The sequence below is a fragment of the Bacillus sp. JK74 genome (genome assembly GCF_053663395.1).
The window spans coordinates 108175-293785 of the sequence record NZ_JBSJQB010000005.1; the positions used below are offsets into that span (position 1 = coordinate 108175).

Annotated in this window: 161 protein-coding genes and 2 riboswitches (1 of these 163 cut by a window edge); of the genes, 19 read left to right on the plus strand and 142 right to left on the minus strand. The window is 47.9% G+C overall.

What is annotated here, in order from left to right:
- Positions 1-854 carry the 5' portion of a DUF2515 domain-containing protein gene (locus ACWJJ5_RS15125; RefSeq protein WP_454022509.1) on the minus strand. It extends 109 nt beyond the left edge of the window, so 854 of the gene's 963 nt are visible here — the first part of the coding sequence; the start codon lies at positions 852-854; the stop codon falls past the left edge of the window.
- A 41-nt stretch (positions 855-895) separates the two neighbouring features.
- Here ACWJJ5_RS15125 and recU point away from each other — a divergent pair, with 41 nt between their 5' ends.
- Together recU and ACWJJ5_RS15135 are read left to right on the plus strand one after the other, a co-directional pair.
- Entirely contained in the window at positions 896-1504 is a 609-nt protein-coding gene (gene recU, locus ACWJJ5_RS15130) for a Holliday junction resolvase RecU (protein ID WP_003153521.1), read from the plus strand.
- Positions 1505-1542: 38 nt separating this feature from the next.
- Entirely contained in the window at positions 1543-4326 is a 2784-nt protein-coding gene (locus ACWJJ5_RS15135) for a PBP1A family penicillin-binding protein (RefSeq protein ID WP_454022510.1), read from the plus strand.
- Positions 4327-4404: 78 nt separating this feature from the next.
- On the opposite strand, the gene ACWJJ5_RS15140 is transcribed toward ACWJJ5_RS15135, so the two are convergent.
- From ACWJJ5_RS15140 to ACWJJ5_RS15225, 18 genes are all read right to left on the minus strand, one after another.
- Complete coding sequence (locus ACWJJ5_RS15140) at positions 4405-4896, minus strand: YpoC family protein (protein WP_173613004.1); 492 nt, start codon at positions 4894-4896, stop codon at positions 4405-4407.
- The gene (gene nth, locus ACWJJ5_RS15145; protein ID WP_003153517.1) at positions 4893-5552 is read right to left on the minus strand and encodes an endonuclease III; all 660 of its coding nucleotides are present in this window, start codon (positions 5550-5552) and stop codon (positions 4893-4895) included. The genes ACWJJ5_RS15140 and nth overlap by 4 nt, the downstream gene beginning before the upstream one ends.
- Positions 5553-5570: 18 nt before the next feature.
- Complete coding sequence (dnaD, locus tag ACWJJ5_RS15150) at positions 5571-6269, minus strand: DNA replication protein DnaD (protein ID WP_070082021.1); 699 nt, start codon at positions 6267-6269, stop codon at positions 5571-5573.
- A gap of 94 nt (positions 6270-6363) precedes the next feature.
- Entirely contained in the window at positions 6364-7656 is a 1293-nt protein-coding gene (gene asnS, locus ACWJJ5_RS15155; RefSeq protein ID WP_003153515.1) for an asparagine--tRNA ligase, read from the minus strand.
- A gap of 134 nt (positions 7657-7790) precedes the next feature.
- A complete protein-coding gene (locus tag ACWJJ5_RS15160) occupies positions 7791-8972 on the minus strand; it encodes a pyridoxal phosphate-dependent aminotransferase (RefSeq protein WP_070082022.1) in 1182 nt (393 codons plus the stop codon).
- Positions 8973-8994: 22 nt separating this feature from the next.
- The gene (tseB, locus tag ACWJJ5_RS15165; protein WP_077722509.1) at positions 8995-9480 is read right to left on the minus strand and encodes a cell wall elongation/penicillin-binding protein regulator TseB; all 486 of its coding nucleotides are present in this window, start codon (positions 9478-9480) and stop codon (positions 8995-8997) included.
- A gap of 9 nt (positions 9481-9489) precedes the next feature.
- Positions 9490-9660: a YpmA family protein gene (locus tag ACWJJ5_RS15170; protein WP_003153512.1), complete on the minus strand. Its 171-nt coding sequence runs from the start codon at positions 9658-9660 to the stop codon at positions 9490-9492.
- 147 nt (positions 9661-9807) lie between these two features.
- Entirely contained in the window at positions 9808-12594 is a 2787-nt protein-coding gene (gene dinG, locus ACWJJ5_RS15175; protein WP_436334955.1) for an ATP-dependent DNA helicase DinG, read from the minus strand.
- 121 nt (positions 12595-12715) lie between these two features.
- The gene (gene panD / locus ACWJJ5_RS15180; protein WP_003153510.1) at positions 12716-13099 is read right to left on the minus strand and encodes an aspartate 1-decarboxylase; all 384 of its coding nucleotides are present in this window, start codon (positions 13097-13099) and stop codon (positions 12716-12718) included.
- Position 13100: 1 nt separating this feature from the next.
- On the minus strand, positions 13101-13961 hold the full coding sequence (gene panC / locus ACWJJ5_RS15185) for a pantoate--beta-alanine ligase (RefSeq protein WP_003153508.1): 861 nt from the start codon (positions 13959-13961) through the stop codon (positions 13101-13103).
- A gap of 3 nt (positions 13962-13964) precedes the next feature.
- Entirely contained in the window at positions 13965-14798 is an 834-nt protein-coding gene (gene panB, locus ACWJJ5_RS15190) for a 3-methyl-2-oxobutanoate hydroxymethyltransferase (protein WP_070082024.1), read from the minus strand.
- Positions 14799-15042: 244 nt separating this feature from the next.
- Positions 15043-16020 (minus strand): biotin--[acetyl-CoA-carboxylase] ligase, encoded by a 978-nt coding sequence (locus ACWJJ5_RS15195; RefSeq protein ID WP_454022511.1) that lies wholly within the window; start codon positions 16018-16020, stop codon positions 15043-15045.
- Complete coding sequence (locus ACWJJ5_RS15200) at positions 16005-17195, minus strand: CCA tRNA nucleotidyltransferase (protein ID WP_454022512.1); 1191 nt, start codon at positions 17193-17195, stop codon at positions 16005-16007. The genes ACWJJ5_RS15195 and ACWJJ5_RS15200 overlap by 16 nt, the downstream gene beginning before the upstream one ends.
- A gap of 4 nt (positions 17196-17199) precedes the next feature.
- Complete coding sequence (bshA, locus tag ACWJJ5_RS15205) at positions 17200-18333, minus strand: N-acetyl-alpha-D-glucosaminyl L-malate synthase BshA (RefSeq protein ID WP_436334958.1); 1134 nt, start codon at positions 18331-18333, stop codon at positions 17200-17202.
- Positions 18330-19043, minus strand: coding sequence for a bacillithiol biosynthesis deacetylase BshB1 (bshB1, locus tag ACWJJ5_RS15210; RefSeq protein WP_003153501.1), 714 nt, complete (start codon positions 19041-19043; stop codon positions 18330-18332). The genes bshA and bshB1 overlap by 4 nt, the downstream gene beginning before the upstream one ends.
- Positions 19036-19449: a methylglyoxal synthase gene (gene mgsA, locus ACWJJ5_RS15215; protein ID WP_003153499.1), complete on the minus strand. Its 414-nt coding sequence runs from the start codon at positions 19447-19449 to the stop codon at positions 19036-19038. The genes bshB1 and mgsA overlap by 8 nt, the downstream gene beginning before the upstream one ends.
- Positions 19450-19472: 23 nt before the next feature.
- Positions 19473-20276, minus strand: coding sequence for a 4-hydroxy-tetrahydrodipicolinate reductase (dapB, locus tag ACWJJ5_RS15220; RefSeq protein ID WP_436334959.1), 804 nt, complete (start codon positions 20274-20276; stop codon positions 19473-19475).
- A gap of 8 nt (positions 20277-20284) precedes the next feature.
- Positions 20285-20620 carry a nucleotide pyrophosphohydrolase gene (locus ACWJJ5_RS15225; protein ID WP_003153495.1) on the minus strand — a complete coding sequence of 112 codons (336 nt, stop codon included), beginning with the start codon at positions 20618-20620 and terminating at the stop codon, positions 20285-20287.
- 142 nt (positions 20621-20762) lie between these two features.
- Here ACWJJ5_RS15225 and ACWJJ5_RS15230 point away from each other — a divergent pair, with 142 nt between their 5' ends.
- Positions 20763-21635 (plus strand): YitT family protein, encoded by an 873-nt coding sequence (locus tag ACWJJ5_RS15230; protein WP_003153493.1) that lies wholly within the window; start codon positions 20763-20765, stop codon positions 21633-21635.
- Positions 21636-21658: 23 nt separating this feature from the next.
- Here ACWJJ5_RS15230 and ACWJJ5_RS15235 read toward each other — a convergent pair whose 3' ends face one another.
- From ACWJJ5_RS15235 to ACWJJ5_RS15405, 35 genes are all read right to left on the minus strand, one after another.
- Positions 21659-22834, minus strand: a complete 1176-nt coding sequence (locus tag ACWJJ5_RS15235) for an oxalate decarboxylase family bicupin (RefSeq protein ID WP_146277076.1) — start codon at positions 22832-22834, stop codon at positions 21659-21661.
- Between the two features lie 29 nt (positions 22835-22863).
- On the minus strand, positions 22864-23646 hold the full coding sequence (ypjB, locus tag ACWJJ5_RS15240) for a sporulation protein YpjB (RefSeq protein ID WP_454022513.1): 783 nt from the start codon (positions 23644-23646) through the stop codon (positions 22864-22866).
- Between the two features lie 67 nt (positions 23647-23713).
- The gene (locus ACWJJ5_RS15245) at positions 23714-24307 is read right to left on the minus strand and encodes a DUF1405 domain-containing protein (RefSeq protein ID WP_173613007.1); all 594 of its coding nucleotides are present in this window, start codon (positions 24305-24307) and stop codon (positions 23714-23716) included.
- A 107-nt stretch (positions 24308-24414) separates the two neighbouring features.
- Complete coding sequence (locus ACWJJ5_RS15250) at positions 24415-25182, minus strand: menaquinol-cytochrome c reductase cytochrome b/c subunit (protein WP_102422762.1); 768 nt, start codon at positions 25180-25182, stop codon at positions 24415-24417.
- 31 nt (positions 25183-25213) lie between these two features.
- Positions 25214-25888: a menaquinol-cytochrome c reductase cytochrome b subunit gene (gene qcrB / locus ACWJJ5_RS15255; RefSeq protein WP_003153485.1), complete on the minus strand. Its 675-nt coding sequence runs from the start codon at positions 25886-25888 to the stop codon at positions 25214-25216.
- Position 25889: 1 nt separating this feature from the next.
- On the minus strand, positions 25890-26393 hold the full coding sequence (locus ACWJJ5_RS15260) for a ubiquinol-cytochrome c reductase iron-sulfur subunit (protein ID WP_003153484.1): 504 nt from the start codon (positions 26391-26393) through the stop codon (positions 25890-25892).
- A 138-nt stretch (positions 26394-26531) separates the two neighbouring features.
- Complete coding sequence (locus tag ACWJJ5_RS15265; RefSeq protein ID WP_003153483.1) at positions 26532-26978, minus strand: YpiF family protein; 447 nt, start codon at positions 26976-26978, stop codon at positions 26532-26534.
- Positions 26979-27032: 54 nt separating this feature from the next.
- Complete coding sequence (locus ACWJJ5_RS15270; RefSeq protein WP_003153482.1) at positions 27033-27572, minus strand: ReoY family proteolytic degradation factor; 540 nt, start codon at positions 27570-27572, stop codon at positions 27033-27035.
- Between the two features lie 73 nt (positions 27573-27645).
- Positions 27646-28917, minus strand: a complete 1272-nt coding sequence (locus ACWJJ5_RS15275; RefSeq protein ID WP_017418032.1) for a tetratricopeptide repeat protein — start codon at positions 28915-28917, stop codon at positions 27646-27648.
- 318 nt (positions 28918-29235) lie between these two features.
- On the minus strand, positions 29236-30522 hold the full coding sequence (gene aroA, locus ACWJJ5_RS15280; protein WP_071391695.1) for a 3-phosphoshikimate 1-carboxyvinyltransferase: 1287 nt from the start codon (positions 30520-30522) through the stop codon (positions 29236-29238).
- A gap of 11 nt (positions 30523-30533) precedes the next feature.
- Positions 30534-31649, minus strand: coding sequence for a prephenate dehydrogenase (locus tag ACWJJ5_RS15285; protein ID WP_326361015.1), 1116 nt, complete (start codon positions 31647-31649; stop codon positions 30534-30536).
- A 51-nt stretch (positions 31650-31700) separates the two neighbouring features.
- Positions 31701-32783 carry a histidinol-phosphate transaminase gene (hisC, locus tag ACWJJ5_RS15290; RefSeq protein ID WP_043021738.1) on the minus strand — a complete coding sequence of 361 codons (1083 nt, stop codon included), beginning with the start codon at positions 32781-32783 and terminating at the stop codon, positions 31701-31703.
- Between the two features lie 11 nt (positions 32784-32794).
- On the minus strand, positions 32795-33592 hold the full coding sequence (gene trpA / locus ACWJJ5_RS15295) for a tryptophan synthase subunit alpha (protein ID WP_070082032.1): 798 nt from the start codon (positions 33590-33592) through the stop codon (positions 32795-32797).
- A complete protein-coding gene (trpB, locus tag ACWJJ5_RS15300; RefSeq protein ID WP_077722521.1) occupies positions 33585-34787 on the minus strand; it encodes a tryptophan synthase subunit beta in 1203 nt (400 codons plus the stop codon). The genes trpA and trpB overlap by 8 nt, the downstream gene beginning before the upstream one ends.
- The gene (locus ACWJJ5_RS15305) at positions 34768-35421 is read right to left on the minus strand and encodes a phosphoribosylanthranilate isomerase (protein WP_326361018.1); all 654 of its coding nucleotides are present in this window, start codon (positions 35419-35421) and stop codon (positions 34768-34770) included. The genes trpB and ACWJJ5_RS15305 overlap by 20 nt, the downstream gene beginning before the upstream one ends.
- Positions 35422-35425: 4 nt before the next feature.
- Positions 35426-36178: an indole-3-glycerol phosphate synthase TrpC gene (gene trpC / locus ACWJJ5_RS15310; RefSeq protein ID WP_070082035.1), complete on the minus strand. Its 753-nt coding sequence runs from the start codon at positions 36176-36178 to the stop codon at positions 35426-35428.
- Entirely contained in the window at positions 36171-37187 is a 1017-nt protein-coding gene (gene trpD / locus ACWJJ5_RS15315) for an anthranilate phosphoribosyltransferase (RefSeq protein ID WP_070082036.1), read from the minus strand. Before trpD ends, trpC begins: the two co-directional genes overlap by 8 nt.
- Positions 37159-38706 carry an anthranilate synthase component I gene (trpE, locus tag ACWJJ5_RS15320; RefSeq protein WP_129091591.1) on the minus strand — a complete coding sequence of 516 codons (1548 nt, stop codon included), beginning with the start codon at positions 38704-38706 and terminating at the stop codon, positions 37159-37161. The genes trpD and trpE overlap by 29 nt, the downstream gene beginning before the upstream one ends.
- Positions 38707-38929: 223 nt before the next feature.
- Positions 38930-39313 carry a chorismate mutase gene (gene aroH / locus ACWJJ5_RS15325; protein ID WP_003153463.1) on the minus strand — a complete coding sequence of 128 codons (384 nt, stop codon included), beginning with the start codon at positions 39311-39313 and terminating at the stop codon, positions 38930-38932.
- Positions 39310-40398, minus strand: coding sequence for a 3-dehydroquinate synthase (gene aroB / locus ACWJJ5_RS15330; protein WP_101562232.1), 1089 nt, complete (start codon positions 40396-40398; stop codon positions 39310-39312). The genes aroH and aroB overlap by 4 nt, the downstream gene beginning before the upstream one ends.
- On the minus strand, positions 40398-41570 hold the full coding sequence (aroC, locus tag ACWJJ5_RS15335; RefSeq protein ID WP_003153459.1) for a chorismate synthase: 1173 nt from the start codon (positions 41568-41570) through the stop codon (positions 40398-40400). The genes aroB and aroC overlap by 1 nt, the downstream gene beginning before the upstream one ends.
- 71 nt (positions 41571-41641) lie before the next feature.
- Positions 41642-42412, minus strand: a complete 771-nt coding sequence (locus tag ACWJJ5_RS15340; RefSeq protein WP_454022514.1) for a protein-glutamate O-methyltransferase — start codon at positions 42410-42412, stop codon at positions 41642-41644.
- Between the two features lie 189 nt (positions 42413-42601).
- A complete protein-coding gene (gene ndk / locus ACWJJ5_RS15345; RefSeq protein ID WP_003153455.1) occupies positions 42602-43048 on the minus strand; it encodes a nucleoside-diphosphate kinase in 447 nt (148 codons plus the stop codon).
- Between the two features lie 120 nt (positions 43049-43168).
- The gene (gene hepT / locus ACWJJ5_RS15350; RefSeq protein ID WP_003153454.1) at positions 43169-44131 is read right to left on the minus strand and encodes a heptaprenyl diphosphate synthase component II; all 963 of its coding nucleotides are present in this window, start codon (positions 44129-44131) and stop codon (positions 43169-43171) included.
- A 28-nt stretch (positions 44132-44159) separates the two neighbouring features.
- Positions 44160-44861 carry a demethylmenaquinone methyltransferase gene (menG, locus tag ACWJJ5_RS15355; protein WP_003153453.1) on the minus strand — a complete coding sequence of 234 codons (702 nt, stop codon included), beginning with the start codon at positions 44859-44861 and terminating at the stop codon, positions 44160-44162.
- A 5-nt stretch (positions 44862-44866) separates the two neighbouring features.
- Positions 44867-45622 (minus strand): heptaprenyl diphosphate synthase component 1, encoded by a 756-nt coding sequence (gene hepS, locus ACWJJ5_RS15360; protein ID WP_007409455.1) that lies wholly within the window; start codon positions 45620-45622, stop codon positions 44867-44869.
- A gap of 156 nt (positions 45623-45778) precedes the next feature.
- Positions 45779-46006, minus strand: a complete 228-nt coding sequence (gene mtrB, locus ACWJJ5_RS15365; RefSeq protein WP_003153449.1) for a trp RNA-binding attenuation protein MtrB — start codon at positions 46004-46006, stop codon at positions 45779-45781.
- A 20-nt stretch (positions 46007-46026) separates the two neighbouring features.
- On the minus strand, positions 46027-46599 hold the full coding sequence (folE, locus tag ACWJJ5_RS15370; protein WP_454022515.1) for a GTP cyclohydrolase I FolE: 573 nt from the start codon (positions 46597-46599) through the stop codon (positions 46027-46029).
- 186 nt (positions 46600-46785) lie between these two features.
- A complete protein-coding gene (gene hbs, locus ACWJJ5_RS15375) occupies positions 46786-47064 on the minus strand; it encodes a non-specific DNA-binding protein Hbs (protein WP_003153447.1) in 279 nt (92 codons plus the stop codon).
- A gap of 374 nt (positions 47065-47438) precedes the next feature.
- The gene (spoIVA, locus tag ACWJJ5_RS15380) at positions 47439-48917 is read right to left on the minus strand and encodes a stage IV sporulation protein A (RefSeq protein ID WP_003153438.1); all 1479 of its coding nucleotides are present in this window, start codon (positions 48915-48917) and stop codon (positions 47439-47441) included.
- A gap of 185 nt (positions 48918-49102) precedes the next feature.
- Positions 49103-49837 (minus strand): hypothetical protein, encoded by a 735-nt coding sequence (locus tag ACWJJ5_RS15385; RefSeq protein WP_077722529.1) that lies wholly within the window; start codon positions 49835-49837, stop codon positions 49103-49105.
- A gap of 19 nt (positions 49838-49856) precedes the next feature.
- Positions 49857-50060 carry a DUF2768 domain-containing protein gene (locus ACWJJ5_RS15390; RefSeq protein ID WP_003153435.1) on the minus strand — a complete coding sequence of 68 codons (204 nt, stop codon included), beginning with the start codon at positions 50058-50060 and terminating at the stop codon, positions 49857-49859.
- A gap of 318 nt (positions 50061-50378) precedes the next feature.
- Complete coding sequence (locus tag ACWJJ5_RS15395; protein WP_003153434.1) at positions 50379-51416, minus strand: NAD(P)H-dependent glycerol-3-phosphate dehydrogenase; 1038 nt, start codon at positions 51414-51416, stop codon at positions 50379-50381.
- A 17-nt stretch (positions 51417-51433) separates the two neighbouring features.
- Positions 51434-52744, minus strand: a complete 1311-nt coding sequence (der, locus tag ACWJJ5_RS15400) for a ribosome biogenesis GTPase Der (protein ID WP_003153433.1) — start codon at positions 52742-52744, stop codon at positions 51434-51436.
- A 192-nt stretch (positions 52745-52936) separates the two neighbouring features.
- Positions 52937-53539, minus strand: coding sequence for a YphA family membrane protein (locus ACWJJ5_RS15405; RefSeq protein ID WP_436334971.1), 603 nt, complete (start codon positions 53537-53539; stop codon positions 52937-52939).
- Positions 53540-53615: 76 nt separating this feature from the next.
- On the opposite strand from ACWJJ5_RS15405, the gene ACWJJ5_RS15410 reads away from it, so the two are divergent.
- A complete protein-coding gene (locus ACWJJ5_RS15410) occupies positions 53616-53747 on the plus strand; it encodes a YpzI family protein (RefSeq protein ID WP_003153429.1) in 132 nt (43 codons plus the stop codon).
- A 34-nt stretch (positions 53748-53781) separates the two neighbouring features.
- Here the strand turns inward: ACWJJ5_RS15410 and fni are convergent, their stop codons facing one another.
- The 17 genes from fni to ACWJJ5_RS15495 all read right to left on the minus strand — a co-directional run bounded on the left by fni (position 53782) and on the right by ACWJJ5_RS15495 (position 69627).
- Positions 53782-54831 (minus strand): type 2 isopentenyl-diphosphate Delta-isomerase, encoded by a 1050-nt coding sequence (gene fni / locus ACWJJ5_RS15415; RefSeq protein WP_015388064.1) that lies wholly within the window; start codon positions 54829-54831, stop codon positions 53782-53784.
- Positions 54832-54845: 14 nt separating this feature from the next.
- The gene (rpsA, locus tag ACWJJ5_RS15420) at positions 54846-55994 is read right to left on the minus strand and encodes a 30S ribosomal protein S1 (RefSeq protein WP_003153426.1); all 1149 of its coding nucleotides are present in this window, start codon (positions 55992-55994) and stop codon (positions 54846-54848) included.
- Between the two features lie 229 nt (positions 55995-56223).
- Positions 56224-56898, minus strand: a complete 675-nt coding sequence (cmk, locus tag ACWJJ5_RS15425) for a (d)CMP kinase (protein ID WP_003153424.1) — start codon at positions 56896-56898, stop codon at positions 56224-56226.
- 79 nt (positions 56899-56977) lie between these two features.
- On the minus strand, positions 56978-57154 hold the full coding sequence (locus ACWJJ5_RS15430; protein ID WP_003153420.1) for a YpfB family protein: 177 nt from the start codon (positions 57152-57154) through the stop codon (positions 56978-56980).
- A 46-nt stretch (positions 57155-57200) separates the two neighbouring features.
- On the minus strand, positions 57201-57857 hold the full coding sequence (locus ACWJJ5_RS15435) for a flagellar brake protein (RefSeq protein ID WP_077722530.1): 657 nt from the start codon (positions 57855-57857) through the stop codon (positions 57201-57203).
- Positions 57858-57944: 87 nt separating this feature from the next.
- Entirely contained in the window at positions 57945-59294 is a 1350-nt protein-coding gene (gene ypeB, locus ACWJJ5_RS15440; RefSeq protein ID WP_454022516.1) for a germination protein YpeB, read from the minus strand.
- Positions 59295-59318: 24 nt separating this feature from the next.
- Positions 59319-60188 carry a spore cortex-lytic enzyme gene (gene sleB, locus ACWJJ5_RS15445; protein ID WP_014305319.1) on the minus strand — a complete coding sequence of 290 codons (870 nt, stop codon included), beginning with the start codon at positions 60186-60188 and terminating at the stop codon, positions 59319-59321.
- 132 nt (positions 60189-60320) lie between these two features.
- Positions 60321-60977: a glutamic-type intramembrane protease PrsW gene (gene prsW, locus ACWJJ5_RS15450; protein WP_003153415.1), complete on the minus strand. Its 657-nt coding sequence runs from the start codon at positions 60975-60977 to the stop codon at positions 60321-60323.
- A gap of 96 nt (positions 60978-61073) precedes the next feature.
- Positions 61074-62057, minus strand: coding sequence for a YpdA family putative bacillithiol disulfide reductase (locus ACWJJ5_RS15455; RefSeq protein WP_077722531.1), 984 nt, complete (start codon positions 62055-62057; stop codon positions 61074-61076).
- Between the two features lie 105 nt (positions 62058-62162).
- Entirely contained in the window at positions 62163-63437 is a 1275-nt protein-coding gene (gene gudB / locus ACWJJ5_RS15460; RefSeq protein WP_003153413.1) for an NAD-specific glutamate dehydrogenase, read from the minus strand.
- A 160-nt stretch (positions 63438-63597) separates the two neighbouring features.
- Positions 63598-64182 (minus strand): genetic competence negative regulator, encoded by a 585-nt coding sequence (locus ACWJJ5_RS15465; RefSeq protein ID WP_003153412.1) that lies wholly within the window; start codon positions 64180-64182, stop codon positions 63598-63600.
- 151 nt (positions 64183-64333) lie between these two features.
- Positions 64334-65122 (minus strand): metallophosphoesterase, encoded by a 789-nt coding sequence (locus ACWJJ5_RS15470; RefSeq protein WP_070082045.1) that lies wholly within the window; start codon positions 65120-65122, stop codon positions 64334-64336.
- 86 nt (positions 65123-65208) lie between these two features.
- Entirely contained in the window at positions 65209-65667 is a 459-nt protein-coding gene (locus ACWJJ5_RS15475) for a YpbF family protein (RefSeq protein ID WP_007409443.1), read from the minus strand.
- A 68-nt stretch (positions 65668-65735) separates the two neighbouring features.
- Positions 65736-66506: a LysM peptidoglycan-binding domain-containing protein gene (locus ACWJJ5_RS15480; RefSeq protein WP_015388058.1), complete on the minus strand. Its 771-nt coding sequence runs from the start codon at positions 66504-66506 to the stop codon at positions 65736-65738.
- Positions 66484-67071, minus strand: coding sequence for a CPBP family intramembrane glutamic endopeptidase (locus tag ACWJJ5_RS15485; RefSeq protein ID WP_071391678.1), 588 nt, complete (start codon positions 67069-67071; stop codon positions 66484-66486). Before ACWJJ5_RS15485 ends, ACWJJ5_RS15480 begins: the two co-directional genes overlap by 23 nt.
- 14 nt (positions 67072-67085) lie before the next feature.
- Positions 67086-68576 carry a RecQ family ATP-dependent DNA helicase gene (locus ACWJJ5_RS15490; RefSeq protein WP_160182843.1) on the minus strand — a complete coding sequence of 497 codons (1491 nt, stop codon included), beginning with the start codon at positions 68574-68576 and terminating at the stop codon, positions 67086-67088.
- On the minus strand, positions 68569-69627 hold the full coding sequence (locus ACWJJ5_RS15495; RefSeq protein ID WP_454021573.1) for a helix-turn-helix domain-containing protein: 1059 nt from the start codon (positions 69625-69627) through the stop codon (positions 68569-68571). Before ACWJJ5_RS15495 ends, ACWJJ5_RS15490 begins: the two co-directional genes overlap by 8 nt.
- A gap of 268 nt (positions 69628-69895) precedes the next feature.
- Here ACWJJ5_RS15495 and ACWJJ5_RS15500 point away from each other — a divergent pair, with 268 nt between their 5' ends.
- Positions 69896-70144 (plus strand): ferredoxin, encoded by a 249-nt coding sequence (locus tag ACWJJ5_RS15500; protein ID WP_003153403.1) that lies wholly within the window; start codon positions 69896-69898, stop codon positions 70142-70144.
- A 139-nt stretch (positions 70145-70283) separates the two neighbouring features.
- Here the strand turns inward: ACWJJ5_RS15500 and ACWJJ5_RS15505 are convergent, their stop codons facing one another.
- Positions 70284-70856 (minus strand): ECF transporter S component, encoded by a 573-nt coding sequence (locus ACWJJ5_RS15505; RefSeq protein ID WP_003153402.1) that lies wholly within the window; start codon positions 70854-70856, stop codon positions 70284-70286.
- 146 nt (positions 70857-71002) lie between these two features.
- A riboswitch (FMN riboswitch) is annotated at positions 71003-71137 on the minus strand.
- Positions 71138-71342: 205 nt separating this feature from the next.
- On the opposite strand from ACWJJ5_RS15505, the gene serA reads away from it, so the two are divergent.
- Complete coding sequence (serA, locus tag ACWJJ5_RS15510) at positions 71343-72920, plus strand: phosphoglycerate dehydrogenase (protein ID WP_077722535.1); 1578 nt, start codon at positions 71343-71345, stop codon at positions 72918-72920.
- Positions 72921-72966: 46 nt separating this feature from the next.
- On the opposite strand, the gene ACWJJ5_RS15515 is transcribed toward serA, so the two are convergent.
- The 14 genes from ACWJJ5_RS15515 to ACWJJ5_RS15580 all read right to left on the minus strand — a co-directional run bounded on the left by ACWJJ5_RS15515 (position 72967) and on the right by ACWJJ5_RS15580 (position 85927).
- Positions 72967-74028 carry a sugar dehydratase gene (locus tag ACWJJ5_RS15515; RefSeq protein WP_103695076.1) on the minus strand — a complete coding sequence of 354 codons (1062 nt, stop codon included), beginning with the start codon at positions 74026-74028 and terminating at the stop codon, positions 72967-72969.
- Positions 74003-74587: an RNA polymerase sigma factor SigX gene (gene sigX / locus ACWJJ5_RS15520; protein ID WP_003153399.1), complete on the minus strand. Its 585-nt coding sequence runs from the start codon at positions 74585-74587 to the stop codon at positions 74003-74005. Before sigX ends, ACWJJ5_RS15515 begins: the two co-directional genes overlap by 26 nt.
- A gap of 190 nt (positions 74588-74777) precedes the next feature.
- Positions 74778-76559 carry an ATP-binding protein gene (locus ACWJJ5_RS15525; RefSeq protein ID WP_454022517.1) on the minus strand — a complete coding sequence of 594 codons (1782 nt, stop codon included), beginning with the start codon at positions 76557-76559 and terminating at the stop codon, positions 74778-74780.
- Positions 76556-77278, minus strand: a complete 723-nt coding sequence (gene resD, locus ACWJJ5_RS15530; protein WP_003153397.1) for a DNA-binding response regulator ResD — start codon at positions 77276-77278, stop codon at positions 76556-76558. The genes ACWJJ5_RS15525 and resD overlap by 4 nt, the downstream gene beginning before the upstream one ends.
- A gap of 81 nt (positions 77279-77359) precedes the next feature.
- On the minus strand, positions 77360-78535 hold the full coding sequence (gene ccsB / locus ACWJJ5_RS15535) for a c-type cytochrome biogenesis protein CcsB (protein WP_003153395.1): 1176 nt from the start codon (positions 78533-78535) through the stop codon (positions 77360-77362).
- 18 nt (positions 78536-78553) lie between these two features.
- Entirely contained in the window at positions 78554-80182 is a 1629-nt protein-coding gene (resB, locus tag ACWJJ5_RS15540; protein WP_053573271.1) for a cytochrome c biogenesis protein ResB, read from the minus strand.
- Positions 80179-80718, minus strand: coding sequence for a thiol-disulfide oxidoreductase ResA (resA, locus tag ACWJJ5_RS15545; protein WP_003153391.1), 540 nt, complete (start codon positions 80716-80718; stop codon positions 80179-80181). The genes resB and resA overlap by 4 nt, the downstream gene beginning before the upstream one ends.
- A gap of 84 nt (positions 80719-80802) precedes the next feature.
- A complete protein-coding gene (gene rluB, locus ACWJJ5_RS15550; RefSeq protein ID WP_015388055.1) occupies positions 80803-81537 on the minus strand; it encodes a 23S rRNA pseudouridine(2605) synthase RluB in 735 nt (244 codons plus the stop codon).
- 93 nt (positions 81538-81630) lie between these two features.
- Complete coding sequence (gene spmB / locus ACWJJ5_RS15555) at positions 81631-82167, minus strand: spore maturation protein SpmB (protein ID WP_003153387.1); 537 nt, start codon at positions 82165-82167, stop codon at positions 81631-81633.
- Between the two features lie 4 nt (positions 82168-82171).
- Complete coding sequence (locus ACWJJ5_RS15560) at positions 82172-82762, minus strand: nucleoside recognition domain-containing protein (protein ID WP_003153385.1); 591 nt, start codon at positions 82760-82762, stop codon at positions 82172-82174.
- Positions 82750-83901: a D-alanyl-D-alanine carboxypeptidase family protein gene (locus ACWJJ5_RS15565; RefSeq protein ID WP_003153383.1), complete on the minus strand. Its 1152-nt coding sequence runs from the start codon at positions 83899-83901 to the stop codon at positions 82750-82752. Before ACWJJ5_RS15565 ends, ACWJJ5_RS15560 begins: the two co-directional genes overlap by 13 nt.
- A gap of 112 nt (positions 83902-84013) precedes the next feature.
- Positions 84014-84499: a DUF3907 family protein gene (locus ACWJJ5_RS15570; RefSeq protein WP_003153380.1), complete on the minus strand. Its 486-nt coding sequence runs from the start codon at positions 84497-84499 to the stop codon at positions 84014-84016.
- Positions 84500-84588: 89 nt separating this feature from the next.
- Entirely contained in the window at positions 84589-85182 is a 594-nt protein-coding gene (gene scpB / locus ACWJJ5_RS15575; protein ID WP_007409428.1) for an SMC-Scp complex subunit ScpB, read from the minus strand.
- A complete protein-coding gene (locus ACWJJ5_RS15580; protein ID WP_007409427.1) occupies positions 85172-85927 on the minus strand; it encodes a segregation/condensation protein A in 756 nt (251 codons plus the stop codon). Before ACWJJ5_RS15580 ends, scpB begins: the two co-directional genes overlap by 11 nt.
- A 207-nt stretch (positions 85928-86134) precedes the next feature.
- Here ACWJJ5_RS15580 and ACWJJ5_RS15585 point away from each other — a divergent pair, with 207 nt between their 5' ends.
- Both ACWJJ5_RS15585 and ACWJJ5_RS15590 read left to right on the plus strand, forming a co-directional pair.
- Positions 86135-86224, plus strand: a complete 90-nt coding sequence (locus tag ACWJJ5_RS15585; RefSeq protein ID WP_003153376.1) for a YjcZ family sporulation protein — start codon at positions 86135-86137, stop codon at positions 86222-86224.
- An 87-nt stretch (positions 86225-86311) separates the two neighbouring features.
- Positions 86312-86833: a DUF309 domain-containing protein gene (locus ACWJJ5_RS15590; protein ID WP_102422743.1), complete on the plus strand. Its 522-nt coding sequence runs from the start codon at positions 86312-86314 to the stop codon at positions 86831-86833.
- Between the two features lie 65 nt (positions 86834-86898).
- Here the strand turns inward: ACWJJ5_RS15590 and ribT are convergent, their stop codons facing one another.
- The 9 genes from ribT to ACWJJ5_RS15635 all read right to left on the minus strand — a co-directional run bounded on the left by ribT (position 86899) and on the right by ACWJJ5_RS15635 (position 93558).
- A complete protein-coding gene (gene ribT / locus ACWJJ5_RS15595; RefSeq protein ID WP_003153373.1) occupies positions 86899-87273 on the minus strand; it encodes a GNAT family N-acetyltransferase RibT in 375 nt (124 codons plus the stop codon).
- Between the two features lie 116 nt (positions 87274-87389).
- Positions 87390-87854 (minus strand): 6,7-dimethyl-8-ribityllumazine synthase, encoded by a 465-nt coding sequence (gene ribH / locus ACWJJ5_RS15600; RefSeq protein ID WP_003153372.1) that lies wholly within the window; start codon positions 87852-87854, stop codon positions 87390-87392.
- A gap of 32 nt (positions 87855-87886) precedes the next feature.
- A complete protein-coding gene (locus ACWJJ5_RS15605) occupies positions 87887-89083 on the minus strand; it encodes a bifunctional 3,4-dihydroxy-2-butanone-4-phosphate synthase/GTP cyclohydrolase II (RefSeq protein ID WP_003153371.1) in 1197 nt (398 codons plus the stop codon).
- Between the two features lie 14 nt (positions 89084-89097).
- Positions 89098-89745, minus strand: coding sequence for a riboflavin synthase (ribE, locus tag ACWJJ5_RS15610; RefSeq protein ID WP_007409425.1), 648 nt, complete (start codon positions 89743-89745; stop codon positions 89098-89100).
- Positions 89726-90841 (minus strand): bifunctional diaminohydroxyphosphoribosylaminopyrimidine deaminase/5-amino-6-(5-phosphoribosylamino)uracil reductase RibD, encoded by a 1116-nt coding sequence (ribD, locus tag ACWJJ5_RS15615; RefSeq protein ID WP_077722542.1) that lies wholly within the window; start codon positions 90839-90841, stop codon positions 89726-89728. Before ribD ends, ribE begins: the two co-directional genes overlap by 20 nt.
- A gap of 131 nt (positions 90842-90972) precedes the next feature.
- Positions 90973-91119, minus strand: a riboswitch (FMN riboswitch).
- 119 nt (positions 91120-91238) lie between these two features.
- Positions 91239-91583: a hypothetical protein gene (locus tag ACWJJ5_RS15620; protein ID WP_003153366.1), complete on the minus strand. Its 345-nt coding sequence runs from the start codon at positions 91581-91583 to the stop codon at positions 91239-91241.
- A gap of 247 nt (positions 91584-91830) precedes the next feature.
- On the minus strand, positions 91831-92406 hold the full coding sequence (lepB, locus tag ACWJJ5_RS15625) for a signal peptidase I (RefSeq protein ID WP_070082051.1): 576 nt from the start codon (positions 92404-92406) through the stop codon (positions 91831-91833).
- A gap of 79 nt (positions 92407-92485) precedes the next feature.
- Positions 92486-92977 carry a CcdC protein domain-containing protein gene (locus ACWJJ5_RS15630; RefSeq protein ID WP_070082052.1) on the minus strand — a complete coding sequence of 164 codons (492 nt, stop codon included), beginning with the start codon at positions 92975-92977 and terminating at the stop codon, positions 92486-92488.
- A gap of 149 nt (positions 92978-93126) precedes the next feature.
- Positions 93127-93558, minus strand: coding sequence for a peptidylprolyl isomerase (locus ACWJJ5_RS15635; protein ID WP_003153363.1), 432 nt, complete (start codon positions 93556-93558; stop codon positions 93127-93129).
- A gap of 284 nt (positions 93559-93842) precedes the next feature.
- Between ACWJJ5_RS15635 and ACWJJ5_RS15640 the strand changes: the two genes are divergently transcribed.
- On the plus strand, positions 93843-94742 hold the full coding sequence (locus ACWJJ5_RS15640) for a DUF1002 domain-containing protein (RefSeq protein ID WP_003153362.1): 900 nt from the start codon (positions 93843-93845) through the stop codon (positions 94740-94742).
- 44 nt (positions 94743-94786) lie between these two features.
- On the opposite strand, the gene lysA is transcribed toward ACWJJ5_RS15640, so the two are convergent.
- From lysA to ACWJJ5_RS15760, 24 genes are all read right to left on the minus strand, one after another.
- Positions 94787-96106: a diaminopimelate decarboxylase gene (gene lysA / locus ACWJJ5_RS15645; protein ID WP_014305333.1), complete on the minus strand. Its 1320-nt coding sequence runs from the start codon at positions 96104-96106 to the stop codon at positions 94787-94789.
- 124 nt (positions 96107-96230) lie between these two features.
- The gene (locus ACWJJ5_RS15650) at positions 96231-97712 is read right to left on the minus strand and encodes a spore germination protein (protein ID WP_003153360.1); all 1482 of its coding nucleotides are present in this window, start codon (positions 97710-97712) and stop codon (positions 96231-96233) included.
- Positions 97666-98274, minus strand: coding sequence for a stage V sporulation protein AE (locus ACWJJ5_RS15655; RefSeq protein ID WP_102422741.1), 609 nt, complete (start codon positions 98272-98274; stop codon positions 97666-97668). The genes ACWJJ5_RS15650 and ACWJJ5_RS15655 overlap by 47 nt, the downstream gene beginning before the upstream one ends.
- Before the next feature lie 3 nt (positions 98275-98277).
- A complete protein-coding gene (gene spoVAE / locus ACWJJ5_RS15660) occupies positions 98278-98628 on the minus strand; it encodes a stage V sporulation protein AE (RefSeq protein ID WP_003153356.1) in 351 nt (116 codons plus the stop codon).
- Positions 98629-99645, minus strand: a complete 1017-nt coding sequence (spoVAD, locus tag ACWJJ5_RS15665; RefSeq protein WP_003153355.1) for a stage V sporulation protein AD — start codon at positions 99643-99645, stop codon at positions 98629-98631.
- Positions 99646-99656: 11 nt separating this feature from the next.
- Positions 99657-100109: a stage V sporulation protein AC gene (spoVAC, locus tag ACWJJ5_RS15670; protein ID WP_003153353.1), complete on the minus strand. Its 453-nt coding sequence runs from the start codon at positions 100107-100109 to the stop codon at positions 99657-99659.
- A 12-nt stretch (positions 100110-100121) separates the two neighbouring features.
- Positions 100122-100547: a stage V sporulation protein AB gene (locus tag ACWJJ5_RS15675; RefSeq protein WP_003153350.1), complete on the minus strand. Its 426-nt coding sequence runs from the start codon at positions 100545-100547 to the stop codon at positions 100122-100124.
- A complete protein-coding gene (locus tag ACWJJ5_RS15680) occupies positions 100537-101157 on the minus strand; it encodes a stage V sporulation protein AA (protein WP_070082055.1) in 621 nt (206 codons plus the stop codon). Before ACWJJ5_RS15680 ends, ACWJJ5_RS15675 begins: the two co-directional genes overlap by 11 nt.
- A gap of 126 nt (positions 101158-101283) precedes the next feature.
- On the minus strand, positions 101284-102051 hold the full coding sequence (gene sigF, locus ACWJJ5_RS15685; protein WP_102422740.1) for an RNA polymerase sporulation sigma factor SigF: 768 nt from the start codon (positions 102049-102051) through the stop codon (positions 101284-101286).
- An 11-nt stretch (positions 102052-102062) separates the two neighbouring features.
- Positions 102063-102503: an anti-sigma F factor gene (gene spoIIAB, locus ACWJJ5_RS15690; protein WP_003153347.1), complete on the minus strand. Its 441-nt coding sequence runs from the start codon at positions 102501-102503 to the stop codon at positions 102063-102065.
- A complete protein-coding gene (gene spoIIAA / locus ACWJJ5_RS15695; protein WP_007409411.1) occupies positions 102500-102853 on the minus strand; it encodes an anti-sigma F factor antagonist in 354 nt (117 codons plus the stop codon). The genes spoIIAB and spoIIAA overlap by 4 nt, the downstream gene beginning before the upstream one ends.
- A gap of 95 nt (positions 102854-102948) precedes the next feature.
- Complete coding sequence (locus ACWJJ5_RS15700) at positions 102949-104118, minus strand: D-alanyl-D-alanine carboxypeptidase family protein (RefSeq protein WP_003153342.1); 1170 nt, start codon at positions 104116-104118, stop codon at positions 102949-102951.
- A 136-nt stretch (positions 104119-104254) separates the two neighbouring features.
- The gene (locus ACWJJ5_RS15705) at positions 104255-105073 is read right to left on the minus strand and encodes a purine-nucleoside phosphorylase (protein WP_003153340.1); all 819 of its coding nucleotides are present in this window, start codon (positions 105071-105073) and stop codon (positions 104255-104257) included.
- Positions 105074-105084: 11 nt separating this feature from the next.
- Positions 105085-106269 (minus strand): phosphopentomutase, encoded by a 1185-nt coding sequence (gene deoB / locus ACWJJ5_RS15710; protein WP_454022518.1) that lies wholly within the window; start codon positions 106267-106269, stop codon positions 105085-105087.
- Positions 106270-106436: 167 nt separating this feature from the next.
- Complete coding sequence (gene xerD / locus ACWJJ5_RS15715) at positions 106437-107327, minus strand: site-specific tyrosine recombinase XerD (protein WP_012117897.1); 891 nt, start codon at positions 107325-107327, stop codon at positions 106437-106439.
- A 7-nt stretch (positions 107328-107334) separates the two neighbouring features.
- The gene (locus ACWJJ5_RS15720) at positions 107335-107562 is read right to left on the minus strand and encodes a YqzK family protein (protein WP_070082057.1); all 228 of its coding nucleotides are present in this window, start codon (positions 107560-107562) and stop codon (positions 107335-107337) included.
- Positions 107563-107676: 114 nt separating this feature from the next.
- Complete coding sequence (gene fur / locus ACWJJ5_RS15725; protein WP_003153330.1) at positions 107677-108126, minus strand: ferric iron uptake transcriptional regulator; 450 nt, start codon at positions 108124-108126, stop codon at positions 107677-107679.
- Between the two features lie 112 nt (positions 108127-108238).
- A complete protein-coding gene (gene spoIIM / locus ACWJJ5_RS15730) occupies positions 108239-108883 on the minus strand; it encodes a stage II sporulation protein M (RefSeq protein WP_077722547.1) in 645 nt (214 codons plus the stop codon).
- A 76-nt stretch (positions 108884-108959) separates the two neighbouring features.
- Complete coding sequence (locus tag ACWJJ5_RS15735; RefSeq protein WP_003153326.1) at positions 108960-109187, minus strand: hypothetical protein; 228 nt, start codon at positions 109185-109187, stop codon at positions 108960-108962.
- Between the two features lie 56 nt (positions 109188-109243).
- The gene (locus ACWJJ5_RS15740) at positions 109244-109534 is read right to left on the minus strand and encodes a hypothetical protein (protein ID WP_003153325.1); all 291 of its coding nucleotides are present in this window, start codon (positions 109532-109534) and stop codon (positions 109244-109246) included.
- A 112-nt stretch (positions 109535-109646) separates the two neighbouring features.
- Positions 109647-110960, minus strand: a complete 1314-nt coding sequence (locus ACWJJ5_RS15745) for an NAD-dependent malic enzyme (RefSeq protein WP_014305342.1) — start codon at positions 110958-110960, stop codon at positions 109647-109649.
- Positions 110961-110972: 12 nt separating this feature from the next.
- Positions 110973-112379, minus strand: a complete 1407-nt coding sequence (gene nhaC / locus ACWJJ5_RS15750; RefSeq protein ID WP_077722549.1) for a Na+/H+ antiporter NhaC — start codon at positions 112377-112379, stop codon at positions 110973-110975.
- A 141-nt stretch (positions 112380-112520) separates the two neighbouring features.
- Positions 112521-113948, minus strand: a complete 1428-nt coding sequence (aspA, locus tag ACWJJ5_RS15755) for an aspartate ammonia-lyase (protein ID WP_003153322.1) — start codon at positions 113946-113948, stop codon at positions 112521-112523.
- A gap of 37 nt (positions 113949-113985) precedes the next feature.
- Positions 113986-114975 (minus strand): type I asparaginase, encoded by a 990-nt coding sequence (locus tag ACWJJ5_RS15760; protein ID WP_003153321.1) that lies wholly within the window; start codon positions 114973-114975, stop codon positions 113986-113988.
- A 176-nt stretch (positions 114976-115151) separates the two neighbouring features.
- Here ACWJJ5_RS15760 and ACWJJ5_RS15765 point away from each other — a divergent pair, with 176 nt between their 5' ends.
- Positions 115152-115505, plus strand: a complete 354-nt coding sequence (locus tag ACWJJ5_RS15765; RefSeq protein ID WP_003153320.1) for a helix-turn-helix domain-containing protein — start codon at positions 115152-115154, stop codon at positions 115503-115505.
- Between the two features lie 10 nt (positions 115506-115515).
- Here ACWJJ5_RS15765 and ACWJJ5_RS15770 read toward each other — a convergent pair whose 3' ends face one another.
- Both ACWJJ5_RS15770 and ACWJJ5_RS15775 read right to left on the minus strand, forming a co-directional pair.
- The gene (locus ACWJJ5_RS15770) at positions 115516-116679 is read right to left on the minus strand and encodes a TIGR00375 family protein (protein WP_017418076.1); all 1164 of its coding nucleotides are present in this window, start codon (positions 116677-116679) and stop codon (positions 115516-115518) included.
- Complete coding sequence (locus tag ACWJJ5_RS15775) at positions 116679-117233, minus strand: NUDIX hydrolase (RefSeq protein WP_327968578.1); 555 nt, start codon at positions 117231-117233, stop codon at positions 116679-116681. The genes ACWJJ5_RS15770 and ACWJJ5_RS15775 overlap by 1 nt, the downstream gene beginning before the upstream one ends.
- A 78-nt stretch (positions 117234-117311) precedes the next feature.
- On the opposite strand from ACWJJ5_RS15775, the gene mciZ reads away from it, so the two are divergent.
- On the plus strand, positions 117312-117434 hold the full coding sequence (mciZ, locus tag ACWJJ5_RS15780) for a Z-ring formation inhibitor MciZ (RefSeq protein WP_003153315.1): 123 nt from the start codon (positions 117312-117314) through the stop codon (positions 117432-117434).
- 62 nt (positions 117435-117496) lie between these two features.
- Entirely contained in the window at positions 117497-118417 is a 921-nt protein-coding gene (locus ACWJJ5_RS15785; RefSeq protein ID WP_102422738.1) for an aldo/keto reductase, read from the plus strand.
- A gap of 32 nt (positions 118418-118449) precedes the next feature.
- Here the strand turns inward: ACWJJ5_RS15785 and ACWJJ5_RS15790 are convergent, their stop codons facing one another.
- Positions 118450-118674 carry a YqkE family protein gene (locus ACWJJ5_RS15790; protein WP_070082061.1) on the minus strand — a complete coding sequence of 75 codons (225 nt, stop codon included), beginning with the start codon at positions 118672-118674 and terminating at the stop codon, positions 118450-118452.
- A gap of 122 nt (positions 118675-118796) precedes the next feature.
- On the opposite strand from ACWJJ5_RS15790, the gene ACWJJ5_RS15795 reads away from it, so the two are divergent.
- Complete coding sequence (locus ACWJJ5_RS15795; RefSeq protein WP_025649815.1) at positions 118797-119711, plus strand: alpha/beta hydrolase; 915 nt, start codon at positions 118797-118799, stop codon at positions 119709-119711.
- 39 nt (positions 119712-119750) lie between these two features.
- Here ACWJJ5_RS15795 and ACWJJ5_RS15800 read toward each other — a convergent pair whose 3' ends face one another.
- The 5 genes from ACWJJ5_RS15800 to ACWJJ5_RS15820 all read right to left on the minus strand — a co-directional run bounded on the left by ACWJJ5_RS15800 (position 119751) and on the right by ACWJJ5_RS15820 (position 122192).
- Positions 119751-119990, minus strand: coding sequence for a DUF2552 family protein (locus tag ACWJJ5_RS15800; RefSeq protein ID WP_003153307.1), 240 nt, complete (start codon positions 119988-119990; stop codon positions 119751-119753).
- The gene (locus tag ACWJJ5_RS15805) at positions 119965-120327 is read right to left on the minus strand and encodes an iron-sulfur cluster biosynthesis family protein (protein ID WP_014305346.1); all 363 of its coding nucleotides are present in this window, start codon (positions 120325-120327) and stop codon (positions 119965-119967) included. The genes ACWJJ5_RS15800 and ACWJJ5_RS15805 overlap by 26 nt, the downstream gene beginning before the upstream one ends.
- Before the next feature lie 72 nt (positions 120328-120399).
- Complete coding sequence (locus ACWJJ5_RS15810) at positions 120400-121368, minus strand: bifunctional GNAT family N-acetyltransferase/GrpB family protein (protein WP_070082063.1); 969 nt, start codon at positions 121366-121368, stop codon at positions 120400-120402.
- A complete protein-coding gene (locus ACWJJ5_RS15815; RefSeq protein WP_003153298.1) occupies positions 121365-121709 on the minus strand; it encodes an antibiotic biosynthesis monooxygenase family protein in 345 nt (114 codons plus the stop codon). Before ACWJJ5_RS15815 ends, ACWJJ5_RS15810 begins: the two co-directional genes overlap by 4 nt.
- Before the next feature lie 12 nt (positions 121710-121721).
- Complete coding sequence (locus tag ACWJJ5_RS15820; protein WP_003153297.1) at positions 121722-122192, minus strand: GNAT family N-acetyltransferase; 471 nt, start codon at positions 122190-122192, stop codon at positions 121722-121724.
- A 215-nt stretch (positions 122193-122407) separates the two neighbouring features.
- Here ACWJJ5_RS15820 and ACWJJ5_RS15825 point away from each other — a divergent pair, with 215 nt between their 5' ends.
- The 5 genes from ACWJJ5_RS15825 to ACWJJ5_RS15845 all read left to right on the plus strand — a co-directional run bounded on the left by ACWJJ5_RS15825 (position 122408) and on the right by ACWJJ5_RS15845 (position 125701).
- Entirely contained in the window at positions 122408-123634 is a 1227-nt protein-coding gene (locus ACWJJ5_RS15825; RefSeq protein WP_094247816.1) for a DNA polymerase IV, read from the plus strand.
- Between the two features lie 14 nt (positions 123635-123648).
- Positions 123649-123993: a YolD-like family protein gene (locus ACWJJ5_RS15830; RefSeq protein ID WP_071391657.1), complete on the plus strand. Its 345-nt coding sequence runs from the start codon at positions 123649-123651 to the stop codon at positions 123991-123993.
- Between the two features lie 99 nt (positions 123994-124092).
- Positions 124093-124299: a YqzH family protein gene (locus ACWJJ5_RS15835; protein ID WP_003153294.1), complete on the plus strand. Its 207-nt coding sequence runs from the start codon at positions 124093-124095 to the stop codon at positions 124297-124299.
- A 73-nt stretch (positions 124300-124372) separates the two neighbouring features.
- The gene (locus ACWJJ5_RS15840) at positions 124373-125443 is read left to right on the plus strand and encodes an AI-2E family transporter (protein ID WP_166706163.1); all 1071 of its coding nucleotides are present in this window, start codon (positions 124373-124375) and stop codon (positions 125441-125443) included.
- Positions 125444-125533: 90 nt separating this feature from the next.
- Positions 125534-125701 carry a DUF4083 family protein gene (locus ACWJJ5_RS15845; RefSeq protein ID WP_024085556.1) on the plus strand — a complete coding sequence of 56 codons (168 nt, stop codon included), beginning with the start codon at positions 125534-125536 and terminating at the stop codon, positions 125699-125701.
- A 1-nt stretch (position 125702) separates the two neighbouring features.
- Here ACWJJ5_RS15845 and ACWJJ5_RS15850 read toward each other — a convergent pair whose 3' ends face one another.
- From ACWJJ5_RS15850 to ACWJJ5_RS15870, 5 genes are all read right to left on the minus strand, one after another.
- Positions 125703-126098: a VOC family protein gene (locus ACWJJ5_RS15850; RefSeq protein WP_128575032.1), complete on the minus strand. Its 396-nt coding sequence runs from the start codon at positions 126096-126098 to the stop codon at positions 125703-125705.
- A gap of 24 nt (positions 126099-126122) precedes the next feature.
- Complete coding sequence (gene coaA / locus ACWJJ5_RS15855; RefSeq protein ID WP_003153290.1) at positions 126123-127082, minus strand: type I pantothenate kinase; 960 nt, start codon at positions 127080-127082, stop codon at positions 126123-126125.
- 75 nt (positions 127083-127157) lie between these two features.
- Positions 127158-128507, minus strand: coding sequence for a D-serine ammonia-lyase (gene dsdA, locus ACWJJ5_RS15860; protein ID WP_278071145.1), 1350 nt, complete (start codon positions 128505-128507; stop codon positions 127158-127160).
- A gap of 16 nt (positions 128508-128523) precedes the next feature.
- Positions 128524-129300, minus strand: coding sequence for an SDR family NAD(P)-dependent oxidoreductase (locus ACWJJ5_RS15865; RefSeq protein ID WP_101312002.1), 777 nt, complete (start codon positions 129298-129300; stop codon positions 128524-128526).
- 5 nt (positions 129301-129305) lie between these two features.
- The gene (locus tag ACWJJ5_RS15870) at positions 129306-130265 is read right to left on the minus strand and encodes an MBL fold metallo-hydrolase (protein WP_071391654.1); all 960 of its coding nucleotides are present in this window, start codon (positions 130263-130265) and stop codon (positions 129306-129308) included.
- A 395-nt stretch (positions 130266-130660) separates the two neighbouring features.
- Between ACWJJ5_RS15870 and proC the strand changes: the two genes are divergently transcribed.
- Complete coding sequence (gene proC / locus ACWJJ5_RS15875) at positions 130661-131503, plus strand: pyrroline-5-carboxylate reductase (RefSeq protein ID WP_173613028.1); 843 nt, start codon at positions 130661-130663, stop codon at positions 131501-131503.
- A gap of 33 nt (positions 131504-131536) precedes the next feature.
- On the opposite strand, the gene ACWJJ5_RS15880 is transcribed toward proC, so the two are convergent.
- The 10 genes from ACWJJ5_RS15880 to ACWJJ5_RS15925 all read right to left on the minus strand — a co-directional run.
- The gene (locus tag ACWJJ5_RS15880; protein ID WP_014305356.1) at positions 131537-132283 is read right to left on the minus strand and encodes a polyketide synthase; all 747 of its coding nucleotides are present in this window, start codon (positions 132281-132283) and stop codon (positions 131537-131539) included.
- 49 nt (positions 132284-132332) lie between these two features.
- Positions 132333-133580 (minus strand): hydroxymethylglutaryl-CoA synthase family protein, encoded by a 1248-nt coding sequence (locus tag ACWJJ5_RS15885; RefSeq protein ID WP_173613029.1) that lies wholly within the window; start codon positions 133578-133580, stop codon positions 132333-132335.
- 56 nt (positions 133581-133636) lie between these two features.
- A complete protein-coding gene (locus ACWJJ5_RS15890) occupies positions 133637-134791 on the minus strand; it encodes a cytochrome P450 (protein WP_077722559.1) in 1155 nt (384 codons plus the stop codon).
- 81 nt (positions 134792-134872) lie between these two features.
- The gene (locus tag ACWJJ5_RS15895; RefSeq protein ID WP_454022519.1) at positions 134873-141088 is read right to left on the minus strand and encodes a beta-ketoacyl synthase N-terminal-like domain-containing protein; all 6216 of its coding nucleotides are present in this window, start codon (positions 141086-141088) and stop codon (positions 134873-134875) included.
- Positions 141085-147240: an SDR family NAD(P)-dependent oxidoreductase gene (locus tag ACWJJ5_RS15900; protein ID WP_454022520.1), complete on the minus strand. Its 6156-nt coding sequence runs from the start codon at positions 147238-147240 to the stop codon at positions 141085-141087. Before ACWJJ5_RS15900 ends, ACWJJ5_RS15895 begins: the two co-directional genes overlap by 4 nt.
- Before the next feature lie 22 nt (positions 147241-147262).
- Positions 147263-154978: an SDR family NAD(P)-dependent oxidoreductase gene (locus tag ACWJJ5_RS15905; protein ID WP_454022521.1), complete on the minus strand. Its 7716-nt coding sequence runs from the start codon at positions 154976-154978 to the stop codon at positions 147263-147265.
- 4 nt (positions 154979-154982) lie between these two features.
- Positions 154983-170594, minus strand: a complete 15612-nt coding sequence (locus ACWJJ5_RS15910; RefSeq protein ID WP_454022522.1) for an SDR family NAD(P)-dependent oxidoreductase — start codon at positions 170592-170594, stop codon at positions 154983-154985.
- A gap of 51 nt (positions 170595-170645) precedes the next feature.
- Positions 170646-176372 (minus strand): SDR family NAD(P)-dependent oxidoreductase, encoded by a 5727-nt coding sequence (locus ACWJJ5_RS15915; RefSeq protein ID WP_454022523.1) that lies wholly within the window; start codon positions 176370-176372, stop codon positions 170646-170648.
- A 39-nt stretch (positions 176373-176411) separates the two neighbouring features.
- The gene (locus ACWJJ5_RS15920) at positions 176412-182708 is read right to left on the minus strand and encodes a beta-ketoacyl synthase N-terminal-like domain-containing protein (protein ID WP_454022524.1); all 6297 of its coding nucleotides are present in this window, start codon (positions 182706-182708) and stop codon (positions 176412-176414) included.
- Positions 182709-182726: 18 nt separating this feature from the next.
- On the minus strand, positions 182727-185611 hold a 2885-nt coding region (locus ACWJJ5_RS15925), incomplete at its 5' end, for a beta-ketoacyl synthase N-terminal-like domain-containing protein (RefSeq protein ID WP_454022525.1).

Sequence of the window (185611 nt, forward strand, 5' to 3'; positions counted from 1 at the left end):
GTCCCTTTTCTTAACCTTTTTTGAAACCAATCCGCCCTTTCGCCGTCTAATGGGTGGGCAACAATGGGATAGGTTGTCCTCAGCATGGGTGATGTTCTTTTTTTGATGCCGATCATTTTCTCCATATCAAAGCGTGAACCGGTATGAGGAACGGTATCAAGAAAACGGTAAAAAGAAGCGTGAAGATCAGGGCTGAACAGAAGGCGGGCCAGCTGTTTTCCGAGCGTAATTCTCTCTTCGGTTTTTGAAAACCGTTTGACGGAAATTCCGTATAAATGTCCGTCAAATGAAGGGAATATCACCGTATTAAAGTGAAACCAATCACTTAAATAAAAAGGAATCGTGCCAAAAACATTCTTTTTAAACGAAGGATTTTGTATAATAGGTGCTTGGATAGTGTTTTGTTCATTTATAATAAGAGCATACATGAGTCGTTCCGTATCTCCGTCACGCCAAAAGCGGAACCATTCTTCCTGCATAAAAGCCGAGACGCGGAAATGAGGAAGATGACGGAAAAGAGGTTCGCCGATTTGTTTTGACCACTGGTAGACCAGAAGCTGAGGATAGGCATCAGAAAAAATCAGCCAATTCGCCCTTTCATACGAAAGGAAAAACCAGTTTTTCTGACTGCTGTCAAGGCCCTCCTGATAAAGGACACCTCTTAAATCAGTCATCGACCAGCCCGCATTGCGGGACACAAAGGATGCCAAAAGCGGCCACTTGATCTCAGGATGGCGGTCATAATATGCTTTATAGGCATTCGTCCGGGAAATATTATCGGCATTTTTTATTTTCGTCTCTTTTTCGATCAGGCGAAGAATGGCGGTTACGGTCTGTCGTTTATGCACGTTCATTCACTTCCGTCACTATTAGTTTGATAAGGAGGATGGAAAAAGTGATTCGGTACCCGAATGGAAAAACTTTTCAGCCGAACAAAACGGTTTCATCCCAAAACAGCCAGAAACGGTCTCATTCATACAGTAATCGCGGCATGACCCTCGAAGACGACCTGAATGAAACGAATAAGTATTATCTGGCTAACCAAATTGCTGTCATTCACAAAAAGCCGACACCCGTCCAGATTGTAAACGTCCACTATCCGAAAAGAAGCGCCGCAGTCATTAAGGAAGCTTATTTTAAACAGTCTTCAACAACTGACTACAACGGCATTTATAAAGGACGCTACATTGATTTCGAGGCAAAAGAAACAAAAAACAAAACGGCATTTCCCCTGCAGAATTTTCATGATCATCAGATTGAGCATATGAAGCAGGTGGTCAGGCAAGACGGCATTTGTTTTGTTATTATATCCGCTTTCGGAAAGGTTTATTTCCTCGAAGCCGACAAGCTGTTTGTCTTTTGGGAGAGAAAGGAGAAGAACGGCAGAAAATCAATTCGCAAAGACGAATTAGAAGATGCTTCCTTTCCGATTTCCCTTGGATACTCACCGAGAATTGATTATATTAGTATTATTGAACAGCTTTATTTTTCGCAGGAACAGTAGACTGAGCGAAAGGTTGATAAACGAAAGGTTGAGATGTTATGTCAGATCAATTTACGAGCCGTGAAGAACGCCGTAAGGCAAGGCAGACGAAAAGCACTAAGTCCTCTTCACCGAAAAAAGGCAAGAAACAGCGTAAAGGCGGTTTATTCAAAAAGATTGTGCTGTCCTTGGTTATTCTGTTTGTCCTTGGCATAGTCGGCGGAGCCGCGGCATTTGCCGTTTTGGTTTCCGGCGCGCCGTCTTTGGATGAAGCCAAGCTGAAAACGCCTTACTCTTCAACGATTTACGATAAAAACGGAAAAGAAATCGCGGAAGTGGGCGGTGAAAAACGAACCTACGTCCCGATTAAGGATATACCCGATGTTGTGAAAGAAGCATTTATCGCAACTGAAGACGCCCGTTTTTATAAGCACCACGGTATAGACCCGATTCGGATCGGAGGCGCTTTGGTCGCCAACTTTACGGATGGGTTCGGTTCAGAGGGAGGAAGCACAATCACCCAGCAGGTTGTGAAAAACTCGCTTTTAACCCATCAGAAAACGATTAAACGGAAAGCACAGGAAGTGTGGCTTTCCCTGCAGCTGGAGCGCCATTATTCTAAAGATGAAATCTTAGAAATGTATTTAAACAGAATTTATTTCTCACCGCGCGCCTACGGCGTCGGAAAAGCGGCTGAAGAATTCTTCGGCGTAAAAGACTTAAGCAAACTTACGGTTGAACAGGCGGCGACGCTTGCCGGAATGCCGCAAAGCCCGACCGGATATAACCCGGTTAAAAACCCGAAGGCTTCCGAAAAACGCCGAAACATCGTTCTCAGCTTAATGGAAAAACAAGGATTCATTTCAAATGCTGAATACCAAAAAGCGAAGAAAGTGTCCATGAAAGATGAAGGCGTCGTCAGCCAAAAGGAATACGATAAAAAGGACACAAATAAATACAGCGCTTTTGTCGAAGAAGTTATGAAAGAAATTGAGACAAAAGAAAAGAAAGACGTCAATATTTCAACTGACGGACTGAAAATTTACACGACTCTTGATACGAAAGCACAAGATTATCTTGATCAATTGATGAACGGAGACACGGCCGGCTTTACCGAAGGCATGCAGGGCGGCGTTACCCTCCTTGATACGACAAACGGAGAAATCCGCGCCATCGGACCGGGACGGAATAGAACTGCAGGCGGATTCAATTATGCAACACAAGGTAAAACCCAGCCCGGTTCAACGATAAAACCGATTCTTGATTACGGCCCGGTCATTGAAAATAAAAAATGGTCGACTTACGAGCAGATTGACGATTCAGCTTATACGTACTCTGACGGCACACCGATTCATGATTGGGACAATAAATACAGAGGACAGATATCTATGCGAGAGGCCCTCGCAGACTCACGTAATATCCCTGCTTTAAAAGCATTCCAAGCAGTTGGAAAGGATAATGCCGTGGACTTTGCAAACGACCTGGGATTAGGTTTAAACAAAGATCAAGTATATGAACCCTACTCTATCGGGGGATTTGGTGAGGGTAACCGCGGTGTATCTACTATGACCATGGCAGGCGCCTACAGTGCGTTCGGAAATAACGGAACGTACAACGAACCGCACGCGGTCACATCGATTGAATTTAATGACGGCACTAAGCTTGATTTAACACCGAAACCGAAAAGTGCTATGAGCGACTACACAGCGTTTATGATTACCGATATGCTCAAATCAGCTGTCGAATCAGGAACAGGTAAACTGGCTCAGGTGCCGAACGTGGAAGTCGCCGGTAAAACGGGTACGACCAACTTTACTAAAGAGGACATTCAAAAATATAACATTGCCCCAGGCGGAGTTCCAGACTCCTGGTTTGTCGGATACACCCCACAATATACTGCGGCGGTTTGGACTGGTGTAGAATCTGGCAACAAAGCAGGCAAGAAATCACTGTCTTCTGCAGACCAGCAAGTCGCAAAACGTATTTTCCAAAAGCTGATCTCATACGTTGATGACGGTAAAGGAAGCTTCAAGCAGCCTGACAGCGTCGTAAAAGAAACAGTTGAGAAAGGCTCGAATCCTGCCGCTTTAGCCGGACCGAACACGCCGGATGATAAAAAAGTGACGGAGTACTTCGTGAAAGGGACGCAGCCAACTGCCGTTTCTAAAACGTACACGAAAGAAAAAGCCGATAAACCGACAGGATTGCAAGTGAAATACGACAAAGATAAAAAATCATTAACCTTAAGCTGGAATTATGACGGTGATGCAACATTCAATGTCAAACAATCCGTTGACGGCGGAAGCTACAGTGACATTCAAAACAGTTCGGCAAAAGAAGCCGTCGTCTCAAATGTCACGCCAGGCTCCACATACAGCTTCCAGGTGACAGCGGAAAACGATGACGGAAAAAGCGATGCGGCATCAGCATCTTTCAAAGTCCCGAAAGATGAAGAAGACGATGCGGATAAAGATAAAGCGACTGACGATGAACAGAAGACTGATGAAGATAAAGATAAGGACAAGACGCAAACCGATGATCCTAACAAAGATGACAATCAGACAGATACGTCTGACGGATCGGATCAAACACCAACTGATGACCCGGATAAAAATCAGGATCAATCCGATAAGGATCAAACAGATAACAACAATCAGAATCAGCCCGGCAACGGGACCGATAACAACGGACAGCAAGATAACGGCTCTGATAATGATTCCGATTCCGGTTCAGACGGCTCAAATAAACCTGACAGCGGTCAAACGGATAAAAACCAAGACTCATCTTCAAATATCAACGGGCAGTCCAATTCGTCAACCATCCATCCAAATCCCGCTCATTAGCGGACGAAATCCTTCACCCCAAACAGGTGAAGGATTTTTTTCATACAAAAAAAACCTCCTTATAAGAAAAGGAGGTTTTTAACATTTGTTCATGGCTTCATATTTATGATATTGTTTCTTCATCTCCGTCATCAATTCATCCAGCTGAATAAACGAGTGAAATTGAGTCGGTTTTGTTAAAATAAACGCCATTCGCTCCGCCCAATTGATCGGTTCCGCGGGAAAATGCTTTGTTTCAAGCACAGTCCAGTCGAGTGATGTGACCCGCTCCCCTGCCGTCCAATGAAAAGCGGCAATCAGACAGGCTATTCCCTTCAGCATGTCATTTTGATCACATCTCGATTTTCTTGTTTGAAAAACGGGAAGCAGCGTTTCTTTCGTTTCATTCCAAATCTGAAACAGAAACGGGACATATTCGCCCCTTTCCCTCCATGGCTGCACTGTTGGCTGACCGCTGAAATCCATATACAGCGGATGGCGGCGCAGCGCCGCTTTGATCTCGAAGCTTTCCAAGTCCGTAAGGCTGCGCAGGTATGTTTCATAGTCTGCCAGAATGTCAATCGCCGTCACCGTTTCACCAGCCCTTTTTTGTCACGCTTCTGCCCTTCTCTGCATAGCGGAAGCAAAGGACATTCCGCACAACGGGGAGATTGCGCTTTACAATGATACCGGCCGAAAAATATTAACCTGTGATGCGTAACAGACCAATCCTCTTTCGGCACTTTTTTCATTAATGTTTTCTCTACTTCCAAAACAGAGTCCTTCCAGCGGCAGATGCCGAGCCGTTTAGAGACCCGCTCCACATGAGTGTCTACTGCGATCGCAGGTACGCCGAAAGCAACAGACACGACCACATTTGCCGTTTTCCGTCCGACACCCGGCAGCTTCACAAGCTCATCCCGGTCTTTCGGCACTTCTCCGCCGTACTCTTCGATGATCATTTTGCTCAGCTTTTGAATATTTTTGGCTTTATTACGGTAAAGACCGATTGATTTAATATCCTGCTGGAGTTCTTCCAGCGATACGGCAAGATAATCTTCGGGCCGTTTATATTTTTGAAATAGCGTTTTTGTCACTCTGTTGACGAGAGCGTCCGTACATTGCGCGGATAATGCGACTGCCACAACCAATTCGAAAGGATTTGAATGGACAAGTTCACATTCTGCGTGCGGAAACATATCGCCGATTTTTTCAAGACAATATTCAATCTGCTTTAAATTTAACACGTTTCTCCCCTTCTCATGTTATTGTTCCAGCCAATTGTAAAAAGGCACCTGCCTCGTATACTCTTTTTGCGGATCATTTTGTTTCGTTTGAACACGCCGGAATTTTTGGCTGTGCGCCTTCGCCTGCTCAACCGTTTTGAAGCCGTTCTTTTTCCATTCAAATAAAATCCGGTCAATATAGCGAAAACTGAGTTTCCCTGATAAAACGGCTTCTTTTAAGGCGTGTTTAATCATAATCGCATCATGCTGATCCTGATCCTGCCATATGGCCAGCGTCTCGCATTCAAGCGGCGACAGCGGTCTTCCGAACTCTTCTTCAAAGATGGTATACAGGCTTTTTTGTTCTCTTTCTGACGTTCTTTCCTGCGTTTCATTTTGAGAATGCTGCATGTAATCATACAGCTTCGCCCATAACGGCTGCAGAGAATATTTTTCAAACTTTATGCCGTTATGGTCTTCACATTCTTCAATAAACAGAAAACCTTTTTGAATAAACATTCTCAGGCAGCTTGTACATTCTTCAGCAGAGATGGACATGCCTGATTGAAGTTCAAACGGCGTCGGAAAATAAGAGCCCTTTTCCAAATGCATTTTAATCTTCAAAAGCAGGATCAATTCGGTTTCATTCAGCCCGAGCTGCCGGTAATGTGTCAGCAGCAGGTTGGGAATGCTTGAAATGCCGAGTTCCTGCATATCTATAAATTGCTGTTTTTTCATCCTTACACCTCTTACTGTAAAAGGTTATCTCCGGGAGCTTTCCCCTTTACTTAGAAAAAGTCTCCCTTGCAGGAGACTTCGTTTTTCATAACTATTACGGATACAGACGGTTCAGAAGTCTCGGGAACGGAATCGTTTCACGCACGTGAGGCGCTCCGCTGATCCAAGCCACTGTCCGCTCAAGTCCGAGGCCGAAGCCGGAGTGCGGAACAGAACCGTATTGTCTGAGTTCAGCATACCATTTGTAAGCATCTGAATCCAGACCGTGTTCTTTTAATCTTTCTTCCAATAAATCCATATCATGAACGCGTTCTGAACCGCCGATGATTTCCCCGTAGCCTTCCGGAGCGATTAAGTCGGCACATAACACGACATCGTCACGATCTTTGGCAGGCTGCATATAGAACGGTTTTAATGACGTCGGGTAATGAGTGATAAACACCGGTTTGTCATAGCTTTCTGCGATCGCTGTTTCATGCGGCGCGCCGAAGTCATCTCCCCACTCAATATCGTCAAAGCCTTTTTCTTTCAAGAATTCGATCGCTTTATCGTACGTAATGCGCGGGAATGGCGCTTTGATTTGTTCAAGCTTCGATGTGTCTCTTCCTAATGTGTTCAGCTCGATCTTACAATGTTCCAGCACACTTTGTACGATGTATGCAACATAATTCTCCTGAACTTCAAGGTTTTCTTCAAATTCAACAAATGCCATTTCAGGCTCAATCATCCAGAATTCGATGAGATGGCGTTTCGTTTTCGATTTTTCCGCTCTGAACGTCGGTCCGAAAGAGAATACTTTTCCGAGCGCCATTGCAGCTGCTTCCATATACAGCTGGCCGCTTTGAGACAAGAAGGCGTCTTCATCAAAATATTTCGTCGCGAACAGCTCAGTCGTGCCTTCGGGAGCGCTTCCCGTCAAAATCGGCGGATCAACTTTCACGAAGCCTTCTTTGTTGAAAAATTCATAAGTCGCACGGATGATTTCGTTGCGGATTTTCATAATTGCATGCTGGCGTTTCGAACGGAGCCATAAATGTCTGTGATCCATTAAGAATTCCGTACCGTGCTCTTTAGGCGTAATCGGATAATCAGTCGCTTCGTGAATGACTTCAATGGATGTAACAGCAAGCTCATAGCCAAGCGGTGAACGCTCGTCCTCTTTCACAATTCCTTTTACATAAAGTGACGTTTCCTGCGTCACTGACTTCGCAATTTGGAAGATGTCTTCTTCTACTTCAGCTTTGACGACAACTCCCTGAATGAAGCCGGTACCGTCTCTCAGCTGTAAAAATGCGATTTTACCGCTTGAGCGTTTATTAGCGACCCAAGCTCCAATCGTTACTTCCTCGCCTGTGTGTTTATACACTTGGTTGATTGTTGTTTTCAAACTCTTTCCCTCCAGAACAAGAAAGACATTCAGGAATCTGCCTGAATCTCTTTTTTCATCACTTTATTATACCCGTTCTACTCTAACGGGGTCAATGCAAGTGAAAAGCGGCTTTAAAAGCCGCTTTTTCAGAATCAGCTGTGTTTTTCCGTAAAGCGGCGGATTCTCTTGACCGCTTCTTCTAAAAGATCGAGTGACGTTGCGTAAGATAAGCGGACGTTGTCCGGTGAACCGAAACCCGAGCCCGGCACGATGGCGACTTTTTCTTCTTCCAGAAGCGCCTTGACGTATTCATCGACATCTTTGAATCCGCAGTTTTCTGCGGCCGCTTTGGCGTTAGGGAACAAGTAAAACGCTCCTTCAGGTTTGACACAGGTGAATCCGGGAATCTCACTAAGCTGAGCGTAAATGGTATTCAGTCTGTGCTCAAATGCCTGTCTCATCTCTTCCAGCGGCTCAGCCGGCCCGTTATAGGCCGCAATGGCGCCGTATTGAGCGATGGACGTCGGATTTGAGGTGCTGTGGCTTGCGAGGCTCGTCATCGCTTTAATAATCGTCTCCGAACCCGCCGCATAGCCGATCCTCCAGCCCGTCATGCTGTGAGATTTCGAAACGCCGTTAATGATGATCGTCTGCTCTTTCAATTCACTTGAAAGCTGTGCGATTGAGACGTGTTTTTTTCCTCCGTATGTAAGCTTCTCATAAATCTCGTCAGAAACGATCAGAATGCCATGCTCCAGACACACTTTTCCTAGTTCCGCAAGCTCTTCCTTCGTATACATAACACCTGTCGGGTTGCTCGGTGAATTGATAATGAGCGCTTTTGTTTTCTCGGTGATAGCCTGCTTCAGCTGCTCCGGTGAAATTTTAAACTGATTGGATTCCAGCCCTTCTGCATAGACGGGACGCCCCCCTGCCAGTTTCACCTGCTCAGGATAGCTGACCCAGTAAGGAGTCGGTATAATCACTTCGTCCCCTTCATCGAGAATGACCTGAAATAATGTATACAGAGCGTGTTTCGCTCCGGTGCAGACAATGATTTCTGACGGCTTATATTCAATCCCCTGATCGTTTTTGAATTTTTTTGCGATACTGTCTTTCAAGGCCGGCAGACCGCCTGAAGGCGTATATTTCGTATGGCCTTCATTCATGGAACGCACCGCGGCATCTATAATGTGCTGAGGCGTATTAAAATCCGGTTCTCCTGCTCCGAGGCCGATGACATCATGGCCTTCCGCTTTCAGCTCTTTCGCTTTTGCGGTAATTGCAAGTGTTGCAGACGGTGTTAATGCGGATACTCTTTTTGCCAATTTCAACTTGAACTCCCCCTAATACGTCTCACGGTGTAATGTTTTTAAGAATCTTGCCGCTTGTAAAGTCCACATAGCTAAAGCTATACTGTCCGCTTTTGTTGATATAGGTCACTTCCCATAACGGAACATTGTTTTCTCTCGCCGGGTGAACGCCATTCAGCTTGGAAACAAGCCCTTCGTCCCGAACGATCTTGGCAGCCTTGCCGCTTGAAATGCCGTCACTGGCTTTTTTCGAGAGAATTTTTGCTTTTTTGTCGGCCGGAACCCATACATACATATCTTTTCCATGTTTATCCGTTCCGGTAACAACATAATATTTCTGTTTGCCGACAAAGGTCTCCACTTTCTCAGCATCTGTCAGATTCGTTTTTTCTTTAGCGGCTGCGGCAGCTGTTTCGTGGCCTTCTTCTTTTTGAGCCATTGCAGATTTAAAAATGCTGGCCGAAAATAAAAGAACTGCTAACAAAATAATACCAAATACGGCTGTAAATATTAATGCTTTTTTTCTCATCTTTTTCACCTATGTGCGATAAATGGTGAAGACCGCTTCATTTTGATTTTCTTCGTCGAGCGCAAGGCCGAACATCAGGTTGTCCCGTTTCAAAGTCCGGTTTAATGTATCGACGATTTTATATAAATCATCTGAATGCTCCACATTAATCGTTGACAGAATTTCAATTTTGCTTTCCATTTTTATACCCTCCATCGGTCGAACAAATTTTGTTAGTCATAACGGGATGCGCCCGCGGCATAATAAAATCACAAGGCGGCATGAACCCGCTTTTACTATAAAAACAATTCCTCATCCCACACCACGAAAGCCGCGTTTATGCGGCTTTTATTCCGTTTGGCTGACATAAGCCCCGAGTTCGGCATCCGTCAGCTCCAAAAGGGATGAAGTCGGGAGCGCTTCAAGAAACAGCCGTCCGTATCCCGCCGTCTTTACACGCTGATCTAAAAGAACGATCGTTCCCTTGTCTCCCGCCGTACGGAGCAGGCGCCCGATCCCCTGTCTGAACGTTAACACGGCCTCAGGCAGGGAAATCGTCTGAAACGGATTTTTCCCCTGCTTCTTGGCAAATTCGCATTTTGCGGCGTGAAGCGGATTATCAGGCGCCCTGAAAGGAAGTCTTGCGATCATGACGGTTGACAATTCATCCCCCGGAAAATCAACGCCTTCCCAGAAATGATTCGTCCCGAGCAAAATCGCCCGGCTTGCCGTTTTAAAGGTTTTCATTAATTTACCGGGACTCCCGCCTGAAATACCTTGGGCGAGAAGCTGAATGCCTGAGATCTCCATACTAAGTTTCAGTTCCTGATACACTTTTTTCAGCATATCATGAGAGGTAAACAGGACAAGGATCTTCGGCTGTTTTCCCTTTGACATGATTTCTGCATACTTGGCAATATGCTCAATGACTTCCCGCTCCCCGTCATATTTAACGGATTTCATCTCTTTCGGAATGATGACGTTCATCTGATCATCGTAAGAAAAAGGAGACGGGATGCTTTTGGTGCGCGGATAAAAATCCGCAAGTCCGAGCCTTTCAATCATATATTGAAAAGACTGCTCCACCATTAAGGTCGCTGATGTGAGCACAACGCTTTTTTTGCGGGCGAAAAACTGGTCTGCCAGCATTTCACCGGGCTCCAAAGGCTGCGCATAGATGCTGACGGCATTTTTTGCGCCCTTCGCATCAATTTCAACCCAAACGGCTTCTTTCTCATCATTTTCAAACAGCAGCCTGCTGAACGTATCGCGATATTCTTTCAGCCCCCTGATACACTTTACATATTCGCCCGCTAAAAAAGCCGCTCCGCTTTTCATCTGATCAAGCTTTTGATGTAACAGTTTCTCCTGTACGGAAAACATGTCAAGCAGCTGATCCAGCATCGCACAAAGCCGCTCCGCTCCGTCCGTTATCATGTGAAACCCTTTATCCTGGCTTTTATGATTGAGACTATAGACGAGACGGTTCAGATCGTCTTTAGGTTTTCTTCGTTTGACAAAAGAATGCACTGAACTGAAAAATGCGTCGCTTTCCGATTGAATATGCTTCATCCACTCATCGGCGTCAAAAAAACTTTCCGCCGGCAGTTCATACGTATAAAACAGTTTTCTCATCCGCTTTAACAGTCCGTGTTCCTTTAAGGTCCCGATTCGGCTGAGCTTTGTGTGCAGTCCGATGTATGAAGCTCTCTTCCCCAGGTGCTCGCTGGCGGCGCGTTCGAAATGATGCGCTTCATCAATGATGACCTTTCCGCTTGCAGGCAGTTTTTTCGTTTCACTGCTTTGATCTGAAAACAGCAAAGCATGGTTTGTGATAATCAGATCTGCGGCCTGCGCTTTTTCTTTAGCCCGTTCATAAAACCCGGCAGCCGAGTCCTTCCCTTTTTTCATAAAAGAATTCTCATCGTAAGCCATGCGCTCCCACAGCAATCTGCCGCCTGATGGAAGATTCAGCTCAGCGGCGTCGCCCGTTTCAGTCTCCGTCAGCCAGACGAGAAGCTGCGCTTTCGTCAAAACGGCATCATAGTTGTCATCTTCCTCATGCAGAATATGTTCAAACTTAGGCAGGCACAGATAATGTGATTTCCCTTTTAAAATAGCGGCTTTGACCGGCCAAGGAAACATACGCTCCAAAAGCGGAAGATCTTTAGACATGATCTGCTGCTGCAAAAGAGTAGAGTACGTGCTGATAATGACGGGAGTTTGTTCCGCTTTGGCAAATAAAACAGCCGGAACGAGATAACCGATCGTTTTTCCGATGCCGGGCGCCGCTTCAATCAGCGCATGCTCCCGATTGCGGAAGGCGCCAAGCACTTCATCCATCATCGTAAGCTGTCCTTTCCGCTTTTCATAGCGGGGGATGATGCCGGATAAGATCTGTTCTTTTTCTTCGTTCCACTTTTCAAGGTCAATGGCCGCATTCACCGGACGGGAAACCGGAATTTGATCGGGCTCTTTAATTGAAAAAGAGGCGTATGGAATGCAGCTCTTTTCTTCCGCCGGCCTGCTTTCATGTATAAAAGAATCCAAAAGCATCGTCAAATCGCTGATAAAATGCTGTGAAAGCCTTCTAAGCTGCTTTAACGTCGGTAAAGGCAAATGTTTCAGTTTATGTAAAATGTCTAAAAAGACCAGTCCCGTAACCTCCGCATCGCTGTCTGCGCGGTGAGGGCGGTCATGAACAATATTCAGCTCTGCGCACAACTCACCAAGCTTATATCCTTCAAACCCCGGGAAAACAATACGCGAAAGCTCAACCGTATCAAGCACTTCACAATCCGGCAGCTCATAGCCCGCTTCGCTCAATTCATGCCGGACAAATCCGAGGTCGAAATGAATATTATGGGCAACAAAATACGCGCCGTCAAGCAGATGAAAAATCTCCTCTGCGACCGCTTCAAACGGCAGTTCACTTTCAACCATTCCGGACGAAATTCCGGTCAGCTGTTCAATAAACGGCGGGATGGCCTGATTCGGATTGATATATTTTGAAAACCGCTCAGTTATTTGTCCATTTTCAATGACAACCGCTGCGATTTGAATGATTTTATCGCCCTTTTTCGGCGAATTTCCTGTTGTTTCGACATCTATGACAACGAACCGTTGTTTGTTCATTAAAATGGACACCTCAATTCTTGCATACGAGAAAAGTGTAACACGTTTTGTTGAGAAATGGAGCGGAAAAACAGCTTTTGCCCCTAAATCTTAAAAGAAAACCCCCATGAAGGGGGCTCTTTTACAAAATCGTGTGTGCCGGTTCCTGGCCCAGCATCTGCTCGATTTTATTCTGATCATCCAGAACGGCCACCTTCGGCTGATGGCTTTTTGCTTCCTGATCAGACATCATTTGATAAGAAATAATAATGACTTTATCTCCTTCTTGGACGAGACGGGCGGCAGCTCCGTTTAAACAGATGACACCGCTCCCCCGCTTACCGGGAATAATATACGTTTCAAGTCTCGCCCCGTTATTATTATTCACAATCTGAACTTTTTCATTAGCGAGCATTCCGACGGCATCTAAAAGATCTTCATCAATCGTTATGCTGCCGACATAGTTTAAATTGGCTTCCGTCACGGTAGCGCGGTGCAGTTTTCCGGCCATCATAGTGCGGTACATATTATGATCTCTCCCATTCATCAATATCAATAATGATATTATCAATCAGTCTGGCTTTAGAAAATTGGACGGCGCAGGCCAGAATGACCTTGCCGTTTAATGTTTTAAGCGGAGTCAGCTCCGGATAAGCGTACAGTTCGGCATAATCAATGACGCCGCTTGTGTTTTCGATGATATCGGTGACGGTTTTTATGACGGTTTCCGGATTTCTTTCACCGTCTCTGACCAGTTCGGCACCTTGCTGCAATGCTTTATAGATCATCGGCGCTTCTTTGCGTTCCTGCTCAGTCAGATAGACGTTGCGAGAGCTTTTGGCAAGTCCGTCTTCTTCTCTGACCGTGTCCACTGCAACCAATTCGATATCCATAAAGAAATCCTCAATCAATCCGTCCACAACCGCTGCCTGCTGGGCATCTTTCAGGCCGAAGTAGGCGCGGGTCGGTTTAACGAGATTGAAAAACTTCGTCAGCACAGTGGCCACTCCGTCAAAATGGCCGACGCGGGAGGCGCCGCACAACACGTCAGTTCTCCTTTTCACTTGCACGGCAACATTTTGCTCGCCTTTATACATGTCACTTGGAGACGGCGTAAACAAAACATCTGCTCCCGCCTGTTCTGCAAGCCGGGCATCGCGCTTTAAATCTCGCGGATATGCTTCGTAATCCTCGCCCGGTCCGAATTGAGTCGGATTGACAAAGATGCTCATCACGACAATATCGTTTTCTTTGTTTGCTTTTTCAACCAGGGTCAGGTGTCCTTCATGAAGAAAACCCATTGTCGGGACGAATCCGATCGTCCGGCCTTCTGAGCGGTATTGTGCAATTAATTCTTTCAGCTGTTGAGTTTCTGTCAGTTGTTTCATCGCTTACTTTCCTCCGTATAAGCCTTGCAGCACAGTTTGGTTTATCTGAAAGGAATGCTTTTCTTCCGGGAAAACCCGTTCTTTCACATCACGGACATAATCGCTGAGGGCCGACTCAATCGTGCCGTCGATTTTGGCGTATTGCTTCACGAACTTCGGTGTTCTGTCCACGCCGTGGCCGACGACGTCATGATAGACAAGGACTTGGCCGTCCGCTTTTGAACCGGCTCCGATACCGATGACGGGAATGGATACTTCTTCTATTATTTTAGCAGTCAGTTCAGCAGGCACACATTCAAGCACGAGCATCATCGCTCCCGCCTGCTCGCATTTGATGCTGTCTTCAATGAGCTTTTTCGCGCTTTGCTCATCTTTTCCCTGCACTTTATATCCGCCTAATACGCCGACAGACTGCGGTGTGAGGCCTAAATGGCTGACGACGGGAATTCCGCCGAGAGTCAGCGCGCGGATGGATTCGAAAACGCCGTCTCCGCCTTCCAGCTTTAACGCGTCCGCGCCGCTTTCCTGAATAATGGCCGCGGCGTTTTTCAATGTATCCTCTTTTGAAAGGTGGTAAGACATAAACGGCATGTCAGTTACGATAAACGTATTTTTCGCACCGCGTTTTACCGCTTTTGTATGGTGAATCATGTCACTGACCGTTACGCCGACGGTTGAATCGAGTCCGAGCACGACCATTCCGAGCGAATCCCCGACTAAAATCATGTCGACTCCCGCCTGTTCCGCAAGCTTTGCCTGCGGATAATCGTAAGCGGTCAGCATCACGATCGGCTCTCCGTTTTCCTTCATTTTCATGAAATCCAGTTTTGTTTTCATTCTGTTTCTCCTCCTCTAAACGGTGAGGAGATGAGCCGCCAATTCTTCGCAAGCAAAAAAGCCTTCTGTAAAATAAGAAGGATTCCCACTTGTTTAACGTTCGGCGAATGTCATCCCTCTGTCCCAGTCCTTTTTTGGATCAAGGCAGACTTTTCGTAATCTCTGTTCTGCTGATCAGGTGCAGTTCATTATGATACTGCCCATAGGAAGTATACCAAATTCACGAGGCTTGTACCAACTAAGATTAATTGAGCTCAATATCGGCAGAATAGATCTTCTTTATACCGTCTCTCGTTTCCAAAAGAAGAACTCCCTCATCATCAATGCCGAGCGATTTCCCGTAAAACGTTCCTTGCAGCGTTCTCGCTCTGAGCTCGTTCCCCAGTCCGACCGCATAGCTTTCCCATAGCAGCTTGATCGGTGTAAAGCCGTGGTTCAAGTAATCCTGATAGCGTTTTTCAAAAGTCAGCAGAATCTCTTGTATCAGACCCGCTCTGTCAATTTTTTCGCCGGCTTCCATGCTCAGGCTCGTCGCAATGTCCTGAAGCTCGCCGGGAAAATCGGTTTCCTGCTGGTTCACGTTGATGCCGATCCCGAGAATAACCGAACGGACACGGTCTTCTTCCGCCTGCAGCTCAGTTAAAATCCCGACGGCTTTTTTGCCGTGAACTATTAAATCATTCGGCCATTTAATGGCGGCCTGTACGCCTGTAAAAGCCTCGATGGCCTGTACGACCGCAACGGCGGATAACAGGGTGAGCTGCGGCGTTTTTTGCAAAGGAACGTCGGGTCTCAGAATGAGGCTCATCCAAATCCCGTTTCCCTCCTGTGAATGCCATACTCTGGCCATTCTTCCTCTGCCTGCCGTTTGTTTATCGGCGACTACGAGGGTCCCTTCCGGCGCGCCGTCATTGGCAAGTTCATGAGCGGTTTTTTGGGTGGACGGCAGGACGTCCCGGTAATGAAGCTGTTTGCCCAAAACTTCTGTTTTCAGTCCGAAACGGATTTCGGATTCACTGAGTTTCCCCGGTTTTTTAATGAGCCTGTACCCTTTTCGTCTGACCGCCTCAACCTCATACCCCTCTTTGCGGAGCTCCTCTATATGTTTCCAAACGGCGGTTCTCGAGCAGCCGAGCGCGTCACTTATTTTCTGCCCGGAGATAAAGCCGTCACCCGCCTCAGAAAATAAATCAATTAATCGGGTTCTTAATGTTGATCCCATGATGCGAGCCACTCCTTTATGTCATGTTTTCGGTTAGGGAGCTTCCCTGCCAATACCGCTTCTTCAATCCGGCGAAGTTCTTCGGCCACCCATTTACCCGCGCGGCGGTTTCTGAGCTCCATCAGATCAGCGCCTGAAATGTCGAGGTCTCGAGGGCTTTTGATCGGCAGCTGCTCATACAGGCTCTGAACTTCTTTCAGCTTTTGTTCATCAATCGTCCTATGCTTTTTCAGCATCTCGATTTTAACGGCTGAAAACAGCGCCTCTCCCGCCCGGTACATCGCTTCTGCTTCCAGCTGCGCCGGATAAACGCTTATGATCTGCACCGCTTTTTTTATGACCTTTCCCGGCAGTTTCCATTGTTTTAAAAACGCCTCGGCGCTTTTCGGACAAAGACCAAGAAACAATAACAGCGCTGCCCAGCGTTCTTCGCGTGCATCTAAAGAAGAAAACGGAAAGCCGCTTGCTTCAAGCATTTGCTGCTCATAACCGGAAAGGCCGGGCAGCTCTTGTATCAGACCTGTCTGCACCATCGTTTGAATCGCTTCTTGTGAGAAAGCGCCCTGCATCAGCTTTTCAAACTCGACGGTCTTTCGTTCTACTGATACATGTGCCATAAGCTCCCTGTCTTTTATGACGGCCTCTCTTGTATTTTTTTCTAACAGAAAGCCGAGCTGACTCATAAAGCGGACGGCTCTCATCATCCGCAGAGCGTCTTCCCGAAAACGGTCTTCAGGGTTACCCACCGTACGGATCAGCTTTTGTCCGATATCATGTGCGCCTCCGAAATAATCAAGCAGCTCTCCTTCGGCAGACATCGCCATCGCATTAATCGTTAAGTCTCTCCGCTTTAAGTCTTCTGATAAAGAAGTAATGAACCGCACAGCTTCAGGGCGCCGGTAGTCCTTATATTCTGATTCGGCACGAAAAGTGGTGACTTCATAGGTTTCATCTTCCCATAGGACGATGACGGTGCCGTGCTCTTTTCCTACATCGACAGTCCGCTTAAAGAGGCGCTCCACCTCATTCGGCAAAGCGCTGGTTGCGATGTCCACATCACCTATTTTTCGTTTCATATAGCTGTCTCTGACGGCTCCCCCGACAAAGTACGCCTGATGGCCCGCCTTCATCAGATGATGAAGGATGGGGAGGGCTTTGACAAATTCCTGTTCCATAAGATCACTCCGGTCCTGCCAATTCGTCATAAATCCGTTCATACTGACTGACGATTCTTTGCGAAGAAAAGGCGGTCTCCACCATTTTCAGCGCATGATCAGTCAATCGTTTGCTGAGCTGTTTATCTTCTAAAACAGCAAGCGCTTTTTCAGATGCCGCCTGAATATCGCCGACTTCCACCAGAAAACCGCTTACTTGATCTTTAATCACTTCGGGGATGCCGCCGATATTTGTTCCGATACACGGCACGCCGCAGGCCATCGCCTCAAGGAGGACGAGTCCGAAACTTTCTTTTTCAGACAGAAGAAGCTTAAGATCGCTGATGGAATACAGTTCTTCCACCCTGTCCTGATTTCCGAGGAGCAGCACTTGATCCTGCAGCCCGTATTTTTCGACAAGCTGCCAAGCGACGCACTTTTCCGGTCCGTCACCGACAAGCAGGAGCTTCGCCTTTGTGTTGGCTGCGATATTACGGAAAACGCAGATGACATCTTTAACACGTTTTACTTTTCTGAAGTTCGAAACATGGATGACGACCTTTTCATCCGGCAAAATACCATGTTTCTCTTTTATACTCTCTGTATTTTTCTTAAGATAAACACGTTCATCAATAAAGTTGTAGATGGTCTCAATTTTTTTATCCGGCTTAATTAAGTCATATGTTTCTCCGGCAAGCGCGGTTGATACCGCCGTCACTCTGTCGGACGCTTCGATGGCAAAACGGATTAAATCTTTTAATGACGGATCATATCCTAAAACGGTGATGTCCGTACCGTGAAGCGTCGTCACGATGCCGATGTCACGCTTGAGCATCTGCTTGGCGAGATAAGCGCATACCGCATGCGGCAGCGCATAATGCGCGTGAATGATATCAAGATTTTCCCTCGCGGCCACCTCGGCGATTTTGCTCGCCAGCGTAAGGTCATAAGGCGGATATTTAAATACCGCGTATTGGTTGACTTCCACCTCATGAAAATGAATATTCGGATGATATGTATTTAATCTGAACGGGATGCTTGATGTGATGAAATGAACCTGGTGTCCTTTTTCCGCAAGCAGCTTGCCGAGTTCCGTCGCAATAATACCCGAGCCTCCGACACTCGGGTAGCATGTAATCCCTATTTTTAATGGTCTCATTGTCCGCCCCCAAAAACATCATCATTCAAAACGGGAAGCTGTTTTGAAAAGAAGCCTTCAGCATACCCCGTCCCGGCTTCTTTGCCATACAGTCTTTCCCGCGCTTCCACCATTTCGATATAACCGTTGGTCAGCGGTGTGTTCACTGACTGCGCCGTAGGAATAAACTGGCTTTGATAGGCGTGCAGGCTTTCTTTTTTCAGATCGATGGTTTCCGTTATGTCGATTACAAAGTCCGGACGGTGAAACCCGTTGATCATATAATAGTATACGCGCTGAGCCTTATGAGCCGGCAGTTCCTGATGATCTCTGTATTTATGAATTCCCGCCGAGAACACCGCCTCTTCGACCAAAGCCGCCGCATTGCCGTGGTCAGGATGGCGGTCTTTCGGATAAGGCATGAAAACGGTTTTCGGCCGGCAGGCTCTGATGACACTGACAATCCGGCGGATGCCGTCCTCACTTTTCAAAAGCCCACGGTCGGGAAGCGTAAGCTGGATTCTCTCTTTTACGCCGAGAATTCGTGCCGCCTCTGCCGCTTCTTCTTTTCTTATCCCTACCGTTCCGTTAGATGATAGTTCGGCCTCGGTCAAATCGCATATCACCGCGGTTTTTCCTTGAGCCGTAAATTTTGCGATCGTGCCGCCCATACCGATCTCGACATCATCACTATGAGCGCCGAACGCCAGAATATCAACGTGTTCAGACATTCGGCTCTCCTCCGCGCACAAGATTGCGGAAATCAAATGCCCCGCCGTCCAGCGTCCGGACGAGGATTTCCGCTGTTCCCATATTTGTGGCGAGCGGGATCGCGTATACGTCACACAGCCGGATCAGCGCCGAGACATCCGGTTCGTGAGGCTGCGCAGTTAACGGATCGCGCAGAAAAATGACGAGATCCAGGGCGTTTGCCGCAATCAATGCGCCGATTTGCTGATCTCCGCCGAGCGGGCCGGATTGAAAACGTTCAACGGACAATCCGGTCGCTTCCTGGATTTTTAAGCCTGTCGTACCCGTCGCGTATAACTCATGATGGCTCAATATATCTTTATATGCGGTCGTAAACTGAACCATATCCTGCTTTTTTTTATCGTGAGCAATCAAAGCAATTTTCATTTGATGTTCTCCCCCTTGCCGATTCAGTCGATAATATTTTCGAGTCCGTATACAAGCTGGTCGATTTTCATCACTTGCTCCACTGACAGCTTCACTCCTGACATAAAGGAAGCCCGGTTATAGGAGTCATGGCGCAGTTTCAGCGTCTGGCCGTCCATGCCGAACATGACTTCCTGGTGGGCGATAAGGCCCGGCAGACGCACGCTGTGAAGGCGGATGCCGTTTAATTCAGCACCGCGGGCGCCCGGCAGAATTTCTTTTTCATCAGGATGGCCCTGCTGCTTTTCTGTACGGACGCTTGAAATCATTTCCGCTGTTTTCAGCGCCGTTCCGCTCGGGGCATCCAGCTTTTGATCATGATGAAGCTCAATGATTTCTACATCTTCAAAATAGTTGGCGGCCATTTGTGAGAACTTCATCATCAGCACCGCGCCCAATGCAAAATTCGGAGCGATGATAGCGCCGATTCCTTTTTCTTCAGTCAAGCCTTGAAGCTCCTCTAAATCCGCTTCAGAAAATCCGGTCGTTCCCACAACGGGGCGTACGCCGTGTTCAAGAGCGGCTTTCGTATGTTTTTTGCCGATTTCAGGCGTTGTCAAATCGATCAGCACATCCGGTTTTGTTTCTTGGAAACATGCGCAGATATCCGTATAAATAAGTGCGTCTGAATCAGCTGACATCACTTCCCGCAATGTTTGCTGATCGTATGTATGGTCAATGGCGCCGACAAGCTCAAAATGAGGCGTGCGGACGGCAAGTTTTACGGCCTCCTGGCCCATTCTGCCTCTCGGTCCGGCAATGACGACTTTAATGATTTCATTTGACATGGTTTCTCCTACTTTCCTTCTTCTTTTCTAGTCCAGCGGTCTTTATCACGTGTATTAAATTTATGCATGACGCGGTTATGAGCTTCCTCCAATGAAATATCAAGGGAGTTGGCGAGGCAGATCAGGACGAACAGCACATCGCCCATTTCCTCTTCCATGCTTTTCTCATTTTCCGTCGTTTTCTTCGGCTTTTCCCCATAATAATGGTTGACTTCTCTTGCAAGTTCGCCCAGTTCTTCCGTGAGACGGGCCATCATGGCAAGCGGGCTGAAATAGCCTTCTTTGAATTGGCCGATATATTCATCGACCTCAGCTTGTAAGTCTTTCATCGTTTTGTCACTCACTGTGCGAATACCTCCTGTCATCTCTTCCATGTTAGCTAATTCAAGTACATTTGACAAATGTTAAAAACGGCAGTTTGCTGTTTTCTTTTGTATCCACTATAATATTTACGCAATCTTATGGAAGGAAAAGGGGTTTGATGCAATGCTTGGAGAAATCAGAATCAAAAACATTTGCTTTATTTTAATCGGCGCCGCTGTTTTTTCATTCGGACTGGTTCACTTTAATATGCAGAACAATTTGGCGGAAGGCGGATTTACCGGCATTACGCTGCTTTTATATGCGTTATTCCACATCAGCCCTTCTATTTCCAACCTGGTATTAAACATTCCTATCTTTTTCATCGGCTGGCGTATGCTCGGCCGGACGATGTTTGTCTATACCCTGATCGGCACCGTCTCTCTTTCCGTTTTTCTGAGTGTTTTTCAGCGCTACGAAATTCATATGCCGCTGTCGCATGATTTAGCGCTGGCCGCCTTGTTCGCCGGTGTTTTTATCGGCGCGGGTCTCGGCATTATTTTTAAATACGGCGGCACGACGGGCGGGGTCGATATCATCGCCAGGCTGATCAACAAATTTTTCGGAATCCCGATGGGCCGGACGATGTTTGCCTTTGACGCCTGTGTCATTCTGCTTTCTTTGTTTACGTATCTTTCTTACAAGGAAGCGATGTACACGCTTGTAGCCGTTTTTGTCGCTGCGAGATTGATTGATTTTATACAGGAAGGCGGCTATGCCGCAAAAGGAGCAACGATTATTTCTTCGAAAAACGATTTGATCCAGCAAAAAATCATTGAAGAGATGGAGCGCGGCGTCACCGTTTTAAAAGGACAGGGATCATATACAAAAGAAGACAGGGACGTTCTATACTGCGTCGTTCCGAAAAACGAAATTGTGCTTTTGAAAAGCGTCATCACTTCCGTTGACCCGCACGCCTTTGTTGCAGTAAGCGACGTCCATGATGTGCTCGGCGAAGGATTTACGCTTGATGAAAATAAAAATCCGATCAGACGATAATAAAAAGGCGGCTTTTGCCGCCTTTACTGTTCGTCTTTCCATTTGACAACCGGTGATTTTTTCTTTTTCAATCGGCGGGCGAATGCCGGACTGACATTGAGCGTCTGCTCGACGAAGCGCTGCGGCGTCAGTGCCAGCCATTGATTTAAGGAGACGTCTTCGAAACGGTCGCTTTTGAAGATTTCCAGAAAGCGAAGCACGGTGTCACCGGTATTCTGAACATAATGTCCCATTGCAAAAGGAACATATCCTACGTCACCCGCTTGATAGTTAAATGTCCGCGCTCTTCCCTCCGCCGCAAACACCGTCATTTTCGCTTCTCCTGAAAGATAATACTGCCACTCGTCCGTATTGGGATGCCAATGCAATTCTCTCATGCCTCCGGGTTCGACCTCCACAAGAGCTGCGGCAATCGTTTTTGACACCTTAAACGTTTTTGAATCGACAATCTTTACTCTTCCCCCGCCGGTAACAAGAGGCTCCTGCCGGGAAAGCTTGTAGCTGAACGGCTCCAAAACGGGGCCTTCCGGGGAAGAAACTGCTGCCCGCTCAATAGGGGGAGGCGGTTCCAGCTGGAACATGTAACGCTCTTTCTTGTGAATGTAAGCCAGCTCATAACCCGGAACACCGAAGTTCGCCTCCAGCACGCTGCGCGGGGTATGGGCAAACCAGTCCGTTACTGAAAAGGTGCTGTTTTCTGAAAAAGAGCCGTCATCAAAGACGAGCAAAAACTCACTTCCCTGCTCTAATCCTTGAATGGAATGAGGAATGCCGGAAGGAAAATACCACAGGTCCCCTTCACTTACGTTATCAATAAAATTCCGCCCATTTTGATCGACCGCAGTTAAACGTACTCCTCCGTTAATCACATATCCCCATTCGGCTTCTTTATGCCAATGAAGCTCCCGCACAGCTCCCGGTTTCAGTCTCATGTTCACCGCCGCGATGTTTTTGGATACCGGCAGTTCCCTGACCGTCACCTCTCTGGACCATCCGCCGTCTTCAAGCCTCATATGCGTATCAGAAAATGAGAATTTCAAGTTTTGAACCGTTCCTGAATCCGTTGAAGGCGGAACGAGCATGTCAGGATTCTGGAAGTCACGCGCGAGGTTTCGCGGTCCTTCGTCAGTCGCCCCTTTTCTGCCTCTGATCGGCTGCGGGAGGTGTTTTGAAGCCAATTGCTGGATGAGTTTTTTCACTGGCTTAGCTCCTTTACAGCAATTTGTGTTTATTTAGACTTAGGATACTCACGCTTTTTCTCTTTCTTTTTTTCCGCTCTGTATTTTCGGTAGCCGACATATGTCAGCGCAGTAATAATGATACCGCCTGTTGTCAGAATGACCCAGAGCAGCGAAGGGTCAGCGTCATCCCGCTCCACCTTGTCAAAAACCCGCTTTAAATCCTGCTGCAGGAGCGTCAGACGCTCAAGCTTTGTTCCTTTTGTCATCTGCTGAAACCCTTCCTGCTCAATCACCTCGATATGTTTCGCCACCGTATCAAGCTGGCCGGCCGACACATCCATTGTCAGGCTGGGATAAATTAAATCATATAATGATATAAATTCATTCCACTTTTCATTGAAATTTTCACTTCCGTTTCCGCTGACATCTTCTTTTAAGGCGCTGAATGTCGCCATAATCGGTCTTTCAAGCGAACCCCACAGCGGATCGGAGTGGTCTTCCATCGCATCCATTACCAACCTGAACTGGGCGGCTGCCCGGATTTTTTCGGTATCTGAGGCGGCTGCCTGTTTCAGGACGCGCACTAAATCATTAAAGCCCAGAGTCACCTGCCTGACTTCGGCGCCGCTCAGTGAGTTTACGTGTGTCATTTTTTTCTTAAAGTAGCCAAGCACTTGCAGAGCCTCATCATACTGCGAATGCCGCGTCATTTGGAAAACGGTATCCGAAAGGTCGTTCAGTTCCTTGAGACCGCCCTCATCTTCAGCTTTGGCAGTTGTGATGAAACACATAAGAGCAAGTAAAAGACAGATCGTCAGCTTTCGTTTCATAGAGGTCCCTCCCACTCCTTCTCTTTACAGAATATGAGGAGCGGGACAAGGTTAGACCAAGATTCTATCAGTGTAAGTCAAGCTTTATCCGTCTTTTGGAAATCACCAAATAGTATGCAAGGCCGAGTGAAAATATGCTCAGCCAGAATGTAGCATACCCGATCTCTTGCATATAGTCATTGAGCATTGAGTAGCGGGGCATCATGCCGAAAAGATAATCAATGACATCATTATGAAGCGTCCAAACAGCGGCAACGGCAAGATGCCATAACCGGAACCGAAAATACGGGCTGTATAAAACGCCTTGAACGGCCATGGCAAAATGTGAAGCAATCAGCATGTACCCTTCCCAAGGCATCTGCCCCATTTTGACCAGCACAAAGACATTCATTCCGACCGCCCACAGCCCGTATTTTACAAGGGTTACAAGAGCCAGCGCTTCAAACAGCGGCGCGTTTCTTCCCATGAGAAATGCCAGAAGCACGAACAGGAAGAAAAACGTCGCCGTCGGGCTGTCAGGCACAAATATCAGAAATCGGAACGGCGTGTCCAAAAGCTGCGGCACATACCAATAATAGCCGTACACCGTACCGATAAAATTAACGGCAAGAACAAGCAGAAGCATGCCGCGCAACCCTAAAAGATAAGAAATCCACCTCATACCATCAACTCTCAGTCCATAAAAAGTATGTATCATGCAAAAAAAGCTGACATCCGGTCAGCTCTTTTCATAAAAGTATATCCTGCTGTTGTCTTCTTCACAATACGTTATTTCGCTGTCGTTTCAGAAATGAACTTCGCCAGCTGTTCAAGCTGTTTGTCATTCCCTTTAAAAATACCGGCTGGCATCTGCCCTTTCCCTTTGACGGCGATTTTTTTAATTTCTTCCGGGCTCAGCCCGTTATCGACCAGGGACGGACCGGCGCCTCCCCCTTGAAGATTATCCCCGTGACAGGAAATACAGCCTTGTTCTTTAAATACCTTATAACCGTCTGATTCAGTATCAATGGCGGCTTCTTTTTTAATTTTCCCTTGCTCCTCCGCCTTCGCCCAGTCATGTGTCGCGACTGACTGCCACGTTAAAAAGACCGTAGCGCAAAGCGCCAAAAGCATCATCCCGACGGCAACCGGACGCTTCCACGGCCTTCTTTCAGACCCCCTGTCGAGAAACGGAGCCAAAAGCAGCGACCCGAAGGCAAGCCCCGGTATAATCATCGCTCCGATAACGGTGTAGCTCCCTGCGGCATATTCATATTTTAAAAGCTGGTATAAAAATAGAAAATACCAATCCGGCAGCGGAATATACCCTGTATCCGTCGGGTCCGCCACCCGTTCCAAAGGCGGCTCGTGCACAATCGTTAAAACGAGAAATCCGACGAGGAAAACGGCTCCGACCATCCATTCTTTCAGCAGGAAGTTCGGCCAAAACGCCTCTGTCTTTCCAGGATACTCTGAATAGTCTTTCGGTATATTCGGTTTTTTTTCAGCCGGTATCCTTGAATCTCCTACAAACTTCATTCCTTTCCCCCGGTGCATGTCATCCCCTCCCTTTTATATCAGATTTGTATTAAAGCGGTCCTGAAATTCCCTGCTTGCGGATCATGACAAAGTGGGCGCCCATGAGCGCAAACAAAGCGGCAGGGAGAAAAAATACGTGAATCGCAAAAAATCTCGTCAGCGTTTGAGCGCCGACAATATCGTGGTGGCCGGCAAGAAGAGTTTTCACCTGCGCTCCGATCAATGGCGTCGCCTCCGCAATCTGAAGACCTACCTTTGTCGCAAACAGCGCCTTCATATCCCACGGAAGCAGATACCCTGTAAAACCGAGACCGAGCATCACAAAAAAGATCAGAACACCGACGATCCAGTTCAATTCCCGAGGCTTTTTATAAGCTCCCTGAAAGAAAACCCGCAGCGTATGTAAAAACATCATCACGATGACTAAACTTGCGCCCCAATGGTGCATACCCCTTACAATCTGCCCGAAAGCGACTTCATTCTGCAAATAATACACAGATTCCCACGCGTTTTTTATATCCGGCACATAATACATCGTTAAAAACATCCCGGAGAGCACTTGGATAACGGTTACAAAAAACGTCAAACCGCCGAAACAATAGACAAAAGCCGAGAAATGGTGAGCGGGATTTACATGTTCCGGCACTTCATGGTCGGCGATATCCCGCCACATCGGCGTAATATCGAGACGTTCATCCACCCAGTCATAAATTTTATTCAGCATGTCACCCTTCCCCCCTAGGCTTTGCTTTTCCAAGATACAAAAAGCCGTCCTTTACTTTTTGCTCATAACGGTCAAGAGGCGCGAGCGGCGGCGTGCCCGGAACGTTCGTGCCGTCTTTTTCATACAGACCGTAATGGCAGGGACAAAAGAATTTGTTCGGATTTTTAGGATCATTGTTCCAGTTTACGGTGCAGCCTAAATGCTTGCAGATCGGAGAAAGCGCTATAATTTCATCCCCATGCTTGTAAACCCAGGCTGATCTGGATTCTTCCGATTCGTACCAGGCGTCAACTTGATGAATTTTAAAGTCAAACCGCTTCGGCTCCTTCGTCAGCTCATCCACACTGACAACCTGCACCATTTTTTGATCTCCCGTCGGTTTTAATACCGGGTCCAGCGCAAAACGGACCATAGGCATAAGCGCACTGGCGGCCATAAATCCCCCCACGCCGGTGAGCGCATAGTTTAAAAATTGTCTTCTTGATATATCTTGTTTTCCGCCCATCTCTTCCCCCCCCTAAAGATTGACCAAAAATTAACTAAAATAGAAAATAATTCTGAGATTTGACACCCTCATAATATATGAATCTTTCAGCAAGGTCAACAGAGGCAAAACGGGTGTTTTGCAGGATGCCTGGAGTTTTTAAGAATTGTTCCACTTCTGTAACAAAACGTTCAAAATTTCTCCGCACTTGTCATCCGCTATTTTTCTCTTTAAAGAGTCTTTCATATGTTCAAACGGAACGGCAGGTATGTATATGACATCAGACCCTATTTCAGAATCCTTCCATTTTTCGTCTGCCGTCAGGAACAAGGCGTGCCGGAAGTTGGTCATCACCTCTTCTTTGAGTTTTTGAAGCAGGGCGATTTGTGATTGGTCTATATCAACATATGTATAAGAGGGGAATAAATATACCCGTCCCTTCAATTGGCGCTCAAGCTCTTCAGAAAGCAATTGAGTGCTTTCCCCCTGTTCAACGGCCTCTTTTAAGCCTCCTGAAGACGTTATGGAAATTAACGGAATGACAGCGGTATCAATGTAATCCGCAGATTGTAAATAGGCATCGGCATCAGCGGCCCTCCATCTCATGTCTCGTTCCTCCTCTTTACGCAACAAGCCTTGCATATTCTGCAAGGCTGTCATTTATGTGAGCTGATTCAATTGGCGGGAAAGCTTTTCAAATGTTTCTTTGTCGTGGCGGTCCAGCGCCTCGTCGATATCTTTAAGCAGCTTTTCCCGCTGGAAAGTGGAAATGGCATGTTCTAATATTTTTTCGGCCATCCCCTGATCCTGTTTATTTTCAAACAGGTCTTTCGGCAGATGCGGATTTGATTCAAGAACAGCGGCATATTCCGGTGAGCTGTAGGCCGAACGGAAATTCAGCTGGATAAATAAATCCTGCTGTTTATTTAACCGGATGTCGTGAAAAGATTTTTCCGCGTCCGTAGTCATGACATTTTCTTTGTAAAACCTAAACGGCACCTCATCAACGCAATGAGTAGACATGATAATGCCTCTCGGGCAAAATTCGGCTTGTTCTACAAAATGGACTTTTTCCATTAATGAATCATGACTCATTAAATAATTTAAAATCCAGACGCACTCCCGGCGTTTAAGCTGATAATGATTTAAAAACCAACGGATAAAATCCTTTTTTTCATTGACAGAAACAGGGGTCTGCATGTAATTCCCTCCTCTATCGATCGTATAATCTGACATCACTTATACATTCAGCAAGCATGGTCCAAAATCCTGCTTATCTTAAAAATTCATCCTCTATCCGTAAGATTGTTTCTTCAAGCTCTTCGTTTGTTCCATCCATTGAAAGCACTTGTTTTAAAAGCGGCAGCGCTTCTTTCTGGAGACCCTCTTCCAATAAGAAGTGAGCGTATTCATATAAGAAATCCCGATCATCCTGATAATGGAGATACGCAGCTTCGAAGCTTTTTTTCGCTTCAGCGTATTGTTCAAGGCCTGTATAGGCCCCCGCCAAATACCAATTGTATTTCGGATCTTCTTCTCCGTAGCCGCGGACTTCCTGAATCAGATCGATAATCTCTTCAAAGCTTTCTTCTTTATGATAGACGGCTAAAAGCGTATGGAGCGCTTCCACGTAACCCGGATCGAGCGCCAGCGCTTCCTGAAGAAGCTTTTTGCCTTCCTCTTCGCTGCCAAGCTTTAACGCCATTTTCGCCGCATAGAGAAAAAGCTCTTTATTGTATTCATCGTAAGTAATACCTTCTTTAGCGGTTTTTAATGCATCTTCATACATGCCTTCTGCCTCGTAGCTTTTTGCAAGCGGCATATAAAGCGATGAATAGGAAGGATCAAGCCCTTTTAAATCAGACAGCTGCTTGATGGCTGTTTTGACCATTCCCGCCTGATAGGCTGTGAACCCGTACCCGAAAATCGTATTCGGTTCTGTATGTTCTGCCGCCGCTTTTTCATACCATGAAATCGCTTCCTCAAATTCACCCGCCGCGCTCAATGACTCAGCCAGCCTCTGATGAACATTTACGCCGCCGATTTCGTGCCGTTCTTTTGCCGTCTCTTCATAGTAAGGAACGGCTTTTGCGTATGATCCCTGAGTGAAGTATAATTCCCCCAGAGCGAAATCAATAACTGGTTCATCTTGTAACATTGCTTTCGCCTGTAACAGCTTTTGCTCACTTACTTCAAATAAGCCCTGCATCTGATACAGATCAGCCATTAAAAGAAGGCTTTCCGCGTAAGACGGATCTTCCGGAGAAATCGTCTCCAGCACCTCAAGAGCTTTTTCTTCTTCATCAATATCTATTAACAATTCGGCGTAAAAATTCGTCAGCTCAGACTCATCCGGATAAAGGTCATGCAGATCACTGATCAGCGCTAACGCTTTTTCGGCGTTTCCCCATTCATAGTAGAGCTGGGCTGCAATGGCTTTGTCTTCGTCATGAAGCTCTGTTTCAGCTTTTGAAAGCGCTTTGAGTCCCTTTTCGGTTTCACCTGCTTCAACTAATTTTATGGCTTCTTGAATCAATGTATTCAAATCAGACCGGTCCTTTCTTTTCCTATACCTCATCAACCAAATGAAAAGGGTTTTTATTCGGGTTATTCTTATCATAATTCAGACAGGGCCTGCCCGCAAATAAGATGCTTCACCCGGCATTATAGTTTATCAGAAAATGGTTAAGAGGAAAACGGCAAAAAAGGGGACGGCATCTTTATACGCAAACAGCGCAATTTGTTCCGGCTGTTTCTGTAACGAAAACGCATTCCCCCTTTCTTTTAGTTTTCTGTTTAAGACAAGCTATGTCAAAGCCCAAGATTTTATGACACATGAAGAAAAAAGCCCGAAGAACAGTCTTCAGGCTTTTTTGGCTAATTGATCTAAATGCTCAAAAAATGTCGGATATGAGACATGGATCGCCTCTGTATCACGGATGTCGATCGGCTCTTCTGTCAGGCATGAAGCGATACCGAGCATCATGCCGATGCGGTGGTCGCCGTGGCTTGACACATCGGCTCCGCCCGCAAGCGTTTTTTTGCCGTGTATTTTCATGCCGTCTTCAGTCGGTTCAATGTCTGCGCCGATTTTCCGGAGCTCTGATACGACGGTGTCGATCCGGTTCGTTTCCTTCACCTTCAGCTCCGCAGCGTCTTTAATGACAGTTGTGCCTTCAGCCTGCGTTGCCAAAAGGGCGATAATCGGGATCTCGTCAATTAAACGGGGAATGATTTCTCCGCCGATTTCTGCCGCTTTCAGAGCTGAGGTTTCAATAACCAGGTCTCCGTAAGGCTCTGCGCTGTCCGCTTCTGAAGGAATCACTTCAAGTGAAGCCCCCATTTGCTTTAAGACATCAATCATCCCCGTGCGTGTCGGGTTCAGGCCGACGTTTTTCAGCACAATCCGGCTTCCGGGAACGACAGCGCCTGCCGCGAGGAAAAAGGCCGCTGAAGAAATATCGCCGGGCACGAAAATATCGGCTCCCCGAAGCTTCTGACCGCCCGTTACGGAAGCGCTCGTCTCCGTTTCCGCAAGCTCGGCGCCAAAAGCGTTCAGCATCCGTTCCGTATGGTCTCTTGATTTATGAGGCTCAGTGACGGTCGTCATCCCTTCAGCCTGCAATCCGGCAAGCAGCACGGCAGATTTGATCTGCGCGCTTGCAACAGGGGAGACGTAATCTATGCCTTTCAATTGTCCGCCTCTTACGGATAAAGGCGTAAACCCTCCGTCCGCTCTTCCGTCAATCGCGGCTCCCATCTGTTTTAAAGGCTCCGTCACCCTCTTCATCGGGCGCTTTGCGATACTTTCGTCGCCCGCTACCGTACTGTGAAATGGGCGTCCGGCTAAAATGCCGAGCATCAGGCGGATGGTCGTGCCGGAATTTCCGACATCAAGAAGGCTGTCAGGCTCACAAAGTGCGTCAATGCCCTTTCCGTATATCGTTACATCACTTCCGTTTTGTTCAATGGAGACACCCATTTTTCTGAAGCAGGCAATGGTGCTCAGACAATCGGCTCCGGGCAAAAAGTTTTTTACCGTTGTCGTTCCTTCCGCAAGCGCTCCGAACATAACAGAACGGTGGGAGATGGATTTATCCCCCGGAATATGAATTTCACCGTTTAAAGACGTCACTTTTTCTCTTTTCAATGTTTTCCACCTCAGTCAGCGTAAAATGTGTCATATTTGGCGCGGGATTGAATGCAGGTTTCCGCGCGCTTCCGGTCATCATCAGTCTGGAAACTGATTCTGAGAATTCCGTTAATATCTTCTCTTGTTTCGATAATGCGGATGTTGGTGATACTGATTTTTTCTTCTGCCAGTATCGCCGTAATTTCCGAAATGACCCCCGGATGATCAGGAACATCGACATAAAGGTCATAAAAGGACGGGATCGCTCCTTTTTGACGGAGCGGCAGACCGTCGCGATAATCTTTCGCTTTTTTAAAATATCCGAACAGGCTGTCCGCATCTTCATTTTCTACATAAGATTCGATCGTGTCAATCTCCCGTTTCCATTCTTTGAAGCGGTCAAGCAGTTTATCTTTGTTATGAAGAAGTATGTCCCTCCACATCGCCGGACTGCTTGAGGCGATTCTGGTGATGTCCCGAAAACCGCCGGCTGCGAAACGCTTCAAAAACGGATAATCTTCTTCAGAATGATGAGCCTGATGGACGAGGCTTGCAGCAACGATATGAGGGAAATGGCTGATGACGCTCGTTACGCCGTCATGCTCCTCGGGAGTCATCTCCACAAAGTGGGCGTTTGCCGCTTTCAAGAGTTCCTTCAGATGCGTTACTGACTCTTTAGAAGTTGATTTTCCGGGTGTTAAAATGTAAAACGCATTTTCGAATAAAAATTCTTTCGCGGCAGCGGCCCCGGATTTATGAGATCCCGCCATCGGATGGCCGCCGACAAATTGATAGTGATCCGGAAGCACTTTGTCGGCGTAGCTGACGACTTTCTGTTTCGTGCTGCCCACATCCGTAATCAGGAGTTCATGGGTGATGTCTGATGCGGCCAGCATATCGAGCATTTTCAGCGTTTGGGCGACAGGCGTGGCGATAATGACAACAGACGCTTGCTGCGCCCCTTCCGTCAATGAGCCGGCCCGCTCGTCAATAATTCCGAGCTTCAGCGCGGCAGTGAGCTGTTCTTCCGAAATATCCACACCGATAATCCGTTTATGCGGATGCTCCTTTTTGATGGCCAATGCGATCGATCCGCCGATCAGCCCGATCCCCGCAAGCAATATAGTATCCTTCATTTCACTCATTTCCTTTTTCATCTATTTTAATAGAGCAAAGAGGTGATGCTTGATCACCTCTTATAATATTTCAGCTAAAATTGTGAGAATTTCCTCATTCTGCTCTTTCGTACCGACCGTAATCCTTAACGCTGTCGGAAATCCGAGCGCCTGTCCTGAGCGGACGATATATCCTTTTTCCAACAGGGCTTGGAACAGTTCATCCGCCGGACGGTTAAAATCAATGAGCACAAAGTTGGTTTGTGAAGGATAACAAGTTAATCCGTGAGTTTCCGCAAAATCATAATACTGCTTAAGGCCGGCTTTATTTTTCTCGACGCATTCCTGGATAAATGTCTGGTCGTCAAGCGCTGCCAGTGCCGAAGCCTGACCGATTCTGCTCGTATTGAACGGCTCTCTCGCCGGTTCAATCTGGCGGATCAGCGCTTCGTCCGCAATGCCGTATCCGACGCGCAGCGCGGCAAGTCCGTACGCTTTAGAGAAGGTGCGGAGGATCATGACATTCGGATATTGCTTTAAAAGCGGAATGCTTTCTGGGTAATCTTCCGCCGTAACATACTCGTAGTACGCTTCATCAAGGACAACGAGTATATGCTCGGGAACTCTGTTTAAAAAGGCAATTAGCTCTTGCTCAGAAGTATATGTCCCCGTCGGATTATTGGGGTTGCATACCCATATGACTTTCGTCTCGCCGTCAATTGCTTCCAGCATCCGGTCCAAATCATGAGCGCCGTCACTGCGGAGCGGCACCTCGCGCACCTCAGCGCCTTCAATCACCGCATTGTGTCTGTATTGCGGGAAAGTCGGGGCGGCGGTAATCGTGTTTGCCTGATCATTTAATAAAGAACGGCAGATAATCTGCACTAGCTCATCAGAGCCGTTGCCGAAAATGATCGAAGATTCACTGACCTGCAGATGCTCACTGAGCCGCGTTCTCAAAGCGGCACTGTAACCGTCGGGATACAGCGCAAGCTGCTCAATCTCCTGATGCAGCGCATCTTTTGCGGCCTGTGAACAGCCGAACGGATTTTCGTTAGAAGCGAGTTTTACTACTTTTTCAAGCCCGTATTCCATTTTCACTTCTTCTATTGGTTTGCCCGGCTGATACGGTTTCAGCTGCCGCAGCTGTTCTTTAATCTGCAAATCCAGTCACCTCATTTTACACTGTACAGTCGTCCGAACGTCTTTGCGTATTCTTCAAATTCAAGAAGCGCATCAGCTCTTGTGCCGGGATTCACAAGCTTTGTTTTAAGCTCTTCAACTTTTTTGACAAGCGCGCTGCCGACAACGACACCGTCAGATATTTCATTCATCCCGTCAACCTGTTTGCGGTTTGAAATGCCAAAACCGACCGCAACCGGAACAGAGCTGAATTCTTTCACCTTACGGATGAAAGAGTATACAGAAGGATCGAATTCGCTGCGTACGCCCGTCACTCCTAAAGAGGATACACAATACACAAAGCCGCGGGCCTGTTCAGTAATTATTTTCAAACGGTCTTCACTTGTCGGCGCAACCAGTGAGATATAAGCGATGTTCTCCTTTTTGCATGTCATTTGCAAAAGGGCGCTTTCCTCTAACGGAAGATCCGGAACAAGCAGACCGTCTATGTCGTTTTCCCGCAGTAAAGCGAAAAAGTATTCTTTTTCTAATTGTAACACAGGATTATAATACGTAAAGAGGATAATTGGAATATGAACGCCGTTTTTTTTCATTTTGCCGCCAAGTTCAATGGCTTTTACGATATTCATTCCGTTTTCCAGAGCCCGTTTTGAAGCCCGTTGTATGACGGGTCCGTCCGCAAGCGGATCTGTGTAAGGAACGCCGATTTCAAGGGCAGAAGCGCCTGCATTCTGTAATGATATTGCCAGTTCAACAGAAATGTCAGGAAGCGGATCGCCCGCTGTGATAAAAGGGATAAACAATTTTTCAGAATCTCGCAGATTAAACATGTGTCTCCACCCCGTTTTCCAAAACATTCATCAGCGTATGAACATCTTTATCTCCTCTTCCCGACAAACTGACGAGAATGATTTTGTCTTTATCCATGTCCTTTGCCATTTCAAACGCTTTTGCCAGGGCGTGGGCAGATTCAATAGCCGGAAGAATACCTTCTGTTTCAGAAAGCAGACGCAACGCGGCAATCGCTTCATCGTCTGTCACGCTTTCGTACGTTACACGGCCGCTTTTGTGCAGATAGGCGTGCTCAGGGCCGATCCCCGGGTAATCAAGGCCTGCTGAAATGGAATACGGTTCGATAATCTGCCCGTATTCATCTTGTATTAAATAGGTCATTGATCCGTGAATCACCCCGAGCGTCCCTTTTGCGATCGTTGCCGCATGCAGCGGCGTATCAATTCCTTTTCCGGCCGCCTCGGCGCCGATCAGCTCAATGTCTTCTTCTAAAAAGGCCTGAAATATGCCCATCGCATTGCTTCCGCCGCCGACACATGCAACAACCTTATCCGGGAGCGTTCCTTCAACTCGGCGGAGCTGTTCTTTCGCTTCCTCGCCGATGATTTTCTGAAATTCGCGAACGATATACGGATACGGGTGCGGACCCACTACAGAACCGATAAGATAGAAATGATCTTCACAATGCTGGACCCAATACCTGATTGCCTCATTCGTCGCATCTTTCAGCGTGCCGTTGCCGCTTGTGACCGGCACCACTTCCGCGCCGAGCAGTTTCATCCGGAATACGTTCAGCGACTGGCGCGCAACGTCTTCTTCACCCATAAAAACCGTACATTTAAAACCGAATTTTGCGGCGGCTGTCGCGGCAGCCACACCGTGCTGTCCCGCACCGGTTTCGGCGATGATTTTCGTTTTGCCCATCTTTTTAGCAAGCAGAATCTGGCCTAACGCGTTGTTAATTTTATGAGAGCCGGTATGGTTTAAATCTTCTCTTTTCAGATAGATTTTCGCCCCTCCCAAATACTCTGACACCCTGTCTGCGAACGTTAATGCAGTCGGTCTTCCGGAGTAATCAAACAATAGTTTTTTATATTCGGCATGAAAAACGGGATCATTCTTTAATTCTGTGAAAGCCGTTTCGATTTCCTCAAGGGGCCGCATCAATGTTTCAGGGACAAATTTGCCGCCGAATTCGCCGTATCTTCCGATTTCATTTGGATATGGATACATAGTGGTTCATCCTTTCTTCTAAAAGCCGGATCAGTGTTTGATCCTTGTGTCCGTTTTTTTCAATTCCGCTGGCAAGATCTATACCGCACGGACGCGATCTCAGTAAGCCGGTAATCGTCTCAGGATTAACACCGCCCGCAATAAAACAGCGCTTGCTTGCATTTTGAGCCTGCTTTCGGTACAAGGGGACACGGGCCCATGAAAACGCGATTCCCGTCCCGCCTCTCATTCCTGTCACTGAAGAATCAATGACATAGCCGTCGACAGCAGGTGCAAATTGAGCCATCTGACGGAGCGTCCCTTCCCCGTGATGGAGCGCTTTCCATATTTCCGAGCGCACAAGCGGACGGAGACGGAGGGCATCCTCAGGCGAGTCATCACCGTGAAGCTGGATGACGTCAAGGGCGAGATCAGAGGCGATTTGCGCGATGTTTTCTATCGTTTCATTTACAAATACTCCGACATGTTTCTTGTCTGTCCGGACCTGCTCTTTCCATTTCCGGACCTCATCCGGCGTTACTCTCCGTTTGCTTGCGGCAAAAATAAATCCCAGATAATCCGCTTCTGAAGCTGCCGCAAGTTCATAATCACGCTTCGATCGTATTCCGCAGTACTTTAACTCAGGCTTTTTCATATCGTCACTCCCCGAACAGTCCGCGGATCGCCTTTTGCTGCGAATCCTCTCTCATTAAGGATTCTCCGACCAATACACCCTGCGCCCCGTGCTTGTTGACGAATTGCAGGTCAGCCAAAGAACCGATGCCGCTTTCGCTGACCAGCAGGCAGCCGTCCGGCACAAGCTGCGCTATTTTTTCCGTTTGCGAAACAGAAGTACGGAACGTTTTTAAGTCCCGGTTGTTTATGCCGAGAATGTCCGGCTGAAACACTTGTAAAATCCGTTCAAGCACAGTTTCACCATGGACTTCAACGAGAACGTCCATGCCCTTCTCGCGGGCTTCCAGATAAAGCTCATAAAGCTCTGAAGGTTCCAGCGCTTCCCCGATCAGCAAAATGGCATCGGCGCCGATCCTGAACGATTCCTCCACCTGAAGGGAATCAATAATAAAATCTTTTCTCAGCACGGGAAGAGACACGGTTTGTTTCACATCTGTCAGAAATTGATTTCTCCCCTGAAAAAAACGGGTATCCGTGAGAACCGAAAGGGCGTCGGCTTTAGCCGCTTCATAATCCGCCGCAATCGTTTCCGGAACAAAATGCTCTTTAATCAATCCTTTAGACGGCGAAGCTTTTTTCACTTCGGCAATCAGCCCGATAAAACGGTTCGGGTTCAGGAGTGCTTCTTTAAAGGATCTCCGTTTAATTTGACAGGTTTCCGGCAGCACGATGGATTTGATTTCTTCTTTTTTCTGCTGAATGATTTGGTCAAGCATACATTTCTTCCTCTTTCTGTTTCAGACGTTCGAGCTGCTTTTTGGCATCTCCGTTTTGAATCGCTTCTAAGGCTGTTTTCGTTCCTTCTTTCAGATCGTTTGCAAGACCTGCCGTATAAATGGCCGCGCCCGCATTTAAGGCGGTAATATGCAGAGCGGATAACGGAGCTTTATTTGCAAAAATATTCTGAATGAGGAGCGCGCTTTCTTCCGATGAATTCACTTGAATATCCTTCAATGAACCTTCTGCAAAACCGAATTGTTCAGGTGAAACGGAATATTCCAGACGTTCACCGTTTTTCAGTTCAATGATATCGGTCGGTGCTGTGATGGACAGTTCATCTAATCCGTCACGCGCCGACACAAGCATGACGTGTCTGACATCAAATTGTTCCAAAGCGCTTGCCATCAGGCGCGCTTTATCAAATGAATAGACGCCGATCACCTGCCGCTTCACCTGCAGCGGGTTGCTGAGCGGGCCCAGCAGATTAAATACGGTTCGGAAGCCAAGCTCTTTTCTTGCGGCGGCGACGTGCTTCATTGACGAATGAAACAGCGGCGCAAACAAAAACCCCAATTGTTTCATTTCAATGCTGCGTTTGACGCTTTCTGGAGTGGCTTGAATGGAAACCCCCAGCTTTTCCAGCACATCCGCGCTGCCGCTTTTAGACGAAACGGAGCGATTTCCGTGCTTGGCAACTTTAGCTCCGGCGGCAGAAGCTGTAATCGCCGCTGCCGTGGATATGTTAAACGTAGAAATCCCGTCGCCGCCTGTTCCGCACGTATCAACGACATCCGCCAAGCCACCCGCCGTCTGTGCCCGCGCCCGCATCACTTTTACAAATCCGGCAAGCTCCTCCGCCGTTTCACCCCGGTGGGCTAATACCGATAAAATCCCGCCGATCTCAGACTGCGACATGTCCCCGTTCATCATCATCTCCATCAGCTTTTCGGCTTCTCCGGTTTTCAGCGTGCGGCCATTAACGCACGATTGCAGAAATTTGTTCATCCGTCTTCTCCTCCCCGCCAGAAAAGATGTCTTCTGCGATTTGAATCGTTTTTAAAAGCGCCCCCGCTTTGTTACAGCTCTCTTCATATTCGGCTTCCGGGACGGAATCAGCGACTATTCCCGCGCCCGCCTGCACCGACGCCGTACCGTTTTTGACACTCATGGTGCGGATGGTGATACACGAATCAATTGACCCGTCAAATCCGATATAAGCAATACATCCGCCGTAGGTTTCTCTGGAAGTCGGTTCTAATTCATTTAAAAGCTGCATCGCGCGGATTTTCGGAGCGCCCGAGAGTGTTCCTGCCGGGAATGCCGACATCAGCGCATCAACCGGATGGACGCCCTGTTTTAAACGGCCGGTTACAACAGAGATGATGTGCATCACATGTGAAAAAGAAACGACCTTTGTGAATTCCGGAACGGCTACGGAACCGTACTCCGCAACTCTGCCGATGTCATTGCGCGCAAGATCGACGAGCATATAATGTTCAGCTTTCTCTTTTTCGTCATTCATCAGCTCTTTTTTCAGGCGTTCGTCCTCTTCTTTTCCGGCGCCCCTTCTTCTCGTTCCGGCAATCGGATGAATTTCCAAGTGCCTGTCATGCACGCGGATCAGACGTTCAGGCGAACTCCCGACAATGTCTCTGTCAGGCAGTTTGATATAGTACATATAAGGTGAAGGATTGATGATGCGGAGCACCCTGTACAGCTCAAATGAATGTCTGGATACCGGAATGTCAAACTTTTGCGAAAGCACCCCTTGAAAAATGTCTCCGGCTTTTATATATTCTTTCAGTTTATCGACGCCGGCCATAAACTCTTCTTTTGTATAATTGGATGTCACATCGGCAAAACTTGGCGTTTCAAATGATTCTTTAGAAAAAAACGGCTCTTTCATATCTTTCGGTTCTGTCAAAATACCGATAAGCTTACGAAGCTCCGCGCAATTTTCTTTAAAAACTGCCCGCTTTTCTTCCTCCGTCTCCCGGCCGTTAAGCGCCGCATATTGAATGAAATGCACTTGTTTCGTTTCGTGGTCGTACGCGATGATTTTCCGGCAGACAAACAGCATGCATTTTTCGAAATCTGTTTCTTTCGCGTGGCTCGGCACGGAAGGCTCAATCAAAGGAATCATGTCATAGCTCAGATAACCGACCGCCCCTCCCGAAAACGGGATATCAAGCTCGGGTGTTTTAATGCGGAAGCTTTCATTCATCCAATCAAGCACGGCTTTTAATTCTCCGGCTTCAAACAGCGTATGCCCTTTTGGATCAGCGGCAGTGAATGTGTGATGACTCTCTTTAATCGTGATAAAAGGATCGAGGCCGATAAAAGAGTATCTCGACCAGCTTGACGACTCATCCTTGCTTTCTAAAAGATACGTAATGTTTCTGTCCAGTTTTTCAACCATCTGAATGGGTGTGATCGTGTCGACCGTAAAAGTCTCTGCGATTGGAATGGTGCGGTGTGTCAGACTGTCCTTTAAAAATAAAGAAACATCCGATTGTAAATTCATGATTCTCCTCCTTACGGTAAGGAGAATGAGATGAAGAGTGAGAGGAGTCTTGCGTATAAGAAATAAACCCAAAAGAAAGGCTTCTTTTGGGCAGAATAAAAACGTGTTTATCTCAGCTCAGCTAAACTCATTCTCTGCTACCCTATTCTAAACTCAACTGTTCAATATCTTACTTACCAGCTCTATACACACTCTTGTGTATTTCTAAGCTTTGTTTATCGTATTACATGTCAGTATTTTTTGTCAATGATAAATCCGGCCTTAACACAACGGCTTTTTCTAAATAGACATGCTTGATTTCATCCTGAGGCGTATCCGTCTGAACCGTCATCAGGACACGGATACACTTTTGCAGAGCGCCGGTGACATCCATTTCCTGCATGCACGTCACCGGGACGTACTGCCACCCGGAAAGGCGGCGGACCGCTTTTGCCGGAAATACGGAATGGATATCAGGCGTGGCGGATAACAGGATCTGCACAACGTCTTCCGGCTTGCATCCATTTTGTTCAATGATTTTTTCAAGCAGCTGCTGTGTTTTTTCTAAAATTTCTTGTTCGGTGTCTTGTTCCACCGTTGTTGCTCCGCGAATGCCGCGTATCATCATGCTGTTTCCTCCATTCGCCATTTGTTCAGCAAATTTTCGAGCTCATCTTTTGAAAGCATGCAGTCCCGCGCTTCGCCTAATTCTTTTAACACGATGAACTGTGTCATGCCTCCGCGCGTTTTTTTATCATTCATCATCCGGGCGGAAAGAACCGGCGTTTCAATATCTTGTCTGATGCTTCCCGGGTAGCCGAGCCCAATCAGCCATTGTGTGAGTTCTTTCCTGTTCATCTTGCAACCCGCAACCTGTTCACTCACGTAAAGGGCAAACTGCATGCCGAGGGCGACCGCATCTCCATGTGTAATCCGGCCGTAGCCGTATTCCGCCTCAACGGCATGGCCGAGCGTATGGCCGAAATTCAGAAAAGCTCTTATCCCCTCTTCCTTTTCGTCCTCACGCACGACGGCCGATTTGATTGAAATTCCTTTATAAATCATTTCATTCAGCTCAGCGCTTGTCAGTCCTTGCAACGTATCAAACGTGAGAAGTTTTTCTAAAAAAGCATGATCGGCGATAAACGCGTGTTTGATCACTTCAGCCATGCCCGATCTCAGCTCTTGTTCCGGCAGGGTTTTCAGAAGCTCCGTATCGTAAATCACCGCTTTCGGCTGATAAAACGCGCCGATTAAGTTCTTTCCGAGTTTATGGTTGACGGCCACCTTGCCGCCGACCGCACTGTCATGGGCAAGCAGTGTCGTCGGCATTTGAATGAAATCAATTCCTCGCATAAATGTTGCTGCGCAAAAGCCGGCCAAATCACCCGTCACGCCGCCTCCGAAGGCGATCATACATGAGGAGCGGTCCATATGGAAAGCGATCGCTTCCGTTTGAATCCGTTCATACTCTTTTAGAGACTTCGCTTCTTCTCCGCTTGGAACGATTACTTTTTTCACGGGCCATGTTTCGCTTAAAAGCCGGAACATCTCATCGCCGTAAAGCCGGTCAACTTCAGCATCGATGACGAGAAGGATCTTTGTCAGCGGCCTGTTCAGTGAAGACAAAAGGGAAGCGGCCTGTTTCCTTATGCCTTCACCGATATACACGGGATATGCGGAGGAAGCTGTCCGAACCTCAAGCTCTTTCATCAGAATTCCCTCGATAGTTTTTTCATGTTTTCAACATTTTCTTTAATGCGGTCGATCTGGTCAAGCCCGAATTGTTCTACGACGGCATTTGCGATTTCCCAGGCCACTGCTGCTTCAGCCACTACGCTTGCTGCCGGAACCGCGCAGCTGTCTGAACGTTCAATGCTCGCTGTAAACGGTTCTTTCGTTTCAATGTCGACGCTTTTCAGCGGCTTATACAAAGTAGGGATCGGTTTCATAACGCCGCGGACGACAATCGGCATTCCCGTCGTCATACCGCCTTCTAATCCTCCGAGCCTGTTTGTGGCGCGTGTATAGCCTTTCTCTTCATCCCATACGATTTCATCATGAACTTCACTGCCGTTTTTGCCGGCCGCTTCAAAACCGATGCCGAACTCTACGCCTTTAAACGCGTTAATCGACAGAACGGCAGCAGCGAGCTTGCTGTCCAGCTTACGGTCATAGTGGACATAGCTTCCGACACCGACCGGCATACCTTCGACGATCACTTCAACGATTCCGCCGATCGAGTCACCGTTTGCCTTCGCTTCATCAATGGCTGCCATCATTTGACGGCCTGCTTCTTCATCGTAGCATCTGACTGGTGATTCTTCTGTTACCCGTTTGAGATCCTCAATGGATGTGTAATCGGTTTTCTCTGCTTTTACGCTGCCGATTTGCAGGACATGTCCGGCGACTTTAATGCCAAGCTCCGCTAAAATCTTTTTAGCGACGGCTCCGGCAGCCACGCGAACCGTTGTCTCACGCGCGGAAGATCGTTCTAACACATTTCTCATATCGCGGTGATTATACTTAATAGCCCCGTTCAAATCTGCGTGTCCCGGTCTCGGTCTTGAAATCTGGCGTTTCATTTCACTTTCTTCTTCTTCTGTAATCGGTGCGGCGCCCATGATTTTTGTCCAGTGAGTCCAATCTTTATTCTCTACAACGAGCGCGATGGGTGAACCGAGTGTCCGGGCATGCCGCACGCCGCTTGTGATCTTCGCTCTGTCCGTTTCAATCTGCATGCGGCGTCCGCGGCCGTGCCCTTTTTGACGTCTGGCAAGCTCAAAATTAATATCTTCTTCAGTTATATAAAGCCCCGCAGGCACACCTTCTATAATTGTCGTCAGCTGCGGACCGTGTGATTCTCCGGCTGTTAAGTATCTCATTTCTTTCTTCTCCCTTCATCGCATTAACGCTTTTAAGTAAAACTATACCACAAGTTTTCATTAAATGTCTTCTATCTTTTTTGATAAAAAAATGTATCAGTGCTCTCAAGGCCGAATTTTTCCGGGCTGAAAATCTGCTCTGTGCTTCCGACAAACAGAATTCCGTTCTTTTTCAGGCTGCCCGCCATTTTCACATACAGCTCTTCTTTTGCTTTTTCAGTAAAATAAATAAAGACGTTGCGGCAGACGATCAGATCAAAATCCTGTTCATAGCTGTCGGCGAGCAGGTTGTGCCGCTTAAACCGGATGTTTTTTTGAATCTCTTGTTTTACTTGATAACTGTTGTCAGCCTGCTTGGTGAAATAACGGCTTTTCACGGAAGCCGGCACCTCTTGCAGCGAACGTTCCTGATAGATGCCCCGCTTGGCTTTGCCAAGCGCCTTTTCATCAATATCTGTCGCCAATATATCAAATCCGGCCAAACCCGCCTGCTGATTGAGAATCATGGCCAAGGTATAGGGTTCCTCCCCCGTTGAACAGGCCGCACTCCATATTTTTAACGGTTTGTTATGCTTTATTAACGGAAGAATTGAGGTTTCAAGAACTTCCCACCGTTTATAATTTCGGTAAAATTCAGAAACATTGATCGTCATTCTGTCCAATGTTTCATTTAATAAAAGCTTGTCTTTCTCCAAAGCGGCGGCAAATTCCTGAAAATCTTTGAATCCCTTTTTTTCATAAAGGGACGTCAGCCGCCTTTTCATTTGTGCTTCTTTGTATAAAGATAAATCAACGCCGGTTATTTGTTTCCACTTCGTGATAAAAATTTCGTAAGGCTCCATTGCTTCTCTCCCAATCTCGCTGTCTTTTGTCCTAGTATAGCCTGTTTTCTTTCTAATTTGTACGATTTCAATAAAAAAATCAGCCCGCAGGCTGATTTGTGAGAAATGAAAAGACAGGGCAGCGCAGCCTCTGTCTTCCTTAAAATATGTAAACCTTTTCATAACAAGAGAAAAAGAAAGGCTGACGGCTTAGTACACCCAGTCGGCCATTAATTTTTGATACGGTACAAGCTCTTCCTGTTTGAAGAAAATGTCAATTTCCCGTTCAGCGCTTTCTAAGGAGTCTGAACCGTGAATGATATTTTTGCCGACAAACATGCCGTAGTCACCGCGGATCGTGCCCGGCAGTGCATCTTTCGGGTTCGTTTTTCCGATCAGCTGTCTTGTGATCTCTACTACATTTTCCCCTTCCCATACCATTGCAAATACGGGTCCTGATGTAATGAATTCCACAAGCTCGCCGAAAAACGGCTTCCCTTTATGTTCAGCATAATGGTTTTCAGCCATCTGTTCTGAAACTTGCATTAGCTTGGCTCCTGCCAATTGTAAGCCCTTACGCTCAAATCTGGATAAAATCTCTCCGATCAGCTGGCGCTGTACGCCGTCCGGTTTTACCATGATAAAAGTTTTTTCCATAAGATTCTCCACCCCATCATTATGTATAGGCTTTCAAGTTGCACACCGAAATCGTAACATCTTTCTGACAATTAATCAATCCAGGGCGGAGAATGTTCACATCTTGTTCGTAAAAGGAATTTAAAATTTCCGTTTGCCGATATATTTGGCGATGGCGGCCAATGATGAGCGCGCCCGTCCTCTCGGCAGTGTATTCAGTTTCTCAAACGCTTTTTTTAAGTACCTGTCACTGACGGCCATTGATTTTTCAATCGCGTCTGTGCGTTTAATATTTTCAATAATGGGGGCGAGCTGCTCCTGTGTTGTTTCACTGTTAATTAATTTCAGCTGATTTTTCAATTCAGGCTGACGGAGCGCGTACAAAACGGGCAGAGTGACATTTCCTTGCAGCAGATCCCCTCCGACCGGTTTTCCCAGTTCCTCTTCCGTTGAAGTGAAATCAAGAATGTCGTCAATAATCTGGTAGGACATGCCCACGTAATAGCCGAACCAATATAATGCTTTGTGAATCTTCTCATCAGCTCCCGAAGCGATGGCGCCGAGCTGGCAGCTGACGGCAATGAGAAGAGCCGTTTTCCGTTTGATGCGGCGCAAATAGGTTCTGAGGTTTTGTTCCATATTGTATTTATCTCTGATCTGTTCAATTTCTCCGAGGCATACTTCTACGATGGTTTTGGACAGGATCCGGTGGGCTTTCGGCTCATCCAATCTCGTCATCATCTCAAGTGAGCCCGCAAGCATATAATCACCGGTATACATGGCGATGCGGTTGTCCCACTTGGCTTTGATGGTCGGCTTTCCCCTCCGCAGCTCGGCGTCATCAATGACGTCGTCATGAACGAGGGACGCCATATGAATCATTTCCAGCGTCACCGCAACATATTTTATTTTATTAATGTCATAGTCGCCGAACATGCCGGAAAGCAATACGAAAACAGGGCGGATCCGCTTGCCTCCCGCCTGGAGCAGATGGAGCCCGGCTTCACTCAGCAAGGGATAGTCTGACCGCACCGTTTGCTCAAGCTCCCTTTCGATCACATCAATATCGTCATTTAAAAAAGAATAGGCCATTTTAAATTTCATATCATTCACCCAAACATCTGTATATTCATCATTTCCAACCGATATGCGTAGCGGCCACTCCGCCGGTAAACGAATGGTATTTGACATTCGTCAGGCCCGCTTCTTCAAACAGACGCGCAAGTTCTTTCATACCGGGAAATTCTCTTGCCGATTCTTGAAGCCAAGAATATTCTTTATAGCTCTTCGCAAACATTTTTCCGAAGAAAGGCATGATGTATTTAAAATAAAGAAAATATGCCTGTCTGAATCCGAACATTTCCGGCTGGGATGTTTCCAGACATACGACCTGCCCGCCCGGTTTGACGACCCGCCGCATTTCTTTCAGCACGGTCAGATAGTCGGGAACGTTCCGCAGCCCGAAGCCGATGGTGACAAAATCAAAAGAATCATCAGCGAAAGGAAGCTCCATCGCATTTCCGTGCAAAAGTTCAATTTGGCTGTAACCGCCCTCTTTCACTTTTTTCTCGCCGATGCTCAGCATATTTTTGCTGAAATCCAGTCCTTTGATTTCACCGCTTTTTCCGGCTGCTTCTGCGAGGGCAATCGTCCAGTCAGCCGTTCCGCAGCAGACATCAAGCGCTTTTGCGCCTTCTTTTACATTCATGATCTGCATCGTTTTATCGCGCCATTTTTTATGCTGCTGAAAACTGATAACAGAGTTCATTTGGTCATAATTTTTATAGATTTTTTCAAACACGCCGTGTACGCGCTGTTCTTTTGACTCCTGCATGTTGATTACCCTTCTTCCACTTTCTGATGATATGTTTTGTCCTGGCTGATCGCCTTAAGCCGGTTCAGCATTAGGTTTTGGATTGGTGAATTGAGCGGCAGCAGCGTTTCAATGCTTTGCTTTGCCTTTCGGAAGCTATCTTCCATTATGTCAGCCTTTGATTTCCCTGACTTTACAATATTGCCGATGACATCGAGAAATATAGCATTGCCGTTCATCAGCCGCTTATATACAAAAAAATCACTCGCCAGCTCTTTCCAGCGCGGAAGATTAAAGTGGTCTGACACTCTGTGAAACAGGGCCGCTTCCACAATCGCCATGCTTTCGATCAATTGATTCAAGTCATTGACAGACCGATCGTACAGACGGATTTTATGCTCATTGATTTCTTTAATTGCCGTAGCGAGCGTCCGAATCATATAGATATCCTTCATTTCAGATAAAAGCGAATAATACAGTCCGCTGAAATAGTCGCCGGCAAGCACGGTGAGCTGCCGGTTTTTATTTTCGTCTCGCTTTAACGCTCTGGCTGTTGTCACTTCATCGTGGGTATCAAGGGCGCTTTGGACAAGCATCGCAGTTACTATGTAATTTTCTCTGTCGTTGTTCTTAATGTCCGCCTCTTCAAACAAAGCGTGAAAAAGAAGAAGCTTATCCTCATCGATTTTAGGCGCGGAAATATGTTTCGCTAAATAAGGATGAGACAGCTTTTGTTTTAATTTCGTATTTAGATTCGCTAAAGTTCCGTAGATGTCTTGCAAAAATATCACCCTTGTCCCCAAATTCACATTTATTCTAATATGTATGAGATTTACTCGTCATTATTATACGCAGGTATCATTATAGCATAAAAAAAAGAAATTGGCTGTATTCTCCCGCCGTTTGCGGGCATTTGGCAAAAGCGGGAAACAGCCGGCTTATTTTTTTTCGCTGTTCATTTCTCCGTAAGCGGTCTGGATGAGGGCGTTGCCTCTCACTTTGATGGCAGAGGTATGCTCAGTAAACTGAGCGATAATCACTTCGCCTTTGTCCAGTTTTTCGGAATGGTGAAATTTCGTATCCGTTCCTCTCGTTAAACCGATGACGTTCACGCCGTCCTCAACCGCTTTAATGACGACAAAATCACTTGAATGCTTTGAATTCATATCTGCACCCTCTATCATTATTAATCCGCACGTTTAATATGTTCTAACACTTCGGAACGCGCCGCTGCGTCATCTTTAAAAATACCTCTTACAGCGGAAGTCACTGTTTTTGCGCCCGGCTTTCTTACGCCCCTCATCGTCATGCACATATGCTCAGCTTCGACGACAACCATGACGCCGTGGGGATCTAAGGTCTCTACGATGCTTTCTGCAATCGTTGAAGTAATGCGCTCCTGCAGCTGCGGGCGTTTTGAGACGACTTCCACCGCCCGCGCCAATTTACTCAGGCCCGTCACTTTGCCGCCGCGCGGAATGTAGGCAATATGCGCTTTTCCGTAAAAAGGAACAAGGTGATGTTCACACATGGAATGAAACGCGATATCTTTTACAAGAACAAGCTCCTCATGGTCTTCTCCGAAAACGGTTTTAAAGTGTTCTTTCGGGTCTTCATTTAATCCCGAGAATACTTCCGCGTACATTTTTGCCACGCGTTTCGGCGTATCTAAAAGCCCTTCCCGGTCCGGATCTTCTCCAATCGCCTCTAAAATCTGGCGAACCGCCTGTTCAATCTGTTCTTTATTAACTTCTTTCATTGTCTGTGTCCTCCACCATTGAATACATTTAATTTCGATTCTAGCACATTTGCCGCGCCAAAAGCAAAACGAAAGTCCTGCCCGGTGACCGGGGCTGCTTAAATATGAAAAGCCCCTTTATCAAGGGGCTTTTCTGTGAAGAAACAAAGTGTATGTATCAGATGCATACACGATCTATATTCACAATTATTTTCCTGCAACAGCGTCTTTAAGAGCTTTACCTGGTTTGAAAGCAGGTACTTTGCTTGCAGGGATTTCGATTTCTTCACCTGTTTGCGGGTTACGTCCTTTACGTGCAGAACGCTCGCGCACCTCAAAGTTACCGAAACCGATCAGTTGGATTTTATCACCGTTTTTAAGTGCATCTAAAATCGTATCAAAAACAGAATCAACTGCTTTTGTAGCGTCTTTTTTAGACAATTCGCTTGCTTCAGCAACCGCATTGATTAGTTCTGTCTTGTTCATGCCTTTCACCTCCTCCCAAAAGGGTATCAAATCAGCAGTTTATTATCATTTCTTCACAGTTCAGCCTGATTCTAAACCTGTCTGATAAAAAATCAAAGCAGGGAAGAACAGACAAGTAAACGGCTTTTCATAAGAAAACAGACACTTTGAGGAATGTTTGTCCAACAAAGTGAAGATTTTCTGTATGTAGAGTAACACATATAAAAAGCCATATCAAGCATTTTAAAGCCTCAATCCCTTGCTCGTCAAGGTTTTCACGTGTTTTACCGAACAAATATTCCTTTTTTTGCTTTTTTCCTCCTAATCCTTGATTGATTTCCAGTATCTAAAAAGAATAAAAAAAGACCCCCCGTTTCAGGAAGAGGTCCTTCAGCTTACAAAATAATGGCGATCAGGCCGCCTGAGCCTTCGTTAATAATTCTCTCAAGCGTTTCTTTCAGTTTGTATCTCGCATTTTCCGGCATGAGTGACAGTTTTGCGGAGATTCCTTCTCTTACGATAGAGCTCAATGATCTGCCGAAAATATCGGAATTCCAGATAGAAAGCGGATCATCTTCAAAGTCCTGCATTAAGTAGCGGACAAGCTCTTCACTTTGTTTTTCTGTCCCGATGATCGGTGCGAATTCACTTTCCACATCCACTTTGATCATATGAATGGACGGAGCGACCGCTTTCAGCCTTACTCCGAACCTTGATCCCTGCCTGATAATTTCCGGTTCATCAAGGCTCATATCGGTTAAGGCCGGGGCGGCAATGCCGTAGCCGGTCTGTTTCACCATTTTCAGCGCATCTGATACCTGATCATATTCTTTTTTCGCGTGGGCGAAGTCCTGCATTAATTCAAGCAGGTGGTCTTTCCCGCGGATTTCAACGCCGACCACTTCTTTTAAAATCTGGTCATATAAATGATCCGGCGCATACAAATCAATTTCTGCCACACCCTGGCCAAGTTCAATTCCGGCCAATCCGGCGCTTTCAATAAATTCAAATTCACTGAAGTGGCCGACAACCCGGTCGACATCGCGCAGGCGTTTAATATCTTTTACGGTTTCTTTCACTGATTCCTGGTAGCTCTCTCTGAGCCAATGATTTTCTTTCAGCACCATGACCCAGCTCGGAAGGTTGACATTGACTTCCAGCACAGGGAACTCGTAAAGCGCTTCTCTGAGGACGCTTAACACATCTGTTTCCCGCATGCTTTCAACACTCATGGCGAGGACAGGAATATCATATTTCGCGCTTAATTCAGCTCTGAGCGCTTCTGTTTCCGGGTGGTACGGTTTTACCGAGTTGATGACCATAATAAACGGTTTGCCGACTTCCTTCAGCTCGTCGATGACTCTTTCTTCCGCTTCCACGTAATCGCCCCGCGCAATATCGCCGATTGAGCCGTCTGTCGTAATGACGACCCCGATTGTGGAGTGTTCCTGGATGACTTTTCTCGTACCGATTTCCGCAGCCTCATGAAAGGGAATCGGTTCTTCGTACCAAGGTGTATTGATCATTCTCGGACCGTTTTCATCCTCATATCCCTTCGCCCCGGGAACCGTATATCCCACACAATCCACAAGACGGATGTTGACATCAAGCCCTTCCGCGACATGAACGGACATGGCTTGATTCGGGACAAATTTTGGTTCTGTGGTCATTATCGTTTTTCCTGCTGCGCTTTGCGGGAGCTCATCCTGCGCCCGCGCTCGGTCGGCCTCATTGCTGATATTCGGGAGCACCACAAGCTCCATAAATTTTTTAATGAATGTAGATTTCCCTGTACGGACAGCGCCAACGACTCCTAAGTATATATCGCCTCCTGTTCGTTCAGCGATATCCTTGAAAATATCGACCTTTTCCAAGTGATCCCCTCCCGGACTTCCTATCCTTATCATTTTTCATTCACCATTCTCCAATCAAATACAGGACACTATATGTGTATGACGTTGTCCTATTTCAATATGACATCTTTAGAAAATTTTCAGGCAGTCTTTTCTATCAAAATCAAAAAAACCTTTCTCCCTATTTGTATGCGCGGGAAAAAGGTTCATTCCTGTTTCGTTTGACTTTCTAAAAAAACGGGTTCCTGTTTTTCATTTACGGTGTATGTGACTGAAAAGGCCGGGACGAAAGGAGTCTCTTTCCATAAAATATCCTGAATTTCCGCGCCCGGTTTGATTTTCTTTTTGGTTTCCTTCAGGCAGCGGGCGAGATCGACGCGATAGTCGGCATAGATTTCTCCGTCAGCGCCGATTAAAAGCGGCAGAGACGTGCCTGAAACCGGACTTTTGACCGAAGGAGAGTCTTTCATGCCGAGCTTTTTTTCATTTAAAGTGAACAGCCCTTTTGAAACGGCGTCCTCATAGGGAGGATATGTATGCTTTTCCTGATACATTTTGACACGCAGCTTCATGTCGCGGATTGCTTCCGCCATTTGGAGATCGACCAGCTTGACGGTCGGCTTATTTTCCACATCGACAAGCACGTATTGGTACATTCCTCCGCTTTCATAAGCTGAGGCCGGCGGCTCCTCTATGTATCTGGGCGCGAGCCGCTTAAAATCTATCGGATATTTTTGATAGAGCGGTGTTTTCATATCTTTTGTCTGAATAGGCAGAAGTCCGCCGTTCGCCTTTTTAAATTCATCCACTGCCGCTTGCACCTGCTGAAGCTGATGTTTGTAGGATACTTTATTTTCAGTTTTTTTCGCTTCAGGGTACAGACAGCCGGACAGCAGAAGCACCGCCATTGCCGTTATGACGGCCATTTTTAACTTATGCATTCCGCGCCCCCTTTTTGCTTTATTCATTGACAGGCCCGCTGAAAACGACCATTAACACGATCAATCCCGAGATGACCATGCAGGCATAAGCGAGTGAAGAAACCGCTGCTTTTATCAGTTTGTTTTTCACTTTGTACCTGCTGACATAAATAGAGGCGACCGCAACAAACATTAATCCCATAGCACCAAGCGCAAACCACATTTTCATCAATGCCACACTCACGTTCGTGCCCCCCGTCCCATCATTGTAAGCGTTATATTTCATTTTAATATACAAATGTTGAAAAGATCAACAGGTTTTCCATCTATTGAAAAAACAAAAAAACTGAAGCAAAGAGGGGGACTTTGCTTCAGTCAAGTTGACTATATTCACCTGTACGTCTGAGATACACTCTCTTGGACTTCGATGCTATAGTATGCGTAGATGCGTACGTCTGCATCCTCTTCTGCCTAAATCAGCAAATGTTTTAAGCGATTTCAGCCGGAGAGTTCTGCGTTTTGGACTTTCGTCACTTCAGAATATGCTGACGGCATGTTATTGTCACTTCACCCGGTTTTCGAATGTGTTGACCAAGTCTTCCATCTCATGGGTTTTCACTCTGGCCATTAAGGATTCTACGGCCGTTTCTACCTTCTGCCCGTTAAATAATACTTGGTGAAGCGCTTCTGTGATCGGCATTTTCACTTGATATTTTTGTGACAGCTGATACGCAGCTTTCGTCGTCCGCACGCCTTCAACAACCATCCCCATCTTATCCAGAACAGCTTCCAGCTTGTATCCTTTGCCGAGCAGGTTGCCGGCGCGCCAGTTTCGGGAATGAACGCTTGTACACGTCACGATTAAATCGCCTACGCCTGTCAGGCCGGAAAAGGTGAGCGGATTTCCGCCCATCTTTGTGCCGAGTCTGGCGATTTCAGCAAGACCTCGGGTGATTAAGGCCGCTTTTGCATTATCTCCGTATCCCAATCCATCTGTAATCCCCGCTGCAAGAGCGATGATATTCTTTAACGCTCCCCCTATTTCCACACCGATCATATCCGGATTTGTATAGACGCGGAAATGCTGGTTCATGAATAAATCCTGAACCGCTTCTGCAGCCTTGATATTTTTTGAAGATGATGTAACAGTCGTCGGGTGTCTTAATCCGACTTCCTCAGCGTGGCTCGGCCCTGAAAGCACGACGATGTCTTTTCTGTACTCCTCAGGCAGCTCCTCTTCCATTAATTCTGAAATGCGGAGAAGCGAATCCGGCTCAATTCCCTTGCTGACATGAACAAAAATCGATTGTTTCGGGATGTACGGCAGAGCCTTTTTCAGCACTTCCCGAATGGCTTTTGTCGGAACTGCCACAATGATGAAGTCAGCTCCTTTTAAAGCCTCGCTTAAATCGGCTGTCCCGATGATAGAACTTGATAGCTCCACCCCCGGCAGGTAATCTTTGTTTTCATGCAGTTCGTTGATTTGATCGATCAATTCGGCACGGTGTCCCCACATCATGACTTGGTGTCCGTTATCAGCCAGCACTAAAGAAAGTGCAGTGCCCCAGCTTCCCGCTCCAAGCATTGCCACTTTTTTCATCTCTGTATCACACCTTTTTATTTTCTTGCTCTTGCAAATATTTTAATTGGCGTACCTTCAAATCCGAAAGCGTCCCGGATTCGGTTTTCTAAAAAGCGTTCATAAGAAAAATGCATCAGTTCCGGATCGTTGACAAAAACAACGAAGCTCGGCGGCTTAACAGCGACTTGAGTCGCATAATAAATTTTCAGACGGGAGCCGTTGTGCGTCGGAGTCGGATTCATGGCGACCGCATCCATGATGACATCATTTAAGACATTTGTCTGCACGCGGAGAGAGTGGTTTTCACTCGCTTTAATAATCGCAGGCATGAGTGTATGAATCCGCTTTGTCGTCAGTGCCGACATAAACAGCACCGGCGCATAATCGAGAAATTGGAAATGCTCCCGAATATTCTGTTCAAATTCTTTCATCGTGCGCTCGTCCTTATCAACGGCATCCCATTTGTTTACGATAATGACGACGGCTTTCCCGGCTTCATGGGCGTATCCGGCGATCCGCTTGTCCTGCTCAAGGATGCCTTCTTCTGCATTCAGCACAACGCCGACGACGTCTGAGCGGTCAATGGCTTTTAACGCCCGCAGCACACTGTATTTTTCTGTTGTTTCATATACTTTACCCTTTTTTCTCATTCCCGCCGTGTCAACGATTACAAATTCCTGCTGATTGTAAGTGAACGCCGTATCTACAGCGTCTCTAGTCGTTCCGGCTACGTTGCTCACGATAACCCGCTCTTCGCCGAGCATCGCATTGACAAGGGATGATTTTCCGACATTCGGGCGGCCGATCAGGCAGAATTGAACGACATCATCACTGTACTTCGTCTCCGGAATGTTTTTAAAATGCTCGGCACAAGCATCGAGCAAATCTCCCAATCCTAAACCGTGTGTGCCCGAAATCGGATACGGTTCTCCAAAGCCGAGCGCATAAAAGTCATAGATGTTCGCTCTCATTTCGGTATTATCTAATTTATTAACGGCTAATACGACCGGTTTTTTCGTCCGGTACAGTATTTTTGCCACTTCTTCATCCGCAGACGTCACACCTTCGCGGCCGTTCACCATAAAGATGATCACATCAGCCTCGTCCATGGCGATTTCAGCCTGCTGGCGGATCTGTGTCAGAAACGGTTCGTCTCCGATATCAATTCCGCCCGTATCAATCAGGTTAAAATCATAATTCAGCCATTCCGCCGAACTGTATATCCGGTCCCGCGTCACTCCGGGGGTATCTTCTACTATTGAAATTCTTTCACCCGCAATCCGGTTAAAGATTGTGGATTTTCCCACATTCGGTCTTCCGACAATGGCTACGACAGGTTTACCCATAGTACCCTTCCTTTCAATCCAGCCGCTTACATTTTCACAAAAAATTGTTCAACCGGTTATTAAAAATCATCTTCGCTATGAAAAGAACCCTTCAAACAGAAGGGCTTAACTCATTTATTATATCAGTTTTCACTGAGATCACAATGTATTCTTCAAAATGTTTCGCATTCATGTAACAGTCTCCGTCTGTTTTCAAGACATTTTTGTCGCTCCTTTGCCCTGCTTTTTGCTTTTTTGGCTGATGCGCGCCGCAAGCTGTTCATATGTAGTCAGCCCGACGAGAAGAATCACTCCCGCCGAACAGCCTGAAAGCCATTTATAATCACCGACGGCTGCTGCACCCGCAATGTTGCGGATGACCGCAACATACAATAACTCCCCCTGGCACATGCCGAGAACAAAAAGACAAAGCCTCTCAGGGAACCGCCCCTCAACAGAAAGCGTAATAACGGTAAGCAGTATAACCGCCGCCCATTCAGGTTTTATGATAAACCAAACAGGGTCATATAATGCAAAAAGAAAAATAAAGCCGTATGCCGCAGACGCCGTCAGATGAATCACAATATGACGGAGCCGTTTATGCATGCCAAGGCTTCCCGCATAAACAAATGCCGCAGCAAAAAACATGACATATGCCGCATTCAGCGTAAAATAAGCCGTTATCTGATGTATGCTTGCCATCATATTAGTCAAAATAAAGACTGATACGTAAAAACGGCTTTTTGTTTTGGCAAAAATAAAAGTCGCAAGTATCCATAAAAACCACATTGACCAGTAATAATAAAACGGTTCCATAATCGCTCCTCCTCTGACCAGTATGGAGCGGGAACGCATTTTTTAAACCAATTATGCCTGAAAGGAGCGGATAAGGATGGGAAAAGACAGACAGGAGAAAAAACTGAAAGCCTCCCGCCGGGTGGAATCTGATCGCGATGATTCGATTCACCATAAAGGAGCGACAAGCCTTGAACAAAACGGTGAATTCCGAAAAAGAAAATCGTAAAAAACAGAAAAAGGCATGCGTGTTCGCATGCCTTTTAACGTCTGCTGAAACGGGATGTGTCAATTCCCCGTTCAGAAAGCCAGTGATGTGTGTCACCTTTTATGACCAAAGGCGCCTTTTGCAATTGGGCAACCGATTGGCATCCGAGGGCGGTCATAATCATTTTCAGCTCTTGTAAAAGCGCCGTCATCTCGTCAAACAGCCCCTCTTCTCCTTTGGAGGTGAGAGCTTTCAGGAAAGTGCCTGCCATTCCCGCGCCAGAAGCGCCGAGGGCAATCGATTTGGCGACATCCAGGGCACTTTGCAGCCCGCCGGATGCGATAATTGATTGATCAGCGGAGAGCGAGTGGATTTCCGCTAAGCTTGCGGCAGTGGAAATTCCCCATGTATTAAAAAATTGAAGCGCCTTCTCTCTGCGCATATTTTCAATCTTAGAGAAATTTGTACCGCCGTATCCGCCGGCATCAACTGCTGCCGCGCCGGCATCAAATAACTGCCGTGCCGATTCCCTGCTCATTCCGAAGCCGACTTCTTTGACAAAAACGGGAACTCCCGCTTCCGCCGCAATCCGCTCAATACGGCCGAGAGCGCCGGTAAAGCTTCTGTCTCCCTCTGGCATGACGATCTCCTGAATCACATTTAAATGAATCTGGAGGGCATCTGCTTGAATCATATCAATTGCCCTTTTCGCCTGCTCGGCATCCGCCTCGCTGCCTAAATTGGCAAATATCAGCCCGTCCGGATTCTCTTTTCTGACGATCTCGTAAGAATACCGTTCGGAGGGATCTTTTAAAGCCGACATTTGCGAACCGACAGCCAGCGGCATGCCGGCTTTGCGCGCGGCTCTTGCCAGCGATCTGTTAATTTCGTATGTAAGCTGTCCGCCGCCGCCTGTCATCGCATTGATAAAAATCGGCGAACTGCTTGTGAGTCCGCCGATTTTCGTTGATATATCCACTTTTTCCAATGCTAGGTTCGGTAGGCTGACATGAACAAACGTAATATCATCAAGCCCCGTTTCCCGGTTTTGACCGGTAGACAGCGCATGATTTATATGTTCTCTTTTTCGTTCTGCTCGTGTCACGTTTTATCACCAATTTATTTTAATTTATTAAGCTTGTCTCCGATTAAATCGCCAAGCTGGAAGCCGGTGCTCGGCTCTTCTTTCGCCTGGTATTGACGGAAGTCCTCCTGATCGGCTTTCGGCGCTTCTTCAAGCTCACGCATGCTTAAGGAAATGCGCTCTTCGCTTTCGTTCACGTCAAGCACTTTCACTTTAACAGTCTGTCCTTCTTCAAGCACTTCATGCGGCGTTCCGATATGTTTATTGGAAATTTGCGAAATGTGCACAAGTCCTTCCACGCCCGGAAGAATTTCAACGAAGGCGCCGAAGCTTACAAGGCGCTGCACTTTTCCTTCAAGCACATCTCCCTGTTTTACCTTTTCGCCGATCTGGCTCCAAGGTCCCGGCAGCGTTTCTTTAATAGATAAAGAAATACGCTCGTTATCGCGGTCTACGGACAGCACTTTCACTTTTACGTCCTGACCTTCTTCCACCACGTCAGACGGTTTTTCGACGTGTGAATGAGACAGCTGCGAAATATGAACAAGCCCGTCAATTCCGCCGATGTCGACAAATGCGCCGAAATCAGTCAGACGCTGCACTTTTCCTTCAAGCACGCTTCCAACCTCAAGCGTTTGGAGAAAATCATGCTTTTTGGCTGTCTGTTCTTTTTCCACTACAGCCCGGTGTGACAGAATCACCCGGTTTTTATCACGGTCGAGTTCAACGACGATAAGAGAGAGGGTTTTCCCTTTATAGTCAGTGAAATCCTCGACGAAATGAGCTTCGACAAGTGATGCGGGAATGAAGCCGCGAACGCCGATATCAACGACGAGACCGCCTTTCACCACATCTTTCACTTCAGCTTCAAACACTTCTTTTGTGTCGAATTTTTTTTCAAGGTCTTCCCAAGCGCGGTCAGCATCAACGGCACGTTTAGATAAAATCAAAGCATCGTCTTCCACTTTTGTTACTTTCAGGTCAAGCTCGTCGTCAACTTTTACGACATCCGATGCTTTCTCTACATGAAGACTTGATAATTCACTGATTGGAATGATTCCGGACTGTTTGACATTGACAATTTCGACATCTACATGCTTGTCCTCTACCTTTGTCACAATCCCTTTTACTACATCTCCAACCTCTGGCACTTGAACATCAATTTGATTCATTTCCTCTGTCATTTGAATAACCTCCTTGGTCCAAACCTACACAGCTTAATTAATACGGTTTGAAAGCTGAACATGTGAATGTCCGCTTTTCAGCCGAATATGTATTAAAGAATCATCCAAAAAAGATTTTGAATGATCAATAAAAAGTTTTATTAGTATTAACTTCTAATAAAAGGACTGGTTTGTCAAGCAATAACATCTTGTCTTTTGAAAAAAAAATTAAAAAGCGCTCCGCCCGAAGTTAACGTGATTTCTGTTCGACGATCTCCAGAATTTTTCCTGCGACTTCGGCAATGCTGAGTGACGTCGTATCGATTTCAATCGCGTCTTCCGCTTTGCGCAGCGGGGAAACTTCCCTCTCTGAATCGAGTTTGTCGCGTCTGGCAATTTCTTCAATGAGCGTCTCGTAATTCACGTCATAGCCTTTTTTCTTATTCTCTTCATATCGGCGCTTCGCTCTTTCCTCTACGGACGCGAGCAGAAAAATTTTCACTTCGGCATCAGGCAGCACGTGAGTACCGATATCACGGCCGTCCATGACGACACCGCCTTTTTGTCCGAGCTGCTGCTGTCTTTTGACCATTTCTTCTCTGACGCCTTTATGCTTGGCGGCGATGGATACTTGGTTGCTGACTTCGTCTTTTCGGATTTCTTCTGTCACATCTTCTCCGTTTACGAGAACGATTTGTCCTTCCAGAGCGGATACAAGCTCAATTTCCGTACGCTTCAAAAGCTCTGTAAGCGCGGCTTCATCGGTTAAATCGGCATTCTGCTTGAGCGCCGTATATGTAATGGCACGATACATCGCCCCTGTATCAATGTACACATATGATTTTTTCTCAGCTACTATTTTAGCAACGGTGCTTTTTCCGGCAGCGGCCGGCCCGTCGATCGCAATTGATAATTTCTTGTCCATAATCTCTCTCCTTGCTCTTTACTCCTCTATGGATTGTATCATGAACTGCCGGAAAAGGGGCGAAAAAAATTGACCTGATTTACCGCTTTACCGTTTCAATCCATTCTTTTTTCTCCATTTTATCAACTCCCTCATATTTCACAGCTTTCGAAATATAAGGTTCAATAGGCTGATAATGAAGCAAAAACTGCACCGCGCCCAAAATTATAAGCTGAATGCAGACCAATTTGACCAGCAGACGTTCAAACGTTTTCATACACGCGCACCTCCATTAGGATTAGTATGGAAAAGTGCGCTGCTGTTTATTCCGACAGACTGTTTCTTCTCTGCTGCAGCTGCGCGCGCATACAATATTGGAGTAAAAGCTGCTGCGCTGCGGGGCCGATTTCTGTAAATTCAAGCGTCATTTTTTGTTTATCCGCCTTTTCATCATAAAAAATCCGCTGGGTAAGAGCCTCAGCCGTTATATCCGCCTCCTTTTCCTTGCCGGGAAGAGAAAATGAGACATACAGCTTTTCACCTGGTTCCGCGGAAATATGCTCAGGCATCACAACAGCGATTCCGCCGGCGCTGATATTAGAGGAAACCGTTTGGAAAGCGGTTTTTTTCGCTTCCATTTTGACAGATACATCCAATACTGCTTCTGCACGGACGTATCGGCGTCTTTGAATCCGCTTCATTTCCTTCTGAGGGGGGATGTCCAATCCGATCATCGGGATGGGTTCTTTTTTCTTTCCTTTGATTATGCTTTTAAATTGATACGGTACTTGGCCATTCCCCATAAATTCCGCTGTTATTTCCAATCCTTTATGCAAAAAGACCGTCCGTCCCGAATCCAGATCGACGGGATATGAGATATGGAGTTCGCCGTTTTCAACGCTTACTGCTTTGCTCCTCGCTTTTTTGGGCTCATTGTTCTCTATGTATTCAATCCAAATATAATCTCCGACAGCTATCATGGGCCTTCACTCTTTCATTATTTATGCTTTTATTAAAGCATGTAATGAAAAAAAGGAAAAGACTTTTAGTCCTTTCCTCCTTTATTTTTATAGGTCTTTATATATAGGCTCTGCACTTTTTAATTTTTCTATTTTTTCCTCTTTTCCGTCGTCCGCATTAATGAACATTTGATACGTGTCTTTCCCGATCGTCCCGAGCATTTCGTAGCAAAGCACTTCCTGACCGAGTTCATTCGTGATCAGCGCCTGCCGGGTCTCCCGCACTTCAACATTTTTATTCAGCTTCGCTTTCACTTCATCAGCTGACAAAGCGGGAGCCGGAATCGTTCTCGTGCGGTGCGCCGCCAGGTAATCACGCGCGGAAAAACCGACGACTTCACCATCATCCAGCGCCACTTTCATTCGGATGGCTTCCGGATAAATGCGGACGTTTTTCTCCACGGGAATAAAAGAAAAGACGCCGATGTTATTATATTGCGCGCTTTCATCAATTTCGAGGCCTTTTGTTTCATATCCGTTTTTCTTTAAAAACGCGACGGCCCGGTTAGATGCTTCATTGAGGCTGATCTTTTGTTTCTTCACGGCCCGTTTTTGAATCAAATAGACAGGATGTCCCCCTTTTTGGGTAATATCCATATAGATAAAAGATTTGTGATCCGCGTCATTCATGCGGATACTGTATACATCCCGATTCGTCTTCCGGCCGCTTTTGACCACTTTAATGGAATAATTATGATCAGGCGCAAACCGTTCCGCGATTTTTACCGCTTCTTTTTCCGTAATTTGTTTTCCTTTCAGATGCGTAAACCCTTTTCGTTCTGTATTTGCGCTTGTAAACGTAGGGCTGGTACTGTCTTCAGAAAAAGCGCCTACATTTTTTTCGACTGTTTTAAAGCTGTCGACGATCGTATTATCGCTTTGTTTTTTGTCAGAGGCGAGCGCCATCTCAACATCCATCCACCGTAAATTTTTGCTCATGACGAGATGCTGAACGCTGCGGAGCTGGTTTTGAATGTTCTCGGCCTGTTTGTACAGGCTGTTCAGTGTTGTATATTCTTTCTTATCAAGCGGTTTTTGGTCTAAATCCCGGACGGATGTTTTATAGCTGAAATCTCCTATATTGGATAAAAACTCCTCCGTCTTATTAAAAGGCATGAGAGTCAGGGGCAGCTGGCTCACATTGTTATGTGCTTCAGATGTAATTCTCCATACATCAATGAGCGCCGGAGACAGAGATTTTTTACTGTTCATTGCAAGCGTCGTCCCGATTTTGTCGTGAAGCTGATCAACATGGTACGTCAGTTCATGAAAAGCCCTCTGATAATTATTTTCCGCGTGCAGAAGGACCGCATCTTTTTCCTGATGCTCTTTATATCCCCAGTATCCGGTTGCGGCGATCGCGACACCGAGAACAGCGATAATGATTCCTCTAATCATGTTAACACCTCATTTTGCGTACTTTTACTCACAGAAAATGTGCTTTCCGATTCTTTTAATCTGCGGACGTCCCCAAATCCATTTGCTTGTCGCCGTATCAGGATTGAAATAATAAAGCGCGTTTTCAGAAGGGTCCCATCCGTTGATCGCATCAAGAACCGCTTCTTTTGCTCTTTCATTCGGCTGCATGTATATTTGGCCGTCGGCAACGGCGGTAAACGCGAGCGGTTCGAAAATGACGCCGGCCACCGTATTCGGAAATAACGGGCTTTTAATACGGTTTAAAATAACCGCGGCGATGGCAACCTGTCCTTCAAACGGCTCACCGCGCGCTTCCCCGTACACAGCCTGCGCCAGAAGATTGATGTCGTTGTTTGAGAAACCGCCAGGCATATTGGCCGCTGTCGTATTTTGCTTTTGATTTGACTGACCGCCTGTATTGTTTTGCGGCTTTTGAGCAGGCTTATTCGTTCCCGCCGGCTTCTGCGCTCCGGCTCTCGGTTTTGTTTGGTTTTCCAATGGGACGTTGCCATAATGAGTGAACGTATTCCCTTTTTGGATCTGCTCCATTACATATTCACGGTAATATTTTGATTTTGAAATCAGCACCTGTTTGGTTTTCGCCCCGACGAGGCCGTCAACCGGCTTCATGCCGAATTTCTCCTGAAAATTTCTCACGGCCCAGTATGTGGTCCAGCCGTAAACACCATCGATTTTCCCGTTATAAAATCCGTTATATTGAAGACGGGCCTGCAATTCTATAACATCATCACCCGTCGCGCCTCTTTGAATCACTTGATTTGAAAACGCATGAATCGTTTCATGATGATCGAAGAAAGCGGCGGCGAAAGAAAATAGAATGAGACATGCCATAAAGGCTCCTTTGCACTTCATCTCTTCAAGCCTCCTACTGCAAAATTTAAATTGTACCCGTATTGTCTGTCACGCGGATATTTTTATACACCGTTTCCTTCTTATCCCTCATCAAGGCATAAAAAAAGAAACCGCACGCGATGCGCGGTTTCTTCACACTTGGATCATATTGACGGAGCGTGCTTTTTTTGCCTTTCGCAGCCCGAACCACCATAAAAACAGCATAAACGGCAGCATATAATATACCCAATGATTGAGGGCGGTAAGAATAAAATCGTACGAACCGTGCAGACATGAAGGCACGGCCAGCGAAATCACAAGCCATTTGACACGGGCTTTTTTCTGCGAAAAGCGGGCTTTTCCGAGATAAAACCCCATAATCACTCCGATCAGCGCATGGCAGGAGACCGGCAGAAGCGCCCTTATGAAAGCATGCTCAACGCCGTGGCCGAATAAATACAGAATATTTTCAAGCGTGGCAAAGCCTAAAGACACACTGGCCCCGTAAACGATTCCGTCATAATGCTCATCAAAATGAGCATGCGGGTACACACTGATCATCAGAACGAACCATTTCACCGATTCTTCCAAAAATCCCGAAGACAAAAACGAAACGAAAAAGCTTCCTCCCCCCACATGCTCTTTTTCAAGAACATATTGGATAAACATGGTCGGAAACACAAGGACAACCCCGAGAAAAAAAGACCTCAGCACCATATGTACGGGTTCATTGTCATACTGATCTTTTAAATAAAAATAGCTTAACAGCGCAATGCCGGGAGCAATTCCTGCAGAGATGATTGCAAACATCAGGCAACCTCTTTCCTTTATATTCCTATATCTATGGTACCATGTTGTTCATATTTTTACATCTTTCAATTTTTTTAAAAAAGAGCATATGAATGATCATATGCTCTCTGCACCCAGCCGTTTTGATATTTCGTTTGCGATCAAGCCGCCGTGAAAACGGCCGTTCTCGATAAAAATTTCATTGGCGTTATTTCCAGCCGCAATGACTCCGGCGATAAAAACACCGTCAACATTTGTTTCCATCGTTTCTTCCAGGAAAAACGGCCGGCCTGATTCCGCATCAATCCGCACACCGATTTTTTCGAGGAAACCGTGATCGGGATGGTATCCCGTCATGGCAAATACGAAATCGTTTTTCAGCCGGACCGTCTCATTTCGGCCGGAGCGGAAAATGATTTCATCTTCCGTCACTTCTTCAAGACAAGCGCCGAATTCCATCCGGATTGTGCCGTTTCTGACAAGGGCCTCAAACTCAGGCAGAATCCATGGCTTGATGCTCGGGGAGTACTCATGTCCTCTGTAGAGCACCGTGACGCGCGCACCGGACTTCACGAGTTCCAAAGCCGCGTCCACACTTGAGTTTTTCCCGCCGATCACAGCAACATCTTTATCAAAATAAGGATGGCCTTCTTTAAAGTAATGAAATACCTTAGGAAGCCCTTCACCCGGTATGTTCATATAATTCGGATGATCATAATATCCTGTCGCAATGATACAAAACGGAGTGAGGTAGCGGTCTTTTGACGTTTCTACAAGAAAACGGCCGTCTTCCTGTTTCGTTACGCGCTCCACCGTTTCAAAGGCGTTTACGCGCAGCTCTTTTCTTCTGACAACCTCTCTGTAATAAGAGAGAGCCTGTATTCGGACCGGTTTTCTGTTTTCCGTAATAAAGGCAACATCGCCGATCTCCAATTTTTCACTTGAACTGAAAAAAGTTTGGTGGGTCGGATAGTTATAAATGCTGTTTACGACATTCCCTTTTTCGATCACAAGCGCGTTCACGCCAATTTGCTTCAGATGTATAGCCGCCGATAATCCGCAAGGACCTCCGCCTATTATAATTGCTTTTTCTTCTGTCATGTCCTTCAACTCCTGCGATTGGCATTTCCATCATAAGTTTCCACTCATATAAAAAATCTCCTATATTATCATAGGAGATTTTTTTTGTTTATGCAAACGATTGGTTTATATCCAGCCTCTGAAACGCGAAGCCTCAGCCATTTTCCGCACGCCGACCATGTAAGCCGCAAGCCTCATGTCAATCCGGCGGTTTTGGGACATTTCATAAATATTATTAAACGATTTTATCATCATATTTTCCAGTTTTTCCTCGACTTCTTCTTCACTCCAGTAGAAGCCCTGGTTGTTTTGAACCCATTCGAAATAAGAAACCGTTACACCGCCGGCGCTCGCCAGAACATCGGGAACCAGCAGCGTTCCTTTGTCTGTCAGGATTTTCGTTCCTTCCAGTGTCGTCGGTCCGTTTGCCGCTTCTACCACAATTTTCGCTTTGATGCGGTCAGCGTTTTCTTCTGTAATTTGGTTTTCGATCGCCGCCGGGACAAGTATATCACAGTCCAGCTCAAGCAGCTCCTGATTCGTAATGGTGTCATTGAAAAGCTTCGTCACCGTTCCGAAGCTGTCTCTGCGGTCAAGCAGATAATCAATATCAAGACCGTCCGGATCGTAAAGGCCTCCGTACGCGTCAGAAATTCCGACAACTTTCGCGCCGGCGTCATGCATAAACTTGGCCAGATAGCTGCCCGCATTTCCGAAGCCTTGTACGACGACGCGCGCGTTCTGAATATCGAGACCTTTTTTCTTGGCCGCTTCTTTTATGCAGATGGTGACGCCTTTTGCCGTCGCTGATTCCCTGCCGTGGGATCCGCCGAGTACAAGCGGTTTTCCCGTAATAAAGCCGGGTGAGTTAAATTCATCAATTCTTGAATATTCATCCATCATCCAAGCCATAATCTGTGAGTTTGTAAATACGTCAGGTGCCGGGACGTCTTTAGTCGGTCCGACAATCTGACTGATTGCTCTTACATATCCCCTGCTCAGCCTTTCAAGCTCTCTGAATGACATATTTCTCGGATCACAAACAATTCCGCCTTTACCACCGCCATAAGGAAGATCAATAATTCCGCATTTTAAACTCATCCAGATGGAAAGTGCTTTCACCTCTTTTTCAGTTACATTCGGGTGAAAACGAATGCCGCCTTTTGTCGGACCTACGGAATCATTGTGCTGCGCACGATAGCCTGTAAATATTTTCACAGACCCGTCATCCATCCGAACAGGAATTTTAACCGTTAATAATCTGAGCGGCTCTTTCAGCAGTTCATACACTTCTTCTGGATACCCCAATTTTTCCAGAGCTTTATGTATTACGGTTTGGGTTGATTTTAATACATCATGTTTGTCTTCTTCATTATGACCGGTGAATCGATCGGCTGCCATTTGAGTTAACCTCCTAAAATCTTCTGTTTCTCTCATGCTCCCTTTCAGTGACTAGTATACACCTTCAATATCTCCGTGCATAGAAGAAAGACAATGATTTTTCCATTATTTCGCTTAAAAAAAGACGGCCGCTGAAAACAGCTGCCGCTTCAAATCTTTTTTATGAAAAATGTTTCTGGATGGTCTCCACAGCATTGCCGTCCATGATGAGTTTTCCGTACTCATGGAGCCTGTAAATCGTAATCGTCGCCGGGTGTCCGTATTCAGCCAGCACCGCGATGACACCTTCGGCGGAACGGGAGCCGAGGTCTTCAAGGCTTACATAGTATTGGTTCTCATAGTGGTAGACGGTGCCGCCGGTAATCCCGATTCGGTGAAGGCTTCCGGCAAGCTGAATGATATCTTCAAACGAATGGAACTGATAAATAATATCCGGGCTTTCGTCAAGTTTGACCTGCATCTCGATATAATCATCGTCATATTCGTCATCTTCTGCGTCCGCGTCATGATTTTTCGTTACAATCACAACCATACCTTGTGCCTGAAGAGAATATACTTCCACCGCGATCGGACCATTCGCTTCAAAGCCGAGCTCTGTATTTGCTTCATTCATCATATCTTTAAATAACTGGTGGACTTTAAACGAGTCCTTCCAGAGGTCTTCTTTTGTCAGTCCCCGATCAGTCAGATCGTCGAGGGTTAAAAAGATTTTAATCTTATTATAGTTCAGACGCTCAAGCCGCATAATGTTCCCTCCTGCCTCTTCTTGCACACAAATCATATAACACAGTATATGAATAAATGAGTCATAGGTTCTTAATTTGTTATCAGTTTACACCGTGTACAGCGGGAAGACAAGCAGAATGCCGTTTTTTATCACCGCGGCCGGGTTTGTTTCAGGAAAACGGCTCATCCGGTCCGCACAGCGTAATCATATGCGTCTCCGGCTTCGCCCCGAGCCTCAGCGGAACTTTTGTCGTCCCGTAGCCGTTGCTGATCAGGTAATGCGCTTTTTTTACCGTTCCCGTCCCGCCCAATTCATACGGCCCGAACCGGCCGAAACGGATTTGGCCGCCATGCGTATGGCCGCTGAACACAGCGTCAATCCCGTCTGACTCCCTCATCTGCTCATGGATGTCAGGATTATGGCAAAGCAGGAGGTTTACTTTGTCAGCATCCGTATATCTGATTGCAGATTCGTAATCATCCATCATCATTCTGATATCATCCACCCCGCAGATCGTAACGGTTTCCCCTTTATAAGCAAACTGAACCGATTCATTTCTCAGCGGAATCACTTTGTAAACCCGTAAAAGTGAGAGCAATTTTTGCTGGCTGACCTCGTAATCATTATTTCCCCACACATAAATGACAGGCGCGAGAGCCGTCAGACGTTTGATGTTTTCTTCAATTCTGGCGTAAGGAACTCCGCCCTCCGCCAAATCACCGCCGAGCAAAACGGCATCCGGCTTATAAACTGCCGCTTCGCGGAGAAGCTTTTCATCAATTAAACGGCGGTGCACGTCAGATATAAAGAAGATGGTGAGCGGCTTCATCCCTTTCATTTTATCAAGCGTAAATGTATGTGTTTTCAAATGGCTGCCGTTTGCCGTTTTGTACATGACGGCCGCCATAACCGCAGCCGCTCCCGCCAATGTGCCGAGAATTCCCGCTGTAAGCTTCATAAACGCACTCTCCATTCTGTCATTGTCTTACATTAGACGGACAAACAAAAAAAGACGTTTCTATCCTTTCCGGAAAACGCCTCATTTTATTTGCTTTCAAAATAAAGATTGATATCATACCGATGTTTCATCAAGTGAAAAACAGATTCTCTCGCCCTCCATTTTTCAGGCTGGGGCCATAAATCCGTGCTTTTTTGGATAATTTCACATCTCAGTTTATGAAATTCACCCTCAGCTTTTTCTTCCTTTTTTTTAAAATAATAAGAAGTGCAATACGCAAAAGCGGAAGCCATAATCCAGCACAAATAAACCGTATGGCCTAATATTTCCTGCAGGATCAGCTGCGGAGAGGCTTGGGGGGCGTTAAAGCTTTTAAACATCAGCAGTATGCACATCAGGGAAAAACAAACGAGGGACGCCCACTGCCATCTTCGGCACTGTGCGGCATAATTTTCGTATTTTAATTTCCGTTTCACCAGCGCCTGAAGCATTTGTTTCGTCGGTCCGTCAGCAAATCGGTCTAATTGCTTCCATAAAGAATCCATGCGCTTCACACCTTGTCCGTTTTCATTGGTACACTATATGAAAAACGCGGTGAAAACATGCATTTATTTTAATCAGACAGCGGAATGTTCAGAACCTGGCCGGTGTACACGTCGTTTCCGTTTAATCCGTTGTAGCTGCGGATTTTTTCTTCGCCCGCCCGGCTTTTATAATATTTCATTGAAATGCGGTAAAGCGTTTCTTTCGGCTGTACAGTATGCTGTACGGTCCGCACTTTTTTCGGGACAGTCCCGGCTTGATCACTTGCGGCAGCCGGAGCCGCTTTTTCACGGACAGCCGGCGGAGACTGCTGTTTTGTCTCCGCGTATTCGGTGTCTGTCGGCTTTACTTGTTTTTCTGAGGACGTTTCCGTTTTTTCAGGTGTTTTTTCACTTGGTTTTTCTTTTGTTTTTTCAGATGCAGCCGCTTCTTTCTTATCTTTGTCGTCAGACTTTTTTTTCGGTTGTTCTAAAAGAGCGGTTTCTGACGTTTCTTTCTGAGCGCCTTTCGGAATAACGGCAGGCGCGCTTTCACTGTGGTCTATGAAGACATCTTCATAGTCCTTCGGGTCAAATCTGCTGCTGTTCGTCATATAAAGAAGACCGAAAAAGACACCGATTGTTACGATAATGAACAGGACGGTCAGAAAAGTGAACAGCGGCGTTTTTGTTTTGGTTTTTTCCTTCACCTGCTCTTCCTTTTTTTTACGCTCCTCTTTTACAGATTGTCTTGTCGGGAGGCTGTCTTCAAGATATTCAATTTGTTCATCCGCGGCCGCGGCAACCTGCTGCTCGGCACGCAGCTGAGCTTTTCTTCTTTCAACTCTTGACATTTCCGTCATAGAAACCCCTCCTAACATATTGAAAACGGATCTGACAGGCAAATACCGCATCAATAATAAAATGCGCTGTAACCGGAACGAATAAATTGCCGGTCCATTCATAGATAAGCCCCAGCAAAAGACTAATGCCCGCAACCATCATAAACAGAAGCCACTTCGCCAAGTATCTGAAATGAAGCACGGTAAAAATGAAGCTGGCGGCCCATAAGCCGATATGTGTCTGCAGAACGCCTCTGAACAAAATCTCTTCGCTGAACGAAATGAGAAGCGTCAAAAATAAAATGTGCAGAACCGGCCTGTTCTTAAAAAGCAATACATTAATGCCGCCGTCATCATATAAATGCGAAGGACACCATTTCATCACCGCCAGATCGGCAAAAATGACAAGGACGGCAAGAGTTACACCGTACCATATGATATTATCGTCACGTATATGCCACAGCTTTAAAAAATCGTGAATGTCGGTGAAAAAGAAAAAGCCGATAACAGCTGAAACCGCCAATATGAGCAATTGGGTGGCATACAGCTGTATCACAATCTCCCGGTCTGAGAGCTGCTGGATCAATTCGCTTTGCCGTCTCAGCTGAACTCACCCGCAGACTCTGAACCGAAAATCCGGCCTAATTCCAGCTTCCAATCTTCAAACCGTTCCATGTTTTTCCGTTCTCCTTTTTGCTCGTACGGAGCCAGATCAAGTCCGCAGCTGCTGCAGCATTGTCCGGTTTGACCTTCAGGCTCATACGATTCATCAAAATAAGACAGCAGCGCTTCTCTTATACATTCTTTCCGCTCTAATAACGCCGAAAAACGGTTCATTTTACGCAGCTTCTTTTCCACGCGGTATGTCAGTTCTTCCTGCAGCTGCTCTTTTGTGGTTTTTCCTTGCAGATACAGGTGGACGGCCGTTCGCGCCTGTGTTTCCTGTACGCCCTTGTTGATCAGAACGTCCCGAAGCTTTCGCTCATCACCCGTACCGGCATCCCGTATGACGGCCAAAATGCCTTCCAGATCATAATCAGACAGGCTTTCTGTCTGAATAATCTGCTGCTGAAGCTCGGTATCGCCGGGCGCCCTCAGCAAAATACTGACACTCGGGCTGCCGTCGCGTCCCGCTCTGCCGATTTCCTGCATAAAGGCCTCGGCCGTTTGAGGAGGATAAAAGTGAATGACAAAGCGGATATCTGACTTATCCACACCCATGCCGAACGCATTGGTACAGCAGATGCAATCAAGCTGGTTATGGATAAATTGCTGCTGGATCAAGATTCTGTCCCCTGTATCCATTCCGCCGTGATAATAATCCGTCCGCTTTCCCGTTTTTTCATTCAGCTCAGCCGCAAGCTCTTCCGCCCATTTCCTGGTCGGACAATATATGATACCCGGGCCTTCAAGCTTTTCAGCAAGCTCCGTGAGCCTGCTTATTTTTTCGGCATTATCAGCCAAATGTTCTGCCGCCAGGAGAATATTCGGCCGGTTGACTGAATAAAGATGACGCACAGCATGCTCAAGTCCGAGCACATCCGTCACGTCTCTGAGCGTTTCTTTTGTCGCTGTTGCGGTCAGCGCCAATACAGGCGGCTTTCCGAGTGCCTGTCTGAAAGGCCCGAGCTTCGAATAATCAGGCCTGAAATCATGTCCCCATTCTGATATGCAATGAGCCTCATCAATAACAAATAAACTGACCGGAACGTTTTTCAAACGGTTCAGTACATAAGGTGAAGAAAGGGCTTCAGGAGACATATAGAGAAATTTATACCGGCTGATGTTGCTGAGAATAAAATGCCGCTCTGCGGAATTCAGCATGCTGTTTAATGCCGCAACCCGCTTTTCTCCTTTTGCTTTCAGCTGCTGCACCTGATCTTCCATTAATGAAAGAAGCGGTGAAATAATCAGCACCAGCCCGTCCATCATGTAACCCGGGAGCTGATAGCATAATGATTTCCCCCCGCCGGTCGGAAGCATGGCGATCGTATCCTTTTTTTGGAGCACGCTAGTCATAATCTCTTCCTGCCCTTTTTTAAAGGAATGCAAACCAAAATACCTGGATAAAGCTTTATGCAGCTCAGTCATGCTGATTCACCGTCTTTGCCAGCGCCAGCCTGATCTGGAAATAGCTGAAGCGCATCTGCATTCCTTCGCGAATCCGTTTAATTTTATTCGTTTGATGCTGTTTTGCAAATGCCGTTATCATACGCTGTTCCTCTTCAGAAAGATACTGTTCTATAAAAAATGCAGGCTGATGCAATGATATTTCTACGATATGGTCTTCGATTGTGGCGGTTTTTAAATTTCTGACCGCGGCGATCCGTTCAATCGGAAACCCTTTTTCCAACAGCTCAAAGGTTTTTCTGGCAGACTGTGTCAGCGCGCTTTCCGCCTGCAGATCGGACAACAGCTCGCGCAGAGCGGGATATGCACATTGCGGAAGCGATTGAATAACATAATGTACCGCTCCCCAAAACTGGACGGACACATACCATTCATCTTCGTTCAGCTGGAGAGCGAGCTGCTTATTCGTTTTGCCGATTCTGTTGAATGAAGTTAAAGAATAGACAAAAATAAGCGCCTGCCGTTCACTTACGCCTTGCAGAAGCTGAAACAGCGCGTCATGCATTTGGATGGAAAGCTCTTTAGCATCTCTGTTTTTCCGCATGAACCGTTTGACCCATCTCAGCGTCTGCACATCGTTGGTAACCGGGATATATTGACTGCATTGATGCTCTTTGTTTGACAGGACTTGAATGAGCAGGGAAAGCCGCCTCCACAGAGTGACGGCAGGCGTTTGATAATTCGCGCCGTGGCAGTGCTTCGGCCAAGGCCGCTCGGCAAACGCCAGTTCAAGCCTTTGAACGCCGCGCGCAGTCACTTTCCACGTTCCCTCTTCTTTTCCGGCTGTAATGTATGAGTTCTCGGTGAGTTTATGCAAAGAAGCAGCAATATCGCCGCGTTCACACTGTGAAGCCATGCCGAAATATTTAGCGATCTGAAATAAGCCGGCATCCTGAATGGTTTGAGACGACTTTTTTCCTTTTAATAAATGAAACACAGCACTCGGAGTCCGTTCGCCGTCTATTTTGTCCAGACAGTCGAGAACCACGGTATCAAAGTAGTTTATCGCCAATCTAAACACACCTACATTTCTTTTGTGACAAGTTTCGTTTTTTGGTTCTTTTTATTTTAACAGATTTTCATATAAATTTGACGTTTAAAGTCATCTTTTAGGGGGAAGTGCTAAAGAGAATCCCTTATGTGATAAGCATTCTCAATCATTTTTCTGTTGAAATTTGACACTAACATCATTACAATAAGTAAGAGGAATAGGTGTTATATTTAAAAATATATAAGGTAAACCATTTGTTCCAACACGAACAATCTGGGAGGTTTTATTCATGGCAAAGTACACAATTGTAGATAAAGATACGTGTATTGCATGCGGCGCCTGCGGAGCTGCGGCACCAGACATTTATGATTATGATGATGAAGGCATTGCGTTCGTTACGCTTGACGAAAATAAAGGTGTCGTCGAAGTTCCGGAAGTTCTGGAAGAAGATATGATTGACGCATTTGAAGGATGCCCTACTGATTCAATCAAAGTTGCGGATGAACCGTTCGAAGGCGACCCGCTGAAATACGAATAAAAAAGCCCTCCCCGTGAGAGGAGCTTTTTCGTCCTGAATAAGACTCCGGCTGTTATCGGCCGGAGTCTTATTTTTTTGCCGATCACCACAAACAAAAAAAGCGTCCGGCTGTTCTTCACAGAGCGGACGCTTTAAGCCTTTATTGTGTTTGGATGCTGCGTTTTTGTTCAATCCAAGGTTTCAGCTTCGTAAAGATGAACGTAAAGACGATGGTGATGATAATGCCTTTTACAATGTTAAACGGCAGAATTCCTGCGACAACCGCCGTTTTCAACTGGCTGTTTGACAATGCCGGTGAATGTAAAAACCAAGTATACGCGGGCAGGATAAGAATATAGTTCAAAATACTCATCAGCACGGTCATCGCCGCGGTTCCGGCCAGCAGGCTCACTGCAAGCCCTTTTGCAGAATTGAGCTTTTTAAACATAAACGCCGTCGGCAGAATAAACAGCGTTCCCGCGATAAAATTGGCTGCCTGCCCGACAGGCACGCCGGCCATGCTTCCTTGAATGATATACTGCAGAATATTTTTAATCGCTTCAACCGCAATCCCCGCCGCAGGCCCGTAAACCAAAATGGCGATAATTGCAGGAACGTCACTGAAATCAATTTTCAAGTAATCCGGCAGCCCCGGAAACGGGAAATTTAACAGCATAAGCACAAACGCAATACTGCTAAGCATACTGATGACAACTAATTTTTTTACTTTCACAATGCTCTCTCCTTTTCGATCAAATCTCTCGAAAAGTGGAAAGGTTCTTTGCGCCCCAATAAAAAAACCGCTTTTGTTAAAAAGCGGGAGCTTACTAAGGATTGGCAAAGAAACGTTTGATATAAGCATCAAAACGTCTGCTGAACCTCCATCTTCTCCCATCCAGACTATACTGTCGGCTCCGGAATCTCACCGGATCCTGCCGCCGAAGCAGCTCGCGGGCTTAGAGCGTGATGCTCATCACCGCCGGTAGGGAATTTCACCCTGCCCCGAAGATTGATCTTATGAATTTATTCACATTATATATGATCAAATTGTAATTGTATAGAGAACTGCTCAATTTTATATAAAATATTGTTGAAGCCCATTTTAACTGAATTATCGGCTTCCTTTTCTCCTTTACTGCGTCAATACACATTGACACTCTATTAAGAATATGATAAATTATCAGATATTTAGTCAGCTAAACTAGGAGGAAATCTAACAATGTTTCGAGTTTTGGTCTCAGATAAGATGAGCAATGACGGCTTAAAGCCGCTGATGGAATCAGACTTTATAGAAATTGTTCAAAAAAACGTCGCGGATGCAGAAGATGAATTACATACCTTTGATGCCCTGTTAGTCCGCAGTGCCACAAAAGTAACCGAAGAATTGTTTAAAAAGATGACTTCTTTAAAAATCGTCGGCAGAGCCGGTGTCGGCGTAGACAACATCGACATTGATGAGGCCACAAAACATGGAGTTATCGTGATAAACGCGCCGAATGGAAACACCATTTCAACGGCAGAGCATACATTCGCGATGATTTCTTCATTAATGAGACACATCCCGCAAGCCAATATCTCAGTAAAATCAAGAGAATGGAACCGGACGGCTTTTGTCGGAGCGGAGCTCTACGGAAAGACTTTAGGCATTGTCGGTCTGGGCCGGATCGGAAGCGAGATTGCCCAGCGCGCCAGAGCGTTCGGTATGACGGTTCATGTATTCGATCCTTTCTTAACCGAAGAGAGAGCCGGCAAAATCGGCGTAAACAGCCGGACATTCGAAGAAGTGCTTGAAAGCGCAGATATCATTACCGTCCACACGCCTTTAACAAAGGAAACAAAGGGACTGCTTAACAAAGAAACCATTGCCAAAACGAAAAAAGGCGTCCGTCTTATCAACTGCGCAAGAGGCGGCATTATTGATGAAGCGGCGCTTTTGGAAGCGCTGGAAAGCGGCCATGTCGCAGGCGCTGCCCTTGACGTGTTTGAAGTGGAACCGCCAGTTGAATCAAAGCTTCCCGACCATCCGCTGGTGATCGCCACACCTCACTTAGGCGCTTCAACGAAAGAAGCACAGCTGAATGTCGCGGCACAGGTTTCTGAAGAAGTGCTGCAGTTTGCAAAAGGTCTGCCTGTCATGTCAGCGATCAACCTGCCTGCGATGACGAAAGATGAATTCAAAAAAATCCAGCCTTATCACCAAATTGCCGATAAAATCGGAAGTCTCGTGTCACAATGTATGAAGGAACCCGTCAAAGATGTTGCGATTCAATATGAAGGCACCATCGCCAAACTTGAAACATCATTTATTACAAAAAGCCTGCTGTCCGGTTTCTTAAAACCGCGTGTAGACTCAACGGTCAATGAAGTGAACGCCGGCGGTGTAGCAAAAGAACGCGGTATCAGCTTCAGCGAGAAGATTTCCTCCAATGAATCAGGATATGATAACTGCATCAGCGTAAAAGTAACCGGAGACCGGAGCACATTTACGTTAACGGCTACGTATATCCCTCACTTCGGTGAACGAATCGTTGAACTGAACGGCTTTAATATTGACTTAAATCCTGCCGGCCACCTCGTTTATATCCAGCACCAGGATACGACTGGTGTAATCGGACGCGTCGGACGCATCCTCGGCGATAACGATATCAATATCGCTACCATGCAGGTAGGCCGTAAAGAAAAAGGCGGAGAAGCCATTATGATGCTTTCTTTTGATAAACATTTAGATGATAAAGTCGTCAATGAGCTGACTTCAGTTCAGGATATTGTTTCCGTTAAACTGATTGACCTTCCGTAACCAACAGAAAACCCAAAACATATGAATGTTTTGGGTTTTTTTACGTTTAATGGGTCGGAAGCGGATTAGGCGCGGCAGGCACAGCAATCGGTTTTGTCACATCATAATTACCGATTTTCTTTGCGTGTGCATGTGTGAACAGCACCTCAGAATAACCAAATTCCTTCGCGGTTAACAAAAGTCCTTCGATCATTAAAATGCCTTCCAGCGAATCTTCAACTTTATGTTTTTCGGACAATTGGATTCGCAGCTGCTCGCCGTCTTCCCTTTCCGATACCGATGCAATCGCATCTGCTTCTATAATGCTCGCGGTCTGTGAGCCTCCGTCTGTTGTCTTCATCCCGTCAATAGCCTGATATACTGAATAATAGGTTTGTTCAGACGGGATGAGATACTCTTGTCCCAGACTGTCGCTGTAAGAAAAATACGCCCGGTTTGTCTGTTTATGTACGGACATCTCAGCGGAAATGCCGTAAGATTTATAAAAATCCTGTCCGGCTCCGTTTTGAACCTTTTTCAATTTAATCCGCTCGTAAGGACTCCATGTCAAAGTCTCTTTCAGCATCTTTTTCAATAAGTCAGCATCGGCAGCTGATTCGATAGAAAGACGTCCGTTTACCTGCACAAGCAAATCCTTCTTATCCGCAGTTACCTGCACACCGTCCAAAAGGTTCGGCACAGAAAGGAAAGATTCGGGCACTTCTAAGTTTTCTGCATCAGATAATGCCTCTGAAACCGATTCGTCAGGCTTCTTTTTTTCAAAACTGACCGGAATGACGGCGGATGTATCTGAATCGGCAAACGCCAAAGTAATGTAATTGTTTTTGTTTTCGTTAGAAACGACAAACGTCTTCTGATCCGGCTTGACAGCAGCTGACTGACTGGCTTTTTCAGCTTGACCGCTGTCAGCTGTAAGATCACCGGCAGATTTGTTTGTCATCAGGTGAGGAGAAATAATCAGAGCGATGCACAATGCGCAGATGCCGGCTGCGGCGGGGCCGATCCAGCTTCGGGCCGGTTTTTTCCTGTACGGTTTACCCGTTTCAATATTCCGGTAAATGGCCTCGGGTGAACGATGATCTCTAACCGCCGGAAGTTGTCTTAACAACTCCTCTACTCTTTCTTCGTTCCAATATGACTTCATCATCCATTAGCTCCTCCCTCAAAAGCTCCATCTGTTTCCGAAGTATTTTGAGCCCTCTGTGTTGGGTCGTTTTGACTTTGCTTTCCGAGAAGCGGAGAGCGGCGGCTGTTTCCTGAATGGAATATCCCTGAATAAATCTCAAGATAATAACAGCTCTTTGATCAATGGTGCAATGATCAAGCGCGGTATAAATTTCCCGGACATTTTCATGCTGTACGGCGAGTTCGTCCGGAAGCAAATGCTGATCTCTGACATCTTGTGTATCCCAATCAAACGTACCCATAATACGCTGTCTGATCGTCTGCTGCTTGCGGAACCAGTCAATCGCCACATGGCGTGCGATGGACAACAGCCATGTTTTTTCACTGCTTCTTCCTTCAAATGTATGATAGGAATTCAAGACGCGGATATACACTTCCTGCGTCAAATCTTCAGCCTGCGACTTATCTTTTACCATATAAAATAAAAATTGATATAAATCTTGATGGTATGCATCGTATAATATCTGAAAGGTTTCTTCCATGGGAAACCCCTCCGTTCACTTTTTTGTCGTAAAAATGCGTTGAAAAGTTACATTACAACTATATTACGAGAAACTGGAATTTGGAAGGGAATTTATATTAACATATTCTTAAATTTTTAAAGGAGAAACAAACAAAAAACACCCGCAGAACATGCGGGTGTTTCGTATGGAACAAGATTGTTCGTCAATTTCAGACGTCATCCTGCACTTTTGTCGGAATATAAAATGTAAACGTCGTCCCTTTGTCGATGCTGCTGTGAACCGCAATTGAGCCGCCGTGGGCTTCCACGATATTTTTTACGATGGCGAGTCCGAGTCCGGTCCCCGCCCTGCCTCTTGTTCTTGCTTTGTCCGCTTTATAAAAACGTTCAAAAATAAAAGGCAGATCCTCTTCCGGTATTCCCGAGCCGGAATCTTTGATATCGATTTTCAGTCCGTCTTTTACGGTCTGAGCCGCGATATGAACGTTTCCGCCTGACTCCGTATGGCGCAGCGCATTATCTATAAGGTTGGTAAACACCTGTTCCATTTTGTCTTCGTCAAAGACACACTCCGGCTGAGACACCGAGATGTCCTCTGTGAGCGAAACGCCTTTTTCCTTCGCTAGCCCGGAAAATTTGCGGGAGATCTTCTCCAGAAATTCATGCAGGTTTACCGTTTCATAGCGCAGGCCCGTATGTCCGGATTCCATTCTGGCCAAATCCAGCAAATCATTGACAAGCCGGCCCATGCGAAGAGATTCATCATAAATGATCTGCGCGATTTCTTTTTTCTCCTCTTCGGTGCTTGCAATGTCGTCCACTATTGCTTCACTGTATCCCTGCAGCATAGAAATCGGGGTTCTGAGCTCATGACTGACATTGGCAATGAAGTCTTCACGCAATTTATCCAGCCTGCGCTCTTCGGTCATATCACGGAGCACGGCCACGGCGCCGCGGACGTGTGATTCCGCATAAAGAGGCGACATCAATAAAACCCATGACCTTCCTTGAAGCGTCATTTCAATCATTTGCTCTTTTTCCGTGTTCACTGCATTTTGAAAAAGCTCTTTTGCTTCAGGGGGAAGGTTGTCTCCTTCTTTAATGTTCATGTTCTGCTCATAATACCATGCCTGCAGAAAACGTTCGGCCGGCGGGTTGGTCACCAAAATGGTGCCGTCGATATTAATGGTGATGACCCCGTCTGCCATACTGCTTAAAATATTGGACAGCTGTTCTTTTTCCTGATTCAGCGCGTTAATATGGAAATTGAGCTGCCGTCCCATCTGATTAAAGGCAATGGCCAGTTCCCCGATTTCATCTTGGGTCAGAATCGGAATTTTTGTATCAAACTTTCCTTTCGCCAAGTCTTGGGCGCCTTCCCGCATTTTCCGAAGGGGATATGTCACCCTGCTGGATAAAAAGAATGCGAAAAACGTTGTCAAGACGATGGCAATGCCCGCCGCAAGAAAAATATAGCGTGTCGTATGTTTCGTCGTATCTTTGACGGCAAGCAGCGATTGGGATAAAAAGACCATGCCTTTTTTGCCGTCTTTTTCATAGGGCACTCCGACGATCAGCCGTTCGTTATCCGAACCGGCATTTTTGGGGACCGCGCGTTTGCTTACTTTATTGCGGTCTGTCAGCGCCTTGTGCAGATCCCGGTCATGTTTAATCTGCTCTAATGTAATAGAGGATAAATGATTATCGTCATTGGGCGAATACCAGACATGCTTATCATCCTGAATGATCGCGATGCTCGTTAAATTGTCCGCCAGTTCCCACGTGATGGATCTGGCAAGCGGCTGGTCTTCATGATTTTCTATTATGACCGCGATTTTATCGGCAAGCTGCGTTAAATCTTTTTCCGCTTCTTCAACGTGGTAATTTTCTATAAATTCCAGAAGCAGCACCGTTAAAATAAATAAAACAATTAACACGAGTGAAAGAATGGTAAACCAAAGCTTTCCTACTACGCTTTTCCAAAACTTCATTCAGCGCCTACCTCAAATTTGTATCCGACTCCCCAGACGGTGACGATTTTTTTCGCCGCTCCAGGGGACACTTTGTTTAATTTTTCACGGAGCCGTTTGACATGAGTGTCCACCGTTCTGAGGTCTCCGAAAAATTCATACTGCCACACTTCTTTTAAAAGCTTTTCCCTGTCGTACACTTTGTCCGGTGTTTTCGCCAGGAAGTACAGCAGTTCATATTCCTTCGGCGTCAGGCTCACCTCCGTGCCGTCCGCAGTCACCCTGTGAGCATCGTGATCAATGGATAGATGCGAGAAGACGAGCACATTTTTTGTCGGGGTATTGGCTGTCAGATAAGATGTTTGGGAAGCCCTTCTTAAAAGCGCCTTTACCCGAAGCACCACTTCTCTCGGGCTGAAAGGCTTGACGATATAATCGTCCGTCCCCGCTTCAAACCCTTGGACGCGGTTGGCTTCTTCCCCTTTTGCCGTCAGCATGATAATCGGGGTCGCTTTTTTTTCTCTGAGCTGCCGGCATACTTCTATTCCGTCCGTTCCCGGCATCATTAAATCCAAGAGCACCAGATCATAATCTGATGCCAGCCCCATTTTAATGGCCTCGTCTCCGTTTTCCGCTTCTTCAATCACATAGTTTTCCCGTTCAAGGTACATTCTTAAAAGGCGTCGAATTCTGGCTTCATCATCTACTACTAATATTTTAGTTTCATTTGTTTGATCCATCGTTTTCCCCCTGCTTTCCTTCTGTTACTTTCATTTTAACAAACTGTGCGGCAGCTTGAGAACTGTATCGGCTTTTTGCATCTATGCGTACGAATGAAGTCCGGCAAGCACGAGATTCACAAAAATTAAGTTAAACATAATAATGGCGAAGCCGATGACGGCAAGCCACGCGGACTTTTCGCCATGCCAGCCTCTTGACAGCCGCAAGTGCAAATACGCTGCGTAAAATAAAAAGGTGATCAGCGCCCATACTTCCTTCGGGTCCCAGCCCCAAAAACGCGTCCATGCAAGCTGCGCCCAAATCATCGCAAACACAAGCGCGCCGAGTGTGAATACCGGAAAACCGATGGAAACAGCGCGGTAGCCGACTTCATCGACCAAGTCCAGATTCACATTTTTGACGAGCGGGCTTATAAGAGCGCTGATTCTCTTTCTGAATATCAGCCTGAGCGCCCCGTATAAAACGAGACCTGCGCCAAACGACCAGATCACCGTATTGACCTTTCTGCCTGAAAAAATGGCCGGAAGCTCAATAAGCGGCTTCATTGCGCCTTCCGTAAGCAGTTCTCCGTCATGCGGGCCGACAAGCGCAGGCATATCATATATCATCACGCTTTTAGCCTCTTTTTTATCCACCCAATTAAATTCTGCTTTGTAGTCCGCCAGCCGGAATGCCGACGTGACGGCGATAAATGCCACGGTCGTCACGAGTATAAACATGATGACTTCAAGCCAGAACGTTTTTTTGCCCGGTCTGGATTGGTCGACATGCTTTAACAGGAAAATGACGCCGGCTACAAAACTGATCGCAAGAATCGCCTGCCCGAGCGCCGCCGTTGTGACGTGAATGTACAGCCAATTGCTCTGCAGTGACGGAATAAGCGGCGTGATGTCTGTCGGAAACATGCTTGCATATGCGATAAGCAAAAGCGCGATAGACAATGTGAACATGCCTAATGAAGGCAGTCTGTAAATAAAGTAAATAATAATAAAAGCGAGAACAAGCATCATGCCGAATGACGTCGTAAATTCAAACATATTGCTGACAGGCGCATGTCCGCTTGCCGACCATCTCGCAATAAAGTAGCCGAGATGACAAAGAAATCCGAAAATGGTTAACGTGATTCCGATAGCCGACCAGCGGCCCTTACCGTCCTTCGCACCTTTTGTTCCCCGGATGGCGCCGCCGAAAACCGGGACGGCAATTAAATAAATCAAAAAGGCAGCATAAAGAAAATTTGCGCTCAGCTCCGCCATGACACCACTCCTTTTTCACTAGGCCTGATTTTTGGCCAATTCTTTTTGATCGGCCGGCTCTTGAATCCCGGTCCCGCTAAGAACAAATTCGATATCCTTTTTCAGACCGAACCAGTTTTTGTTCGTATGTCCCGCCACAAGCACTTCATGATCACCTGTTTTGATCCAGATCCTTCTGTGCTGCCAGTACATCCCTTGAATGACGCCGATCATAAAGATCGCGCCGCCGACGGCAAGCACCCATAAGGTTAAGTCTTTTCTGACGGTGAGTCCTGTAATGTTTTTCGTTTCCACATGGTCGAATTTTAATTTGTACTTGTTACTTTCGGAACCTTCAACAGTCTGCTGAATCGCAACAAAACTTTTCTCCCCTTTCGGCTTGTCGGGAGCCGTGATTTTAAAGACAAAAGCCGGATTGTTAGGAACCTTCGTTTTCGTGCTCGGTTCTCCGTCTTTGTTAAAATAAAAATCAGGAAGATAACTGGCGATCTGCACTTTGTAACCGTTACCAAGATCGTAGTCCGTGTCGGGATCAAGAAGATTGATCTTCAGTTTGCCGAATGACTGTTTTGTTTTTTGGTCGATCAGCTGAAATACCATCTGATCGAGCTGGTTTTCTTTATAGTCCACCTGATACACAGAATAGGAGTCAAAGCGCAGCGGTTCATTGACGCGGATATTGTTTTCTTTGACTCTTTTAAGCTTCGGCTTTTCACCGAATACAATGTCGCCTTCCCTCTTGTACAAAACCGCGTCCGTTGTGAAGGATTTGGCGACTTTGCCGTTTCCGGCTCTGTCAATGGCGTCGGCGAATACTTTTTTCTCAGTGTCTTTGTTATATGTCTGCATCGTGAACCGGTTGTTTTTTAAGTAATATTTGCCGTCAGTACCGGGGATCTGGGCGGTTTCGCCTTCACGGACCCAGAGCGTTTCATCGACATACATACCGGGTACAAATCTCAGCATGGCTCCGATCAGAAAAATGATCAGGCCGATATGATTAACGTAGGGCCCCCACCTTGAAAAACGGCCTTTTTCCGCCAGGATGCTTCCCTCTTGTTCTCGCACTCTATAATGCTTTTTTTTCAATCGTGTTCTGAGGCCATCAGCCGCATCCCCGCTCAGCTCGGTTTCTGTCCGGCTGTATAGACGCTGCCTCTTCAAAAAGACCGGATTCCGACGAACTCCTTGATTTTTCAGCGCCCTGTACAAAGGAATCACCCGATCCAGGCTGCAGATGACCAGTGATATGCCAATTGATGCGATCAGGAGCATATACCACCATGAGCCGTACAGGTGATGAAACCCCAGCAAATAATACAGTTGACCGATTATGCCGTACTGCTGTTCATAATATGTATCCGGCTGGGCGCCCGGCGGCAGATAAGCTTCCTGCGGAAAAACCGTGCCGAAAGCAGATGCCGCCAGAGTAATGACAATCAGCCATATTCCGACTTTTACGGAAGAAAAGAAGTTCCATACCTTATCTACGATTGTTTTGTTATATGTTTGCGAACGCCTTGCGCTGCCGTCGTACCGCATATCGGCAAGCGGCGATTTTTGATCATCAAGCGGCTTCCCGCACGACTCGCACAAAACCGTCCCGGCTGGATTCACGTGCCCGCATTCACATTTGACCTTTTTCATGAAGACGCCTCCGGCTTAATTAAATTCATATAGTCATGAACCATGCGTTCTGTCATCGTGCCGGTCACCACTTTCACGACCTTTCCGTCGGGATTGATCAAAAATGTCGTCGGAATAGGTGATACGCCGTACGCGTCCAGCACTTGCCGGTCAGTATCAAGCGCAACCGGGAAATTGACGCCGTATGTTTTCATAAAATTATGTACTGCAATTTTTGATTCGCCGACATTTACCGCAACCACCTCGACACCGAGGTCTTTAAAATGCTTGTATTGATTCTCCATGTAGGGAAATTCCTGCTTGCACGGCTCACACCACGTTCCCCAGAAATTCAGAAAAACACCTTTCCCTTTTAACTGACTCAGTTCTATGAGTCTGCCCTCTGTATCTTTCAGCGCGAAATTCGGGGCTTTGGACCCCTCAGATATACGCTCTCCGTTTGTGTAAACGGCATTATAGATGGTATATCCGAGCGCGCAGAGTAAGATGAGAAGGATGCCGGTCCGAATGAATAAACGCCGCCGTTTTTTGTTCATTGTACACTGCTCCCCTCCCCTGTCTGCAAATCCATTCAATTATATCATCTACACGTTTTGTAATTTTTGAAGGTTATGTGAAAATTAGAAAGCGTTTTTACCGTGTTCAGCTAAAGCCCGCAGCCTTTTCACCTCATGCGGCGTCAATTCTCTTGCGTCTCCTGTGCGCAGACCTCTTAAATCTAAAAATGCGTATTCTTCACGTTTGAGTTTCAGCACGTCATGACCGATCGCCTCAAACATGCGGCGGACCTGTCTGTTTCGGCCTTCATGAATCGTCAGCTGAATAATGCTCGTCTGCTTTCTTTTGTCCAGGGAAAGCATTTTCGCTCTGGCCGGCGCTGTCTTGCCTTCTTCAAGCTGAATGCCGCGCTCAAGCTTTCTCAGAAGTTCCTTGGAAGGAATTCCCTTCACTTTGGCGACGTACGTCTTATCAATTTCGTATTTCGGATGCATGAGTTTGTTGGCAAACTCGCCGTCATTTGTCAGCAATAAAAGTCCGCTCGTATCATAATCAAGCCTGCCGATCGGATAAATGCGCTGCGGCACTTCTTTGAAAAAGTCGGTCACCACTTTCCGCCCTTTGTCGTCATCAGCTGCTGAGATCACTCCTCTCGGCTTATAAAGCAGAAAGTACACGGGTTCTTCCCGCTCCACCTTTAATCCGTTTACTTCAATCTGATCAGAACCGGTCACTTTTACGCCGAGCTCTGTTATTACTTTTCCATTCACCTTTACTTTTCCTTCTTTTATCAGCTCTTCTGCCTTTCTGCGTGATGCCACGCCGGCATGAGCAATAACTTTTTGCAGTCTTTCCATGTCGTTCACCTCAAGTATAATCTTACTTTTTTCCCCTTGAACAAACAAGCTTTTTCAAGGAGAGTTATTCTGATATATAAAAAGCGCCTGATTTCAGGCGCTTCCAAATAATAACGTAACTATGATGATTGATGCAACCACCCCGATCAGATCAGCAAGAAGACCAACCTTTAAAGCATCCCCCATTTTTTTGATGCCGACCGCCCCGAAATAGACCGTCAGGACATACAGTGTCGTGTCAGTCGATCCCTGCATGACCGAGGCCAGTCTGCCGATAAATGAATCAGGCCCGTACACGGCGATCAGATCTGTCGTCATGCCGAGCGCCGCCGTCCCCGAAATCGGGCGGATCAGAGCAAGCGGCACGACTTCTGCGGGAATGCCGAGCGCTGTAAAGAAAGGCTTGCACAGCCCCATGACAAAATCCAGCGCGCCTGAGGCCCGGAATACGGTAATCGCCACCAGCATCCCGACCAAATACGGAATGATGGAAAACGCAATCTCAATTCCTTCTTTTCCGCCTTCAACGAATGATTCATACGTCGGCACTTTTTTGATCGTGCCGTATATTAATATACCGGCGATAATAATCGGAATCATGGCTAAAGACAGCCAATTCACCATTTCCATTCGCTTACCTCCCTTTTCTTTTGCGGCGGTACCAGAAGTAGCGGTCAATGAAAATCGCGCCGATCCCCGAAATTAAAGTCGCTAAGATGGTCGGCCCGACGATATCGGTCGGTGATTTCGCCGAATAAGCCATGCGCACGGCAATGACGGTTGTCGGTATCAATGTAATACTCGAAGTATTTACCGCCAAAAAGGTGATCATGGAACGGCTGGCCTCAGACTTACCTCCATTCAGCTTTTTCATCTGCTCCATGGCTTTAATACCGAGCGGTGTCGCCGCATTTCCCAGTCCGAAAAAGTTTGCCATGAGATTTGATAAGATGTATCCCATCGCCGGATGATCAGGGGGAATATCGGGAAACAGCTTAGAGATAAACGGGCGGCACATTCTGCTGAATATATCCAAAAGGCCGGACTGCTCGGCTATTTTCATCAGGCCGAGCCAGAAGACGAGGACGCTCATTAATCCGAACGAGATCGTAACCGCTTCTTTCGCTCCTTTAAAAACAGCTTCATTCACATCCTGCAAGGTACCGTTAAACATCGCAAAGACAAGTCCGATTACCGTCAGACATACCCAGATTAAATTGACCATGACGAACCGCCCGCCGCGCTCATAAACAGGCTCGTAAACGTCTCAATGAAATGCTTTTTCGGTTTTTTATGGCGCTCGTTTTCATAATAGACGGGAATCTTGGCGATCACTTTCCCATCATGCATAACAGTCATCCGGCCGACGACATCAGGAATGAGAGAGGCGTCCTTTTTCCAGGCTTTTTTCGGTTTTATTAAGGTTGTGCGGATTTTTACATCGTCGATTTCATCCTCTTTTAATAAATATTTGACATCCCGGGCAATAAAAGCGTGTTTTCCGTAAAACGTCTTTTTCAGCTTCGGGATGCCGCCTTTTTTAGCGACGACATAGGTTTTATAGTGCTCAAAGACATAATTAAACATATTCATATGGTCATCCCAGTCATCCGGATCATTTATGGTGACCGCGATGAGATCCGTTCCGTCTTTTGAAGCCGTCGAAACGAGCGTCCGTTTCGCGATTTTTGTGTAACCCGTTTTTCCGCCTGTGCTGTAACGGTAGAGCCCAGTCAGAAGCTTGTTTTTATTTTTCCATACCCGGTCCATCGTTTCTGCCTTATACACTTTTGTGCCTGAAACGGTCCGGTATTCCTTGATTTTCATCGCGTATTTAGTCAAAAGCGCCATGTCATACGCCGTAGAATATAAATTTTCATGGTCGTCCAGCCCGTGCGGATTTTGAAATTTTGTATTTTCCATCCCGATTTGCTCGGCTTTTTTGTTCATCATAAATACAAAACCGTCAAGGCTTCCGCCGACATATTCCGCTATTGCCGCAGCGGCGTCATTTCCTGATCTCAGCATAAGCCCGTAAACGAGATCTTTCAGCTTTACTTTTTGTCCCGGCTGAAGATAAATGGCTGAGCCTTCCGTTTTCACAGCATTCGGGGAAACCGTCACGGTCTCTTCCATCTTCCCTGATTCAATCGCCAGCACCGCCGTCATGATTTTCGTAATGCTTGCAATCCGCCGCTTATGATGTTCATCCTTGGCGAATAACACCCTGCCAGATGCTCCGTCGATAATAATCGCGCTTTTTGCGCTGACATGTATTTGGGCATGTGCCGTATTGCCGTCTGTAATGGAAAAAAGAATAACAAAAGTCAAAAGAAATACGGCAGCTTTTTTGAGAAAGCGCATGAATGCTCACGTCCTTGTTGTGGGTTTGTACAAGTTTATGCGCCTGTCCATGACTTATGAATACCAATTGCATCACTTTCACATAAAAAAACTCTCCCAAAAGGAAGAGTTTTTATCTGACTGATGCCATATTTGAGCCTGATGCTTCATATTGCGCCAATTCTTCCCGCATGCGCAGAAATTCACTGCTGAGCGAAAGCAGAAGGCTCCGCAGCGAGTCCGGCACTTGCTGGTAGAATTCAATCGCGCTTTGGCCTGTATAAGCGGCGCGGCTGTTTTCGTACCATGTATCCTTTTTCGGCATGAAAAACTCTTCCACGCACTGATGATACACTTTATACAGCGTTTTTTCCGCTCTCACCTCATGAAACGGCTCCTGCATTAAGAGCCGCCGGCAGGCTTCCTGGGCGCCTTCGCAAAAGACGGTCATCCTCCTCAGCACACTGAGCACGTCGCGGCAGTATGCCTCATCCGCCTCTCCTTGAGCCCGCATCTCCGGCAATGTTGTATGATTTAAATAGCTGCTGACCATCGTGACAACCTCGGCTAAAAATTCACCAGTTTCTTCAGTATGGGCCCTCACAATCGAATTTCCCATTTCCGTCCGTTTCCTTCCTCTCTTGTACGTCGTCATTTGCGTCATTCATCAATGGCCTTTCCCTACTATCGTATGATGAAAAACGGTTATTATTTAATATCCTCAAAAGTTTGGTTGAAGTTTTCAAAGAATAAATCGGCTTCCTCCTGGAGAACGTCTTCCTCCGCATTTTCAGGAAGCGGAGGGAGCTCCTCCAATGTTTTTAAGCCGAATTGTTCAAGAAATACCGGTGTCGTGCCGTATAAAATCGCCCGGCCGGGACCGTCGGCGCGGCCCACCTCACACAGCAGCGCTTTTGACACGAGGCTGTGCAGAATCCGCTCAGACTTCACGCCCCGGATATCTTCAATTTCCGCCCGTGTGATCGGCTGCTTGTACGAAACGATCGCCAGCACTTCCAAAGAAGCCTGTGACAGCCCTTTTGACGGCACTTCGATTAGTTTTTTCAAATAAGGCACGAATTCTTTTTTCGTTCCAAGCATATACGTATCCGCATATTCGGTAAGCTCGATGCCTCTGTCGTCTTCCTTGTACTGAGCGGCCACTTCTTCCATGATTCCGGCCAGTTCCGCTTCTTCTATTTCAAGCACCGTCACCAATTGCTTTTTGGTCAGCCCTTCATCACCCGCCGCATACAGCAGGGCTTCCACAATCGCTTTCCAATTCACGATATCAAGCGCCATGAATGGATTCACTCCCCGTAATGTATATATCTGAAAAGTTTTCTTCCTGTTCAATGATAATCTGCTGATTTTTCATCAGTTCCAGGACTGCTAAAAACGTCACGACGAGATGGTCTTTTTGCCGAGAAGGAAAAAGCTCCGTGAAGTTTATTCTTCTCCCCGCCGTTTTTAAGCTTTTAACGATTTCGTTCATTCTGTCTTCAATCGGTATTTCCTGTCTTGTAATGGTCGTTTCTTTCGGCCGCGTGATTTTTTTACGCTGAAGCACCTTTTGAAACGCGCCGATCATGTCATAAACGGTCACCGACAGTTTCTGCTCGGTCTGTTTGATTTCTTTTGCATACTCACTTAAATCACTCGGCGGCTTTGTAAATGACTTTTGTCTTTCTTCTTCCCGCTCTTTTAAATCCTTCGCAGCGGTTTTATACTTTCTATACTCAATCAGCTTTTCAATCAGCTCGTCCCGAGGGTCTTCTTCTTCAAGCATTTCGTCTTCAAACAGCTCTTCCTCTTGTTTCGGAAGCAGCATTCTGCTTTTAATGCTGAGAAGCGTCGCCGCCATGACCAGATATTCACTGGCGACATCAAGTTCAAGCTCCTGCATTGTATGTACATATAATAAATATTGTTCAGTAATGGTTGCCACGGGTATGTCGTATATGTCGATTTCAAGACGGTTAATCAGATGAAGCAGCAGGTCCAGTGGGCCTTCAAACGTATCAATTTTCACTTGATATTCTACCATTATCTCACCATTTTCAGTATCACTCTCATTGCCGGAAAAACTGGCTACCCTTTAGTATAATCCACCGAAATGCTCTCGTCCAATACTTTTATACACGTCCTCCGTTATTTAGAAAATACTGAAAAAGAAGATATACGCCTATACCTTTAAAGGCGGATGCACATATGATAGCCGTGTAAACTTGAAACAAAGGGAGGCTGATTTCACATGAGCGGAGCTTGTTTCGGCGGAGGTTTTGCATTAATTGTTGTTCTGTTTATTTTGCTCGTTGTCGTAGGAGCATCTTACATCTGCTAGTTCCTCAGGCTTCAGACACCAAGCCGCTCTTTTTTCCTTTTCATAGCGCTGTGGTACACTGGTTTTAGCATAAAAGGAGGAAGCGGCTTGTATCCTAAAGCTTATATCGGCTTTTTGGCCGAATTTCACGCATCAAGAGATTATTTTGAGTGTCATGAACTGTTAGAGGAACATTGGAAAGAAAGCCCGGCTGAAAAGCGGAGCATTCATTGGGTCGGCCTGATTCAGCTTGCCGTCGCTCTGTATCATCAGCGCAGGGGAAATGAAGCCGGGGCGAAACGGCTGATTTCCAACAGCTTACGTATTCTGCGGTCTGAAAAGCAGGCGGTCTGTTCTCTCGGGCTCAGCCATCCGAAGCTGATTGAGCTGATAGAAACGCTGTCAGACGATATAGAAGCGGGCCTGCCTTACAGAAGTGTTATGCTTCCGATTACAGATGAAGCCCTGAAAGAAGCATGTCTTGCCGAATGCCGCCAAAAGGGTTATACATGGGGGCAAGACGGCGTATCAGATACCTTTCTTATTCATAAACACCGCCTGCGGGACAGGACGGATGTCATTAAGGAACGCGAACGGGAAATGGAGAGAAGAAAAAAAAGCAGAGGCTGACGGTCAGCCCTGCTTTTTCTATATCAAAACAGCTCCCGAAACCGTGAAGATTCCGGGAGCATTTGTCAGTTATTATATGAGATATCCTGATCTTTTTGATGTTGACAGCGTTCAAAAAAGCTTTGCGTTAATTCATTCGGAACGAGTGCCTCCGTTTTGAACAGACGTTTTAAGGCGTCCATCATTTGCTTTCCGATTCCTTGATGGCGGTGAGAAGGATTCACGCTGATATGCCGGATTTCAACCTCTGAGTCCTTTTTTTCGACTCCGATCGCTCCGACGATATCTTCATCCTCTTTCCAAAGAAAGAGCTGGCGGCCAGTATCCGTTTCATAGTCCTTTATTGTCTGCTGAAGCTGCTTGAGATCTTTTTCATTCGGCATAAATGACAGAAGACCCATCGCAATCTTTTCAAACGATTTTTTATAACGAATTAACATAAAAACCCCTCTATATCCAAAATGTCCATTCATGTCCTATCAAACGGATACATAAAGGCGATCCGTTTTCTCACATTATATCATTTTCGCCGCGGTTTTAAACGCTTTTCAACAAATTATTCAAATGAGCGGTTTAAATTTGCCATTTCAATGGCAGATACTGCACAATCCGCTCCCTTATTTCCGGCTTTTGTTCCGGCTCGTTCGATGGCCTGCTCAATGGTTTCAGTCGTCACGATGCCGAAGATAACCGGGACGCCCGTCGCCGTTCCCGCCTGGGCGATGCCTTTTGCCGCTTCATTGCAGACATAGTCATAATGCGTTGTCGCTCCTCTGATAACCGTGCCGAGCGTAATGACGGCATCGTATTTTTTCGTTTCCGCCATTTTCTTTGCCGCAAACGGGATTTCAAACGCTCCCGGCACCCAAGCGACGTCAATGTCATTTGATTCTACACCGTGGCGAAGCAGCGTGTCTTCCGCTCCGCTTAACAGCTTGCTCGTTATAAATTCATTAAATCTGCCGACGACGATTCCGATTTTAAGTCCTGTTCCTACTAGGTTTCCTTGTATGATATTCATATGTTATCCATCCTTTTTTGTGAGATTTGTTTTTAGAAATGGAGCAGATGTCCAAGTTTTTTCATTTTGGTCTGTAAATACTGTTTGTTATGCTCACTCGCTTCCATTTGAAGCGGCACCCGTTCTGAAATGCTGAGACCGTATCCTTCGAGGCCGGCGATTTTCCGGGGGTTATTGGTTAAAAGTTTCATATGCTGAACCCCTAAGTCGCGGAGAATCTGGGCGCCGATGCCGTAGTTGCGCAGATCAGGCAGAAAGCCGAGCGCTTCGTTCGCTTCAACCGTGTCGTACCCTTGTTCCTGCAATCGGTACGCCTTCAGCTTATTGATTAAACCGATTCCTCTGCCTTCCTGGCGCAAATACAATAGAACGCCGCGGCCTTCTTCAGCAATTTGCGCAAGCGCGGCATGAAGCTGAGGTCCGCAATCACAGCGATGGGATGCAAACACATCGCCCGTCAGGCATTCTGAGTGCACTCTGACAAGAACGGGTTCGCTGTTAAACGGGACATCCCCCATGACAAAGGCGAGATGTTCTTTTCCGTCAACCTCGTTTGTATATCCGTAAACTCTAAACGTGCCGAAGTCAGTCGGCAGCGTAATATCAACTTCTCTGTTCACAAGTGTCGTAATGTTGTAACGGTACTCTATTAAGTCTTTTATCGTAATCATTTTCAGCTGGTGGCGTTCGGCGATTTCGGCTAACTCCGGCACTCTGGCCATTGTGCCGTCTTCATTCATAATTTCACAAATGACGCCCGCTCCCTGAGATCCGCAGGCTTTTGCAAGGTCAACGGCTGCTTCCGTATGGCCCGCCCGCTTCAGGACGCCTCCTTTTTTTGCGATTAAGGGGAAAATGTGGCCCGGACGCTGAAAATCGTCAGACACAGATTCCTCGTTCAACAGCGCCTGAATGGTAAAAGAACGTTCTTGAGCGCTGATGCCCGTTTTTGTCAGCCTGTGGTCAATACTGACCGTAAAGGCGGTCTCATGTGAGTCCGTATTATGATCGACCATCGGGTGAAGATCCAGCCGGCCGGCGATGTCTTCAGACAGCGGCGTGCAGATCAGGCCTCTCCCATGGGTCGCCATAAAATTCACCACTTCAGGCGTGGCATGCTCAGCCAGCGCTACGAAATCTCCTTCGTTTTCTCTGTCTTCATCATCGACAACAATGATGACTTCACCTTTTTTCAGCGCCTCTAACGCCTCTTCTATCGGATGAAACATATCGATCTTCCTTTCTAAAAGCCGTTCTCGCTTAAAAAGGCTTCCGTGATAGTTTGATTGCTTTTCGTTTGTTCTGTTTTGTGCAAAAAGCGGTATAAGTATTTGCCGATCATGTCACACTCAATATTTACGGTTGATCCGACTGTTTTCGTCTGAAAAATCGTTTCTGAGATGGTATGCGGAATGATGGATACCGTCACGCTTTCGTCTGATAGACCGAAAATCGTCAGGCTCACGCCGTCTACCGTAATTGAACCTTTCAATACGAGCGTTTTTGTCAATTCCGGCGAAAGTTTTAAATCGTAATAGACCGCGTTGCTTTTTTTCTCGATCCGCGTAATTTCCGCCGTTCCGTCCACATGCCCTGATACAAAGTGGCCGCCGAACCGTCCGTTGGCGGACATCGCTCTTTCCAGGTTTACTTTACTGCCTTTTGACAAGCCGTTCAGCGAAGTGGCTTTCACTGTTTCCGGCATGACATCAACCGTAAATTGATTGTCAGAAAATCCGGTTACGGTCAGGCAGATGCCGTTTACCGCAATGCTGTCGCCAAGCTTCACATCACTTGTCACTTTTGAAGCGGCGATGGTTAATGCCATGGAAAGGCCTGTCTTTTTGATTGCTTGGATCGTGCCTGTTTCTTCAACGATTCCTGTAAACATCGTCACCATCCTTTCCATCTTTAGGTATGGCCGTCAGTTTTATATCCGGCCCGATTTGGGTGATTTGTGTGAATTGCAAATGGGGGACATCTTTCATTGATTGAAAACCTTCACCGGAGATCAAGCTGGGAGCAAGCGTTCCTCCGATTAATTTAGGGGCGAAATAGAAATGAAGCTCTTGGAAACAGCCTTCCTTGACAAAACTTCCGTGTACGGATGCTCCGCCTTCCACATAAACGGACATTATGCCGTTTTCAGCGAGAATACTGAGCACCTCAGGGATGTGAATGCGGTCTGTTTCCAGCGGAAAAACTTTTATTCCGAGTGCGGTCAGCCGGTCTTTCTTTTGCACGTCTGCACCTTTGGCCGTAAATATCCATGTCGGCGCAGCGCCGTCAGTGAGCACATTTGCCGTTTCAGGAATGGTCAGCTTTGTATCGAGAATCACTCTGACCGGCTGCTTCACCGCATCAGGAAGCCTGCAGGTCAGGCTCGGATTATCGGCTTTGACTGTGCCTGCTCCGACAAGAATGCTTTGGTGCGATTTCCTGTATTGCTGGGCATCAAGCCTTGCCGCCTCTGATGTAATCCATTTGCTTTCACCGGTTTCGGTCGCTGTTTTCCCGTCAAGGCTCGCGGCCGCTTTCAAGGTGACATACGGAAGCCCGGTCCGCATGAAGTGAAGAAACATTTTATTCAGCTCTTCTGCCTGCTGCCTGAGAAGTCCGGTTTTCACTTCGATGCCCGCTGCTTCCAGCATTCCGATGCCTTTTCCGGCTACAAGCGGATTCGGATCTTTCACAGCAATGAACACCCTTTTTATCCCCGACTTTATTATCAGTTCGGCGCATGGCGGTGTTTTTCCGTAATGGCTGCAAGGCTCCAGCGTCACATACAAATCGGCGCCTTTTGCGTGTCTGCCGGCCATATTAATCGCGTGAACCTCGGCATGCGCTTCTCCGTATTGCAAATGGGCGCCCATTCCGACGATCTGTCCGTTTTTGACGACGACAGCGCCTACAAGAGGATTGGACTGTGTCTGTCCTTCACCGCGTCTGGCAAGTTCTATTGCCGTATTCATATAATATTCATCCATCGTTATCCCTCCCTTCTTCCACGCAATTTGGCGTCAAAAAAGCCCCGAATGTTTACACAGTTCGGGGCTTTGCCAGTTTTAATCCATAGGAAATAAGACTATACAGCAAGTTTATTTTTTGCATAGCTTCTCTCATCCTTCTCCCATCCAGACTTTCACTGTCGGCTTCAGCTTTTCACTGAATCCACCGTATACAGATGCATACGGGTCACGGGCTGTAAAGCGCAAAGCGCCTTATTACCGCCGGTCGGGATTTTCACCCAGCCCCGAAGGATACAATCAATATTTTTTTGTCCTTATCCGCTATTATAACATCCTTTGCGGCAGGCGCAATGAATTTGCACCTCATTATTCAGAAAAATAAAAAGCGCCCTTTTCCCATAAAAGGCGTCTTTATTTATTCGTTCACTTTGACGACCTTCAATAAGCCGTCAATCCGGTTTGATTTGCTGAAGTACGCTTTAATCTTATCACCTTTTTTCACATCGGAGAGATCCTGCTTCAGCTTGTCGCCGTTAAAAATAATTTTTGTGCCGTTCGCTGCCGTACCGTGATACTCAGTTCCTTCGATTTTCGTAATTTTATATGTTTTGACTGTATATTCTTCTTTTTCCTGGGACAGGGTTTGTCCGATTGCAGTCGGCACGTCTTTCAGTTCAATATCGTTTATGACCATATAACCGCCCGCTAATAACAGCAGCAGTACAAGTAAAATGGCTGCTTTTGTTTTAATTCTTCCCATTTTTCTACCTCCAGCCCGTATCAATCTATTCATTACTATGTCATATTCCTTTTTTTCATGAATAGAAAACCGTTCTTCCCTGCGTGAGTTATTCATATAACGTTTCATAAAGGGAAGATGTTTCATGTATCTGTAAAACTTTCTATCTATTAAATAGATATACGAATTTATGTTCTGTTTTTGAGGGTGGAGAGATAAATTTATATAAAAAAAGCAGTTTTCTCATGAAGAAAACTGCCTGTACGGTTTATTTCGTCTTGCGAATTTCGTTAAACGGGAAGAAGACGAATTTTGATGTGCCCGCTATTTGTTTTTTCGTAAAAAGACCGAGGCCGTTGCGGCTGTCCATAGATTCTCTGCGGTTATCACCCATGACGAAATATTTGTCGTCCGGCACTTTCACCGGGCCGAAGTCTTCTGTCAGCCGGTCATAGCCGTCTTGCTTCGCCTTGTTCTTGTTTGCCGCTAAATACGGTTCGGACACTTTTTTGCCGTTGATATACAGCTGATCGTTTTTCATTTGCACCGTGTCGCCGGGAAGTCCGATAATCCGTTTGACATAGTGCTCATTTTCTCCGTTCAGCACGACGATCTGGCCGCGTTTGAAGTCGCTTATGTATTTGACCGTCATATTGACAAAGATTCTCTCGCGGTCATGCAGCGTCGGATCCATTGATTCGCCGTCAACGAGATAAGGGGCAAATAAAAAGTTTCGGATGAGCAGTGCCAGAACGACAGCGATGATAATGGCTTTCGCCCAATCAAGTACGGCGCTTTTTTTAGAAGTTTTTTCTTTTTCTGATTTCAAGTGATTTCCTCCCATTAGCCATGGTCGTTTTTATTTTACCATGAATCCCTGCACAGAGGGCAAATAAGCCCCGCACCCCATCCATTTTTTCATTTTATAAGCCGGATCTGCTGATTTTACGGTATTTCACGAAGCTTCCGATCCGCCAAATGCACAAATACACAAAAGCAAGCTCCATTGTTAAAACGGCGAATTCCGCCGCGTCAATGTTTTTGAAATATTGGCTGAGCGCGATACGGATCGCAATAATCGCGATAATGACATATTTAAAGTTTTTATTCCGCTTGGAGTAGACAAAGCCGTCTTCCCGGATTTCATAGGCGGTTTGCGACAGCATGATGACACCGAATACCGCGCCTAACAGTCCGGCGATGGCGAGCTCCCAAAGAGCGGGAAAATGAAACGGCTTTCCCGGGATATTCATGAGCTGGCTGATACTGAATGTGAAAATGACGGCGATAATCAAAAGCGGGAGAATGATGCCGAAGCCGCCGCCTTTAATCGGCCTGTTTCCCTTTTTCACCCTGAACCAAATCATAAGTGCGAGAATGATAATGACAAATAAAACGGTTGCCAATTGAACCAACGTTTCTACCTCTTTTCATTGTTGTAATCGGTCTTTTTCACTATACCAGAATGATCACCGATGTTCATATATGTATTTTTTCATGATTTACACATGAGAATTTTCATATACATAAAAAAACCCGCCTGAAAAAGGCGGGTTTTCTGTCATTATCCTTCTACACGGATTTCTTTCATTTTGTCTCCGTTAGACATGTTTTTCGCATGCTCTAAACCGCTTGTCACTTTTCCGAATACAGTATGAACGCCGTTTAAATGCGGCTGCGGCTCATGTACGATGAAGAATTGGCTTGAACCCGTGTCTTTACCGGCATGCGCCATTGATAAAGAACCGGCTTCGTGTTTATGCGGATTGCCTTCTGTTTCACATTTGATCGTTTTTCCGCTTCCGCCCATGCCTGTCCCAGTCGGATCTCCGCCTTGGCTGACAAAGCCCGGAATCACGCGGTGGAAAATAACGCCGTCATAAAAGCCCGTATTCGCCAGATTTTCAAAGTTAGCGACTGTATTAGGCGCTTCATTCGGATAAAGTTCAAATTCGATTCTGCTGCCGTTTTCCATTTCGATGTAACCAGTTTTCATTCTCATTCCTACTTCCGTATTGTTTTTTGTCAAAGCCTTCTTCAATATGAATTTCAATTGTAAGCCGGCTTTCTTTTTGATATTCTTTTGAAGGGAGAGGCCTCTGCTCTTCTTTTCGCGGCTATTATACCACACCTTCAGCCGGAAAACGAATCTCCCCGCTTCCGCAGAAAGAAAATGAAACCAGAACAGCTTCACAGCCGTCTATGTATCGGAACTGCTTCACGCAGGTCCTCACAAACCGCTTCAAAACGGCATTTGTGAAAAGAAGGAGGTTAACCGCTTTGAAAAAAATGTGGATTGGATTGCTGGCGGCGGCCGTTGTATTGTGCACAATACCGAAAATCAGCCTGGCCGATGCCGCAGTCGGAGATGTCATCGTCACACTGGGGGCGGATCTGTCAAACGAAAACCGTCAGAAAGTGCTTGACGAATTAAATGTCCCTGATAACGCGACAAAAGTGACGGTCACAAATAAAGAAGAACATGAATATCTGGGAAAATATATATCGAACGCCCAAATCGGCACAAGAGCCATCTCTTCGTCATCCATCACGGTGGCTAAGAAAGGGTCCGGGCTTGACGTTAAGACCCATAATATCGATTCCATTACGGATGAAATGTACTTAAACGCCCTGATGACAGCAGGAGTGAAAGATGCGAAAGTATACGTGACGGCGCCGTTTGAGGTATCAGGCACCGCAGCATTAACGGGAATCATCAAGGCATATGAAGTCTCATCAGACAAAGCAATTTCAGAAGATGTAAAACAGGTCGCCAACCAAGAGCTTGTCACCACTTCAAATCTCGGGGATAAAATCGGGGATAAAAACGCCTCCGCACTTATCGCAAACATTAAAGATGATTTCGCGAAAAACGGTGTGCCCGATACAAAAGAAGGAATCGAGAAAAAGGTCGATGATGCGGCTTCAAACCTTAATATTACACTGACTGACGCTCAAAAAGACCAGCTTGTTTCATTGTTTAATAAAATGAAAAATGCCAAGATTGATTGGGGCCAAGTCGGCAGCCAGCTCGATAAGGCAAAAGACAAAATCACGAAGTTCATTCAATCCGATGAAGGCAAAAGCTTTGTTCAAAAAGTTATTGATTTCTTCGCTTCGATTTGGAATGCGATCGTGTCTGTATTTACAGGAGACAGCGGATCAAGTTCTGACAGCTGAACGCAAAAAGAGACCGGACGCCATTGTTCCGGTCTCTTTTTCATTTATTGTTTGACCCCCGTCTTAAACGGCAGATCCAGTTTTACAATGTCTTCATAAGTTTCTCTTCTAATGACAAGATGCGCTTCGCCGTCTTCCACAAAAACGACGGCGGGACGCGGAATGCGGTTGTAGTTGTTAGCCATGCTGTACCCGTATGCTCCCGTGCAGAAAACGGCGAGAAGATCGCCTTCTTTCACTTCCGGAAGGTCTATATCCCAAATGAGCATATCCCCGCTTTCACAGCACTTACCCGCGATGGATACCGTTTTGTCGTGGTGTTCTCCGATTCTGTTTGCCGATACGGCTTCATATTTCGCCTGATACAGCGCAGGACGGATATTATCGCTCATGCCCCCGTCAACCGCTGCATATTTACGGGTGCCGGGCACTTCTTTTTGCGAACCGATGGTATAAAGCGTCGTTCCGGCGTCTCCGACGAGCGAGCGTCCCGGTTCAATCCAGATCTCCGGAATGTCAAAAGCGTGCAGCGCTGCGTTTTCTTTTACCGCTTCGATAATTTTTTCCACATAAACGGCGGGATGAAGGGGTTCATCCTCTTCCGTGTAGCGGATGCCGAAGCCGCCCCCTAAATTCAGCACTTCAGAGACAAAGCCGAATGATTCTCTCCATTCATTCAGTTTTGCGAAGATTTTTTCTGCGGCCAGCACAAAGCCCGCCGTATCAAAAATTTGCGATCCGATGTGGCAGTGAACGCCGAGAAGGCGGATATGGTCTGACTGCAATACTTGTTCAATCGCCTTTTCTATTTGCCCGTTATGCAGATCAAAACCGAATTTGGAATCTTCCTGCCCCGTCGTAATATAATCATGCGTATGCGCCTCTACCCCGGGAGTGATCCGCAGAAGCACATCCATTGTGCGCCCTGATTTGCGGCACAGTTCCGCGAGTAAGGATATTTCATAAAAATTATCAACGACGATGCAGCCGATTTGATGATCGAGCGCCATTTTCAACTCTTCTTTGCTTTTGTTGTTGCCGTGAAAATGAATCCTGTCAGCCGGAAAACCAGCCGCAACCGCCGTGAACAGCTCTCCGCCGGATACAACGTCCAATGAGAGCCCCTCCTGCTCAGCGAGCTGTATCATCGCAACGGAAGAAAACGCCTTGCTCGCGTACGCGACCTGCGCCTTTAAATCCGCGTCAATGAATGCCTGTTTAAAGCTTTTAGCGCGCTCACGTATTAAAGCCACATCGTAAACATAAAGAGGCGTGCCGTAATGCTCCGCTAAATACAGCGCGTCCACACCTCCGATTTCCAAATGACCTAGTTTGTTTTGTCTGCTTGTGCCATGTAAGAACAATGCTCATTCCCTCTTTCTGATCCGCCTATGGGTGAAAAGGACAGCTTCTTTTGAGCTGTCCTTATACAAGTCCCGTATAAGTTAAGACATACAATATCATAATCTTCTGTCGGTTTCAATGCGATTATGAACCGCTTGGCTGTCTTTGACGGTCTTTCGGGTGAACAATGCTCGGTCTGACTTTCGCTCCCGGCACTGTCGTCCGGACGAGCACCTGCCACAGCGCCTTGCCGTTAAACGGTAAAAACGGCCATAAATACGGCGTATGAAACGAGCGGATATTCGCCATTATGATCAGCAGCAATGTAAAGCCTATCACAAAGCCTTTCACTTGGAAAATGGCCACGAGCACCATTAAGATGAGGCGTATCATTTTATTGGCGAGGCTGAGCTCATAACTCGGCGTGGTAAATGATCCGATGGCGGCGATCGATACGTACAGAATCACTTCTGCTGAAAACAGCCCCACCGCTATGGCGATTTGACCGATCAGCACCGCCGCAATCAGACCCATGGCGGTGGATAAAGCGGTCGGCGTATGGATCGCGGCCATCCTGAGAAACTCAATCCCCAAATCGGCTAAAAAGATTTGCAGAATGATCGGGATGTGCGTATTTTTATTTAAACCGATAAAATCCAATCTTTCAGGCAGAAGAGACGGTTCAAGAACAAAGAGGAACCAGATCGGAAGCAGAACCGTTGAAGCGATAATACCGAAGAACCTGATCCATCTTAAAAATGTTCCCACTGAAGGCGCCTGCCTGTATTCTTCCGCATGCTGAACATGGTGAAAAATCGTTGTCGGCGTTATGATCACGCTCGGTGACGTATCAACGACGATGATGACGTGCCCTTCCAAAATGTGATTGGCGGCCACATCCGGCCGCTCCGTGTATCTGACCATCGGAAACGGGTTGTAGCCCTGTTTGACGATAAATTCTTCCACCGTTTTATCAGACATCGTCAATCCGTCAATGTCAATCGCATTCACTTCGTTTTCGACGATGCTGACAAGGTCCGGATCTGCGATGTCTTCTATATACACAATGGCAAGATCGGTCTTAGAGCGCTCGCCGACTTTCGTAATTTTGACGCGGAGCCTTTCGTCCCTGATTCTTCTTCTGATCAATGCTGTATTAATAACGATATTTTCGATAAAACCGTCTCTTGCCCCGCGGACGACCTTTTCCGTATCCGGTTCTTCCGGTGTGCGTCCGGGGTAACTTCTGACGTCAACGATAAAGGCGAAGCCCGCGTCTTCAACGATAACAGCCACAAGTCCGGAAAGCACTTGATCCGTTGCTTCGTCGAGCGTTTTGACTTTTTGAACCTGCTGATTGACAAGCCTGTTTTCAACAACGTCAATCGCTTCATCCGCATTCTCGTCATAATTATTGACGTCGACGAGCTGTTCCATTAAATGAATGATAAACAAAGTATCGGTTAATCCGTTGACAAAGTAAATCTGGACTTCCCGGTCTAATACTCGAACTTTGCGGACGCCGACATCATAGCTCGTTCCCATACCGACGCGGTCTTTAAAAAATTGTTCATTTTTTCTAGGATCCCGGTATACCTTGATCATATTTTCCGGTTTTTCCGGCATGGCTTTCGCTCCTTTCTAAAATGAATTCGACCGCCTTCATCGTAATCGGCGAGCCTTTGGATATGTCATCTTTTCTCCCCATCTTTCCTATGTCGCCGATGCCCACAATGAGGGGAACGTCCAATTTATCCAGACAATACACCGTATCTCCGTTCATTCTGTGCTCGTCCATTTCTCTCATTCCGGTTTTATCGACGCCGTACTCCGTCACTTCTCCATCACGGTCAATGGAGACATCGACTTTCGTCCATTCAGCCTGATGGGTCTTAGAAGCGACCGCAATCACCCCCAGCACTTCAATGTCCTGATGTGAGGCGACATATTTCAGCGCCGTTTCGCCCGGCCCTTCCCCTTGCAGGCCTGAATCGTCAAACATGACAAACACCGGGTCATTCGGCGCGGCTTTAATCAGCTGAACAAGTTCGGGGCCGCTTCTGGTTGACGGATTGCCCTTTGATTGGGAAATACACCGTCCGCCTGCTTTTTCCGCGGCATATTCAATTGTTTTGGCGGCGTATACGTCCCCGTCTGTCACAAGAATGACCTTCCGTTTCGTCATCAGGCATTATCCTTTCGGTTTAAAAATAATGGCTACAAGAAATGCGAATAAAATCGCTGAAGATATACCGGCGGAAGTAAGTTCAAAAATCCCCATGGCGATCCCGATAAATCCATGCTCGTGAGCTTGATGCATGGCGCCGTGCAATAAGCTGTGACCGAAGCTGACGATGGGAACCGTCGCGCCCGCACCTGCGAATTCGATAAATTTGTCATATATTCCGAACCCATCCAACAAGGCGCCGATGACGACAAAAGTTGTCATCACATGGGCGGGTGTCAGTTTAAAAATGTCAAGCAGCAGCTGACCGATAATGCATATGATTCCCCCGCAAACAAAAGCCAACAGATATTCCATTTATGATGCACCTCCCGCCCGCTCAAATACCACACCGTGCGCGATGGTCGGAATGGTTTCTTTCTGCTGGATCATTGTCGGACTTAAAAGCGCTCCTGTCGCGACAACGAGCACCCTGTTCAGAGCCCCTGATTTTAATTGATTAAAAATATGTGTGTACGTAACAAGCGCGGAGCAGGCGCAGCCGCTTCCGCCCGCAAACACCTGCTGGTCCGGCGTATAGATGAGAAGACCGCAGTCATCGTGTTTCGTTCCCGCGGGATAGCCTTCTTCTTTGAGCAAATCTTTCACGATCGGCGAGCCGACGCCTGAAAGGTCTCCCGTTAAAATCAGATCATAATCATCCGCCGTGCGGTTTAAGTCCTGCAGGTGCTGTTTGATTGTGTCGGCGGCAGCTGGCGCCATGGCGGATCCCATATCGAACGGATCTGTTATTCCGAGGTCGCTTACTTTTCCCACTGTTGCGCTTGTAATCTTGATATCAGAAGGGTTTTGGCTGATGATGACCGCCCCGCCCCCCGTGACCGTCGAAGTGGCGGTATCCGGTTTTTGCCCGCCATATTCCGTCGGATTGCGAAATTGCCGTTCTGCGGTCGCGTTATGGCTGCTCGTGGCTGCGATCGCCCGGTTCGCAAAACCGCCGTCAATGAGCGCGGATGCGACGGCAATCGTTTCCATTGATGTCGAACAGGCGCCGAACAGACAGAGGAACGGGATTTTCAGATGTCTGGCGACGTAGTTGGCGGTCACATTTTGATTTAAAAGATCCCCCGCGAGTAACAAATCAATATCGCTCTTTTTCAAATTCTGTTTTTGCAAAGCTGAGTTGATGGCATCTTCCATTAACTGACGTTCCGCCATTTCCCAGTTTTTCTGATTGCAATGCATTTCATCGTATGTCTTATCAAACAGCGAACCGAGCGGGCCGTCTTTTTCTTTCGGTCCGGCTGCCGTCCCCGCCGCATTTACAAATAACGGGTTTTCAAACACCCAGGTTTGCTTTCCGGTTAATTTCATTTTTTCTCCTCCTACGAAAACAGTTTTTCACAAGCAAACCGTATCAGGCCTACGATATAGGCTGCCACGACGCCGAATACAATGACGTTTCCCGCCAATTTAAACATGTTTGTCGCTACTCCGAGCACGAGTCCTTCACTTCTGTGTTCCAGAGCCGCGCTTGTCATACTGTTTGCAAAACCCGTCACCGGCACGGCTGAACCCGCTCCGGCAAACTGCCCGAGTCTGTCATAAATGCCGAATCCGGTCAAAAGAGCGGAAATTAAAATAAGAGTGGCGGCCGTCGGGTTGCCCGCTGTTTTTTCATTAAAATTAAAAAAGTGGATGTAAAAGTCTTGAAGAGCCTGCCCGATCAGACAGATCAAACCGCCGATCAGAAAGGCTTTGACGCAATTCCAAACATATGGCGGTTTCGGCTGATAGTCTTTCACTTTTGTTTTGTAATTTTCTTTTAAGTTTGTCACGTCGGTTCCTCCTTATGAATGATGGATAAAATACAGCCAATGAAATAAAGAGCCGGCTATTTTGCCGAACACAATGGCCATCAGCAATATGATGATTTTGCTGCCGAAGCCGATCCGTTTGGCAAGAATGGGAAGCACATTCAGCACTTCTGTAAGCGCTGCGGCCAGCATGCCGATAAACATGCCGGCCAAAAGCCCGACCGGAACGGCCAGCCATTCAGATAAAAAAAAATGATTCATATTTAAGGTTTCCCAGCCGCCGAACACAGCTCCTGAAATAACAGCTCCTTCGTAGGCCTGTACAAAGCGCATTGTTTTTGTCAGCTGCATAAGGCGGGGGACGATTCCCATAACGGTTAAAAAAGCCACAAAGCCCGCGCCCACGGTCAGCCCTCCGCCAAGCCCGACAAATATAACGAAAAGAATGCTAACGATCATGCAGATCTTTCATCGTCTCTTCATTTTCGTGCATTGCGACATAATGATCGAGATCAATCTGATAATTAAACATCTCGACTTCCAGCGGGCTTGGCTCTTCATTCAGGCGTTTTTTGAAGATGTGATTAAAAAAGACGATCATACCGAGACCGAGGCCGATGCTGTATGGAATTTGAAGCAGATACGGGTATTCATTCCGTTCGCCCGTTATGATTTCATATAAGGCGATATGAACTTCTCTCATACTGACATCTTCATGAAAATTCATAATGGCAAGACATGAACCGATAAAAAGCAGGAGCCAGACACCGACGAATAAAACGGCTGACAGCTGCTTTTTCTGGTAATGGATTTCCACTATCGTTTCAGCGCCGCCGACGGTCTGTACATCAAGCGCGGGAAAAGCGGTATGAATGGTTTTCAGCACTTTTATGATGTCCAGCACGACGATATTTTTGTCTTTTTTCGTGACCTTATACAGCGGCAGTGCCGACAGTTTTTTTTTCAGCTTTTGCTGTCCCGCAATCTGCGCGGCGTCGCCGACTGTGATGATATCTCCGGTATGAGCCTTCACGCGGTGGCGAAGTCTGAGAAATATTCGTCTTTCCATCTTGCATCACCATCTTTCGGGTGGTTATATATGTAGTATGTGGTTCACTTTTGTTCTCATTCATCAGCGGCAAAAGACCATAAATTACCACCGATGCACAAATAAAAAAAGCCGGCCCGTAAAAGGTCAGCTTTCCGTATGATCCATCTGCACTTTAATCTGCTTTAATATTTTTTTCTCCAGCCTCGATACCTGAACTTGGGAAATCCCGAGCCGTTCGGCTACTTCCGACTGTGTCTGATCTTTATAATATCTCAGATAGACAATGAGTTTTTCCCGTTCTTCCAAATCACTGATCGCTTCCTTGAGGGCGATTTTCTCAAACCACTTCTCTTCTGAATGATCAGCGATCTGATCAAGCAGGGTGATCGGGTCTCCGTCATTTTCATACACGGTCTCATGAATGGATGAAGGCGCCCGCACCGCTTCCTGCGCAAGCACCACATCCTCCGCATCAATTTCTAAATGATCCGCAATTTCCTGAACGGTCGGCACTCTTCCGTATGTTTTTGACAGTTCATCTTTCGCCCGGCGTATTTTATTGCCGAGCTCTTTTAAAGATCTTGATACTTTGACGGTTCCGTCATCGCGGATGAAGCGCTGGATTTCTCCGATAATCATCGGCACGGCATAAGTTGAAAAACGGACATCATAGGACAAATCGAATTTATCAACGGATTTTAATAATCCGATACAGCCGATCTGAAACAGATCGTCCGGCTCATAGCCTCTGTTTAAAAACCTTTGAACGACGGACCACACAAGACGCATGTTTTTTTCTATGAGGAGGTCTCTTGCCTGCTGGTCGCCCTCTTGGCTCTTTTTGATTAATTCTTTGACTTCATGGTCCTTGAGCTGCGCGTTTTTGCTGTTTTTCTTAACCTCCACATCCATAACAAATCTCCTTAATTACAAAGCGCTTTGCTTTTTGATAGGTGTTTTGTTAAGCGTATCGTCGTTCCCATCTCCGGCGAGGAATCAATCGTGACATCATCCATAAAGTTTTCCATAATGGTAAAGCCCATTCCGGAGCGCTCAAGCTCGGGTTTTGTCGTAAAGAGCGGCTGGCGCGCTTCCTCAAGATCCGTGATCCCGAGGCCTTCGTCACGTATGGTCAGATAGACGACATGATCCTCCAGCGTAACGGAGATGTACACCTTTCCGTCGCAGTTTTCTTCATAGCCGTGGATGATTGCGTTTGTTACCGCTTCTGATACGACGGTCTTGATTTCCGTCAGCTCATCCATCGTCGGGTCGAGCTGCGCGATAAAAGAAGCAACCGTTACGCGCGCAAACGATTCGTTCTGACTGAGGGCTGAAAATTCAAGATGCATCTCGTTTTTCATGATGCCACCCCCAACGTTAAAAGCGCTTTTTGTTCCGATTGTTCGAACCTGATGATTTTAAACAGGCCGGACATGTCAAACAGACGTCTCACCGCGGGCGAAATCGCGCACACGACCATTTCTCCGCCGAGCTGTTTAATTTGTTTATAACGCCCTAAAATCACGCCGAGGCCGGAGCTGTCCATGAAGGTAAGATCTTCAAGGTTCAGCACAATGTGACGGATGCCGTCAGCCTCCAGCGATTCAGTAACCTTTTGTTTTAATGATTCTGCCGTATGATGGTCGAGTTCACCTGTTAATCGAATACAAAGCACGGATTCTTTGACATGAAAGTCAATTCCAAGGCTCATGCTCATTCCTCCTTGATATGATCGGATAATGAGTGTTTCGATTTTCGGGAAAGCAATTCCTTCACTATGACAAAACTAGTGCCCGTTCGCCACGATTATTTAAATTTTGTCCAATCTCCCATCGTCCGCTTCAGAAAAGTGAGAAAACCCGCTTTTTCCATGTCGTCTTTTGCCGTGACCGGGCTTTCAACGAGCACCTTTCCGTCTTTTTTCAGAACGAGGCTGCCGAGCACCTCTCCTTTTTTTACCGGAGCCGTTACATTGCCGTTGATTTTCACTTCTTTTTTTACTTTGTCCATGTTCTCTCCCTTTTTGGCCAGAAGAGAAATCGGCTCAGATGTGGTCAGCTTGATCAGTTTCTGTTTTCCTTTTTTTACCTTTACCGTTCCGACGATCTGATTCCGTTTGTACAGCGGGTGTGTTTTGAACTGGCTGAAGGCGTAATCAAGCATTTTGGTCACTTGGGCGTTTCTTTCTTTCGGGGTGCTGGCTCCGAAAACGACAGCGATGACCCTCATATTTCCTTTTTTAGCGGTGGCGGTTAAACAATACTTCGCTTCGCCTGTAAAGCCCGTCTTCACGCCGTCTACACCCGGGTAAAATTTGATCAGCCGGTTTGTATTGACGAGCCAGAACTTTTTGTCTGTATTTTCTCTTAAATAATCCTCATACGTTCCCGTAAATTGAGTGATTTTATCGTACTTTAATAATTCCTTCGCCATTTTCGCCATGTCATAAGCAGAGCTGTAATGGTCTTTTTCAGGCAGTCCCGTCGGGTTTTTGAAGGAGGTATCTTTCAATCCCAATTCTTTTGCTTTTTTGTTCATCCGGCTGACGAAATCCTCTTCTGAACCGGCGATATACTCCGCCATTGCGACAGATGCGTCATTTCCGGAAGCTATCGCAATTCCTTTGAGCATTTCTTTTACCGTCATTTCTTCTCCGGGTTCAAGGAAAATCTGTGATCCGCCCATAGACGCGGCGTGTTCACTCGTCCTGACTTTATCGCTCATCTTTATTTTCCCTTTGTCAAGCGCTTCCATGATTAAAAGCATGGTCATGATTTTTGTCATGCTTGCCGGCGCCAGACGCTCCCGGCTGTTCTTGTTATAAAGAATGCTTCCCGTATCGCGTTCAATCAGCACGGCGCTTTTGGCTTCATGAGCGAGCTCCGATGTATGTTTTCCGTCCGGCTTTGCAAAAGCGGACGGTGCTGATGCCGTTAATAAAATGCCAATCAACAAAGTGGATATAAGACGTTTCATCTCCAAAGCCCTCCATTTCATAATCCTTTTTATTTTTTCCAAATCCGGTGGTTTTATACGCCTCATCTGGAAAATGTTTCGTGTTGAGGGCACAAAAAAACAGCTGCTTCCGAAGAAACAGCTGACTTATGCTGACTTATTTTTGAGATCGTGCGACTACAGCTTTTACAAGCTTCAAAAAGCCGCCTTTTACTTTTTCCGTCATTTCCATTACTTCTTCATGGGATAACGGCTGGTCAAGAATACCTGCCGCCGCGTTGGAAATGCATGAGATGCCGAGCACGCGCATCCCCGCGTGGTTGGCGACGATGACTTCCGGCACGGTCGACATGCCGACAGCGTCAGACCCCATCGTTCTTAAAAACCGAACCTCAGCAGGCGTTTCGTAAGACGGCCCCGTAACAGCTGTATACACACCTTTTTGAACAGGAATGCCCAGCTCATCGGCCGTTTTTTCAGCCAAGCTTGACAGCTCTTTGTCATAGGCTTCTGACATGTCCGGGAATCTCGCTCCGAATTCAGCTTCGTTCGGCCCGATTAACGGGTTGGTGCCTGTAAAGTTGATATGGTCTGTAATAATCATCAGATCGCCGGCGCGGAATTCAGTGTTGATACCGCCGGCTGCATTCGTCACGACGAGAGATTCAACGCCGAGCGCTTTCATCACGCGGACTGGGAATGTGACCTGATCCATTGAGTAGCCTTCATAGTAATGAAAGCGGCCCTGCATCGCGATGACCTGCACGCCTTCAAGCGTTCCCATCACAAGCTGGCCGGCATGGCCTTCTACCGTTGAGACCGGAAAATCAGGGATCGTTTCATATGTAAGCTTGACAGCTCCTTCAATTTCATCGGCCAATACGCCGAGCCCTGACCCTAAAATCAGACCGATCTTTGGTGTTTCTTTCACGTGTTCTTTAATAAATGCAGCAGCACGTTCGATCTTTTGTTTCAAAAAAAGTCCCCCTACTGTAATCTTGATAAAAAGCTTTTTCCGTATTCCGGCTTTTCCGTTTTGAAATTATCCGCAATGGTTGCGCCGATATCGGCAAATGTATCCGCAAGCGGCAGCTGTTCAGTGTGTTTGTGCTTTTTGCTGTAAACAAGAAGCGGCACATACTCCCGCGTGTGATCCGTGCCGTGATGGACAGGATCATTGCCGTGATCCGCAGTGATGATCAGCAGATCGTCTTCTTTCATTTTTCCCAACACTTCCGGAAGCCTCGCATCGAATTCCTCAAGCGCTTTTCCGTACCCTTCCGGATCGCGGCGGTGTCCGTACAGCGCGTCAAAATCAACGAGGTTGGCAAAGCTCAGGCCCGTAAACTCTTCACCGAGCGTTTCAATCACTTTGTCCATGCCATCCATATTAGATACCGTGCGGCGGGAAGATGTAATGCCTTCTCCGTCATAAATATCAGAAATTTTGCCGATGGAAATGACGTCTAATCCGCTGTCTTTCATTCCGTTCATTACCGTGCGGCCGAACGGTTTGAGCGCATAATCATGACGGTTCGGCGTGCGTTTGAAACTGCCCGGTTCGCCGACGAACGGTCTTGCGATAATCCGGCCGACCATGTACTTCGGATCAAGCGTCAGTTCTCTGGCCGTTTCACAGATGCTGTACAGCTCTTCCAGCGGAACGACATCTTCGTGAGCCGCAATCTGCAGCACGGAATCTGCTGATGTATAAACGATCAGCGCACCCGTTTCCATATGTTCTTTTCCGAGCTCGTCCAGAATCGCCGTGCCTGAAGCCGGCTTATTTCCGATGATTTTCCGTCCTGAACGCCGCTCAAGTTCCTGAAGAAGTTCATCCGGAAATCCTTCCGGGAACACTTTAAACGGTTTTTCAATGTAGAGGCCCATAATCTCCCAGTGCCCCGTCATCGTATCTTTCCCGTTTGACGCCTCCTGCATTTTTCCGTAGTACGCAAGAGGGTGCTCCGTTTTTTCCACGCCCTTAATGTCTCCGATCAGTCCGAGACCGAGCTGCGCCATATGGGGCATATGTAAGCCGTTCATGTGCTCTGCGATGTGTCCGAGCGTATTTGCGCCTATATCATTAAAATCGGCGGCGTCCGGCGCTTCACCGATTCCGACAGAATCCATTACGATCAAAAATACCCGGTTATATTTGTATTCAGACATCATAAAAGCCTCCTTTTCTTCCATCTGTCCATTGTAGCTTACAGAGGTCAGACAACTCAAGTATAAACCGTTTACATTCTTGTTGACAATGCCGATTCAAATAATTAGAACCTTCTCTGTATTCCGCCAATCCGGCAAAAAAGCCGCGGCCCCTCCGGCAGCGGCTCCTAAGCGCGCGGATGATACTGTTTGTACACGTCCTTCAGCCTTGTTTTCGTCACATGCGTATAAATTTGCGTCGTGGAAATATCGGCATGTCCGAGCATCTCCTGCACGGCGCGCAGATCCGCGCCGTTTTCGAGCAGGTGCGTTGCAAAAGAGTGCCGGAGCGTGTGGGGTGTCAGCTCTTTTTTAATCCCCGCTTCAAGGGCGATTTTTTTCAGGTTTTTCCAGAACCCCTGACGGCTGATCTGCCTGCCGTGATGATTCAGAAAAAGCGCTTCGGTTACGTTTTTCTTTAATAATTTCCCTCTGGCTTTTTCAATGTATGCTTCTATCGCATGGGAAGCGGCTTCACCAATCGGCACAATCCGCTCTTTCCGCCCTTTTCCGAAGCAGCGGACAAATCCCATCGTCAAATGGACGTCGGATAATTTCAGCTCGATCATCTCGCTGACCCGGATGCCGGTTGCGTACAGCAGTTCAAGCATGGCTTTATCCCTGAGACCGAACGGGCTGTCAAGCTTAGGCGTGTCCAATAACCGCTCAACTTCGTGAAGCGCCAATACTTTCGGAAGCGTCCGCTCTGTTTTTTGTGTTTCAATATGTACCGAAGGATCTTTATCCGCGGCTTTTTCCCTTAACAGAAATTGATGAAAAGACCGGATCGACGCCAAATGCCTGGCAGACGTCTTGCCGGATTTCCCGGAGTCCTTTATATGCTTTAAATATTGAATAATATGAAGACGGGTCACATCATTCCATGAAGTGATCTGAAGGGTTTCAGTTAAGAAGAGAGAATAACTTTTCAGATCACGCTCATAGGACATCATCGTATTTTGGGACAGCCCTCTTTCAACCCTCACATAATGGATGAAATCCTTAATTTGATCCTTCACTCTTGATCTACTCCCCGTTTTGGTAAAAAAAGATCAATCGGCCGAACCAGCCGTCTTTCTCCTCATGGTCCGTTTTGGCCACTTTGACGGCGGAGCCTTCCGGTTTATCGTACCGATGATAGTTTTCATACTCTGAATTCACCCATATCATAGCATAATAGAACAGCGCGGTAAAACCTGTGAACAGAATAAACACTTTGATCGTATCCGCGGCTGTTTTCAGGAATCTGCCCATCTTTCGATCGACCCTTTCTTTGGCGGCTGTTAGTACACCTTATGCCAATTTCAAAGGCTTTTATACATAAAAACAGCAAAAAACCCTTTCCTGGCAGAAAAGGTTCATAGGCTTTTACTCTGTTTCATCCCCGCGGCAGCGGTGGCAGATTCCGTGAAAAGTCAATCTATGATCTTTAATTTTAAATTTCCAATCACGTTCAATCACTTCTTCAACGTCTTCAAGCAGATCTTCTTCAATTTCATCGACGGCTCCGCACTCCATGCAGACCAAATGGTGATGAAAGTGAGCCGCGCCTTCTTTGCGAAGGTCGTAGCGGGATACGCCGTCCCCGAAGTTAATTTTATCAACGACTTTTAATTCTGTTAATAATTCTAATGTACGGTATACTGTAGCGAGACCAATTTCAGGAGATTTCTCTTTTACGAGGAGGTATACATCTTCTGCGCTTAAATGGTCTTCTTCGTTTTCAAGCAGCACTCTTACCGTTGCTTCCCGCTGTGGCGTAAGCTTGTAGCTTGACGAGTGCAGCTGCTTTTTAATTCGATCAATACGGTTTTCCATGTCTTTCCCTCCTACGCCGCATTCCATGACTCATTATAACAAAATACGCGCAGAGTTCCAACTATAATTATTATAAACTGATAAATAAAAGTATTATTTTGTGATAATTATTCTAAAATATGCGTGAAGACAGCTTTTCCATAAACATCGGAGACACGTACGCTTCGAGCAGCGAAGCGATGACCGAGAAGAAAACGATGAGAATCAGTACGAAGGCGTAACGTCCGAACCATTGGATCGGCGCGTCATGAAGGCTGCGTTTGACAAACAGCTGCCGGATCAGTTTCAGTGAAAAAGCGATGGAGCATGTCCCCATGATAAGATATGCCGGAATGAGAACGATGTTTTGCGGCAGAACCGAAATAAATGACAGGAAAAACCCGTTCATCCCCATTTGATTCACTAAAAAACCGACCGTGAAGCCGACGACGATTCCTTTTAAAAACACCATAATGAAAATAACCGGAAGTCCGATTACGGAAATACCAAGAATCCACATCAGCCCCAAATATTTTACATCATGAAAGACGGCCTGCCAAAACATTTCTGAAGCGCCGGCATGTTTTCCGTCAGACAGCTGTCCGAAAAACTTGCTTAAATAGTAATACAAATCTTCTTTCTGCGTGATGGTCATGCTGTTGACGATGATCGCCCCGAAAATGACTCCCATCAAAAACAAGACGAACACAAATATATAAAGTGACAGATGATCCTTTACATGGCGAAAAAACAGTTCTTTGTACGATTGTTTTCTCATACCGCTTTCCTCCCGCTAATCTATTGACTTGATTTAGTAGATTGTATGAAAGAAAAGAGAAAACATGACAGAGAAATCATAGAAAGGCGCGAGATTCGGGCATAAAAAAAGAACCCCCGTCATCACTCCGGTGATCATAGGGGTTCCTTTTTTTATGCTTTATTCTTTCAAGCCTGTCTTTTTTGGTTTTCGTCACTCTTTCATGGGTGCTGAAAGACGGCGCCGTCCCCCTTGACAAGACTGCGTCACGCATCCCGTTTCTTCTGAGATGCTCCCGCATTTTTTTCGTTTTGCTTTTCGCCATGTGCCAATCGCTCCTTTTTGCCTTTTCTTTATCATAACAAAAAAATCCAGATGTATTCATGAATACGGCTCATGTTTCGACCGGTAAGCGCGCAGAGACGTTTTGGCAGATGAATAGCTCCCCATGGCGGCGTATCCGTAAAAAAATCCCATAAAAATCCCCGCATACACGTGTTCATGGTGACCGAAAACGATAGACACAACATTTCCGGCAGCAAGGGCAATCGTGGGAACGAATATGCCCGGAACCCGGCAGAACACTTTGATCAGCTGTGTAACGCATAAGACGACCGGCACGCCGATCACAGCATCCCAAATATTTGTATGGATCAGCGGAAAATAATCCACATCGACACCTCTTTATTCCGTCTTTTGCTATCTGTTAGCCTGCCTAAGAATTCCGCTTCCTATTCATGATAAAAAAACAGCACCGGCACATGTCCGGTACTGTAAGAGTTGTTTATTTTCCTGCCGCGGCCCGTTCTACGGCTGCTGATACGGCCTGATGCACGTCCGCATCCAAAGGCTGAGGCACGAGATCGCCGTGTTTTGTGCAAGAGGCGATGGCTTCTGCGGCCGCCACAAGCATTTCATGGTCGATTTTCTTGCTTTTGGCGTTCAGCGCGCCGCGGAAAATACCCGGGAAGCCGAGAACATTATTGACCGAGCGGCCGTCGGCTGCATAAGCGGCTCCGGCTTGTAATGCGTCTTCCGGTTCAATCTCCGGCTTCGGATTAGATAAGGCCAGAATGACATGTCCTTTTCTGACATCCTCTTTTTTAATGAGACCCGGAACTCCGGTAGTGCTGATCACAATGTCACACGTGTCCATTAAATCTTTGATGCTTCCAAGCGGCTGACCTCCGTACTGAGCGAGGCGGTTCATTGCGTCTTCTGACTTGTCCGTTCCGCAGACCGCTTTGACTCCGTATGCCATAAACATGCGGCAGATGGCGACGCCTGCCGCGCCGAGACCGATCTGTCCGACCTTCGCTTCTTTTAAATCAAGACCGGCGCTTTTACAAGCGGAAATGGCGGCGGCGAGCGTGACGACCGCCGTGCCGTGCTGGTCATCGTGCATAACCGGAATATCCAGTTCTTCTTTCAGGCGGTCTTCAATGTCAAAGCAGTGAGGCGAACCGATATCTTCAAGCAGAATTCCGCTGAACCCCGGAGAAATATGTTTTACCGTGCGAATAATTTCTTCCGGATCAGAGGTATCAAGCAAAATCGGAATTCCGCTGATACCCGCCAGCTGGTCAAAAAGCGCGGCTTTCCCTTCCATTACAGGCATTCCCGCGACAGAACCGATATTGCCGAGGCCGAGAATCGCCGTGCCGTCGGTGACAATGGCGACAGAATTGCTGATTGTCGTATAGATGGACGCTTTTTCGGGCTCGTTTTCAATCAGTCGGCACACATCGGCGACGCCCGGCGTATAAACACGGCCAAGCTCAGCCAATGTCCGGATCGGCATTTTGCTTTTCATCTGAATTTTGCCGCCTTCATGAGCAGAGAGCACTTCATCTGAAACTGTATGAAGCCGAATGCCTTCCCCGAGAGCTTCAATGGCTTGAATGATTTCCTGCAGCTGCTCTTCATTTTCGGCCTGCACCGTGATGTTGCGCATTGTGTAGTTCGGGCCGACTTTAACGGTTTCAACTTCCCCGATATCTCCGCCCATCACTCCGATGGCGGTTGCCACTTTTCCGAGATTTCCGGGAACAGTCGGCGTTTCAATCATTAACGTCCGAATCATATGCTTTGTAATCATGAAATGAACCTCCTAACCCAATTTTTGAGATTGCAAGGATTTTTCTTTCGTGTACCAAATGAATTTCCCCGTGTATCCGTACAATATTGCCAGTCCGATAGATACAAAACTGAGCCACATGAACGGCAGATAAGAAAATGTGGATACGCCGAGAATGCCGGCCATATAGATGCCGTTATCAGACCACGGCACCATCCCTGAAGTAAGCGTGCCGCCCACCTCTGCGTTCCGGGATAAAACTCTTCTGTCAAGTTTCAGTTTATCATAACTGTTCTCCATGATTTTCGGCGTCAGAATCAATGACACGTACATCGCACAGCCGAAAATGTTTCCTAAAAGGGCGACGATCAATGTCGAAAGCGTTACATTTCCCGGTGTGGTCAGCTTTTTCTCAAAAGTTGAGACAATCACTTTTAATACGCCGAGCTTCTCAAGAATTCCCCCAAAACCGAGACCGAACAGAATAACGACTAACGTATCCAGCATACCGGTAATGCCTCCGCGGTTTAACAGGCCGTTTAAAAATTCGACGTCCGTTTTAATGGAAAAACCATTATAAGCAGTCGCAATGGCATCGGCAAAATTCATTCCCTGAAAGACGGAAGCCCAGATTGCGCCAAGCAAAGCACCGATGACGATAACGGGCATAGACGGCTTTTTCAAAATCAGAAGGACAACGACGACAACAGCCGGGATGAGCATCCATATATGAATGTCAAACGTTTTCTGCAATGAAGACTTTAAAAATTCCACTTTGTCGAGATCAATATTTTTTCCGCCGTATATAAATCCCGTTACGGTAAATAGAATGGCCGTAATAATATAGGACGGAATTGACAGATACATCATCGCTCTGACGTGTGACAGCACATCCACCTTAGAAAGCGTGGAGGCAAGCACCGTACTGTCAGACAGCGGTGAAAGCTTGTCTCCGAAGTAAGCGCCGGACAAAACGGCTCCCGCTACGATCGGAAGCGGTATACCCATTCCCTCTCCGATGGCAATCATGGCGATCCCCGCGGTTCCCACGGTTCCCCACGACGTTCCGGTCGCAACGGACATAACGGAACAAATAACCAGTGTAGCCAGAAGGAAAATATGGGGATTAATAAACTCTAAACCATAATAAATTAACGTCGGCACAACACCGCCGGCAATCCATGTCCCGATGAGCGCACCGACCGAAACGAGAATCAACACCGCTTCAAGACCGTTTGATATCCCGGTGACAATCGAATCCTGCAAGTCTTTATATGAATATCCCAGCCTGACTCCGAGAATAATAGCGAAAAACCAGGATATTAATAGAGCTAGCTGGATCGGCAGGTCTAAAAACACTGTGAACGATAAGACAAGTGCTAAAAACCCGAATAATAAGATAATAATTTCCAATAAATTTGGCAATCTGACCTCTTTCACAAGAAAATCCCCCTAGAAGAAAAAAGCTAAAACGCTTTCATCAAATGATATAACAAATTATACTATACTGCCTCATCCCTTTGTATGGCAACCGCCTATTCACTGAAAAACGTGAAAAGGCGGCTGTTGTTGCTTTAAAATTTATTTTTCTAATAGATCTTTTCCGGCAATCCCCGGTTTTGTCATTTCATACGGATTCAAAATGATATCCAATTCTTCTTCTGTCAGGACATCATTTTGAAGGCAGAGATCTCTTACAGATTGCCCCGTCATGATGGCTTCACGGGCAATTCGCGCAGCCGCTTCATAGCCGAGGTGCGGATTGACCGCTGTAATGACGCCGACGCTTTTTTCCACGTATTGCTTCAGACGTTTTTCGTTGGCTTCAATTCCCGCCAGACAATGATCGGTAAATGAACGGAACCCGTTATTCATGATGCTGATGGATTGAAGCAGGTTAAATACGAGTACCGGCTCCATTACGTTAAGCTCCAGCTGGCCCGCTTCTGAAGCGAGGCAGATCGTATTGTCATTCCCGATGACCTGGAAGGCGATTTGGTTGATCAGCTCTGCCATTACAGGGTTGACTTTCCCTGGCATAATGGATGATCCCGGCTGACGGGCGGGCAGTGAAATTTCCGCAAGTCCCGCGCGCGGGCCTGAAGCCATTAAGCGCAGATCGTTGGCGATTTTAGACATGTTCATCATGCATACTTTCAACGCGGCTGAAACTTCCGTATACGCATCAGTGTTTTGTGTGGCGTCAACCAAATGGCCGGCGCCGACAAGCGGCAGTCCGCTGATGTCAGCCAGGTGCTTTACAACCTGTTCTATGTAGCGCGGATCGGCGTTAAGCCCCGTCCCTACGGCCGTTGCCCCCATGTTGACTTCATACAGATGCTGGCGGGATTGTTTAATTCGCTTTATGTCACGCTCGAGCACGCGGCTGTATGCTTCAAATTCCTGTCCGAGACGGATCGGCACAGCGTCCTGAAGGTGTGTGCGCCCCATTTTAATGACAGAATCAAATTGTTTCGCTTTATCCTTAAAGACACTCAGCATATGCGCCATCGTATCAAGGAGCTTATCCAAAAGTTTTAAGGTGGAAATATGGATTGCCGTCGGGAACACGTCGTTCGTCGATTGTGACATGTTGACGTGTGTGTTCGGGCTGAGGTGAATGTATTCACCTTTTTTATGCCCCATGATTTCAAGCGCTCTGTTGCCGATTACTTCGTTGGCATTCATGTTCATGGACGTTCCGGCTCCCCCTTGGATCGGATCGACGATGAATTGGTCATGCCATTTCCCCTCAAGAATCTCGTCTGCGGCCTGGACAATCGCATTTCCGATTCCTTCATACAGCCGTTTTACATCCATATTGGCAAGCGCCGCCGCTTTTTTGACGATGGCGAGCGCATTAATCATTTCTTCGTGGATGCGGTATCCGGTAATCGGAAAGTTTTCTTTCGCGCGCAGCGTTTGTATTCCGTAATACACATCAGCTTCAATTTGTTTTTCTCCGAGGAAATCTTTTTCCTGACGATATTCTTTTTGCGCGTTTGTCATGCTAAAACCCTACTTTCTCTTTGTGGTAGTCATGTTTTTACAGTACAACGTCGTCTGCGATCGGTGTCTCCATAATGTTTTTGACTTCAGCCAAGTTGTGAGACTGGCCGAGCGCCCACATTAATTTCGGCACGATGGCTTCCGTGTTCATATTTCTGGAGCGGATAATGAGATCTTGATTGACTCTTCGGCCGACTTCATAGACGCTCATGTCCTCTCCTTCTTCAAGACATTGTGTCGTAATGACGACGACAATGCCGCTTTCAATCATTTCATTGACTTTGGCGAGAATGTCTCTTCCTTCAAACGGCACGCCGCCGCTGCCGTAGCTTTCAATGACGATTCCTTTGTACATGCCCTTTAATGCGTCAAACATTTCCGGTTTCAGCCCCGGGTGGAGCTTGAGCAGGCACACGTCCGTGCAAAGTGATGTATTGACCGTAAAGGCATCGTCTTTTGGCATGTGCACTTGTTTGTTGTATTCAATTCCGTTTTCGGTAATAAACGCGATATACGGATAGTTAATGCTCTCAAATGCATCATAGCTTTTCGTTCTTAATTTAATGGCGCGTGTGCCTTGAATGACTCTGCCGTCAAATACGACGTATACGCCGCCCACCCCTTCACATGCGAAGCGGATCGCGTCCGTGATATTTTTTTTGGCATCGGTTTTTTGAAATGTAATCGGGATTTGCGAACCCGTAATGACGATCGGTTTATCAGCATGCTGAAGCATATAAGACAGTGCCGCTGATGTATACGCCATTGTGTCTGTCCCGTGCGTAATGACGAACCCGTCATATGCGTCATATTTTTCTTTGACAGCATTTGCGATTTCGGCCCAGTATTCAGGCTGCATATTTGTGCTGTCGATGTTCATTAACGAATGGGTTTCCATCGTGTAATCGTTATCAAGTTTTGATACGTAGGTTAACAATTCGTCTGCTTTCACCCCGGGTGCAAGCCCGTTTTCTCCTTCGACTGAGGCGATTGTTCCTCCGGTTGTTAACAGCAATAATTTTTTCATACCCTGCACCTCTTCATCCATTTCTCAAGATGTGTTAAGCATTCGCTTTTCGCATACTTTTAATCAAATTATAGACAGACGATTGAAATTAATCAAGTGATTATTATTCAATTCGCGTACACTTTTGCATATCGATATGATATAATTTGCTCAAGTGAAAAGGAGCGGTTTTGAATATGAATTTAGATCGTTTAACTGAACTGAGAAAAAAGAAAAATTGGTCTCTTCAATATACGGCTGACCGTCTCGGCATCGCCAAAAGCACGTACGCCGGGTATGAATCAGGATACCGGCGTCCGTCATTCGAGGCGCTGGGCACGCTTGCCGATCTGTTTGACACGACGTGCGACGATTTACTGGGGCGCACTGAAAAAAAGGCGGAGCCGTTTACCCAGACCATCGAATTAACAAACGCCGCACAAGGCCGCGGCACACTGACCGTTGACGGACAGCCGCTGAATCAGGATGAAATCATCGAATTGATTGCGTTTGTCCGCACGAAAAAGAAGGTGCAGGAGGAGCTCCGCTAAAATCCGGCTTTTACGGCTTGATTCTGCCGTACGTCCCTCCGCCCCCGGCCTCAAGGACGAGCTGCCCGGTGCGCGCTTTATGAATGACAGCCGCTATTTTAGGCTGGACGACACGCGCCAATTCCTCTTCTTGCGCCTGATGAAGAATCGCCATCTCCGTCCCGAAAGCCCGCTTCAGTTTGTCTAACGTTTTCGGCCCGACCCCCGGAATGAACTGCAGCGGGATTTGATGAATATACGGCGGCCGCGGCACGCGGCTTTTTTTCGGTCCGCTCAGTTCCTCCAGCCGTTCACTGACCCCTTTTGTCATTGTTTTCCCCCCGCACTCCGGACAGGCGGAAGCTCCTTTTTCCACTGGGCCGCCGCAGCGGTCGCAAGCCGTCCGGTAATACTTCCCGAGCTTCGGGTTCAGCCCGTAATTCGCCGTGATTTTTCTTCCGTCCTTCCCTTTTAAAGCCAGCGAAAATTCCGTGAAATTCGCTTCTTTAAGAAGCATTTCATTATATTCTCTGCCGATTTTTCCTAAGGAATGCGCATCAGAATTTGTTAAAAATGTATACGGATCAAGTTCCGTTACCCGCGAAGCCATGTCGGTGTCACAGCTTAACCCGAGTTCCGCCGCGTCAATGAGCGCCGGGTCGAAAACTTCTGTCAAAGAAGATATGACCCCTTTTCCGTACAGGCTTTTATGCGGGGTGAACATATGGGCGGGAATAAACAGCCCGCCCAATTCCTTTGTTTTCCTTTGAAGATTCAAACCGGTTTCATAAATACGCTGGGAACTGAGATGGATATTTTTAAGCCTTTTTGCGAGCCACTCAGAAAACATCTTCATTTCGGCAAGAGACGGCATAAAGACGAGAACGTGAATCGGCCCGCGGCATGTGTGATCATAGATTTCAAGCTCACTGCCCAACAGAAGCGTCGTATTCCGATACCGGATGCCGCCTTCTTTCAGCTCACGGTATCTGCCTTCATCAATTCCGCGCTCGATTTCTTCTATGACTTCCGGGGAATGGCAGTCGATGATGCCCAATAGTTCAATTCCCTTCCCCTCACTGGCCTCTTCTAAAATCCGATGCAGCGTCAACGTTTTGGCCCCGGTGATTTTGACCGGTTTTCCCGTATAGGTGCGGCCGATATGAATATGCAGATCCGCATAGATGGTTTTCATCATTTTTCCTTCAGCGCTTCTTTCAGCTGGAGATACTGAATCGCGTACGCCGTTTTTGCGTCATACACCCTGCGGGATTCAATCAGCTTCACGGCCTCTTCAAGCGTGACCTGCATGACTTCGACAAATTCATCCTCATCCAGTTCGCGCTTTTCTTCCAGCGGCGAAAGCCCTTCCGCAAGAAAGAGATGCACGATTTCATCAGCAAACCCGGGTGATGTATAAAAAGCGGTGATTTTCGTCAAGGTTTCCGCCGTATATCCCGTTTCTTCCTCGAGCTCTCTTAACGCCGTATGTTCCGGCTCTTCCCCCTTTTCAAGCTTACCGGCCGGAATTTCAACGATTGTCCGTTCCAGCGGCTTTCTGAACTGGTTCACCAAAATGATTTTTCCTTCCTCGGTCACCGCAAGTACGGCCACCGCTCCCGGATGTTTGACGATTTCCCGCTTGCTTGTTTTTCCGTTCGGGAGCTCTACATTCTCTAAGTAAAGATCTATGACTTTCCCGTCATACAGCTTTTTTTTCGCAAGTGTTTTTTCTTCTAAATGTTTCATCATGTCATCTCCCGTTCTGTCTCTCTATTATGCCTCATATATTTTATCATACATGCATGAGAGGGAGGTGCTTTTCGATTGAAGGTGTATCGGAAGGATAAAAGTATCGTATTGGTCGGAAAGGCGTGGGAAGTGCGGGCTAAACTGAAAGAATACGGGCGGACATTCCGCTATGTCGGAGATTGGATCACCGGGCCTTAACAGTTGAAAACTTCGCGCCTTTATATTACGGTCAATAAAAGACTATAAAAAGGAGCGAAACGATGAGAAAACGCACACTGGGACATTCTGATTTAGAAATAAGCGAAATCGGGCTCGGCTGTATGTCGCTGGGCACAGATAAAGCTGAAGCGCTGTCTATTTTGGATGAAGCGATCGAGCTTGGAATCAATTATTTAGATACCGCTGATCTTTATGATTTCGGCAGAAATGAGGAAATTGTCGGGGAGGCCGTCAAAAACCGCAGGCACGACATCATTTTAGCCACGAAAGCCGGAAACCGCTGGAATGATGATAAAGACGGCTGGCATTGGGACGCCTCCAAAGGATACATAAAAGAAGCGGTCAAAAACAGTCTGCGCCGGCTGAAAACGGACTATATCGACCTTTATCAGCTGCATGGCGGCACGATGGAAGACCATATTGACGAAACGATCGAAGCGTTTGAGGACTTAAAACAGGAAGGTGTCATCCGGTATTACGGCATTTCCTCGATTCGTCCGAATGTCATTAAAGAATATGTAAAAAAATCAAATATCTCAAGCGTTATGATGCAATACAGCCTGCTGGACCGGCGTCCTGAGGAGTGGCTTCCCCTTTTAGAGGAGAACGGGATCAGCGTTGTCGCCAGAGGGCCTGTCGCTAAAGGGCTTCTTACGAAAAAACCGCTTGATCAAGCAGCCGCAAGCGTAAAAGAGAACGGCTATTTAACATATTCTTTTGCGGAACTGGAAGAAACCAAAAAAGCGATCAGCGCTGCCGCACCTGACTTGAGCATGACGGAGCTTTCCCTTCAATACTTACTGTCACAGCCGGCCGTCGCTTCTGTCATCACCGGAGCCAGCTCACTTGAGCAGCTGAGAGAAAACTGTTCGGCTGCAGAGGCCCGGCGTTTAAGCAGCCAGGAAATCAAAGCTCTGCAATACCATACAAAACGGGACGTATACGAAGCCCATCGTTCTTAAACAATAAAACCGGCACCTTGTCAGATGCCGGTTTATTTATATTTGTGCCAATCGAGACTGCTTTCATTCAGCAGCTCTTCAAAGCTTTTATTTTTTTCTTTTTCTTTTCGTTTTCTGATTTGTTCCGCTTTTTGCTGCGCCTGTTTTTTCTCGTCTTCTTCCTTCAGCTCACTTTTCATTTGCAAAAGCCTGGCCTTCAGATCTTCCCCCAGATCGTCTTTTAAGCTGTGTTTTTCTTTAGGCAGCTGCTTTTTCATCATTACGCCCCCCGGATCTGAATATGGTGAAGCAAGTGTACCACGGAGCGCCGGCGGCCGGCAACGTTCACGGGCCTGAAAAGCCAGAGGAAGGATTTTCCATATGAAAGGAGGGTGCCTGTGTGAAAAAATGGCTGGCGGTGTTCGGTTCGGCTTGCGCAGTCTTTTTGGCTGCCGGATTCGCTTTTACGAATCTGATTATGTTTATGAAGAAAAAGACGGATGAAGATATCATGAAAAAAGAAACGGCCGACGGGCATGATAGATTTGATTCCTTTCAGGCCATGGAAAAAGAAGAGGCCGTCATCCTGTCACGCCACGGGTATGAGATCAAAGGCTTTTACGTCGCCCCGCATCATACGGCAAACACCATGATTATTTGTCACGGCGTTACCGTAAATTCGTTCAATTCATTGAAATACATGGATTTATTTTTAGATTTAGGCTGGAATGTGCTCGTATATGACCACCGCGGGCACGGAAAAAGCGGCGGCAGAACGACGAGCTACGGCTATTTTGAAAAAGATGATTTGGAAGAAGCCGTGAATTGGGTGAGACACAAAACGGGAGACGGCGGTCAAATCGGCATCCACGGGGAATCGATGGGAGCGGTGACGGCCTTATTATACGCGGGCGGGCATCAGGATGAAAACGGCGCTGATTTTTATATTGCGGACTGTCCGTTCGCAAGCTTTCGCGATCAGCTCGCCTACAGGCTGAAGCGGGAGTTCCGGCTGCCTCCGTGGCCGCTTCTGCCTTTGGCTGATTTCTTTTTGCGGATGAGAGAAGGATACCGTATCCGTGATGTATCGCCTTTATCGGTTATCAGCCGAATCCGGCAGCCCGTGCTGTTTATTCACAGTAAGGAAGATGATTATATACCTCCCGCTTCTTCCGAATTGCTGCACCGCAGAAAACGCGGCCCGAAGATGCTCTATCTGGCCGAATCGGGCGGGCATGCCATGTCGTACACCAAAAATCCGGAGAGCTACCGCAAAGCCGTTCAAACCTTTTTAGATACCATGACGCAAACGTAAAAAAGCGAAAGAACGTATGCTGGTTCTTTCGCTTTCCCGTCATAAAACGTCGGTAATCCCGTCCATATTTTCTCCGATCCAGTCAATGGCGAGGTCGATTGTCGTAAACTCCTGCGCTTTGAAGGTCATCTCATCCTGAAGCAGCCAGACATCCTTCTGAACGGATTCAGCGCCTCCGATGGACCAGTGCAGCAGACTGTACGGGTGGTTGTTGTTCAGAAAGGATACCCACGTTTTATGCTGTGCCGTCTGTTTAATGGCTTTCAGCTTTTGATTCACTTTCCGTTTCTCCCTGCTTTACTAATATGCTCATTCTCGGGCTCAGCATCTCTGCCGGGCTTTTTAAGACGAGCGTTTTTGCCTTTTCATTGTAATCGATTGTCATTTCCTCGTCAAAAAACACTTTTTGTGAGGTCTGGATGTAAAGCGGAAGTCCGTTGGTTTCAATGGCCTCGCATTGTCCCGTTAATTCGTCCGCCAGCCAGATGGTCGGCACGCCGCTCACCGCGCACCCGCAGCCTTCTGCGTCATAGCGGAGCTGCGCTTTTTTCCCCGGGTTGGCGTCCATCGCCTGCTGAAGTGTGTGTTTCGCCGCATCCGTCACATGTATTTGCATAGATGATCCTCCGTTTTTCATTTTCGCCATTGTAGCATACCGGAGCCGCTGTATGCATTGTTTCTGCTTTCTTTACAGCAGCCTGCTCTCCCAGTCCTTTGCCTCTTGTTCAGCCGCCTTGATCCAGTCATTTTTCCCTTCACTATACTTTTCCATATCGTATGGGTATGCCTTTGCGAGCCGCCGTTTCAGTTCCATGTATTGAGCCGCTTTTTCAGGCTTTGCAGTGAGGTAATCCCGGAACAGCAGATGACGCTTCACATCCGGATGGCCTGTTTCGTATATGTGGATGTGGTGTGTGCGCTTGCTGCCGCCTTTTTGAAAGAAACGCCGGCCCTCTATCCCGTTTTCTCCTTTCGCCTCATAGCCGAGTGCTTCCAGCTGCGGACTGAATCGGTCAGCGTCCAAAATATCTTTGACCTCCGCCAGTATATCAATGACGGGTTTTGCGGCCATTCCCGGGATGGAGGTGCTGCCGATATGGCTGACAGAATGAAGAGCGGGGCCGAAGATTCGGATCAAGTCCGCCTTCTCTCTTTCAAACATCTCTTTCCATTCCGGCTTGTACGGAACAACTTCCGCTTTCCTCTTCGGATAAAGATGAAAAAACGAGAGGGTCAGCCCTTCCGGCGTCTCTGTCTGTCCGGCTTCTATGAACCCGGTTTTTAAATAGAGAGAGACTGCCGGAACGTTTTGACTGGCGGTAGCCGCCTCTATTTTTTGGGCGTCCCGGTTTTGATCTATCACAAATTGAATAAGCGCCTGTCCGATTCCTTTCCGAAAGCCGGACGGGTGCACCGTCAGCCTGCATATGACAAGGTCATATCCCTTTTTTTCATACGAAATGACGCCTGCAAGCCGATCTTTTTCCTTGAAACCGGCAAACGTCTCCCGTGACCGCTGTATGTCATCGGGTGTTTCATGCAGGGCTGGAATGCCGAAAAAGCCGATCAGCTCGGCTTCTTTTTGATAAGAGCAGCGTTGAACCGCCGCAATTTCCCGCGCCGTCTGTTCTTGTGTATGCCGTAAAAATGTAATCAATCTTCCGCCCCTTTTGACGCAAACATCCGCTGTGACTCCGTCTTCGTAATGCGGACCGCGTACGCTTCATACCAGGCGCTTTTTCCTTTTTGTTTTGCCGCCCGGTGGTCAGTATGGTCTTTCCACCTTTTAATCGCTTCCAGGCTGTCCCAGTAGGAAACCGTGATGCCGCAGCCGTTTTCCTCCCGAACGCTTTCCGCGCCTAAAAAGCCCGGCTGTCCGCCTGCCAAATTCATCATGCGCTCTGCCGTATGCTCATATTCCTCATCATATTTTCCCTTTATTGATGAAAAAATGACCGCATAATAGGGCGGTTTGGGCGTGTCAGCTAAAAAACCCATATTCATCCCCCTCTACATATATTTCACAAACAGAATCCGGTCTTCTCCCGGACCGTCATAATTCGCAAAAACAGGGATTCCGTTTACGGTTTTGGTTCCTTTTTCAACTTCAAAGCCCAATTTTGTATGATAAGCGATTGATACTTTATTGACAGGCGCCGTCACGCAATTGACTTTTGTGCAGCCCCTTTTTTTCACCGTCTCCATAAATCGATCGTAGAGCTGTTTTCCAATTTGCATTTTTCTGAAATCCGGATGCACACCGGAAAAATGAATGTAGGCTGTCTCAGGGTCTGATTGTGACTGAAAACCGATTAAAAAACCGGTCATTCCCTCCGGCCCGTACGTGATAAAGCTCGTGTCCTGAAAATGTTCAAAAAACAAGCGCGGCAGTTTGTCTTTCATCTGCCTGCCGCCCCACCATTCATTCAAAACAGACGTAACCATTTCATAGTCTTCAGAGGTAATTGTTCGAATATCCATTATCGATTGACTCTCCTTTTCGTCCGGCAAAATGAATGTCAGCTCTTCTCATTGGAATATAAAAAATTATATGTGGGTTGTTTGCAATTGTAAATGATTTCTTTTCAAGCAAACGAATCAGCACGTCTTCCAACCGGGGAATGAATTACCAGTATAAACGTGATCATTGTTCGGGTACAATGAAAAACAGAACAAATGTTCCCGGAGGTTTTTTTATGGCTGATATTCTTCTTGTTGATATGCAATCGTTTTATGCGTCTGTAGAAAAAGCGGAAGCGCCTCATCTCAAAAGCCGGCCCGTGATTGTCTCGGGAGATCCCGAAAGACGCAGCGGCGTCGTGCTTGCGGCTTGTCCGCTCGCCAAACGATACGGCGTAAAAAATGCCGAACGGCTGTGGGAAGCGCAGGCCAAATGTCCCGACGCCGTTATTGTCCGTCCGCGGATGCAGCGGTATATTGATGTATCCGTCGTGATTACCGAACTGTTTGAACGATATACCGATCTTGTAGAACCCTACTCCATCGATGAGCAGTTTCTCGACGTGACCGGAAGCAGGCGGCTGTTCGGTGATCCTTTTACAATTGCCGAAAGCATTCAGCAAGCGATTATGCGTGAATTCGGAATTTATGCCCGTGTCGGCATCGGACCGAATAAGGCGCTCGCGAAAATGGCTTGCGACCATTTTGCCAAAAAAAACGCATCCGGCATCTACAGATTGGATATGTCAAATATCAGGGAGGATCTGTGGCCGCTGCCGGTCGGAAAATTATTCGGCATCGGAAAACGGATGGAGCATCATTTAAGACGGATGGGCATCAGCACAATCGGCGGGCTTGCCGTGCACCCCGCCGAACTGCTGAAAAAACGCTGGGGCATTAACGGCGAATTGCTTCAGCGGACAGCCCGCGGCATCGATCCCTCTCCGGTCACCGTCAACACGCACAGCCGGCAAAAAGCGATCGGCCATAACATGACCCTCCCGAGAGACTACAGCCGCTTTGAGGATATCAAAGTCGTGCTGCTGGAGTTAAGCGAAGAAGTGGCCCGCCGCGCCCGTTTCAAACAATACATCGGCCATACGGTTTCGGTCAGCATCAGAGGCGCTGATTTTGAATTCCCTTCAGGTTTTCACAGACAGAGAAAGCTGGTCTCTCCGACTAATTTCGGAATGGATATTTTTAAAGCGGCGGTCAAGCTCTTCAAAGAGCATTGGAACGGTGAGCCCGTCCGCAGCGCCGGCGTCTCCCTTTCCCAGCTGGAGCCCTGTGATTATGTTCAGCTGAGCCTGTTTGATGCTCAGGAAAAAAAGATCAGTCTCGGCAAAGTATTGGATGATATTCATGAGCGGTACGGCCCTGCGTCGCTCCTCCATGCCGCTTCGCTGACAGAGGCCGGCCAAGCCTTTCACCGGGCTGAAAAAATCGGCGGGCATTACAAATAATTGAGGTGATATACATGAATCCGAACAAATTAACACCCGGGTATAATGTCATGTGGGAATCAAGCCGGATGATGCTGCCCGAACATCGGGAGCAGCTGCTTGCAAAAAAACGAAAAGAACGGGAATTCCGGCCTCCGGAACTGAGCGAAGAGCAACTGAACGACATGAACCGCATCATTGCGGCGTCGATTGAAGAAGACAGAGCCATCTCGGTCACCTATGCTTCAGCACACGGCCCCCGCCGCTTTTGGGGATGGGTAAAACAAGTGAGGCATGACGAAAAACGTTTAAAAATCATAAACGATGAAGATGCGTTAACGCTGCCGTTTCATCTTATTCTCTCGGCTGAACTGGAATAAAAGCCTAAATCGTCCTGACAGAAAATATGATAGAAGAGTGGGAGGATCACATAATATTTAGTAGAATAAAGATGAATGACAAGAATAGGAGAATATATGATGGATCAATTTATAGAAAAAATGCTGGGACAAGCCCTCCGCCAGTATGGACGGAATGTGTCGACAGATCCGCTGAGCCCCTATGAAAAACAGAGTTTAAAAAAAGCTTTAGAAGAAAGAAGGAATGAAGAACCCGATGAGGATCTCCATGCCCATGTAGAAGATATTATCTACGATTACGTCACCAATCAGGGGCAGTTTTCCTGACACGGACGTTTATGCACCGGGCGATAAGGGAAACGTCCGAGAGTAAACCCTTAAAGATTGCGTGGTGGAGGATATGCCTGTCGGGCCTTATTTCAAGATCGGTTATGCCGTTCTTCTGTTATTTCTCATCATTTATCTCGGAACATTAATAGACTTTTTGTTCCAGCCTGTTGTGATTACGGTTAAAACCTTGTTTCCGCCCATTGTATTATCGGGCGTCCTTTACTATTTGTGCCGCCCGCTCGTTAGAGTGCTGCATGCGAAATTAAAGCTGCCCGAAGGAATGGCGATTTTAGCGATTTATGCGGGAACAGCCGGCCTTCTTGTCCTCTTCCTTTATACGGCGGGCCCTGCCGTTCAAAAACAGTTTACAGCCTTCACAGAACATATTCCGGAGCTTTCCGCAAAAGCTGAAAATTGGATCGGGCATCTTCAGGACAGCAAATGGTTTTCCCGGCTTCAGCATGGGGATTCCTTTAAAAAATTAGCGGACAAAGCCGCAAATTATTCCGGTTCAATCGCTGATTCTCTCAGCAGCCTGGCCGGTACGGCTGCCAATGCCGCCATCACCGCAGCCATTATTCCGTTTGCGCTGTATTACATGTTAAAAGAAGGAAATAAAGCCCCCCGGCGACTGCTGCGGCTTCTTCCGGAAAAACATCAAAAAGAAGGAAAACAAATCCTTCGGGACATGGATGAAGCTCTCAGTTCATACATACAAGGACAGCTGCTCGTCAGTTTCTGTGTCGGCGTTCTCGTCACAACCGGCTATTTTATCATCGGGCTTGATTATCCGCTCGTTCTGGGCGCGTTCGCCATGGTGACAAATCTGATTCCGTTTATCGGGCCTTGGATCGGCACATTTCCCGGAGTCATTGTCGGATTGTTCGATTCACCGACCGAGGCGGTGCTGGTGATTACGGTCGTCGTCATTGTCCAGCAGCTTGAAAGCCAGCTGATTTCCCCGCAAATTATGGGACGGAAGCTGGACATTCACCCGCTGACCATTATTTTTCTTCTGCTTGCCGCCGGCAAATTCTCAGGAATTGCCGGGATGCTGCTGGCCATTCCGGGATATGCGGCCGCAAAAGTGGTCATAAGCCACATGCAGAAACTATTCATTCTCAGAAAAACACAAAGCTAAGAGAGAAATGATTCATCCCCATGTCTTCACATCGGTCAAAATGAAAAAACGGCGGGCTGAAGAAGCCCGCCGCACACGGAGGTAAAAAAGATGAACATCGGTGATGTCATTTTTCAATTGATCTCATTTATTGCAGCCGCATTTTTCCTGTTTGCCGTGATATACGTATTCAGAAGCTTGAAGCAGCGCCGCATACAATTGGACAGAATCGAAAAGAAACTCGACGCGCTGCGCGAAGAAAAAAACGAAAAGTTATAGTTCATTCAGAATCAGAGGCAGGCGCAGCCAGCTCCACCTTTATCCGATCCGGGTCCTCCGTGTATACGGCGTAATGCGTGCTTCCGCCTGCATATGGATGGCGGTCCCTGTAAAGCACGGGGCATCCTCTGGCAAGCAGCTTTTCCGTCATCCCGTCAACCTGCTCTCTTGATGCAGCATGAAAAGCCAGATGGTTCAGCCCGACCCGGCATCTGTGGTACTCCGGTGTTAAAAAACGCTCCTCTGTCTGTACAAGCACAACATAAAATCCTGCGTTTTTCCAGCTGATGCCGGAGTCCCAATTTTGAAACTCCCTATAACCGAGCTCACCTAAAAACCATCCCCAAAACCGGGCGGAGGCTTTCAAGTCAGATACATACAATTCAATATGATGCATCATAATATTCGCTTCCTCCTCATATCACACCCGCCTTACCAGCACCTCTTCAACTTTATGGCCGTCACCTTTTCTCAAAATCAAATCCGATCTGAATTTTGTCGGCAGGATATTTTCATACAGATTCGGACGGTTGACGCTCTCCCAAATGGAGGCGGCCATGGTATCCGCTTCTGCATCAGACAAATCCTTAAATTTATGAAAATAAGAAGCCGGATCCTGAAAAGCGGTTTCTCTTAAGAGGCGGAAACGCTCCAAATACCACGTGAAAATCCGGCTTTCTTCGGCATCCACATAGATCGAAAAATCAAAGAAATCCGATACAAAAATCCGCGGATCTTCCCTGTCGTCCTCTAAGGTCGGCGACTGCAGGACATTGATTCCTTCGATAATAACGATATCCGCACCTTCGACAACCTCGACGGCGCCCTCTTCCCTGTCATAGGTAAGATGGGAGTATACGGGCGCCTCCACTCTCTCTTTCCCTGACTTTATATCGTTCAGAAACTCAAGCAGCGCTTTCACATCGTAACTTTCCGGAAATCCCTTTCTGGACAGAAGGTTTTTCCTTTTTAATTCCGCCGTCGGATACAAGAAACCGTCGGTTGTCACCAGGCTCACCTTCGGCCTGTCCGGCAGACGGGAAAGAAGCTTTTGCAAAATTCTCGCCGTCGTGCTTTTGCCGACGGCGACGCTGCCCGCGATTCCGATGATAAACGGGATTTTCGCTGAATGCGGATGTTTCAGAAACACGTTGACATGCTGATTCCGTCTTGCGGCAGACGTGACATGAAGATGGAGCAGGCGCACAAGCGGAATGTAAATCGTTTCTACTTCTTCCACCGACAGGTAGTCATTCAGCCCCTCTACGGCCTTGGCTTCTTCCTCTGAAACGGCAATGGAAAGATGGCCGCCGAATCCGGCCCACGACTCGCGGCTGTGCTGCGTATACAATGTATGTAAGTTCAATTCTTTACTTTTCACAATTCACACCAATCTCTCTGTATGGCTTTCCGATTAAAAAACAAACGCTTACAAAGATTGTAACGGAAAACCGCCTCACTGTCTGCCCATTTTTTTCACAAATGAGGAACCGATCCGGCTGTACTCTTCCATTTCCTCCTTGGGAACCATGCTTCCGCCGGTACTCCACACAAGGTGCACGGCATTTTCCATCTCAAGCCCCCGCTCTTTTATATAACGGTTACCGGCTTCGGTCTGAACGAACTTGACGGCTCCGGCCATACCGGCAAGTGCAGAGGGTTCAAGGCTCTTATTCTCGGCCGCTCTTAATTGATAAAGCAGCGAAAAAAGCGTGCCGTCATCAGCGGTATAACAGCCGCTGAGTATAGGCTCCATCAGAGGGCCGGCCAGTCCGGACGGCCTTCCTACCGCAAGTCCGTCGGCGGCTGTTTGATTATCAAGGCCGATATCCTGCACGCTGATTCCGTCATGCAAGCCGGAAAACAGTCCTAACAGCATACACGGTGAATGCGTCGGCTCACCGAAAAAAATATGGACATGCTCGCCATAGATCAGCTTTAGCGCAAGCGCGACGCCGCCCGGGCCTCCTCCGACCCCGCACGGCAAATAAACGAAAAGCGGTTCATCTGCACCAGGCTTTATGTTCATTTGATCGAGCTGCTTTTTCACACGGCTTCCCGCAACGGCATACCCCAAAAACAGATCCCGGGAATGCTCATCATCAATAAAATAACAATAAGGGTCCTGCTTCGCCTGCATGCGCCCCTCTTTGACAGCCAGACTGTAGTCTGCTTCATATTCGATGACGCGAACCCCCTTTTCCCGGAGCAGCTCCTTTTTCCACTGCTTTGCGTCACTGGACATATGAACGGTCACACAAAAGCCGAGCTTCGCGCCGATTATGCCGATACTCAGACCTAAATTGCCCGTAGAACCGACGGCTATAGAGTATTTTGAGAAAAAAGCGGTAAACCGTTCCTCAGTCAATATGCTGTAATCATCGTCTGTTGAGAGCATTCCCGCTTTTACCGCGAGGTCTTCGGCATGCTTCAGCACTTCATAAATCCCGCCGCGCGCTTTAATAGAACCGGAAATCGGAAGTTCATTGTCGCATTTCAAAAGCAGACGCCCTGGGAAAGCCTGAGCGGCGCTTTGTTCCAGACGCTTTTTCATTTCATTGATGAAGACAAGCGGAGACTCAATGAGGCCTCCCGCCGCTTCCGTCTCCGGAAAAGCCGACGCGATATAAGGCGCAAACCGGCGCAGTCTTTCTTCCGCTTCGGCAATCTCCTTTTTCCATTCAGCGCCATTCTTTACTGGATCATCGGTTTTATGCGGGTTGATCCAAAGTACTTCACGCGCCTCCGCCATTTGCCTGACTAAAGGCTCTGTCATCAATGCCTTGTGTATATCCCGGTCGGACATTCCTTTCTCCCCCTTGTTACTTTTTCTTTAATGCGCGGCCGGCCAGTTTTTCTGTAAACGAAGGGAAAAGCTGATACAGCTTCGTCCCGAGGCTCATCCATCGCGGAAGATTCATTTCCCGTTTATCCGTCAGAATCACGGATGTAATACGCTCTGCCACACGGTCGGCATCAAGCATCCATCTGCCGACGCTTTTCACATAACCGCCCTCTTTATCTGCAATTGTAAAGAAGTCTGTTTTGATCGGACCGGGATTAACCGTTGTCACAGCTACACCCGTACCGGCCAGCTCAAGCCGCAGCGCATTGGAATATCCTAAAACGGCGTGTTTCGTAGCGGAATAAAGGCTTGATTTCGGCGTCGCCAATTTGCCGGCCTGTGAGGCGATATTGATAATATGGCCGCTTTTCGCATGAAGCATCACCGGAAGACAGGCCTTCGTACAGGCGATTAATCCGAAGACGTTGACTTCAAACATTGCCTTCATATCCTCCAAAGATGAATCAGCGGCCGTTTCAAAAATGCCGAAGCCGGCGTTGTTGATTAATACGTCAACATGACCGATCAAACGCCTTACGTTTTCAGCCTCTTCTGCATGCCGGACGTCAAACGGAATGACATCACACTGTCCGCCGCGCGCGGTAATGGTTTTTTTCACTTCCTGCAAGCGGTCCTCCCGCCTGGCGGATAAAAAAACATGAGCCCCTTCTGCCGCGCAGGAATATGCAAGCCGTTCTCCGAGTCCGCCGGATGCTCCGGTGATCCAAATCCGCTTATCCGTTAATCTGCCCATTTCCTTCACCCCTTCACAGCTTTAAACATCAGAGTGCTTCCCGACTGAAAGGATTCGGCCTTCCCTTTTGCAGCCAGTACGTCAAGATGGCCGATCGTTTCTGACATCGTTAAAAACAATTCATTTTCGTACACAGCCGGAAACAGCCGCCGGCATACCTGGAAAGCCGTCAGCGTTTCCTCTGACAACAGGCGCAGCACATATTCCGACCGGTTTCTCTGTTTTTCAAGCCGCCTGTCAAAAGCAGGCTTTACGTCTGTCAGCAGATCGCCGTGTCCCGGATATAAAAAGGACGGGTTTACGTCATACAGCCGCTTCATTGAGTTCAAGTAGTCGAGCATCGGGGCCGCGCGCACGCCCCCCTTTTCCGGAGCTTCCAGAATCGGATTGGTGGAGCTGTTGGACAAAAGCAGATCGCCGCTGAACATTTCACCGCTTTTTTCATGGTAGAGCGCAATGTGAGAAGCGGCATGACCCGGGATTTCGAGCACCGTCCAGCCGTTAAGCCCGTCGATTTTTCCGCCTTCTCCCACTGTTTTCGTTAACGGACGGTTTGCTGAAAATAAGTATGACAGCTTAACTGTTTTATGTATGTCTTCAGGCGTCAGGGGAACGCCCATTTCAGTCATAAGCGACAGAAAAAAGTCCTCCTGCCGGGCGATATACGACTGATCCTGAGTAATGTACCTGTCATTCAGCGGATGCCCGATCACTTCCGTATCCTCGGAAAAAAGGTGCAGCAGACCTGAATGATCTGCGTGATGATGAGTGAGCACCACCTGTTCTATATCCGCCGCAGAAACGCCGTGTTCCTTAAGCTGAAATGAGAGCGATTCAGCCGCTTCCTTTGTATTCGGGCCGCAGTCAATAAGGGTTAAGGCTTCATCTTTTATTAAATAAACGATAACGTCGCCGACTGCAAACGGAGTCGGCACACGTATCGGAATGATCTTTCTCGCTGCCATGTTTACGCTCCTTCGTTCTTTTCATTCCTGAATAATCATATTTTAGCGTTTTCTTTTCACTGTGTCATTATTGCCGCATATCGGAAAAAAAGATTGACATCCCGCTCTTTCGCATAGCATAATGAACAACAAACTAGAAAACACGGAACGCGATGACGAGGAACTAGTATATAAACAACGGCAGCAGAGAGCAATGTCCCCGGCTGAAAGACATTGCGGCCCTCTTGTTTACAGAACCTGCCCTCAGAGCGGTTAGGAAAACCTAAACGTATCCCCTCGTTACGGGATTTGAGCTGGGCACGGCTGATTCGTGCTAATGTAAGGTGGTACCGCGAAACCTTTTCGTCCTTTTTGACGGGAAGGTTTTTTTGTGTTTTAGAAGAAGGAGGATTTATATGAAGAAAATCGGTTTTATCGGGGCCGGATCAATGGCGGAAGCAATGGTGAACGGACTGCTGCAAAGCGGAATGACAGCCCCCGGACATATATATATGACAAACCGGTCAAATGACAGCCGGCTTGAAGAGCTCCAAAAAACGTACGGAGTGAAACCGTGCCGGGATAAAAAAGAGTTTTTCAGCAATACCGACATTATTGTTCTCGCCTTTAAACCGAAAGATGCGGCAGAAAGCATTGAGAACATTCGCGAATACGTGAAAGATCAGCTTGTGATTTCTGTCATCGCGGGGCTGACGATTCACACCATTCAGCAATATTTTGGCAGAAAGCTCACCATCATCCGGGCGATGCCGAATACATCCGCGGCCATTCAGCAATCGGCGACCGGTTTTTCCGCAAGCTCCGAGGCGAGTGAAGCTGAAATCCGGACGGCAAAAGAGCTTCTGGAAACAATCGGAGAAGCGATGCTCTTTGAAGAAAAACACCTTGATGCCGTCACAGCCATTGCCGGAAGCGGACCCGCCTATGTGTACCGGTATGTCGAAGCGATGGAAAAAGCCGCCCTTCAAGTCGGTCTGCCGGAGGAAAAGGCAAAAGAACTGATTTTACAAACCATGGCCGGGGCGACGGAAATGCTCAGAACAAGCAGCAAACGCCCTGAGCGCCTGCGCAAGGAAATCACAAGCCCCGGCGGCACGACTGAAGCAGGCCTTCGCGCATTAGACGAGCGCCGCTTTGAAGAAGCCATCATACACTGTATCGCAGAAACCGCAGCCCGGAGCGCCGAAATTAAAGAACAATTCGCAGGCTCCGTTCTGCAAAAGACGGACCAGTCATAAAGCATGGGGCATCCCATGCTTTTTTCATTCTGTTTAACTGCCGTATAAGCGGCTGATTCTCTCTTTTACTTCAGGAAGATGGAATGTGGCTTCGTGCATGTTTACCTCTTCCTCAACCGCTTTTGTCAGCTCTCTTTTGATCCGTGCGGTCACATTGGTTTTCAGCGCAACCAGTGAGGCTCTCGGTTTATCCGCCAGCAGCCGGGCCAATTCGCGGCCTCTTTGAAGGGCGTCTTTTTTCGGAAGCACTTCAAACGGAACACCCCGTTTTTCCAGAGCGGCGCCGCTGAAATTCGCGGCCGTAAACAGCATTTCTTCCCCGAGGACAATTCCCAGTTTTTCAGGCACAATATACGTCGCGCCCATTCCCGGTGTAAATCCGTACTTCATATAATTACAAGAATAAAAACTCTCTCTGCTTAAAATGACGAAATCCGAGCTCAGACCGATCGTAAAGCCGGCTCCGATCGCATGCCCCTGCATGACGGAAATCACAGGGATCCTGCAATCCAATAAAAGACTGTGAAGCTTTAAATCTGTAAATTGAAGCTTTCCGCTCTGAATGGTCAAAAGCCCCTCCTGCGTTCCTCCCGTGCAGAAATAATTTCCGTAACCCGTCAGAAGGACAGTTTTATAGGACGGATGGGCATTGATGTCTTGGAATACCCGGTGCAGCTCTCTTACAAACTCTTCTGACAGCCCGTTTTTCCCGGCCGTATCCTGCATTGTGACCTGCACAATGCCCGGTTCTGTTTCCTGTACATCAATCATTGGATTCATGTTTATTCTCCGTTTCTTTAAAAATACTCAAGCCTTTCCGGCTCTTATACTAGGTCGTCCATTCATACTTTCTGTGAAACTCTTTTATTTCAGTCAGCACTAATCGCGTTTTTCCTTGATGCGCATTCGGGATGTCTGCTGCGGGCGCGGCATTTCTTGTGCCGAATTTTACGATGCCGCTGTCTTGGAGCAGCCGGTCATAATCAGTCATCGATAAACGGACGCGTTCATCCAAATGCCGGCTGATCTGAAATTGATTCTGCCGCGCACGGCTTTGCGGCATAACGACACCGCTGTAAAATTCAGAGCAGCAGCCCGAACCGTATGAAAAACAGCCGACGCGTTTCGGCGTTTCAAAAGAGCCGTTATCAATCGTACTGGCAAGAGATAAAAATACGGTGGCCCCCATGATGTTGCCGACGCGCTGACAGTATTGAATCCCAGGCAGCACGCGTTGCTGAAAATCCGCTTCAATGTCCTGCGGCTTAGCCTTTGCCAATTTTCTCATCATCGTCCGATGCGCTCCTTTTACCATTCCGCCAAACGGAGTATGAAAAGAAAGGTATTGAAATGTATTCTTATAATCCGCCCCGCTCACACGCTTTCGGTATTCCTGAAATGAATGTTCACAGCAATCCAAATAAGACATGAGCGACAGATCAGCATCCCCCGCTTCACTATCCGGAATCGGGCGGCAGGTATCCATGACTTCATACCCGTAATACCCGCTTGCACCTTGATCAAGCAAAAAGACATGAGGGGTGCTGCTGACTAAAAGCGCGACAGCCCCCGCCCCCGCACTCGGTTCGGCATAGGACCATTCCTCCGTCAACGCGTCACCGCCTTCAGCCACTAAAAAGCGGGAAATATCCGTTCCGATGATGAGCGCTTTCGCTCCCGGCGATGTTTGCGACAAGATGAAATTCACACCCATTTGAAACCCGGCCGTTAAAGAATAGCAAGCCTGCTTCACCTCAAATAACCGGCAATTCCGCTTCAGCTGCAAATAATCATGGACATATGTACTGATGGATTTGCCAAAATCAATCCCGGATTCCGTACAGGTAATGACCATTTCAATCTGATTCCGTTCCTCTTCTGACAGAGAATCGATAATCGGTTTTGCGGCATTTACGGCGAACGTAATCGGATCTTCAAACGGAAGCGCCACCACTTTTTCTTTCATCAGCAGGTTCTCAAACCTTTTTTTATCCAGGTTCCGATGTTCCGCAAGCTCCATGACGTCTACATACGCGGTTCCGCCAAACACGTTCATTGCTTCGATTCCTACATTCATTTCTCCAAGCCCCCAGAGTAAAGAGGCTTCCCGTGAAGCCTCTTTTATTTTTTCGTTCAAAACTCAACAAGCAGCCGGTCAACGCCGTGAAATACAGGGCTCGGAACCAGATTCGGCTCTTGATCCTCAGTAAAACGCCATGCGGGCATCTGTTCAAAAAAGTGGGAAAGCGCGATTTTCGCTTCAAGCCGGGCCAGCGGCGCTCCTAAGCAATAATGGCTGCCCTGACCGAATGACAGATGCTGATTCGGCTTTCGTCCCAAGTCAATCTGATCGGCATTTTCAAACTTCTTTTCATCTCTGTTCGCCGATCCAATCCACGCATATACTTTTTCTCCGGCCGGAATCGTTTTTCCGCCAATCTCGCTCTCAACCGCGGTGTAGCGGGTTACCCGCTGAATGGAAGGTCTGAGGCGGATGACTTCCTCAATAAAGTCAGGAAGGAGCGCCTTATTTTCAAGCAGCCGGGGCAGAATATGCGGAAACTCCTTGAGACTGAGAAATGAATTTCCGATCACATTTTCCGTCGTTACGTGCCCCGCGACGATCAACAAGCCGCAAAAACCGATTAATTGCTTGTCTGACAGCGGCTCTCCGTCTAAATCAGCTGCAATTAAATGACTGATTAAATCATTTTGCGGCTGTTTTCTCCGCTGTAAAATAAACTGCATGAAGTATCCGATCATCTGCTTTTGCACTTCATTCATTTTCTTTTCATCTTTTACATTCTGGCTTTGGTCGACCCAGCTTTTAAAGATATCCCTGTCTTTCGGAGGAAATCCTAAAAGCTCTGCGATCACGATAATCGGAAGCGGAAATGCGTAATCTTCAATAATGTCCATCCTGCCTTTTGAACGGACGGCCTGAAGCAGGTCATCAGCGATAGCGGCTATACGCGGTGCAAGAGACTCAACCGATTTCGGCATGAAAGGCTGATTGACCAATTTTCTGAAGACGGTGTGTTCAGGCGGGTCCATTTTCAAAAGGCTGTCTTTGTTAATATGCCGGATCATTTTTTCCTGCTTGTCCGCACTTAAGTATTTATGATCGGAAGAAAAATGACTGTAGTCAGAAATCACCCGCTTCACTTCATCATAGGTGAAGATTTCCCAGCAATCTTCCTTTTCATTGTAATGAACGGGAGAGGTTTCTCTCATCGTTTGGTACCACTTGTACGGCTGCTGCTGTCTGATTTTTGTTAAACTGGTCATTTTCATTCCTCCAAGATGTGTCCAAGATTTGAAATGACCCGCCAAAGCTTACGAGCAAACCCGGCGGGCGGATATGTGAATTTACGGTCTTGTTTTGGCGGGCTGCTTCAGCATCTCACCATGCACGTTCAGTATCTTTTCCTGCAGCTGCAGAAAGCTGTGTTCTGTCATTCCGTCTGCCGAATATAAAACGCCGCAAAATTCAGAAATCGTTTCGGCTGCGCTGTCTTCAGCCAATAACGTCATATGGTTGGATACCGCCACATCCATGATGGCGATGTTTGTCATATGCTCTTGCCACTGGCTCCAGTAGTTGACGAAATCAGCGGATAAAATATCGGCCCTGATCGTAAAATACGGATCAAGCTCACCCAAGAAAATACCGTTTTTATTTCGGAAATAATAGCATGTCACCCCGTTCGGATCAGGAAGCGGCAGGAGTTCGTAATCAGTGATTTCGTAAGCGTCCTGAACGTTTATATTCTGCCTGATCAGATTTTTCACCAACGCGTCCGTCTTCGTTAACCCCCGCTGTTTGGCTTTTGCTATTAATTGCTCTAAAAATATGTCTTCATGAAGATCGGCATCTAGTTCATCACGGTGAATCAAGGTTTCAGAAATGCGTTCCGGATGTTGATAAATTGGTGCAAATAAAGCCATGTTCACCGTCTGCAGCATCATATTTTTATCAAATAATTCATCAGGAATGTTTATTTCCCGTGCGCCCGCCGAGTCAAAGGAGTCAAGCATGACGATTGACTCAACGGTTTCTCCAGCCAGCTGCAATTGCCGGGTGACTTCATAAGCGAGCATGCCCCCTAATGAATAGCCGCCTACATCGTAAGGACCCCGGGGCTGCACGGTACGTATGAGCTTAACGTAATATTCCGCCATGTTTTTAATGCCGCGGATCGGTTCCCGGTCTGTCATCCATCCTCTTGCCTGAATTCCGTAAAAAGGACGCCCGGTCCGTTCGGCAACAGGCTGGTACAGCTCCACTGCCCCCAGCGCGGAATGAAACCAGAAAATCGGTCTTCCCTTTCCTCCCGGGTTAAGACAGATCAGTTCGGGCGGTTCTTGATCATCTGTCTCTTCTGATATATCGTTTTGTTTCGTATGTTCCCCATGTACTTCCTCAGTGTCTTTTTGGACAGAACCGGTCAGATACCCGGCTAATTTTGCGATTGTCGGATATTCATAGACCAGATTTGCTGTAATAGACGCTTGATACGTTTTATTAATGGACTGAACCCATTCCACACCGATAATAGAATCCAGCCCCATGTCAATGAATGCCTCATGCTCATCAATATCTTCCGGCTTCAGAAACAGGATGTCCGCAAGGCTTTCTTTGAGCTCTTTGCGCAAAGTGCCGTCAGAGATGCCGATAAGGGGAGTTTCTGCTTCCGGGATTTGCGGACGTACCGCTGTTTCCTCCGCTTCAGCATACTCGGGTTTCGTTATTTGCCCCGCTATATATTCCGCAAGCTCCTCAAGCGTCGGGTGTTCATACACCTTATTGGCAGTAATCTCAGTGTGGTACGTTTTATTTACTGTTTGTATCCATTCCACCCCGATAATGGAGTCAAGCCCCATGTCGATGAAAGGCTCATCAGCATCAATATCTTCCGGTGACAAAAATAAAATATCTGCCAGGCTTATCCTCAATTCTTCAAGCAATGTTCTATTGTCTTCGGAAACTGCGTTTTCCGGCTGATGGACAGAAACAGTACAATCCAAAGGCTGTAACACGATCGGTTTTTGCAATGTCTCCGATTCAAACGCTGTCATTTCGATCTCAGTTAAAGGACTCAGAGAAATCAGACCTTCATGTTCAGGCTGCGGCGAAGACGGGGGAACGGTTTGCGTTTCAGACTTTTTCATGGCTTGGCCTGGTAAAGAACTGTTTACATCAGCCGCCCAATACCTTTCTTTTAAAAACGGGTAGGCAGGCAGCGGCGTTTTATAATATTGCCCTGCGTCAAAAAGCCGTGTGAAAGGAAGATCATATCCTCTGCAAAAAAGGTCAGCGATATGTGCCAGGCTTTCTCTGTACTGCGCGGGCGAAGCCGCCGAGCGGCACTGTTCAATGCATTCCATTCCGAATGTTTTCATTCCGGCTTCGTCTGCCGGCTTCTGATCCTTCAAATTGGACACAAACACACCCGGAAGCTCTCTTTTTACAAGCCACTCCGATAATACCCGCTTCAGTTCGTCCGCACTGCTTACGATACAGGCAAACCGGTGATGCAGATGCTTTCTGCCGAGCAGGAGCGTATAACTTATATTTCCCAGATCGCTGTCTTTGTTCTTGCTGAGTGAATCCAGCAGGCGTTCTGCCTGAATTTCCAGCTGACGCTCCGTCCGCGCAGATAAAGGAATGAGGCAGGCCGGTTTTGCCGGTGACCGGCGCACGGTTTGCGGCGCCTCTTCAATCACAAGATGGGCATTTGTTCCGCTGAATCCGAATGAACTGATGGCGGCTCTGCGCGGTGCATCCGAATTCCGTTCCCACGGTATCAGCTTTTCATTCACAAAAAACGGGCTGTCCGCAAATTGAATATGCTGATTGGCTTGATGAAAATGCAGGGAAGCCGGAATCTGCCGATGCTTCAGCGACAGCAGGATTTTAAACAGTCCGGCCATCCCCGCGGCCGCAGCGGCATGTCCGAGATTGGTTTTCACAGAGCCGATGGCGCAATATCCTTTTTTATCCGTATAACGGCGGAAAGCGCGCGTTAAGGCGCTGAATTCGATCGGGTCTCCCAGTGCAGTGCCCGTTCCGTGAGCTTCCACCATTTGAATGGTTTCCGGATTAATGTGAAAAGTATCATAGACATGCCGTTCCAATCGTTCTTGAGAAAGCGCGCTTGGAGCGGTTATTCCGTTTGTAGCGCCGTCCTGATTCATTGCAGAGCCTTTTATGACGCCGTACACATGATCTCCGTCACTGACGGCGTCGCTAAGACGTTTCAGCACCACGGCTCCCACGCCTTCACCCGGCACGAAGCCGTCCGCGCTTTGATCAAACGTATGGCAGCGCCCGGTCGGTGACAGCATATTCGCCTTATTTGACGACTGATAAAAAGCGGGAGTGGATTGAATGAAAACCCCGCCCGCCACCGCCATTTCCGTTTCTTTCGTCCAGAGCCCCTGACATGCCAAATGAATGGCTGTCAGCGAACTGGAACATGCTGTATCAACAGTGATCGCCGGCCCTTGTAAATTAAGGTGATAGGCGATCCTTGCCGGAGTGACGGAATTATGATTGCCCCAAAAAGCCTGCGCGGGCCCCTGCTGTTTAAAAATGGCCTGGTAATCTCCGCCGCAGGAGCCGGCATACACGCCGCATTCCCGGCCTCTTACCGAGTCTCCCGCATATCCCGCATCTTCAAGCGCTTTCCATGATTCTTCCAAAAACAGCCTCTGCTGCGGGTCCATATAGGTCGCTTCACGTCCTGATATATGAAAGAAAACGGGGTCAAAACATTCAATGTCCTCTATAAAACTGCCATACTGGCATTGGCTGTCAGAGACATCCCATCTGTCTGCTTTTTTAATCAGATCCCGTCCGGCGGCTAAGTTTTCCCAAAACTCATGGACATTCTCCGATTCAGCAAACCGCCCGCTCATCCCGATAATCGCGATCGGTTCTTTTTCAGGTAACACAGCTGCTGCTTTTACTGTTTCGGCCGGATCCTTTTGTTCGGGGCGGTACGTGATTTGATACGGCTCAGAAACGCTGATGACGATTTTCCCGATATTTCCGCGGTCATCCAGACAGTGATACGCTTCTTTTATATCTTCAAAGGAAAAGATTTTTGAGATGACAGGCTGAATGACTCCCTCTTCCGCCAGCCGCTGCAGTTCCAATTGATAGTCCTTGACCTGATCCGGATTTTGAAGGGAGAGCTTCCGCAAATCCACGCTGTGAAACGATTGATTGTTATGAAGGACGGACAAGTCGACTGATTTAGCGGATTTCAGCGCAGTCATGGCAATTTCGATATATCTTCCGCCCGGCGCCAGGCAGTTCATTCCTTTTTGCATGGCATCACCGGCCAGGGTATTAATGACAACATCCACCCCACGGCCGCCGGTCATTCGCATGATTTCCGTTTCAAAGTCTTCTTCCAAATAGCAAATGGTATTGTGGATCCCGAGCGAATGGAGATACTCAATTTTTTTCTGTGATCCGGCCGTTGCATATATTTCCGCGCCGATATGCCGGGCCATTTGCACCGCGATCAGCCCCGTTCCTCCCGTCGCGGTCTGAATTAATATTTTTTCGCCTTTTTTAAGTCCGGCTTTCCGGAAGGCGTCTATCATTGTCACCGCCACGGTGGGAAGAGCGCATGCTTCTTCAAAGGTCAGCCGGGCCGGTTTATGATAGACTTGATGTTCTTTACATGTGATGAGATTCGCCTGAGATCCAAATTCCTCTCCCATGCCGACAATCACTTCATCACCCGGAATGACGGATGTTACATGCCTCCCTGTCTTGATCACGACGCCGCTTGCTTCAAATCCCGGAGTGAACGGATAAGGCGGCATTGTCGGATACAGCCCTCTGACACAAAGCAAGTCTCCGAAGTTTAAAGAAAAGGCGCGGACGGCTATTTGAACTTCGTCATCTTTTGTCTCGGGCACTTCACTGCGGGCAATCGTCAGATCTTCAATGCCGCCCGGACGGTCAATCACAACCCGGAACATTCCCGAGTCATCGGACTTTGCGAAAGAAGACGGCATACGTTCTTGTTTCGGTTTCTGATAACCGTTTTCCTTTCTTTCCGTCTGCAAAGGTTTTTCAGCAGGCCGTTCTTCCTGAAGCGCCGGGCGGATTTTCGCTCTTTCGGTCTCCAGAGATGAGGCTATGATGGTTTCGTATTCTTCCGAGATATAACCGGTCAGCAGTTTCACATGATAGTAATCAAATAAAATCGTTGTCTGCAGTGTAAGATTCAATCGCTTATTAATCTCGTTAATCACATTGACGGCCAAAATGGAATCAATGCCGTATTCAGAGAAATTCAGTTCTTCCTGAATATCCTCTTCTTTCATTTTTAATACATCGGCAATACTTGTTTTGATGACAGAGCGGACATGGGAAGCGACCGATTCCCCATCAGCCTTAACAGCTTGATGCTCCTCTGGCGCGCGGCTGCGGGAAACAGGCTGTGCGGGCTTTCGGAAAACTTCGGCCGGGGCGGCGTATGGCTTTCTGCCGTCTCTGATCCCTTGCATCCGGACGAGTCCGTCACTCTCAGCTGCGATAATCTGCTGGCCTAAATCATGAGCCGTTTCAGCAGGGAAACAAACCGCTCTGTATCCTTCCGAATGCAGCACACGCTCCCACGATTTTGGATATAGGCCGGGACTTCCCGGAATCCGAAGCTCAGCATCCTCATAGGACCACCAGCCGTCAAGCAGCCCGAAGGTTAAATGGGTAAAAACAGAACGATCGCTGATTTCGTTTATCAAAATCATCCCGTTGTATTTCAGGAGCGCTTTCAGACGGCGCAGTGTCAAACCGATATTTTTTGTGGCGTGAAGCACATTGGCGGCGATGACAATATCGTAAACACCCGTTTTGATATTTTGTGATTCGCAAGGCTCCTCTGCATTAAACAAGGCTGTTGTCAAATACGGCACATCAGGTCCGTATTCCTGTTCGGCATGCATTAAAAAAGCTTTAGAAACGTCCGTATAACAATATTCCGCAATCTGTTTTGCGAATGGTTTCAGTTTTGTAAACAGCATGGCGCTCGTTCCGCCCGTCCCGGCCCCTACTTCTATCAGCCTGATACGGGCATCGGGATGTTCTGTAAGATAGGCTTTCAGGTAAGCGGCCGCGGAATCTGCTAACACTTCATTAAAATAATCCGCAACGGGATTATGCTTATAAACACCTTCAACGAGCCGCATTGATGAATCGGGAAATACGATATCCGTAGCCGGACGTTCTCCTTTTAAAATTGAAGGCATCGCTTTTATCGTCGCCTCGGCCAATTCAGCTTGCGCAAGCTCCCCCTTGGGAAGCAGGCGTTTATGGGCATTCCACTCATTCCAGACTGTGCGGCCGTCCGGGCGCTGATCCGCGAGAAGAGTGATCGTGTATCCGTCATACGCGATATATCCGTTTTCTTTTAATAGATTCAGGCTTTCTTCCAGCCATCTGCCGTATGTGCCGATCACGCCGGCGCTCCCCATGGATGCTGCAGGTGTGGTGACAGGCTCGCTGAAAAACCCGATTGACTGTAATTGGTAAAAGAGCAGTTTGCAAAGAAGGCTGTTCATATGCGCAACTCCATTTCTCGTTTTAAAGTCTCAAGCCGTTCATTCCGATCCGGATTTTGCCGCTTGACGCTTTCCATAAATGAAGGCTCCGGGCCGGATACAACCGATATTGCATCTTGATCCGTCAGTGCGGCTAAGCCGTGCGGAGCAGCTTTGATGAATGCCGCTTGGCTGAACGGTTCTGATAGTAAGACTTCCAGCGCCTCCATTGCTTCATCGGGTTCAATAGAACCGATCCCTGACGCCTCCATCCGTTTTCTGTAAGACGGGTCTGATACAACGCCCAGACTGCCCCAATATCCCCAATTCATGACTTTCACTTCACAATCAAGCAAGGAAGCGATATGGCGGGCAAAGGCGTCTTGAAATGTACACCCTGCCGCATAGTTGCTTTGCCCGGCATTTTTTGTGAAAGAATTAACGGATGAGAAAAACAGCACAAAATCAAGCGGCTCTCCCTTAAAAGCTTCGATCATTCGGACGCTCGTATTCACCTTAGCTGAAAAAGCGTTTCTGAAAGAAGCTTCATCCATATTCGCCATACTTTTGTCGGCAAGCGTTATCGCGGAATGGATGACTCCCGTTATATTGCCGTATTGCTCTTTTACGGAACGGACGGCCGCTTTAAGCGCTGCGGCATCTTGAGCATCAGCCTGTATATAATGCGGCGCGGGGCCTGATAGCGCCAGCCTGTCTATTTTGCTCTGAATCTCCTGATCCTTCGGCCGCCTGCCGATCCATATCATCCGTGCCTTGTAACGGGTGATCATGTATTTGCTCCATGCTTCTCCGATGCCGCCCGCTCCGCCGATGACAGCATAAACGCCGCCTTCTCTGTACGACATACGCGGAGCGGAACTTGTCAGCACCCGGACTGTTTTTTGCTTATGCCAAGCTCCGTTACGGTACGCGGCAGCATTTCCGTCCGGATCTGGAGGAAGGCGCCAGATGTTTTTCATCTCAGACGAATCACTGCCTTCTTCTGCATCAATCAGCCTGATGTCCCAGTTCGGATATTCTTTTGCCAATGAGCCGATCAAACCGTGTACGCCTGCATGCTCAGGCTGCGGCAGATCACCCGGATACACGGACTGTGTCTGCCGGGTGACCGCTGTAAAGCTGATGTTTCGGTTTCCATACCCGAGTGACAGCAGCGCTTTGATGAAACGGAAACATTGAATCACCCCATTCTCCTGCTCATCAAGCATTTCCTGACTGACGGATGCGGGTGCGAAACGATCCGGCGCAATCCATAAGAAATGGCGGATATCTTGATACCCGGCTGTCAATTCACGTAATGTTTGCTCGCTTGAATGATCCGGCGTCTCCGCCAGATGGGCGCGGGGCCACATTTTTGCCGCGGCCTTTATGGTATTTCCCGGCTTTCCGATGATCAGCAATTGTTCCTGATCAACCGCTCGATTTTCTTCCAGGGAAAAGAAAGTTTTGTCCCAAACAGGGGCTAGCATCGCCGTCTGAACTTCCTGCCGTTTGCTTTCGGTTTGGTTTGTCTGCCGGACAGCCCGGCAGGAGAACCCTGTCAATCTCATACAAACAGCGCCGTTTTCATCACATAAATCAATATCCAGCGTCAGCGCTCCGTTATCTGACCGATCGCTCTGTTTGCGGACAAGCGCCCACATCGTTTTCTGAGTCGGCTGAAATATTTCTGCCTGCCGCAGGGAAAACGGCAGCATCGGAGTGTCTCCGGCAGTATCTGAACCGGCCCCCAGTGACGCCTGAAACGCGGCATCCAGAAGGCTCGGATGGATGACAAACTGATCGGCGGTACTGTCTGCCGTTTCCGGCAGCGACAGCCGGGCTGCAGCCCCCCTCTCTCCGGTCATCAGCTGATCAATGCCTTGATGGCTCGGCCCGTAGATCATACCCGCATGCCGGAAAGCCTGATAAACCTCATCAGACGTCATAACCGATTGGCTGCAGCCGGACAGCCAGCCCTCTAAATGAACAGACGGAGCCGCTGCTATCTCTCCCGATACCGCGGTGCCTTTACTGTATAAAATCCGTTCTCCCCCAGGTTCTTCCGATAGACTGTAAATCGTAAATTCAATGTCTTCATTTTCCTTAAGAATAAGGCTGATATGGACTTCTACATCCGTCCCTTTATGAATGACAGGCCTCATCCATATGATATCTTTCAAATACATTCCTTTACGTCCGTCCGGCACAGCGTATGCGGCACGCTCAACGGCCGCTCTGGCCATTTCGATCACGGCGGCTCCCGGGAGCACCTTCTGTCCATTGACTGAGTGATCAGTGAAAAAGAATTCCCGTCCGGTAAAAACAGAGGTGAATTTCAGCTCCCAAAGATCGGATGTGTTTTCATGGAGCAGCGGATGGATCACCGTTTTGCCGTCATCCCTTTTTGAAACCGCCTCGGCTTCATCTTGAATCCAGCATCTGACTTTTGCAAACGGATAGGCGGGAAGACTGATTCTCCGGGGTTTTTGTCCCGAATATAACAAGTTCCAGTCCACATCGACTCCCTGCACCCACATTTTCAGCAAATGACCGTACTTTCTCTTTTTCAGCCATTTAACCATGGCTTCCTGCAGATCTTCATCAGATTCAAACACAGCCACTGTCTCATGATTTCGCTTCGCCCGTCCCCTGTAAAGATGCGGTGCGTTTTCATTTTCCAAGTACGATCTGAGCTTGTCCTCCAGCTCCTTAAGGGAGCCCGCAATAAGAGCCAGCCGCTCATCCATCGCTTCCCGCCCCGCTTGTAAAGTGTACGCGACATCAAATAAGTCCGGCTTATCAATATGCTTCTTTTGAAGAAAAGCAAGAAGGCGCTCCGCATATTCTGTCAGACGCTCCCCATTTTTTGCAGACAGCAGAATGACCGCCGGCTCTTGGCTGCTGATTGCTTGTTTGACAGGAGCCTCATATTCTTCAATAATGATATGCGCGTTAGAACCGCCCGCACCAAAGCTGCTGATCCCCGCCCTGAGCGGCTGTTCTTCTCCGTCTGCTGAAATCCGTTTCCAATCTGTTAATTCACGGCAGACGGAAAACGGCCCTTCATCAAATTGGATATTCGGATTTAAAACATCAGCATGCAAGGATGGGGCGATTTGTCTGTGCTTCATCTGCAGCAGCACTTTTGTGACAGCGGCGATGCCTGCTGCCGATTCCCCATGTCCGATATTTGATTTGACAGACCCGATGAGACATGTTTCAGAAACATCACCGAATGCATCGGTTAAAGCCCGGATTTCAATCGGATCGCCTAATTTTGTCCCCGTCCCGTGCGCTTCCACATAGCTGATCCGGCCCGGAGATACCCCCGCTTCCTGTAAAGCTTGAGAAATGACTTCGCTTTGCGCCTTGGGGTTCGGTACGGTGTAACCGCTCGCTCTCCCGCCGTGATTAATGGCAGCTCCTTTAATGACGCCGTAAATCCGATCTCCGTCTTGTACGGCGTCTTCTAAACGTTTAAGAAGCAGCACCCCGACCCCTTCTGCCGGAATATAGCCGTCACCCCCGGCGCCGAAACTCCCGCAGTGTCCTTTAGATGAGATGAACTGCCCCTGGCTCAGCATGAAGTACTTGTTAGGATGAACGGTGAGATTCACTCCGCCGGCAAGCGCCGCGCGAATCCGATGATCCCGCAGATCCCGGCACGCCATGTACAATGAAGTCAGCGAACCCGAACACATCGTATCGACCGAAATGCTCGGCCCTTGAAAGTCACAAAAATAGGAGACACGGTTAGCAATGGATGAAATCCCGCCGGGGAGCCCGATATGCCGTCCTTTCACTCCCGCTTCAGCCGCGAATAGCGGGTATTCCTGATACATGACACCGGCATACACGCCTACCTGACGGCCCAGTTCAGGTGATGTCCTCGTATATCCCGCATCCTCCATGGCCATCCAAGCATGCATTAAAAACAGCCGCTCCTGGGGATCAAGGTGTTCCGCTTCCCGGGGGGAAATCTTAAAAAACTCAGGATCAAAATCGGCGATCCCGTCAATGAACCCGCCCCATTTGCTGTAGATCGCTCCCGGCGCCGTCCGGTCCTCGGAAAAGTAATGTTCCCATTTCCAGCGGTCTTTCGGAATTTCGGTAATACAATCCTTGCCTTGTTTGAGATTATCCCAAAACGCATCGATATCATCGGCCTGCGGATACTTGCCGGAAATCCCGACAACGGCAATATCCAGCGGTTTTCCTTTCGTTTCCTGACGGCTTTGATTCCCGGACGGGGCAAAAGACGCATTTTCAAGCCGATTTGGCTGAAGCACTTCTTTCACAGACGCATTTTTCAATTCCGCCAGCTGTTCCCCGGTATGACTGAGGATTGCGGCATCAAATGAGAGAAACCCGTCTTTTTTATGTTTGATTGTATTCACCACATAGACGGTATCAGACATGACAGGTCCGTAAAGCGTCAGCCTCTCAATCATGAGCGGGACGTGAATCCGCTTTTTCAGCTGCAATTCTTCTTCACCGAGCGACATATAACATGAATTCAAAATAAGCGGGTCAAATGCAAAGTGATGCAGATCGCCTTTTTCTTTTTTTCCTGATAAGTCCAGCTGCAATAAAAAGGAGCTCTCACTCATTTTGTATCCCGCCGTTACCGTTTTCAGCATCGGGCCTATCGTGAAGTCGGCAACCGAATCGTACAGACGGGAAATGACATCCGGCGCCACCTTTTGTGCATGCGACTTCATTTGTTCAACGTCATATGATTTTTTTATGGGTGCCTCTGTATATCTGTTTATTTCTCCTTCGGCACATGTCTTCCGGCTTTCTTTACCGGAGACAGTGCAGCTTGCGGTAAAGCGTTCGGCACTCTTTTCTGCCGCAAATGAAATGTCAATCTGCGCGGCCTCACCCGGCTCCAGCGTGACGGGCCCGCCCGTAAAGCGGATATCTTTCAGCTCGGCGGGATACGTGCCGGAACGAGATGCTCCGGATGCTTCAAGCACCAGACACGGATACACTACACCCATCAGTGCCGGTTTGCCGAAAACCAGATGATCCTGAAGGAATGCTTCATGTTCATAGAAAGTAAATGTCTGACTGCCTAATTGCGTTTCAGAGACCGGTGCTGCATCCGCGACAAGGCCGGAAGATTCATCTGTTCCTTTTGTTTTTATGTCTTCAAGCAGTTCGGATATGCTGCTGCACTCAAATAAAAGAGTCGGATTCAGACGCAGATCAAACGCCCCTTCGATGTCTTTAATAATGGCCAGAAGCTGTGACGATTCAAGACCTAATTCAAAAAACACGGTGTGCGCATCATTTCTTGTGACAGGACGGCCTACGTATGTCGAGAAAATGCGGTATAAGGTTTCCTCCATCTGCTGAACGCCTGGTATCAGCTGCCGGTCCGTCCGCACCTTTTTGGCTGTCAGGCCGAGCAGTGAAGCAATATGCACGCCGCTGAGGTTGTAAAAGTCAATATCCATTTTCACCATTTCAGAAGGCGTGCCGGACTTTTTCGAAATCACCGTGTAACAGCGCTCCGTAACAGTCTCAGCGGCAATAAACGACTCATAATAAATCGGTAAAAATAACTCGGCGCCTGCAGCTGTCTGCAATACGCCGGAGGCCATGGCGGCACCGTCCATCAGCGCGGGATGAAAGAGCGCGCCGGGGAGATTTTCCCGGCATGAATCAGACTGCCGAATATCAAGGAAACATTCCTCTTCATAAGCATAGATCTCTCCCTCCGGCTTCATCAGCCCGTCATGCGACAGTCCGCGGCTTCTCGCGTCTTCGTAAACCGCATGCAAGGAGACTGATGGAAGTGCGGCTTGTTGTTTTTTCTCCCCTGCGTCAAGACGCCTGTCTGATGAGAAGACTCCTTCATGCATCTCCGCGGATAAGAAAACCGTCCCGGAATCCGCCCCGCAAATCGAGGCAGTCCAGAACTCCTTTTCTTTACTGAATATGACACTCACATCAAGCCGCTCTGACCGCTTCACTGATAAAGGATGATAAATGGTCACCCGTTTCAGACAGATGGAACGGAATGAAAGATCAAGGCTTTGCTTTGCCAGCTGATACAGCATATCAATATAGGCCAGACCGGGCATGACAGATTCTCCGTGAACAAGATGGTTTTTCATAATGGGATGTTCTGCCGTCAGGCGCAGATTCACTGTTTTTTTCATGGTTAGTCCCCTTTTAAAAACGTCACGTTGTCACCTGCCAAAACGAGTCTGCAGGTGCAGTGCTTGTCTCTGCTTTTTTCTCATATTTCTTTAAAAGATCCGCAATGTCCGTTTTTTCATTACTTGTTTTTTCCGGTTCACTTTCCGTGCTGTTCCAGCCGCCCAAAAGCGGGTAGTGTTTTTTTCTGAATTCCGGCGGCTGGGGCGCCCGGTGATATTCCCGCTGCCTTTCACCTCTGTATTCTTCAACGAGGATATGAGCATTTGTCCCGCCGTCAGGAAATGAACTCTGAGCTGCGACGCGGGGTTTCTTCTCTGAATGCCAATCAACGGGTTCACGATTAAAATGAATACGCGACGCTTCAAAGTCATAATGTTCAAATGGCTCACGCGCTGATAAGAAAGGCGGAATCCGCTTATGATAGACGCTCAGCACACATCGGATGAAGCCCGCAAGACCTGAAGACAGAAGCAAATGCCCTACATTCGGTTTCACTGATCCGATCCGGCAGGGCAGAAGCGTTTTCCGGTTCAGCTGATAGACATCTGAGAGCGCCTTGATTTCCACCGAATCAACGATTGGGGAACCGCCTCCGTTCACTTCTATATATCCGATGTCTTCGGGCGACTTTTCCGCCATATTAAGCGCAGTTTGAATGACGTCTCTCTGCGCCCTTATATTCGGTGAACCGGGACCGAGCGTCCGGCCGTCATTGTTTACCGAGACGGCTTTTATGACGCCGTAAATACGGTCTCCGTCCCGCACCGCATCGCTCAATCGCTTGATAAAAACCGCCCCCGCTCCTTCTCCGAGCACTTCTCCCGCTGATTCACGGTCGAATATATGAAACACACCGTTCTCATTTAAAATATGGCGCGCTCCGAATAATCGGTGCGCGGACGGAGATAAGAGCAGACTCACCGAACCGACTAAGGCCGCGTCAATCCTTCCGGCCAAAAGGGCGTCTTTTGCAAAGGACAGCCCGATCAGCCCTGAGGAACATGCTGTATCCACGACAAGGCTCGGCCCTGTGACATTCAAAAATCGTGAAATGTTGGCCGCCAAATAGTTTTGCCCCGCCCCCAAAATCGGATTAGGCGCCTGCAGGATATGTTCCATACCGGCTGAAGGCTGCGCCCTGCCGCCGATGTATACGCCGACTTTCCGGCCCGACAAATCCTTTTGTCCGTACCCGGCATCATAAACGGAATGAACCGCTTCTTCTAATATGATCCGCGCCTGCGGGTCCATAACTGCCGCGTCTTTTTCAGAGATGCCGAAAAAGCCCGCATCAAACATGTCGATATCATCAATCCACCCCGCATAATCCTTTGCATGTGCTGTTGCATGCCAGCGCGATGCGGGGACAGGCCGGATGGCGGTGTTCCCTTTCATCAGCAGCTCCCAAAAAGCATCCGTTCCGCCCGCCCCCGGAAAACGGCAGGACATGCCGACGACGGCAATATCGTCTTCGGTATCCGCTTTCGGCTTCATGGATGTTCTCTCTTCAGCGGCGGTTACATCAGGCTGGACGTCCATGTCTTGAACGAAACCATTTTCTTTTGTCATAAAATCGGTTTCATGATGCGCTGCGAAATAGTCAACCATTTCTGTAATCGTTTGATATTGAAGCATTAAGGACGGTGTTAACTTTATGCTGATCCGTTTTTGCAATGATTGAACCAATTCCGCAAAGAGTATTGAGTCAATCCCGTATTCATCAAACGGCATATCATCTTTTATCTGCTCATCCGTCATTTTCAGTTCTTCGCTGAAAACGGTGCGCACCCATTGACGAATCATATCCTTCACCTTTTGGTCACCGGCAGTGCTTTTTTTCATGGGCGCTTCAGTTTTCTTCACCTTCAGAAGATCACCAAAATCAGCATCACTGTCTTCGGGAACACAAGGAATTCCGCAGCTTTGTCCGTTTAATATGATGTAATCTAAAAACTTCAGTCCGTCTTCGGCAGACAGCCTGGAAAGTCCTGATTTTTGATAAGCAGGTGTTTCCGGCAGGCCTTCAGCCATGCCGGTTTCTTTCCAGACGGGCCATTGAACGGCTTTAACAAACACGTTTCCTTTACCTGCCTGATGATTTGCAAAAGAGTCCATAAATGAATTAGCCATCGCGTAGTCACTTTGCCCCGCAGCAAGCGAAGGGATCAGACCCGAAACGGATGAGAACAAAATAAAAAACGACAGCGGCTCATTCTGAACGGCTTCATAGAGACCGCAAAGCCCAGTTACTTTCGGCGTGCAAACGCTTTCGATTTCAGTTTCGGTTTTGTTATAAAAGGCGGGGTGTTCTCCCATTGCACCCGCGCAATGAAAAACGCCGGTAATCGGTCCCAACGTGCCGCGGATGCTGTCCGTCATGTTCCGGAGCCCCTTTTGATCCGTAAGAGAAACGCTGTAATAACGGATCTCCGCGCCCCGCTCGGCTAACCTCTGCATCCGCTCGGCTTTTTCCGGGAGAATGCCGTCCTTTTTCATGTCTGCCCACTCTGAGGAATCGGGAAGCGGCTCCCGCCCCATGATGACCAGTTTTCTGCACCCGCGTGAAACGGCATGCTCCGCCGCAATTGCGCCGATCCCGCGCGATCCGCCCGTTATTAACAGCACATCATCAGACGAATAGGAAAGCTCAGGCACCGCAGACACATTCGTACCCGGCTTCAGAAACGGCACATAACGGCGATTCAGCCTGTAGCAGCATTCACTGCCGCTTTTGGCCCGCGGCTGTAAAAATTCAGTCTCAATCTGTCTGCTTAACTCTTCTGTATGCTCAATCGCACAATCGCTATCTATTGTAAAAGAATGAATGTTGGCATACTCAGCACCCAGCATCCGGTACAGCCCCGCTGTTTTCGCCCCTTGCATCAGAGGTTTACTTTCCTTGAAAGGCTGGAGACGGTGTGTCACTTGGCTGAACACAGCGCCGCTATGATGGAATGATTCCAGAGCCTGCTGTAAAAAGGCAAGCTTTCCGTATTCTATATCTTCCCGCCGTTCATATTCCGCATCATATGCGGTTATGTCGACGACCCCGAGTATCTGTTTGTTTTGAAGAGACTCCCGCACTCTGCCGTAAAGGTTTCGCCCCGATGCGGCGGCGTAATAATCGGCGCCGTCTTTTGCCTGATGAATGAAGCAGATCGTTTCAATATGGCCGTTTCCTTTAAAAAGAGCATCGGCCAATCGCCTCGTCTTATCAGTTGCAAGTATCATTACTGTTCCTGATAATGCTTCAGATTCCGCCGGATCTTGCTGCTTCCAGTCTTTTTGAAGAATGATCTTTTGGTTTTCCGCCGTTTCGTCTGTCTGTTTCCGGATATCCGCAGGCACAGGCACCCAATACCGCTCCTTCGCGAACGGATATACAGGAAGGCTGACCCGTTTCGGCTTCTCTCCTTCGTATAACAGGCTCCAGTCAACGGCGGCTCCTTTTGCCCACTCAGTGAGCAATCTGGAATATTGCTTGTTTTTCAAAAGTTCGGCCATTCCCCTTGATGAAATATCATCTTGAGCACGTCCGCGGAAACACCCTTCAATTTCTGTTTTCCGTTCAAGCACAGCCTTCAGTTTCGCTTGCAGGCCGCAAACGGATGTAACGATCAATGCCAGCCGTTCAGGCATCGCTTCTCTGCCCGCTTGAAGCGTGTAGGCCAGGTCTTTAAGGTTGACTTCTTTTTCCCGTAAAAAGCGGTCATACCGTTTGACATATTCCAATAGCCGTTCTTCATTTTTTGCCGAAAGCAGAAACAGAACCGGCTCGTCTTCCCGTATATTCACCGATTTCTTTTCAGCCTGCGGCGGCAGATATTCTTCTATGACAAAATGGGCATTGCTCCCGCTGGCGCCAAAAGAACTTAAACCCGCTCTTCTCGGCTGGTCAGAATGTGACGGCCGTTCCCATTCTTCCGGCCGGTCCGCCACATAAAACGGCGTATCCGGAAATGGAATATGGGGATTCAGCGTGTCCGCGTGCAATGACGGAAAGATTTCTCCATGCTTCAGCTGCAAAAGCACCTTTGTTAATCCGGCGATTCCGGCGGCTCCTTCTAAATGGCCGATATTTGATTTGGCAGAGCCGATGGCGCAAAACCGCTTCTTGTTTGTCCATTTGCGGAAAGCGCGGCTCAGCCCTTCAATTTCAATCGGATCACCCAGAGACGTCCCCGTTCCGTGAGCTTCAATATAACTCAATGTCTCCGGATCAATGCCGGCACTCTGAAAGGAATCTGTAATGACTTCCGCCTGTGATGCCGGATCAGGCACGGTCAAACCGGATGTTTTTCCGACATGGTTTAAAGCGGAGCCTTTTATGACGCCATATATCGGACAGCCCATCTTTTCCGCTTCTTGAACAGTTGTCAGCAACACCGCGCCGACGCCTTCTCCCGGCACATAGCCGTCACCGCCGTCGGCGAAGCTTTTGCAGACGCCTTCTGAAGACAGAAAACCGGCATTCGCCAAAAACGCATATTTATGCGGATGTGTGACCGCATTAACACCTCCGGCAATGGCGAATTCGCACTCCCCCCTTTTAATGCTTTCACATGCCAAATGTATGGATGTGAGCGAAGAAGAGCACATCGTATCAACAGCCATTGACGGCCCTGTAAAGTTCAGGCAGTGAGACACGATATTCGGAACGGAGGCAGGCGTCACACCCATAGACAGCGGTGTGCCCCGCTGTGTGATTTCAGCGCCGAACAGCTCATAATGGCTCCAAAACACACCTGCGAATACCCCGACGCGTTTTCTATTTTGTGAAGATGGCCCGCGCGCCGTTCTGTCCTGATAAAAACCGGCATCTTCACAAGCTTCCCAAGCCGTCTCTAAAAACAGCCGCGCCTGCGGGTCCATCATTTCAGCCTGGCGCGGAGTCAGATTGAAAAACAGCGGATCAAAGCTGTCTATGCGATCTAAAAATCCTCCGTAACGGTAGAACTGATCTGCTTCATATGAGAAAGGATAACCTTTCCATCTGTCTTTCGGCATTGTTGTGATGCAGTCTTTACCTGAGCGCAGATTTTGGTAAAATTCATCGATGCTTCCCGCCTGCGGATATCTTCCCGCCAATCCGATTACCGCAATATCGTGCTCTTCTGTGTGTCTCTCTTGTTTTCGGCTTCTTCTCTTGACAGCTGCATGGGATAATGAAGAGCGGTTCTTGTCTGCCATCGGAACCAATCGGGCCATGCTTTCAGTTACAGCAGGCTCCTTCCCGTATAAAATAACGGATTGCAGCTTGCCGAGACGCAGCATATATTCAAGTGAAGCCATCCCTTCCCCGGCCGGAAGCGGGCTGGTGCCGGTTGCATCATTCATGATCTCTTTCATCAAGCTGTCAACCTGCATGCCGCCATCTTCCCAAAGCGGCCAGTTGATCGTCATAGAAACCCCTGTCCGTTCGCCTTTTTCCGCTTTGCAATCGCGATATTTCATATATTCATCCATAAAAGCGTTCGCTGCGGCATAATCTGTCTGGCCCGCATTTCCGGTCAACGCCGAGAATGAGGAAAATGCGGCGAAAAATTCAAGCGGTTCATGCCGTGAAGCTTCGTCCGCATGAATCAGGCCGCTGATTTTCGGCAGGAACACCCGCTTCAAGTCAGAACTGTCTTTTTGGATGATAAATTGATCTTTTAAAACACCGGCGCAATGAAAAATGCCCGTCAGCCGGCCGAAAGTTTCTGTAATCTGAGCAAATGCCCGCTCTGTTTCGGCTTTGCTGCCGATGTCCGCTTGAACATAAAGAACTTCTGCTCCCAATGCTTTCAGTCTGCTGATCTTCTCAGACTGTTCCGGCGAACGGCCGATGAGTGCGAGCTTCACCTTTTCTTTTTCTGCAAGGTGACGGGCAAGCAGAAATCCAAGACCGCCGAGGCCTCCTGTAATGACATATACGCCGTTTTGTTTCCAAGGAGACTGTGTCTGTCCGTCCGGTTTCTCAATACGTTCGAACAATCTGATCTGCCGCATATCGTCTTTATACCGAATGTCTGTGCAGCCTGCACGAGAGCAGTCTGCTTCTGTTCTAATGATTGCGGCCGTCTCACTTAGCAATCTCTCATTCTTGTCACAAAAGGTGATCACCTGAGTGTGAAGAGCCGGATTTTCCAGATGGGCCGTTTTCAGCATAGCCCCGAGAGCGGAAGACAATGCCGCTCCATTCTCAACGGCGCATACAAGCTGAATCAATGTATGTTCTTTCGGATGGTCTGTCAGTTCCCGTTTGAGCATACAAAATATGCGCTCGGCATCTGCTCCAAACTGCTCATCTGCAACCTCATGCTCCCTTTTCAGTTCTATCACTTCCGCTTCCGGGCAATATGTGCCGAGTTCACCGGTGAGACGGGCTCCTGCATCGGCAGCGATAATGAGATGACGGGTGTGTTTTTGCCCGTTCTGCACCGCCGTTTCCAGCGGATGATCTTTCCAGGCGGGTTCAAAAAACAGAACCTCATCAGCAATGTCAGCGTCTGATGTATGCCGTTCTTCGGCCGAATCTTTCAGCACACAGCCCGCTTCATTGATAAGGTAATCCGCAAGGCGGCGGACAGATGAATATTCAAATAGCAGTGTCGGATAAAACTGCTGCTGAAAAGTCTGCTCTAATATCTTTACAAGCTTCAGCAAATGCGCCGAGTCAAGCCCCATATCATAAAAGCCTTTCCGCACATCAATAGCCTGTGCCGGACGATTGATCAGCCTGGCGATTTCCGACTTTATGTAAGTCACCATGTTTTGTTCCGGCGTTTGCTGTTCAGACACGTCTTCTGCGGCCACAGGACTTTCGGGCTCTCCACGGCCGCTTCTGTTCTGCTGAGGCGGCTTCTCTTTGTCTATCAGATGGGTAATCATATTCGCTTGTCTGACCCTTTTTACTGTCAGTTTCTCACATTCGGCCAATACGTTCCCCGCCCTGTCGTAAATCGTGAAGTCGGCCGAATAAAAATCAGGTTCGCTATCTGATGCGCCGCTTTCAGTGCGGCTGTTTTTCGCAGAATAAGTGTAAATCGTTTTCGGAAACGGCTGATATATGCAAAAACGATTAATCATAAAAGGAATATAAGGTGTGTCATTCTGCTTTTGGGCCGACAATGCAAAGGAAGAGCCGGCAAGGGTGGACGCATCTAAAAAAGCCGGATGCGCCTTAAATTTCTCCCGGAATCCTTCAGCCAAATCACTCAGAGTGAGCTCCATTAATTCTTCTTTATCCTGAAGCTGATAAACAGCCCCTTCATTTTTCATAAACTCGCCATGCTCAATATGGCTTCTTCTTGCAATTCCGTAAATGTCATGCATGTCCCATTTTCGGCTTGCGTTTTTCATGAATGCTTCAATATTCAGTTCTTTTGCCCGGGGCGTGTCTTTTTGCAAATAAAGCTGACATTCCATATTCTCATCCCGTTTTCCGCCAAGCGGTGTGCCGTTTTTTGCTTTTTCGCTTGTGATCTCAACTTTCCAGCTGTCACTCGCCGGCGTAAAGGTGACATACAGGTGTTTATCAAACTCTTCAGATGTTACAACAGGCTGCTTAAAAATAATCTGTCTTAATTCTATAGGCCTTTCACCGAGATACCCGGCGGCGAGCCGATACAGCATATCTATTAAAGTCACGCCCGGGAGGACGCGGATTTGATGAACGCGATGATCCCGGACGATATAATTCGAATGGCTGATTTTCTGCAGGAACGTTTTGACTTGATCGGTGGCAACTGCCAATCTATCACACCTCGCTTATTTCAAACATTGCTTCTGTGCCCGCCTCATTTTCTTCCGCTTCGGACAACTGTGCTTTTTCAGGCCAATACCGCTGTTTTCGGTATACTGTCTGACCGCCTTTCGGTTCCATGGTCGCTTTTCGTTCTTTCGGAATTCCTTCGTTGCTGACAATGATATGGGCGTTATTCCCGCCCAAACCGAACGCGCTGACCCCGGCCCTGAGTATCTCTTTTTTTCCGTCCCACCGCTTCAGCTCAAGCACAGGATAAAGCGGCGAATCATGAAATTGAAAGCGGGGGTTCGGTTTATGGCAATGCAAAGTCGGCGGGAGTTCTTCACTGGCAATCGCCAGCAAAACTTTGATGATTCCCGCCGCGCCCGCCGCACTCAGCAAGTGGCCGATATTGCTTTTGACGCTCCCTACACCGCAAAATTGTTTTTCATCGGAATAAGCAGACAAGACATTGGTTAATCCTTTTAATTCAATCGGGTCGCCGATCAAAGTACCGGTTCCGTGAGTCTCTACGTATGTCATGGTGTCCGGCTCGATTTCCGCTGATTGAACCGCCTGCTCAATCAAGTCCTGCTGCGCCCGGGGATTCGGCGTCGTCACCCCCATTGTGCTGCCGTCATTATTTATCGCAGAGCCGTCAATAACGCCGTATATTTTATCTTCGTCTTCTATCGCTTTTTCGAGCGGCTTCAGCATCAGCACACCGCAGCCCTCTCCGATTCCTGTTCCGTCCGCATCGGCATCGAAAGATTTTGAACGGCCATTTGGCGATAAGATTCTCGCCGCGCTCATTGTGAGAAAAGGTTTTTCATCAAGCAAAATGTCAACCCCGCCCGCAAAGGCCGCCTCCGCTTCTCCATTTTGAATAGCCTGCACAGCCAAATGAATTGCCGTAAGCGAACTGGAGCAGGCCGTATCTACGACCAGGTTGGGCCCTGTAAAGTTATAAATGTGCGCCATATGTGCGGTAATAAAATTTTGCCCCGCGCCAATAATCGCGTCTTTTTGCAAATATTGAAATTTCTGATGAAACGCACCTGCCCTTGCACCGGCAAAAACGCCGATACGGCGGCCCCAGAGATCCTCTTTTTGATAACCCGCATCGGCCAAAGCTTCCGCGCTCACTTCGAGCCACTGCCTTTGCAGCGGGTCTATCATCGGTGCCAGCGTTTCTGAAATATTAAAATACTCCGGGTCAAAATGATCAATATCGTGAATAAAACCGCCCCATTTACTGATGCTTTTTCCTTCTTGATATTCACCCGGCTGATAGTGTTCCCCAGCGTTCCATCTGTCCGGCGGAACTTCAGTGACGGCATCCGTTCCGCTGCGGAGATTCTTCCAAAATTCTTTTATATCCCCCGCTTTCGGAAAATGACAGGCCATGCCGATGATCGCAACCTTTCCCCGTTTCCCTGGCTTATCTGCCGTTTTTTTGCTCTGTTTCGGCGTCTTCTGCAAAGGGACCTTCTCCGCGGGAACCGTTGCATCTGCCGAAAAAGCTTCCGGACAATGTGCGGCTAAATAATCCGCGAGCTGTTCTATGGTAGGGTGTTCCAGAAGGACAGTCGGATCAATTGAAACGGACGGCAGTTTTTGATCGATCTTTGTCAGCACTTGCGCCAGAAAGATAGAATCCATTCCGTATTCCTGAAAAGGCACATCGATATCCATATGCGTTTCATCGATACTCAGCTCTTTTGCCAAAAGCGTCTTCAGCCAAGATTTAATATCAATCCGGTTATGGACCCGTTTTTTTGTTTCAGGAGGTTTGGAAGCTGTTCTCATTCCTTTATGGGCGGCTGGCTTGGCGTTTTCAAGCGCTTTGATGTCCCAATCATGTTTCACTTGTGCCGGCAGCACGACAGCTCCGGGTCTTTCTCTTAAAATGTAATCAAGCATCTTGAGACCTTCCGCGTCAGAGTGCCGCAGCAATCCCGTTTGCTGATACACCCCGCTTTTTGTATCCCTGCTCATGCCCGTCTCATCCCATGCCGGCCATTGTATGCTCATGATGCCGCTCTCATTGTTTTCTGCAAAATAGTCGATATAAGAATTTGCCATCGCATAATCGCTCTGACCCGCCGCAAGAATCGGGACGGCTGCCGAGACAGATGAAAACAGGACGAAAAATGCCGGCGCATCATCCTTTACACTCTCATACAGACTGTGAAGGCCGTCTGCTTTCGGTGCGAGCACCCGCGCGATACTGTCTTTGGATTTGCGGAGAAAAGCAGGGTTTTCACGGTCCGCAATTCCCGCGCAATGCAAAATGCCTCCGACAGGTCCGAGCGTTGTGGTTACCTCTTTTATAAGCCGTCCGACGGCCTGCTTATCCGTCAGATCAACTGCTGAGACGCACACTTTTACGCCTTGTGATTCCAGCTTTCGGATAAGCTGTATTTTTTCCGAAACGACAGGGTCTGTTTGCTCAAGATCCCACTCGGTTTTCGGCGGCAGCTCCTTTCTGCCTGTCAGAAGCAGTTTCTTCACACCGTATGCGGAAACGAAATGCTTGGCGCATAAAGCGCCGAGTCCGCGCGTTCCTCCGGTTATCATCAGGACGGCGTCTTTTGGAAACACAGTCCGGTCTGTTTGCACGGCTTCTGGTTCAATCTGATCAGTCTGCCGAAGAACATAGCTGAAGCGCATGCCGTCCCTGTAGCAAACAGCAGATTCCGTTAAGTCTGATTCAATTTCTTGTTTAATAAAAGCGGCTGTCTGCTCCAGCGGCTTTTCAGGATCAATATCGGCGTGACAGGTGAGAATATGGCTGTATTCATGCCGCAGCATGCGATAAAGCCCCGCTTTTTCAATACCATGCATAGTGGCCGCCTTATTTTTGAAGGATTCAAGGCCTTTTGTAAGATAAAGCATTTTCATGTTTTCTTGTCCGCGGCCGTATTCAATCAGCTGCTGCAGCGATGCCACCCAGCTGATGTCCTGCCGCTTTTGCCGGGAACCGCAGCCGGTGAAGTCAATAAACCCGGAATAGATGGCCGCATTCGGATCCTGTAAGAAAGAGATGAGCTGATTTTCCTGCACAATGTCAGCATCGTTCAGCTGTTTTTTCACCTCGGCGGCAAGGTCTTTTGTATCCTCGGAGACGATGAGCGCTATTTTGCTGAATGGCTCGGATGAAGACACTGCCTCGCAAGGCTCCCATGTTTTCTGCAATACTACTGTTTTTTGATTCGAAAGCGGCAGCTGCTCCCGTTTCGGCACCCAATAGCGGTCGGCTCTGAACGGATAGGAGGGCAGGCTGATGCGGCGCGGCTTACTGTCCGTATACAGCTGCTCCCAATCTGTGTCAAATCCGTTTACCCAGAGCCGCAGCACTTTCTTGTATTTCTTTTTCTCAATCCAGGCGCTGACGAGGTCAGCAGCGTCTTCATCGTCTGAGAACATGGAGGTCGTGTTATTCTCGCGTTTTTTGCGCCCGCTGATGATATCTTCGCTGTTTTTTCCCATCAGAAACGCGTTCAGTTTTTCAGTCAGTTCCTCTGCGGAGCCTGCAATGATTCCCAGCCTCGCTTCCATTGCGTCCCGTCCGGTCTGCAGTGTGTATGCAACATCTGCAAGATCGATATGGCGGGATGATCCGTTTTGGATAAAATCCCGAAGGAGACGCGCTCTTTCTTTCAGCCGCTCTTCATTTTTAGCCGACAAAACAAAAAGAGATGACGCTTTCTCACGGGTTTCCGGCTGTTCCGTTTCACTTTTGCCCATGTATTCTTCAATAACGATATGCGCATTGACGCCTCCGAAACCGAATGAGCTTACACCCGCCCGGCGGGGCAGGACCCGGCCGTTTTCATCACGCAGCGCTTCCCACTCCTTTGTTTCTGTCACAATGTAAAACGGGCTGTCCTTCAATTTGATATGGGGATTGATGTTCTCGCAATGCAGACTTTTGGCGAGCGTCCGATGTTTCAGCTGCATCAATACTTTGATAACGCCCGCAATGCCTGCTGCGAGCTCCAAATGTCCGATATTTGTCTTCACTGAGCCTATCCCGCAATATCCGCCCGGAGCCCCGTCTGTTTGGAAAGCTTTTTTCAATGCATTGATTTCAATCGGATCTCCGAGCGCCGTACCTGTTCCGTGCGCTTCTATATAAGTGATCGTTGACGGGTGAATACCGGCTTTTTGATAAGCGCTTTTCAGCACATCCGTCTGAGCCTGCGGATTCGGCGCGGTAAGTGACGCTGAGCGTCCGCCGTGATTTTCCGCTGTACCGCGGATGAGGCCGTAGATGTGATCCCTGTCATGCTCAGCCTCTGAAAGCTTTTTCAAGACAATCATGCCGGCACCCTCTCCTCTGACATAACCGTCAGCCTGATCAGAAAATGTTTTGCAGCGTCCGTCTTCACTGAGCATGCCTGCTTTTTGAAAACCGATATGGCCTTCAGGCGTGACGATCGTGTTGACGCCCCCTGCGACCGCCATATCACAATCTCCCGTTTCAATGGCTTTTACCGCGCGGTGAATGGCGACTAAAGAGCTTGAACAAGCGGTTTCTACCGGCTCGCTCGGCCCGTGGATATCAAGAAAATAACTCATCCGGTTCGGTCCGACGGACGGCACGATTCCGGTCATCGTATACCCCTCGACAGGAAGACCCGCCTTATTGATTAAGGTTTGATATCCGCTTCCCAATGTGCCGGTGAAAATGCCGGTTTTTGTTCCGGCAATCCGTTTTGCTGAGTACCCCGCGTCTTCAATGGCTTTCCACACATACATCATTAATAGACGCTGCTGAGGATCCATCATTTCAGCTTCTTTCGGAGATATCCCGAAAAACAGCGGGTCAAACCCGGCGATTCCATCTATAAAACCGCCCCATTTAATTGACGTTTTATTTGCAGCCGCTGCCGGATCGCCGTCATATTCGCGCCAATCCCAGCGATCCCGGGGAATTTCTGTGATGCAATGCTCTCCTTTTGATAAACGTGTCCAGAATTCATCTATGTCTTTCGCTTGCGGAAAAATACCGCTGATTCCGATAATGGCTATCGGTTCGGTTTTTTCTTCTGATTTTCCTTTTACGGATACGGGCGTTTCCCGTTTGACATGAACGGCCGCCGGAGTTTCAGCTTTTCTTTTTCCGGCTTTTGGAGCGGTTTTAAAACGCTCTCTTTCTAAGCCGCTGAATGCTTCTTTCCATTCAGATATCAAATGGCCGCTCAGTTTGCGCAATGTCGGAAATTCAAAGAAGATAGTCGGGCTGAGCTCAAGCTGATAAGACCGATTTAATAGATTTGTAAATTCAGTGAAGATGATCGAATCAAATCCGTATTCCGTCAGTTCGCTGTCAGCCTCAATATCTTTCATGCTTACCTTTAAAAGATCTGATACATGCCTCTTTAGTTTCTCTTGAACCCGATCTTTCAGATCTGTTGCATCTGTCTCTGCCGGAGCTTGTCCGGCGGCGCTTTGTTCTTCGCCCAGATCGAAAATATGGCTGCGAATCCGTTTCTCGTCGCCTTCTGCCACCATGACCTGGTGTGCTCCGGAGGCAAAAGCGGCATAAAGCGCCTGGATGCCTGATGCCGATCGCATGGCTTTCATTCCGGTCTGTTCATACATCAGCCGTTCTGTCTCTTTGTCCACACGCATACCGCCTTCTTCCCAAAGCGGCCAGTTGACGGACAGGGTCTGCCCGCTCCGCTTGTTGTCCCGCACGAGACGGTTTCGGCGGGCTGCATATACGTCCATAAATGCGTTGGCTGCCGCATAACCGGCCTGCCCCGGATTTCCCATGCCTCCCGCCAAGGAAGAAAACAGAATGAAAAAGTCCAGCCGCATATCTTTCGCTGCTTCATCAAGATTGATAAGCCCTTTCACTTTCGGCGCCATGACGGCCTTCCGTTCGTTTTCTGTCTGGTTCAGAATGTAGTTGTCGGCGATCACGCCGGCGCCGTGAATGATCCCGTCGAGTGTTCCGTGCTCCTCCTGTATGCCGCGGACGAGGGCGATAACCGCCGCCCTGTCTGTCACGTCAACCGGTTGATACAATACGCGGGCGCCCGTCGCTTCCAAGCGCCGTAAGCGGGCGGAGCGGTCTTCATCTAGCGCTTCCACCCTTCCCGTTAATACGAGGACGGCGTTTTTGACGCGGGAGGCTATTTCTTCAGCTAAAATCAGGCCGATGCCGCCCGCTCCCCCGGTAAGGAGGTAAACCCCTTCGTCTTTCCACGGAACGGCGCCGCTTTGAGGCGCAGGCAGGTGACGCCAGTTTCTGACGAGACGTTTGCCGGCTTCATAACGGATTTCCGCTTGTTCAGGGTGCGCCCGGTTTTCTTTCAGCTTGGCAAGAAGCGATGATGCTGGCTCGTCCGGATCGGCTTGGATGACTTGGCCGTACAGCTTCGGATGTTCAAGGTGAGCCGTTTTCAGAAAAGCGGCCAGCCCCGCCAATACATTGTCTTCCCCCCTGTCGGGGACAAGAAGCTGGATCAGCGTTTTTTTCTTCTGTTTTTCTTTGATAAGACGCTTGACGATCGCTGACAGCTCCGCCGCGCAGGCGTCATAACGGTCTTCAATCGGACCTTCGCCGTCAGCCGCACATACGGCGCCGCTTATCTCCTCAGCGTTCATTCCGCCATACAGCGTCACGTATCTGAAAGACTCTTCTTGTCCGCCGCCTTCATCCGGCGGTGATTCCTGCCACTTTGGCTGAAGCAAGAGCGGTTTTCCCTCCGTTTCCTCTTCCAGAAAACGGGCGGTGAGCCCCGTCAATCGGACACATACCTCGCCGTTTTCATCACACAGCTCAATATGATAGGCGCCGTCCGCTGAGGAAAGCACCGCCCACATCGTCTCACGGCACGCAGAAAACACCTGCATATCCCGGAGGGCAAACGGCAGAAACGGCCGTCCGGACGCGGAACCGTCTGAGAGCACGAGACCGATAGAAGCCTGAAGGGCGGCGTCCAGCATGCTCGGATGCAGGATGAACGGCTCCTTTTCTTCGCGGGCGGACGGCGGAAGAGTGAGCTTCGCGAGCACTTCTCCGCTTCCGGCATAGACGGCGTCAAGCGCCTGATGAGACGGTCCGTAGGTGATGCCGAGACTGTCGAATGCTTCATAGCACTCAGCCTTTGACATGCGCCGGCCGCCGCAGCGCGTCTGAACCGCTTCCACATCGAGTACAGGAGCACGCTCCGTCTCTTCGAGCACGGCCTTTCCCTGGAAAAAGACAAGCGGCTCTTCCCCTTCGGCATACGCTTCAAAAGCAATGTCTCCGTTTTCTTCCGGCTGAAGCTTTACATGAAGCGTCACTCCCTCAGAAAGCACCGTCACCGGACGGAGCCAAACGATCTGTTTGAGCCGGACACCCGCTTTCCCGCCCGGCAAGTCCTCAGCAGCAAGCGTAACGGCGGCCCGGGCCATTTCTAAAGCAGCCGCGCCCGGAAGCACCGGTTTTCCATTGACGATGTGATCAGCAAAAAACGGTTCATGCCCTGAAAAAACAGAAGTAAAGCGCTGGGCGGTAAAGGTCGATGTATTCGCATGGAGCAGCGGGTGAAGCTTTTCACCTTCAGCTGAATTCCGGCTTTCAAGCTCTCCCTGAAGACGATCGGACGCCCAATACGTCTGCCTTGCAAACGGGTAGCCCGGCAGATTGCCGATTCGCGGCAAAGGTCCGCCATAAAGCAAGTCCCCTTCGATTTCATAACCTTGACAATAAAAATCTGCCAGCACGCATAACAGTTCCTGATATTTTCTATGGTCAGAATATGAGGCGCTGCACTTGCCGAGCACTTCTATTATGTGCTCCTGAATATGCTGTCGGCCTGCAAAGTGCTGCGGTACTTTTCCCGAAAACACATAAGGATGATGTTCATTAAGCTTTGCCTGCTTCCATACATACGCTGCGTCATCAGCATCTTGAATCACGATGGCGGCGCGATGGTTAAAGTGATGCCGTCCTTTTAGCAACGTATAGCTGAGCTGGGCTAGATCATTTTCTTTCAGTCCGCCATTTTCCGCCCAAGTGATCATATCTTCGATTTTTTCCTGAAGGGCCTCCTTTGTTTTTGCTGATAAAGTCAGTAAATAAGCAGGGGCATCCGGATGAGGTGAAGCGCTGCGCTTATAGCTTTCCATAACGACATGGGCGTTTGTTCCGCTCATCCCGAATGCGCTGACTGCCCCCATTCGGTTTTTACCCGGCAGAGATGGCCACGGTTTACCCGTTTTATTCACATAAAAAGGACTCTTCTCCCAGTTGATATAGCGGTTTTCCCCGCTGCAATGCAGACTGGCGGGAATCATTTCACGGGAGAATGCCTGTAAAAGACTGATCAAACTGACAATGCCTGACGCGGCAAACGTGTGGCCGATATTGGTTTTAATTGATGTGAGCGCGCAAAATGCTTCTTCGTTTGTATAGGCAGAAAATGCGTCATAAAGCGCGTTAATTTCCACCGGATCACCGAGTTTTGTCCCCGTGCCGTGTGTGACGATATATTCGATATCTTCAGGGTTGATACGGCCCCGGTCATAAACGGAAGTAAGCAGCCGGGTCTGCGCGACGCCGCTCGGAGCGGTAATTCCGTTTGTTTTCCCGTCATAATTGATGCCGCTAGCCCGAATCACCCCGTAAATCGGATCACCATCTTCTTCCGCCTCTCTCAGCGGCTTCAGAACAACCGCCGCGGCCGCTTCCCCGGGAACCATGCCGTCAGCACTTTTATCAAACGCGAAGCATTTCCCGTTTTCCGACAGCATTCCGGCTTTATCTATCGTTTCAAAAAAGTCCGGGGTATTCATGATATTCACCCCGGCCGCAACAGCTGTTGTGCACTCTTTATTCTGCAGGCTTAATACCGCCTGATGGACAGAAACGAGCCCCGAAGAACATGCTGTATTTATCGCCATCACAGGACCTGATAAATTCAAGTGATAAGCCAGCCGCGCCGCCAAAATACCGTTATGATGAGACGTGACATTGCCTTTGTCCCGTGTTAAAAGGTGATAATCTCCTTCTTCCGCACCCACAAACATACCGATCGTCTGCTGCCTGATGTGACTGGCGCCGTAGCCGGCGTCCTCAAGGGCCCTCCACGCTTCCTGTAGAAGAAGCCGCTGCTTCGGATCCATCGTTTCAGCTTCCCTCGGCGATATTTCAAAAAATAAAGGGTCGAATTCGTCCGCCCCCGGTACAGCGCCGAGTTTCCATTTTGAACTTGTGAAGCCTTTTTTTGCGACCGGTGCGACAACGTCCTTTTCCTGAAACAGAATGTCCCACAGCTCGTCCGCCGTGCGCGCCTGAGGAAAGCGGCCGCTCATGCCGATAATGGCAATGGAATCAGCTGCCTGACTGCCCTCGGTTCCGGCGTTCAGCTTATTTCTTCCCCTCTGCTTCTTTCGCTTTTCCGTTTCTGTCTTTTCAAAGACAGATTGATCTGCGGATTCAGGTTTCTTTTCTTCATAGACATGCTCCATGACGGACTTGTGTTCCGTCAGAAAATAGCGGACGACCTTCTCCAGTGTGGAATGTCCGAAAAACAGGGCCGGGGTCACTTCAATTCCGTAGTGAGCGGACAAAGAAGAGGCGAATTCCGCCAAACTGATAGAATCAAAGCCGAAATCAGCCAGATTGTCAGCATCCGTCAGTCTGTTCTTGTCTATTTTCAAAAGCCCCGCCGCCAGTTCCTTCACATCCCAGCTTACGCATTCTTCCAGTGTAAAGCCTTTCATTTCACTCCGCCTTCCTGAAAACGGGACGTTCCTGTTTACAGAACCCGAATTCGGCCGTTCGCCTTGATCTATCTGCAGGAAGCGTTTGGCCCTCGACGGAAAACCGGCCAGGACGAGATACTGGCTGGACGGCTGGACCAACAATGTTTCAAAAGCTTCGAGTCCTTCCTCTGTGTATAAATAACGCTGTCCGCTGGATTTTAAATACATATCGGTGCTTTCCGCCGTGCCGACATGCATCCCCCCTTCTTTCCAAAGCGGCCAATTGATTGCAAGTGACTTGCCGCTTCTGAGTCCGAGGCTCACAAGTTTATCCCGGTGACGGACAAAAGCCATTTGGAAGCGGTTCCCCATTGCGTAGTCACAAGAACCGAAGTCTCCTAAAATCGCTGAAGAAGAAGAGAAACAACAGAAGAAGTCAAGCGGCTCCCGTGACAGAACCTGATCTAACACCGCTGTGCCGTCCGCTTTTGGCGATAAGACTTGCTGAAAGGTTTGCAGATCTTTCTCCAGAATGCTTTCAGTGCCTTGAAGACCTGCAGCGTGAATGACACCGTGAATCGGCCCGCATCCTTTCTCTTTCGCTTCTTGCAAACCTTTCTCCATCTGAGCCTGATCTGCGGCATCCGCCTGCACGTAAAACACCTTGGCGCCTGATTCTTCCAATCTCTTTATCTTGTTCATCACCGGGCCGCCTGCCGCTGATCTCCCCGTCAAAATGAGCGTAACCGGTCCTTTTTCAGCAAAATATCCGGCGAATAATAAGCCTAAACCTCCGCATCCGCCGGTAATCAAGTACGTTTTTCCGCTTTTTATCACACGCTTCTCGACATGGGCAATATCCGTCTGCTTCATTTCCATGACGTGACGGATTTCCCCACTGTACATGACACTGCGGAACGACTCGCTGTGAAGCTCTTCACATACGTTACGGATCAGCTTTTCAAACGGCCCTTTTTGTCCAAAATAAACCGCGGCCGTATCCGTCTCCGGCAGGATCAGTTTCAGCGACCGTTCCAGCCCGATCCATGACTCGGCGTAACTGATATCGGTATCGGTCCCGCACTGAGCGGAAAGAAGGATTCGCCTCGGTTTAGAACGCAAAGAAGCCGCTGCGCGGATCACATGATACAGAATGGAATAGTCTTTCACGGCCTTTTCATCTTCAAGCGGCCATCCATACAAAACGGCATCCGCTTTGCCTGCAGCCGTTTCAATATGCCGAAACGTTTCTTGATATGCTTGTCCGTCAGTGATTTTAATTTGATAATGCGTGTTTGAAAGCTTTTGAGTTTCCTCACCCTGTGAAATAAAAAACACGCCGGCTCCCGGATAAAGGGATTGTAAAGACCGATAAGCATGCTTTCTGGAAGCTTCTCCCGTAAGAAAACAGATGACCGTTTTCAGCTCTTCATGAATGGATTTCATCAGAGGCTGCTGCGTCCACATTTCTTCAAATATCATCATCTCGGATTGTTCCTCTTGCCCGTGATCCTGCTGAGACGGCTTTCTCATTCTCACCCCTTTGATTTCTGCGCAGACAATGCCGGTTTCGTCACAAAATTGAATGTCACAGCCGGTTTGATTCTTTTTATTCATATACATCCACATGCCGGATGAGCACGGACGCATGACGCGCAGTTCTTCAACCGCTTCAGGCACGATATGGAATGACGGCTCCGTTTTTGCCAGGACATGAAAAGCTGCGTCCAGAAATTCCGGCGGCAGATGATATCCCGGATTACGGACGCTTTCATCTGTGAGAGCCAGCTTCGCCCAAACCGCATTTTCTCCCGCATAAAGCTTTTCAACGGTGCGGAACTCCTTACTGATCGTTACACCTGATGTGCCTGGTGTTTCATAATCGAATGACAGCGGGCGGCAGTCTTTTTGTAAGGAGGCAATATCAAGCACGCGGGATGGCTGTATGTTCCCTTGCCCGATGATTCCATAATGATGCAGCTTCTCTTCGTCACTGTATATTTCATAATGGATGCCTTCCTCGTCTTCAGACAGAAGGGAGAGATTGACGCCCGCACCGTGATGTCCGCCGGTAATCAGGTCAGTCCATGCCGCCGTTCGGATCCATATCTCTTTTTCTTCAGAGCTGTCTGCCGCATGATGATAAGCCGCAAGCGCCATTTCTAAATAAACGGCTGCCGACAGAACCCGCTCCCCTCTCACATCGTGGAAAACGTGTTCCCGGCCTGTAAAAGATGTATGATAGCTTTGCTCCGCCAAGGTTGACGTATTTTCATGCAGGAAAGGATGCACATATTCAGTTGTTCCTGTTTTTGGTTCTTCCCGCTTCATCCAGTAGCTTTCTTTTGCAAATGGATAAGACGGCAGACTGATACGATGCGGCAGCGCGCCTTTATATAAAGATGCCCAATCGACGGACGTCCCGTGAACCCAGGCATTCAAAAAACTGTCAAATTGACGTTTTTCCATCCAATCACCGACTGTGCCTTCCGTCTCTGTGACAGCACTATCACTCCGGCCCGTAAACACCCCGCTTACGGAACCGGCATTATTCAGAAAAGCAGTCAGCTTCTGTTCCAATTCAGAAACAGAGTCCGCTGTCATCGCCAGCCGTTCTTCCATCGGGACTCTGCCGACTTGAAGGGTAAATGCCGCGTCAAGCAGATTTGCATCTGTAATTGTTCCGTTTCCGGCGGCATCCGACAGCAACAGAGCCTGCTCTCGCAAGCGGTCTTTATCCTTTGCCGATAAAACAAAAAGCGCCGGACGGCCGGAGTCCGCCGAAGTCATTTCAGCCGGTTCATACTCTTCTATAAGCAGGTGGGCATTTGCCCCGCCCGCTCCGAAAGAAGATGTACCCGCGATTCTCGGATATTCCCGTGTTACTCCTTCAGTTTCTATGACCGGCCGTCTCCATTCCGCCGTTTCCTGCTGCACGATAAAAGGAGAAGTTTCAAAATCAATTTCCGGGTTCAGCTGCTTTGAATGCAGCGACGGCACCAGATATCCGTGTTTCATCTGAAGAAGAATTTTGGTGACCGCAGCAATGCCCGCCGCACTTTCCAGGTGTCCGATATTGGATTTAACAGAACCGATGGAACAAAATTGCTTTGCATCCGTATAGCGGCGGAAAGCCTTGGTTAACCCCGCGATTTCAATCGGGTCTCCCAAGGAAGTGCCGGTGCCGTGGGCTTCCAGATAGCTGATTGCTCTCGGATCAATCCCTGCCCTCTCCATCGCGTCTGCGATCACTTCCCCTTGTGCATTCGGGTTCGGAACGGTGAACCCGTTCGTTTTGCCGCCGGCATTCAGAGCGCTTCCTTTAATGACACCGTATATATGATCATGATCTTCAACAGCCTTCTTCAACGGCTTTAACACGATACAGCCGACGCCCTCTCCGTCAACAAACCCGTCAGCCTTATCACCGAACGCTTTGCACGCGTTTGACGGCGACAGCATTCTCATAGAAGAAAGTCCGATATAATGAACCGGATCTGTAATCAGGTTTACGCCGCCGGCAATCGCGCATTCAGATGCACCTGTTCTGATGCTTTCTGCGGCGAGATGAATGGCGGTTAAGGATGAGGAGCATGCGGTATCGACCGCGATGCTCGGACCGTGAAAATCAAACACATAGGATACGCGGTTCGGGATAAAGTGGTAGTGGGCCCCTGTCGGATAGTTGCCGTTCATGACACCTGCAAAGACACCAACCTTTTTACCGGCGCATAGTGAATCAGGGGTATATCCGGCATCCTCAAGGGCCGCATAAGCGGTTTCCAGAAACAGTCTCTCCTGCGGGTCCATGCGCTCCGCTTCTTTCGGGGAGATTTTAAAAAACAGCGGATCAAATTTATCAATATCTGTTAAAAAGCCGCCCCACTTTGTATACATCCGGCCTTCCTTACCTTTTGTCTCATCATAGTAGTCCCGCCAATCCCAGCGGTCTTTCGGAATTTCGGTGATTCCGTGTTCACCGGTCTTTAACCGTTCCCAGAACTCATTAACATTTTCAGCTCCGGGGTACTTCCCGGCAAGACCGACAATTGCCACTTCAAGGTGTTTTGAGGGCGGTTCGGAAGCGGGCGGCGCTTTTTCAGAAAAAGATGCCGCTTGGCGCTTCGTCAATCCGGCGCTTTTTTTGCGGCTTTGCTTTTTCTGTAGAGTGTGCGGCACCTTTTCGGCTTCTTTATTTGTCTTGAAAATCCCAGCCATATCTTCCTGTCTTGAGCTGACGAGATATTCCGCTAATCCGCCGATTGTCGGATACTCGAAGAACAATGTGCTGCTGATATCAGGGACGTCTTCCCGCACGCGGTTGGTCAGCTGTACGATTAAGATGGAATCGATTCCGTATTCTTCAAGGGGCGTATGGGCTTGAACGTCCTCAATCGGCATCTTTAAGATGACGCTGACGATCTGTTTCAGATACTCTGTGCTTTTTTCAAGCAAAGAGCCGGATGATACCGCTTCAGTATGAGGGAGTTCTTCAGAAAATCGCGCAAGCAGTTCGCGCTCCTTCGTTTCAGCCAAGTATGCGGCAAGCTCTTCTATCGTCCGGTATTCAAAAAACAGCGTGCTGCTGATATCAGGGACGAGATCCCGCAGCTCATTCGTCAGCTGAACGATCAGAATAGAGTCAATGCCGTATTCATCCAGAGGAGCCAGCGGGTTTATCTCTTCTGCCGGCAGTTTTAATACTTTTGCCGCAGCCCTTATCAGAAAAGCCGCTGTCTTTTCCGAAAGCCCCTCTCCCGCTTGTTTGATGGGGAGCTGACGATCAGAGGATGTTCGCGGTACGTTTGATTGGCGCTTTTGCGCGGTGTAAGCTTCCCTGCTCTGCCTGATGACTCCGTTGCTTTTCGCCGTGATAATCTGCTGGGTGTGCAGACGTTCGTTTTCAGCCGGAAATTGAATGGAATGAAAGCCTTCAGCCATTAAAACCGATTTCCATGTTTCCGGATAAAGGCCGGGGCACCCCGGAATCCGCAGCGCCTCATCTTCGTACAGCCACCAGCCCTCTAATAAGCCGAATGTAACGTGTGTAAACGGCGTATGCCCGCCCAGTTCATTAACAAGCAGCAAACCGTCTTTTTTCAATACGGCTTTTGCCGTACGTAAGGTTTTCCGGATATTTTTGGTCGCATGCAGCACGTTTGCGGCGATGGCGATATCGTAGGTTTTCAGATGTAATCCCTGGCCCGCCGCAGGCTTCTCCACATTAAACAGCTGATACGTCAAATACGGATTGTCCGCGCCGTATTCCTTTTCGGCATGCATTAAAAAAGCTTTTGACAAGTCGGTATAACAGTATTCCTGAATATGGTTTTGATAGGGGCGGAGCTTTTTAAACAGTGTGCTGCTCGTTCCGCCGGTGCCCGCTCCGATCTCCAGCAGACGGATGTTTGCCTCAGGATTGTTTTTAATTACATTTTCCACATAAATACACGCTTCATTTGCCAGCACATCGTTGTAATAATCAGCGAGAATGTTATGCTTATAGATTCCTTCAACAAGCTCCATTGAAGAATCGGGAAACATCACGTCAGTGGCTTTTATTTTGCCTGTTAAAATGCCAGGCAAAGCTTGAATGACGGTATCCGCCAGCAGAGCCTGCGCTTTCATATCCGGATCTTTCAGCCATTCGTTTTTCTTCTTATGCCACTCTTCCCACACCGCGGCCGTTTCACCGCTTTTAAAATCGCCGTCTAAAAGACGTATGCTTTCTTCCAGCCAGCGCTCATATAAAGGCAGACAGGAAGCTGCCGGCGCTTCGCCGGTCAGACCCATTGAACGCAGCGTCACCCGCAGCACTTGCAGCAAAAGCCGATTCAATTCTTTCATTTGATTGCTTATTTCTGTTCTTAAGGATAACTGTGTACGGTCTTTTTGTTTGTCTCCCTTACCCAAAACCTTATCCTCCTAAGAAAATTAAATTTGCTCCGTCATTTTGACAGGCAATCAGATAGTCACAAATTCATGAGGGTTCATTCCCTCGATCGGAATCGGCTTGGTCAGCTTCATCAGCCCCATGCGGGAGATCGGCTGCGTCAGCAGAGTTTCCAGCGCCTGCATCCCTTCCGCCCGGCTGATCAGTCCGAGACCGATTGCACTCAGTCTGTCAAACTCTTCAGAAATGTGATTGTCAGCCCGCTCCCAATACCCCCAGTTCATCACTTTGACCGGGCATGACAGCCGCCCGGAAAGCTCATGGGCAAATGCGTCTTTAAATGCGCACCCCGCCGCATAATGACTTTGATTCGGATTCTTAATATATGAAATAACCGAAGAGAAAAAGAGAATAAAGTCCAAAGACTCTTTCGCAAATACTTCGGCAATGTTGACGGAAATATCCACTTTCGCCGCAAGGCCGGCGTGAAACTGTGATTCTTCCATATCTTTTACGCTTTCATTCGCAAATACCATCGCTGAATGAACGACGCCGCTGATGGTGCCGTATGTGTTTTTAATCTGTTCATAGACGCGCTGAAGCGATGGAAGATCAGAAGCATCTGCTGCTATATATTCGGGAGCCGGGCCTGATGGCCGGTACCGGTCTATTTTTTGGCGTATCCGGCTGTCCAGCGGCCGCCTCCCGATCCAGACGACTCGGGCTTTATACGTCGTCACCATATAATCTGTCCAAACCTCGCCGATGCCTCCCGCACCGCCGATGATGACATATACGCCTCCATATCGGTAAGGAACACTTTCAGACGGCCCGCTTTGGACCGGAAGCAATTGAGGCCGGTGCCATTCCTGATGTCTGCGCACCCATGCTTTACCCGTACGGTCGCGGGGCAGGCTGAATATGTCTTCTGCGGGGAAATCCCCCCCGTCTTCAAGATCGACCAGACGGATGTGCCAGCTCGGATGTTCTTTTGCGAGAGACCCGACGAAACCGTGCACACTGGAATGAGCGGGACGCACCTCATCATATTGGGTGATAGGCTGTGCTTGGTGCGTAATCACCGTCATCCCGAGCTGCTCTTTTCCATACCCGAGGCCGATAAGAGCTTTGGCCGCTCTGAAAATTTGCAGCACCCCGCTTTTTTGATCATGAATGTAAGAATCAGCCGGCTGAGGGGCAAACCAGATCATATGCTGAATCTCACCGAGACGGCGGAGCCGATCGGATATCACTTCAACGGAAGCACTTTGGCTGCTATCAAATCGCACAGCTTTAGGAAACAATCGTAAAACCGCGTCCGCCTGCCCGTCTGTACCGCCTATGATGACAGCTTTTGCTTCAGAAATGGGGAAGCCGGTTTGGTTGTCTATCGGTTCAGCGTCCCATACCTGCATCAGTTTGACGGCTCCGGTAAGGTCACCCGGCAGATCGTATTGCTTATTATCGGTTACGGCCGGCGCACTTTCGGCTATCCGGGCAGAAAATCCTTTTATTCTTACACACACATTGCCGCGTTCATCACATATATCAATGTCCATTCTTCGCACGGCCGGTGTTTCATGCGTCACAAATACGGCCGCCCACATGTTTGGACTGCACGGATGAAAAACGGTCAGTTCATGCAATTCAAAAGGCATTAACGGCTGCTCCGGATAACCCGCTTTATCTTCATTCATAACGCCGATGGCCGCCTGAAAAGCGGAATCTATCAGACTCGGATGGAGCACAAACTGTTCGGCCTCATCACAAACGGAAGCAGGGAGCACCAATCTAGCCAAGGCTTCTTTTTCCCCGCAATAAATGTGATCAATTCCTTGATGTGAAGGTCCGTATACAATTTCCGCCTTTGCAAATGCCGCATAGCAGTCTTCCTTTGACAGCACTTTTTTGCGGCAGCGCGCTTTCAGCTGTTCAATATGCAAAACCGGCGCCTCAGACAGCGGCTCAATCACAGCACTGCCTTCACAATAAATGTCTGAATCGTTTTCATTGCTGTACACTTGAAATGAAACATTGCCGTTATCCTCTAAGGAAAGACCTGTCGTCATACGCAGCGGCTCTTTTTTATGAACGGCCTGGCGTATCCAGCTGATATACCGCAGTGAAATGCCGGTTTTAGCCGTGTATTCAGCGGCTAACGGCGCGGCAGCCAGTTCAGCCGCGGCTCTCGCCATTTCAAGATAAGCCGCCCCGGGGAGAACACGCTTGTTTCGGACGATATGATCGGCTAAGAAGAATTCATCTCCGTTCAGTATCGTGCTGAATTTTTGTTCTAACAAATCTGAAGTATTGCGGTGAAGCAGCGGGTGAAGCCTGCTTTCTGTATTTACGGAAGTGACGGGATGATCGGGCTCCGGTATCCAATAGCGGTCCTTTGCAAACGGATACGTCGGCAGACTCATCCGGCGCGGCTTCTCCTCCTGATACAGCCGCGTCCAGTCTATCTCAAATCCTTTTGACCACAGCTCCGCCAGTTTTTTGTAAGTGCCGCTGTCCGTCCATTTTCGGATCAGCTCCTCCGTATCCTGATCATCATTCAGGAAACCCCTGATTTCCGTTCCGCTATCAGACCGCCCTTGAAAGCAGCCGTCAATCTGCCGTTTTCGTTCTGTAAATTCGGTTAATTTCCTGATCAGGTCCGCTTGATCGTTCACTAAAAAAACAAGCCGTTCTTCCATTGCCAGCCGTCCCGTTTGCAGCGTATATGCCAGTGACCGCAGGGAAAAAGGTTCTTCAGGCTGCTTCTCTAAGCCGGACTGACCGAAAAGACCGGAAAGAAGATTCTTATGTTTCTCATCGTTTGTCAGACATTCTGCTAAAGTCCGGACGGAAGTATGCTGTATGAGATCAGTCATGTCTATTGCCAGCCCGTATTGATCCGTCAGCCGCTCAGAAAACTGTGTCAGCTGCATGACATCCAAGCCGAATTCCTTCCAATCCTGTTCACCATCTACCGAGCCGGCCTCTACATGCAGAACTTCGGCCAGAGCACCGCGCAGCGCATTTTCCAGCTGATTTTGCATTGTATCTGTTTTGTCATGAAGCGGCCCGCTTCCTTCAAGCGCTTTGTCTTTGAGAAACATCAGCAGGCGGGCAGCGTATTCCTTCAGCCGCTCCGGATTTTTCGCTGACAGAGGCACGATATACGGTCTCTCTTGATTCTCCGTAATGCCGGGGTTTTTGGGCCTGTACTCTTCTAAAATGAGATGAACGTTTGAACCCGTCGCCCCGAATGAACTGATGCCTGCGCGTCTCGGACAGGAATGTTCACTGCCGTTCTCTGTATACGCCGGCTTTTTCCATGACTCGGTTTTTTGCTGCACGTAAAATGGCGAGTCCTCTAAACGGAGATACGGATTAATCGTCTCTGAGTGCAAAGAAGGGACAAGCGTTTTGTGAAACAGCTGCAAAACCGTTTTATGAAGCCCGCTGATCCCGGCGGCTGATTCCGCATGTCCGATATTCGATTTAACGGAACCGATCGCACAAAATTGCCGATCCTCCGTAAACGTGCGGTAAGCTTTAACAAGACCTTGTATTTCAATCGGATCTCCTAAAGAAGTTCCGGTTCCATGCGCTTCCACATAAGAAATCGTCCGGGGATCGATCCCCGTCTTTTCAAGACATTCAGCTATCATATCCCCCTGCGCCACGGGGCTCGGCACGGTAATCCCGCTGACGGTTCCCACGTGATTGACGGCGCTGCCTTTTATCACCGCATAAATATGATCCTTATCTTCTTCGGCTTTGTGAAGCGGCTTCAGCAGCACGGCCCCGATGCCGTCAGCTGAGACATAGCCTGTGCCGCCTTCGCCGAACGTTCGGCACAGCCCGTCACTCGAATGCATATCCATCAAGCCGTATGTGATATATTTTGTCGGGTGCAATGATAAATTGACGCCTCCGGCAAGAGCTGCTTCACATTCACCCCGTCTCAGACTTTCCGCCGCCATATGGACGGCCGTCAGAGATGACGAACACACCGTGTCAACCGCCATGCTCGGCCCGTGAAAATTGCAGAAATATGAAACCCGGTTTGCGATCGGCGCATAGTTCAAGGGATAAGGAAAGACCAGCCCTTTGGCCGCAGCTTCAGCGCCGGCGAGAGAATAATCCATATGCATCACCCCGGCAAACACACCGACGTTCATTCTCTTATTCGGCCCTTTCGGCTGAACGATTGTTTCCGGGGTGTAGCCCGCATCCTCAATCGTTTCCCAGCATGTTTCTAAAAACAATCGTTCTTGCGGATCTTTAGCTTCTGCCTCCCGCGGAGAAATCCGGAAAAATTTCGCATCAAAACAATCCGGATTGTCTATAAAACCGCCCCATTTGGAAATCGGCTTGCCGGACGGCGATCGCAAATGCTCATATTTCCTCGTATCCCAGCGGGAACGAGGCACTTCCGTTACGCTGTTTTCTCCATTTTTTAAATTTGTCCAGAATTCACGAAGATTTTTGGCGCCGGGGTACCGTCCCGCCATCCCGACGATCGCAATATCTCCATTCTGCGTTCCGGCTGACGCCGATTTTTTCACACGGATTTGGGTCGTCCTCTTTTTTTCCCGGCGCAAAGGTTCAGCATTTGAATGCCCGCTTTGAGCATGGCCGAAACCGGCTCCGTAATGTTCGCACAAATATCCCGCCAATTCCGTGATTGTCGTGTATTCAAATAACAGCGTCGGCAGAAGCTGCGTTCCGATTTTTCGTTCAATTTCCTTTACCATGTCCAACAGCCCCGGAGAATCCAGCCCCATTTCATAGTAGCCGATATCCGGGTCGATCTCTTTCACAGGTTTGTTCAATCGGGCGGCAAGCAATTCTTTTAAATAAAGGATGCACTGTTCAGTAAGGCCGGCGGAAGGCGCCGCAGATCGGGGCTCGGAAGGCGCCGGTTCCGCTTGGGGAGCCGGGACGGCATTCCGCCCGTCAGGTTCTTTCTTTTGCCGTTTCTGATTGATCAGTTCCGGGTCCCTCACCCGTTTATTGGCGAAGTTTTTCAGTTCGCCGACTTTTCTGCCTTCCTCATTGAAAAACTCCATTGTCACGTAAACGAGATCTTTCTTACGGGTGACGGATTCTTTTTTTATCTTGGTGATACATGTCGTCTGCAGCAATTCGGCGCAATAAAACGATTCATAAAACAGCGGCAGAAATAATTGCCCCTCCTCCCTCGTCAAAGGAGCGAGATATACATTGGAGCCGATGCTGCTCGCATCTATCAATGCGGGATGAAACATCGCCTCTCCTGCATGTTCCAGCTGATCCTTTTGCACCGACAGATCAATATAAATCTCTTTTTCAGTCTGGTAGACGCTTCCGCAGCCTTTCATCATTCCTGAATGAACCAGTTCTTGATCCCTGCATTCCGCGTAAATGTCCTCAAGCGGTATTTCTGCCGCCGTTTGTTTTACGGCATCCATCCGGACGCTCTCTTGGAAGCCGGCGGGCTTGACGGAATGCATTTGCGCCGCGGCATATATCTTTGTCTCTGCTGCTTCGTCACCTTGTTTTTGCCCTTTCACCTCTACCTTCCATTGCCCTTCGCCGTTCTCTGTACAGTCAACAGAAAGCAGGATTGTTTCTCCCTGTTCAGGAGCTAAAGGGTGAAAAATCGATAAGTGCCTGAGTTCAAGGCCGGCATGAAAAAAACCGTTTTCTCTGAAAGTCTGATAGATCAGGTCAATATAAGCCAGACCCGGCAGCAGTTCCTTTCCATAGGCTTTATGATGTTTCAGAACGGGATGCTGATTGTTAATAAGAAGCTGCTCTTGCATATGAACTTCCTCCATATCGACGTTCAATTTTCAGCGCAATCAGTAAGTCTTCATTTGTTTCCAAAACGTATTCGGGCGGGACTCATGTGCGTTTTCATGCAGGTTTTCAGCTTTGTCCGAACGGATGGGCCGGCGTTTTAATTCCTGTCTCGGCAAAGGCTTTCTAACCGGGGTGTACGCCTCTTGCTCCCAGGCTTCCACTATGACATGGGCATTCGTCCCTCCGTCAGCGAAGCTGCTGACGGCGGCAATCCGCGGTGAATCCGTCCATTCACGCAGAACGTGCGAAAAATAAAACGGCGAGGCGGACAGATCGTAATGCGTCATCGGCTCTTTGCCCGAAAGGAAAGGCACACGCATTCGGCGCGAAAGCATAAGCACTGTTTTAATGAATCCGGCAATCCCTTCAGCGCATAACGGGTGTCCGATATTCGGCTTCATCGACCCCAATTCGCAAGGCGCGCTGTTTTGCATACGGTACACCGCTTCAATCGCCCTCAGTTCCAAAAGGTCTGTTACTTCAGAGCCTGAACCGTTTGCTTCAATGTAGCTGATATCCTCCGCTTTTCTGCCGCTTTTGGCAAGCGCCTTGGCCATCACTTCTTTCTGCGCCTGTATATTCGGTGTGGCAGGCCCCGCGGTTCTGCCGTCATTGTTTACGGAAATGCCTTTAATGACCGCATGAATCCGGTCCCCGTCTTTTACAGCCTGGGCCGCTGTTTTTAAATACACCATTCCGACGCCTTCTCCCAATACGATGCCGCCGGTGCGGCGGTCAAAAATATGAAACGCAGGCTCTTCGCTTAACAGATTGCGAAGTTCGAACATCCGGTGGGTTTGACCGGATTCCAGCAGACTGACTCCCCCGACCACCGCTGAGTCGATTTCACCGCAAGTAAGCGCCTGTATCGCCATATTCATACCGACAAGCGCTGAAGAACAGGCCGTATCCAAAACAAGACTCGGCCCCTTCAAATCAAAAAACTGAGAAAGATTGGCCGCCAAGTAATTCGGGCCGGCGGCGACTATCGGATTTTTTGCATGCTTCAGACGGTTTTCGTCAGGCATACTGCCGCCGCGTCCTCCTAAATAGACACCGGCTGACCTGCCTTTCATTTCTTGTAAAGAGTAACCGCTGTCTCTGAACAGATGAAGCGCCTCTTCTAATATAAGAAAGGACTGGATATCCATTGCCTTGATGTCTTCTTCGGGAATAAGGAAAAACTCCGGGTCAAAATGCGTTACATTTTTTAAAAGGCCCGCATAATCCGCCTTCTCCGTTTTCCAGCGTTCTTTCGGCACCCTTTGAATAGCCGACGTCCCTTCAGACAGCAGCTTCCAATAAGCTTCAATTGATTCAGCTCCAGGAAAATGGCAGGACATTCCGACAACAGCGATGTCTTGCGCCGCTGCAGCGCCAGAAGGCTGAATGACAGCGGCTGCTGTTTGTTTGGGAACGTCCGGGATTACAGGCTGAACCGGTTTTGAAACGGCAGCTTTGATTTCCGGATATGCTGTTTCAAGCCATCCCGCCAGCGCAGCAACCGTAGGGTATTCATACAGCACCGCCGGGTCAAGGTCAGCTTTGATCCTCTTTCCGATCGCTCTGGACACTTGGGCAAGCATGATGGAATCGGCTCCGTAATCTTGAAACGGTGTATCAGATTCAAATCTTGACGGCTCCAGTCTTAATTCCCGGCAGCAAATGCCCGTCAGCCACTCCTCTACGCTTTCTGTCTCACCCTGTACATGCTGCTTTGTTTCGGTAAGGCCGGTTGAAAGCATCAGACGGTCGGGCTCCCATTTTTCCGGGTGAATGACGGCCGGCATAATAACAGATCCGCAATCGCCTGCCATAACGGCATCAAACAGACTCAGCCCTTCTCTGTCAGTGATGCTCTTTAAACCGCTTTTCAGATAGGCCCGGCTTTTTGATTCGCCCATACCCGTTTCTTTCCAGCTCGGCCATTGGATGCTCAGCACCGGAAAACCTTTTGCGGCCGCAAAATAATCCATATAGGCGTTAGCCATGGCATAATCGCTTTGTCCCGCTCCTAATTCGGGCATCACGCCGGACACTGAAGAAAACAGCGCAAAAAATCGGAGAGGCTCCTTGTGCAGCGCTTGATACAAAAGGTCCAGTCCGTCTGTTTTAGGTTCAAGCACTGGCATCATCTGTTCTCTCGTTTTGCGGATAAAGGCTGGATGATCGAGATCTACGGCTCCCGCTGCGTGTATCACGCCTCCTATCGGCCCCATCTTCTCTTTCACCCGGCTGACGGCCTGCTCATATTCAGGACCGGAAGATACAGTCAGCACTTCCGTCCGGACACCTTTTTGTTCGAGCTCTCTGATTCTTCTCACTTTATCGGAAAACGGGGAATTCCGTTTGATATGATCATCCCACTCCGCTTTCGGAGGCATTGTTTCTTTTCCGGTAAGCACGAGTTTCGTGACTCCGTAACGTTCGGCAAAATGCCGGGCGAATAAATATCCGAGTCCCCGGGTCCCTCCGGTGATCCAGAGCACATGGTCTTTCGGAAATGAAAATTCTTTTTCAGCTAAGCTGTTTGTTTCCTTTAACCGCGCGTGATAGCGCACACCGTTTCGGTAACACACTTCGATGTCTGCAGAATCGCGAAAAAACTCCTCTGCGATCTGGTTTGCCAGCTCGGAATCTTCAGCAGTCCGTTCTGCATCCATATGCCGCGAGCGGATATCCTTATACTCACTTTGGAGCATCCGGTACAATCCGGCCTTTTTTGCACCTGAGAGATTTATCGTTTCATTTGCAAAAGGTTCAAGCCCCTTTGTCACACAAAGCAGATGAAGCTTTCGGCCGCGGTTTCTGTTGTCAACGAGAGACTGCAGACGATGAATCCAGCCGTCATCATGCTTGATTTCCGTCCCGCACCCCGTCACATCAATCAGACCGCCAAATCGGGCCGCGTCCCCGGATATTTCCGGTGATGCAGCGTCAATGATTTCAGACTCGGGGAAATAACGGGACAGCTCAACGGCCAAATTTCCTATCTGGTGATCAGCGGCTATTCCGATGACGCCCCGCACTTCCTTAGCCGGAACACGGCTGCTTTCTGCCCAGCTTTTCTGTAAAAAGCGGAATTCACGAAATGTTTCAGAATGTGTTTCAGCATCACGAACATTGTCCGGCGCTGCATCGTCCGGCCAATAACGATTCTTTATAAATGGATAACCGGGAAGGCTGACGCGATGCGGCAGGCTGCCGTTATAAAGCTCTGACCAATCAATCTTCAGCCCTTTTACCCAAAGTTCCAGAAGCTTCGCGAATTTTTTTCTTTTCATCCATTTACGGACGGCTTCCTGCATATCTTCATCCTTAAAAACGGCTAGAATATCTTTATACTGTTTGCTTTTTCCCCTGAAGCAGCCGTCTGTTCCGCCGTCAATAAAACGCTGCAGTTTTTCCGCTAACTGCTCTGTCGACGTCACGATAAACGCCGCGCGTTCTTCCATCGCTTCTCTTCCGGTTTGAAGGGTGTAAGCCGCGTCCCGGAGGCTGCGGTCTGTGACGTCATTTTTTCTGATCGCTTGAAGAAGCTGCTGCGCCCGCTGCTTCAGGCTGGCCTCCTGTTTGGCGGATAATAAAATGACTGCGGGATCTTCATCTGTGAATGGCTCAGAAATCTCCCTATCAGGTTCAATATATTCTTCTATCAATATGTGGGCATTTGCCCCGCCCGCGCCAAAAGAAGAGATTCCCGCGATTCTCGGAATCTCTTTCTGCGCTCCGTTTTCCTCAATGACCGGCCGTTTCCAGTCTGCCAATTCACGCTGCACCGCAAACGGCGTCCGGTCAAATGCAATATTCGGATTCAATTTTCGGCAATGTAATGAAGGGGCCAGCTTTCGTTTTTGAAACTGGAGCAGCAGTTTTGTTACACCGGCGATGCCTGCCGCGGCTTCCAAATGCCCGATATTGGATTTAACTGAGCTGATGGCGCAAAAGCCTTTATCTGACGTTTTCGTTTGAAATGCGCGGGTCAAACCGTCAATTTCGATCGGATCTCCGAGTTCAGTGCCCGTGCCGTGGGCTTCAATACAGCTGATCATCCGCGGATGTATTCCTGATTTTTCAAGCGCGCCGGAAATCACGTCAGCCTGGGCGCTCGGACTCGGCACTGTATACCCGTTTGTTCTGCCGCCGTGATTGATATGAGTGCCGCGAATCACCCCGTAAATATGGTCCTTATCAGCCATCGCTTTTGACAGCGGCTTTAACAGCACGGCCCCGACGCCTTCCCCGGGAACAAATCCGTCCCCGCCTTCACCGAAACTTTTGCACGTTCCGTCTTTTGAAAGCATTCGATAGGCGCTGAGCTCCGCATAAGCCGAAGGATGCGTATACACATTCACACCGCCGGCAATCGCCATGTCACATTCGCCGCGAAGGATGTTTTCACACGCTTCATGAATTGCAGTCAGCGAAGACGAGCACATCGTGTCGACCGGCATGCTCGGCCCTTTCAGATTAAGAAAATAGGAAACTCTGTTGGCCGCTGAACTGAACGACGTTTTCGGCTGCAGGGTGCCGCCGTTTTTCCAGTACATTCCGTACCCGTTTTTCGTAATGCCAGCAAAAACGCCGACCCGGCCGTTATACAGATTCTCAAGCTGTTCCTTCGTATAACCGGCATCCTCCAGCACCTGCCAGCACATTTCAATAAAGAGACGCTCCTGCGGGTCCATATTCAAAGCATCACGGGGTGAAATTTGAAAAAACAGCGGATCAAAGAAAGCGGCATCTTTCAGAAACCCGCCCCGCTTACTGTAACTTTTCCCTGCTTTCACGGCCGCTTCGGGATCAGGGTTGTAGTACTTGTCCTTTTCCCAGCGCTCTTCGGGAATTTCGGTCACACAGTCTTTTCCGGCCGCTAAGTTATCCCAGTACTCTTCAAGTGTTTCAGCTTGCGGATAACGTCCGCTGACGCCGATAATCGCAATCCCTTCTTTTGTCTGTTTCTCATTGGAAAAAGCAGGCCGTTTCTTTCGCTTGATAAACGACGGAAGCACCGGAAAATCTTCATTTGCCAAAACCTGTTCTGATATGCCTGAACGGTGCTCATCATCATTTGTCCATTTTCGGCATTCATTCGGATAATCCGTGACAAAGTGAGCTGCCAGGGAGCCCAGTGTCTTATATTCGTAAAAAACCGTTTTGGAAAGGTCACCGAAAAGCAGAGACAATTCGCGGTTTAATTTCGTCACAGTGACTGAGTTTATTCCGTAGGTTTCCAGCGGCTCTTCAGTATCTATGTTGGAAACAGCAATTTTTGCAGTCAGGCCAAAAAGCGTTTTGAGCTGAAAAAGCGTTTGTTCATACAAACGTTCACTGCGGTGTTCGGCATTGGTTTTTCCGGGAGCGCCCGTCTTGATGACAGGCTGCAGCTTCAACCCCGACAGGGAAGCCCATATTTTTCCTTCTTCGTCACATAAATCAATATAAAAGCTCCCCGCCTTCTCTTGTATCTCGGCCCATACCTTGTCAGGACAAGATTCATAAAACAAAAGCTCGTCCAATGAAACCGGGGCGAGCGTTTTATATTCTTTGCCGCCAAGCAGCGCGCATGCCTCTGTCACACTTTGCATCACACAGGGAGGGAGGCCGAATCGGGCGGATTCTTTTTGGTTTGTCAACGGAATTGATATGTCTGCCAGCATCCGTCCTGCTGAAGCGTAAATACGCTCAATTCCTTTCATGTGCTCACTGTATTGAACGGTATCGTTCTGAGTGATGGCTTCAATTTGCTGCTTATCCATCAGGGAACCGCTGTTTTCCTTCAAGCGGCTGATATCCAGCATGCCGGGCGCAGCATCAACTGGCTGAATCGTCCCTTGGCTGTACACATCATGACGACTGTAATCGGCAGAAAATGGATTATAAATCTCAAACTTTTTGACTTCACCCTCTGCGGGTATCAGCCTGATCTCGATATGGAACGGCTCAGCCTCAGTCAAAATGGGCTTTGACCACACGATATGCGTCAGCCGGACAGCCGCAGTCTCCTTTACTGTCAAAACAGCCGCAGCTCTCGCCATTTCCAAAAGAAGTTCTCCGGGCATAAGCTTTTTATGCTGTAAAGAAACATCAGCGAGAAAAAATTCCCGGCCGCTGAAAGCTGCCGAGAATCCCTGTCCCGTTTCATCGGAAATATGCTGCTGAGCAAGCGGATGAAGGGAAGCCGCTTGGCGAAGTTCCATCCGCATATCATAATCGCGCAAAATGCCGATCGCATCCTGTTTTGTCATTTTTTTATTTTTGACGTCAGAAAAAACCCGGTGCAGAAACTCTTTCATATGGTTTCCTCCATTACGCTAATCCCTGTAAAAACCGATCGTTCTTTTTACAGCGGCTTCTATGCTTATTTCGTTTTTCTCCAATTCATCAAGCAGGCGCTCATAAGTCTCAAGCGGGGACGTATCAGTCTCGTAAGTCTCCCGGTGCCTTATATGCTGCGCACTGTGCGGTATCCAGCAATGTGTTTTCGCAAAAGGATAGACGGGCAGGCTGACTTTTTTCGGTCTTTCGTCCGGGTATAATTTATTCCAGTCGACATGCAAGCCTTGCACCCATAATTTTGCAAGCATTGCATACTTTCCTGCTTCAATCCATTGATCTACGGCCCCGCTCATTTCTGCGTTGTCCGTCATCTCTGTAAACAGCTGTTTCATCGCTTTGTTCCGGCCTGTAAAGAAATTCTGCCCCGTCTCCTTGCCGCTGAGGAAATCATTCAGCGCGTTCGCAAGCTCTTCTTTTGTTTCAGCAATGACGGCAAGGCGCTCTTCCATTTCATCCCGGCCAAGCTGAAGCGTATAAGCGATATCCGCAAGAGCTCCGTCAGCTGAATGTGACTTTTCCAAATATCTGCGCAGCTGTTCCGCACGTTCCTTCAGCTGTTCCGCCGTCTTTGCCGAGAGAATGAATAAGGACGGCTGAAGTTCACCGGCCGTCCATTGTTTCTCTTCAACAGGAGAAACATATTCTTCGAGCACGACGTGAGCATTGACACCGCCAAATCCGAACGAGCTGACACCCGCTCTCCGCGGCAGTTCATTTCCGCTATCATCAGTCGCCGCTTTCCACGGCTGAGTGTCGCGGACGAAATAAAACGGGCTTCCGTCTAGGCTGATATACGGATTAACGGTTTCACAATGCAGACTTTTAACGAGCGTTTTGTGCTGCATCTGCAAAATAATTTTTAAAAGCCCGGCCATGCCGGCGGCAAGCTCTGTGTGGCCGATATTCGTTTTGACGGAACCGAGGCCGCAATGAGGCTGCTCGGGTGCCGTTACTCCGGCTTTCTGATAAAGCGCTGCAAAAGCCGCTTTGAGTCCGTTGATTTCTATCGGATCTCCGAGCGCCGTTCCCGTGCCGTGGGCTTCAATATAACTCACTGTACGGGGGTCGATGTTCGCTTGCTGATACGCTTTTATCATGACTTCTGTCTGCGCTTTCGGATTCGGCGATGTAAGGGAAGCCGCCCTTCCGCCATGATTTTCCGCCGTTCCGCGGATAACGGCATAAATACGGTCGCCGTCACGTTCCGCATCGGATAATGTTTTCAAAACAATCATGCCGGCACCTTCAGCTCTGACATACCCGTCCGCTTGATCAGAAAATGTTTTGCAGCGCCCGTCTTCACTGAGCATTCCTGCTTTATTAAAGCTGATATGCATATCCGGCGACACAATAGCATTGACGCCTCCTGCAATCGCGATGCCGCAGTCTCCGGCCTGAATTGCCCTGACCGCACGGTGAACAGCGACCAATGAGCTTGAACAGGCGGTTTCAATCGGTTCGCTCGGCCCATGTATATTCAGAAAATAGCTCATGCGGTTCGGACCGATTGACGGAACCGTCCCGGCGGCGGAAGAACCCTCAATCTCTATATGGAACTTTGAAGCTTCCTGGGCGTAACCGCTGTTTGCCGTGCCTGCAAAAATGCCTGTATTTGTACCTGACAGGCTTTTGGCAGAGCAGCCGGCATCTTCAATCGCTTTCCATACATGCATCATTAAAAGTCTTTGCTGAGGATCCATCATTTCGGCTTCATGCGGAGAAATACCGAAAAATAATGGATCAAATTGAGCGGTTTCATCAATGAAGCCGCCCCACTTTACATTGCTCGCATTTTTATCTTTCTGCGGGTCTCCGTAATACTGTCTCCAGTCCCAGCGCCCCGGCGGTATTTCAGAAATGCAGTCCTTTTCTCCGGCTAAATTCTCCCAAAACATTTCCGGATTTTCAGCCATTGGAAATGCACAGCTGATTCCGATTATCGCCACGGGCTCTTCAGGTGCAGCTGCGGTTTTTGTTTTAGGAAGGCGGGACGGAATCGAGAATGGCTCCGTCTTCATTTTTTTACGCTCAACCGGTTTCTCCGTTTCTGTTTCTTCCTGTGAGCCGAATGTATCCGGATGTTCCGTCAGCAAGTATTGGGCAAAACTAAAGACTGTCGGGTATTCAAAAAACACGGCCGGTGTCAGTTCAAGCCCATACATTTTATTTAGTTCATTTGCAAACTGCGTGAATGAAACCGAATCAAAACCATAATCTCTCATCTCTGATTCAGCATCTATTTCTTCTTCTTTCACCTTCAGAATGCCTGATATCATATGTTTGAGTTCCGCTTGTACTTTATTTGGCAGATGGACGTGGGTCTTCCTTGACACATGAAGGCTACGGGACGGTTCCGGCGCTTCAGGCATCAGGTTTTTTCGAATCCGTTTCTCGTCGCCTTCTGCCACCATGATCTGGTGTTCTCCGGAGGCAAAAGCGGCATAAAGCGCCTGGATGCCTGATGCCGATCGCATGGCTTTCATTCCGGTCTGTTCATACATCAGCCGTTCTGTCTCTTTGTCCACACGCATACCGCCTTCTTCCCAAAGCGGCCAGTTGACGGACAGGGTCTGCCCGCTCCGCTTGTTGTCCCGCACGAGACGGTTTCGGCGGGCTGCATATACGTCCATAAATGCGTTGGCTGCCGCATAACCGGCCTGCCCCGGATTTCCCATGCCTCCCGCCAAGGAAGAAAACAGAATGAAAAAGTCCAGCCGTACATCTTTCGCTGCTTCATCAAGATTGATAAGCCCTTTCACTTTCGGCGCCATGACGGCCTTCCGTTCGTTTTCTGTCTGGTTCAGAATGTAGTTGTCGGCGATCACGCCGGCGCCGTGAATGATCCCGTCGAGTGTTCCGT

Excerpts from the sequence above, each read along its gene's own strand:
- panB (WP_070082024.1), bottom strand. The coding sequence starts at position 14,798 with ATGAAAACAAAACTGGATTTCATGAAAATGAAGGAAAACGGAGAGCCG.
- sigX (WP_003153399.1), bottom strand. The coding sequence starts at position 74,587 with ATGGAAGAAACCTTTCAGATATTATACGATGCATACCATCAAGATTTA.
- ACWJJ5_RS15720 (WP_070082057.1), bottom strand. The coding sequence starts at position 107,562 with ATGGGCAGATTCCTGAAAACAGCCGCGGATACGATCAAAGTGTTTATT.
- aspA (WP_003153322.1), bottom strand. The coding sequence starts at position 113,948 with ATGACAAACGCGCAAAAAGAATATCGTCAGGAAAAAGATTTCCTCGGA.
- ACWJJ5_RS15410 (WP_003153429.1), top strand. The coding sequence starts at position 53,616 with ATGGGAAAAGACAGACAGGAGAAAAAACTGAAAGCCTCCCGCCGGGTG.
- ACWJJ5_RS15770 (WP_017418076.1), bottom strand. The coding sequence starts at position 116,679 with ATGAAAACCATCTATGCGGATCTGCATATTCATATCGGCCGCACCTAT.
- ACWJJ5_RS15580 (WP_007409427.1), bottom strand. The coding sequence starts at position 85,927 with ATGGTAGAATATCAAGTGAAAATTGATACGTTTGAAGGCCCACTGGAC.
- ribH (WP_003153372.1), bottom strand. The coding sequence starts at position 87,854 with ATGAATATCATACAAGGAAACCTAGTAGGAACAGGACTTAAAATCGGA.
- ACWJJ5_RS15135 (WP_454022510.1), top strand. The coding sequence starts at position 1,543 with ATGTCAGATCAATTTACGAGCCGTGAAGAACGCCGTAAGGCAAGGCAG.
- ACWJJ5_RS15260 (WP_003153484.1), bottom strand. The coding sequence starts at position 26,393 with ATGGGCGGAAAACAAGATATATCAAGAAGACAATTTTTAAACTATGCG.
- spoVAD (WP_003153355.1), bottom strand. The coding sequence starts at position 99,645 with ATGAAATTAACCGGAAAGCAAACCTGGGTGTTTGAAAACCCGTTATTT.
- ACWJJ5_RS15650 (WP_003153360.1), bottom strand. The coding sequence starts at position 97,712 with ATGCCGGAAAAACCGGAAAATATGATCAAGGTATACCGGGATCCTAGA.
- ACWJJ5_RS15340 (WP_454022514.1), bottom strand. The coding sequence starts at position 42,412 with ATGGAGCCTTACGAAATTTTTATCACGAAGTGGAAACAAATAACCGGC.
- ACWJJ5_RS15675 (WP_003153350.1), bottom strand. The coding sequence starts at position 100,547 with ATGATCGTTAGCATTCTTTTCGTTATATTTGTCGGGCTTGGCGGAGGG.
- ACWJJ5_RS15395 (WP_003153434.1), bottom strand. The coding sequence starts at position 51,416 with ATGAAAAAAGTGGCAATGCTTGGAGCGGGAAGCTGGGGCACTGCACTT.
- ACWJJ5_RS15785 (WP_102422738.1), top strand. The coding sequence starts at position 117,497 with ATGAGAAAACGCACACTGGGACATTCTGATTTAGAAATAAGCGAAATC.
- ACWJJ5_RS15620 (WP_003153366.1), bottom strand. The coding sequence starts at position 91,583 with ATGGGAAGAATTAAAACAAAAGCAGCCATTTTACTTGTACTGCTGCTG.
- trpE (WP_129091591.1), bottom strand. The coding sequence starts at position 38,706 with ATGAATTTACAATCGGATGTTTCTTTATTTTTAAAGGACAGTCTGACA.
- resD (WP_003153397.1), bottom strand. The coding sequence starts at position 77,278 with ATGGATCAAACAAATGAAACTAAAATATTAGTAGTAGATGATGAAGCC.
- ribD (WP_077722542.1), bottom strand. The coding sequence starts at position 90,841 with ATGGATGAATATTATATGAATACGGCAATAGAACTTGCCAGACGCGGT.
- ACWJJ5_RS15840 (WP_166706163.1), top strand. The coding sequence starts at position 124,373 with ATGCCTGTCGGGCCTTATTTCAAGATCGGTTATGCCGTTCTTCTGTTA.
- menG (WP_003153453.1), bottom strand. The coding sequence starts at position 44,861 with ATGCAGGAGTCAAAAGAACAGCGCGTACACGGCGTGTTTGAAAAAATC.
- ACWJJ5_RS15605 (WP_003153371.1), bottom strand. The coding sequence starts at position 89,083 with ATGTTTCATCCGATAGAAGAGGCGTTAGAGGCGCTGAAAAAAGGTGAA.
- trpB (WP_077722521.1), bottom strand. The coding sequence starts at position 34,787 with ATGTATCCATATCCAAATGAAATCGGAAGATACGGCGAATTCGGCGGC.
- ACWJJ5_RS15775 (WP_327968578.1), bottom strand. The coding sequence starts at position 117,233 with ATGAAACATTTAGAAGAAAAAACACTTGCGAAAAAAAAGCTGTATGAC.
- ACWJJ5_RS15500 (WP_003153403.1), top strand. The coding sequence starts at position 69,896 with ATGGCAAAGTACACAATTGTAGATAAAGATACGTGTATTGCATGCGGC.
- rluB (WP_015388055.1), bottom strand. The coding sequence starts at position 81,537 with ATGGAAAGACTGCAAAAAGTTATTGCTCATGCCGGCGTGGCATCACGC.
- ACWJJ5_RS15765 (WP_003153320.1), top strand. The coding sequence starts at position 115,152 with ATGAATTTAGATCGTTTAACTGAACTGAGAAAAAAGAAAAATTGGTCT.
- aroB (WP_101562232.1), bottom strand. The coding sequence starts at position 40,398 with ATGAAAGAGCTTGAGGTTCGGACAGCTTCCTCCGCATATCCCGTGTAT.
- ACWJJ5_RS15305 (WP_326361018.1), bottom strand. The coding sequence starts at position 35,421 with ATGAAAAAGCCTGAGTTAAAGTACTGCGGAATACGATCGAAGCGTGAT.
- ccsB (WP_003153395.1), bottom strand. The coding sequence starts at position 78,535 with ATGGCGGAGCTGAGCGCAAATTTTCTTTATGCTGCCTTTTTGATTTAT.
- rpsA (WP_003153426.1), bottom strand. The coding sequence starts at position 55,994 with ATGACAGAGGAAATGAATCAAATTGATGTTCAAGTGCCAGAGGTTGGA.
- der (WP_003153433.1), bottom strand. The coding sequence starts at position 52,744 with ATGGGTAAACCTGTCGTAGCCATTGTCGGAAGACCGAATGTGGGAAAA.
- bshA (WP_436334958.1), bottom strand. The coding sequence starts at position 18,333 with ATGAGACCATTAAAAATAGGGATTACATGCTACCCGAGTGTCGGAGGC.
- fur (WP_003153330.1), bottom strand. The coding sequence starts at position 108,126 with ATGGAAAACCGTATTGATCGAATTAAAAAGCAGCTGCACTCGTCAAGC.
- mgsA (WP_003153499.1), bottom strand. The coding sequence starts at position 19,449 with ATGAAAATTGCTTTGATTGCTCACGATAAAAAAAAGCAGGATATGGTT.
- dapB (WP_436334959.1), bottom strand. The coding sequence starts at position 20,276 with ATGTCAAATGAAATCATTAAAGTCGTCATTGCCGGACCGAGAGGCAGA.
- resB (WP_053573271.1), bottom strand. The coding sequence starts at position 80,182 with ATGAAAAAGGTCAAATGTGAATGCGGGCACGTGAATCCAGCCGGGACG.
- spoVAE (WP_003153356.1), bottom strand. The coding sequence starts at position 98,628 with ATGGAATATCTGTTGGCTTTTGTTTGCGGGGGAATCATATGCATTATC.
- ACWJJ5_RS15850 (WP_128575032.1), bottom strand. The coding sequence starts at position 126,098 with ATGCATCATATTGAATTGTATGTATCTGACTTGAAAGCCTCCGCCCGG.
- ACWJJ5_RS15455 (WP_077722531.1), bottom strand. The coding sequence starts at position 62,057 with ATGACAGAAGAAAAAGCAATTATAATAGGCGGAGGTCCTTGCGGATTA.
- ACWJJ5_RS15465 (WP_003153412.1), bottom strand. The coding sequence starts at position 64,182 with ATGCGGCTTGAGCGTCTGAACTATAATAAGATTAAAATCTTTTTAACC.
- ACWJJ5_RS15790 (WP_070082061.1), bottom strand. The coding sequence starts at position 118,674 with ATGAAAAAGCAGCTGCCTAAAGAAAAACACAGCTTAAAAGACGATCTG.
- folE (WP_454022515.1), bottom strand. The coding sequence starts at position 46,599 with ATGAAAGAAGTTAATAAAGAACAGATTGAACAGGCGGTTCGCCAGATT.
- ACWJJ5_RS15560 (WP_003153385.1), bottom strand. The coding sequence starts at position 82,762 with ATGGTCAATTTAATCTGGGTATGTCTGACGGTAATCGGACTTGTCTTT.
- dsdA (WP_278071145.1), bottom strand. The coding sequence starts at position 128,507 with ATGTCCGACCGGGATATACACAAGGCATTGATGACAGAGCCTTTAGTC.
- ACWJJ5_RS15230 (WP_003153493.1), top strand. The coding sequence starts at position 20,763 with ATGCTTGGAGAAATCAGAATCAAAAACATTTGCTTTATTTTAATCGGC.
- ACWJJ5_RS15480 (WP_015388058.1), bottom strand. The coding sequence starts at position 66,506 with ATGACGGAAATGTCAAGAGTTGAAAGAAGAAAAGCTCAGCTGCGTGCC.
- ribE (WP_007409425.1), bottom strand. The coding sequence starts at position 89,745 with ATGTTTACAGGAATCGTTGAAGAAACAGGCACGATCCAAGCAATCAAA.
- dinG (WP_436334955.1), bottom strand. The coding sequence starts at position 12,594 with ATGAACAAACAACGGTTCGTTGTCATAGATGTCGAAACAACAGGAAAT.
- spmB (WP_003153387.1), bottom strand. The coding sequence starts at position 82,167 with ATGGAAATGGTGAATTGGCTGTCTTTAGCCATGATTCCGATTATTATC.
- ACWJJ5_RS15570 (WP_003153380.1), bottom strand. The coding sequence starts at position 84,499 with ATGGGAAATTCGATTGTGAGGGCCCATACTGAAGAAACTGGTGAATTT.
- sigF (WP_102422740.1), bottom strand. The coding sequence starts at position 102,051 with ATGGATGTGGAGGTTAAGAAAAACAGCAAAAACGCGCAGCTCAAGGAC.
- scpB (WP_007409428.1), bottom strand. The coding sequence starts at position 85,182 with ATGGCGCTTGATATCGTGAATTGGAAAGCGATTGTGGAAGCCCTGCTG.
- ACWJJ5_RS15760 (WP_003153321.1), bottom strand. The coding sequence starts at position 114,975 with ATGAAAAAATTATTGCTGTTAACAACCGGAGGAACAATCGCCTCAGTC.
- bshB1 (WP_003153501.1), bottom strand. The coding sequence starts at position 19,043 with ATGTCTGAACACGTTGATATTCTGGCGTTCGGCGCTCATAGTGATGAT.
- spoIIAA (WP_007409411.1), bottom strand. The coding sequence starts at position 102,853 with ATGAGCCTTGGAATTGACTTTCATGTCAAAGAATCCGTGCTTTGTATT.
- ACWJJ5_RS15700 (WP_003153342.1), bottom strand. The coding sequence starts at position 104,118 with ATGAAACGTCTTATATCCACTTTGTTGATTGGCATTTTATTAACGGCA.
- ACWJJ5_RS15525 (WP_454022517.1), bottom strand. The coding sequence starts at position 76,559 with ATGAAGTTTTGGAAAAGCGTAGTAGGAAAGCTTTGGTTTACCATTCTT.
- ACWJJ5_RS15585 (WP_003153376.1), top strand. The coding sequence starts at position 86,135 with ATGAGCGGAGCTTGTTTCGGCGGAGGTTTTGCATTAATTGTTGTTCTG.
- aroH (WP_003153463.1), bottom strand. The coding sequence starts at position 39,313 with ATGATGATACGCGGCATTCGCGGAGCAACAACGGTGGAACAAGACACC.
- ACWJJ5_RS15835 (WP_003153294.1), top strand. The coding sequence starts at position 124,093 with ATGGATCAATTTATAGAAAAAATGCTGGGACAAGCCCTCCGCCAGTAT.
- prsW (WP_003153415.1), bottom strand. The coding sequence starts at position 60,977 with ATGTTTGCAATCATCTCTGCAGGAATTGCTCCCGGCATTGCGCTGTTA.
- ACWJJ5_RS15405 (WP_436334971.1), bottom strand. The coding sequence starts at position 53,539 with ATGGAACCGTTTTATTATTACTGGTCAATGTGGTTTTTATGGATACTT.
- ACWJJ5_RS15200 (WP_454022512.1), bottom strand. The coding sequence starts at position 17,195 with ATGGAACAGGAATTTGTCAAAGCCCTCCCCATCCTTCATCATCTGATG.
- ACWJJ5_RS15285 (WP_326361015.1), bottom strand. The coding sequence starts at position 31,649 with ATGAGTGAAATGAAGGATACTATATTGCTTGCGGGGATCGGGCTGATC.
- ACWJJ5_RS15435 (WP_077722530.1), bottom strand. The coding sequence starts at position 57,857 with ATGATAGCTGTCGGAGATTATATTTGGATTGAATACATAGAGAACAAT.
- lepB (WP_070082051.1), bottom strand. The coding sequence starts at position 92,406 with ATGGGAGGAAATCACTTGAAATCAGAAAAAGAAAAAACTTCTAAAAAA.
- ACWJJ5_RS15170 (WP_003153512.1), bottom strand. The coding sequence starts at position 9,660 with ATGGAAAGCAAAATTGAAATTCTGTCAACGATTAATGTGGAGCATTCA.
- resA (WP_003153391.1), bottom strand. The coding sequence starts at position 80,718 with ATGAACAAAAAACGGCGGCGTTTATTCATTCGGACCGGCATCCTTCTC.
- mtrB (WP_003153449.1), bottom strand. The coding sequence starts at position 46,006 with ATGAATTCAAAGCATTCAAGTGATTTTGTCGTCATTAAAGCGGTTGAG.
- ACWJJ5_RS15915 (WP_454022523.1), bottom strand. The coding sequence starts at position 176,372 with ATGCAAGAGCAGCTTCTTATTAACAATCAGCATCCCGTTCTGAAACAT.
- ACWJJ5_RS15865 (WP_101312002.1), bottom strand. The coding sequence starts at position 129,300 with ATGGGCAGATTAACGGATAAGCGGATTTGGATCACCGGAGCATCCGGC.
- ACWJJ5_RS15890 (WP_077722559.1), bottom strand. The coding sequence starts at position 134,791 with ATGACCAGTTTAACAAAAATCAGACAGCAGCAGCCGTACAAGTGGTAC.
- gudB (WP_003153413.1), bottom strand. The coding sequence starts at position 63,437 with ATGGCAGCCGATCGATTCACCGGTCATAATGAAGAAGACAAACATGAT.
- ACWJJ5_RS15845 (WP_024085556.1), top strand. The coding sequence starts at position 125,534 with ATGAACATCGGTGATGTCATTTTTCAATTGATCTCATTTATTGCAGCC.
- ACWJJ5_RS15870 (WP_071391654.1), bottom strand. The coding sequence starts at position 130,265 with ATGGCAGCGAGAAAGATCATTCCGATACGTGTGCCGACTCCGTTTGCA.
- qcrB (WP_003153485.1), bottom strand. The coding sequence starts at position 25,888 with ATGCTGAATAAAATTTATGACTGGGTGGATGAACGTCTCGATATTACG.
- ACWJJ5_RS15815 (WP_003153298.1), bottom strand. The coding sequence starts at position 121,709 with ATGGGTTTTTTAGCTGACACGCCCAAACCGCCCTATTATGCGGTCATT.
- spoIIAB (WP_003153347.1), bottom strand. The coding sequence starts at position 102,503 with ATGAAAAACGAGATGCATCTTGAATTTTCAGCCCTCAGTCAGAACGAA.
- ACWJJ5_RS15880 (WP_014305356.1), bottom strand. The coding sequence starts at position 132,283 with ATGAATCCAATGATTGATGTACAGGAAACAGAACCGGGCATTGTGCAG.
- ACWJJ5_RS15820 (WP_003153297.1), bottom strand. The coding sequence starts at position 122,192 with ATGGATATTCGAACAATTACCTCTGAAGACTATGAAATGGTTACGTCT.
- serA (WP_077722535.1), top strand. The coding sequence starts at position 71,343 with ATGTTTCGAGTTTTGGTCTCAGATAAGATGAGCAATGACGGCTTAAAG.
- ACWJJ5_RS15825 (WP_094247816.1), top strand. The coding sequence starts at position 122,408 with ATGGCTGATATTCTTCTTGTTGATATGCAATCGTTTTATGCGTCTGTA.
- ACWJJ5_RS15475 (WP_007409443.1), bottom strand. The coding sequence starts at position 65,667 with ATGGATTCTTTATGGAAGCAATTAGACCGATTTGCTGACGGACCGACG.
- trpA (WP_070082032.1), bottom strand. The coding sequence starts at position 33,592 with ATGTTTAATCTGCGAGATTCTGAAAAATTGTTTATCCCTTTTATCACA.
- ACWJJ5_RS15805 (WP_014305346.1), bottom strand. The coding sequence starts at position 120,327 with ATGCAAATACATGTGACGGATGCGGCGAAACACACACTTCAGCAGGCG.
- ribT (WP_003153373.1), bottom strand. The coding sequence starts at position 87,273 with ATGTTAATTCGTTATAAAAAATCGTTTGAAAAGATTGCGATGGGTCTT.
- ACWJJ5_RS15270 (WP_003153482.1), bottom strand. The coding sequence starts at position 27,572 with ATGCAGACCCCTGTTTCTGTCAATGAAAAAAAGGATTTTATCCGTTGG.
- spoIIM (WP_077722547.1), bottom strand. The coding sequence starts at position 108,883 with ATGAGAAAACAATCGTACAAAGAACTGTTTTTTCGCCATGTAAAGGAT.
- ACWJJ5_RS15265 (WP_003153483.1), bottom strand. The coding sequence starts at position 26,978 with ATGAGATGGAGGGCCGCTGATGCCGATGCCTATTTACAATCTGCGGAT.
- ACWJJ5_RS15680 (WP_070082055.1), bottom strand. The coding sequence starts at position 101,157 with ATGGAAAGACGAATATTTCTCAGACTTCGCCACCGCGTGAAGGCTCAT.
- trpD (WP_070082036.1), bottom strand. The coding sequence starts at position 37,187 with ATGAACAAATTTCTGCAATCGTGCGTTAATGGCCGCACGCTGAAAACC.
- tseB (WP_077722509.1), bottom strand. The coding sequence starts at position 9,480 with ATGAGAAAAAAAGCATTAATATTTACAGCCGTATTTGGTATTATTTTG.
- ndk (WP_003153455.1), bottom strand. The coding sequence starts at position 43,048 with ATGGAAAAAACTTTTATCATGGTAAAACCGGACGGCGTACAGCGCCAG.
- ACWJJ5_RS15735 (WP_003153326.1), bottom strand. The coding sequence starts at position 109,187 with ATGGCGAAAAGCAAAACGAAAAAAATGCGGGAGCATCTCAGAAGAAAC.
- ACWJJ5_RS15900 (WP_454022520.1), bottom strand. The coding sequence starts at position 147,240 with ATGAAAAAAACAGTGAATCTGCGCCTGACGGCAGAACATCCCATTATG.
- ACWJJ5_RS15920 (WP_454022524.1), bottom strand. The coding sequence starts at position 182,708 with ATGAAAGAGTTTCTGCACCGGGTTTTTTCTGACGTCAAAAATAAAAAA.
- sleB (WP_014305319.1), bottom strand. The coding sequence starts at position 60,188 with ATGAAGTGCAAAGGAGCCTTTATGGCATGTCTCATTCTATTTTCTTTC.
- ACWJJ5_RS15490 (WP_160182843.1), bottom strand. The coding sequence starts at position 68,576 with ATGACTGAGCTGCATAAAGCTTTATCCAGGTATTTTGGTTTGCATTCC.
- ACWJJ5_RS15385 (WP_077722529.1), bottom strand. The coding sequence starts at position 49,837 with ATGCATAAGTTAAAAATGGCCGTCATAACGGCAATGGCGGTGCTTCTG.
- proC (WP_173613028.1), top strand. The coding sequence starts at position 130,661 with ATGAAGAAAATCGGTTTTATCGGGGCCGGATCAATGGCGGAAGCAATG.
- aroC (WP_003153459.1), bottom strand. The coding sequence starts at position 41,570 with ATGAGATACTTAACAGCCGGAGAATCACACGGTCCGCAGCTGACGACA.
- ACWJJ5_RS15895 (WP_454022519.1), bottom strand. The coding sequence starts at position 141,088 with ATGAACAGCCTTCTTTGCAAACTGCTCTTTTACCAATTACAGTCAATC.
- panC (WP_003153508.1), bottom strand. The coding sequence starts at position 13,961 with ATGAAACAACTGACAGAAACTCAACAGCTGAAAGAATTAATTGCACAA.
- ACWJJ5_RS15885 (WP_173613029.1), bottom strand. The coding sequence starts at position 133,580 with ATGAATGTAGGAATCGAAGCAATGAACGTGTTTGGCGGAACCGCGTAT.
- ACWJJ5_RS15830 (WP_071391657.1), top strand. The coding sequence starts at position 123,649 with ATGAATCCGAACAAATTAACACCCGGGTATAATGTCATGTGGGAATCA.
- ACWJJ5_RS15565 (WP_003153383.1), bottom strand. The coding sequence starts at position 83,901 with ATGCGCTTTCTCAAAAAAGCTGCCGTATTTCTTTTGACTTTTGTTATT.
- ACWJJ5_RS15635 (WP_003153363.1), bottom strand. The coding sequence starts at position 93,558 with ATGAAAACTGGTTACATCGAAATGGAAAACGGCAGCAGAATCGAATTT.
- ACWJJ5_RS15250 (WP_102422762.1), bottom strand. The coding sequence starts at position 25,182 with ATGCACCGGGGGAAAGGAATGAAGTTTGTAGGAGATTCAAGGATACCG.
- ACWJJ5_RS15745 (WP_014305342.1), bottom strand. The coding sequence starts at position 110,960 with ATGATTACAAAGCATATGATTCGGACGTTAATGATTGAAACGCCGACT.
- ACWJJ5_RS15195 (WP_454022511.1), bottom strand. The coding sequence starts at position 16,020 with ATGGGATCAACATTAAGAACCCGATTAATTGATTTATTTTCTGAGGCG.
- cmk (WP_003153424.1), bottom strand. The coding sequence starts at position 56,898 with ATGGACAAGAAATTATCAATTGCGATCGACGGGCCGGCCGCTGCCGGA.
- ACWJJ5_RS15245 (WP_173613007.1), bottom strand. The coding sequence starts at position 24,307 with ATGAGGTGGATTTCTTATCTTTTAGGGTTGCGCGGCATGCTTCTGCTT.
- panD (WP_003153510.1), bottom strand. The coding sequence starts at position 13,099 with ATGTACCGCACTATGATGGCCGGAAAACTGCACCGCGCTACCGTGACG.
- ACWJJ5_RS15470 (WP_070082045.1), bottom strand. The coding sequence starts at position 65,122 with ATGAAGCTTACAGCGGGAATTCTCGGCACATTGGCGGGAGCGGCTGCG.
- dnaD (WP_070082021.1), bottom strand. The coding sequence starts at position 6,269 with ATGAAAAAACAGCAATTTATAGATATGCAGGAACTCGGCATTTCAAGC.
- ypeB (WP_454022516.1), bottom strand. The coding sequence starts at position 59,294 with ATGATTAGAGGAATCATTATCGCTGTTCTCGGTGTCGCGATCGCCGCA.
- ACWJJ5_RS15430 (WP_003153420.1), bottom strand. The coding sequence starts at position 57,154 with ATGAAAACGTTTGAACGTCTGCTGGTCAAATTGGTCTGCATTCAGCTT.
- trpC (WP_070082035.1), bottom strand. The coding sequence starts at position 36,178 with ATGCTTGACCAAATCATTCAGCAGAAAAAAGAAGAAATCAAATCCATC.
- hepT (WP_003153454.1), bottom strand. The coding sequence starts at position 44,131 with ATGAAATTTAAAATGGCCTATTCTTTTTTAAATGACGATATTGATGTG.
- deoB (WP_454022518.1), bottom strand. The coding sequence starts at position 106,269 with ATGTCTGAATACAAATATAACCGGGTATTTTTGATCGTAATGGATTCT.
- hbs (WP_003153447.1), bottom strand. The coding sequence starts at position 47,064 with ATGAACAAGACAGAACTAATCAATGCGGTTGCTGAAGCAAGCGAATTG.
- ypjB (WP_454022513.1), bottom strand. The coding sequence starts at position 23,646 with ATGAAACGAAAGCTGACGATCTGTCTTTTACTTGCTCTTATGTGTTTC.